The 230,686-nt window shown below is 49.4% G+C and carries 191 protein-coding genes, 1 tRNA gene, 2 pseudogenes and 1 other annotated feature (1 of these 195 running past the window's edge); of the genes and pseudogenes, 135 read left to right on the top strand and 59 right to left on the bottom strand.

All coding sequences use genetic code 11. From position 1 onward, the window contains the following. From BN6628_RS18705 to BN6628_RS18680, 6 genes are all read left to right on the top strand, one after another. Positions 1-645: the 3' portion of a carbohydrate ABC transporter permease gene (locus tag BN6628_RS18705; protein ID WP_374706259.1), read on the top strand. The gene continues 219 nt to the left of window position 1, outside the view; the window shows 645 of its 864 coding nt (coding positions 220-864); its start codon lies beyond the left edge, outside the window; it ends in the stop codon at positions 643-645. Positions 646-647: 2 nt separating this feature from the next. After that, complete coding sequence (locus BN6628_RS18700) at positions 648-1,481, top strand: carbohydrate ABC transporter permease (RefSeq protein ID WP_068619881.1); 834 nt, start codon at positions 648-650, stop codon at positions 1,479-1,481. Positions 1,482-1,533: 52 nt separating this feature from the next. After that, positions 1,534-2,556, top strand: coding sequence for a glycoside hydrolase family 130 protein (locus BN6628_RS18695; RefSeq protein ID WP_068619880.1), 1,023 nt, complete (start codon positions 1,534-1,536; stop codon positions 2,554-2,556). Positions 2,557-2,572: 16 nt separating this feature from the next. After that, positions 2,573-3,499 (top strand): glycoside hydrolase family 113, encoded by a 927-nt coding sequence (locus BN6628_RS18690; RefSeq protein WP_068619879.1) that lies wholly within the window; start codon positions 2,573-2,575, stop codon positions 3,497-3,499. 68 nt (positions 3,500-3,567) lie between these two features. Beyond that, positions 3,568-4,530 (top strand): acetylxylan esterase, encoded by a 963-nt coding sequence (locus BN6628_RS18685; RefSeq protein ID WP_068619878.1) that lies wholly within the window; start codon positions 3,568-3,570, stop codon positions 4,528-4,530. Between the two features lie 21 nt (positions 4,531-4,551). Further along, positions 4,552-5,646, top strand: a complete 1,095-nt coding sequence (locus tag BN6628_RS18680) for an SGNH/GDSL hydrolase family protein (RefSeq protein ID WP_068619877.1) — start codon at positions 4,552-4,554, stop codon at positions 5,644-5,646. A gap of 246 nt (positions 5,647-5,892) precedes the next feature. Here the strand turns inward: BN6628_RS18680 and BN6628_RS18675 are convergent, their stop codons facing one another. Further along, positions 5,893-7,530, bottom strand: coding sequence for a sensor domain-containing diguanylate cyclase (locus BN6628_RS18675; RefSeq protein WP_068619876.1), 1,638 nt, complete (start codon positions 7,528-7,530; stop codon positions 5,893-5,895). A 190-nt stretch (positions 7,531-7,720) separates the two neighbouring features. On the opposite strand from BN6628_RS18675, the gene BN6628_RS26865 reads away from it, so the two are divergent. Next, positions 7,721-7,849 (top strand): hypothetical protein, encoded by a 129-nt coding sequence (locus BN6628_RS26865; protein ID WP_262363158.1) that lies wholly within the window; start codon positions 7,721-7,723, stop codon positions 7,847-7,849. Between the two features lie 181 nt (positions 7,850-8,030). Here BN6628_RS26865 and BN6628_RS18670 read toward each other — a convergent pair whose 3' ends face one another. Then, on the bottom strand, positions 8,031-9,608 hold the full coding sequence (locus BN6628_RS18670; RefSeq protein WP_068619875.1) for a sensor histidine kinase: 1,578 nt from the start codon (positions 9,606-9,608) through the stop codon (positions 8,031-8,033). Next, complete coding sequence (locus tag BN6628_RS18665) at positions 9,605-10,294, bottom strand: response regulator transcription factor (RefSeq protein WP_068619874.1); 690 nt, start codon at positions 10,292-10,294, stop codon at positions 9,605-9,607. Before BN6628_RS18665 ends, BN6628_RS18670 begins: the two co-directional genes overlap by 4 nt. Before the next feature lie 215 nt (positions 10,295-10,509). Between BN6628_RS18665 and BN6628_RS18660 the strand changes: the two genes are divergently transcribed. Genes BN6628_RS18660 through galU form a run of 4 tightly spaced genes read left to right on the top strand, consistent with a single transcriptional unit; the run spans position 10,510 to position 15,020 of the window. After that, on the top strand, positions 10,510-12,735 hold the full coding sequence (locus BN6628_RS18660; RefSeq protein WP_068619873.1) for an ArnT family glycosyltransferase: 2,226 nt from the start codon (positions 10,510-10,512) through the stop codon (positions 12,733-12,735). Between the two features lie 34 nt (positions 12,736-12,769). After that, complete coding sequence (locus tag BN6628_RS18655; protein ID WP_068619872.1) at positions 12,770-13,750, top strand: glycosyltransferase family 2 protein; 981 nt, start codon at positions 12,770-12,772, stop codon at positions 13,748-13,750. Beyond that, complete coding sequence (locus BN6628_RS18650) at positions 13,747-14,148, top strand: GtrA family protein (protein ID WP_068619871.1); 402 nt, start codon at positions 13,747-13,749, stop codon at positions 14,146-14,148. The genes BN6628_RS18655 and BN6628_RS18650 overlap by 4 nt, the downstream gene beginning before the upstream one ends. Positions 14,149-14,153: 5 nt before the next feature. Further along, entirely contained in the window at positions 14,154-15,020 is an 867-nt protein-coding gene (galU, locus tag BN6628_RS18645) for a UTP--glucose-1-phosphate uridylyltransferase GalU (protein WP_068619870.1), read from the top strand. Between the two features lies 1 nt (position 15,021). Here galU and BN6628_RS18640 read toward each other — a convergent pair whose 3' ends face one another. The 5 genes from BN6628_RS18640 to BN6628_RS18620 all read right to left on the bottom strand — a co-directional run bounded on the left by BN6628_RS18640 (position 15,022) and on the right by BN6628_RS18620 (position 21,268). After that, positions 15,022-16,149 carry a Ger(x)C family spore germination protein gene (locus BN6628_RS18640; RefSeq protein WP_068619869.1) on the bottom strand — a complete coding sequence of 376 codons (1,128 nt, stop codon included), beginning with the start codon at positions 16,147-16,149 and terminating at the stop codon, positions 15,022-15,024. Continuing rightward, positions 16,146-17,240, bottom strand: a complete 1,095-nt coding sequence (locus BN6628_RS18635) for a GerAB/ArcD/ProY family transporter (protein ID WP_082926976.1) — start codon at positions 17,238-17,240, stop codon at positions 16,146-16,148. The genes BN6628_RS18640 and BN6628_RS18635 overlap by 4 nt, the downstream gene beginning before the upstream one ends. 318 nt (positions 17,241-17,558) lie before the next feature. Further along, positions 17,559-18,686, bottom strand: coding sequence for a Ger(x)C family spore germination protein (locus tag BN6628_RS18630; protein ID WP_068619868.1), 1,128 nt, complete (start codon positions 18,684-18,686; stop codon positions 17,559-17,561). Beyond that, the gene (locus BN6628_RS18625) at positions 18,683-19,777 is read right to left on the bottom strand and encodes a GerAB/ArcD/ProY family transporter (RefSeq protein ID WP_068619867.1); all 1,095 of its coding nucleotides are present in this window, start codon (positions 19,775-19,777) and stop codon (positions 18,683-18,685) included. The genes BN6628_RS18630 and BN6628_RS18625 overlap by 4 nt, the downstream gene beginning before the upstream one ends. Before the next feature lie 39 nt (positions 19,778-19,816). Beyond that, complete coding sequence (locus tag BN6628_RS18620; protein WP_068619866.1) at positions 19,817-21,268, bottom strand: spore germination protein; 1,452 nt, start codon at positions 21,266-21,268, stop codon at positions 19,817-19,819. A gap of 135 nt (positions 21,269-21,403) precedes the next feature. Between BN6628_RS18620 and BN6628_RS26710 the strand changes: the two genes are divergently transcribed. Together BN6628_RS26710 and hemY (BN6628_RS18610) are read left to right on the top strand one after the other, a co-directional pair. Continuing rightward, on the top strand, positions 21,404-22,645 hold the full coding sequence (locus BN6628_RS26710) for a radical SAM protein (protein ID WP_082926975.1): 1,242 nt from the start codon (positions 21,404-21,406) through the stop codon (positions 22,643-22,645). Between the two features lie 123 nt (positions 22,646-22,768). Then, the gene (hemY, locus tag BN6628_RS18610) at positions 22,769-24,193 is read left to right on the top strand and encodes a protoporphyrinogen oxidase (protein WP_068619865.1); all 1,425 of its coding nucleotides are present in this window, start codon (positions 22,769-22,771) and stop codon (positions 24,191-24,193) included. Between the two features lie 122 nt (positions 24,194-24,315). Here hemY (BN6628_RS18610) and BN6628_RS18605 read toward each other — a convergent pair whose 3' ends face one another. From BN6628_RS18605 to BN6628_RS18595, 3 genes are all read right to left on the bottom strand, one after another. Continuing rightward, positions 24,316-24,747 carry a universal stress protein gene (locus tag BN6628_RS18605; RefSeq protein WP_068619864.1) on the bottom strand — a complete coding sequence of 144 codons (432 nt, stop codon included), beginning with the start codon at positions 24,745-24,747 and terminating at the stop codon, positions 24,316-24,318. 2 nt (positions 24,748-24,749) lie between these two features. Next, positions 24,750-25,985: a CynX/NimT family MFS transporter gene (locus BN6628_RS18600; RefSeq protein ID WP_068619863.1), complete on the bottom strand. Its 1,236-nt coding sequence runs from the start codon at positions 25,983-25,985 to the stop codon at positions 24,750-24,752. Between the two features lie 223 nt (positions 25,986-26,208). After that, on the bottom strand, positions 26,209-26,775 hold the full coding sequence (locus BN6628_RS18595; RefSeq protein WP_068619862.1) for a helix-turn-helix domain-containing protein: 567 nt from the start codon (positions 26,773-26,775) through the stop codon (positions 26,209-26,211). Between the two features lie 223 nt (positions 26,776-26,998). Between BN6628_RS18595 and BN6628_RS18590 the strand changes: the two genes are divergently transcribed. Next, positions 26,999-27,334: a YolD-like family protein gene (locus BN6628_RS18590; RefSeq protein WP_068619861.1), complete on the top strand. Its 336-nt coding sequence runs from the start codon at positions 26,999-27,001 to the stop codon at positions 27,332-27,334. Between the two features lie 73 nt (positions 27,335-27,407). On the opposite strand, the gene kduD is transcribed toward BN6628_RS18590, so the two are convergent. The 3 genes from kduD to kduI are packed head-to-tail and all read right to left on the bottom strand — an operon-like array spanning position 27,408 to position 29,837. Beyond that, entirely contained in the window at positions 27,408-28,160 is a 753-nt protein-coding gene (gene kduD, locus BN6628_RS18585; RefSeq protein WP_068619860.1) for a 2-dehydro-3-deoxy-D-gluconate 5-dehydrogenase KduD, read from the bottom strand. A gap of 55 nt (positions 28,161-28,215) precedes the next feature. Further along, complete coding sequence (locus tag BN6628_RS18580; protein ID WP_068619859.1) at positions 28,216-28,968, bottom strand: DeoR/GlpR family DNA-binding transcription regulator; 753 nt, start codon at positions 28,966-28,968, stop codon at positions 28,216-28,218. A gap of 35 nt (positions 28,969-29,003) precedes the next feature. After that, a complete protein-coding gene (gene kduI, locus BN6628_RS18575; RefSeq protein ID WP_068619858.1) occupies positions 29,004-29,837 on the bottom strand; it encodes a 5-dehydro-4-deoxy-D-glucuronate isomerase in 834 nt (277 codons plus the stop codon). Positions 29,838-30,025: 188 nt separating this feature from the next. Between kduI and BN6628_RS18570 the strand changes: the two genes are divergently transcribed. The 11 genes from BN6628_RS18570 to BN6628_RS18520 all read left to right on the top strand — a co-directional run bounded on the left by BN6628_RS18570 (position 30,026) and on the right by BN6628_RS18520 (position 44,792). Beyond that, the gene (locus tag BN6628_RS18570) at positions 30,026-31,000 is read left to right on the top strand and encodes a sugar kinase (RefSeq protein ID WP_068619857.1); all 975 of its coding nucleotides are present in this window, start codon (positions 30,026-30,028) and stop codon (positions 30,998-31,000) included. Between the two features lie 116 nt (positions 31,001-31,116). Next, positions 31,117-31,785 carry a bifunctional 2-keto-4-hydroxyglutarate aldolase/2-keto-3-deoxy-6-phosphogluconate aldolase gene (locus BN6628_RS18565; protein ID WP_068619856.1) on the top strand — a complete coding sequence of 223 codons (669 nt, stop codon included), beginning with the start codon at positions 31,117-31,119 and terminating at the stop codon, positions 31,783-31,785. Positions 31,786-32,051: 266 nt separating this feature from the next. Continuing rightward, on the top strand, positions 32,052-33,185 hold the full coding sequence (locus BN6628_RS18560) for a glycoside hydrolase family 88 protein (protein WP_068619855.1): 1,134 nt from the start codon (positions 32,052-32,054) through the stop codon (positions 33,183-33,185). After that, a complete protein-coding gene (locus tag BN6628_RS18555; RefSeq protein ID WP_235847668.1) occupies positions 33,175-35,367 on the top strand; it encodes an alginate lyase family protein in 2,193 nt (730 codons plus the stop codon). Before BN6628_RS18560 ends, BN6628_RS18555 begins: the two co-directional genes overlap by 11 nt. A 90-nt stretch (positions 35,368-35,457) precedes the next feature. Next, on the top strand, positions 35,458-37,182 hold the full coding sequence (locus tag BN6628_RS18550; RefSeq protein ID WP_068619854.1) for a sensor histidine kinase: 1,725 nt from the start codon (positions 35,458-35,460) through the stop codon (positions 37,180-37,182). Then, a complete protein-coding gene (locus tag BN6628_RS18545; RefSeq protein WP_068619853.1) occupies positions 37,182-38,777 on the top strand; it encodes a response regulator in 1,596 nt (531 codons plus the stop codon). Before BN6628_RS18550 ends, BN6628_RS18545 begins: the two co-directional genes overlap by 1 nt. A gap of 291 nt (positions 38,778-39,068) precedes the next feature. Then, entirely contained in the window at positions 39,069-39,989 is a 921-nt protein-coding gene (locus BN6628_RS18540; protein ID WP_068619852.1) for a carbohydrate ABC transporter permease, read from the top strand. A 66-nt stretch (positions 39,990-40,055) separates the two neighbouring features. Beyond that, complete coding sequence (locus tag BN6628_RS18535) at positions 40,056-40,844, top strand: carbohydrate ABC transporter permease (RefSeq protein ID WP_068622439.1); 789 nt, start codon at positions 40,056-40,058, stop codon at positions 40,842-40,844. Positions 40,845-40,974: 130 nt separating this feature from the next. Further along, complete coding sequence (locus tag BN6628_RS18530) at positions 40,975-42,357, top strand: ABC transporter substrate-binding protein (protein WP_068619851.1); 1,383 nt, start codon at positions 40,975-40,977, stop codon at positions 42,355-42,357. Between the two features lie 119 nt (positions 42,358-42,476). After that, the gene (locus BN6628_RS18525) at positions 42,477-44,333 is read left to right on the top strand and encodes a glycoside hydrolase family 35 protein (RefSeq protein ID WP_068619850.1); all 1,857 of its coding nucleotides are present in this window, start codon (positions 42,477-42,479) and stop codon (positions 44,331-44,333) included. Positions 44,334-44,450: 117 nt separating this feature from the next. Beyond that, positions 44,451-44,792: a DUF3889 domain-containing protein gene (locus tag BN6628_RS18520; protein ID WP_068619849.1), complete on the top strand. Its 342-nt coding sequence runs from the start codon at positions 44,451-44,453 to the stop codon at positions 44,790-44,792. Between the two features lie 117 nt (positions 44,793-44,909). Here the strand turns inward: BN6628_RS18520 and BN6628_RS18515 are convergent, their stop codons facing one another. After that, complete coding sequence (locus tag BN6628_RS18515; RefSeq protein ID WP_068619848.1) at positions 44,910-45,317, bottom strand: hypothetical protein; 408 nt, start codon at positions 45,315-45,317, stop codon at positions 44,910-44,912. Between the two features lie 215 nt (positions 45,318-45,532). Between BN6628_RS18515 and BN6628_RS18510 the strand changes: the two genes are divergently transcribed. From BN6628_RS18510 to BN6628_RS18495, 4 genes are all read left to right on the top strand, one after another. Beyond that, positions 45,533-45,901 (top strand): hypothetical protein, encoded by a 369-nt coding sequence (locus BN6628_RS18510; RefSeq protein WP_068619847.1) that lies wholly within the window; start codon positions 45,533-45,535, stop codon positions 45,899-45,901. Between the two features lie 25 nt (positions 45,902-45,926). Continuing rightward, the gene (locus BN6628_RS18505; protein ID WP_082926974.1) at positions 45,927-47,156 is read left to right on the top strand and encodes a sialidase family protein; all 1,230 of its coding nucleotides are present in this window, start codon (positions 45,927-45,929) and stop codon (positions 47,154-47,156) included. Between the two features lie 139 nt (positions 47,157-47,295). Next, positions 47,296-47,691: a hypothetical protein gene (locus tag BN6628_RS18500; protein WP_068619846.1), complete on the top strand. Its 396-nt coding sequence runs from the start codon at positions 47,296-47,298 to the stop codon at positions 47,689-47,691. A 237-nt stretch (positions 47,692-47,928) separates the two neighbouring features. After that, the gene (locus tag BN6628_RS18495) at positions 47,929-48,663 is read left to right on the top strand and encodes a class I SAM-dependent methyltransferase (RefSeq protein WP_068619845.1); all 735 of its coding nucleotides are present in this window, start codon (positions 47,929-47,931) and stop codon (positions 48,661-48,663) included. Between the two features lie 204 nt (positions 48,664-48,867). Here the strand turns inward: BN6628_RS18495 and BN6628_RS18490 are convergent, their stop codons facing one another. Then, the gene (locus BN6628_RS18490) at positions 48,868-49,773 is read right to left on the bottom strand and encodes a serine hydrolase domain-containing protein (RefSeq protein ID WP_068619844.1); all 906 of its coding nucleotides are present in this window, start codon (positions 49,771-49,773) and stop codon (positions 48,868-48,870) included. A gap of 539 nt (positions 49,774-50,312) precedes the next feature. On the opposite strand from BN6628_RS18490, the gene BN6628_RS18485 reads away from it, so the two are divergent. From BN6628_RS18485 to BN6628_RS18470, 4 genes are read left to right on the top strand one after another with little or no spacing between them, the layout of a single operon-like run. Beyond that, positions 50,313-51,077 (top strand): alpha/beta hydrolase, encoded by a 765-nt coding sequence (locus tag BN6628_RS18485; protein WP_068619843.1) that lies wholly within the window; start codon positions 50,313-50,315, stop codon positions 51,075-51,077. 14 nt (positions 51,078-51,091) lie between these two features. Continuing rightward, complete coding sequence (locus BN6628_RS18480; protein WP_068619842.1) at positions 51,092-52,051, top strand: ABC transporter permease; 960 nt, start codon at positions 51,092-51,094, stop codon at positions 52,049-52,051. Between the two features lie 18 nt (positions 52,052-52,069). Continuing rightward, positions 52,070-52,972 (top strand): carbohydrate ABC transporter permease, encoded by a 903-nt coding sequence (locus tag BN6628_RS18475; protein ID WP_068619841.1) that lies wholly within the window; start codon positions 52,070-52,072, stop codon positions 52,970-52,972. A 55-nt stretch (positions 52,973-53,027) separates the two neighbouring features. Next, positions 53,028-54,626: a type 2 periplasmic-binding domain-containing protein gene (locus tag BN6628_RS18470; protein ID WP_068619840.1), complete on the top strand. Its 1,599-nt coding sequence runs from the start codon at positions 53,028-53,030 to the stop codon at positions 54,624-54,626. 552 nt (positions 54,627-55,178) lie between these two features. Here the strand turns inward: BN6628_RS18470 and BN6628_RS26175 are convergent. Further along, positions 55,179-55,430, bottom strand: a complete 252-nt coding sequence (locus tag BN6628_RS26175) for a hypothetical protein (RefSeq protein WP_148449295.1) — start codon at positions 55,428-55,430, stop codon at positions 55,179-55,181. On the opposite strand from BN6628_RS26175, the gene BN6628_RS18465 reads away from it, so the two are divergent. Both BN6628_RS18465 and BN6628_RS18460 read left to right on the top strand, forming a co-directional pair. After that, the gene (locus BN6628_RS18465; protein ID WP_068619839.1) at positions 55,424-58,789 is read left to right on the top strand and encodes a GH36-type glycosyl hydrolase domain-containing protein; all 3,366 of its coding nucleotides are present in this window, start codon (positions 55,424-55,426) and stop codon (positions 58,787-58,789) included. The genes BN6628_RS26175 and BN6628_RS18465 overlap by 7 nt on opposite strands. Before the next feature lie 293 nt (positions 58,790-59,082). Next, positions 59,083-60,069: a LacI family DNA-binding transcriptional regulator gene (locus BN6628_RS18460; RefSeq protein WP_068619838.1), complete on the top strand. Its 987-nt coding sequence runs from the start codon at positions 59,083-59,085 to the stop codon at positions 60,067-60,069. Between the two features lie 271 nt (positions 60,070-60,340). Here the strand turns inward: BN6628_RS18460 and BN6628_RS25955 are convergent, their stop codons facing one another. After that, positions 60,341-63,514, bottom strand: a complete 3,174-nt coding sequence (locus BN6628_RS25955; protein WP_068619837.1) for a glycosyl hydrolase family 18 protein — start codon at positions 63,512-63,514, stop codon at positions 60,341-60,343. A gap of 90 nt (positions 63,515-63,604) precedes the next feature. Continuing rightward, the gene (locus BN6628_RS18450) at positions 63,605-65,785 is read right to left on the bottom strand and encodes a glycosyl hydrolase family 18 protein (RefSeq protein ID WP_082926972.1); all 2,181 of its coding nucleotides are present in this window, start codon (positions 65,783-65,785) and stop codon (positions 63,605-63,607) included. A 632-nt stretch (positions 65,786-66,417) separates the two neighbouring features. On the opposite strand from BN6628_RS18450, the gene BN6628_RS25735 reads away from it, so the two are divergent. From BN6628_RS25735 to BN6628_RS18395, 12 genes are all read left to right on the top strand, one after another. Beyond that, positions 66,418-66,522: a potassium-transporting ATPase subunit F gene (locus tag BN6628_RS25735; RefSeq protein ID WP_082926971.1), complete on the top strand. Its 105-nt coding sequence runs from the start codon at positions 66,418-66,420 to the stop codon at positions 66,520-66,522. Between the two features lie 47 nt (positions 66,523-66,569). Then, a complete protein-coding gene (kdpA, locus tag BN6628_RS18445; protein ID WP_068622436.1) occupies positions 66,570-68,240 on the top strand; it encodes a potassium-transporting ATPase subunit KdpA in 1,671 nt (556 codons plus the stop codon). A gap of 35 nt (positions 68,241-68,275) precedes the next feature. Continuing rightward, on the top strand, positions 68,276-70,312 hold the full coding sequence (gene kdpB / locus BN6628_RS18440; protein WP_068619835.1) for a potassium-transporting ATPase subunit KdpB: 2,037 nt from the start codon (positions 68,276-68,278) through the stop codon (positions 70,310-70,312). 34 nt (positions 70,313-70,346) lie between these two features. Further along, positions 70,347-70,910 carry a potassium-transporting ATPase subunit KdpC gene (gene kdpC, locus BN6628_RS18435; RefSeq protein ID WP_068619834.1) on the top strand — a complete coding sequence of 188 codons (564 nt, stop codon included), beginning with the start codon at positions 70,347-70,349 and terminating at the stop codon, positions 70,908-70,910. Between the two features lie 111 nt (positions 70,911-71,021). Beyond that, a complete protein-coding gene (locus BN6628_RS18430; protein ID WP_068619833.1) occupies positions 71,022-73,328 on the top strand; it encodes a histidine kinase in 2,307 nt (768 codons plus the stop codon). A 4-nt stretch (positions 73,329-73,332) separates the two neighbouring features. Further along, positions 73,333-74,865, top strand: a complete 1,533-nt coding sequence (locus BN6628_RS18425; protein ID WP_068619832.1) for an ATP-binding protein — start codon at positions 73,333-73,335, stop codon at positions 74,863-74,865. After that, entirely contained in the window at positions 74,862-75,560 is a 699-nt protein-coding gene (locus BN6628_RS18420) for a response regulator (RefSeq protein ID WP_068619831.1), read from the top strand. Before BN6628_RS18425 ends, BN6628_RS18420 begins: the two co-directional genes overlap by 4 nt. A 243-nt stretch (positions 75,561-75,803) precedes the next feature. Then, positions 75,804-76,853, top strand: coding sequence for an ABC transporter substrate-binding protein (locus BN6628_RS18415; protein WP_068619830.1), 1,050 nt, complete (start codon positions 75,804-75,806; stop codon positions 76,851-76,853). A gap of 62 nt (positions 76,854-76,915) precedes the next feature. Beyond that, entirely contained in the window at positions 76,916-77,806 is an 891-nt protein-coding gene (locus BN6628_RS18410) for an ABC transporter ATP-binding protein (RefSeq protein ID WP_068619829.1), read from the top strand. Beyond that, positions 77,799-78,656, top strand: a complete 858-nt coding sequence (locus BN6628_RS18405; RefSeq protein WP_082926970.1) for an ABC transporter permease — start codon at positions 77,799-77,801, stop codon at positions 78,654-78,656. Before BN6628_RS18410 ends, BN6628_RS18405 begins: the two co-directional genes overlap by 8 nt. A gap of 104 nt (positions 78,657-78,760) precedes the next feature. Continuing rightward, positions 78,761-80,122, top strand: coding sequence for an LLM class flavin-dependent oxidoreductase (locus BN6628_RS18400; protein ID WP_068619828.1), 1,362 nt, complete (start codon positions 78,761-78,763; stop codon positions 80,120-80,122). 48 nt (positions 80,123-80,170) lie between these two features. After that, positions 80,171-81,103, top strand: coding sequence for a TauD/TfdA dioxygenase family protein (locus BN6628_RS18395; protein WP_068619827.1), 933 nt, complete (start codon positions 80,171-80,173; stop codon positions 81,101-81,103). A 211-nt stretch (positions 81,104-81,314) separates the two neighbouring features. On the opposite strand, the gene BN6628_RS18390 is transcribed toward BN6628_RS18395, so the two are convergent. Then, on the bottom strand, positions 81,315-81,758 hold the full coding sequence (locus BN6628_RS18390) for a cell wall hydrolase (RefSeq protein WP_068619826.1): 444 nt from the start codon (positions 81,756-81,758) through the stop codon (positions 81,315-81,317). A 568-nt stretch (positions 81,759-82,326) separates the two neighbouring features. On the opposite strand from BN6628_RS18390, the gene BN6628_RS18385 reads away from it, so the two are divergent. The 3 genes from BN6628_RS18385 to BN6628_RS18375 all read left to right on the top strand — a co-directional run bounded on the left by BN6628_RS18385 (position 82,327) and on the right by BN6628_RS18375 (position 84,158). Beyond that, a complete protein-coding gene (locus tag BN6628_RS18385) occupies positions 82,327-83,037 on the top strand; it encodes a C40 family peptidase (protein WP_068619825.1) in 711 nt (236 codons plus the stop codon). A gap of 303 nt (positions 83,038-83,340) precedes the next feature. Then, the gene (locus tag BN6628_RS18380) at positions 83,341-83,868 is read left to right on the top strand and encodes a C40 family peptidase (RefSeq protein ID WP_068619824.1); all 528 of its coding nucleotides are present in this window, start codon (positions 83,341-83,343) and stop codon (positions 83,866-83,868) included. Between the two features lie 217 nt (positions 83,869-84,085). Then, a tRNA-Ala gene (locus tag BN6628_RS18375) sits at positions 84,086-84,158 on the top strand. Between the two features lie 255 nt (positions 84,159-84,413). Here BN6628_RS18375 and BN6628_RS18370 read toward each other — a convergent pair. Both BN6628_RS18370 and BN6628_RS18365 read right to left on the bottom strand, forming a co-directional pair. Continuing rightward, complete coding sequence (locus tag BN6628_RS18370; RefSeq protein ID WP_068619823.1) at positions 84,414-85,394, bottom strand: BtrH N-terminal domain-containing protein; 981 nt, start codon at positions 85,392-85,394, stop codon at positions 84,414-84,416. Beyond that, positions 85,378-85,950, bottom strand: a complete 573-nt coding sequence (locus tag BN6628_RS18365) for a PadR family transcriptional regulator (RefSeq protein WP_068619822.1) — start codon at positions 85,948-85,950, stop codon at positions 85,378-85,380. The genes BN6628_RS18370 and BN6628_RS18365 overlap by 17 nt, the downstream gene beginning before the upstream one ends. A gap of 251 nt (positions 85,951-86,201) precedes the next feature. Here BN6628_RS18365 and BN6628_RS18360 point away from each other — a divergent pair, with 251 nt between their 5' ends. From BN6628_RS18360 to BN6628_RS18325, 8 genes are all read left to right on the top strand, one after another. Beyond that, complete coding sequence (locus BN6628_RS18360; protein WP_068619821.1) at positions 86,202-87,344, top strand: GntR family transcriptional regulator; 1,143 nt, start codon at positions 86,202-86,204, stop codon at positions 87,342-87,344. Positions 87,345-87,505: 161 nt separating this feature from the next. After that, a complete protein-coding gene (locus BN6628_RS18355) occupies positions 87,506-89,725 on the top strand; it encodes a hypothetical protein (protein WP_068619820.1) in 2,220 nt (739 codons plus the stop codon). 24 nt (positions 89,726-89,749) lie between these two features. After that, entirely contained in the window at positions 89,750-92,827 is a 3,078-nt protein-coding gene (locus BN6628_RS18350; RefSeq protein WP_068619819.1) for an alpha-mannosidase, read from the top strand. A 44-nt stretch (positions 92,828-92,871) separates the two neighbouring features. Beyond that, positions 92,872-93,786: an ABC transporter permease gene (locus BN6628_RS18345; RefSeq protein WP_068619818.1), complete on the top strand. Its 915-nt coding sequence runs from the start codon at positions 92,872-92,874 to the stop codon at positions 93,784-93,786. A 12-nt stretch (positions 93,787-93,798) separates the two neighbouring features. After that, a complete protein-coding gene (locus BN6628_RS18340; protein WP_068619817.1) occupies positions 93,799-94,695 on the top strand; it encodes a carbohydrate ABC transporter permease in 897 nt (298 codons plus the stop codon). A gap of 80 nt (positions 94,696-94,775) precedes the next feature. Next, positions 94,776-96,434: an extracellular solute-binding protein gene (locus tag BN6628_RS18335; protein WP_068619816.1), complete on the top strand. Its 1,659-nt coding sequence runs from the start codon at positions 94,776-94,778 to the stop codon at positions 96,432-96,434. A gap of 172 nt (positions 96,435-96,606) precedes the next feature. After that, positions 96,607-98,607 carry a glutaminase family protein gene (locus tag BN6628_RS18330; RefSeq protein ID WP_068619815.1) on the top strand — a complete coding sequence of 667 codons (2,001 nt, stop codon included), beginning with the start codon at positions 96,607-96,609 and terminating at the stop codon, positions 98,605-98,607. 182 nt (positions 98,608-98,789) lie between these two features. Then, on the top strand, positions 98,790-100,832 hold the full coding sequence (locus BN6628_RS18325; protein WP_068619814.1) for a GxGYxYP domain-containing protein: 2,043 nt from the start codon (positions 98,790-98,792) through the stop codon (positions 100,830-100,832). 205 nt (positions 100,833-101,037) lie between these two features. On the opposite strand, the pseudogene BN6628_RS25950 reads toward BN6628_RS18325, so the two are convergent. The 3 genes and pseudogenes from BN6628_RS25950 to BN6628_RS18315 all read right to left on the bottom strand — a co-directional run. Continuing rightward, positions 101,038-101,556: pseudogene (locus BN6628_RS25950) on the bottom strand (IS3 family transposase); the annotation flags it as partial. A 185-nt stretch (positions 101,557-101,741) separates the two neighbouring features. After that, a complete protein-coding gene (locus tag BN6628_RS18320) occupies positions 101,742-102,428 on the bottom strand; it encodes a transcriptional regulator (RefSeq protein ID WP_235847667.1) in 687 nt (228 codons plus the stop codon). Between the two features lie 460 nt (positions 102,429-102,888). Continuing rightward, positions 102,889-103,167, bottom strand: a pseudogene (locus BN6628_RS18315) (short-chain dehydrogenase); the annotation flags it as partial. A gap of 11 nt (positions 103,168-103,178) precedes the next feature. Between BN6628_RS18315 and BN6628_RS26860 the strand changes: the two are divergent. The 3 genes from BN6628_RS26860 to BN6628_RS18305 all read left to right on the top strand — a co-directional run bounded on the left by BN6628_RS26860 (position 103,179) and on the right by BN6628_RS18305 (position 104,555). Then, a complete protein-coding gene (locus tag BN6628_RS26860; protein WP_316245824.1) occupies positions 103,179-103,334 on the top strand; it encodes a cation:proton antiporter domain-containing protein in 156 nt (51 codons plus the stop codon). Between the two features lie 125 nt (positions 103,335-103,459). After that, positions 103,460-104,002, top strand: coding sequence for a cation:proton antiporter domain-containing protein (locus BN6628_RS18310; RefSeq protein WP_068619813.1), 543 nt, complete (start codon positions 103,460-103,462; stop codon positions 104,000-104,002). A gap of 256 nt (positions 104,003-104,258) precedes the next feature. After that, a complete protein-coding gene (locus BN6628_RS18305; RefSeq protein ID WP_162272662.1) occupies positions 104,259-104,555 on the top strand; it encodes a hypothetical protein in 297 nt (98 codons plus the stop codon). A 97-nt stretch (positions 104,556-104,652) separates the two neighbouring features. Here BN6628_RS18305 and BN6628_RS18300 read toward each other — a convergent pair whose 3' ends face one another. Both BN6628_RS18300 and BN6628_RS18295 read right to left on the bottom strand, forming a co-directional pair. Next, positions 104,653-105,732, bottom strand: coding sequence for a GntR family transcriptional regulator (locus tag BN6628_RS18300; protein ID WP_068619811.1), 1,080 nt, complete (start codon positions 105,730-105,732; stop codon positions 104,653-104,655). Between the two features lie 347 nt (positions 105,733-106,079). Beyond that, positions 106,080-107,021 (bottom strand): MTP-1 family protein, encoded by a 942-nt coding sequence (locus tag BN6628_RS18295; protein ID WP_068619810.1) that lies wholly within the window; start codon positions 107,019-107,021, stop codon positions 106,080-106,082. A 152-nt stretch (positions 107,022-107,173) separates the two neighbouring features. Between BN6628_RS18295 and BN6628_RS18290 the strand changes: the two genes are divergently transcribed. The 6 genes from BN6628_RS18290 to BN6628_RS18265 all read left to right on the top strand — a co-directional run bounded on the left by BN6628_RS18290 (position 107,174) and on the right by BN6628_RS18265 (position 116,932). Continuing rightward, on the top strand, positions 107,174-108,022 hold the full coding sequence (locus BN6628_RS18290; RefSeq protein ID WP_068619809.1) for a helix-turn-helix domain-containing protein: 849 nt from the start codon (positions 107,174-107,176) through the stop codon (positions 108,020-108,022). Between the two features lie 299 nt (positions 108,023-108,321). Further along, the gene (locus tag BN6628_RS18285) at positions 108,322-109,236 is read left to right on the top strand and encodes an ABC transporter permease (protein WP_068619808.1); all 915 of its coding nucleotides are present in this window, start codon (positions 108,322-108,324) and stop codon (positions 109,234-109,236) included. Positions 109,237-109,247: 11 nt separating this feature from the next. Then, positions 109,248-110,144, top strand: coding sequence for a carbohydrate ABC transporter permease (locus BN6628_RS18280; protein ID WP_068622432.1), 897 nt, complete (start codon positions 109,248-109,250; stop codon positions 110,142-110,144). 97 nt (positions 110,145-110,241) lie between these two features. After that, positions 110,242-111,864, top strand: a complete 1,623-nt coding sequence (locus BN6628_RS18275) for an ABC transporter substrate-binding protein (RefSeq protein ID WP_068619807.1) — start codon at positions 110,242-110,244, stop codon at positions 111,862-111,864. A gap of 97 nt (positions 111,865-111,961) precedes the next feature. Continuing rightward, positions 111,962-115,009, top strand: a complete 3,048-nt coding sequence (locus tag BN6628_RS18270; RefSeq protein ID WP_068619806.1) for an alpha-mannosidase — start codon at positions 111,962-111,964, stop codon at positions 115,007-115,009. Positions 115,010-115,306: 297 nt separating this feature from the next. Beyond that, positions 115,307-116,932, top strand: coding sequence for a hypothetical protein (locus BN6628_RS18265; protein WP_068619805.1), 1,626 nt, complete (start codon positions 115,307-115,309; stop codon positions 116,930-116,932). Positions 116,933-117,093: 161 nt separating this feature from the next. Here the strand turns inward: BN6628_RS18265 and BN6628_RS18260 are convergent, their stop codons facing one another. Beyond that, a complete protein-coding gene (locus tag BN6628_RS18260; RefSeq protein ID WP_235847666.1) occupies positions 117,094-119,349 on the bottom strand; it encodes an AraC family transcriptional regulator in 2,256 nt (751 codons plus the stop codon). A gap of 298 nt (positions 119,350-119,647) precedes the next feature. On the opposite strand from BN6628_RS18260, the gene BN6628_RS18255 reads away from it, so the two are divergent. The 3 genes from BN6628_RS18255 to BN6628_RS18245 all read left to right on the top strand — a co-directional run bounded on the left by BN6628_RS18255 (position 119,648) and on the right by BN6628_RS18245 (position 123,128). Further along, entirely contained in the window at positions 119,648-120,559 is a 912-nt protein-coding gene (locus BN6628_RS18255) for an ABC transporter permease (RefSeq protein WP_082926968.1), read from the top strand. A gap of 45 nt (positions 120,560-120,604) precedes the next feature. Continuing rightward, on the top strand, positions 120,605-121,516 hold the full coding sequence (locus tag BN6628_RS18250) for a carbohydrate ABC transporter permease (RefSeq protein WP_068619803.1): 912 nt from the start codon (positions 120,605-120,607) through the stop codon (positions 121,514-121,516). Positions 121,517-121,589: 73 nt separating this feature from the next. Then, a complete protein-coding gene (locus BN6628_RS18245) occupies positions 121,590-123,128 on the top strand; it encodes an extracellular solute-binding protein (protein WP_068619802.1) in 1,539 nt (512 codons plus the stop codon). Between the two features lie 195 nt (positions 123,129-123,323). Here the strand turns inward: BN6628_RS18245 and BN6628_RS18240 are convergent, their stop codons facing one another. Further along, positions 123,324-123,956 carry an FMN-dependent NADH-azoreductase gene (locus tag BN6628_RS18240; RefSeq protein WP_068619801.1) on the bottom strand — a complete coding sequence of 211 codons (633 nt, stop codon included), beginning with the start codon at positions 123,954-123,956 and terminating at the stop codon, positions 123,324-123,326. A gap of 133 nt (positions 123,957-124,089) precedes the next feature. Between BN6628_RS18240 and BN6628_RS18235 the strand changes: the two genes are divergently transcribed. Beyond that, positions 124,090-124,449, top strand: coding sequence for a winged helix-turn-helix transcriptional regulator (locus tag BN6628_RS18235; RefSeq protein ID WP_068619800.1), 360 nt, complete (start codon positions 124,090-124,092; stop codon positions 124,447-124,449). Between the two features lie 149 nt (positions 124,450-124,598). Here BN6628_RS18235 and BN6628_RS18230 read toward each other — a convergent pair whose 3' ends face one another. After that, the gene (locus BN6628_RS18230) at positions 124,599-125,606 is read right to left on the bottom strand and encodes an SGNH/GDSL hydrolase family protein (protein ID WP_068619799.1); all 1,008 of its coding nucleotides are present in this window, start codon (positions 125,604-125,606) and stop codon (positions 124,599-124,601) included. 40 nt (positions 125,607-125,646) lie between these two features. After that, positions 125,647-126,708, bottom strand: coding sequence for a GntR family transcriptional regulator (locus BN6628_RS18225; protein ID WP_068619798.1), 1,062 nt, complete (start codon positions 126,706-126,708; stop codon positions 125,647-125,649). 260 nt (positions 126,709-126,968) lie between these two features. Here BN6628_RS18225 and BN6628_RS18220 point away from each other — a divergent pair, with 260 nt between their 5' ends. Further along, on the top strand, positions 126,969-127,991 hold the full coding sequence (locus BN6628_RS18220) for an SGNH/GDSL hydrolase family protein (RefSeq protein ID WP_235847665.1): 1,023 nt from the start codon (positions 126,969-126,971) through the stop codon (positions 127,989-127,991). Between the two features lie 61 nt (positions 127,992-128,052). On the opposite strand, the gene BN6628_RS18215 is transcribed toward BN6628_RS18220, so the two are convergent. The 3 genes from BN6628_RS18215 to BN6628_RS18205 all read right to left on the bottom strand — a co-directional run bounded on the left by BN6628_RS18215 (position 128,053) and on the right by BN6628_RS18205 (position 129,745). After that, positions 128,053-128,610, bottom strand: coding sequence for a GNAT family N-acetyltransferase (locus BN6628_RS18215; RefSeq protein ID WP_068619797.1), 558 nt, complete (start codon positions 128,608-128,610; stop codon positions 128,053-128,055). Between the two features lie 78 nt (positions 128,611-128,688). Continuing rightward, positions 128,689-128,940 carry an NAD-binding protein gene (locus BN6628_RS18210; RefSeq protein WP_068619796.1) on the bottom strand — a complete coding sequence of 84 codons (252 nt, stop codon included), beginning with the start codon at positions 128,938-128,940 and terminating at the stop codon, positions 128,689-128,691. A gap of 94 nt (positions 128,941-129,034) precedes the next feature. Continuing rightward, positions 129,035-129,745 carry a helix-turn-helix domain-containing protein gene (locus tag BN6628_RS18205; protein ID WP_068619795.1) on the bottom strand — a complete coding sequence of 237 codons (711 nt, stop codon included), beginning with the start codon at positions 129,743-129,745 and terminating at the stop codon, positions 129,035-129,037. Between the two features lie 235 nt (positions 129,746-129,980). Here BN6628_RS18205 and BN6628_RS18200 point away from each other — a divergent pair, with 235 nt between their 5' ends. Further along, positions 129,981-131,195 carry a MalY/PatB family protein gene (locus BN6628_RS18200; RefSeq protein WP_068619794.1) on the top strand — a complete coding sequence of 405 codons (1,215 nt, stop codon included), beginning with the start codon at positions 129,981-129,983 and terminating at the stop codon, positions 131,193-131,195. A gap of 396 nt (positions 131,196-131,591) precedes the next feature. On the opposite strand, the gene BN6628_RS18195 is transcribed toward BN6628_RS18200, so the two are convergent. Together BN6628_RS18195 and BN6628_RS18190 are read right to left on the bottom strand one after the other, a co-directional pair. Further along, a complete protein-coding gene (locus BN6628_RS18195) occupies positions 131,592-132,086 on the bottom strand; it encodes a DinB family protein (RefSeq protein WP_068619793.1) in 495 nt (164 codons plus the stop codon). Positions 132,087-132,160: 74 nt separating this feature from the next. Beyond that, complete coding sequence (locus BN6628_RS18190) at positions 132,161-132,559, bottom strand: VOC family protein (protein ID WP_068619792.1); 399 nt, start codon at positions 132,557-132,559, stop codon at positions 132,161-132,163. A gap of 199 nt (positions 132,560-132,758) precedes the next feature. On the opposite strand from BN6628_RS18190, the gene BN6628_RS18185 reads away from it, so the two are divergent. After that, on the top strand, positions 132,759-134,420 hold the full coding sequence (locus BN6628_RS18185; protein WP_068619791.1) for a helix-turn-helix domain-containing protein: 1,662 nt from the start codon (positions 132,759-132,761) through the stop codon (positions 134,418-134,420). A gap of 132 nt (positions 134,421-134,552) precedes the next feature. After that, a complete protein-coding gene (locus BN6628_RS18180) occupies positions 134,553-135,536 on the top strand; it encodes an iron-hydroxamate ABC transporter substrate-binding protein (RefSeq protein ID WP_068619790.1) in 984 nt (327 codons plus the stop codon). Between the two features lie 116 nt (positions 135,537-135,652). Here the strand turns inward: BN6628_RS18180 and BN6628_RS18175 are convergent, their stop codons facing one another. Together BN6628_RS18175 and BN6628_RS18170 are read right to left on the bottom strand one after the other, a co-directional pair. Then, positions 135,653-136,273, bottom strand: coding sequence for a polysaccharide deacetylase family protein (locus BN6628_RS18175; protein ID WP_082926967.1), 621 nt, complete (start codon positions 136,271-136,273; stop codon positions 135,653-135,655). Positions 136,274-136,494: 221 nt separating this feature from the next. After that, positions 136,495-137,715 (bottom strand): MFS transporter, encoded by a 1,221-nt coding sequence (locus BN6628_RS18170; RefSeq protein ID WP_068619789.1) that lies wholly within the window; start codon positions 137,713-137,715, stop codon positions 136,495-136,497. 169 nt (positions 137,716-137,884) lie between these two features. Between BN6628_RS18170 and BN6628_RS18165 the strand changes: the two genes are divergently transcribed. From BN6628_RS18165 to BN6628_RS18150, 4 genes are all read left to right on the top strand, one after another. Continuing rightward, on the top strand, positions 137,885-138,463 hold the full coding sequence (locus tag BN6628_RS18165; protein ID WP_068619788.1) for a TetR/AcrR family transcriptional regulator: 579 nt from the start codon (positions 137,885-137,887) through the stop codon (positions 138,461-138,463). Between the two features lie 169 nt (positions 138,464-138,632). Next, positions 138,633-138,849: a binding site (T-box leader), on the top strand. 48 nt (positions 138,850-138,897) lie between these two features. Then, positions 138,898-140,760, top strand: a complete 1,863-nt coding sequence (locus BN6628_RS18160) for an arginine--tRNA ligase (protein ID WP_068619787.1) — start codon at positions 138,898-138,900, stop codon at positions 140,758-140,760. Positions 140,761-140,803: 43 nt separating this feature from the next. Next, on the top strand, positions 140,804-141,385 hold the full coding sequence (locus BN6628_RS18155; RefSeq protein WP_068619786.1) for a Crp/Fnr family transcriptional regulator: 582 nt from the start codon (positions 140,804-140,806) through the stop codon (positions 141,383-141,385). 75 nt (positions 141,386-141,460) lie between these two features. Then, positions 141,461-141,817: a darcynin family protein gene (locus tag BN6628_RS18150; RefSeq protein WP_068619785.1), complete on the top strand. Its 357-nt coding sequence runs from the start codon at positions 141,461-141,463 to the stop codon at positions 141,815-141,817. A 77-nt stretch (positions 141,818-141,894) separates the two neighbouring features. Here the strand turns inward: BN6628_RS18150 and BN6628_RS18145 are convergent, their stop codons facing one another. Further along, positions 141,895-143,283, bottom strand: coding sequence for an MFS transporter (locus BN6628_RS18145; RefSeq protein WP_082926966.1), 1,389 nt, complete (start codon positions 143,281-143,283; stop codon positions 141,895-141,897). A 437-nt stretch (positions 143,284-143,720) separates the two neighbouring features. Here BN6628_RS18145 and BN6628_RS18140 point away from each other — a divergent pair, with 437 nt between their 5' ends. Further along, a complete protein-coding gene (locus BN6628_RS18140) occupies positions 143,721-144,545 on the top strand; it encodes a MerR family transcriptional regulator (RefSeq protein WP_068619783.1) in 825 nt (274 codons plus the stop codon). Positions 144,546-144,756: 211 nt separating this feature from the next. Next, complete coding sequence (locus BN6628_RS18135; RefSeq protein WP_068619782.1) at positions 144,757-145,767, top strand: serine hydrolase domain-containing protein; 1,011 nt, start codon at positions 144,757-144,759, stop codon at positions 145,765-145,767. 206 nt (positions 145,768-145,973) lie between these two features. On the opposite strand, the gene BN6628_RS18130 is transcribed toward BN6628_RS18135, so the two are convergent. Next, positions 145,974-146,726 (bottom strand): LytR/AlgR family response regulator transcription factor, encoded by a 753-nt coding sequence (locus tag BN6628_RS18130; RefSeq protein WP_068619781.1) that lies wholly within the window; start codon positions 146,724-146,726, stop codon positions 145,974-145,976. 267 nt (positions 146,727-146,993) lie between these two features. Between BN6628_RS18130 and BN6628_RS18125 the strand changes: the two genes are divergently transcribed. From BN6628_RS18125 to BN6628_RS18095, 8 genes are all read left to right on the top strand, one after another. Then, on the top strand, positions 146,994-148,598 hold the full coding sequence (locus tag BN6628_RS18125) for a radical SAM protein (RefSeq protein ID WP_082926965.1): 1,605 nt from the start codon (positions 146,994-146,996) through the stop codon (positions 148,596-148,598). Between the two features lie 76 nt (positions 148,599-148,674). Next, on the top strand, positions 148,675-148,881 hold the full coding sequence (locus tag BN6628_RS26165) for a hypothetical protein (RefSeq protein ID WP_148449293.1): 207 nt from the start codon (positions 148,675-148,677) through the stop codon (positions 148,879-148,881). A gap of 100 nt (positions 148,882-148,981) precedes the next feature. Then, positions 148,982-150,217 (top strand): insulinase family protein, encoded by a 1,236-nt coding sequence (locus tag BN6628_RS18120; protein ID WP_068619780.1) that lies wholly within the window; start codon positions 148,982-148,984, stop codon positions 150,215-150,217. Positions 150,218-150,233: 16 nt separating this feature from the next. Beyond that, entirely contained in the window at positions 150,234-152,045 is a 1,812-nt protein-coding gene (locus BN6628_RS18115; RefSeq protein WP_068619779.1) for an ABC transporter ATP-binding protein, read from the top strand. Between the two features lie 95 nt (positions 152,046-152,140). Beyond that, positions 152,141-152,725, top strand: coding sequence for an RNA polymerase sigma factor (locus BN6628_RS18110; RefSeq protein ID WP_068619778.1), 585 nt, complete (start codon positions 152,141-152,143; stop codon positions 152,723-152,725). Continuing rightward, complete coding sequence (locus BN6628_RS18105) at positions 152,661-153,446, top strand: hypothetical protein (protein ID WP_162272661.1); 786 nt, start codon at positions 152,661-152,663, stop codon at positions 153,444-153,446. The genes BN6628_RS18110 and BN6628_RS18105 overlap by 65 nt, the downstream gene beginning before the upstream one ends. Before the next feature lie 31 nt (positions 153,447-153,477). Continuing rightward, on the top strand, positions 153,478-154,374 hold the full coding sequence (locus BN6628_RS18100; protein ID WP_068619776.1) for an ABC transporter ATP-binding protein: 897 nt from the start codon (positions 153,478-153,480) through the stop codon (positions 154,372-154,374). Then, positions 154,371-155,606 carry an ABC transporter permease subunit gene (locus BN6628_RS18095; protein ID WP_068619775.1) on the top strand — a complete coding sequence of 412 codons (1,236 nt, stop codon included), beginning with the start codon at positions 154,371-154,373 and terminating at the stop codon, positions 155,604-155,606. Before BN6628_RS18100 ends, BN6628_RS18095 begins: the two co-directional genes overlap by 4 nt. 410 nt (positions 155,607-156,016) lie before the next feature. Here BN6628_RS18095 and BN6628_RS18090 read toward each other — a convergent pair whose 3' ends face one another. Then, positions 156,017-156,904 (bottom strand): fructose bisphosphate aldolase, encoded by an 888-nt coding sequence (locus BN6628_RS18090; protein WP_068619774.1) that lies wholly within the window; start codon positions 156,902-156,904, stop codon positions 156,017-156,019. Positions 156,905-157,162: 258 nt separating this feature from the next. Between BN6628_RS18090 and BN6628_RS18085 the strand changes: the two genes are divergently transcribed. From BN6628_RS18085 to BN6628_RS18070, 4 genes are all read left to right on the top strand, one after another. Further along, positions 157,163-159,841, top strand: coding sequence for a winged helix-turn-helix domain-containing protein (locus BN6628_RS18085; protein WP_068619773.1), 2,679 nt, complete (start codon positions 157,163-157,165; stop codon positions 159,839-159,841). 123 nt (positions 159,842-159,964) lie between these two features. Next, entirely contained in the window at positions 159,965-160,885 is a 921-nt protein-coding gene (locus tag BN6628_RS18080) for an NAD(P)-dependent alcohol dehydrogenase (RefSeq protein ID WP_068619772.1), read from the top strand. Positions 160,886-161,136: 251 nt separating this feature from the next. Then, complete coding sequence (locus BN6628_RS18075) at positions 161,137-162,144, top strand: GPP34 family phosphoprotein (protein ID WP_068619771.1); 1,008 nt, start codon at positions 161,137-161,139, stop codon at positions 162,142-162,144. 14 nt (positions 162,145-162,158) lie between these two features. Beyond that, on the top strand, positions 162,159-162,422 hold the full coding sequence (locus tag BN6628_RS18070) for a helix-turn-helix domain-containing protein (RefSeq protein ID WP_068619770.1): 264 nt from the start codon (positions 162,159-162,161) through the stop codon (positions 162,420-162,422). Positions 162,423-162,551: 129 nt separating this feature from the next. On the opposite strand, the gene BN6628_RS18065 is transcribed toward BN6628_RS18070, so the two are convergent. Both BN6628_RS18065 and BN6628_RS18060 read right to left on the bottom strand, forming a co-directional pair. Further along, positions 162,552-164,303 (bottom strand): sigma 54-interacting transcriptional regulator, encoded by a 1,752-nt coding sequence (locus BN6628_RS18065; protein ID WP_068619769.1) that lies wholly within the window; start codon positions 164,301-164,303, stop codon positions 162,552-162,554. Positions 164,304-164,441: 138 nt separating this feature from the next. After that, entirely contained in the window at positions 164,442-165,362 is a 921-nt protein-coding gene (locus BN6628_RS18060; protein ID WP_068619768.1) for a proline dehydrogenase family protein, read from the bottom strand. Positions 165,363-165,532: 170 nt separating this feature from the next. Here BN6628_RS18060 and pruA point away from each other — a divergent pair, with 170 nt between their 5' ends. Continuing rightward, entirely contained in the window at positions 165,533-167,080 is a 1,548-nt protein-coding gene (gene pruA / locus BN6628_RS18055) for an L-glutamate gamma-semialdehyde dehydrogenase (protein WP_068622422.1), read from the top strand. Positions 167,081-167,191: 111 nt separating this feature from the next. Next, positions 167,192-168,505, top strand: coding sequence for an RNA polymerase factor sigma-54 (rpoN, locus tag BN6628_RS18050; protein ID WP_235847664.1), 1,314 nt, complete (start codon positions 167,192-167,194; stop codon positions 168,503-168,505). 75 nt (positions 168,506-168,580) lie between these two features. On the opposite strand, the gene BN6628_RS18045 is transcribed toward rpoN, so the two are convergent. From BN6628_RS18045 to BN6628_RS18035, 3 genes are all read right to left on the bottom strand, one after another. Next, entirely contained in the window at positions 168,581-169,771 is a 1,191-nt protein-coding gene (locus BN6628_RS18045) for a lyase family protein (protein ID WP_068619767.1), read from the bottom strand. A 156-nt stretch (positions 169,772-169,927) separates the two neighbouring features. Further along, positions 169,928-170,548, bottom strand: coding sequence for a TetR family transcriptional regulator (locus BN6628_RS18040; RefSeq protein ID WP_068619766.1), 621 nt, complete (start codon positions 170,546-170,548; stop codon positions 169,928-169,930). Continuing rightward, entirely contained in the window at positions 170,545-171,267 is a 723-nt protein-coding gene (locus BN6628_RS18035; protein WP_068619765.1) for a YqeB family protein, read from the bottom strand. Before BN6628_RS18035 ends, BN6628_RS18040 begins: the two co-directional genes overlap by 4 nt. A 384-nt stretch (positions 171,268-171,651) precedes the next feature. On the opposite strand from BN6628_RS18035, the gene BN6628_RS18030 reads away from it, so the two are divergent. Beyond that, entirely contained in the window at positions 171,652-172,512 is an 861-nt protein-coding gene (locus BN6628_RS18030) for a ribosomal RNA small subunit methyltransferase A (protein ID WP_068619764.1), read from the top strand. Positions 172,513-172,793: 281 nt separating this feature from the next. Further along, complete coding sequence (locus BN6628_RS18025) at positions 172,794-173,825, top strand: right-handed parallel beta-helix repeat-containing protein (protein ID WP_068619763.1); 1,032 nt, start codon at positions 172,794-172,796, stop codon at positions 173,823-173,825. A gap of 73 nt (positions 173,826-173,898) precedes the next feature. On the opposite strand, the gene BN6628_RS18020 is transcribed toward BN6628_RS18025, so the two are convergent. Beyond that, on the bottom strand, positions 173,899-175,155 hold the full coding sequence (locus BN6628_RS18020; protein WP_068619762.1) for an MFS transporter: 1,257 nt from the start codon (positions 175,153-175,155) through the stop codon (positions 173,899-173,901). A gap of 305 nt (positions 175,156-175,460) precedes the next feature. Between BN6628_RS18020 and BN6628_RS18015 the strand changes: the two genes are divergently transcribed. The 3 genes from BN6628_RS18015 to BN6628_RS18005 all read left to right on the top strand — a co-directional run bounded on the left by BN6628_RS18015 (position 175,461) and on the right by BN6628_RS18005 (position 178,459). Continuing rightward, entirely contained in the window at positions 175,461-176,030 is a 570-nt protein-coding gene (locus BN6628_RS18015) for a TetR/AcrR family transcriptional regulator (RefSeq protein WP_068619761.1), read from the top strand. A 133-nt stretch (positions 176,031-176,163) separates the two neighbouring features. Beyond that, a complete protein-coding gene (locus tag BN6628_RS18010) occupies positions 176,164-177,744 on the top strand; it encodes an oleate hydratase (RefSeq protein WP_068619760.1) in 1,581 nt (526 codons plus the stop codon). Positions 177,745-177,967: 223 nt separating this feature from the next. Further along, the gene (locus BN6628_RS18005; RefSeq protein WP_068619759.1) at positions 177,968-178,459 is read left to right on the top strand and encodes a VOC family protein; all 492 of its coding nucleotides are present in this window, start codon (positions 177,968-177,970) and stop codon (positions 178,457-178,459) included. A 180-nt stretch (positions 178,460-178,639) separates the two neighbouring features. Here the strand turns inward: BN6628_RS18005 and BN6628_RS18000 are convergent, their stop codons facing one another. Next, a complete protein-coding gene (locus BN6628_RS18000; protein ID WP_082926961.1) occupies positions 178,640-179,395 on the bottom strand; it encodes a YqjF family protein in 756 nt (251 codons plus the stop codon). A gap of 207 nt (positions 179,396-179,602) precedes the next feature. Further along, positions 179,603-180,340, bottom strand: coding sequence for a Crp/Fnr family transcriptional regulator (locus tag BN6628_RS17995; protein ID WP_068619758.1), 738 nt, complete (start codon positions 180,338-180,340; stop codon positions 179,603-179,605). Positions 180,341-180,604: 264 nt separating this feature from the next. On the opposite strand from BN6628_RS17995, the gene BN6628_RS17990 reads away from it, so the two are divergent. The 12 genes from BN6628_RS17990 (at position 180,605) to BN6628_RS17930 (ending at position 197,108) form a co-directional block, all read left to right on the top strand. Continuing rightward, complete coding sequence (locus tag BN6628_RS17990) at positions 180,605-181,684, top strand: acyltransferase family protein (RefSeq protein ID WP_068619757.1); 1,080 nt, start codon at positions 180,605-180,607, stop codon at positions 181,682-181,684. A gap of 66 nt (positions 181,685-181,750) precedes the next feature. Then, positions 181,751-182,161, top strand: coding sequence for a nucleoside-diphosphate kinase (gene ndk / locus BN6628_RS17985; RefSeq protein ID WP_068619756.1), 411 nt, complete (start codon positions 181,751-181,753; stop codon positions 182,159-182,161). A 139-nt stretch (positions 182,162-182,300) separates the two neighbouring features. Then, complete coding sequence (gene mobA / locus BN6628_RS17980) at positions 182,301-182,927, top strand: molybdenum cofactor guanylyltransferase (protein ID WP_068619755.1); 627 nt, start codon at positions 182,301-182,303, stop codon at positions 182,925-182,927. Positions 182,928-183,134: 207 nt separating this feature from the next. Continuing rightward, positions 183,135-183,665, top strand: a complete 531-nt coding sequence (locus tag BN6628_RS17975; RefSeq protein ID WP_068619754.1) for a DoxX family protein — start codon at positions 183,135-183,137, stop codon at positions 183,663-183,665. 338 nt (positions 183,666-184,003) lie between these two features. Beyond that, entirely contained in the window at positions 184,004-184,237 is a 234-nt protein-coding gene (locus BN6628_RS17965) for an excalibur calcium-binding domain-containing protein (protein WP_068619752.1), read from the top strand. A 196-nt stretch (positions 184,238-184,433) separates the two neighbouring features. Next, positions 184,434-185,441, top strand: a complete 1,008-nt coding sequence (locus BN6628_RS17960; RefSeq protein WP_235847663.1) for a LacI family DNA-binding transcriptional regulator — start codon at positions 184,434-184,436, stop codon at positions 185,439-185,441. A gap of 389 nt (positions 185,442-185,830) precedes the next feature. Continuing rightward, positions 185,831-187,231 carry an ABC transporter substrate-binding protein gene (locus BN6628_RS17955; protein ID WP_374706262.1) on the top strand — a complete coding sequence of 467 codons (1,401 nt, stop codon included), beginning with the start codon at positions 185,831-185,833 and terminating at the stop codon, positions 187,229-187,231. Between the two features lie 150 nt (positions 187,232-187,381). Continuing rightward, positions 187,382-188,464: a carbohydrate ABC transporter permease gene (locus BN6628_RS17950; RefSeq protein WP_068619750.1), complete on the top strand. Its 1,083-nt coding sequence runs from the start codon at positions 187,382-187,384 to the stop codon at positions 188,462-188,464. Further along, the gene (locus BN6628_RS17945) at positions 188,465-189,559 is read left to right on the top strand and encodes a carbohydrate ABC transporter permease (RefSeq protein ID WP_068619749.1); all 1,095 of its coding nucleotides are present in this window, start codon (positions 188,465-188,467) and stop codon (positions 189,557-189,559) included. Positions 189,560-190,015: 456 nt separating this feature from the next. Further along, the gene (locus tag BN6628_RS17940) at positions 190,016-192,355 is read left to right on the top strand and encodes a glycoside hydrolase family 65 protein (protein ID WP_082926959.1); all 2,340 of its coding nucleotides are present in this window, start codon (positions 190,016-190,018) and stop codon (positions 192,353-192,355) included. Between the two features lie 436 nt (positions 192,356-192,791). After that, entirely contained in the window at positions 192,792-195,896 is a 3,105-nt protein-coding gene (locus BN6628_RS17935) for an efflux RND transporter permease subunit (protein ID WP_089153562.1), read from the top strand. Between the two features lie 12 nt (positions 195,897-195,908). Further along, entirely contained in the window at positions 195,909-197,108 is a 1,200-nt protein-coding gene (locus BN6628_RS17930; protein ID WP_068619748.1) for an efflux RND transporter periplasmic adaptor subunit, read from the top strand. Between the two features lie 101 nt (positions 197,109-197,209). Here the strand turns inward: BN6628_RS17930 and BN6628_RS17925 are convergent, their stop codons facing one another. Continuing rightward, positions 197,210-198,082 carry an EcsC family protein gene (locus tag BN6628_RS17925; protein ID WP_068619747.1) on the bottom strand — a complete coding sequence of 291 codons (873 nt, stop codon included), beginning with the start codon at positions 198,080-198,082 and terminating at the stop codon, positions 197,210-197,212. Positions 198,083-198,280: 198 nt separating this feature from the next. Here BN6628_RS17925 and BN6628_RS17920 point away from each other — a divergent pair, with 198 nt between their 5' ends. After that, a complete protein-coding gene (locus BN6628_RS17920) occupies positions 198,281-199,189 on the top strand; it encodes a phosphotransferase family protein (RefSeq protein WP_157692486.1) in 909 nt (302 codons plus the stop codon). Between the two features lie 166 nt (positions 199,190-199,355). Here the strand turns inward: BN6628_RS17920 and BN6628_RS17915 are convergent, their stop codons facing one another. From BN6628_RS17915 to BN6628_RS17895, 5 genes are read right to left on the bottom strand one after another with little or no spacing between them, the layout of a single operon-like run. Then, entirely contained in the window at positions 199,356-199,559 is a 204-nt protein-coding gene (locus tag BN6628_RS17915; RefSeq protein WP_068619745.1) for a hypothetical protein, read from the bottom strand. A 31-nt stretch (positions 199,560-199,590) separates the two neighbouring features. Next, the gene (locus BN6628_RS17910) at positions 199,591-199,887 is read right to left on the bottom strand and encodes a DUF2642 domain-containing protein (protein WP_068619744.1); all 297 of its coding nucleotides are present in this window, start codon (positions 199,885-199,887) and stop codon (positions 199,591-199,593) included. A 25-nt stretch (positions 199,888-199,912) separates the two neighbouring features. Then, positions 199,913-200,938 carry a polysaccharide pyruvyl transferase family protein gene (locus BN6628_RS17905; RefSeq protein WP_235847662.1) on the bottom strand — a complete coding sequence of 342 codons (1,026 nt, stop codon included), beginning with the start codon at positions 200,936-200,938 and terminating at the stop codon, positions 199,913-199,915. Continuing rightward, positions 200,935-202,440 carry a glycosyltransferase family 2 protein gene (locus tag BN6628_RS17900; RefSeq protein WP_068619743.1) on the bottom strand — a complete coding sequence of 502 codons (1,506 nt, stop codon included), beginning with the start codon at positions 202,438-202,440 and terminating at the stop codon, positions 200,935-200,937. Before BN6628_RS17900 ends, BN6628_RS17905 begins: the two co-directional genes overlap by 4 nt. Then, on the bottom strand, positions 202,441-203,460 hold the full coding sequence (locus tag BN6628_RS17895; RefSeq protein ID WP_068619742.1) for a glycosyltransferase: 1,020 nt from the start codon (positions 203,458-203,460) through the stop codon (positions 202,441-202,443). It abuts the gene before it with no gap. Between the two features lie 289 nt (positions 203,461-203,749). Here BN6628_RS17895 and wecB point away from each other — a divergent pair, with 289 nt between their 5' ends. The 12 genes from wecB (at position 203,750) to BN6628_RS17835 (ending at position 213,600) form a co-directional block, all read left to right on the top strand. Then, a complete protein-coding gene (wecB, locus tag BN6628_RS17890) occupies positions 203,750-204,859 on the top strand; it encodes a non-hydrolyzing UDP-N-acetylglucosamine 2-epimerase (protein ID WP_068619741.1) in 1,110 nt (369 codons plus the stop codon). A gap of 202 nt (positions 204,860-205,061) precedes the next feature. After that, complete coding sequence (locus BN6628_RS17885) at positions 205,062-205,943, top strand: AraC family transcriptional regulator (protein WP_068619740.1); 882 nt, start codon at positions 205,062-205,064, stop codon at positions 205,941-205,943. 165 nt (positions 205,944-206,108) lie between these two features. Further along, positions 206,109-207,098 (top strand): N-acetylglucosamine kinase, encoded by a 990-nt coding sequence (locus BN6628_RS17880; RefSeq protein ID WP_068619739.1) that lies wholly within the window; start codon positions 206,109-206,111, stop codon positions 207,096-207,098. Next, positions 207,098-208,405, top strand: coding sequence for a 6-phospho-beta-glucosidase (locus tag BN6628_RS17875; protein WP_068619738.1), 1,308 nt, complete (start codon positions 207,098-207,100; stop codon positions 208,403-208,405). Before BN6628_RS17880 ends, BN6628_RS17875 begins: the two co-directional genes overlap by 1 nt. A 212-nt stretch (positions 208,406-208,617) precedes the next feature. Beyond that, positions 208,618-208,905: a Dabb family protein gene (locus BN6628_RS17870; protein WP_068619737.1), complete on the top strand. Its 288-nt coding sequence runs from the start codon at positions 208,618-208,620 to the stop codon at positions 208,903-208,905. A gap of 13 nt (positions 208,906-208,918) precedes the next feature. Continuing rightward, complete coding sequence (locus BN6628_RS17865; RefSeq protein ID WP_068619736.1) at positions 208,919-209,341, top strand: DUF86 domain-containing protein; 423 nt, start codon at positions 208,919-208,921, stop codon at positions 209,339-209,341. A 533-nt stretch (positions 209,342-209,874) separates the two neighbouring features. Beyond that, the gene (locus BN6628_RS17860) at positions 209,875-210,216 is read left to right on the top strand and encodes a YtxH domain-containing protein (protein ID WP_068619735.1); all 342 of its coding nucleotides are present in this window, start codon (positions 209,875-209,877) and stop codon (positions 210,214-210,216) included. Between the two features lie 265 nt (positions 210,217-210,481). Beyond that, on the top strand, positions 210,482-211,294 hold the full coding sequence (gene racE / locus BN6628_RS17855; RefSeq protein ID WP_187386178.1) for a glutamate racemase: 813 nt from the start codon (positions 210,482-210,484) through the stop codon (positions 211,292-211,294). A gap of 305 nt (positions 211,295-211,599) precedes the next feature. Beyond that, entirely contained in the window at positions 211,600-212,520 is a 921-nt protein-coding gene (locus BN6628_RS17850; RefSeq protein WP_235847661.1) for a M14 family metallopeptidase, read from the top strand. 169 nt (positions 212,521-212,689) lie between these two features. After that, a complete protein-coding gene (locus BN6628_RS17845; protein WP_068619734.1) occupies positions 212,690-212,929 on the top strand; it encodes a hypothetical protein in 240 nt (79 codons plus the stop codon). Between the two features lie 104 nt (positions 212,930-213,033). After that, positions 213,034-213,342, top strand: a complete 309-nt coding sequence (locus tag BN6628_RS17840; protein ID WP_068619733.1) for a HesB/IscA family protein — start codon at positions 213,034-213,036, stop codon at positions 213,340-213,342. Between the two features lie 24 nt (positions 213,343-213,366). After that, positions 213,367-213,600 (top strand): YuzB family protein, encoded by a 234-nt coding sequence (locus BN6628_RS17835; RefSeq protein WP_068619732.1) that lies wholly within the window; start codon positions 213,367-213,369, stop codon positions 213,598-213,600. Between the two features lie 353 nt (positions 213,601-213,953). Here BN6628_RS17835 and BN6628_RS17830 read toward each other — a convergent pair whose 3' ends face one another. Further along, positions 213,954-215,912, bottom strand: coding sequence for an LTA synthase family protein (locus tag BN6628_RS17830; RefSeq protein WP_235847739.1), 1,959 nt, complete (start codon positions 215,910-215,912; stop codon positions 213,954-213,956). A gap of 60 nt (positions 215,913-215,972) precedes the next feature. Then, positions 215,973-217,112 (bottom strand): THUMP domain-containing class I SAM-dependent RNA methyltransferase, encoded by a 1,140-nt coding sequence (locus BN6628_RS17825; protein ID WP_068619730.1) that lies wholly within the window; start codon positions 217,110-217,112, stop codon positions 215,973-215,975. A gap of 173 nt (positions 217,113-217,285) precedes the next feature. Here BN6628_RS17825 and BN6628_RS17820 point away from each other — a divergent pair, with 173 nt between their 5' ends. After that, positions 217,286-217,927: an O-methyltransferase gene (locus BN6628_RS17820; protein WP_068619729.1), complete on the top strand. Its 642-nt coding sequence runs from the start codon at positions 217,286-217,288 to the stop codon at positions 217,925-217,927. Positions 217,928-218,031: 104 nt separating this feature from the next. Here the strand turns inward: BN6628_RS17820 and BN6628_RS17815 are convergent, their stop codons facing one another. Continuing rightward, positions 218,032-219,249, bottom strand: coding sequence for an MFS transporter (locus BN6628_RS17815; protein ID WP_068619728.1), 1,218 nt, complete (start codon positions 219,247-219,249; stop codon positions 218,032-218,034). Positions 219,250-219,419: 170 nt separating this feature from the next. Between BN6628_RS17815 and hemE the strand changes: the two genes are divergently transcribed. The 9 genes from hemE to BN6628_RS17770 all read left to right on the top strand — a co-directional run bounded on the left by hemE (position 219,420) and on the right by BN6628_RS17770 (position 229,618). Next, entirely contained in the window at positions 219,420-220,469 is a 1,050-nt protein-coding gene (gene hemE / locus BN6628_RS17810; protein WP_068619727.1) for a uroporphyrinogen decarboxylase, read from the top strand. A gap of 55 nt (positions 220,470-220,524) precedes the next feature. Next, on the top strand, positions 220,525-221,466 hold the full coding sequence (hemH, locus tag BN6628_RS17805; RefSeq protein WP_068619726.1) for a ferrochelatase: 942 nt from the start codon (positions 220,525-220,527) through the stop codon (positions 221,464-221,466). Positions 221,467-221,473: 7 nt separating this feature from the next. After that, a complete protein-coding gene (gene hemY / locus BN6628_RS17800) occupies positions 221,474-222,880 on the top strand; it encodes a protoporphyrinogen oxidase (protein WP_068619725.1) in 1,407 nt (468 codons plus the stop codon). 559 nt (positions 222,881-223,439) lie between these two features. Further along, complete coding sequence (locus BN6628_RS17795; RefSeq protein ID WP_068619724.1) at positions 223,440-224,765, top strand: CapA family protein; 1,326 nt, start codon at positions 223,440-223,442, stop codon at positions 224,763-224,765. 19 nt (positions 224,766-224,784) lie between these two features. Continuing rightward, on the top strand, positions 224,785-225,561 hold the full coding sequence (locus tag BN6628_RS17790; protein WP_068619723.1) for a glycerophosphodiester phosphodiesterase: 777 nt from the start codon (positions 224,785-224,787) through the stop codon (positions 225,559-225,561). Positions 225,562-225,567: 6 nt separating this feature from the next. Further along, positions 225,568-226,200: a fumarylacetoacetate hydrolase family protein gene (locus tag BN6628_RS17785; protein WP_068619722.1), complete on the top strand. Its 633-nt coding sequence runs from the start codon at positions 225,568-225,570 to the stop codon at positions 226,198-226,200. Positions 226,201-226,204: 4 nt separating this feature from the next. Beyond that, positions 226,205-227,011 carry a DUF92 domain-containing protein gene (locus BN6628_RS17780; RefSeq protein WP_068619721.1) on the top strand — a complete coding sequence of 269 codons (807 nt, stop codon included), beginning with the start codon at positions 226,205-226,207 and terminating at the stop codon, positions 227,009-227,011. Between the two features lie 13 nt (positions 227,012-227,024). Then, entirely contained in the window at positions 227,025-227,609 is a 585-nt protein-coding gene (locus BN6628_RS17775; RefSeq protein ID WP_068619720.1) for a TetR/AcrR family transcriptional regulator, read from the top strand. A 56-nt stretch (positions 227,610-227,665) separates the two neighbouring features. Continuing rightward, complete coding sequence (locus tag BN6628_RS17770; RefSeq protein ID WP_068619719.1) at positions 227,666-229,618, top strand: ABC-F family ATP-binding cassette domain-containing protein; 1,953 nt, start codon at positions 227,666-227,668, stop codon at positions 229,616-229,618. Between the two features lie 212 nt (positions 229,619-229,830). Here BN6628_RS17770 and BN6628_RS17765 read toward each other — a convergent pair whose 3' ends face one another. Continuing rightward, on the bottom strand, positions 229,831-230,580 hold the full coding sequence (locus BN6628_RS17765; protein ID WP_068619718.1) for an SDR family NAD(P)-dependent oxidoreductase: 750 nt from the start codon (positions 230,578-230,580) through the stop codon (positions 229,831-229,833). Positions 230,581-230,686 lie beyond the last annotated feature (106 nt).

The following is a 230,686-nucleotide window of genomic DNA, read 5'->3' as shown; positions in this document are numbered from 1 at the left end:
TACTATTTTGTAGCCACATTTATTCAGATGGGCCTGGCTTTATATTTTGCGACAATCCTGAGCTTTAAAGTGCGGGCCAAAAATTTCTTCAAGGGTGTGCTGTTCTTCCCCTCACTGCTTAACGGGGTGGCGATCGGTTTCATCTTCCTGTTCTTCTTTAAGCCGGATGGAACTTTGGACACAATTCTGAACTTCCTTGGGCTTAGCAATCTCTCACAGGGATGGCTGCTCAATCCAAATATCATTAATGTCTCGCTTGCCGGTGCCTCTATATGGAGATACATGGGCTTCAACTTCATCATTTTCCTGGGAGCCATTTCTTCCGTAGGCAAGGATGTTTATGAGGCCTCGGATATTGACGGAGCGAATAAATGGCATCAATTCCGCCATATCATCATACCTAGCATCAAACGTATCGTTCAGCTTAATCTCATTCTTGGTATCAGCGGTGCGATCAGCGCCTTCGATATTCCATATATTATGACAGGCGGTTCGAACGGAAGTAATACCTTTGTAATTCAGACGGTTGACGTAGCTTTCAAATATAGCAAACTTGGACTTGCATCTGCGATGGCGGTTGTGCTGCTGTTTATCGTTATTATTGTAACGGTGCTTCAGAACCTGCTGTCCAAGAAGGAGGATTAAATATGTATAGACTCAAGTATGCAACAGCCGGCATATTTAAATACCTCTCTTTGATTCTTGCTGCTTTCGTTGTATTAATTCCGATTGTGGTGGTTCTGTTCGCTTCACTCAAGACAGGCCAGGAGTATTCTACAACGAGTCCGCTTCAGCCTCCGACTAACTGGCTCAACTTCGATAATTACCGGAAAGCCTTTGTGGACGGGAAAATGCTGCTTGGCTTCGCAAACACAATCTTTATCGTCATCGTCTCGATTGCCGGTGCGACATTGATTGGCTCGATGATCGCCTTTGTGCTCAGCCGGTTCAAGTTCCGGGGAAGCAAGCTGCTGATGGGAGCCTTTCTGCTGGCTACCCTGATTCCAAGCGTAACCACACAAGTGGCCACGTTCAAAATTATCGATTTTCTGCATTTGGTAGATACCCGTTTTGCTCCGATCCTGCTGTATTTGGGTACAGATATTATCGCAGTTTACATTTTCCTGCAATTCCTCGATTCGATCTCCGAGTCGCTGGATGAGTCGGCCATGCTTGACGGTGCATCTTACTTTACGATTTTCTTCAAAATCATTCTTCCACTGCTTGCGCCGGCTATCGTAACCGTCATTATTGTGAAAGGGGTCAACATTTACAACGATTTCTACACACCTTTCCTGTACATGCCGAGCCAGGATTTGCAGGTGATATCCACAGCGCTGTTCAAATTTAAAGGGCCGTACGGCTCGCAGTGGGAAGTCATTTGCGCGGCGATCATTATCTCAATCATTCCGATTACCATTGCTTTTGTATCCTTGCAAAAGTATATCTATAACGGTTTTGCCCAAGGTTCCGTAAAGTAACACGAGCTCTATCCAAAATATATAGACATATTAATCAAAGGAGAAATCTATCATGGGACAGTACAAAATTATTGGAGAGAAACTGGACAAAATGCCTTGGCAGGATAAGCCGGCAGGCGCTGTGGGGCCTGTATGGCGACATACGGAGAATCCGATCATTCACAGAAATCCCGCTAAAGGGATTGCGCGCATTTTCAACAGCGCGGTTGTCGCTTATGAAGGCAAATTTATCGGTGTGTTCAGAGCCGAGACGATTAACGGCCGCCCTCATCTTCACATGGGAACAAGTGAGGATGGGCTCAACTGGACGATTGATGAGAAGCGGATTGAGTTTGTCGACGAGCAAGGCCAGCCTTTCCAGCCGCGGTATGCTTATGATCCACGTCTTGTGAAGGTGGAGAACTCTTATTATATTATCTGGTGTACGGATTTCTATGGTGCAGCTATCGGTGTTGCGAAGACCGATGACTTCAAGACCTTTGTGCGGCTTGAGAATCCTTTCCTGCCGTTCAACCGTAACGGCGTTCTTTTCCCGCGGAAAATTAACGGTAATTATGTTATGCTGTCCCGTCCGAGCGACAGTGGACATACCCCGTTCGGTGATGTTTTCTTAAGTGAAAGCCCTGACTTCGTATACTGGGGCAAGCATCGTCATGTGATGTCCAAGGGTGGTGACGGATGGTGGCAGTCCGTGAAGATCGGCGGCGGACCAGCACCAATTGAGACTTCCGAAGGCTGGCTGATGTTCTATCACGGGGTAACCGGAACCTGCAATGGCCTCGTCTACAGCATGGGCGCTGTGATCTTTGACAAAGACGAGCCGTCAAGAGTGAAATACCGTTCTTCCAACTATGTGCTTACTCCGGAAGAATGGTATGAAGAGAGAGGTTTTGTAGACAATGTGGTGTTCCCATGTGCAACGCTGCATGATGCCGAAACAGGAAGAATCGCGATTTACTACGGCGCAGCGGATACCTATGTAGGTGTTGCTTATACCACAGTGGATGAGATTGTGAATTATGTTATCGAGACCAATGAAGTAGTTGGGGATGACCAGGAAATCGGAATTATGTAAGGAGGGAGCCAGCCACATGGAATACATCAAGGGATTTACTTACGGCTGGATGGCCCGTAAAGGGGAATTTCTGAAGCCTGAGGCGAAGGAATCGCTTCGGCTGCTGCAGGAAAGAACAGGAACTACCCACGTGATCTTTGCCTTGGCCGCTCACCAGGCTAAACCCCAATCTACGGTGATTGATTATACAGGGGATCATATGGTCAGTGATGAAGAGCTTGCTGTTATGATTCGCTACGCCCAGAGCCTCGGACTCAAGACGATTCTTAAGCCGACCGTGAATGTCACGGACGGCACCTGGCGGGCGCATATCAATTTCTTCGATCTTGATGTGCCGTGCGAGCCGAAATGGCGTGACTGGTTCGCCAGTTATACGGAGTATCAGGAGCATTATGCCCGGATCGCCGAGGCATGCGGCTGTGATATGTATATTGCGGGCTGTGAGATGGTTCAGACGGAGCGGCGCGCTGATGAATGGCGTGAAGTGATCGCCAAGGTTCGTAAGCATTATCATGGACCTGTTACTTATAACACGGACAAATACCAGGAAGGGAATGTAAGTTGGTGGGATGCCGTGGATGTGATTTCCTCCAGCGGTTACTATCCTTTAGGGGATTGGGATAGGCAGCTTGATCGGATTGGGGAGATCGTGAAGTCATTTGGCAAGCCGTTCTTCTTCGCGGAGGCGGGCTGTCCGAGCCGTACAGGCTCTTCCCGGATTCCGAATGACTGGAATCATGAGGGAAGTGTAAATGTAGAGGAGCAGGCTGATTTCTACAGGGACATGTTCGACAAATGCGCCCGGAGGGAGTGGGTGCAGGGATTCGGCCTGTGGGACTGGAATCATCTGTTATACGCGGAGGCTGAAGCATCTGGGAACGATGGATATGATGTGTTTGGCAAGCCTGCAGAGCAGGTGATCAAGGAGTTCTACGCGAAATAATTAATAAGTTCGTATAATCCGCAGCCCGTCTCAGACGGGCTGTTTGGGCATTGAGAGGAGAGAGCGGAATGGCTTTTGAAATGTCGATAGAGGAATTGAAGACATATGGGGGAAGAAGTCCGAAGCCTGATGATTTTGACCTGTACTGGGAGCGGGCGCTGCAGGAGTTAGAAGAGCAGGGCCTGGATTATGAGCTTGTCCCCGCTCAGTTCCAGACGGAGTTGGCAGAGTGTTTTCACTTATATTTCACGGGCGTAGGCGGGGCGAGGGTTCACTGCAAAATGGCCAGACCCAGAAAGCTGGCAGATCGTAAAGGGCCTGGCCTGGCGATTTTTCACGGATACTCTAGTGACAGCGGAGACTGGCTTGAGAAAGCGGCCTATGCTGCACACGGCTTTACCGTCCTGGCTTTGGATTGCAGGGGACAAGGAGGCTTGTCCGAGGATAATCTGAATGTGAAAGGGACTACGATTCGCGGACATATCATCCGGGGGCTGGATGATCCGAATCCTGACAAACTGTATTACCGGAATGTATTTCTTGATACGGTGCAGACGGTAAGAATTCTAATGGGCATGGAAGGGGTAGATCCGGAGCGCATCGGTGTATACGGACAATCCCAGGGCGGAGCCCTGGCTGTAGCGTGTGCGTCCCTGGAGCCCCGGGTGAAGATGCTCGTGCCAGTGCATCCTTTCCTGTCCGACTATAAGAGAGCCTGGGAGACGAATATTACGAGCAGCGCGTATGAAGAGCTTGTGTATTACTTCCGGATGTTCGATCCGAACCATCAGCGCGAGGATGAAGTATTCCACAGGCTCGGTTATATTGACATTCAGAATCTTGCGGACCGCATTAAAGCGAAGGTGCTGTGGATCACGGGACTAAGCGATCCGATATGTCCGCCTTCTACCCAATTTGCCGCCTACAACAAGATTAAGTCCGAGAAGGACGTACTGCTCTATCATGAATATGGACATGAGTATATGCCTTATCTATCAGATAAAGTGTTTCAGGTTATGTCTGAATTATAGTAGGGGAAAGAGGACTGACATATGACACAGATTTGGAATCATCGTGGAGGTTTGAAGCGGACCCTGGAGGGAATCCGTAAGGGTTCTCTGACCCTTGGATTCATCGGAGGGTCGATTACCGATGCAAGACCACGTCACAACTGGCCGGAGCCGGTCATTTCGTGGTTCGCGGAGACTTTCCCACAGGTGAGAATATATGTGGAGAACGCGGCTATTGGCGCTACGGGCAGTGATCTGGCCGCATTCCGCGCACAGCGGGATCTGATTAACCGCGGATGCGATCTTGTCTTCGTTGAATATGCGGTTAATGATTATGGTGAGCCGAAGGAGAAGCGGGCCCGGACACGTGAGGGGCTGATCCGTCAGCTGTTGGCTGGGACAGGCCGGGATGTGGTCCTCACTTATACTTACATGCAGGAGATGTACGAGATCATGATGACGGGCGGAGTGCCGGACTCCATTGCCGAGCTTGAACAGCTCGGGGAGCATTATGGGCTTGGCTCCGTCTGGATGGGCAGGTATGCGCTGGATGAGGTACAGAAAGGCCGTATGAGATGGCAGGAATGGCTTCCTGACGGGCTGCATCCCACTCATCGCGGCAGTTTAAGCTACGCGCAGAGTGTCATCCGTTTCCTTGAGCAGGAACTGGTTGCCCAGCCAAATGGGACCGGACCTGCCGCCTGTGAGGACAGACCTGCTCCTATAAACGCCGGGAACTGGGAACATCTGGAGCTACTGCCCTTCGAGGAGATCAAGTGTGAGGGTCCTTGGGTCATCCGTCGATGGGTCAACCTGGAGTGGATTGACCAGGTGCTTGAGACGGCGGCCGTCGGGGCGAAGCTGGAGTTCAGCTTTGAAGGCCGGGGACTTGCGCTTGGATTTGACTTCGGCAAATCCTCAGCTGAATTCCGCTACCGTCTGGACGGGGGAGACTTCAAAGTATCATCTCGTGACCGTCCTTCCTGGGTGGGAGATGAGGGCTGGTTCCGGCTGGAGCTGATTGCGGACGATCTTCCGAAGGGCAGTCACCGGTTCGAGCTTGAAGTCATCCACGGCAGTGCAGATGGCTGTACAGGGACAGACTTCCGGCTTGCCTTCGCTGGTGTGATTAAATAGTAGAAGCAGCTGCATTTTACAATTTTAATCTGATCTTCAGATTACTATAAGGTTTATTTAAGTAAACGGAGGTATAGTTAGGACATCCCTCTTCTTCGCCTTATATATATAGGACCGGCCAGTCTCCCAACCGTGCCGGTCCACGGATGGCAGCAGCATGTCACAATCAGGCGAGACATGCTTATGCCTAAAGAATCCCCCGCCGGGTAGGCGGGGGATTCTTTAGAGTTAAGGCGCTTTTCACGTTTATACGGCTTGCTTGGAGATAAAAGTCGCGCAGTTCTTGCCGGCGCCCTTGGAGAGATACAGCGCCTCGTCCGCCTGGTTAAGCACTTCAACCGGGTCCGGGCTGTCCGCCGGATAGATGGCGCCACCAATACTGCAGCCGATGGCTACCCTCTGGCCATCCAGTTCAAACGGCTGATTGATCGAGTTAATGATCCGGTCGGCCACGACCTTGGCTTCGGTTAACGGCTTGTGGACCGAAGTACATAACACGATGACAAATTCATCCCCGCCCATGCGGCAGACCAGTTCTTCTTCACGCACAACCTCCTTGAGTCGCTGGGCGACCAGCTGAAGCAGCTTGTCCCCGGACGGATGGCCCAATGAATCATTAACAGCTTTGAATCCATCCAGATCCATATACAGAATGGTGAGCGTAGAGGATCTCCCAGTAACTTCCCGCTGGGCCTGCGAGAGAAAGTCACTAAGTGCAATCCGGTTAGGCAGCCCGGTGAGCTTATCATGCATAGCGAGGACCGACATTTCCCCGAGCTTATCTTCAGTATGGGTGAGATCGGCTACCAGATTGCGCAGCGATGAGGAGAGCTCCTCAATATCCCGAATATGCTTGTAATGCGGGATTTCGGCCGGCTCGCCCCGGCGCAGTCGATCGGCGGCCTTGGCAATCTGGCTCAAGGGTCCTGCTACCCACCCGGCAACCACCCATCCCAAGGCTGCGAACAGAACAGCTGCAATAATCCCGGTCATAAGGATCATCATCCGGAGTTTATCCGCTGAGGCGAAGGCTACCTCTACCGGCTGGCGGATCAGGATGGACCAGCCAAGTCCGGGATAGGTCAAGTAACCTTTTCCATAAGCATAGCCAGTGAGATAGGACTTGCCGTCAGGATACCTTGCGGTTTCCCAATGATTCTTTCCGGACTGCGCCTCAGCAGTCATGTTCGAATTTAGAGGCTTGCCAAGCATGCTCTTGGGGCCGAGAATGACGGTATTGTCTTTCTTGCTGATGACGATAATGTCCAGCTTCTCGAGGCGGTTCTCCAGCGGAAGCAGGATGGACTTCTCGACTTCGCGCGACCATTCCCAGCTTAAGTGGGCGGCTAATACCCCGGTCAGCTTGCCATCCTTGCCGAATACAGGTGTGCTGATATCGACAAATTGCAGCGGCTCCCCGCTTGGATGGGGAAGCAGCTTGGCAAGCAGCTTGGCATCATGCACATCCCCGATAAAAGACTTGGCAAGCGCGTTTTTGAAAACCGGACGTTCGGCAATGTTCGCGCCGGTCAGAATGCCGTCCGTGGAAGCAATCACTTTCCCTGAGGTGTCCGTAAGACCGGCCCATGTGAAGACGGGAAAGTTCGTTTTGAGTTCATCCAGCAGCCTTCGCACATCAGCGGGGCTGCCTGGGCTGCGGAACGTATCCAGCTTGCTGAGTACCTGGATTTCGCCAGCCCGTGACCACATGAAATAGTCAAGCTTCTCCGCCATTTGATAGGAGACCTCGGCAAGTGAGGAGCCAATCGTATTCTCGATCTCTTTGGAGGATTCCCGGCCAATAATCAGACTTAACAGCGCGGTAAGCACTATAATTAAGCCCGCAAAGGCGAGGGTGAAAAACGTGCGCAAACGAAAAGACACAAACATTCTCCTTACCTGATGAAGTGAGGCCATCCAAAAACCTATGTGTTCCTTTATTTATTGTATATCGGCTGGTTAGAGGCAGAAATAAAGACAGAACGCTTGGGTGGCATTTGGGTTGCTGTCCATGTCATGCCCTGGATGGGAAACATAAACTGTCTCGTACGCTATAACAAAAGGAGGAGTTCAAATGTCTGGAATTGGTGGAGGCTGCGGCGGCGGCAACGTTGGTGGAGCATACGGTGGATTCACATCTACTGGGACTATTCTCGTGCTATTCATTCTGCTTGTAATTGTATCCCGTACAATATTCCTGTAAGTTAGTGAACTATAAGGGAGGCCGTTACAAAGCAGGTAAGCTTACAGCAGAGTGAACGGCCTTTCGTAAAAGAAAAAGCGCTGGTCCAAGGGGCTATCCTTGGGCTGGCGCTTTGCTATTGTGGCCTGCCACATGCTTCTTCGGAAGATATTGAATATACAAAGGAAGCTGAACCACCTAATTAATTTACGGAAGGCAGTGTAATGTGAAAGCAAGTGCCTTCTCCGGGCGTGCTTTCGGCACGGATGGTCCCATGATGGGCCTCAACGATGGACTTCGTAATGGAGAGCCCGAGTCCGGCACCGCCTGATTTGCGTGTTCTGGAGGATTCACTCCGGTAGAACCGGTCAAAGATATGGAGCAGGTGCTGGGGATCAATCCCGCTGCCGTTATCCTGAATCCGCATGTCCACCTGCTCCTTGGAAGCGTGAAGGGAGAGGGTAATGAGGCCTCCATCTTCCAAGGTATGCTGGACCGCGTTATGGAACAGATTCAGCACCACCTGCTTCATCTTATCGGGGTCCGCACATACCGTCACATCAGCCGTGACATCCAGGCGGACTGTCCGGTTCCCGGCAAGCATGAGCAGCTGGGGCTGCATCTCCCGCAGAAGCGCATCCAGCCGCAGCGGCCCTGACTGGAGCTGGGGAGCCTGATCCAGCTTCGTGAGCAGAAGCAGGTCTTCGACCAGCTTGTTGATGCGCCGGGATTCGCCGTGCATGCTGGTTAGGGCGGCATGAAGCTTCTCGGGATTGTCGGCCGCTCCGCGCAGCAGCACCTCCAGGAATCCATGGATCGAGGTGAGCGGGGTACGCAGCTCGTGGGAAGCATCGGCAATGAACTGCCGCATCAGCTCCTTGGATTCCCGCTCAGCTTCGAAGGAGTGCTCTAACCGCTCCAGCATGCCGTTGAAGGAACGCGACAGCCGGTCAATTTCCACCTGTCCCTGCGAGACCGGCAGCCGTTCGGCTAAATTTCCGGCATCGGTCTGCTGGACAACCTCCACCATTCTGGACAACGGGACAAGTGTTCTGCGCAGCACCGGGATATACAGGAGAATTCCACCGGCCAGAGCCAGGCAGGACAGGACCACAAAGATCAACAGCTGCTGGAGAAGCTGCTCCTTCAGGGGTTCTGTGCTTGTGCCCATCTGGATAAGACTGCCCGGTTGGCCCGGATGCCGGAGCGGGCTGAACACAACCAGCTGCTCGGTGCCTGTAGAGTCCTGAACAATTCTGTATTCATCAGGAGCGCGGCGCTCTTTATGCCCAGTTGTAATTCCGGCAGCAATTCCGGCATATTCCGTCTTAGCCAACTGGGGGGATTGCATTCCGAATTCGCCAGAAACATCGGTATAGTTGCCCTCACTATCGATCAGAGCAAGCGAGATATCCCTGAATACAAACGGCCTTCCTTCCTGATTCATGCCGGATTGGCTTCTTGGCTTATCCGCATCGTCATCTTGATCCGGATTCGGGTTCGCCGGAGAACTGCCTGTATCGCTTCCCACTTCTGTTCTCGCATCTAGGCCAGGGGCTTCTTCCTGCCGCTTGAGCAGTCCCATAGGAACTGACATTGCCTGGGCTCTAAGCCCCTCCGCCCGGCTTTGATACAGAAAATCCTTCATCAGCCAATATTGCAGGGCACCTATAAGAAGCAGGAGGGCGGCAAGTATAAATAACGAGCGGACGAGCAGTTGGGAGCGCAGGGAACCCGGGACCAGTCTGGCCCTGGCCCACTCGCGAGCCCGGCGGATCATGGCAGATCCACCCTATAGCCCACGCCCCGGAGCGTCCGGATCAGCTTATGCTCCTTGTCGCCGAGCTTCTCCCGCAGAGAACGCACATATACTTCCACAATGTTCTCTTCTCCACCGAAATCGTACCCCCATACCCGGTCCAGGATAAGGGTCTTGCTGAGCACGATACCGCAGTTTATAATCATAAATTTTAATAGCTCGTATTCTGTAGGTGAAAGCTCAAGCACCTTGCCCATATATATAATCTCTTTCCTCCGGTCATCAAGCCGGAACGGGCCCTGAACCACCTCGCCGAGCAGATCAGGGAACTGGTTTCTCAAGCGGGCCTGAATGCGCGCCAGCAGCTCCTCGAAGCTGAATGGCTTCACCATATAATCATCGGCCCCGAGTGTAAGACCCTTAACCCGGTCCTCCACCTCATCCTTGGCGGTCAGCATAATAATCCCGACCTGGCTGCTGCCGTCCCCCTTCAGCTCTTTGACAACCTCGAAACCGTTCATTTCCGGCATCATCACGTCCAATATCACAACATGGGGTTTGAAATCAGCCGCCTGCTCTATTGCGTCCGCTCCGTCTGAGGCGGTTTGCACCTCAAATCCTTCATTAACCAGTCCCATCTCCAGGAACTGAAGAATATGAGGCTCGTCGTCCACGAGTAATATTTTTATGCCTTTGGCTGTTTTCATTTGTGGGATCTTCCTCTCTGAGGCTTAATGGTAATTCTTAAGTTCAACTTATATATTAATCTTATTATCGGTGATTTATCTGAATTTTGTCTGAAAAAGCAGGTATGAATGACTCCCTGTCCGAATATTCAGCGAACATTCAGCGGGGATTCAATCTGGGTTCAGTTAAGGATGGCACAATGGGCTCAGGATAAACAAGGGAGTGAATTTGAGTTATGAAACTGCTTAAGAAGATTTGCACGGATAAAATAATGATTCTGATTGTCCTGCTTGCCGCTTTTCTAAATTTGTACGGCATTTGGAATGACAAGTATGCGAACACTTATTACACCACAGCGGTGGCGAGCATGCTGCAGAACTTTCACAACTTTTTTTACGGGTCGCTGGATTCGGCAGGCTCGGTGACGGTGGACAAACCGCCGGTTACATTCTGGATTCAGACCATAAGCGCTTATATCTTTGGCTTGCATGGCTGGAGTGTCATACTTCCTCAAGCTTTGGCGGGGATAGGCTCCGTTCTGCTGATCTATTTCCTGGTTAAGCCGACGTTTGGCCTTGCAGCGGCCCGGATTTCTGCGCTTGTGATGGCTCTCATGCCTGTAGCCGTCGCGGTCAGCCGGACCAATAATATTGACAGTATGCTTGTATTTACCCTGCTGCTGGGGGCTTGGTTCTTATTTAAGGGAATTCGCAACAACAGTGTGGGCTGTATGCTTGGGGCCTTTGCCATGATTGGAGTCGGCTTTAATATGAAGATGCTTCAGGCTTATATGGTGGCTCCAGCGTTTTATCTGTTCTATCTCCTGGCGGCCAAGGTGAATTGGAAAAGAAAGCTGGGCATCCTTGCCGGCTCCACGGCGGTTCTGATTGCAGTGTCCCTTTCTTGGGCCGTTACAGTGGACTCGATATCCAAGGACCAGCGTCCCTACATAGGCAGCAGCCAGACGAACTCCGTTTTGGAACTGGCCTTCGGCTATAACGGCGTCTCCCGTCTCACAGGGAACCAAGGTGGAGGGAGAGGAATGACTCCTGGAACCTCTAATTCAGGTGCTTCTGCGGGGGATGATATGAGTGCAGGCAGCACTCCGCCAAGCACCAATCCGCAGTCCGGCAGCAGTCAGACTTCTCCTGCCGGCGGAACTGGTCAGACTGGACGGACTTCCTGGAATGGCCAAGGGCAGCCTCCTTTTGGCGATAACGGCCGGGACGGCGGTGGTGGAGGCATGGGAGGCAGCTTCGGTACCGGTACACCGGGCGCGCTGCGTTTGTTCCAGACCGAGCTGTCGGGTCAGGCCAGCTGGCTTCTTCCTTTTGTACTATTCGGTCTGATTGCCTTCTTCGCGGGAATCCGCAGAAACCAGATCACACAGAAACATAAAGAAGGTCTATTCTGGCTTGCATGGCTGGGACCGGCGATGGTCTTCTTCAGCATAGCCGGGTTCTTCCATCATTATTATCTTATTATGCTCGCTCCACCGATTGCGGCGCTTGCCGGGGCTGGCTTCATGGCGATGTGGAAGGCATACCGCGAACGGGATGGCTGGCAGACTTGGCTTCTTCCAATTTCAATCGTGCTTACAGCCGCCTTCCAATATTACATCGTTCAGGCCTACGACAGCACAATCGGTACGGGCTGGTCTATCCTGATCGCTGCTGCTGGTATAGCAGCTGCCGTTCTCCTGATCCTAATCCGCAGTCAGGAAAAAGCCTGGAAACAGGCGGCTGTGATGGCGGGACTGCTGGTGCTGCTTATCGGTCCGGCTTACTGGGCACTAACCCCAATCACCTATGGCTTGAATAGTATGATTCCCCAGGCTGGGCCTGGAACAGCCGATGGCCGGGGCATGGGCTTCCCTGGAGATGGCGGGCCGGGCGGCATGACCCCTCCGGGAATGAATGCTGAAGGTAATAGCGGCATTTCTGAAGACAGCCGCAGTTCTGGAGATACGGCTCCAGCAGGGTCAGATCGTACAGCTGGATCAGCAGCTTCATTAGATAGTACTAGATCAGATTTCCGGATGGACGGAGGCCGTGGAGGTGAGAGCGGGCAGGTTAATGTCAAACTGCTTGCTTATCTAAAGAAGAACAACACCGGACAGACGTATCTGTTCGCTACAAATAATTACGGTACGGCGGCCCCTTACATGATTGATGAAGGACAATCCGTCATCATTATGGGCGGGTTCTCGGGCTCCGATCCGGTGTATACCACGGAGAAGCTCGAAGCTATGGTGAAGAGCAATAAGGTCAAGTATTTTCTGGTTGGCGGCGGTATGGGAGGCCGGGGCGGCAGCACCGAGATTACCTCATGGATCAAGGAGCACGGTACTGAGATTCCATCCAGCGAATGGAATGGGACGACAGACAATCAGGCGGATTCGGGAGCGGTTCAGAATGGTCCGGATGGCAATATGACGCTGTACGAGGTAAGTGTGAACTAAATTCTAAAGCTTGGAGGATTGGAGGATTAAGCGGATGAGTACGCAAATGATGTATTCGATCATTATCCCTATGTATAACGAAGAAGCCGTTATTCAGGAAACGTATAGACGGCTTAAGAAAGTGATGGGCAGTGTCGACGGGCCGTATGAACTGATTTTCGTTAATGATGGCAGCAAGGATCAATGTGCCGAGATTATTAAAGATTACAGCTGCTGGGATGAGACGGTGAAGCTGATTGACTTCTCACGGAACTTCGGTCATCAGATTGCCATTACCGCTGGCATGGATTATGCCTTGGGGGAAGCGGTCATCGTAATTGATGCCGATCTGCAGGACCCGCCGGAGCTGATTTTGTCCATGATCGAGAAGTGGAAGGAAGGCTACGATGTAGTCTATGCCAAGCGGGTGAAGCGAAACGGAGAGACTCTGTTCAAGAAGCTGTCGGCAAGCATGTTCTACCGGGTGCTTCGGGCTTCTACGGAAATCAATATCCCGGTGGATACGGGTGATTTCCGGCTCATGGACAAGAAGGTGATCCGGCAGATGAAGCTCCTCCCGGAGAAGAACCGGTTCGTACGCGGCCTGGTGAGCTGGGTTGGCTTCCGCCAGACCGCAATCGAATACGAACGCGATGAGCGTCTGGCCGGGGAGACGAAGTATCCGCTCAAACGGATGATCAAGCTGAGCTTAGACGGAATCATGTCCTTCTCGTACAAGCCGCTCAAGCTGGCCGGTTATACAGGGATTACCCTATCGGCCATGGGATTTATTTATCTGCTGTATGTGCTCTATCTGGCATTATTCACGGAGGCCACCAGCAAAGGCTGGCCCTCCCTGATCGGAATTATGCTGGTTTTTGACGGATTTGTCTTAATTATGCTGGGAGTGCTCGGAGAATATATTGGCCGGGTCTATGATGAGACCAAGGGACGGCCGCTGTATATCGTAAATGAACTTCACGGTATTCAAGATGACAGGAATAGCACCCGGCAGGAGCTTACAACGAAGGTATGAGCAGCAATCTTAAACAGTGGATTAAGTTTGGGATTGTCGGTCTGCTTAATACGGGGATTGATCTGGGGACATTTACGCTTCTGATCACTGGAGGCTTTCCGGCTATCCCGGCTCAGATCATCTCTTACAGCTGCGGAGTGCTTAACAGCTATGTGCTGAACAGCAGATGGACCTTCCGTGAGGAGAGCGGCCACAAACAGCAGGAAATCCCCAGGTTTATCCTGATTAATTTGGCGGCCCTGGCTGTATCTTCACTTCTGCTGAAGCTCATGTATGGAAGATCAGGAATAAGTCTTATCCTGTGCAAGCTGGCAGCGACTGCCGCCAGCCTTCTAATCAATTATGCGGGGAGCCGCTATTTCGTATTTACCCGTCAGATCAAGAGAGAGAAGGAGTGAACGGCATGAAAATCAGAAAAGCAGTAATTCCTGCGGCGGGACTAGGCACAAGGTTCCTGCCTGCCACCAAAGCGCAGCCCAAAGAAATGCTGCCGATTGTAGACAAGCCGGCTATCCAATATATTGTTGAGGAAGCCGTGCAGGCCGGGATTGAAAGCATCATCATTGTAACAGGCCGGAATAAGAAATCCATTGAGGACCACTTTGATAAATCAATTGAACTCGAGCGTATCCTCAGGGAAAAGGGGAACCAGGAGCTGCTTCATAAGGTGGAAGCGATCAGTGAGCTCGCCGGAATTCATTATATCCGGCAGAAGGAGCCGCTAGGCCTCGGCCATGCCATTCTCTGCGCCCGCCAATTCATCGGGGATGAGCCGTTTGCCGTGCTGCTTGGCGATGATATTATGGTCTCTGACCCGCCTGCGCTGAAGCAGATGGTCACGGTATTTGAAGAGACGGGCAAGAGCATCGTTGGTGTTAAACCTGTCCCATTGCCAGATGTAAGCAAGTACGGCATCATTCATCCGGGAGACGGGACAGACGGTCTGTACAGCGTGAACGGGCTCATTGAGAAGCCTTCGCCAGAGCTTGCTCCATCGCGCATGGCCGTAATGGGACGGTACATCCTCCAGCCGTCGATCTTCTCGGTTCTGGAGCAGATTGAGCGTGGAGCCGGGGGAGAGTACCAGCTCACCGACGCGCTTCATGAAATTTGCGGCAGAGAAGGGCTGCTCGCCCTGGAACTTGCCGGGAAAAGATACGATATCGGGGATAAATTCGGCTATATTCAGGCTACCCTTGAGATCGGGCTCCAGCAGAAGGAACTGGTTCCGCTTCTGCTTCCTTATTTGAAACAGCTCGTTAACGCTTGAGTTATTGAAGAATACCGGTATCCACAATGTTGACCTCGACCTGAGGGCGGAACCGCACTTTCCGGTAATCCTCAGACCAATTCATTGTCTTCCACTCTTTATTATGATAGGCAATGAGCTTTCTGCCAACGCCGAGGACGTCTGAATTGGCCTTCTGGATTTCATGGAGCACGGTTTCCGCATCTTTGGTTAACATTTCGGATAGATCCTGGTTGATCTTCTTAATTTCGGGTTCGTCCAGCTTGCGGCCACCGGTATATTCTTCAACTACGGCCTGAAGGTTCAGTTTCAGGTCAACTTCAACCTCTCCTTGGTCATTGACTTTTACGTTATACTTTCTTTTTATTCTTTTTCTTCCGACATTGATGGTGATGGTCCCTCTGTCTTTCTGACCCGTTTCAGTATCCACTCTTTTGGTAATCCGTGCGTTGGTGCCTTTTTTGCCTTTCAGGAGAACCAGCATCAAGCCCTTTTCGACGTCCAGACTGCCGGTGTATTGGTCATTATGGAACAGCGCAATGCCTTTGGTGACAATGTTGTCCCCTTCTTTAGCAAGATAGGGCACAGCGAAATCCTGACCCGGATCCATCATGGCGCGAAAGACGGTGTCCATCGTTTCAGCAGGGAAGAATACACTCATCTGCTCCAGGCTTTTGATTTTGTCGTTGATGAATTCCCCGAGTTTCAGTTCACCGACCATCTTAGGCTCAAAAAGATCCGAGGCCTTTCCATCCGCGATCAGCAGCCGCACATTGGATGTCGGGTTGCTGGGATCTCTGAAATTCACATCCATAATCGGAGAGATTCCCTTTTGAGCCAAAGATTTCCCGATGAGGAGAAAGCCGTACTTGTTAAACCGGATATTCCCGCGTACCTTGGTTCTCAGATTATCTGAGGCGCTGCGAGCCGTTATCCCAACGCTGGTGTGAACTTCGTTCTTGGTGTTTAACTGTTCGTTCTCGGGCGGAATAATCAACTCCACGGTCTCTTGGAGTATGCCTTCGTCACTAAGATCGTACCCTGCCGTGTAGGCCAGGTGCAGATCCTTCAGATATTCCCTGTCCCAGCATCCGGTCAGGCAGACCGAAAGCAGCATTACAATAAGAAATATAGAGATTCGTCTGGTCATGCGGGCTCACCTGTCTTTTTGCTCATAAAGAGTGAGAATATATATATAATCAGCGGCAGGCCGGCAAGAAACAGATAGGCAGTGTACTCTGAAATCTTATCCAGCTTGTGAACAGCAGCCGGGGTCATGGGGGCAAGGGCAATCGAAAAAGTTAAAACTTTAACCAAAGGGGTGAACGGCCTGTGTTCCTTTTTACCGAACAGAACGCTCATCCCAATCGCGGCACCATAACAATAGTAGACGATAGAGCATACGAGTGTAATAGCCCAAATGGGCAGGAACAGGACGTCTGCACGGTCCACGATGTAGAAGTTAAGGGATTTCACCAAATAGATGACTGGTTCGGGAATGAACTTCAACTGTTCGGAATTAAATACCGTCAGACAGGTTGCCACGACAAATACATAGAACAGGGTGACAAACAGGTTGGCCATACTGATTGTAAAAAGCCTCTGTTTGTCCGTTCCTTCCGAAAAGGGATAGATAAGCAGCATGATTTCGAAACCGTACATAGAAATGGCACTTTCTTTAGCCCCCTTAATGATATTAAAAAGTCCCTTTTCCATCAGAGGGAACATATACTCCATATGGGCCTGGGTAAGTCCGTAACTGATGAGCAGAATTAAGGGAATGAACAAGAGAGTGGCCAAGGCGTAGAACCTGACTATAGTCGTAAGCTTCTCTTTGGCGAGATACATGGTCATGGCGGAGAACAGAGCCAGTGTGACCCATCGGGGCGTAGATTGCAGCAGCCACCGGTGCAGCAGCTCGACGGCACTGAGCATGACATTGGCCCCGAGAAGAACGAAGTATCCGATATAGGCTATGATGAAGATCCGTCCTATAAATTTCCCGAAAAGCTTAAGGCAGATGTTATATAGACTGAGCCCAGGGAACTTCCTCATGATGGCCCACATCAGGATAATAATCATTTGGGTGGTCATCCCGGCTATAAGTACGGATAGAGTTCCGCCACCTTTGACGGTATTATTCAGTTTATAAGGAAGGGATAGAACCCCTACTCCGATTTGCGCCTGGATAATGACTAGGAAAAGCTGGTCCCTTGATATCATTTTTTCTTTTTGAGCCAACAGCAGTTCCTCCTTAGTTCAGGGTATCATCGATGGGTTAGCTTCCTTAGCCGGGAGAATCCGGCTTCTTCCACAAATTCCAGATCGGAAACTGCGCAAAGGTATCCCAGAATGAGCCCAATTCCGCTCAATAAGCATGAGATCAATAAGAGATTCCAGGTAGAGAAGAGTACCGGATGTATTTGGGCTCGTCAGTCATTTAACCGTACTGTTCCCGGAAGGTTTGTAAAATATTCCGGTACATCCGGGAACGGCAAAACCCCCTTGATCTTCTCAAGGGGCCTGTTCTCTGCTTATCTTAGAGTCCAAATGCCTGAATTATTGAAGAATACCGGTATCCACAATGTTGACCTCGACCTGAGGGCGGAACCGCACTTTCCGGTAATCCTCAGACCAATTCATTGTCTTCCACTCTTTATTGTGATAGGCAATGAGCTTTCTGCCAACGCCGAGGACGTCTGAATTGGCCTTCTGGATTTCATGGAGCACGGTTTCCGCATCTTTGGTTAACATTTCGGATAGATCCTGGTTGATCTTCTTAATTTCGGGTTCGTCCAGCTTGCGGCCACCGGTATATTCTTCAACTACGGCCTGAAGGTTCAGTTTCAGGTCAACTTCAACCTCTCCTTTGTCATTGACTTTAACGTCAAACTTTCTTTTTATTCTTTTTCTTCCGACATTGATAGTGATGGTCCCTCTGTCTTTCTGACCCGTTTCAGTATCCACTCTTTTGGTAATCCGTGCATTGTTGCCTTTCTTGCCTTTCAGGAGAACCAGCATTACGGACTTCTCATAGTCCAGCATGCCGGAGTAGTATTCATCATGGAAGAGAGCCACTCCTTTGGCAATAATGTTGTCCCCTTCTTTGCTGAGAAAGGGCACAGCGAAATCCTGACCCGGGTCCATCATGGCGCGAAAGACGGTGTCCACCGTTTCAGCAGGGAAGAATACACTCATTTGCTCCAGGCTTTTGATTTTGTCGTTAATGAATTCTCCAAGTTTCAGTTCACCGACCATCTTAGGCTCAAAAAGATCCGAGGAATTGGTGTCTGTGATAATCAGCCGCACAGTAGATGTCGGGTTGCTGGGATCTCTGAAATTCACATCCATGATAGGGGAGATCCCCTTCTGGGCCAGAGGTTTCCCGATGATGACAAAACCATTTTTGTTAAACCGGATATTCCCGCGTACCTTGGTTCTCAAATTATCTGAGGCGCTGCGCGGTGTGAATCCAACACTGGAGTGAACTTCGTTCTTGGTGGTTGACTGCTCGCTTTCGGGCGGAATAATTAACTCCGTCGTTTCTTTGATCATGCCGTCCTCCGTAAGATCGAAACCTGCCGTGTAAGCCAGGTGCAGATCCTTCAGATATTCTCTATCCCAGCATCCGGTCAGGCAGGCCGAAAGCAGCAGTACAATAAGCATCTTAGAGATCCGTCTGGTCATGCGGGATCACCTGTCTTTTTGCTCATAAAGAGTGAGAATATATATATAATCAGCGGCAGGCCGGCAAGAAACAGATAGGCGGTGTACTCTGAAATCTTATCCAGCTTGTGAACAGCAGCTGGGGTCATTGGGGCAAGGGCAATCGAAAAAGTTAAAACTTTAACCAAAGGGGAGAACGGCTTATGTTCCTTTTTGCCGAACAGGATGCTCATCCCAATTGCGGCTCCATAACAATAACTGACGATCGAGCACACGAGTGTAATGGCCCAAATGGGCAGAAACAGGATGTCTGCACGGTCCACGATGTAGAAGTTAAGCGATTTCACCAAGTAGATCACTGGCTCGGGAATGTACTTCAACTGTTCGGAATTAAATACCGTCAGACAGGTTGCCACGACAAATACGTAGAACAGGGTGACAAACAGGTTGGCCAAGCTGATGGAAAGGAGTTTCTGTTTGTCCGTTCCTTGTGAGAAAGGATAGATGATCAGCATTAATTCAAATCCATACATGGAAATGGTTGTTTCTCTAGCCCCCTTAATGATATTCACAATTCCTTTTTCCATCAGAGGGAACATATACTCCATATGGGCCTGGGTAAGCCCATAACTGATCAGCAGAATTAAAGGAATGAACAAGAAGGTGGCCAAAGTGTAAAACCTGGCCAGGACAGTCAGCTTCTCTCTGGCAAGATACAGGGTCATGATGGAGAACAGAGCCAGTGAGACCCATCGGGGCGTAGATTGCAGCAGCCACCGGTGCAGCAGCTCAACGGCGCTGAGCATGATATTGGCCCCAAGAAGAACGAAGTATCCGGTATAGGCTATGATGAAGATTCGTCCTATAAATTTCCCAAAAAGCTTAAGGCAGATGGTATATAGATTGAGCCCAGGGAACTTCTTCATGATGGCCCACATCAGGATAATAATCATTTGGGTGGTCATCCCGGCTATAAGTACAGATAGACCTCCGCCACCTTTGGCGGAATTATTCAGTTTATAAGGAAGGGATAGAACCCCTACTCCGATTTGCGCCTGGATAATGAACAGGAAAAGCTGGTCTCTTGATATCATTTTTTCTTTTTGAGTCAACAGCTGTTCCTCCTTAGTTCAGGGTGTCATCGATGAAGGTTAGTTTCCTTTGCCGGGAGAATCCGGCTTCTTCCATAAATTCCAGATCGGAAACCGCACAAAGGTATCCTTTAATTTTTTGAATTTCAAGGGGGCCAGAGGAGAGAAGTAAGGCTTCCCGAAAGATTCAAGCTTGCATAGATGGATGAACATGATGGTTAGTCCAAATGAGATTCCAATGAACCCGAACATTGACGCCATGATCATAAGTGGAAACCGGAGAATCCGCATCGACGAACTCATCTCGTTGGAAGGGATGAGGAAGGAGGAGATGGCGGTAAGGGCAACCACAATAATCATGGTATAGGAGACGAGTCCGGCTTTAACAATCGCATCCCCAATTACGAGACCGCCGACAATGCCGATAGTCTGTCCAACCCGGCTGGGCAGACGGAGCCCGGCCTCACGGAGCAGCTCGAATATCAACTCAAGCAGCATAGCCTCAACCAAAGGCGGAAAGGGCACTCGTGTCAGCGATCCCTGAACCGTGAAGAATAACTGAAGAGGCAGCACGTTCGAGTGAAAAGAGACGGTTGCGATATAAATGGCAGGAAGCTGGAAGGCGGTGATAAAGCTGATCAGACGGATAATCCGGACGAAGGAGGCAATCATCCAGCGGTTATTGTAATCATCAGGTGTCTGGTAAAAAGCAAAAAAACTTGCAGGCACAATCAATGCCGTCGGATCGCCCTCCAGCAGAATAGCGATTTTCCCTGTGAGCAGGTATGAACTAACATGATCAGGCCGTTCGCTGTTCAGATGCTGCGGGAAAATTGAATAGGGATTATCCTCCATATTTTCCTGAAGGAAACCGGTGGAGATCACAGAATCAATGGAGATGCTCTCAAGTCTTGATTCTACTTTCTGTACGGTTTCCGGTTGGGCAAGGCTGTGCAGATAGATTAGGGCTACTCTTCTGGGAGCGGTGCTGCCCAGAGTATAGTATTTAACTATGAGATCTGATGCATTGATCGCCTTGCGGATCAAATGCAAATTTACTGTCAGACTTTCGATAAATCCGTTGTGGGGTCCCCGAATGATTCCTTCGTTCTCAGGCTCAGTAATGCTCCGGTCATATTTGGCAGGCGCAGCAAGGATATAAAATTCCGGTTTGCCCTCCTGAAAATACACACAGCTTCCCTGAATGAGCCCGTCGACTCCTTTGGATAGATCTGTTTGCTGCTCATATTCAAGCGTGGTAAACAGCTCGTCCAGTTCCTTATGCTCCTGATGTTTGAACGGTATAATGATATTCCGTTCAATAAGCATAGGATCAACAAGGGACTCCAGATAGAGAAGAGTGCCGGATGTATTTGGGCCCCTCAGCGTTCTTTGCTTGAGATCGTTGGTGTTAAACAACGCTTCTTCTATATATTTAACATTGCTGGATAAGGATGAGGTTGAAGTTTGCGCAGTGGCAGGCATATAGGTCACCCGGCTTTCCGAAGTCATTTATCCGTACTGTTCCCGGAAGGTTTGTAAAATATTCCGTTATATTCGGGAACCCAGAGTGAGAGCAGTCACAAGATGAACAAGAGGGTTGTGATAGCTTGGAATTAAGAAGTCCAAGTTAGGAGGAGCTGTAGCTTGAGGGAACTAATTGGGAAGAGGAACTATGCCGATTCACCTTTTATTGTAATTTGGGAGGTTACAAGAGCTTGTGCCCTGAAATGCTTGCACTGCCGGGCAGAAGCCCAGTATGCGGCCGATCCCAGGCAGTTGACGACAGAGGAAGGAAGGGCGCTTATCGATCAGATCGCTGAGCTGGATAACCCCTTGCTGGTGTTCACCGGTGGAGATCCATTGATGCGTCCTGATCTGTATGACTTGATTAAGTATGCTGTAGAGGAGAAGCATTTGTCTGTATCCATGACACCGAGTGCAACGCCGAGAGTAACAAGGCAGGCGATCGGGCGGGTCAAGGAAGCCGGCCTATCCCGATGGGCCTTCAGCCTGGACGGTTCATCTGCAGCGATTCATGATCATTTCCGCGGGGCGAAGGGTTCCTTTGAGATGACGATGAACGGGATTAAATGGCTTAGGGAGCTTGAGCTTCCGATTCAGATTAATACGACGGTATCCAGGTATAATCTGCACGATCTTGAAGCGATCTCAGGTATCGTCCGGGAAATGGGGGCGGTGCTGTGGAGCCTGTTCTTCCTTGTTCCAACCGGCCGCGGGATGGTCAAGGACATGATTTCGGCGGAGCAGCATGAAGAGGTGATGAAATGGCTCGCGGGGCTGTCAGCGTCCATGCCCTACGGGATCAAAGCAACGGAAGCTCCCCATTACCGGCGGGTATATGTCCAGGAGATGAACCGGCAGCGGAGGGAACTTGGGGAAGGCCGGGCAGCGGCCAAGGGCCAGATTGCCGGAAAAAGGATGAATTATGGTGAAGCGGAGCCAGTAGTTAAAGCAGGGATCGGGGCAGAGATTGGAGCGGGAGCCTTACCGGGTGTTGGCACACCTGATGCCGGTGCCACCATACCGGTCGCAAAGCGTAGGGATGTGCTCGGGAGGGCGCCTCAAGGTGTGAACGACGGGGATGGATTTGTGTTCATCAGTCATATCGGAGAGGTGTACCCGAGTGGATTCCTGCCGGTGATCTGCGGGAATGTGAGGGAAATGACCCTGGGCGAAATTTATCGTCATTCCCCGGTTATGAAAGAGCTGCGTGACAAGAACCGGCTGAAGGGCAAGTGCGGCTCCTGTGAGTTCAAAGCGCTGTGCGGGGGGTCCCGGGCCAGAGCTTACGCAGTGACGGGAGATTATCTGGAGAGCGATCCCTATTGTGCTTATATTCCTGGAGAATTCCATAAAACGACTTAACTGCCAAGATGATGAGCGGATTAGATACCAGGATGATATGCGATTAGGGTTGTGATCATTATCACAATTTGCCCGGTTCCCCTATGCTAAGTTAAAAGCAAATGCTTGAATAAGGGGATAGCTATGGAGGCAAAAAGGATTGTTATCATCGGCGGGGGGATCAGCGGGCTCAGTGCAGCCTATTATTTGAAAGAGCGGTTTAAGGACAAGGGAGTCCCGCTCAAGCTGACGGTTGCCGAGCAAAGTGACAGGCTTGGCGGAAGAATCCGGACGCTCCGCCAGGACGGATATGTGATTGAGACCGGGCCGGACTCTTTTCTTGGGCGGAAAGTGGCTGCGCTCCATTTAGCCAAGTCCCTCGGGCTCGAAGAGGAGCTGACTGGAACGAACCCTTTGGCCCGGACAAATTATATCCTGCACCGAGGCAAGCTGCACACCATGCCCGCCGGCCTGGCTCTTGGCATTCCAACGCGGGTGGGACCCTTCATCAAGACGGACATGATCTCGCTGGCGGGTAAGGCAAGAGCCGCTATGGATCTTCTGCTGCCGCGAAGAAAGACCGTGGGCGATGAGGCACTTGGCGCTTTTATTGAGCGGCGGATTGGCAGAGAGGTGCTGGAGCGGCTGGTTGAACCGCTGCTGGCCGGTATTTATGCCGGAGATACGGGGAATCTCAGCCTTCAGGCGACCTTTCCACAGTTCCACGATATAGAACAGAAGTACCGCAGCCTGATTCTGGGTATGATCGCGGGAAGGACGGCTCCAGCCAAGACAGGCCCGGAGGAGCTTCCCGAAATTGCGAAACGAAGCATGTTTCTGACGTTCAAGAACGGGCTCTCAACTCTGGTCGAGAAGCTGGAGGAAGAGCTGTCTGGAGCAAGAATCCTTAAGAACTGCGGAGTTCGTTCTGTACTGCGTTATGAGAACGGATACCGGGTGACGTTGGAGAACGGGGAGGTCTGTGAGGCGGACGGAATTGTTATGGCCCTGCCCGCATATGCCTGCGGCAGGCTCTTGGAGCCGTTCCCGGCTGCGGACGTGTTCGATTCCATTCCGTATGTGTCTGTTGCAAATGTTGCGCTAGGCTACCGGGCGGAGGAGCTTCAGCATGATTTGAAGGGATCAGGCTTTGTGATTCCCCGGACTGAGGGGAGAATGATGACCGCATGCACCTGGACTTCATCCAAATGGCTTCACACAGCACCGAAGGGAAAAGTTCTGCTGCGTGCCTATATCGGCAGGGCGGGAGCCGAAGCTTCGGCCGCCATGGATGACCGGGAGACCGCGGCCCGGGTCAGGGAAGAGCTGAAAGAGATCATGGGCATCACCGCTGAGCCGGAACTTGCTGTGGTATCCCGGTTGCCGGAGTCCATGCCCCAGTATAGGGTCGGTCATAAGGAGCGGATAGGACATTTACGCGAAGCATTGGAGAGCCGGTATCCTGGTATGCTGATCTGCGGCTCCGGATACGACGGTGTAGGTATTCCAGATTGTATCCAGCACGGCAAGGCGGCTGCAGACCGTATGGCGGACAGGCTGCTTGTCTAAGCGCTTAACTCATTGAAAAACAGCGGCATTGTAGGACACAATATCCTAGAATGCCGCTGTATGTTTCAACTATAACGTTCCCCGTTAGTTACTACGCCTCATCTCTGCAGTTCCCAAAGGAGTTAATGTACAATAAGGACTGGACAGCTTGATAGCTGGGAAACCTTGTGACTGACACTTCCAAGCATCATTTCTTTGATGCCCCTTAACCCACGGCTTCCAATAATAATAAGCTGCTGCTCGGTATCCCTTGCATAATTTAATATTTCATGTGCAGGATCTCCCTTAAGATGAACGGTTTCCGCGTTAATCCCCGCAGATTCTAATTTAGATTTGGCTTGCTGCAACAGCCCCAAACTCGCTTTCTCCATTTCGTTTAATACTTCTTCCAAGAAATTCTCTGGTATATATGTCATGCCATTCGATACATATTCCGGGCTGACATTAACCAAGGTAACTCGGGTTTGTTTGTTTCGGGCTATTTCAACGGCTGCATCAAGGAGTTTGTTCGTGATCTCGGCTTTATCAATTGCCACAATAATTGTGTCAAACATATTTATTGTCCTTTCCGTGGCAGCTCATAACTATTTCGGCTGCCTACAAAACGGTTTCTTGCTGCTCCTATACCGAATAACAAGAGTAAGACCGAAGCGCCAAGCAGAATGAAAAGTGGCAGGTTCCAACTATTTGTGACATCATGTAAATATCCTATTAGGGCAGGTCCGACCGCAGCAAGAAGATATCCGATCGATTGTGCCATGCCAGACAGTTCTGCTGCTTGGTGCGCATTTTCAGTACGTAATCCGAAGAACATCATGGACAAACTAAAGGCGAAGCCTCCACCAATTCCAAGGATTATGATCCACAACAGAATCATATCGGAGCTTCCGTAAAGAAGCCCGAGTGTTCCCGTCAAAAGTAAAATGGTTGTGATGACTACTAACAAACGTTGGTTAGACATGCGTCCAGCAATAACAGGCACAATAAAGGTAAATGGGAGTAGAGCTAACTGCATGATCGAGAGGTACCACCCTGATTGGTTTGAGTCAATTCCTTGCTGCTTTAAAATTTCAGGCAACCATGCGATCAACACATAGAAAACCATAGATTGTATACCCATAAACAAGGTGACTTGCCAGGCAAGAGGGGAACGCCAAACATTCACATCGTTGCCGGCCATCTGTTGACTCGTCGTGGCTGTTTGCTTCTTTTGATTTCTTAATTGGGGCAACCAACAGAGGATCGATACAAAGCTTAGGATCCCCCATATTCCCAATGCTCCCTGCCATTTTAGCCCTGCGTTCACGGCTAGCGGCACACTCATACCCGATGCGATGGCCCCACATAAACTCATGGATATGGAGTAAACACCTGTCATGGAGCCAATTTTATTTGGGAAATCCCTCTTGATTATACTTGGCAGTAATACATTACATACGGCAATTGCGAATCCAAGAATGGCTGTCCCTATATACAGATTAGCTGCGCCAGATAAAGAACGTATTACTATGCCAATAGTAAGGAAGATTAGGGCAATCAAAATGATACGTTCAACCCCATACCTTCGTCCCAATTTCGGTACTAAAGGCGATAATAGAGCAAAAGCAAGCAAGGGTACCGTTGTGATCAGGCCTGCTAATGTATTTGAAATATGAACGTTATCCCTTATAAGACTCACTAAAGGACCGACTGAGGTTAAGGGAGTACGTAAATTGGCTGCAATAAAAATAATGCCGAGTATGATCAACCCTATAGAGGAGGGTACGGCTTTAGTTTGTTGTTTGTTCGGCATTTTTCATTGTCTCCTTCCTGAATTCTTACGTAATATTTGTTACCTGCTGATTGAAAAAAACTATGTTATAACATCCGCGCGAACAACAAAAGTATATTATAGTATACTGAATTTAACAAGAAGTATTTTATAATTCATCAAAACTCATCTGAAAACAAAAATACAACTCTGAATTCCCGTTATGGAATTCGAAGTTGTATTTAGGATGTGGAACTTTCAATTTTTAGAAGCCATACTTTAAGGATATATGCAGCACGGTTTCGCTATTCGTATGATTGGTATAAGAATGAGGACAATCTGCACGAAAACTGATCGTATCATATTGATTTAATGTGTAAAGCTCTCCATTGACTTGGATTTCAATGGAACCCGTCATGACTGTCGCGATTTCAGTTGTATTCTCGTGATGCCCTTCAGGGTGATACGAGCTATGTGGCTGTAAGTAAGCCCGACACATTTCAATGTCATTGCTTGCGTTTTTAAAGATAGGTTCAATAGTCCAATTTTTTTGATCGTTAGAAAACCGGAGTCCTTCGCCTGCCCGATATAAACTAACAGGGTCCTCTGTCTTGAACAAAGCCAATAGCGGTAAAGATATGCCTTTTGAAATTTTCCATATAATAGCCAAGGTTGGATTCGTATCGCCACGTTCGATATTTCCTAGAGTAAGCTTGCTTACGCCGGTTAATTCCGCTAAGTCGTCTAGGCTCATATTTTTTTCTTTTCTGTACTTTTTCAAGGCACCGCCGATTTGTAATACAATTTGTTTTGATTCATCGACTTCATCCATTTGATACTCACCTCAACAAATAACTTTATAGCTAGTATATTGTTTATTCAGACTCTTTTCCATACGATCGTTTAATCCACGCGGATTATCATCCTACCTTCCGGGTATTGCTTGAAGGTTTTTTGGTGTGAATTTACATTGATTTAATTCTGAAATTGCGGATATAATACAAACAAATGTTCGTATTTATAAAAGAGCTGATTCTGTTAAGGAGGAATGGAAGATGGCAGGCAAGCTGGAAGCGAATGGGCTGTGGGAATCCTCAAGAATGATGCTGCCGGAGCATAAGGAGGCGATTATCAGGGCAGGACGTGAGCTGAACCGGCGTATAAGGCCGATTATTGATGCCCAGGAGCTGGAGCTGATTGAGCGTGCCTTAAGTGAGTCTCTGCGGGGACACACCGCTGTAACCGTAAGGCTCTGGGGCGAATATGAGGATGTGGAGTTGCGGGGAGTTGTGACCTCCATCCATACACACAGCCGGGAAATTAAGCTGCAGCTGGGTCAGGACTGGCAGTGGATCAAGATCAGGGACATTGTAGGAGCCGCCACTTCCTGACAGTTTCATAAAACAAGCGGCCCCGGGTGCTGTAAGAGAGCACCTGGGGCCGCTTGTTTGTTATTCTTATGAATTAACGGGTCAGCCAGCCGCCATCCACACATAGAATATGCCCGTTCACATAATCGGAGGCGGAGGAGGAAAGGAAGATCGCAGCACCCTTAAGATCATCGGGTGTGCCCCATCTTCCTGCCGGAATCCGGTCCGAAATCGATTCATACCGGGCTGCATTCTCGCGGATGGCAGTGGTATTGTCTGTGCTCATGTATCCAGGAGCAATTCCGTTGATTTGCACGCCCCGGCTGGCCCATTCATTGGCCATCGCCTTGGTCAAGCCCGCAATCCCGTGCTTGCTTGCGGTATAACCTGGAACGTTAATGCCGCCCTGGAAGGAGAGCATGGAACAGATATTAATAATCTTCCCGCTTCCGCGACTGATCATATGGCCGCCTGCAAGCTGGGAGAGGAAGTGGGCCGTGCTCAAATTCAGATTAATGACATCGAACCAGTCTTGTCTGCTGTGCTCGGCTGCGGGGGTTCTGCGGATAATTCCGGCATTGTTAACAAGAATATCAATATGCCCGTTTAGGCCAAGAGCTTCTTGAAATACTGCTTCGAGCTGGCTGTGATCACTAAGATCGGCCTGAATATCGGCTGCTTGCACTCCGTAAGCACGGGCTTGTTCAACGGTTTCACGGCTTGAAGTTCTGGAGACGGATATGATATCCGCTCCTGCTTCAGCAAGCCCAAGTGCAATGCCCTGCCCAAGCCCGCTGGAACCGCCTGTCACAAGGGCCGTACGGCCTTTAAGATCAAATATGTTCATAAGGGTAACCTCCGTATTATGGCTGTAATTACCGAAGGCGCAATGGCTTAGCCTGCTATCCTTCGAGGTTTACCCCGGCGCTGCGGTACTGCTGGATTACTTCGGGAGAAAGTCCGTTATCCGTAATCAGAGCCGTCATCTCGGTCAGAGCGGCGAAGCTGCGCAGCGCGCTCTGGCCGAATTTGTGGCTGTCCACAACGGCATAGGAGCGGGCCGCCGTCTCGATCAGTGCTCTTTTGTAATCAATCAAATCCCCTGTGTACACCGAAAGTCCCTGCTCCAGATGAACACCGGTAGAAGAAATGAAAGCCTTGTTAATATTAAGATTGCGGATATAAGTGACGGCCTCCGGCCCAACCAGCATATTGCGTACCCGGTAACCGCCGGGCACGACGAGACGAATGTGTTCTTTAGGTGTCAGCTCATTGATAATATGAACGTCATTGGAAATAACGGTCAGCGGAAGCTCGGGGAGCTTGCGGGCAAGTTCCAGCAGCGTGCTCCCCCCGTCGAGAGCGATGATATCCTTGGGCTCAATGTGCCGGACCGCCCTTTCGGCAATCTGGCTCTTCTCGGCCAAATGCTTGACTTGGGATTCCGGGGTAGAGAGGATGCCGAACTGGTCACTCTGGGCCAGGATCGCTCCTCCATGCACTCGTCGGATCAGCCCCTGCTGTTCGAGCTTACTCAGATCATCACGAATTGTTTTGCCAGTGACAGCCAGGCGTTCACTTAGTTCGTTGACGGTAACTTCTTTCTCGTTGAGCAGTACTTCCATGATTTTTTCGAATCGTCGAATTGAATTCATTCTTGTCCATCCGTTCTATGTCAAATCTTTTGCTTTTATTTTAAGTCTTTCATAGCCACGCCGTCCATATCCTCGAAGACTTGATTCTCTCCGGCCATTCCCCAGATAAAAGTATAATTGCTTGTACCTACTCCGCTATGAATGGACCAGCTTGGTGAAATAACGGCTTGTTCGTTGCGCATAACAATATGTCTTGTCTCCTGTGGCTCACCCATCATATGGAACACAGCAGCATCCTCCGGCAGGTTGAAGTATAAATATACTTCAGAGCGGCGGTTATGCGTGTGAGCCGGCATGGTGTTCCACATATTTCCCTTCTCCAGCATGGTCATGCCCATGACCAGCTGACAGCTCTGAATGCCTTTCTCATGAATAAAACGGTACAGGGTCCGTTCATTTGAGTTCATGATATCTCCCAAGTGCATATTGAATGCGTCATCTGGTCCGGTTTTGGCAATCGGATAGCTGCGGTGTGCAGGTGTGGAGTTGAAGTAGAACTTAGCAGGCTGTGCGGCATCCGTACTTTTCATCACAACTTCATTAACACCAAGGCCAATGTACAGGCATTCCAGCGGCTCTAATACATAATCGGTACCATCTGCGGTGATGATGCCTTGTCCCCCTATGTTGATAATTCCAATTTCCCGGCGCTCCAGGAACGAATCCGCCCCGATATCTTTGGCATCGGCTTCAAGCACAACCTGCTGGTGTATCGGATAGGCACCTCCGACGATAAAGCGGTCAACATGCGAATAGACTAGGTTTAACTGCTCAGGAGCAAACAAACTCTCGATCAGGAATTCCTGGCGCAGACGCTCTGTGTTGAATTGCTTGACTTCATTGGGATGGGAAGCATAACGATTTTCCATGTTTTTAAAATCTCCTCTGTGTGTTTTGTTTTTCTTTTTTGTTCATTTTCGTTCATATTATATTATTTTTGTTTGTAATTCAAGCGAAGTGGAAGTAATATAAACCAAAAAGAGAGTGATGAGGGTTTAGGGGGAAGTCCCGGTCTTCGGTGCTCTAATTTTTGTAATGTACAAAGGAGAAATCGCAGATGGAATCATTTCATTCGAAATTATCAGAAAGCCCGGAGGTAGTAACTTTTGGCGAATCCATGGCACTGCTGATGCCTCAGGGCCCTAAAGGGCTGGAATATTCAGCTGCCTTGGACTCCTCGTTCGGCGGGGCGGAGAGCAATGTAGCCATCGGCTTATCGAGGCTCGGCCATAGGGCAGGCTGGTGCGGTAGGCTCGGGGATGATCCATTCGGACGAAAAATTCTCAGAGCGATCCAAGGGGAGGGTGTAGATGTGTCCCGTGCTTCTTTGGCCGCGGATGCGCCTACAGGATTTATGATGCGCGAGCAAATCCGGGGACGGACCTCGGTGCATTATTACCGTAAGTATTCGGCGGCAAGCCGGATGATTCCCGAACATCTGGATGAGGAGTATATCAAGCAAGCCTCGGTCCTTCACCTGACTGGAATTTCCATGGCACTCAGCCCTTCTTGTCTGGACACGGTTCTGGCGGCCGTTGACATAGCCAAGAAGAATGGCGTTAAAGTCAGCTTCGATCCGAATATCCGGCTTAAGCTGTGGAGCGCCGAAGAGGCGCGGCGCATTATTCTGCCGCTGCTTAGGAAAGTCGATTATTTCCTTCCCGGTTTTGATGAGCTGAAGCTGCTCTATCAGACGGAGTCCATGGGGATGATTCTCCGTTATCTGAACGAGCTGTCAGCGATCACCGTCATTAAGGGAGGGCAGGATGAGACCCTGCTCGTTGAGGAAGGGCTGATTACTCCGATCCCTTATTACAAGGTAGATCATGTGACAGATACGGTCGGAGCGGGAGATGGCTTCTGTGCAGGCTTTCTGTCAGGTCTGTTGGAAGGAAAGACGGCGACCGATGCGGTTAAGCTCGGCAATTTGGTTGGAGCTATGGTGATTCAAGTGACTGGAGATTGGGAGGGACTGCCGCTGAGAGAAGAGGTCAGGGCGTATATGGATGGCTTGGAGCATGTGGAGCGCTAAGCATATTTGTGATTCCGGGACGAGAGACGGATTGAATTAGGATAAGACTCCGAGTCCCGGGCGAATGGAAGACATAATCATTGTGTTTGTAAACATGTCGAGAAGGGGAAGAGGATATGAAAAAAATACAGGTGCTTCAAGCGATTACGGGATATGGGGTCGTAGCAGTTCTGCGGGGGGATTCTCCCGAGCAGGTCGTAGAAATGGCCGGGCAGGCCATCGCCGGGGGAATCAAAGTTATCGAGGTCACGCTTACGGTGCCGTTCGCGCTGCAGGCCATCGAGGAGCTGGCACGCAGGTACAGCTGGAACGCGAAGGATGAGGGGAATCGGGCGATTATTGGGGCGGGAACGGTGCTTGATCCGGAGACGGCCCGGGCTGCTACCTTAAGTGGAGCAGAGTTTGTCGTAGGCCCGTCTCTGAACCCGGACACCGTAAGATTATGCAACCGGTACGGGGTTCCGGTGATGCCTGGTGCCATGACCGTGAAAGAGATCCAGGAAGCGCTTGAGCTGGGCGTTGACATTGTAAAGCTCTTCCCCGGCAATCTGTATTCACCTTCCGTGATTAAAGCGATTCAGGGTCCACTGCCCCAGGCGAATCTAATGCCGACCGGTGGGGTATCGCTGAACAATCTGAAGGAGTGGGTGAATGCCGGTGCGGCAGCTGTGGGGATCGGATCAGATCTGACCACGGAAGCCGTCTCGACGGGGGATTACACCCTTGTAGCCAAGAAAGCATCGGAGTATGCGCGAGCTTTCCGGGAAGCAAAAAACGGAGCATAATGACGCTTCCGTACGCAGCTTTCTTTACTCGGTCTGCCGCTCATGAAGGTGGCAGACCTTACTCTGTTGGAGGGCCGCAGGCTAGCGGATGGGCCTTGGCGATTAGGGAATGGAACTGCACAATTCTGCATAGGTCAAAATTGTGCACACTCCCGGCAAAATTCGTACCCGCCTAAACGGGCCACCGATAGTATACTTCTGCCTGCAAGGTTCAGTCAGGTTTGTAGGTAACGACAAGGTTCAGCTCAGGAAGGGAGACAAGGGTGATGTGGCATGCCGCGATTGAAGACGCTGTTGCAAAGACACGGAGAAATTTGGACAAATTCGGAGAGAAATTCCCTCATGTAAGCAGTAATGGCGTGTATCAGCTTATCGATAATGAGGATTGGACCAATGGATTTTGGAGTGGAATTCTGTGGCTCTGTTATGAATATACCGAGGATGATCGGTTCAAGAAGGCTGCGGAGCGTTCCGTCGCCAGCTTCCGGCGGCGCATGGAGCAGCATGTGGTTCTGGATCATCACGACATCGGATTTTTGTATTCGCTTTCTTCCAAGGCCCAGTGGATTTTGGAGCGCGATGAGGCTGCGCGGCAGCTGACTCTACAGGCGGCGGGTGTGCTGCTGAGGCGCTGGCGTGAGCCGGGAGGTTATATCCAAGCCTGGGGACCGGAAGGGGACCCGGTGGAGGGCGGACGGATTATTATCGACTGTCTGCTGAATCTGCCGCTGCTGTACTGGGCGGGGGAGCAGACTGGAGATTCACGTTACCAGGAAGCGGCCGTTCTACAGACCGAGAAGACCAGACGTTATCTTGTAAGAGGGGATGACAGCTCTTATCATACCTTTTTCTTCGATCCGAAGACCGGGGAGCCGATTGGAGGGTCCACGCACCAGGGATATACGAATGGTTCGACCTGGACCCGCGGGCAGGCTTGGGGTGTATATGGGTTCGCTCTGTCTTACCGTTATACCGGGGAGTCCGCATTTCTGGAGACCTCCAAGCGCATGGCCCACTATTTCCTGAAGCACCTGCCGGACGACCAAGTAGTGTATTGGGATTTTAATGTTCCGGTGGAAGAGTCGGGGATCGGGTCTTACAGGGACAGCTCCGCTTCAGCTATTGTATGCGCCGGCCTTCAGGAGTTACTGGCTTGTTTACCGGAAGACGATCTAGACCGGGCTTATTTCGAGAGAGCATTAATGAACAAGATGACCTCACTCATAAATAATTATTCAACTGCGGATGAACCGGAAGCAGAAGGTCTGCTTAGGCGCGGTTCCTACCATGTGCGCGGAGGGATTTCGCCGGATGATTATGTCATCTGGGGGGACTATTTCTACCTGGAAGCTTTGATGAGACTGGAAAGGGGAGCCGGGGGATATTGGTATGAGCGCTAATACACCGGCACCTATGGAGATGGAGTCCCGCCTAATGGATATGCTGGACCTGAGGCATCCAAGTCTCGACCGGGTGAGGAAAGCCGCAGGCCAGGGGGAACAGCCAGATAAAATATACGCGGCTCTAAGGCAGCACTGGATCACAAAGCAGGCACCGGTCATGTTTGTTCGACAGGAAGAGACGGAAGAGATTTGCCGGTATGTCAGACAATACGGCGGCGAAGCGCTTCAGCAGGTGATGCGGACGGCGGATGAAGTCGTATCGGGCACCTTTCTGTTCCGCTTCCCCTGGGATATGGAACGGACGCGTGTGCCAGTCACCTTCAGCGGTCTGGTAGACTGGAATCATGTGCCCGACCGGGACGTGGAATGGTCCTACATGCTGAACCGGCATCGCTATTGGATAGCTCTAGGCCAGGCATATCTGTTAACGAGAGAAGGGAAATATGCGGCGGTGTGCTGCCAGCTGATGGAGGATTGGATCGACAGAAATCCTGTACCCGAGCACTCTAGCCCTAATGCAATACCGGAGACCGGGACACTTGCCTGGCGCTCCATTGAGGCGGGACTGCGGTGTGTAAACTGGATTAAATCGCTGCCGTATTTACTCGGCGGTCCGCATATGACACCCCGGCTTACTGCCAAAGTGCTGGTATCGCTTCATGAGCATGCTGAGTATTTAGCTTCATCATTTAGCGGGTGGAAGAGGATCAGCAACTGGGGGGTTCTGGAAAGCTGCGGCCTATTCATGGTCTCTGTATTCGCCCCGGAATTTCGGCGTGCCCCACTCTGGAGGCAGCTCAGCCTTCAGAGGCTGGAAGAGACCGCACGGCTGCAAGTACTGCAAGACGGAATTCATTGGGAGCAGTCTCCGACCTATCATCATGAAGTGCTGAACTGCTACTTGGACGTAATCCGGGTGGCCTGCCAAGAGGCCATCCCGCTGCCCGAGGTGGTAATCCAAGTGGCGAGGAAGATGGCTTATGCCTCTTTGCTGGAAGCCAAGCCTAACCATAGGCAGCCTCTGCGGGGAGACAGCGACGATAATGATGTCAGATCAGTTCTTACTGCAGCGGCACTTTTGTTCGGAGATGCGGAGCTTAGGTTCGGAGGATATGACCAGGTGGATTATGACAATGCCTGGAGCTTTGGGATAGAGGAAGTAAGGAGGTATGCCAAAATGCCGTTATCTGCCCCGACCCAGATTTCCCATGGCTTCGAGCATGCTGGTCACTACATTATGCGATCCGGTTGGGATGAGCATGCGATGTATCTGAACTTCCGCTGCGGGCCGCTTGGTGGAGGACACGGCCATGCGGACATGCTGCATATCGATGTTCATGCTTATGGCCGGGACTTTCTAACGGATTTAGGCCGCTATAACTACAGCGAGCATACGCCGCTTCGGCGGGAGCTCAAATGCTGCCGTGCCCATAATACAACGCTCGTGGATGGGGTGGACTTCACAGAGGTCACCGGCACGTGGGCATATGGACGAATCGCACATCCTTCAGGCACAAGATGGATTCCGGGGCGGGATATCGACTATGCCGAAGGAAGCCATGATGGATATTTTGGCCTGAAAGATCCTGTCCGTCCCATCCGGAAAATTCTATTTATCAAGCCGGGTTTCTGGATTCTGATAGATACATTTATAAGCGGGGAACTGCACAGCTACAGTCAATTGTTTCATTTTGCACCGGGAAAAGTCTGTTTGGACGGGGATAGCGGCATATGCCGGACAGAGAACGGTAAAGGAGAGCCGAACTTTGCCATCATTCCGGCAGAGCCTGATCATCTGCGGGCCGGGCTCCATACAGGCACGTTATCCCGCGAGTACAATTGGGCAGAGCCTCATTCTTATGTGGAATATGAACGGAAAGGGACTAAGGTAACATCCTTGATGCAGGTCTTGTATCCGCTGGCTCCAGGGGATGAGCAGATTCCAGTTGTGGAGAAAGTTCCGGTCTGCCGCTATACCGGGGAGCCAGCTTCGGATGAAGACGTTCTGGCTTGGCGGATTCAGCTGCCAGCCTCGCTTCGCACTGTACTGGTTGCGGTCTGTCACCACGCGCCTGCGGGGCCTTTAGACTCTTACGTGGTGGAGGGCAACCAGATTTTCGGAGAAGTAGTGGTTATCAACCAAGGACTGGAAGAAAGTGAAATAATCGTGGTAAAATAACCGTTCTTTTGCTTGAAATTTGGTAGAGACCACCCGTTATTACTGCACTATAATAGTACATTATGCAGCATGAAAGAGGCGCGATAATTAATGCTAAAGCTGACTTACTACCGCAGAATTCAATTGTCGTTTCTTCTGTTCATTATTCTGCCAGTATTAACGGTGTCGGTCATTTCTTTTGTCCTAATTAAGGAGACGATGGTAGAGAAGCTGCAGCTCAGTAATGAGAATCTGCTGAATGTGATTGTGAAGGAAATTGGCAAGACGGTGGATGACGTAACATTCGCCTCCCACTTCATTGTCAACGATACGAGCTTCCGAACATATTTGAAAAAATTTGCGGATACGGACCGAATCCGAACTTATAACGATTATGTTAATTATACCCAGATCAAGGACGGCTTCTCCTTGATCACCTCCAAACCGCTGAACAATAATATCCGAATGTACCTGATCAATCGGCGGCAGTTCGTCATTTCCTCCACAGCGGATGATCTGATCTTAGTGAACGGCAGCATTGATGGGCTGTTCAAGCGGGTAGACCTGAACAAACCGGAGGCCCTTCAATGGCTGGGAATGGTCCGTGACCCCTCGGGCAGCGGGGGAGCTTATTACATCGCCAGGGTGATTCGGGACAATGCCGAGAGTAACTATGTATCCGTACTTCTCATCAGCATATCCGCTTCTTACTTCGAAGGGGTGCTGAAGCCTGTGGAGTTCGGCAAGCTGGCCCTGTTCGACGCGTCTGGAAGCCGGATTACCGGGAGTGCGGAGCTGCCTCTTCGCGTTTCGAAGGATACTGCGGACTCAGGGCTGCGCTCGGTCGTGGCTCTGGATAAAACAGATTGGACGCTTGTATACGGGGCTTCCAAGGAAGTGTTCACCGGCCAAATCTCCCGCACGTTCTATGCCGGGATCGGCGGGGTCATTTTGTTCTTTATTATTTTCCTGTTTACGTCGATGGTCTTCGCCAAGAGGCTGCACAGCCCGATTCTTAAGCTGCAGCGGGTGGTCCGCCAGTTCGTGAAAGGCAACCGGGAAGTGAGACTGGATGTCAAGGGAAAAGATGATATTGCCGAGCTTGGAAGCAGTCTGAACGGAATGCTGGATCAGATTCAGCAGCTGATCTTGGATATTGAGCAGGAGCAGGAGCAGAAGAGGGTTATGGAGCTTGAAGCTCTGTTCATGCAGATCAGGCCCCACTTCCTGATGAACACGCTGAATTCCATCAAGTGCAGTCTGCTGCTCCAGGAGGATCGGATGCACAGTGGAATTATCGACTCCCTGATGAGTCTGCTCCGTGCCTATTTGAAGATTAATGAACCAACCACACTTCAGGAAGAGTGCAGCCTGCTCGGTCATTACGTCGATATTATGAAGATCCGCAATGAAATTCCGCTGGAGCTTCAGGTGGAGCTTCCGCCTGATTTGGCCCGGTTCGTTATCCCGAAGCTGCTGCTTCAGCCGCTGGTTGAAAATGCTATTGTGCATGGACTGGTAGATCACCTTAATGCGAGAATCCGGGTGAGCGCAAAGAGAGAGGCGGACCAGATTATGATCGAGATCGGAGACAATGGGGAGGGCATGGAAGAGCAGCAATTGGCTGTGCTGAACCAGCGGCTGCAGTCCGGTGATCCGGAGCAGCTCGGCTCTTATCCAAGAGTCGGCTTGATCAATGTGGTGCAGAGGTTGAAGTTAACCTATGGAACAGAGGCCTTCATTCATCTAGGAGGTAACAGCCAAGGCGGCGTCACAGCCTATCTGAATATACCGGTGACGGACAGAGTCGCTTTCTTACAGGGAGGTCAGGGATAATGCACAAAGTAATGTTGATTGATGATGATGTCCCGATGCTGAAAGTACTGCAAAGAATGATTGAATGGGAGGAACTCGATCTAAAGATCGTGGGAACTGCTTATTCCAGTGTAAAAGCATTACATTTGTTCAAGGAGAGCTTGCCGGATATCGTAATTACGGATATCGGCCTGCCCCAGCAGAACGGAATTGAGCTGGCGTCGGTGTTCACCCAATTGAAGCCGGAGACCCGCGTTATTTTTCTAACGTGCCACGAGGATTTTCATTATGCGCAGCAGGCGATTAAGCTGAATGCCGATGATTATCTGTTAAAGGATCAGCTGACCCCTGATCAGCTGACGTCAAGCCTGAAAAAGTCGCTTGGAATGATCAAGCTGCGGACTACCGGAATGGATAATGAGGTGCTGAATCACAACAAGGAGCTGCTTAAACAAGTTTTGTGGCAAAGAGTGCTTGATGGGGTTGGCCTGGATGCAGCGGCCTCCTACGCTTCAAGGATCGGTATCTCATGGAGCTACCCTTGCTTTATGTTCGGGATCGTTAGCATTCATTTCTCCAGTTACGTGAAGTATTATCAATACAGCAATCTGTCTGTAATCCGGTATGCTATCGGCAACATTGCGAGTGAACTGTCCGCGTCTTACGAGGGAATCACGACGTTTATGGGACAAGATAACAACCTGATTGTTTTATATAATTACCGGTTCAATTTAGTCGAGAACACTCATCAGAACTTTGAGAATTATTTGCAGGAGCTGAGATGGCAGTGTGAAAGGCTAATTAAGGTTCAATTGAACACGGTCACCGTGAAGGACAAGCTTGAGCTGCCGGCGGTTGGAACCTGGTATGAACGGTTAAGCCAAACCAAGTACGGTTTCTATGAGGCCGACTCCGGGAAGACGGATCTTAACCTGGATCGTTTCGGACCAGAGACATATCATCCTTCACCCCAGGGATTTCTTGAACCCTACCAGTCTGAGCTGGAACGCGTGGTATTAAAGAATGATCAGGGGGAGATCCATCGGATCATGCGGGAGCTGGAAGACACAGCGAAGAGAAGCCGGATTGAGCCCGGCGAGTTCATTCAGGAGATTTCTCTACTACTTCGCAGTGTAGAGCTGCTATTCGCTAAATGGCGGTCGGACGAGGAGTATTATTACTATTTAAGCTCAGCTAGAACGCTGCGGGATGTGGCCGAATTGGTCAGCCATAAGCTGACCCGCATTGCCCATGAACGGCCCAAGGACACTCATACTGGTGTGCAGGAGCCGAAGCTGCAGGTCATCCAGCAGTTTATCGACCAGCATTTATCCGAGAATGTGACTTCGATTGATATCGCTCGTTATCTGTATTTGAATCCAAGTTACTTCTCCCGGTACTTCAAGCGGCTGACCGGGGTTAATTTTACGGACTATACTCATCAATACAAGATGAAGCTTGCCGCCAAGATGCTGAAATCGTCAAGCCAGACCTTGGAGAATCTTGCCGCAGAGCTTGGTTATTCAGACAGAACCTATTTCTCGAAAGTATTCAAGAAATATATGGGGCTGACGCCAAGCGAATATAAGGCCAAGTACACCCCGGTTAAGCACTAATTGAGCAATAACCTGTTCCGATATAACGGACAGGTTATTTTTTTGTGTCTATATAAAATGACTTTATGAAGGTTACCCTTGGGGGCGCTGCGAGCCGAGTGCTCTTACGACTAATTTTTAAAGTTCGTTTTATAGAGCTTTGGCTTAAAACAAGGTCTTTTGGCAAGAGGTCAAAATTTTACTCCTTCCTGGTCATAATCCATCCCTTGGAGAGAAGGGCAATATTTTATCATAATTACATACCAACATATTAAATTGCTGAGGTGATACAAAGTGGAAGCTGCAAAACCAATGATAGCTCCAGAACAACTTCACAAGGCCCGAAAATTTTGGAGCCCCAAGCGGAAGGAAGCTCTGATTGGCTGGTTGTTTCTGGCACCGGAAATCATAGGAATGATCATGCTGAACGTGTTCGCATTAGGCTTCTCCTTGTACTTGAGTTTTTCCAAGTGGGACCTGCTGTCAGGCGTCTCCGGCATTAAGTTCGCTGGATTGGATAACTATATTCAAATGTTCAAGGACCCTACTGTATTGAAAGCGCTCGAGAATAACTTACTGTACACCGTGCTGACGGTTCCAATTCCCATCGCCATTGCCCTGGTGCTGGCTGTCCTGATTCACAGCAAGGTATACGTGAAGGACTATTTCAAAGTTGTATTCTTCATTCCGTATATCTCTTCCATTATTGCCATTGCTGCGGTATGGAGTGCGCTCTTCCACCCGTCATTGGGTCCAATCAACCAGTTTCTGATGGATCTCGGAATCCAGAACCCTCCAAAGTGGCTGGTTGATCCGAAGACTTCTCTGATATCGATTGCGATCATCAGTATCTGGGCAGGGCTTGGATACACAATCATCATCTACCTTGCCGGATTATCCAATATTTCTAACGAGCTGTACGAGGCAGCAGAGATTGACGGAGCCACATCTTTGAAGAAATTTTTCAGGATTACGGTTCCGCTGCTCCGCTCAACGACGTTCTTCCTGTTCATTACGATGCTGATCGGCTCGTTCAAAGTGTTCGATATTATTTCTTTCCTTACCGAAGGTGGTCCGGACAATGCTTCAACGGTACTTGTATTCCGGATTTATGAGGAAGGCTTCAAAAATTACAACATGGGGTACGCCTCGGCTATCTCCTGGCTGCTGTTCGCCATTATCGGGCTGATCACCGCGGCTACATGGAAGCTGAGACAAGACGATGCGATCTAGATCAAGGAGGGAATATAGGTGCAATACATCAAGAAAAATGGTTCCAAACTGATAATTACCGTGCTTATGGCCGGGTTGTCCATCTTCTTTCTAACCCCGTTCATCTGGATGCTCTCATCCGCCTTCAAGTTTGAAAAGGATGTCATGAGGTTCCCGATTGAATGGATACCCAAATCCATAAATGTGGTTTACAATTTTAAAACAGTCTGGATGGGGCGCGTCCCCTTCTATCAGTTCTACTTTAATTCAATCGAAATTGCGGTTATCGTTACCCTGATCACCCTGGTCATCTCGTCCATGGCGGCCTATTCTCTAACGAAGCTTCGCTTCAAAGGCAGAAATCTGGTGTTCCTTGCGCTGATCTCCTTCATGATTATTCCGGATCAGGCGACGCTGATCCCACGGTTTCTGCTCATCCGCTGGATCGGTCTCTATGACACCCATGGCTCGTTGATTCTGATGAGCATGTTCTCGATTTATTTCACTTTCCTGCTGCGCCAATTTATGGCCGGGGTAAGCGATGAGTTCATTGAAGCCGCAAGAATCGACGGGGCAGGTCATATGCGGACGTTCGTATCGATCATGATTCCGCTGTGCAGACCGGTTTTGGCGACCGTGGCGATTATCAAATTTATCTGGACCTGGAATGACTACCAGAATCCGCTGATCTTCCTGCTGAGCAAGGACTTGTATACTATTCCGCTAGGAATGACATTGTTCAGGGATGATTATACCAACAACGATGCCATAATGATGATGGCCTCACTGTCTGCGATCGTTCCGCTGCTAATCCTCTTTGTGATTCTTCAGAAGCAGGTCATTAACGGAATCGCTTTAGGCGGAGTCAAGGGTTAAGCAGTCTGTGTCAAAAAGTCAAAAATGTTATCTTCACACCTCAAAATTACACACTTGGCAAGGCAGCGCAGTCTTTATACTAAACGATGTAAGCGGTTAACAAACGCTTAAACAAAGGGGGATAACACATATGAATCAAAAGGGTAAACGCAAGCTCTCCATCGCGGCATGTCTGATGCTGACTTTCACACTCCTCTTAAGCGGATGTGGCAGCAAAACGGGTACGGACACTAGTGCTGCAGATAGCGGAAGCGGCGGAAAAAACGAACAGGTTACGATTAAATATTATAACTGGGATAATGCGGATCAGACGCCAAAGACGGATGCCCTGCTGAAGCAGTTCGAGCAGGAGAATCCAAACATCAAGGTAGAGCATGTGGTGCTGGTACCGGGAAACTCCCAGGAAATGCTGAAGAAGCTGGACTTCCTGATCTCTTCCGGTGAAGCGGTGGATGTAGTGGCCATGCCGAGCCTTGGAGCTGTTAACGAGCGGGCGGCCAGAGGCGCTCTTGCCCCGTTGAATGATTACTATAAAACAAACAATCTGGTTCCTGAGGACGAGTATTATGTTAATCCGAAGATTGGGGACAAGTACTATGGCATGCAGCTTACGAACAGCTATCAATATGTGCTCTTGAACAAGGATGCCCTGGACGAAGCAGGACTGAAGGTTCCGACTTATGGCTGGACTTGGGATGACTACCGGGATTATGCGAAAAAGCTGACCAAAGGAGAAGGCGTCGATAAGCGTTACGGCTCTTACTTCCATACTTGGGAATTGTACATGAACGCCCCTGCACAGACTGTTATGAAGAACCCATTCCGTTACGAGGATGGTACTTCGAACTTCTCTGATCCTACTTACAAGTATTTCTTCCAACTCCGCAAGGATATGGAGACCGTTGATAAATCGGCCAAGCCATACTCAGATGTGCTTGCGGCCAAGCTGAATTACCGTACGGAATTCTTTAACGGGGATGCGGCTATGATTCTGTCCGGCAGCTTCATGACACCGGATCCGGGGAATACGGAGCAGTATCCGCACACGTTCAAGACAGCTTTTGCTCCAGTGCCACTGCCTCCTAAGAATGCCGAGCCTAAGGATTATGAAGGTGGAAAATATTTTGTCGGCGGTAACCATGTTGTAATGGGCGCAAGCTCCAAGCACAAAGAGGAATCCTTCAAGCTGATGCGCTTTATGACCACTGTGGATTCCGACTCGAAGATGGAATTCTCCGGCTGGAAGAAAGCCGACAACAATGCCGTATTGAACCGTCTGATTGGCAAGAACAGCAATATGTATGATGTGAATTCCCTGAAGAGCACCCTCTTCGGAGAGCATAATCAGTTTTTGGAAGCTTCTCAGGTTGTCAGCACAACCGACTCCGAGATGATGAGCATTGAGGACGATGGGTTCAGCAAGTTCATGCTGGGGAACACCCCTATTGAAGAAGTTCAGAAGTGGATGGTAGATGAAGCGACAAAAGTGATTAAAGAGAAAGAATCCAAATAGTCCATATCTGCCGATCCGCAAATACCATCAAGAGCTTGGAGCGCTTGGAGTGAGATTTCCAAAGGCCGCTCCAAGCTCTTCTGTACTCAAGACCCTAGAAGGGACAAGGAGGAAGAAACATGAGCCGATTGGATTGGAACAATGGGGAGTACCTGCTAGATGGGCAGCCTATTCGGATTTGGTCAGGAGCGATTCATTATTTCCGCGTGGTGCCGGACTATTGGCGTGACCGGCTGGAGAAGCTTAAGGCCTGTGGGTTTAATACTGTGGAGACTTATATTGCCTGGAATGTGCATGAGCCCGAAGAGGGAGGGTTCAATTTCACTGGAATGGCCGATGTGGTCAAGTTCATTGAACTTGCCGGTTCGCTCGGACTGCGTGTTATTGTCCGGCCCAGCCCTTATATATGTGCGGAATGGGAATTTGGTGGACTCCCGGCATGGTTGTTAAAGTATGATGAAATCCAGCTAAGATGTATGAATAAAGCCTATTTGGACAAAGTGGACCGCTATTATGACGAGCTTATTCCAAGGCTCGTGCCTCTTCAGTCCACCCACGGCGGGCCGGTTATCGCGGTCCAGGTGGAGAATGAATATGGAAGCTACGGGAACGACACTGCCTATTTGGAATACTTGAGGGACGGATTGATCCGCCGGGGCATAGATGTGCTGCTCTTCACCTCAGATGGACCTGCGGATGAGATGCTGATTGGAGGAACCATTGAGGGTGTGCATGCTACCGTGAATTTCGGCTCACGGGTGAAAGAGTCCTTTGACAAGTACCGGGAGTACAGGAAGAATGAACCGCTGATGTGTATGGAGTATTGGAATGGATGGTTTGACCACTGGATGGAGCCGCACCATGTCCGGGACGGGGATGATGTGGCCTCGGTGCTGGATGAGATGTTTGAAAGCGGAGCATCGGTTAATTTGTACATGTTCCACGGGGGCACCAACTTTGGATTTTATAATGGAGCGAATCATATTCACACCTATGAGCCTACCGTAACCAGTTATGATTATGACTCTCCTCTCACTGAGTGGGGGGATATAACCCCTAAGTATAAGGCTGTCCGTGAAGTTATGCTGAAGCATGGGGCCAGTCCGGCCAGCCCGCTTCCCGAACCGGCAGCGAAGCATGCTTATGGAACGGTGCAGCTCCTGGAAAAAGGGACGTTGTTCAGTCAGCTGCAGCTTGAGAGCTGGTCCGGCAGCCGGGTGGACAGCCCTTCGATTCTGCCTATGGAGAAACTCGGCCAATCTTACGGATTCATTCTGTATTCAACCTGGGTCCGGGGACCGCGTACCGGGCAGAAGCTGTATATCAGGGAAGTCCGCGACCGGGCACAGGTGTTCTTGAACGGGCAGCTGCTGGGTTTGGTGGAACGCTGGAACCCACAGCCGCTGGATATCTGCGTGCCGGAGGAGGGAGCCCGGCTGGATATTCTGGTCGAGAACATGGGACGGGTAAATTACGGCCCTTACTTAAGAGACCCTAAAGGCATAACGGAGGGTGTGCTACTTGATAACCAGTTCCAATATAATTGGACGGTGCAGCCGCTTCCGATGAAACCCGAATGCCTGTCCAAGGTTGTTTATACAAGAACCGAAGCGGTGCAGGGGACAGGGCAAGCTCAGACAGCAGAAGAAGTACGGGAAGAGCCGGCATTCTACCGTGGACACTTTGAGGTGGACATCATCGGGGATACATTCCTGAGGGTGGACGGATGGAAGAAGGGCGTGGCTTGGATCAATGGATTCAATTTAGGTCGGTATTGGGAGGCCGGTCCTCAGAAGGCTTTATATGTACCGGGGCCTTTGCTCAAGCAGGGGACCAATGAAATTGTGATCTTCGAGCTGCATGCTTGTCCGGGCGTACCTGCGGTTCAGTTTAATGACAGGCCGGATCTTGGGGACACGGCGAAGCTGGATGAACGGGTGCTTAATTTTGTGCAAGAAGAAATAAACGAAGATTAGAATACAGCGCAGCTTCTAGAGAATAGAATAAGCTCACTCGTGATATACGCAATCCGGTTAATATTTCACAAAGATCCATATAATAAGCTCAATTCCAAAAGACAGGAGCGATGGATCATGCAATCAGCGCGAAGATGGGTAGTTACACTAATCGCGGGGCTGCTATTAAGTTCAGGCGTGACAGTTTGGGGAACTCATCATGCCCAAGCAGAACCGTCCTATGCGGAGTGGGGACGGGTAGCCGTTCTTGAGGCGAAGAAGAAGTATAATGCCGAGATTACGGACTACAAGCATATCGGGCGCAAAACGCTCCGTGACCACGTCTACGAAGAGCAATTTAAGCTTATCGTTAAGAAGCCCGCTGAGGAGTTCGGGGTATATGTGAATGTGAGGTTTAATGAAGACACGGGTGAACTTCTGAATATCAGCTATAAGGAAGCTGGGAATCATCAGGAATAGGAATTACAAAGCCGGAGGCTCATGATGAGCTTCCGGCTTTGCTGTGTCACGGTGAAGGTAACCTAGGAACGTGCATCAGGGGGAATTCTAGGTATGCATTCCAGGAAGCCATTCGTGTCACACCAGGGAAGTGCCAGTGAATACAATAGGGCCAATAACATTCGCTCTGTTAACAGCATAGTTGTTCGAGACGGAGGCTTGAAGGATATAGGAGTGGTAACCGCTCACCGCGTTCGTATCCACAAATGTAAAGCTTAACGTCTCCAAAGCTGAACTGGTGAAGATAGCGGTTTGGGTTGTGGCAATTTCAGTGGCATCCCGGATAATGGACAGGAGAACAAATGGGGAGCCAGCCGTGGCCTGCAGTCCTATGCTTGCGTGAAGTTCAACCAGGCCACCTGTGTAAGCCAATATGCCGAAGTTGGCCAAGGTGTTGGCGCTTGGCGTGGCGACAAGAGGAATATTAGTAGAGAAGGTATAGCTGTTAGGAATACTTCTTCCAAAATCAACGATCGATAGAGTCATCTAATCACCTCCTGCGGGGGGAATATCCTACACCGACAGGATATGCGGAGTTTCCCTATCTTCTTGTTTATTTGGCCATGCCCGCAAATAGACAGCGAAAGTTATTGCCTGAATGCCTGTTCACTGTCCGGCCATTTGCATATTTTATAAATAAGAGGCTGAACGCCTGTCTTGATGCGGCTCTTGGTGACGAATCCGCGAAAGGAGGATGGAGAATGCCGTATACAACCGGAGCGATATATAATCCCTCAACAGTCCCTACCGCAGCAGGCCAGATCCTGGTGGTCTGCATTAATGATTCCGCCAATTTGACAGCCAACATTGAACTTGAGGTGTTCCAATGGGGAGTCGCGGATGGGCCGAGAACCCCGCTGGGCCATAACTTGATTGCGCTGCCCCCGCAGGCTGTTCAGAGCTTTACGTATCCGCTGAACGCGGCAGTGTATTATGAGGTGCAGATGGATTACTTCAGTGCAACAAGCGCGGTGGTCAATGTATTTGGTCTGGATGCGGTTGGAGGCGTTGTGCAGAGAGTGCTGCAATGGGAAATGAGCCAAATTGACCGGCTGACGAATCTTCCTTAAATCTATGTGAAAGGAGGCGATACCTGTGCCTGTCGTAAATATTACCGCGGCTCTGCCGGGCAATCATTTCGAGCCTTCCATAGCAGTAAACTCGGTACTGGCTAACTTTATGTGTGTTGTCTATGTGGATGACAGCCTGGGGACCGGACGGATCGGCGTGTCAAGGTCAACGGATGGGGGCCAGACGTGGGCCAGTGCGATTCTTCCACAGCCGTCAGGGTATGCAAGTGCCGAGGCCCCGACGATTGATTATACCTTTCCTAATACTTTCATAGTGGCCTGCCACGTGTATAATGACTTCAATGACGGAACGATTGTCAGTTATACTTCATTTGATAACGGAGCCAATTTCAACCCGCCTGTGATTGTACAGCGGGGATATGGCACGATCATCCATAATGATGAACCGTTTATTGCGGTGGACCGTTCACCGGGCAGTCCATATCGGGGAAATGCCTATGTAAGCTACACTCCGCTGTTCAACTACTCCGCAATTTTTATCCAGCGATCTCTGAATGAAGGAGCTAGTTGGGAGACTCCGCAGAGATTGAGTGATCCACGAGGATTTCATGACAGGGCGGCTGTGGCTATTGGCCTGTCTGGCGAGGTGTACTCCGGGTACATTCTGACCGGACCTGTGAATCCTGAGGCGAATTTGCGGATTTCTTATAACGGAGGAGTGAGCTATTACCCGGATATTGCGAGGGAATCACTCCTGATTTCATCTGTGGTCCCAGTGCCATCTCCGCTTCCAGTTACCGGATACGGCTTCCGCGTACAGACGAATCTGACACTGGGGGCGGATATTTCAAGCGGCCTTGGGAGTGGCAACGTCTACGCCGCCTGGAATGATTACCGGAACGGATATGCGGATATATTTCTATCGATCTCACCGGACGGACAGCTTTGGTCAATACCGAAGAGCATTACCGGTGCACCACCGGGAACCCAGAACTTTTTCCCCGCGATTACGGTATCGCCCTCCACGGGGACAGTGAGGGTAATCTATTACACGAATAGAGTCAATGGTTTCCTTCTGGATGTGTTCGTGGCGGAATCTTTTAACGGGGGAGGATCGTTTACGAACCGCCGCCTTACCGACGCGTCTTTCGATCCGAATGGCAACTTTCCAACGCCGGTGGCCTTGATCGGGGATTATATTACGGCGGCCACAAGTCTGCCGGATACGCTGGCTGCAGTATGGAATGCAACGACTCCACCCACAGGGAAGCAGGATATCTACTTTTCCACATAAATGGAAATGGGTATACTTTTTATCCCAGCTAAGGTATACTTAGGTCAACTTACTATTTGCGTTAGAAGTTTCAAGGGCTCCCGGTCGCTGTGGCATTAGGGGGCCCTTGCCGCATTTAGAAGTGAGATTGGGGCGATTTATGAACAATGTGCAATCTTTGTTGGAACGCTACCAGACTGTGGAAGATGAGCTTCGGATTTTCCTTCTTGAGTACTCTGAACTGAGTTATATGGAGGGATCGGTGGAAGTGGTAGACACGGGGGCCTATACCTGGTCGAAGCTTAAACAGCGGGGAAGGAAAGCTCAATGCAAGCTGTATTCCGTGTACATCATGCTTGTGGAAGAGGCCGCTGAAATGCTGGCCAGTTCAGGTCACTCTGCTACGGAGAGGTTTAACCAAAGCTGTGAGGAAGTGCTGTCCCACATTAAGCAGGATTCAATGAGTTGGGATTCTTCGCCGCAGCTGTCGTTTGACCGTGTGCGTGGGGAGCTAGAATTCCAGAAACATCTCTTGACTAAGCCTGTTCATGTATAGTGGTAGTCCGCGGGAAAGGCTCCGCGGATTTTTTGTGTGGTTTGATAGAAAGTCGTGATAGAAGTGTAGGGAGTCTTAGTAGGGTAAGGACTCTGATTAGGCTAAGGGTATAATTTGATTTAAGTTAAAGTATACAATTGTACGGTGCTGCTCCCTTAATTTAGAATAGATTATAGAAACACAAGGGCTGATAATTGCTGGTAGTCGGGCTGGCCGCTGCCAGGAAAGGATATAATCATGAAGCAAAACAAATATGATGAGACGGGTTTCTTTACAAGCTACAGTCAAATGGCCCGTTCCACCGGGGGATTAGACGCTGCCGGGGAATGGGGGGCTTTCCGGTCCATGCTGCCTGATCTGCGGGATAAAAAGGTGCTCGATTTGGGGTGCGGCTTCGGCTGGCACTGCCGATTTGCCCGTGAACAGGGAGCCTCTTCCGTAGTGGGAATCGATCTGTCTGGGAACATGCTGGAACGCGCCAGAATAATGACTGACGATCCAAACATTGAATACCGCCGCCTTGCGATTGAGGATATTGACTTCAACGAAGGGGAGTTTGATGTAGTTATAAGCTCTCTTGCCCTTCACTATGTTGAAGATTTCGATCTTATTTGCCGCAAAATCCATCATTGTCTTGTGCCGGGAGGCAGCTTTGTGATGTCCGTTGAACATCCAATCTATACGGCTCTTGCGCAGCAATCCTGGTTCTATGGGCCACAAGGGGAGAAATTGCACTGGCCAGTTGACCACTATCACCAGGTAGGACTACGGCGAACCATTTTTTTAGATCACGAAGTGGTCAAGTATCATCGAACTGTGGCTTCTATAATCAATTCCTTAATCCAAGCCGGCTTTGTTATTAAAGAAATTTCCGAGCTTAAGCCGACGGAAGAAATGCTGAAGAGAAATCCGGATTGGCAGGAAGAGACCCGCCGTCCTATGTTTTTCTTAGCTTCTGTAGAGCGTTATTAAAAGTAACAACCCCGCCCTGTGTTTTACGCAGAGTCGGGGTTCACCGAATTGGAACGTTTCGAATCAAAAGGGTCATTTTGTTAATGGAATGACAGACATGTAAGATCCAGATTCCAATCCCAAGCAAGAGAAACGGTGCTGTCCTTATAAATAGGACGCACCGTTTTGTTGTATTTTCTGACATATCATGAAAATGTAATCCGCTTAGAGCTGGGGAAAAATATCCGCCCAGACGGCATCAAGAATGCCCTGCATATCATCCTCGTCACTGTTGATGGCGATCACAGCCTCTTTGTCCGGGATGACGACGCAGAACTGTCCGTGCATGCCGTCAGCGCGGTAGGCTTCGTGCGTGCACATCCAGAATTGGCCGCCGTAACCCGCGCCCCAGTCTGCCGTTCCCGGCGTATCGATTTGCTTCCGCGTAACCTCGCCGATCCATTCCTCCGGGATTAGCTGGGTGCCCTGCCACTGTCCCTTCTGCAGCAGCATCTGGCCGAACCGGCTCAGCTCTTCGCAGCTGAGCCACAGCCCGGTGCAGCCGAGTGTGATGCCGAGCGGTGACGTGTCCCACCGGACATCCCCGATGCCGAGCGGCTCGAACAGCCGCGGCACCAAATAGTCGCGTACCGTCTCCCCGACCGCGGCCTGAACCATGGCCGAGACCATAAACGTATCGCCGCTGCTGTATGTGAAGGTCTCTCCGGGCAGCCGGTCCAAGGGCAGAGACATGTAATATTTGATCCAATCCTTCTCCTGCAGCGTTTCCCGCTCTTCCACAGAGAGTGGCGGTGCATCGTGGCCGGAGGTCATCCGGAGCAGATTCCTAAGGGTCAGCTCTCCCGGAGGATAGGGCGAATCCTTTACCGACTTCCCGTAATCCGGGAAAAAATCGTTTAACCGTGCATCCAGCGTCAGCTTTCCTTCGGCAACGGCAAGTCCGACCGCCATGCTTGTAAAGGACTTGCTAACCGAATGCTGAAGCCGGCGGGCGTCACTATCCCTGTCCCACTGCCCCAGCAGCTGCTCCTTTTGCAGCACCCGGACAGATAAGACGTTCAGTTTTCTCCTGCTGAGGTAATCGACAAAACCGCCGATTTGAAATGTCATCGTTAAGCCTTCCTTCCGCTTGATTCCCATGACTAAAACAGGTCATATGCCGTTCCGGCCGTGAGGAACAGGATGAAATTTATAGAAACGTTTTCATATTTACTCGTTAATCTTGAGATTATTACAGATCGCTCCCTCTTGTCAACCATAATTTGTAAGCGGTTACTGTCTATCTTTCGTTGAGGATTTTGTCTTGTTAACGCAGGGGAAATCAGGGATTTGCACAAAAATACAGATCGCTGGGCCTTTTTAAAAAAGATTGTTGACAGGTTTAGGCAACGGGATTATGATGTAATCGAAACGATTCGAAAAATCGCTTTCATCGCTATTAACGACCTGCAGCATCTACCCCGATAACGCCTGATGAGGCTGAAATCGGATCTTGCTTGGCAGGAACGCGAATGGTGATCACAAGAACCAATGACGGGCCGAAACTGTCCGTTATCGGCTCAGCCGAACCGGCTTTCCGTAAGGGGGCTGCCGCTGACTAAGGCGGACAACACAATAGAGCAGTCGAACTGAAATGAAAGGGGTTACAAGTGGCGCACTTAATGATCGATACCGGCTCACCAACGCTGCGGATGACGACCAACATCCATGTGATCTCTCCGGTCGATACCGGCGTCCCCACTTCAAGCACGCTGTACCTCCTGCATGGAGCGGGGGACAACGCCAGCACCTGGCACCGCCTGACGACCGTGGAAATGTATGCGGCGAAGTACGGCTGTACGGTGATCATGCCGGAAGCAGGACGAAGCTTTTATACCAACATGTTTTACGGGCTGGACTATTTCCACTACATTACGGAGGAGCTCCCGGAGTTGTGCAGACGCCTTCTGCATTTGAATACTGATCCTGCAAGCACTTTTGTGGCGGGATTGTCGATGGGCGGCTACGGAGCGCTCAAATGCGCGCTCACTTATCCAGAGCGGTATGCCAAAGCGGTATCTTTCTCGGGCCCGACCGACATCCGCCAGCGTCTGGCCGACCCGGAGATGCCGGAAGGGATGCGCAGGGAGATGCAGGCCGTCTTCGGACCGGAGCTTGAGGTGAAGCCGGATCAGGATTTGTATGCGCTGTCCGCGAAGTTGATCGAAGAGGGCAGGAGGCTGCCTCAGGTGCTGTGCTGCTGCGGTTCGGAAGACCCGTTCGTGGCGATGAACCGGCAGTTTGCCGGCTACATGGAGCACAGCCCGTTCGATTTCCGGTACGTTGAAGGAACGGGAACGCATGACTGGCTCTTTTGGGAAGAGCATTTGAAGACAGCTTTTGATTTTCTGTTTAAAGACAAGACCCAAGAATAGTGAGGAGATGCCAATTGAAACCTGCAGCCTTAGGGCCAAACAAAAATACAAAGGGGCGTTCCAAAACCGGCAATCTGTTTACGGAAATTTGGAAGCACCGGATGACGTATACGCTGCTTATTCCCGGTCTAATCTGGTTGATCCTGTTTGCTTATCTGCCAATGGGCGGCTTGTCGCTAGCATTTAAGCATTACAAAGCCAACATGGGAATCTGGGGCAGCCCCTGGGTCGGCCTGGAGAACTTTAAGTATGTTTTTCGCGACCCCATGTTTGCCGAAGCGGTGTGGAGAACACTGTACATCAACATTATCAAGCTGATTATCACCTTCCCGTTCCCGATTCTGCTGGCGCTCCTGCTGAACGAGCTCCGTATGCGGAAGACGAAGAAGCTGTTCCAGACAATCTTTACGTTTCCGCAGTTCCTGTCATGGATCATTGTCTCAGGGGTCGTGATCAATGTCCTTTCTTATGACGGTCTGCTGAACAGCGTGCTGCAGCTTCTTGGACTTCCAACGATCAACTTCCTCGGCTCCGAGCCAATGTTCCTGCCGATGCTGATATTGACAGACATTTGGAAATCCACCGGATGGGGGGCCATCATCTTCCTGGCGGCCATCTCGGGGATCGACCAGGACCAATATGAATCGGCGCAGATCGACGGCGCTTCGCGGATGCAGCAAATTTTCAAAATTACGCTGCCAAACATTTTGCCAACCGTTACGGTCATGTTCATCCTGAACGTGGGCGGCCTGATGTCCGCCGGCTTCGACCAGATCTTCAACTTGGCGAATGCGGCGACGCAGAACGTGTCCCAGGTGCTCGACGTGTACATTTACCGGATCACGTTCCTGTCTTCGACGGACTTCTCGTTCTCGACGGCGGTTAGCTTGTTCCGTTCGCTTGTGAACATGATTCTGCTGCTTGCTGCGGACCGCGTGGCCAAACTGATGGGCGGAGACGGATTGTTCCGTTAGGAAAGGAGTGTTAAAGAGATGAGTACGCATGCTGAGAAACGGCATAAATACCGGATCGGTAAAATGACGCTTCTCGATTACATCTTGTTTACAGTGCTGATTGTTCTGGCTTTAATCATTTTGATTCCGTTCCTGAACGTGATCGCGGTCTCACTCGCCTCGCAGAAGGAATATGCAGATAATCCGATGATGCTGTGGCCGAAGCATCCAACACTGGATGCCTACCGGGAGCTGTTCCAAGACGGAAGGCTGCTGACAGGCTTCTGGAACACCATTCAAATTCTGGTGATCGGGCTGCCGCTGAGCTTGTTCCTGACAACTACGATGGCTTACGGCCTCAGCCGCAACAGATTCCCAGGGAAAAAGTTCATCTTCTTCCTTGTCCTGTTCACCATGATCTTTAACGGCGGAATCGTGCCGCTGTATCTGGTTATGAAATCGCTGAGCCTCACCGGTTCCCTGTGGTCCGTCATCCTGGTAGGAAGCTTCAGCGCTTTCAATATGATCCTGATGATGAACTACTTCCAGGGCCTGCCGGAATCCTTGATGGAATCAGCAAGGCTTGACGGGGCGGGCGAATGGCGCATCCTGTTCTCCGTCGTCCTTCCACTGGCGGCGCCGATTATGGCGACCATTACGCTGTTCTACGGCGTAGCCTTCTGGAACGGATGGTATGATGCGATGATCTTCCTGCGAAAAGCGGATATGCTTCCGCTGCAAAACGTCCTGCGGACCATTATCGTCGAATCGACGACAAACGTTTCGAATGCGGGCAGCGTGGACGCCCTGAACAAATCCGGTTTTTCCACGGGAATGAAGATGGCCTCGGTCTTCGTAACGATGGTGCCGATCATGTGCTTCTTCCCGATGCTGCAAAAGCACTTCGCCAAAGGGGTGTTAACAGGGGCTATCAAGACCTGATTACACAATAGATTTTTTACCGCAAAAAAATCTGATCAAAAAGAGGGGAAAAAACATGAACACAAAAAGAATGTTCAAGCCGCTACTGGCTGTTGTACTGTCTGCAGCTATGCTGACGGTCACAGCCTGCGGGAAAGACTCGGCATCAACCAGTGGTGACCAAAAAGACGCGGCCGGAGGTTACAAGGACAAATTGAAAATTTCCGTCGCACAGACCACGGAAGTGAAACCCGGCGTGCTCGACAACGAGTTCCACAAGTACTGGAAGGACAAATTCAACGTCGATTGGGATTACAACTATGTACAATGGGATTCCTGGCCGGAGAAGCTCCGCCTGTGGATCAACTCCGGCGACCTGCCTGACGTGGCCAGCTGGAACTATGTGCACGGCGATTTCGTGAACTATGTCGATCAGGGACTGCTCTACAAATTCCCGGATGACTGGAAAGAGCGCTGGCCGAACGTGGCGGCGGCCTACAAGCTGACCGGCCTAGGCGACAAGCTGGAACAGCTGACAGGCGGCACTTACATTCTGCCAAAACCGGTGTACTTCCAAAACAAGCCGGCTGATCCGCTTGTGAACCAAATCGGCGTCATCGCCATCCGCAAGGACTGGGCCAAAGCCGTCGGGTTTGAATTGAAGGATGCTTATACGACAAGCGAACTGATCCATTATGCGGAACTGGTCAAAGAGAAAGATCCAGGGAAGGTCGGTTCCAAGCTTGTTCCGATTTCTTATACGGCGGATGATGCCTTGACTAATATCATCATGGCCAACAGCGAGCATTCCCGTGTGGAATCAGCTTTCTACAAGGGAGCAGACGGCAAGTTCCATTGGGGACCAGCCGATCCGGAGACGCTGACCGGTCTGAAGCTGATGCAAAAAGCATACAAAGAAGGCCTGCTCAACCCAGAATTCTATACTTGGAAAAACAACGAGGGCAGCGACAACTTTAGAGTCAAAGGCGTTGCTGCGATGATGTCCCTGGGCGGCCTGGCTTCGTACAGACAAGACATGGAAAAGAATATGCAGAAGAACCTGGGCGTAAGCAGCGATGATCTCGTCCATACGGCGGTCGTTCTGGGTGACGACGGAAAATACCGCAACCTGGAGCAGCCTAACTTCTGGTCCGCGCTCATCTTCTCGCCGAAAATCAGCAAAGAGAAATTTGAACGCATCATGGATATCATCGATTACTCGACGACCAAAGAAGGACAATTGCTCCTGAACATGGGCTTTGAAGGTAAGGACTGGAAGTACGATGACAAGAAGGAGCCGGTCAGCTTGCTTCCGGAAGGAAAGACCCTGGAAGACAAATATCCGGCACGTTTTGAAGGACTGTACATTTTGGGCGACGACTTCAGTATCGTGAACCCTTCAATCAAGAAGGAATACCGCGACCGCGCCGTTGAGCTGTTCAAAGAGAAAGCGAAGCTGGGCAGCGAAGGCGGTAAGCTGGCAACCTACGACTGGGATGTGCAGCTGTACGATTCCAAGGCGAAGAGCCAGGCATCCTTTGACTACCAAAGCGAGTATGCCAACCTGATTCTGCAAAACGGCGATCTGGAAGCAAACTGGAAGAAATGGGTACAAAGCAAGCAGTCTCTCGTTCAGCCGGTGCTGGATGAACTGAACAGCAAGTTCGCCAAGTAACCAATAGATTTAAAATCAAGATAAGCACAGAGCACTTATACGCAGTCCGAGTCTAAGGAACCCGGTGTGCAGCAGATTTGATGCAGCCGGGTTCTTCTCTTCCACGGTGGTGCCGGGCGGGTTTCTTCTATTAAGATTAGGTCCGCCTGGCCACAGGGAGGGGAGACAGTAATGATTCTTCTATAGATTATAGAATGTACATCGATAGACGCTTTTCTTTAGAGATAAGCAAGTATAGACCTCAGAGGTTAAGCATCAGTATCTCGCAAGAAAAACTTCCGCTAAACGCGGTCTGTCTTCTATGAATGTACATCGATAGACGCTTTTCTTAATGAGGAATTTGCACAAAAGATAAACAACCAAGGTCGAGCTGTATCCTTGCTGCTCTTATCAGCCAGGTTTTGTGCAAGCTCCTGAGAAAGGAGAAGGGGTCTGAAAGAGCCGGACAATTCGTGTCCAGAAGGCCTGAACATCATACGATTTTTGTATGGAGGCATTGGGGATCACCGAATCGATGGTGACCGCTGGCGCTCCGTTATCATCATTCCTACCTTACCCAAGCCAGCGATCCGGGAACGTTCCAGGTGTTTGACGGTCTACCAGCCGGGACACTCTGGCGAGTCGTTCCAGATAAGATGGTTTAATGAACAGCCGACCATGCGCGCACACAAAGAACAGCCATGGTCTTGGAGAGAGCTGACCAACAAGACGATGTAGGATGAAAAATACTGTAAAAGCTGCCTCGAAGCCGTACCGGACAGGTTCGGTCGGCTTCGTGGATAGGAGGATGAATAACCATGACAACCATTACGAATTCCAAGATTCACGTCCAGGCTGGTGAGCTGATCTTTACGTTCTGGGAAAGCGGCGACCTGTTCCAGGCCGTCAGCGGCAAAACGATGATCAACCAGCTAATGAGCAGCCCGCTTGACGGAGCTTTAAATAATCTGTATCTGCGCATCCATGATGATTCCGCTATCCGCTTCTACCCGCTGCTTGGCATCCGTTCGGATAGCCGGGTCAGCACAGGCGAGGGACGGATCGTCTGGACAGGCGAAGCCGAAGGGGTGGCATACAGCGTGACGTTTGCGCTTAGCCCGCTCGGCGTATGGTTCTGGGACGTCCGGACGGCAGGCCATGGCCTCAAAATCGACGTTGTATACGGCCAGGATATCGGTAACGCGGATACGGGCACCGTTCGCAGTAACGAGGCGTACCTGTCCCAATATATCGACCATACGGTCTTCGAAGACAAAGACCACGGCTATGTGGTGATCTCGCGCCAAAACCAGCCGCAGGGCGGAGCGTTCCCTTACATACAGCAGGGTTCGCTGACGCGTGCCGCGGGGTTCTCTACGGACGGCTTCCAGTTCTTCGGTCTGTCTTATAAAGAAACGAACGTGCCGGCCTGCCTCAGCCAGCCTCAATTGGCAGGCGAGGTCTACCAATACGAATTCGCCTACACGGCACTCCAGTCCGAAGCGGTAACGCTTGACGGGGAAGCTCGCTTCGTGTTCTACGGCTTGTTCAAGCCGGATCATGCGGCTGCGGTAACCGAGCTGGAATTCAAGGATGAGGTGCTGAAGGCCTGGGATCAGGTGCAGGAGAGTCTTGCTGCTTCAGCCGGTTCCCTGCACGAACTGCCCAAGGTCCGCCTGAATCCGGAAATCGGCGAACCATTGCATACCCTGCCGCTGACCGCGGAGGAGCTCGAAGCCTTATTCCCAGCAGCTGGAAGACAGGAGGAGGAAACCGAGGACGGACAGCTTCTCGCGTTCTTTACCGACACCTATGAGCATGTCGTGCTGAAAGAGAAGGAGCTGCGTGTGGAGCGTCCGCACGGGCATATCCTGATGAGCGGCGGCAGCGTGAAGCTGGGGGCCAACGTCGTAACAACGACTTCTTATATGTACGGCATTTTCAATTCCCATCTGGTGGTGGGCAATACCAACTTCAACAAAATGATGAGCAATGCCCGCAGCGCCTTGAACGTGCCGAAAACCGCAGGACAGCGGATATATGTGGACATCGGGGGAGCGTACCGTCTTCTGACCATGCCGTCCCTGTTCGAGATCGGCTTCAACTACGTGCGCTGGTATTACAAAACAGCGGATGACATGCTGGTAATTACCAATTTCGCTGCGGCGGATGCTCCTGAAGTCCGCCTTCATGTGCGCTCGGAGAGCGGCAAAGCCTATAAATTCATGCTGACCAGCCAGGTTACCATGGATGTCAACGAGTTCGAAGCGCCGGTCCGCATGACGGAATCGGCGGGTGTGCTGACGTTCCACGGCGCCCAGGATGCGCTCCGGAAGGACGCCTATCCGCACCTGAAATACACCATGCGGATCGATGGCGCCAAGGTGGCTGTTAGCGATGAAACGGCACTAGCAAGCGGCGTTCGGGCTGGAGAAGCGTCGGTGGTAACACTCAAGCTGGAAGCTGCCGCGGAGTGGACTTTAACGATGCAGGGGCTGCTGGATGGGGAAGACCTTGCCGAGGCAAACCGCAGCGCAGAGGATGAAATCGCGAAGTACCGGGAGTTCTTCCGGGACGTGATGAACGGATTCCGCTTAACCGGCAGGGATGGCACAGAAGGCAAGGATCTTTTTAAAGTGAACGCCTTGGCTTGGTGGTACACGCATAACATGTTGGTCCATTATTCGGTGCCGCATGGCTTGGAACAATACGGAGGCGCAGCCTGGGGAACGCGGGACGTGTGCCAGGGACCGACCGAGTATTTTATGGCAACGCAAAAGTTCGAACAGGTCCGCGATATTCTGAAAATGGTGTACTCCCATCAATACGAAGACGACGGCAACTGGCCGCAGTGGTTTATGTTCGACAACTACTTTACTGTCCAGCAGGAGGAAAGCCATGGCGACATCATCGTATGGCCGCTGAAGGTGCTTAGCGATTACCTGCGGGCGACTGAAGACTTCGACATTCTCGAAGAGAAGGTGCCTTATACGGTCAAGCACAAGTTCCATTTTACCGAAGAAACAGCTACAATTCTGGATCACGTGTACAAGGAGATCGGTTACATTCGCAGCCACTTCCTGCATGATACCCATCTGTCCTCCTACGGGGATGGGGATTGGGACGATACGCTGCAGCCGGCCAACGCCCAGCTGAAGCAGTACATGGTCAGCAGCTGGACCGTCGCCCTGACGTACCAGACGATGAGCCAGCTATCAGGCGCTCTGAAATCCGCCAAGCCGGAATTGGCTCAGGAGCTTCATGATATGGCACAGGGAATCAAGCGCGATTACGAAAAATATATACTCGGAACGGAGGTCATTCCTGGGTTCCTCTATATGGAGAATCCGGCTGAGGCGAAGCTGATGCTCCATCCGACCGACAAGGAGACCGGCATTCAGTACCGCTTGCTGCCGATGACCCGCAGTATGATTGCTGAGCTGCTGGATCCGGAGCACGCGAAGGCCCATTATGAGCTGATTAAAGAGAAGCTCTTCTTCCCGGACGGCGTCCGTCTAATGGACCGTCCTGCCCAGTATGCCGGCGGTGTCAGCACGCACTTCAAGCGGGCGGAGCAGGCGTCCAACTTCGGGCGCGAAGTGGGCCTGCAGTATGTTCATGCCCATATCCGCTTCATCGAAGCGATGGCGAAGCTCGGGCATGCCGATGATGTATGGAACGGTCTGAACGTGATCAATCCGGTCGGGATCCGGGACGTGGTGCCGAACGCCGAGCTGCGTCAAAGCAACGCTTATTTCAGCAGCTCTGACGGGAAGTTCAACACGCGTTATGACGCTCAGGAGCATTTTGATGAGCTGCGCAGCGGCAGCGTGCAGGTGAAAGGCGGATGGCGCATTTACTCCAGCGGCCCGGGGATTTACATGAATCAGCTGATCTCGAACGCGCTCGGCATCCGCCAGGAGCAGCAGGATCTCATCGTGGACCCGGTGCTGCCGAAGGAGCTGGATGGCCTGCGGTTCGAATTCCGCTACGACGGACAGGACGTGGCCTTCATTTACCATTTGCAGGGCACCGGCGAGCGCCGCGTGAAGCTGAACGGCCGCGAACTGGAAGCTTCGGCGGTAAGCAACCCTTACCGCGAGGGCGGTCTGCGGATTTCGAAGGACTTGTTCGAGCAGGGAATGATGCCGGACGACCACAATGTGGTTGAAATTTTTATATAGCAGTTTAAGGCGATCTTAAGAGATCGCCCTTTTCCATGAGAACTGGAATGATAATTTTGACCTATATAAAATGAACTTTAGAGTTAACCCATCTCAGCTTCGATCCCGAGTGATTCTGAAGAAGCGGAGCGTCCGCCTTTGTCACCGAAATGCCCCTACTTGGATATCTAGTTCAAGCATTTCGGAGACCACCGTGGTCGTAAGAACACTCGGCATCGCAGCGCCCCGATTAGGGTAACTTTCATAAGTTCATTTTATATTAGGAATGGTTTGATACGGGGGAGAGAGGAACATTGGTTAGTATTAAAGATATTTCTAAAAAAGCCGGGGTTTCCATATCGACGGTATCATATGCCCTTAACGGCAGCAGCAAGGTGACGGATGAGACCCGCTCGAGAATTTTGGCGATCGCCAAGGAGCTGAACTATGTGCCGAACGCGGCTGCGAGATCGCTGAAGAAGCGGGAGTCCCGCATCATCGGGGTATTTCTGACGGATTTTAAGGGGGACGTGTATGGGGACCTGCTCGACGGAATGAAGGAAGTCTGTAACGCCCAGGGCTACGACCTGATCGTATGCAGCGGCAAGCAGTCCCATCGGATGCTTCCGGAGCGGATGATCGACGGGGCCATTATTCTGGACCATGCGTTTACAAGCGCCGAGCTGCTCAAATATGCCGAGCGTAACCACAAAATCGTCGTGCTCGACCGGGAGCTGGAGCATCCCAACATCAATCAGGTGCTGCTGGATAATAAGGCAGGGGCTACGCTGGCCACTGAATTTCTGGTTGAGCAGGGCCATAAGAAGATTTACATCGTGACGGGACCTGATGACTCATTTGACTCCATACAGCGCATGAAGGCGGTCAAAATGGTTGCGGACCGCACGCAAGATGTGGAATGGATCGAGATCCCCGGCAATTTCAAAAAAAGTGGGGGGGAACGCGCTGCCGAACAGGTCATCGTGGAGTATACCGGCCCGGCGGCCGTGTTTTGTCTCAATGATGAAATGGCCATCGGCTTTTGCAACCGGCTAGCGGAGACCGATTACCGGATCGGGGAGCATGTGCATTTGATCGGCTTTGATAATATTGAGCTGACGAGCTACATGCAGCCGCGCCTGGCGACCATTAACTACTCCAAACGGAAATGGGGGACGCTGGCGGCAGAGCAGCTGATCAAGATATTATCCGGCGAGGAAGTGGAGCATGAGCGCATCTATGTCACACTCATCAAAGGGGAATCAGTCCGAAAAAGAGCCCGGCAGGTTAACATGAGCTAAGATGGAGAGCGTATGTGCAACGTTAAACAAACAGAAGGGTATCCGACTGACTAGAGCCTGTCGGGTACCCTTTTTGCATGTCATTTTACGTTAACGAATGGCGACATTGTAGGTTTTACAACCAGTTGTTGACCTGGGCCAGGCAAGCAAACAGCAGCTGCGGTTCTGACATCTGCTGGCCAAACCATGGCAGATTGGAGGACGTCTCCGGGAAGCGGCGAGTTCGAGAATTTTGTTCTTGTCGATCAGCGGCAGCTAAGGGCTTATGGGTTTAAGGCTGAAGGCTCCATAAGGCCGGGACGTTCGGCGGTTCCCATCCTGGAAGCGAGGTGTGCGGCTGTGTGCATTTGTACACCTTGCCGGAATAAGCAACCAGGTCGTCTTTCACATAAGCCTTGTTGGCCACCCATGCCGGAGCGGCGGGATCAGTCGTTACCGTCAAAGGACTGCTTGCCGGTGAAGCGTTGCCGGCCGCATCCTTCGCCACTACTGTGAAAGTATACGCGGTGTTTGCGGTAAGCCCATTCACCACAGCGGTAAGTGTGCTGCCGTTTACCGAAGTGACGGGCGTGCTTCCCTGATACACGTCATATCCGGTGATCCCGGTATTGTCGGTGGAAGCCGACCAGGTCAGGGTCACACTCGTCTGCGTTTTGGCCGCAGCGGCCAAACCTGTTGGCGCTGTAGGCGGCGTTGTATCCGAAGACGGAGCGTCCGTCGTCACCGCGGCTTCATTGCTGGCTGCGGACACATTGCCCGCGGCATCTTTGGCTTTCACGGTGAAGGTGTACGCCGTGCTTGGTGTCAGGCCAGTTACCGTAGCCGTGACAGTGGTTCCGTTCACGGAGGCGGCCAGCGTGCTTCCTCTGTACACCTCATAGCCGGTGACTCCGATATTGTCGGTGGCTGCCGACCACTTCAAGGTGACTGAGGTGGATGTCTTGGCTGTCGCGGTCAAGCCTGCCGGCGCGGAGGGCGCAGTGGTGTCAGCCGCGGGCAGGGTTACCGTGGCCGCATTGCTCGCCGCGGAAACGTTGCCCGCGGCATCCTTAGCTTTCACGGTGAAGGTATAGGCCGTTCCGGCCGCGAGCCCGTTCACCGTGTAAGTCGTACCGGCCGAGCTGCCGATCAGGGTGCTGCCCTGGTAGACATCATAGCCGGTGACGCCAAGATTGTCGCTGGCCGCAGTCCAGGTAAGCTTCACCGATCCCGCACCCTGTGCTGCAGCAGTCAGACCGGTTGGTGCCGAAGGTGGCTGGGTGTCTACAGGAGGTGCGGCTTGAAGCTGCCACAAGGTCGGCGAGGAAGAAGGCTCCCAACCGGTCAGTGAAGTATGGGCATAGATGCATTTGTACAGGTTGCCATTATAAGTCACATAGGAACCGGAGGTATAAGCCGTATTTGGCTGCCAGACCGGATAATTCGGGTCGGCCTGGGTGGTTACACTGATGCTCGGACTGGCCGCTGAGGCGTTGCCCGACAGGTCCTTCGCTTTTACATAGAAGCTGTAGGTGGTTCCCGCCGTTAATCCTGTGATCGTCTCTTTGGTATTCTGGGTGGACTTGACCAGAGCACCGTTCTGGTAGATGTCATAACCGCCGATGTCATCATTATCCGTAGAGGCGCTCCAGGTCAAAGTGACGGAGGTCTTTGTCTTGGCCGCTGCAGTTAAATCTGCAGGTACGGTTGGCAGCTCGTTATCCACGATCGGTGGGGCAGTCACCACAGTCAAGGCATTGCTGGCGGCTGATGTATTGCCCGCAGCATCCTTGGCTTTAACGGTGAAGATGTAGGAGGTGCTGCCGGTTAGTCCTTTAACGAGCGCGGTTGTGGTTGCTCCATCCACCGTTTTGACCAGAGTATTGCCTTGGTATACCTCATAGGACATCACCCCGACATTATCTGTGGATGCGGTCCAGCTCAAGGTAACCTTCTTGTCTGTGTGGTTTGGTGAGGTCAAATTCCCTGGTGCGGTGGGTGCGGTAGTGTCTGCCGGAGGAGTTCCTGTGCCCAGATCGCTGACCACTTTATCGAGCAGCTTCGGTCCGGTGCAGCTGAATTTTGGACTGATCCGGCAGTCTGAGCTGAATTCCCAGAACATCGCCCCTCCCAGATATTTGTTCTTGATGTACGCCGTCTTGTAACCGATGGATTCCACATCGTCATATGAAATGAAGATTTTGGTGCTCGGATTGTACAGGTACGGCACCTTGGCCGTATCGTTCCAATAACGGGTGTATCCGTTCTTGTTCACATAATTGGCTGCAACATCTCCATAATCGAACACGCCAGTGTTGCCAGAGTTCTGGTCATCCCAGGTTCCTATGGGAGACCATTTGTAGGTTGAGCTTGGGTCCGCTGCGCAGGTCTGGAATTGTCCGTCATTATTCGGCCCAGGCGGGCAGTTCTTCCAGCTCCGCGCCATGAATTCCAGGCCGAGCACAATTTTGTTCAGAGGCATTCCGGCTTTCTGATATGCCTGAATCGCACCGTCTACCGTGAAGTTGGAGCTGATGTACGGGTCCCTCGGGTCTCCATAGAGGCCGGTATTGTGGCTGGTTGTGTCTTCAAAAGATCCGCCGTGGAAATCATAGCTCATGATATTAATCCAGTCGAGAATATGGGCAATCTTGGCCAGCTCGGTGTTGTCCACGAATCGCTGGCTGGCCCCTGAAGCGATGGTAAGAAGATATCGCTTTCCATCCTGTTCGCCGGCGGCATCCAGCTGATTGCGGATCTCTTGAAGGAGCAGCGTGTAATTCTCTTTATCTGCAGGGCTGTAGCTGTTGCCGGGAATGGCTTCGACATTCGGATATTCCCAGTCGAGATCGACGCCGTCGAATCCGTAGGCTCTTAGCGCATCCACGGCCGATTTGGCAAAAGTCTTCCGGGTCTGGTCAGTCGCGGCCGTGTCAGAGAATCGGTTAGACCAGGTCCAGCCGCCAACCGACAGAATCGTCTTAAGCTGCGGATTCTTGGCCTTCAAGGCGCGGAGGGCTCCGAAATTCCCACAGGCCGCGTCGGCCCAGCAGCCCGTCGTCGGTCCGCCTGGAGTAGGACGGAGCGCATCGGCGTCGGGATCACCAAGTACAATGCTGCCGTTCGGCACATTGCCTGACTGCAGAGGAATTCCGCTTTGGGTGCACGGCCAAGTCTGCTTGTTCGGATTCGACGGGTCGGTGGACGGATTTCCGTGCTTGCCATTCCAGCAAATATCCGCGAAAGCATAGTTGATATGTGTGACTTTGGATACATCAATGTCAGACACGTTATAGTTCCGGCCGTAGATTCCCCAGGAAGGGAAGTAGCCAACGATCTTGTAATTGCCGTTAGCCGGGGCGGCTGCTGCAACGCCGTCAGTCCCGTCTTGGAGAATCGGAGAGAAGGAAATTAAAAAGCTGAGCAGTGTGAATAGAGCCGTCTTCCATAACCTGCTTCCGCGCATGGATTTGCCCCCTTAATATAAATCACATTGTTTAATTCCAAATTCTTAAGTCTCTTAAATCTCTTAGATTCCCTGTATCCCTTAGATCTTTTATTTCTTGCTCCAGAGTGCAGGCACATTCGGCGGCTCCCAGCCCGTTAAGGAAGTGTGGGCCATCCGGCATTTGTAGACAACTCCGTTGTAAGTGACTTCGGCGTTTAGCGCATAGGCTGTGTTAGGTGCCCAGGCAGGTGCGGTAACTGGACCTGAGGAATCAGTTGTAACCGTAACCGCGTTGCTGGCAGCGGATACATTCCCGGCGGCATCCTTGGCCTTGACCGTAAAGGTATAAGCCGTTGCGGCAGTCAGGCCTGTAGCGGTATAGGTAAGCGTGGAGCCGGATACCGAGCCTGTCAACGCAGAGCCTTTGTAAATGTCATAACCGGTAACCCCAACATTATCCGTGGAAGCGGACCACTGGAGAATAACGGTTGTATCTGTATGGCTTGAAGATGTCAGATTCGCCGGGGCTGAAGGGGCCTGCGCATCTGCGGATGGAGCTTTGGTAGAGACGGTAAGAGGTGTGCTGGCGGCCGATATGTTGCCTGCGGCATCTGCGGCTTTAACGGTAAAAGTATAAGACGTTTGCGGAGTAAGTCCGTTTACGGTATAGGTGGTGCCTGTAGTGCGGGTAAGCCGTGTGTTTCCTTGATAAATGTCGTAGCCGGTGACACCTACGTTGTCTTGGGATGGGTCCCATTTCAGAGTGATCGAGTTCGATGATTGCGACGGTGAGATTAGATTGGATGGGATGGTTGGTGCAGTAGTATCGACAGGTGTGGAAGATGATCCGAGTTCAGTGGCGAGCTGGTCCAGCAGCTTCGGTCCCGTACATGCATATTTCGGGCTTGTCCGGCAATCCTCACTGAGCTCCCAGACCATGGCTCCCCCGAGCGCACGGGTTTTGATGTAGCTGGTTTTGGCTGTCAAGGATTGTGAATCTTCATAACTGATAAAAATTTTGCTTGCAGGGTTATAGAGGTAAGGAACTTTGGCGGCTGCATTCCAGTACCTTACAAACCCGTTCTTGCCCACATAGTTCGCGGCGAGGTCGCCATAATCGAACATGCCGGAGGCGCCGGTCTCGAAAGTATCCCAGGTTCCACTAGGGATATAGCTGCCGTTAAAGTCCGGTGTGCAGGCCTGATACTGGCCGTCACCGTTTGGTCCTGGCGCGCAGTTCTTCCAGCCGCGGCCGTAGAATGGGACACCGAGCACAACCTTGGAAGCTGGGACTCCTGCGTTCACATAGGCATTAATGGCATAATCAGCACTGAGCTTATTAGGATCTGGATCGCTTGGATCAGAATAGAGCGGGGCATCGTGGTTGGTGCTCTGCTCCCAGTCTCCGTGGAAGTCATAGGTCATAATGTTAATCCAGTCAAGAATTTGGGCGATCGTGGAGATTTCGGTGGTTTGGGTATAGGATTCATTTGCACGGCTTGCAATCGTCAGCAGGTACGCTTTGCCGTCCTGGGCACCAGCGGCGCTGAGCTTGGCGCGGGTCTCTTGAAGAAGCAGCGTGAAGTTGTGTTTATCTTCCGGGCGGCGGCTGTTATCCGGCAATCCATCGCTTACCGGGTATTCCCAGTCAATATCGATGCCATCGAAACCATAAGTGCGAATGATATTTACAGCGGAGTTTGCAAAATTCGTCCGGGTTACCGGGTCTGCGGCGACATCCGAGAACCGGTTGGACCAAGTCCAGCCGCCAACGGACAGCAGCGTCTTTAGATTCGGATTGGACTTCTTCAGCTGCTGAAGCTTGTAGAAGTTCCCGCATTTCCCTTTTTCACACTCCTCCCATTCGAGAGGCACTCCGTCACTGTTGTTCACATCTGCCCAAGGGTCGCCGAGCACGATTGCCCCGTTAGGCACTGACCCGGTCTGGGTTGGAACTCCTTTATCGGTACAGCTCCAGGTTTTCGGGTTAGGGTTGCCGGGGTCCGGGGAAGGGTTGCCGTGGCGCCCGTTCCAGCACAGGTCGGCAAAAGCATAATTGATATGTGTTAATTTCGAAGCATTGATATTCTCTACTTGGTAATTCGGATCGTAGATGCCCCAGTTGGTGTAATATCCAACAACCTTGTAGGAAGAGCTTGAGGGACTTGAGGAGCCTCCTGCTTCGGCCCGGGCGGTGCCGGTTCCCAGTGTGAGTGTCCAGGAGGAGAGAATCAGAAGAAAGCTTAGCAATACGAATAAGGCCTTTTTCTTAATTTGCTTTACGTGCATTATTCACCCTTCTTTCGGTTTGAAGTGCTTGAACGGGCATGTTCGGTATTCATTGAACATGACGTCCAAGGTGCCTTGCAGATTCCGTGTATTGCTTAGTTCACCTCCTTTCATGGAATCCAACGGGCACTCTTTCTTGCCGGAAAAAGGGACATCTATAGACGGACTTACCTAATTAAAGCCGCCTTTATTTCGGTAATTGCCTTAAAAATTTATTTTAACCATTAATTGTAATTCCTCCTGACAGGTACTTATTCTAATCCTAAAGTTTCACTTCTTCAAGCATTTGGATAGGATAAATTTGTATTATTCTCCAACTAATTTTGTGAAAATTAGAGGAATGTATAACCCTCGTCCAAATTCAAAACAAGAGACTGATCGGGCATACAGCCTGGCAGTCTCTTGTTTGTTATACTCCAGTTTCTTTGCTTGCGGGCTTGCTGAAATGTCCTGATTGCGCTCGATTTTTATGGTTTTTTTACAGGTACGCCAGGGATTCTTAACCACTTTTTTATACGTCTTGGCGCTACAATGAGTCCATGGCAGGGAGGTGCTGGCTGTGGACAATGATTTGGTGATGCTCGGACTGCTTGTACTAAGCTTCCTGGGGTTCTGGGGAATTGTGAAATTAAGTGAGAAAGCGTAAGGGGGAAGCAGACGTGATCGTAATGGGGCTGATTGCATTAGCCATTATGGTGTATCTCGGATTTGTGCTGATCAAGCCTGAGAAATTTTGATCTTGAAGTTGAACTAATGTGAGCAAGGAGAGAGACCTGATATGGGGATGGGATTGTTGCAGGTTGGAATTATCGTCATTATTTTTCTGCTTCTCGTAAAGCCGATGGGCATTTATCTGGTCAAGGTGTTCGGGAATGAGGAGAGCAGGCTGGGTAAGGTGTTCGGTCCTGTGGAGCGGGTAATCTACCGGATTATGGGTGTGCGCGAGCAGGAGACGATGGGTTGGAAAAAATATGCGGGAGCTGTGCTGCTGGTCAACTTCGTCATGCTGATTCTGATGTACATCGTGTTCCGCATTCAGAAATATTTGCCGCTCAATCCGGACGGATTGGACAATGTGCCGCCAGGCTTGGCCTTTAATACGGCGGTGTCGTTCATTACGAACACGAACTGGCAGGCCTACAGCGGGGAGAACACGCTGTCGTACTTGTCACAGATGATCGCTATTACATTCCCGATGTTCACCTCAGCGGCCACGGGATTTGCCATCGCGGTGGCTTTTATCCGCGGATTGATTGGCCGGCAGGACAACTTGGGGAATTTCTATGTTGATTTGACCCGCACGATTACGCGGGTTCTGCTGCCTTTGAGTTTTGTGGTAGCTATAGTCCTCGTTGCGCAGGGGGTTCCGCAAACATTGCTTGGAGCGGTGCATGCGACTACGCTGGATGGGGCAGGTCAGACCATTACGCGAGGCCTGGTGGCCAGCTTTGAATCCATCAAGCATTTGGGTACGAATGGGGGCGGCTGGTTCGGTACGAACGCAGCTCATCCGTTTGAGAACCCGACACCGCTGTCGAACGTGGTGCATATGGTCTGCATGATGCTTTTGCCAACAGCGCTTGTATACGCGTTCGGACTGTGGGTTAAAGACAAACGTCAGGGCTGGGCTTTATTCACCGCCATGGGACTTATTTTTCTGGTTATGCTGGCTACCGTACTCTATTCGGAATACCGGGGTGTGCCTGCTGTTCAGGCGCTTGGGGTTCAAGGAAATATGGAAGGCAAGGAAGTCAGGCTGGGTGCTTCGGAATCAGCCCTGTTCACTACGGTAACTACAGCGGCGACGACAGGTAGTGTCAATAATATGCACGAGTCTCTGACCCCGCTGGGCGGATTCGTCCCGCTTGCCCAGATGATGCTGAATAACGTCTTCGGCGGAAAAGGGGTAGGGCTGCTGAATGGACTGCTGTACTTGATCCTATCGGTATTTATCTGCGGTCTTATGGTGGGGCGGACACCGGAATTTCTGGGGAAAAAGATCGAGGGGCGCGAAGTCAAGCTGGCTGCTGTGGCCATCCTCATTCATCCGTTAATTATCCTAGCCCCTACCGCATTGGCCCTGGCTCTTCCGGGTTCTACGGCTTCCATAGCGAATCCGGGCATGCACGGCTTGTCGGAAGTGCTGTATGCCTTCGCTTCTGGAGCTGCCAACAATGGCTCGGCTTTTGCCGGACTTGGTGCCAACACGGTCTTCTATAATGTGGCGATCGGACTTGTAATGCTTGCGGGCCGCTATATTTCAATCATTATGATGCTCGCTATCGCAGGTTCGCTGGCAGTCAAACGGGTTGTTCCGGTGACCTCGGGAACGCTGCGGACGAATACGCCATTGTTCACCGGGATTCTGATCATGATTATAGTGGTCATCGGGGCGCTTACTTTCTTCCCGGCGCTTGTGCTGGGACCGATTGCTGAACATATGGCCGCATTGTAACGGAAGGTGTAATAGAGAAGGAGGACTGGCGTGTTGTGGAACGAAAACCAACGCTGAATAAAGAGCTCGTGAACCGGGCGGTTATAGATGCATTTAAGAAATTGAACCCACTTGTGATGATGAAGAATCCAGTTATGTTTGTGGTGGAGATCGGGACTGTTATCACACTGATTCTGACTCTTGTGCCGGATTTGTTCGGAGCGACCGATGTGGGGCGCGGTTATAATCTTGCCGTGTTCCTGATCCTGCTCTTCACTGTGCTGTTCGCCAACTTCGCCGAAGCGCTTGCGGAAGGACGGGGCAAGGCCCAGGCCGATTCCATGAGGAAGACCAAGTCGGATACGATGGCCAGAGTGGTTCAGAAGGATGGCTCCTATAAGGAAGTCTCCTCTACCCAGCTTCGCATTGGCGATGTGGTCCGGGTGGAGGCCGGGGAAGTAATCCCTTCTGACGGAGAGATTATTGAGGGCCTGGCCTCCATCGATGAGTCGGCTATAACCGGGGAATCCGCGCCTGTGATCAAGGAAGCCGGAGGCGACTTCTCCTCGGTTACCGGCGGGACACGGGTTGCCTCCGACTTCATTGTCGTAAAGGTGACGACTGATCCCGGCGAGTCCTTCATGGACCGGATGATTGCGCTGGTGGAGGGAGCCAAGCGGCAGAAAACGCCAAATGAGATCGCGCTGACCACGCTGCTTGCCGTGCTCACCCTGATCTTCCTGATCGTAATTGTCACGATGGTTCCCATGGCTCAATATTTGGGCGTAAAGCTTGAAATTTCGACCTTGATTGCCCTGCTTGTCTGTCTGATTCCTACGACTATTGGCGGCTTGTTGTCTGCTATCGGGATTGCGGGGATGGACCGGGTGACCCAATATAATGTGCTGGCGATGTCTGGCCGCGCGGTAGAGGCGGCGGGCGATATTGATACGATGATTCTGGATAAGACCGGAACGATTACGTTTGGGAACCGGATGGCCTCCGAATTCGTACCGGTGAGCGGGGTTAGCGGCAAAGAGGTGACCTTCGCTTCCCTTCAAGCCTCAGTGAAGGACGAAACGCCAGAGGGCAGATCGATTGTTGAATTGGCGCACCGGCTTGGCGAGAATTGGCCAGAGCCTGCCTATGAGGGAGCCGAAGTGGTGGAATTTACGGCAGAGACCCGGATGTCGGGGCTTAATCTTGCGGATGGGACGAAGATTCGCAAAGGGGCTGTTGATTCTATTGTCCATCATGTCCATTCTCTTGGCGGCAAAGCACCTGCTGATTTGGAATCCATAACAAACACCATAGCCAAAGCCGGAGGAACCCCGCTGGCTGTAGCGGTAAACGACCGGGTATATGGGGTGATCTACCTTAAGGATACGGTGAAGCCAGGACTTAAGGAGCGGTTCGCTGAGCTGCGTGCTATGGGCATCAAGACGGTTATGTGCACCGGGGATAATCCGCTGACCGCAGCCACGATTGCCCTTGAGGCCGGAGTGGATGAATTCATTGCCGAAGCGAAGCCGGAGGATAAGATCGCCGCCATCAAGAAGGAGCAGCAGGAGGGCAAGCTGGTGGCGATGACCGGAGACGGTACGAATGATGCCCCGGCTCTGGCTCAGGCCGATGTGGGTCTGGCAATGAATTCGGGGACTATGGCCGCCAAGGAGGCAGCCAACATGATCGATCTGGATTCCGATCCGACCAAGCTGCTGTCTGTCATTTCCATAGGCAAACAGCTGCTCATTACCCGGGGGGCACTGACCACGTTCTCGATTTCCAATGACATCGCCAAGTACTTTGCGATTATCCCGGCCATGTTCATTCTGGCTATGCCCCAGCTGCAGGGGCTGAATATCATGGGGCTGGCCTCGCCGGAATCGGCGATTCTCTCGGCTCTGATCTTCAATGCCATCATCATTCCGCTGCTGATTCCTATAGCGATGAAGGGTGTGAAGTACCGGGCTGTGTCGGCTGATAAGCTGCTGCTGCGTAATGTTCTGCTCTACGGCATCGGCGGGGTTGTGGTGCCGTTCCTAGGTATCAAGCTGATTGACATGCTGCTGCATGGATTGAATCTGGTGTAAAAATGGATGCGATGACAAGAAACGGGGAGATAACATGCTTAAATCTGTGACTATAGCGATTCGGCTATCCTTGGTGCTCATGCTGATCTGCGGAGTGATCTATCCACTTGTTACGACAGGTGTTGCCCAAGCGGTCTTTCATGACAAGGCGAATGGCAGTCTTGTGGAATCCGGCGGCAAGGTGATCGGCTCGGAGCTGCTTGGGCAGAAGTTCGATTCGCCACAATGGTTCCATTCCCGGCCGTCCGCCGGGGATTATGATGCGACGGCCTCAACCGGTTCAAACCGGGCGGTTGCCTCAAGCGAGTATGCCAAAGAGATGAAAGAGAAGATTGCCAGCCTCTACAAAGAGAATCCGGGGCTTCAGTCCGTGCCTGCGGACCTGGTGACCGCCTCCGGCTCGGGTCTTGATCCTGACCTGTCCCCGGAAGGGGCCAAGGCGCAAATTCCGAGAGTCAGCAAGGAGACTGGAATCAGCGAACAGCAGCTGAACCGGCTGATCGACGACCATACAACGGGCCGACAGCTTGGTGTGTTTGGCGAACCCCGGGTGAATGTGCTGGGGCTGAACCAGGCGCTTCTCAGTGAAATGAAATAAAACGACGGCCGCTCCCGGAATACCGGGGGTGGCTTCTGTGTGTAACTGGAACTGTAGAGGTCGAGGCAGGGCGGAGAATGCGGACAAAGCGGAGAAGAGGGGGAGATCGGCATGGAGGGTTTTCATAGAAAGTCGCCGGAGGAGATTCTGCAGTCTATTTCCAAGCTGCACAGGGGAAGCTTTAAGATCTATATCGGTGCGGTAAGCGGGTCTGGCAAGACGTATCATATGCTGCGGGAAGGTCAGGCGCTCAGACAGCAAGGCATTGATGTTGTGATTTGTGCGGTATCCACGCTAAAACGTCCGGAAACCGTGGAGCAGCTTGGGAACCTGGAGCGAATCCCCAGTATTCATTGGACCAAGGATGGAAGGGAGTGCAAGGACCTTAATATCGAGGCGCTGATCGAGCGGAATCCTGAGGTGGTGCTGGTTGATGATCTGGCCCACCGGAACCGGCCGGGAGCCCGGAATCCGAGCAGACTCGAGGATATCAAGTACCTTTTGTCCCATAACATCAGCGTGATCACCACGGTCAATGTCTATGAACTGGAAGAGACGATGGAGGTGGCCCAGAAGCTGACCGGCATTGAGGTGAGCCAGTATGTGCCGGCTGATACATTGGAGCTGGCCGATGAAGTCAGACTGATTGACGTCACGCCTGAAACCATTCTAGGACGGCTTGAGGACGGACACCTTGACCGCAGCCTGTCATCAAATCTTTTCAAAAGAGGCAATCTGGGCGTTCTTCGGGAGCTTGCCCTGCGTCTTGTGGCTGAAGGGGTGAACGAGTCCTTGGAGGCCCACCGGGAGAAGATGGGCTTCACGGGGCCTTCAGGAGCTTCCGAGCGTATCCTGGTCTCCACCCAATATCACTGGAACGGCTCCATCTATGTGCGGCGAGGACAGCAGATTGCTAAACGGTTGAACGGAGAGCTGCTTGTGGTAACCCTCCGCAATTTCCGCAAACCCTTGTCGAAGGAAGCCGGGGCCTTCCGCAAATCTATTATGAAGCTGGTGGATAAGGTGGGGGGGCAGTTCGAGGAGCTGCCTTTTCACTCCCGTCGCGGTATCTCAAGGACTCTGGTCGATTATGCCATGAAGAACCGGGTGACCCGGATGGTGCTGGGCCACTCCAGGCAGACTCCCTGGCAGACCTTGTGGCAGGGCTCCATCGTCGATGAGGTGCTGAGGAAGTCCTCCCATCTGGATGTGTTCGTAGTGGCTGACCGGGCATTGCAGGAGGGGGAGAGGATTCTGCCGGCAAGCCTGCGTAAAAGCAAAGAGCCTACGGCTTATCGCAGGCTGAGCCGCCAGGAGGTCGAGGAGAAGATCGGGCAGATTACCCGCGGGAAATTCAAGGTATATATCGGTGCCGCCCCAGGGGTAGGCAAGACCTATACGATGCTGCGGGAGGGGAATGACCTGCTCAAAAAAGGAGTGGACGTCCGAATCGGGCTGCTGGAGACGCATGGCCGGGAGGAGACGATCGCCCAACTCGGAAGTCTTGAGGTGATTCCCCGCAAGGAAGTCCTCTATCAGAATGTCAGATTGGAGGAAATGGATACAGAAGCGATTATCCGTCTCGCCCCTGAGGTGGTGCTGGTGGATGAGCTGGCCCATACGAATGTTCCTGGCAGCAGGAACGAAAAGCGGTACGAGGATGTTTTGGATATTCTGGATGCGGGGATTTCCGTGATTGCGACCGTCAATGTTCAGCACTTGGAGAGTCTGAACGATGCGGTGGAGCATATTACGGGCATTCGGGTTCGGGAGACGGTTCCCGACAGCATCCTGCGTGCTGCAGACGAGGTCCAGTTGATTGATGTGTCACCTGAAGCCCTCCAGACGAGGATGCGGGAAGGGAAAATATATGCAATGGCCAAGGTGGACCAGGCTCTGAATCACTTCTTCAAGACAGGCAATCTGATCGCACTCAGAGAGCTAGCTCTGCGCGAGATTGCAGATGATGTGGATGAGCGGCTTGAGTCCATGGAGCGGAATCACTCACTGCGGGGACCTTGGCGGAGAACCGAAGTCATCTATGTGTGTGTGACGACGAAGTGCCAAGCGGAGCGGTTAATCCGCCGAGGGTTCCGGATTGCTTATCGATTGAAGGCCAAGTGGCATGTAAGCTGTGTTCTTCGAAACAGACAGGCACAAGATTTGGGCAGCCGGTTAACCGAGCTGGAGAAGCTAACGGTCCGGCTGGGCGGCCAATTCTCTGTTCACGAGGTGGAGAGTGCCAAGCGGATTCCTTATTTGTTCGCTGATCAGGCCAGGGCAGCCGGGGCCACGCAGATTATTCTCGGGAAGGACCTGTCCGTGACCCGAAGGCTGCTGCCATTAACCCGTAATATCGACGTGCTGATCACAGCTGATTCGGGAACGTGGCAATCCTGCGGAAATCGGATAAAATAGGAATATGGAACAGAAAACGACGGAATCATTCATATGGAAACCGTATTTGATTACGGTGCTGTTTATTGTTTTGATGACGATTGGCCTTCGGGCCACCAGGGATTTTTTTGACCAGGTTAATGCGGTGCTTCTATATCTGGTGCCTGTGCTGTACAGTGCCGTGAGATGGGGAAGGGGACCTGCATTCTTCACTGCGGGGATAGGCATTCTCGCCTTTGACTTCTTTTTCGTGCCCCCGGTATTCAGCTTTACGGTATCGGATCTGAGATATTTGATCTCATTTATAGTATTCATGTCCGTAGCCGGACTGACAGCAGGGCTTGCCTCCAAGCTGAGAAGCCAAATAGTTCAGGCCCGGCAGAGGGAAGCGAGCACGGCCGCGCTGTATGCCTTGAGCCGCAAGATTACAGCTGTATCGGACCTGGAGGCTTTGCTGGCGGAGGTTGTGCCTCATATTTCGGAAATGCTGAAGGCGCAGGCCGCCGTGCTGCTGCCGTCTAGAGTAGAGCCGATGTCCATGGAGGTGTATCCCATGGATGCGCAAGCATGGGCGGCAGATGAGGCCCATGTGTCGGTGGCCGCCTGGGTATACCGGCATAATGCCATCGCAGGACGGGGGACCAAGTCCCTGCGGGAAGCTTCGGAGCTGTATGTCCCCCTGCATACAGACCGTCAGGTCCACGGTGTCCTGGTTATTAGTGTTGGGGACATTCCGCTGGCCGAGATGCCGGGTTTGATCCTGACGGCGGAAGCCTTGTCAGACCTGGTGGCCGTGGCCATCTCCAGAGTGAAGCTCGCCAGTGAAGCCAAGGTTGCCCAGCTCTCGGCGGAGTCGGAGAAGCTGCGGACGGCGATGCTCGATTCACTCTCTCATGAGCTGCGGACCCCGCTTGCGGCAGTTACCGGTTCGGTGACCAGTCTTCTGGAACACGAGTCCCTCTTTACCCCGGAAGACCGCAGGGAGCTGCTGGTCACGATACGTGAAGGGGCGGGCCGGATGAACAGACTGGTCGGCAACCTGCTGGGCATGGTCCGGATCGAGAGCGGCATGCTGCGCTTGAACAAGCACTGGTGCGGGGTGGAGGATATCGTAGGCGTTGCGCTTACCCAGCTGAAGGACAGCTTACAGCAGCGGGTGGTGGATGTCCGTTTTGACCCGGATCTGCCTTCAGTTCCACTAGATGAAGTGCTGATGGAGCAGGTGCTGATCAATGTGGTCAGCAATGCGGTGAAATATTCGCCGGAGAACAGCCGGATTCTAATTGAGGCAGGCAGGAGCGGGGCAATGCTGGAGCTGAAGGTGCGCGACGAGGGTAAAGGAATCCCGGCGGGCGAGCTTCAGATGGTGTTCGAGAAGTTCTACAGGGGGAAGGCAACCAGCTCAATTCCTGGAACAGGACTTGGGCTTGCCATTTGTAAAAGCATTGTGGAAGCACATGGCGGAAGAATTACAGCACGAAGTGGGACTGGACAAGGGACCGAAATTGTAATTCTGCTGCCGGTCCACATGGCAGAGGGAGAGGATGGGAAGATATGAGCCTATCAGGCGCGAAGATACTAATCATTGATGATGAACCCCAGATTCGCAAGCTGCTAAGAGTGACGCTGAACGCACACGGTTATGATATTTCGGAGGCGGCGACTGGACAGGAAGGGGTAGTTCAGGCCACGATGATCCGCCCAGACCTGATTGTGCTGGACTTGGGACTGCCTGATATCACCGGGATGGAGGTACTTAGGCAGATCCGCGAGTGGGCGCAGATGCCGATCATTATTCTAACGGCGCTGGATCAGGAGCAGGACAAGGTGGAGGCGCTCGATCTGGGGGCGGACGACTATGTCACCAAGCCCTTTGGGATGGGAGAACTGCTTGCCCGCATGCGGGTTGCTCTCAGGCATACCGCGAAGACCCAGGATGAGCCTGTGTTAAGGCTGGGCGGACTGGTCATCGACCTGTCCCAACGCTTGGTGGAGCTTCATGGGGAGAAGCTGAAGCTGACACCGACAGAATATGATCTGCTTAAAGTCCTGGCCATTAACGCGGGACGTGTTATGACCCACAAGCAGCTGCTGAAGCAGGTATGGGGTGGTCATCAGTATGAGTCCGACAGCCAGTACCTGAGGGTGTATGTTGGCCATTTGCGGAAGAAAATCGAGGAAGATCCGGCAAGGCCGAAGTATATTCTGACGGAGCCGGGCATAGGCTACAGGTTCGCTTGGCAGGAAATGTAGAAAGAGGGCGGATAATATTTTTTCCAGAAAAGGTATTGACTACATAGGTGAGAGCCTGTAATATCACATTTAAATCTTAGTAATCTTATTGGTATTTGTTAATTTAATCGACCGGACCACCGGAGACACGATCATCCCCGAGATGAATGTGTCTTTTTTTGTTCCCTGTCACATTCCGCTTTGGTTGATTGGTTGAACGAGCTGGCAGTATGGAAAATGAAAATTTGATTTGAGGTGGAGGTCATGCTCATGATTGCAGTTTCCAAAATTGCAGGTACCGCAGCCGCAGCGCTGCTGCTGGCGTCAACACTGGTTATATCCGGATGCGGCGGAAGCAAGACAACCACGGCAAGCGCCGCCGGACAGGGCGGGCTCGAGGTATCCGAGCTCCGTTATCAAGGGAGCGTGGGCGCAGTTACTTATCCCGAGTTGGCTGAAGATTTAGGCTATCTGGCTCCGCTGAAACTTAAGTACATCGGAAATACGATCAGTGGACCCCAGGATATCCAGTCTGTCGTTACCGGGGATACGGATTTCGGGGGCGCTTTTAACGGAGCGATTGTAAAGCTGCTTGCAGCCAAGGCCCCAATTACGCCCGTGATTGCTTATTACGGTGTGGATGACAACACATGGACAGGTTATTACGTGCTGGACGGGAGCCCGATTAAGACGGCCAGAGATTTGATTGGCAAGAAGATCGCCGTCAATACGCTCGGGGCCCATCATGAGTTCGTGATCAAGGAATATTTGCACCGTCAGGGATTAACGAAGGAGGAAATCGATCAAGTGACCTTGGTTGTTGTTCCACCGGTCACCTCAGAACAGACACTGCGGGCCCAGCAAATTGATGTGGCCACCCTTGGCGGAATTTTGAGAGATAAAGCGTTGGAGCACGGAGGCATTCATCCGCTGTTCACAGATAAGGATTTGTTCGGTGTCTTCAGTGCCGGAAGTTATGTGCTGACCAAGCAATTTATCCAGCAAAATCCGAAAGCAGCGCGCAAATTTGTGGAAGCTACAGCCCAAGCAATTGAGTGGGCACGGACCACACCCCGCGATGAGGTCGTGGCCAGATACGAGAAGATTATTAACAGCCGTGGCCGCAAGGAAGACACCACCGCCATTAAGTTCTGGAAGAGCACAGGAGTTGCGGGAAAGGGAGGAACGATCTCAGAGGCGGAGTTCAGCACCTGGGTCGATTGGCTGGTGAAGGAAGGCACGCTAAAGCAGGGGGAACTGAATCCGAAGGAATTGTATACCAATGAGTTCAACCCCTATGCTAACGGGAAGTGAAACAGGCAGAACTTGTGAAGAGGTTTGATCAATACCAGTGAAATGAGAGGAAGTGGTTTGATATGTCGAGCACTGCCCTATCCATAAAAATCAGCATACAGGATGTAAATAAATCTTTTCGGATCAAGCGGAATACAGATCAATCCAGGGACAGCTCCGAGCCGGTTATCGCACTCCAGAATATCAATTTGGACATCCACCCTGGGGAGTTCATGGTGATTGTAGGACCATCCGGCTGTGGCAAGTCCACCCTGCTGGATCTGGTTGCAGGCCTGACGAAGCCGAGCAGCGGGCAGGTTCTTCTGGATGGAAGACCGATTACCGGTCCTGACCTTGACCGGGGCATTGTGTTCCAGCAGTACGCCTTGTTCCCATGGAAGACGGCTCTGGCGAATGTGGAGTTTGGTCTTGAGGCCAAGGGGGTTCCACGTAAGGAAAGGAGGAAGCTTGCCTTGGAATACATCCAGCTGGTCGGGTTGGCCGGGTTCGAGCACCGGTATCCGCATGAACTCTCGGGCGGCATGAAGCAGCGGATCGCCATTGCCCGGAGCCTCGCGTATGATCCGGATGTGCTGCTAATGGATGAGCCTTTTGCCGCCTTGGATGCCCAGACCCGGGAGACCCTGCAGAGTGAACTGCTGCGAATTTGGGAAGCTACGGGCAAGACGATTCTGTTCATCACGCACGGAATTGAAGAAGCGGTATATCTGGGCCAGCGGGTTGCGGTCATGACCTCCCGTCCGGGAAGGATCAAGGAAGTGATTGCGGTTCCGTTCGAGTCGAGAACCTCGGAGGAGGATCTGCGCGCCCACCCGGACTTTGTGCGGGTAAGACACCAAATCTGGGATTTGCTAAAGGATGAGGTACAGCGGGCACAAGAGCAGGAGAAGAGCCGAAGCCTTACGGCAGCCGGCTCCAAAATACCAGTGAAGGGGGCAGGGTTCAATGGCTAATCCAAGTACAGGAGAGGCGCTGGTCCGTCTTGAGGGCGGCAGGAGGAGTTCGCCAGCTAGGGCAAGGAGTCTGTTGGGATGGGGACTTGGGAGGATTCACCGGATCTTTAAGGCGGTTATCGTACTGGCCGCATTTCTGGCACTGTGGGAAGCGGCCCCGCGGCTTGGCTGGACCAACGCTACGTTTCTTCCTCCACTTACCGAGGTTCTTAAGACATGGTGGAGGCTGCTTCTTTCAGGAGAGCTTGCGGAGCATACCCAGGTCAGTCTGGCCCGATCTCTCGGAGGGTTCCTGCTGGCTCTGCTTGTTAGCATTCCGCTCGGGCTGGCTATCGGCTGGTGGAAGACGGCGGCACAATACTTGAACCCGCTGCTCGAATTATTCCGCAATACCGCCGTACTTGCGCTTCTTCCCGTTTTTATTATGCTGCTTGGGCTTGGAGAGACCTCGAAGATCGCAATTATTTTCTATGCCTGCGTCTTCCCGCTGCTGCTGAATACAATCAGTGGGGTCCGTAATGTGGATCCGCTGCTGATCAAGTCTGCCCGTTCCATGGGCCTGACTTCGGTGGGATTGTTCCAGAAAGTTGTCTTGCCGGCATCGGTACCTACGATTTTCGTAGGCATCCGGCAGGCAGGTGCCGCCTCCATCCTGGTGCTGATTGCGGCGGAGATGGCCGGCGCGAAATCCGGTCTCGGCTATTTCGTACAGTACACTCAGTTCAGCTTCCAAATCTCAGAGATGTATGCCGGAATTCTGACCATCTCGATCTTTGGTGTCCTGCTTAATTATGCACTGGTTACCTTGGAAAGGCGTCTGACTTCCTGGAAGCAGACACAGAGTGAATGAAGGGTAAGGAAGGGATACGGTAGGGCATAGCAGAGGATTCGTAGGGTCTGTAAATAAATTGGAATACATTAATTCACACGCGAATTTTAAGGAGGAATATATCGATGAGTGAGCAGCGGCAGATCAAGCTGGGCGCCTTCCTGATGACCCCGGGTCATCATGTGGCAGCCTGGCGCTTTCCCGGGGCTGAGGCCTCGGAGGTTCTGAACCTGAAGTTCTACAAGAAGCTGGCCCAGACGGCGGAGCGGGGGAAGTTCGACATGCTCTTCCTTGCGGACGGATATTCCGTCTCGGACAAATATCCCGAAGCCATCGCCCAGACGGTCACGGTGCGGCCTGAGCCGATCACCCTGTTGTCCGCCCTCGCGGCGGTCACCGATCATGTCGGTCTGGCGGCAACCGTATCCACCACCTATAACGAGCCTTACCATGTTGCCCGGAAGTTCGCCTCCCTGGATCATTTGAGTGGCGGACGGGCTGCCTGGAATGTGGTAACGTCGGCGAACCCGGACGAAGCCCATAACTTTAACAAGGAGGCGCATCTGCTTCACTCCCTCCGGTATGAGCGGGCGGAAGAGTTCCTGAACGTGGTGACAGGCCTTTGGGACAGCTGGGAGGACGACGCGTTCTTGTACGATAAGGATAACGCGGCTTTTGCTGACCGGAGCAAGCTGCATCCCCTTCATCATAAAGGGGAGTGGTTCTCGGTGAAAGGCCCGCTCAATGTGGCCCGCCCGGTTCAAGGATATCCGGTTGTTATCCAGGCCGGCTCATCGGAGCCCGGCAAGGAGCTTGCCGCCCGCACAGCCGAGGTGATCTTCACCGCTTGGCAGACCTTGGAGGAAGCCCAGCAATTCTACAGCGATGTGAAAGGAAGGCTGGCGAAATACGGGCGCTCGCCGGACGACCTTAAGATCATGCCGGGTGTGTTCCCGATTATCGGAAGAACGGAAGCGGAGGCTGAGGAGAAGAAAGCGCTTCTGGAGCAGCTGATCCCTGTGGAGGCAGGGGTAAGCCTGCTGTCCCAGCTTATCAGTGTGGACCTCTCGCCATATCCGGTTGACGGGCCGCTGCCGGACCTGCCTGACCTGGCGGAGATTAACGGCGGCAAGACCCGCTTTACGCTGCTGAAGGATCTGGCCGAGCGGGAGCAGCTGACGATCCGCCAGCTGTACCAGCGGATAGCCGGAGCTCGGGGGCACCGCGAGATCAAAGGCACCCCGGTCCAGATTGCGGACCAATTGGAGGAATGGTTCCGCGGTGGGGCCGCAGACGGATTCAATATTATGCCTCCTTATCTGCCGGGAGGCTTGGAGGAATTCGTGGATCTGGTTGTACCTGAGCTGCAGCGGCGCGGATTGTTCCGCACCGAGTATTCGGGAACAACGCTGAGGGATCACCTGGGGCTGAGACGGCCCGAGCACCCGGCCGCTTTTACCTATACCGCTTCACAGGCGACTTCTTAATGAATGGTTTCAACCCTAATCAGGATCCAATATAAGGAGGAATGGTGAATGAGTCATTTGATTAACGAAAGCGTAAATGTCGGTATTGAGGTTCATCCGGTTGGCGGGAGAATTGGTGCAGAGATCCGCGGTATACATTTAAGTGCCGATCTGGACACGGATACGGTGCAAGCGATCCGGGAGGCGCTGCTAAAGTACAAGGTGATCTTTTTCCGTGGACAGCAGCACTTGGACGATGCCGGGCAGGAAGCGCTTGCCGGAATTTTCGGCGCTCCGGTGGCTCATCCGACGGTACCGATCAAAGACGGAACTAATTATGTGCTTGAGCTGGACTCCTCACATGGCGGGAGAGCGGATTCCTGGCATACGGACGTGAGCTTTGTGGATGCCTATCCGCAGGCATCCATCCTGAGGTCTGTTGTAGTGCCAGCCGCAGGAGGAGACACGGTGTGGGCCAACACGGTGGCGGCCTATGAGAATCTCCCGGAAGAGCTGCGGAATTTCGTGGACCATTTATGGGCGGTTCACACGAATCAATATGATTATGCGGCACACCGGGAGCACGTATCCGAAGAGGCGGTCCGCCATCATAAGGAGGTGTTCGTCTCCACCTTGTATGAGACTGAGCATCCGTTAGTCCGGGTACACCCGGAGACAGGGGAGCGGTCGCTGCTGCTGGGCCATTTTGCGAAAAAGATCAAAGGGCTCTCTGCCAATGACTCCGCCCAATTGATCTCGCTGCTCCAATCCCACATTACGAAGCTGGAGAACACGGTGCGCTGGCGCTGGTCCGCCGGGGACGTTGTGGTCTGGGATAACCGGGCGACCCAGCATTACGCGGTGAATGATTATGGAGATCAGCACCGGGTTGTCCGCAGAGTCACGATCGACGGGGATGTGCCGGTCAGCATCGACGGCCGCCGCAGCATCACCCATACCAAGGTAGCTACGCAGCCGGAGAAAGGGATTCAATCGGCTTAGGTTAAAGGCTAGGCTAAATCTTAATGTTGATTTTAATCAAAAAATAAACCGCCCCGTAAAGGGCGGTTTATTAAGCTATTTCCAACCATTCAAAGACAAAAGTAAAGTCTAAATCAGCACACACGCTAACTGCCCGTTCGGCTCTAACGTTTATTATGCTCTGGTCACCCAGCATCGCTCCGCCTGTCACGCCGGTATCGCTCCATGCAAATTAAAACGTACTATATACATTTTCACATTCTTCCGCGGTCGGTTCATAAAAACAGTGCTTCTTCCAACGTCCTGCGAGCGGCTGATTATACCAGGTTGGCGGACATGGTCCGGGGTTTTCGAACGTTCCTGGACGGAAATACCAAAGGGAGAATTTGGCTGGCCAACTCCGCTCCCCATTCACAGACCGCTGCGCCAGACGGCGTTCCCTATCTCTTGCTTTTTGATAGTACAAACCATGCTGCAATGCTTCGAACGCGTGCGCCTGGTTGATCATTTGGGGAATCGTCCGGATTCCTTTAAAATCGGAGCAGTTCGCTCTTATGCGGTTAATGCCCACATTTCCAACAAGGAGCATGCCTTGTTCGCCTTCGGTCTCAGCCTCAGCTCGAAGCAACCTTGCCAACATATCAATATCCTGTTTTCTGGCTTTTACGACTGCCATTGGCTCACCTCTTTAGGTTTCTAGACTCATCATATTATAGGCGAAGCGGATGTGTTACTCTGGCAAAATAGAGAGCGATAATGTGATGTGTCCCTGATTCTTTCTGGGCATCACGCCGCTTCAATATATGTAAAAGCAGAAGTACTTAGAACACTTCGCAATTCGACAAAAGCAGGATCTTTCTCTCACGTCTACCTCTGACACGTCTATCGGATGATGATATTTTGTTTCAAGTAAATTGCTACTGTTTGATCGGGTTCACAAGCTCAAAGCTGCTATCATTAATAACTTGTCCTTTGACATAGCCCATAAAAGCAATTTCCAATCGCTCTACGTACAGGTTAAGGTCATCGGCAGGGAGATTAGAGATAGAATATAAGTGGGGATTTAGCCAAACAACTTGTCAATGACAATTGGATTAGAGAATTTTAATAGTCTTTTCATAAATCCTAATAAACCCTTGTCTAATGGTAGTTTGCCTAGGTGGTGGAACTTCCTGGAAGTTTGGCATGTGTTACTTTAGTTTCAGGTGGTGAACACCTCAAATCCATACACAAGGGAGTAGGACATGAACAACACGAAGAATAACCTTATCGGTAAAACAATCGTAGGAATCAGTCTTAGCCTTCTGGTTTCTTTGTCGGGAAGCATGTTAGTTACACCTGGAGCCGTACATGCGGCGGCAGCGGCCAGCACTTCGACGGCTGCCAGCATTATTGCAACAGGCAAGCAATTTCTTGGAGTTCCTTACCGCTTTAGAGCTCAAGAAGGGAGAACGGATGCGTTCGACTGTTCATCTTTTACCCAGTACGTGTTCAAGCAAAATGGAATTAATCTGCCACGTTCATCGAGACAACAAGCGGTTGTTGGCAGAGCGGTGTCCAAGGATCAGCTGCAGCCGGGCGATTTGGTGTTCAGTGATACGAACCGGGATGGTGTGATCAACCACGTAAGCATCTATATGGGGAATGGAAAGCTTCTTCATACGTATAGAGTGGGTATCGGTGTGACGATTTCGGATTTTGCAGGGAGCGCTTGGGATCGGACTTACGTAACCGCACGGCGTGTTCTAGCTGATGGGCAGAGCGTATCCACGTTCTCACAGACTGCAGGAACCGATGGCCAATCACAGTCCAGTACACAATCTAGTGCACAATCTAGTGCACAAACTGGTACGCAATCCAGCACACAAACCAACTCAGGTGATCGGTTACAATCCAGACCGCAAACGGGCTTTGCGGCTCCGTGGGGAGACGACAGCAGATATTACTACTTCTAACATGGCCTTACAAGATTTAGAAACTATGACGAATCAGATACTTGGCAGAATAAAAGCAAAAACATAGGGTCGGTTCGGGCCACCTTTTTAGAGTGCTTTTTTAACTACTCAGGGGTCATATGATTATAAATATCCTGTCAAGAAAAAATTGCTCCAAAATTTTAATAAACTTTTCATAAACTGGGATAACCCTTGCTGTGATGGTAGTTTGCTGACTTTCAGGTACTTAATGGAAGTTACAAATATGTTACCTTTGGTTATGGTGGTTCACCCCACACTATACCAACACACAAGGGAGTAAGCATGAACAACACGAAGAATAGCCGTATGGGTAAAAAATTAGTGGGAATCGGTCTTAGCCTCTTGGTTGCTTTTTCTGGCAGTACGTTAATTCATTCTGGCTCAGTGCATGCAGCAAGCAAGTCGACAGTCAGTGCCGCGGCGACCAGCAGCACAAAAGCAAACCAAATTATCGCAACAGGTAAAAAGTATCTTGGAAAACCTTATAAATTCGGTGCAAAGAGCGGGGTAACCAGCAGCTTTGATTGCTCTTCCTTCGTTCAATATGTCTATAAGAAACATGGAATCAAGCTGCCAAGATCGTCCAGAGACCAGGCCAAATCCGGCAAATATGTCTCCAAGAGCCAGCTTAGAGCCGGTGACTTGGTATTCTCGGATACGAACCGCGATGGCGTGATTAATCACGTGAGCATCTACATGGGGAACGGCAAGCTGCTTCATACCTACCGGGTAGGTGTCGGTGTGACTATCTCCACGTTTAAGGGAAGCACTTGGGATAAAACTTACGTCACAGCCCGCCGAGTACTGTAGTGGACAGGCTGTAAACTCACTGTATAAGGAAACATAAGAGAGTAACTTGTGCGGAGATAGAGAGCGCACGAAATAGGGGAAAATGGGGACCCGTTTGGGTCCTTTTTTGTTACAAAATATTGAGATAGTGCTTGCACATCTTGTTTGTATATGCTATATTAATCTGGTCGGGAAAAATGGAACGCATGATTTCGAGCACATCCGATACATATAACTTGGGGCCTTAGCTCAGCTGGGAGAGCGCATCGCTGGCAGCGATGAGGTCAGGGGTTCGATCCCCCTAGGCTCCATAACACTTAACACAAACGGCAGAAATGCCGTTTTTTTATTGTATTTTTTGAGCTTGTTTTTATTTGTGAACCAAGTACGAAGAGAGGACAGAGTATATAAAATAAAGGTATAAAGAACTCAGTCCATCGTAACCGGCACCGAGGATGCAAGGCGTATACGCAGTTGCATACCTCGATGCCGTTCCCTTCAAAGTGAGACAGGGCTCACTCACCAAATTTAATCTTTCACCACAATAGGTCTTACCACAATAGGTTTCACAATAATAATTCCATGGCTGTGCGTTCTTTATCTGCTATCTCAAGTAAAAGTTTCGACGCCTGTGATAGCTCTTGGTAGTCGCCTGTTCTGCCCGCACGGTCGATTGACTCAGACACGCTGACCCACAACGGGGCTATTTCCGAAAACATATCGTGGGCTTGTTCGACTTTCCGATCTTCCAACAGATCGGCGCATTCTCTCAAAAAATCCCGGTATAAATTCCGAAATAAAGCCCCACCGGTGCCCGCACGCTCCATCAGCAACGCGGTCAGACATAAATCATGTTCGATATTGCTGCTGCGGGAAGGCCACTTCAAGATTTCATTGCTCATTTTCACAATGCCTTTAATGCCAATATTGCGAATGGGTGGGTTCAGATAATCATACGCATTCTTGGTCAAGGATTCGCGTATAGCAGGAACGAGCGGAGGTAATTCGCCGATGGGTTCAAGCGTAAAGGAACGATTTCGGGAACTCATGGGCCCTTTTGCGTTTCTGGCCTCGGCCAAACTTGCCAAGCTCGTTTTCACCTGTCCGCCCTGTTGTCTAGTATCCGCCATGTAGGCGTGTTCATCACTGAAGCCGTGTAAGACCGCATAGTGACCGGCAAAATGCACCTTGTTCGTGAAATAATCCAAGTAATAGGAGTCTAATTTCAGACCGACCGGAATTCCGCGTTCGATGAAGCTCCGTACGTTCTGCCAAGCCTTGTCGACGGACGACGTTTCTTGAATTTTGACGGTCAAATCAAGCCGTTTGGCTAGGTTGGCAGTCAATTCGTCCGGTTTTACCCTTCCTCCGATAAACGGAAAGTCCATTCCCTTCGAGTCCCAATATATGAATCCATGCCCTTGTCCGAGTCCGAACAGCATCGGTTCAGATAGTTGGACCCCAGCATGCTGCAGTAAGTTGCCGATGGTGGTCGTCTCGCAATGTTCGCCTTGATAAGGAACAAAACCCTCAATGATTTTTGTCATATAATCCTCTCTCTTCCAACAATTCATTTATTAGACGGGCAACGAATGTCTGCTCGTTCTCGATTAAGCTTATTGGATGCAAGAACAGCGCCCTTACGTTCAGGGGAAGGCTGACACCGCCTTGTGATTCATACTTTTGGTTAAGGTTCATTGAAATTTGTGCAAGGAAATCCAACCGTTTCCGTAAAGCAATGATAGCTTCGTCTTTCCCGATATGAGGCAAAGCAGCCAATGCGAGATCAAAGCGGTTGTCGCGTTCCCTCGTGGAAGACAGACTGTCAACGATTTCATTTCTCAACTGGGCCATACCAGCTTCGGTAAGGGAAAATCGGGTTGGCATGGGTCCTTTGCCGGATTTCCCGTCGCATTCTTCGGGTACGATCCATCCTTTATCGTTCAATTTCTTCAGTCCTGTATAGATCGAAGTTGTACCGATATTAGCCCATTCCTTATAACCTCGTTGATCGACCAGCTTCTTGATATCGTACCCGGAAGCTTGACGACATTCCGCGAACATTTGCAGGAGCATGAACTCGACATTCGAAATGGTGTGCATGAAGCCCTCCTTTTTTTATATTTCATGTATGTAATATATCACTGGTGTAATAAAAGGTCAATAACCGAGAATACCAGGTAAATGATACAGGCGCATGTGGCGCTATTCGATCTGCACCCTTGGGGATCAAGGATTTTCTGTACGCTTTGTTAATACTGCCCCTAATCTCTTCCCCCAGTAGTTGTTTATTGTGCTTTAAAAATATATATTATATATATAAATATAATAAATGAATTGGTGATGTGATTATTATGAGCACTAACGATCGAATACCGTTATACCAGCAAATCCAGGACTATATCCGCAAAATAATTAACTCGGAGAATCTGAAGCCGGGTGATCGAATACCGACAGAGAAGGAGCTAATGGATCAATTTAATGTTAGCAAAATTACGGTTGTAAATGCCCTAACAGGCTTGGCTAACGAGAAGCTGATCGATCGTGTCCCTGGTAAAGGAAGTTTTGTTGCAGAAGAGACAGACTCATCTTCCACAGCATTGTCTGAATCTTCAATTCCTAAGAGAAGAGGGCATAGTACAGGGATGATCGGTGTTATCATGCCTTCGATCCACGATTACTTTGCTATCCGGCTGATTGAGGGGATTGAACAAACACTGAATCAAGAAGGTTACCGCAGCATGATCATGTTGACGGATGGCAAGATTGAGAAAGAGAAGGATGCAATCAAGGAGCTAAAAGCTATTGGAGCAGAGGGATTACTTATCTTCCCTGTGGATGAGGAGAATTATAACGAAGAAATTCTTGGCATGAAGCTGTCGGGATTCCCTTTTTTGCTAATTGACCGATATTTGCCGGGAGTGGAGACCCATTTCATTGCAGCCGATGGAAACCTGGGCACGAAGCTGGCCGTTGAACATCTGTGGGAGTTAGGACACCGTGATATAGCCATCTGTTCGGATTCCCCCCTGCAAACTGTCACGGTTCAGGAGAGAATTGATGGTTATATTGAAGCCTTGAAAGATAAAGGGGCGCTTATAAATCCGGCTCATATGATCACGGACTTCAAGCCACTGTCTGTTCTGAAGGATGCGGAAGCCCATCCGTTGTACCGATATATCCGTAACAAAATGGCCACGGCTTATATATCACTTAATGGCAGGCTGGGTGTTCAGATTTATCAAATGGCCAAACAGGCAGGACTTCGTATTCCCGAAGACGTATCCATCGTAAGCTTTGATGACCCAACTTCTGTCGTGGAAGAGTTCAGTATATTCACGCATGTTAAGCAGTTTGAGAAGGATATGGGAAATCAGGCGGCCAGCCAGCTGCTCGAAGTCATTCGCGGGGGTCCTGCTGTTACAGGGTTTAGCAAGATTCTAATTCAGCCTGAGCTTGTCATTAGACAAACCTCAGGAACCTGTCCCTTATCTTAAAATTTGGAGCTTTGATTAAAGTCTTTTCCGTATACGATTCGGAAAGGACTTTTTTTATTTTATAAAATATATTGAATATATTGTTAATGTATATTATATTTTAGGAGTAGTTAAACCTTACATTGAAAAACAAATCATCCAAGGGAAGGGAGGTTACAACTATGCTTCGAGATCGCAAAGAAGAACGAATCGGGTTCCAGGAATCAGCACCCTATCATCCCGATTATGATCTTCAAACTGATTTTGTGATGGTCTACGGAATTGATGAAACCATGCCCAAGCGTATTAAGGAATGGAAGGATAAAGGATACATTGTGCATTTAATGACCGGGGTAGCGTGGGGGACCTATAACGGCTACTTGGACGGTGAAGTAGATGGAGAAACGCATTGGGATGAAGCACAAACAGACCGTTATGGGGAAATGATCCTTCATGGCAAGGAGCCTGTTATCCCTTACATGGTGCCTACAGTCTCGTTCGGCAGATTTCTCTCAGATCGAATACGTTCAGCTGTCGACTCCGGTGTGGAAGCGATCCATCTGGAGGAGCCTGAATTCTGGGTAAACGGTGGTTACTCCGAAGCCTTTAAAAGAGAATGGCAGCTGTATTATAAAGAACCCTGGAATCCGCCTCATGCTTCGCCTGATGCACAGTTTCGCTCCGCCAAATTGAAAGCGTTTTTATACACACGTGTGTTAGACAGGTTATGTACTGAAATGAAAGACTATGCTCTCAAGCGCTATAATCGCGTGCTTCGATTTTACGTTCCAACACACAGCCTGATTAATTATACACAGTGGCGGATTGTTAGTCCGCAGTCTCGCTTGATTGAGCTTCCATCTATAGATGGATATATTGCGCAAATCTGGACAGGGACTTCACGGACCCCGAACGTTTATGAGGGGGTACGCAAGGAACGAACTTTTGAAACCGCATACTTGGAATATGGGGTTATGCAGGAGCTGGTAAGAGGAACAGATAGACGAATGTGGTTTCTTCATGATCCTATCGAAGACAATCCGAATCATACATGGGCCGATTATAAGATGAACTACCTAAAAACGGTTGCGGCTTCACTTCTTCATCCCGGAGTTTCCCATTACGAGGTCGCCCCATGGCCGCAAAGAATCTTTAAAGGGACTTATCCCTCTGATGAGGGGACAGGTAAAGAGCGGATTCCTCCCGACTATGCAACAACATTGCTGCACGTGATGCACACACTTGGAAACATGGATCAAGCCCACATCGAAACAGACGATGAATCTCTCCAGATTGGTGTACTTATTGCCGACTCGGCGATGTTTCAGCGCATGAAGACAGAGCAAGAAGCACCCGATGCCGGAAAGTATGACGGAACAGATCCAGAAGGATTCCAGGAAGATGGCGATACAGAACTGCTGGATTTCTCTCCATTTTACGGACTGGCACTGCCATTGCTTAAACATGGGATACCTGTGAGACCTGTCCAACTTGATAATGTGAGGCGTTATCCGCATTATCTGGCTCCATACCGTGTTCTTCTTTTGAGTTATGAGTTTATGAAGCCGGAGTACTCTGATATCCATTATGCACTAGCCCAGTGGGTACAGGATGGCGGAGCTTTGATCTATGTCGGTGATGACAGCGACCCGTATCACAGCATTCGGGCATGGTGGAATGATAACCACTGTTATGGAAGCCAAAGCAAGGTTTATCACTCTCCCAGGGAGCACTTATTTGAGCAGCTTGGTCTTGAAGCAATGCAGGAAGGAATTCATTACTCGGGCAAAGGACTGGTTAATTGGCTCGCTGTACATCCGGCGGTATGTTCTTTAACGAAGACAGGTGCAGACCAGCTCCGGCAGTTGGTTAGAGAAACGTTGGAGAAAATGGATGGTTCAGCGTTCCGCTTTGAATCAAAAAATTATTTCAAAATCAAGCGTGGGCCTTATATCATTGCCTCCGTTCTAGAAGAATCGGTATCGGAAGCGCCCTTAGTTATCGCTGGTCCAGTTGTTGACTTGTTCGATCCAGCCCTGCGCGTTCGGCAAGAAGTAAGTTTAGCCCCAGGGGAGCAAGCCCTGTTATACGATGTTACGGCCGGACGACCGCATCAAGGAGAAGTTAAGCTAATCTCTGCCTCTTCTAGAATTGAAGACTTGACTATAACCAATACAGGTTTTCAATTTGCGGCCAGGGGTCCAGCAAGCATACAGGCAACAGCCAGACTTCACTGCCCAGTCGAACCCATATCAGTCATCTGCGTGAGCCAAGACAAGACAGCATCTGCCGTATGGGAATGGGATCCGAAATCGCAAACCGTACTACTGCAGTATGAGCATGGCAGCGGGAACAAGATAGAGGTTCGGGCAAGCTGGAATAGTGAGACTGTAGAAGCTTGATGACCGAGAGGAGAGAAAACAATCATGCCCTATGAGCCGATAAGAGCCGGACATTTGAATCAAATGCTGTCTAAACTCCGCGAAGCCATTTATGAGCCGGTGGCCCAGTTGAAAGTTACGGCATGGGTTACCCCGGAGCCTGTTCCATTTGAAGAAAGAACGTCAGGGAGAAAAATTACACTTTCGCCTGGTGAGCAATGGGGGGAGTTATGGGATTGTGCCTGGTTTTGTTTTACGGGCCACCTTCCACAACTTAGTCCTGATACAAAGGTTGTTCTTCTGCTGGATGTGAATGGCGAGCTCTGTATCGTGGATAACGAAGGGACACCTGTGCAGGGCTTAACTACCATTAATTCTGAATTTGATTTTACACTGGGTCTCCCCGGAAAAAGAGTAGTTGAAGTAGATCACTCATCGATAAGTAGTGGCGAATTTGAATTATGGGCTGATGCCGGTAATAATGACTTATTTGGCAAGTACCGCGGCGGTACTTTGAAAGAAGCAGTACTTGCGATTGGTCATGAAGATATCCGAAGTCTGTATTACGACACAGAGGTGCTTCTGGAAACGGCAGAGCATCTTCCTACCGGCACAGCGCGTAGAGAAAAGATTCTTCAATCGCTATATGACGTTTCATTAATATTGACGGAATTCACTCCAGACCTTATTCGCCGTGCGAAGGGGGTATTAGAGGAACAATTATCCCTTCGTGGTGGAGATCCTGTGCTCAGCATAAGTGCCGTTGGTCATGCACATATTGATTTGGCTTGGTTATGGCCGATCCGTGAAACGATCCGAAAGGGCGCAAGAACATTTTCGACTGTGCTTCGCATGATGGAACGGTATCCAGATTATGTGTTCGGAGCAAGTCAACCTCAGCTATATGATTGGATGAGGTCTTACTATCCCAAGCTGTATGACCAGATCAAGAAACGGGTGCGCGAAGGAAGATGGGAACCGCAAGGGGCCATGTGGGTGGAGTCGGATACCAATGTGCCAGGTGGTGAATCCCTTGTACGGCAGATCCTGTATGGCAAACGTTATTTTCAACAGGAATTCGGGATGGAGATGAAGTCTCTGTGGATGCCGGATGTATTTGGTTACTCCGCAAGCTTACCGCAATTATTGAAAAAATCCGGTGTGGATTACATGATGACCCAGAAGCTCTCCTGGAGTGAGTACAACCGCCATCCCCACCACTCCTTTCTGTGGGAGGGAATCGATGGTTCCTCGGTATTAACGCATATGCCACCTGAGGATACCTACAACAGTCCGGCGGCTCCGCGTTCTATTATCAAGGCAGAGCGGGAGTACTTGGATAAGAATGTATCCAACCATGCACTGATGTTATTCGGCATTGGGGACGGGGGCGGTGGCCCGGGTGAAGAGCATTTGGAGCGGCTGGCTCGTGAGAAAAATCTGCTTGGCTTGTCCCCTGTTATACAGGAGCCTTCCTGGAAATTCTTCGAGCGGCTGAATGAAGAACGTGACAAATTTCAGATCTGGCGCGGCGAGCTTTATCTGGAGAAGCATCAAGGCACCCTTACCAGTCAGGCACGAAGCAAGCGTTACAACCGCAAGATGGAGAAAGCCCTGCGTGAACTGGAGTTCGCCTCTGTGCTTGCTGCCCAGCTTGGCAAGCCGTATCCGTCCGGGATACTGGAGAAGATCTGGAAGGAAGTCCTTCTGTACCAGTTCCACGACATACTTCCGGGCTCTTCAATTAAAAGGGTGTACGATGAGTCGTTAATACGGTATGAACAATTGCTCCGGCAGACAGAAGCTATGATCACTGAAACTTACCGCTGTTTAGCAGACCATATCTCATCGAGTGAGGTGGATTCCACTAGCGTTGTGGTATTCAATTCACTGCCTTGGGAGCGCCAGGAGTGGCTGCATATCCATGGGCGATGGCGTAAGGTGCAGGTTCCATCTATGGGGTACACCGTAGTATCCGATTATGGCGACCAGGGCGCCCAGAAGGAAGTAGCGTCCAGCATTGAATTGGGCATGGAGACGCTTGATTCGGGTGTTCAGGTTATAGCTGATGAACGCAGCATTGAGAACGACAAACTTATTGTGAGATTTGATCGAAACGGTGCCATCCTCTCGATCCTGGATAAGACAGAAGCTCGTGAAGTCATTCCGCAAGGCCGGCTTGGTAACGATCTTCGTGTGTATCATGACAACGGGGACGCTTGGGATTTCCGCCATGACTATTCGGCGAATCCCGGCATGCGGTTAACTCTTCTTAACATCCGGGAGCTTCGGAATGGGCCAAGAACCGGTCTAATCTTCGATTACAACTACGGGGAATCCACATTAACCCAGACGGTCGTTCTAACGGAGGGCAGCCGGCGTATCGATTTCGAGACCACCGCAGATTGGAGAGAGAACGGTAAAATGTTACGTACTTCGTTCCCTGTTCATATCCGTACCGATCAGGTTCACTGTGAAATCCAATTTGGCAGCTTGAGCAGACCAACCCACCGCAATACGATGTGGGACTTTGCGAAAGATGAGATATGCGCTCACCAGTGGATTGATTTATCGGAACCGGATTACGGGGTCGCACTGCTCAATGATTGCAAATATGGTCACCGGGCTCTCCATAACGTGCTTGACCTTCATTTGCTTCGCAGCAGTTCGTATCCGGATCCTGAGGCGGATCGTGCAGAGCATAGGTTTACTTACTCGTTATATCCGCATCAAGGAAATCATGTGCAGGCTGAAATCTATCGAAGAGGAAATGAACTGAATATTCCGCTTCGTATGATTTCTTTGTCATCATTGGCTGATATGCCTGAAGAAAAGCTGCCTCATACAAAGGCTTTCCTGCAGCTGGACCATCCGCACATCATGGTGGAGTCGGTCAAAAAAGCTGAGGACAATAACGACATCATCGTGCGTCTGTATGAGACGTCTGGAACACAGGTCAAGACCAATCTTCACATCGGATTAGCTGTAACCGAAGCCTGGACGACTGATCTGATGGAACATATCATCTCACCAGTACCAATAGACAAACCATCTCAACTAGCCCTCTCCTTCACGCCATTTGAAATCATAACGTTACGATTAAAAGCACTACAGCAGGTATAAAAGCGGCTTATTGTCCCCCATAAGAAAGGAGAGTTGGGAATGTGATGAGGCCAAACCATCGATTAATGAAACGAATCTGGAAACATAAGCTCTTCTACTTGTTCATGCTTCCCGGCATTGTTTGGTTTTTTTTGTTCTCCTACGTGCCCCTGTATGGGATTCAAGTTGCCTTCAGAGATTACACCTTCGTTGGCGGTTTCAGCGGAAGCCCGTGGGCTGGCTTCAAGTACTTTGAACAATTTTTTAACTATTATCAATCCGGGGATATCATCCGCAACACTCTCATCATCAGCCTTATGAAACTGCTTATCGGCTTTCCCATGCCTATCATTCTTGCTCTTCTGTTGAACGAGGTTCGGAAGCTGAGATTCAAGAAAACAGTTCAGACCTTGTCCTATTTACCGTATTTCGTATCCTGGATCGTGGTTGTCACCTTGATGCAGAGACTGCTTACTCCTTATGGCGGTCCGGTCAATGATTTATTGGGGTTATTTGGAGCAGAGCCAATCCAGTTCCTTAACAATCCCACTTGGTTCTATCAGATGATTTTGGGATCTGACATCTGGAAGAATATCGGCTGGAATTCCATTATCTTTATGGCTGCTATTGCGGGAATCGATCAGCAGCAGTATGAAGCTGCCAAGATGGATGGAGCAGGACGTTTTCAGCAGATGTGGCACATCACACTTCCAAGTATCCGAAATGTGGCCATTATATTATTTATTCTTGCCGTGGGTAATTTGATGAGCGCGGGTTATGAGCAGCTGCTTCTCTTGAATGGACCGGCTACCGCCAGCATGGGCAGCGTACTGGACGTGCATGCCATCAATTCCGGTATCCGGGAAGGGCGCCTCAGTTACGCTGCAGCTGTTGGATTATTTCAGAGTATCATTGGTCTTATCTTGGTTCTGACGGTCAATCGGATTGCACGCAAAGTCAGTGATGTATCTCTGTTCTAAGGAGGTGACGTTTTGAAGCGGAAATGGTCCTTGTTCTCCGTGGTCAATTATACCTTTCTTGCTTTGGTTGGCTTCTCTATGATCTACCCGTTTATTTACATTTTGGCTTATTCATTAAATGACGGTAAGGATTCAATGCAGGGCGCGATCTATTTTCTTCCCCGAAAGTTCACCCTTGAGAACTATGCTCAGGTATTTGATAACGCCCGCATCTGGAAGGCTTACCAAATTACACTCATTCGCACGGTCTTGGGAACGTTTCTTCACGTGGTCCTCTGTACGCTTATGGCCTATGCGCTTTCCAAAAAGACGCTGCCCGGCCGATCGTTTTTCACTTTTTACATTTTCCTGCCTACAATTTTCAGTGCCGGTTTCATTCCGTTGTTTATTACGCTTCAGAAATTGCATTTGATCAATAGCTTCTGGGTATACATTCTGCCGATGCTGTTCAACTTCATGCATATTGTCATTATCCGGACCTTTCTACAAGGCATTCCAGAGGAACTGGAGGAGTCGGCTTACATTGACGGGTATGGCGATTTTCAAATCTTTCTCCGGATCATCCTGCCTCTTTCGGGACCCGTGCTGGCCACCATCTCGCTCTTTATTGGAGTGGCGCATTGGAATGACTGGTTCTCGGGCGCCTATTACGTATCCAATAAAGAATTGATCCCGGTGCAGACCCTGCTGCAGGAAATGTTGACGGAAGCGGAGGCATTATCCAATTCGATGCAGCGCGCCGCACAACAGGGCGGGCAAACGATTGGCGGTGCAGCCGGTGCAGGAGCAACGCCTGAATCCCTCCGTATGGCCTTGCTGGTGATCACGGTCTTCCCGATCCTATGTATTTATCCGTTCTTGCAACGATATTTCGTAAAGGGGGTTATGATCGGTTCGGTTAAAGGTTAGGTCATCCTGACCCGGAATTTGTTGAGCTTCACCAAGCTTCATCAAGATCATTAATATTCAGATTCCAGGAGGCGATTGGTTTGAACAGGATTTGGTCGAAAGGCGTATCCATATTACTCGTGTCCATCATGGTTGGGGGAATGCTGGTCAGCTGCTCGAATTCATCAGGGAATGGAGAGAACGGACAAGGTGCCGAAGGAGATTCACAGAAACTCAAAATATTACACAATTGGAACGGATCAAGCGGATCTGATAATGGAATGACCCCTGTGGAAAAAGTGATCAAGGAGAAGACCGGGGTAACTCTCCAGTGGGAGTATACGAAGGGCAGTGAGACGGAGAAAGTCAACCAAATTTTTGCAACGCAGGATTTACCGGACATTTACACTGGACCCGCATGGGGAGGCGAGCTGGACGGCATCGTCAAGGCTGCTAAAGAAGGCCAGTTGGTGGATATATCTGATAAATTGAAGGATTATCCAAACCTCTCCAAATCTATTGCAAAAGAAAATGTACCCCCTGCATTATATGAAAAAGCGATTGATGCCTACGGGGGAAAAAAATATTTGCTTCTTCAGAATCAGCCTGCCACGAACAAAGACGGCATAGACTGGCTCTACGGTTTCTATGTCCGCAAAGACATCGCTGAGAAGGTCGGTGTGGACCCTCAGTCTGTCGTGACGAAGGAGGATTTCTATAACTTTCTCAAAAAGATTAAGGAGGCCAATTTACAGGAGAACGGCCAGCCAGTCTTTCCGCTGGGTGGGTTCAGTAATGGCTGGGCCGTTGGCATCGGCAACACGATGTTCTACTCGGGGGCCAGCTATGTAGATAAAGGTGATGGAACTGTTGAGCGTGACTTCTTCACCAAGGGTTATGAAGAATACACGCTGTTCTATCGCAAGCTGGTTCAAGAAGGACTGCTCGATCCGGAAGTCTTTACCCAGACGGATCCTATCGCCAAGGAGAAAATCAATCAAGGACGCATCGCCGTCCTGGCGGCACACTATCCGGCCATTTTGGATGCTTCCAAGGATTATGCAAGCTCGCATTCGGGAAGCGACTATGTTCCTCTTGGCCCATTGGAGCGGGCGGACGTTGAGCCGAACCGGCCGGTTGATCTCGGGATTCAAGGCAACAACGTGACAGCAATTACGAAGAACTGCCAAGGTGCCTGCGTTGATGCTGCTCTGAAGTTTCTTGATTTCATGGCTTCGGACGAAGGATTCATGCTGGCGCGGTACGGAGTTCAGGGTGTTCACTGGGAGATGAAGGACGGGAAGCCGGTAGCCAAGAAGGAATGGTTCGATAAATTCAGCACGGATACCAACATGAAGCTGCGCAAGAACGAAGGCATTAGCATCGGCCTTGAATCGCTTACTGGGCTTGATCGCATCAACTCCGCAGCTGGCGGAGACATCTGGGCTGAACAGAAACGGCTTGATGCCATGGAGAAGGCTCGCAAAATCCTCCGTCCCAACGGCATTCAAGTCATTACGGCCTATAATCCGGGAGACGTCATTACAAAAGCGCCGGAATGGGAAATGCTGAAGCCTTCAATGGATCGTATGGGGGATGCGTGGAAGGAAGCTGTTTTTGCGAAATCAGATGAAGCTGCGATGAGCATTATCAATGACCTTCGGGAGCAGCTCCGAAAGACGGGATATGAGAAAGCGATGCAGTTCACGAATGAGAATTTGAAAGGTAAGGATGTCGTAACCGTTCAGATGCCGAACTAATGACTTTATAATCATTGGAGCCTGATAAAAAGAAGGCTTCGCAGCACCTTGGGAACAAGGAAGCGAAGCCTTGCGTTTGTTTGGCTTGAGCACATGGCCAACCCCTCTTAGAAAAATGTATTTGTGGTAATCGTAATTCTTGCACTTATCACTTTAAGGAGTTGTTGTACAAATGACAACAAATTTCAGACCTCCGTCCGTGCCTCTTGTAACCGTAGATCCTTATTTTAGCGTTTGGTCCGCTGCCGATCAATTGTATGATGATCACACCCGGCATTGGACGAACAAGATTCATGGCATGACTGGCCTTGTGATCATTGATGGCAAGCCCAGGCGATTTATGGGGAAGGTTGCATTGCAGGATCAAGCTGAATTTCCGGAGCCGGAGGCACTCGTTCAAACCGGTCTGACAGTTGAGCCTGTAACGACCAGATATACTTTTCAAGGGGAAGGAATTGAACTGAAGGTTCAGTTTACCACACCTTTATTGCTGGATGATCTCGATTTGTTATCCAGGCCTGTAACCTATGTGACTTTTCAAGTACGTTCTTTGGATGGGGAGTCACATCAAGTTAAGATCTACCTTGATGTGACGGGCGAGTGGTGTGTACATACACTGGATCAGCAAGTGGTCTGGGAACACCACGTGATTGGTGGACAACTGGATGTGATGTCCATGGGGACAGTCGAACAGCCAATATTACAACGAGCTGGAGATGATACAAGAATCGATTGGGGGTATATGGTTCTGGCAGTTCCCCGAACGTCCAGCATCCAGACGGTGATTCATTCTGCAGCTAGTCGTAGGTCGTACGTTGAGAAGGGACAATTACCGTCAGAAGATGATCAGAACCATCCGAGAGCGGTTTCCGATAATATGCCGGTCATGGCGGCAGAGCTGGATATGGGTTTAGTTCAGGAAGTGCCGGTAACCCACTACCTGATGCTTGCGTATGACGACATTCATGCGATCGAATATTTTCATCAAGCGCTGGATGCGTATTGGAGACGAAACGGATTGACGTTTCATGAGATGCTCATAATGGCAACGGATCAATATGAAGAGATTCTGCAAAGATGTGAGCGGTTTAATCGGGAGCTGTTGGCCGAAAGTCAAACCGCAGGCGGTGAGAAGTACCGGGACATCCTGGCGCTTACGTACAGACAGGCGATTGCCGCCCATAAATTGGTTGCCGATGAAGCGGGAAATGTTTTATTTTTCTCCAAAGAGAACTTCAGTAATGGATGTATTGCTACGGTCGATGTCAGTTATCCGTCGATTCCATTATTCCTGAGATATAACCCTGAACTGATCAAGGGCATGATGCGTCCGATTTATAAGTATGCGATGAGCCGTGAGTGGACATTTGACTTTGCACCTCATGACGTGGGAACTTACCCCAAAGCCAATGGTCAGGTGTATGGGGAGAACAAGCTGGAGTATCAGATGCCGATTGAGGAATGCGGCAATATGCTCTTGATGGCTGCTGCAATATGCAAGTATGAGGGGGACACGGATTTTGCCCGGGAACACTGGGAGCCTCTTACAAGATGGGCGGAGTACTTACTGCAAAATGGACTTGATCCTGAAAATCAGTTGTGCACCGATGACTTCGCCGGACATTTGGCGCACAATGCTAATTTGTCCATTAAGGCTATATTAGGCATTGCCGCTTATTCGTATATGTGTGACAAGCTCGGTATGCAGGCTGGGGCCTCTTATCTTGCGGCTGCTCAGAACATGGTTAATGAGTGGGTGTCCATGGCAGATGCCGGGGATCACTATAAGCTGACTTTTGATAGTCCGAACGATTCGTGGAGTATGAAATACAACCTGGTGTGGGATCGTCTCCTGGACTTGCACCTGTTCCCAAAGGACATCGCAGCCAAAGAGCTTGAATACTACAGGCTTAAACAAAATCGTTATGGCCTCCCACTGGATAGCCGGGATACGTATACCAAATCGGATTGGCTGGTATGGTGTGCCTCCATGAGTTCAACACCAGCTCAGTTTGAGTCACTGCTTGCGCCCCTATGGGACTTCATGAATGAGACCACGGCCCGTGTTCCGGTAACGGATTGGTATGACACCATCACGGCAAAGCAGATGAATTTCCAGAATCGTTCTGTTGTCGGGGGCTTCTTTATTCAATTACTTATGCAAGAAGCCTAAAGACAATTTTATAGGATAACAGGCGATGAATGTCTAACGCTATCAAAGAAGTTTGAAAGGGGTTGATACAGCTAGCTACAAGCAGCAATTCGAGAAGCAGGAGCTTGGAGGAGTGAATAAGAAAAACAGAACGCGGTTTGATCCGTTACATCCCATTATTATTAAAAGGAGAGATGTAAATTATGATCCGCAAGTTAGCTGTTTTGTGTATTGCTCTAGTCTGCACAACCGTGTTATCGGTCAGCGTATTTGCTGCTGATGATGCTTCTACGCAAGCGAATTCTTTGAAATGGCCTAAGAATCAAGCGCTTCCAAACTTCGGCAAGGCTAAGCATCTGGATGTTGCCAATGTATATGAGGCACCTGGGGATATCAAATTGCTTTTGACAACTCTTGAAGGAATAATAAACAGGCAGCAACCACGAATTTATGTGCAACAGAATAAAGTTGATCCATGGCTGGAGGATTTAAAAGTTCCTTATAAGCAGCATGACAACGCTATGGAAGTTTTCAAGAAATATGCCAAAGAAATTAAAGGCATCATTGTATATGATCCTGACATGCCGGATTCAATTAATGTGGCAACTACACTTGCTGGACTGAAGGATGCCGTTGTCGCCAGTCCTGAACTTGCACAGCAATTAACGGCTTCACCGTACAATCTTCCGGTACTTGAAGACTTGCAGGGTAAATTTAAGAGCCGCATGGATGCATACAATTGGCAATATGACAATCTCTGGAGCCAAACGACTCAAAGAATGCTGGTCGGATTGAGTCCGAACACATCCATCCCGATCCCGCCGGGAAATTTTGATTCATTCCAGACGATTGCTGCCGAGAAGGAACAGATTCGTGACGCAAGTAACCGGAAAACATTTGAATATGATTTATCTTCCTATTTAGGGCAAGAGGCGGTCTACCTCCGCTTCCAGGATGCCTTTCCTCAGGATGGCTGGGGGCCAGCCGTTCATCAAGTGACGGTGAAGGCAGATGGACAGGTCATCTCAGATTTTAAAACGGGTACCTCCGAGGAAGATCCTTTTCTCTATGACCAACATAACTCCAAATTTTTACCTGGCAGCGATCACCGCTTCGCTGATAACGGTAATTACTTTGTATATGAATTTAAACCTTCAGCCAATACAAAGCAATTAACAGTTTCAATTGAAATGTGGAACCAATACAAAGTATCAGCAAGCAATATCAAACCACTCTCATCCGAGGAGAAGGAGCCTTTTGGTTTTCTGCGTGATTATGCCGTAGCTAACAAAGCAATGGTCTTCTGGCTGTCAACCAGCATACCTGAGGAAAAGGCGCTTTTCGAGAAGATTCTATCTGATGTAAAGCCGGGGACCCCTTATATGGGATGGTTTGACAATGATTTCGAAGGAGAGGTCGCTGGTCTCGATCTCACGTCCCGTCATAGTGTGTATGTGCTGCCATCTGACTGGTTCCATAACATGACCGTATTTTCGGGAACAAAAGTAAAACAAGAACCAGAGCCAGAGCCTAAACGGGTGAATCCGAAGCTTGAGAATAAAATTTACGTGACATATACCTTTGGCGAAGGGGACAATTTGCAATACGACCAGAACCATATGCGCAACTTATGGAATGATCCTGCCCGGGGCAAAGTGCCGATGAACTGGACCTCAAGTCCGCTGTTATATGATGCAGCACCAGCCATTCTCAATTATTACCGTTCAACTGCGACGAAAAATGACCTTCTTATCGCAGGACCATCAGGAGCGGGCTACTTCTATCCGCAGGTCTGGCCGAAGGAGACATTTACGGATTACTTGAAGCAATCCTATTCCTATCTTAAGAAAACCGGCATGTCCTACCCCTATGTACTGAATCGTGAATTTGGAAAAGACGTTCCGCTTAACGACTCGACGGCAGCTGCATATGAGAAAAATTATAAACTTCCAGGTCTTTTCTTGGCAGGGGAAGATAAAGACAATATTAAAATTATAAATGGGAGTCTGCCGGTATCTATCATGCGAGGCATCTCCACTGTTCAGGACGGGAAAAATGTATTGACTGCTGCACAGAAAGACTGGGATGGCAAATCTCCTAAGTTTATTTCAATAGGAATCAACGCGTGGAGCATGTCACCATCAGATGTTCTGGCTATCACTGAATCTCTTGGGCCAGATTACCAGATCGTTAAGGCTGATGAATATTTCTCACTTGTTCGAAAAGCCTATGGACTTGAGAAATAGGTATTGTTATTAAAGAGAGCGCGCAAGGAGCGAAGCGGACGAGAATGACGTTAAAGTCCTACCCGCTAGGATAGGACTTGTTGGGTATGCCTCGTCAGCAAGTTTATGATGGATTTAACATCGTATATAGCCCCACCAAATTTATTGTGAAAGCCGATGGGACTGACCCCCATCTGTGAGACAAGGATCAAAACACCTTGCAAGTTTAAGCAGCCAGTTGCCGGAAATTTACCGGGGACTGGTTGTTTTGTTTTGTTTGAATGCGAATTGAGTTATAGTAAGTAATGTAGTCTCGAACGGCCTGCTCGACGATTGCCGTCGTCGTACAGGTTAAACCTTCGAGATAAAACGTTTCAGACTTTAGCGTGGAATGGAACGATTCGATGGGGGCATTATCAGAGGGCGTACCCTTGCGGGACATGCTCATGGTAATGCCTTTTCTCTTTATCGCTGCCTGGTAAGCCTAAAGACGTATATACGCTGCCCTGGTCGCTGTGAAGCAGCATGTTTGTTGTTTTGGAAGTTGATTCAGTGTATCCAAAACCAGGGATGTATCTTGTTTGTCTGCTATACTGTAAGCCACAATTTCTCCGTTGTATAGATCCAGAATACTGGAGAAGTACAACATTTTATCACCAAACGGTAAATAGGTGATGTCCGTGACGAGCTTTTGCAGGGGAGCCTCTGCATAAAACTGCCGCTTCAGCAGGTTTTCTGCTGGATGTGTAGGTTGTTCCGTGGTCTGGCTCCATTAAGAAAAGAACCTCCACTCCAAACGGAACAGAGCGATCTTATTTCTATGAACAAGAGACAAAATAATATGTAACGGAACCCAGCGTCGCTATTTGAGCAATTTGAGGTGAGGAACAAATAATTTGCATCAATAATGTCACTGAGTTCCGTTAGAATTTATTCTCGAGCATTTTGGTCCATATAACGCCTCCCGGTTCCGTTACCCGCATCCAAGTTTCGCAAACTCTCGCCAACATTCAACTGATAAGTCCGATATCTTATATTTCCACCCACAACAACTAAATGATTGGCATTTACCAGATTACGTAAAACACTTCGAGCATGTCGATCTGTAACCCGAAGATGCGTAGCAAGTTCATTCGGCGTAAATGGCTTAAGTAGTCGCCGCGCATATCGAACCGCTTCTGCTTCCATGCAATTCAACCGGGAATCAACCTCAAACGACAGAAACTTTCCAATGAACGATAAGATCAGTTGCTTGCAAAATTCCGGTTCCTCCCGGATCGACAAGTACGCAATCGGCAAAAAGATCCAATCATCGAGAGACAATAAACTTTGTCTGCGGCACAGATCCTTAAACCTGCGTGTGTCCAAGTCTCGGGCATGCGACCGGTAATCATGAATTTCAATATCACCTTTCATATTTCCCGGTAAAAAAGCCAAGTCGAGATACCTGTACCCGTTATTGAAATCACGGACCTCCCATTCGGGATATAAATGATCAAAGTTACCGACGACTGGATACCAAATGGAACGCAACATTTCTACCGTCCCGTGGCTCAATCCTTTTTGTAACAACTCGCGTCTTCGATGATTCTTTTCTTGCTCGATCTGCTTCTGCAACCACGACTCATACTTTATTTTAAATATGTACTGTCCCTCCTTATAATCTGAAAATAGAAAAGCCGCTTCGATACATCTAAGTATCAAAGCGGCATGTACTTCATGTCGGTTGGTTCGAGTATAGCATTGAAGTATGTTCTGATTCAAGGTGAATGGAATAAGGCGTTACGTCTAAGACCGATTAATAACTGTGCCAAAATTCTCTGCTGACCAAATACGCGATAGAGCGCATCGCTGAGCAGAGATGAGGTAAGGGAGTGATCCCCCCAGACTCCACCAAATATGAAATAATTCGCAACCTGATGAAGGTTGCGTTTTTTATTCGGTGGAGTTCCATGAGGAGGCGAACCCCAGGGTTCGTTCCGCACAGGGAGCCTAAGGCGGTGAGCGCGGCATCGAAATCTATCGCTAACGCACAAGATCGATCCGGGACGGTCGGTCATGTACGCGGGGCAAAAGACTATTCAATCAAGCTTTTCGTGGCCTCATACAAATTTTCTGTGTACTTGTCAATTTCATCCCGCGACATGCGCAAGCGGCTTACAAAAGTACCATATCCAATTTCCTTTTTACCCTCTTTTAATCCTTTGAAAATTCCATCCGCGAAAGCATCTAATGGTTCTCCCTGGATGTTCAACCCCGCTCCACCTAAATCTGTATTCACTGCCGGAGGAGCAACTTCAATTACCTCCACAGCTGTATTAGAAAGTTGGTGTCTTAGACTCATTGTTGGAGAATGTCACACTGCACATGCTGATTGAGATTCTGACTCCCTTTTTGATATTTATGGCAGCTGAAGAGTTGGGGGTCAACGGCATCCTGGCCGTTGTCGCCGCAGGAATCGCCCATTCTTTCAATTACAAGAAGATGAATCCCGAGGTAGCCAAAGCTGAGAGTTGTATCTAAGAGCACCTGGTCGGTCATTATTTTTGTATTAAACGGACTGGTTTTCCTGCTGCTTGGCACGCAGCTTCCTGATTATTATTTAGACGATTTGGATCAGCATAGAAATAGGGAATTTTGAAGTAATTATGTACACACTGTTATTGACTGTGGCTGTACTCGGGCTGCGCCTCATCTGGGTGCTTCTGATGGATATTTTCCTTGGACCCAAATCACGCGACCCTTGGCAGCTCAGGTTCAAGAATGCGCTTATCCTCAGTCTGTCGGGAGTCCGGGGAACGATCACGCTGGCGAGTACGTTGTCCTTGCCGTTGTTTCTTGATGATGGCACAGCATTTCCGGCTAGAGATCTGATTATCTTCCTTGCGGCTGGGGTTATATTGTGGACCTTGCTGGCCTCGAACTATTTGCTGCCGCTACTAATAGGAAAGGAAACGCGAACAGAGCAGGAAGAGGAGGAGACTCAGGCCAAAATAGAGATTCTGACGAACGTTATTACGGGATTAAACGAGCTGACCACAGACCAGAACCGGCTGGCAGCCGCCCAGATCATCAGTACATATACTTCCAGAATTCGAACACTCAGGAAGGATGAGAACAACGATAAGGCACAGCGGTCCCTGGGCTTGTCTGTATTGAAATGGGAGAGAGAACACGCTGCTTGCGCTTAAAAGGAAGGATGTGCATCCATACACAGCGTACCGTTACCTTGGGAGGATAAACCAGCTGTTGTATATGCAGACAAGAGATGTCCGTTATAAAAAAGAGCTCTTCCCCATTAAGCAATGGGTTTAAATGTTCGGGGTGCTGAATCCCGTCCGGTTAAGCTTCCGGGAAAGACGGGCCGAAATAACTAAGCTCAGAACTCAAAATACGGCTTATATCATTAAGCAGCTTAATGCTCGTCTTGTAGAAGGCGGGCCGGATATGGAGACCGTCAGCTCGCTGATTCTGCAATATGAACGTACACTGCTGCGCCTGACGAGAAATGATTCGGACACCTACAGCCGACAAGAGTTCGACAGCTCGTTGGAGGAGATGGCCCGGATCGGAATTCAGCTGGAGAGAGACAACATTCAAGCCATGTTCGAGACAGGGCGGATTTCAAGACAGGGCATGAAGGAAATGAAACGCGATATTCTCTTCATGGAGCATAATCTGAGAGAAAGAGGTGAGTTGAGCGCATTCCGATGTAGTGACCCCATTAATGGATTCAGGATATGAAATCTTGTTATACACTTGGACAGATCGCCTGTCCTGTTTGATACAAAAGGCAGTAGACTCCAGCGTACCCTGGATTCCACTGCCTTTTTGAATTGCTTTAATTTTGGACTGGTTTGATTGTATCCCGTATGACCAAGCTCGTAGGCAGCATGACTTTCTTGTTGCCGTAGGACGAGCCTTCGGTAATTTCGAACAGCAGTTTGGCGCTTTCGTAGCCGAGGACGTCGAAATATTGCTTCACCGTGCTCAAGGCGACCTTGGCGAATTTGGAGCTCTCGAAATCGTCAAAGCCCATGAGGGAGACTTGTTCGGGGATACGAATGTCAAGTGCAGTGAGCTGTTCGATGACCTCAAGGGCCCGCTTGTCATTCGCACAGAACAGGGCGGTTAGCTCTCCGGCATGGATGAGGCGCGCAAGCGCAGTGTAGTCCAATTCCTTGTCCAGGAATTGGAGCGACTCGGGTACCGGAAGGGACGCATTCAACATGGCGTTGCAATAGCCGTTATATCTGTCAACCTCCGGGCTCAGATGGTAGTCGTAAGCCGCGAATCCGATCCGGTGATGGCCTTGCTTAATCAAGTATTCTACTGCTTCATAAGCTCCGTCGTGGTTGTTGCAGGTGACGACGTTGACCGGATAGCCGGAAGGGGAACGATCGAGCATCACGAACGGAATCGCCTTTTTGCGAATTTCCCCGAGATAGCCCTTGGCTGCTTCAGGATTAGAGGAATAGATCAGTATTCCTCGTAGTTCCGTTTGGATTAACTCCAGAACAAGCTCCCGTTCCTGTTCGAAGTCATTTTCCACGAATTCAATGATCAGCTTGCAGCCCTGCTTGCCCAGAAAAGATTGTATGCCCCTCATGATCTGCATATACGAACTATCGTACAGGTCGATGCCGGAGATGACGAAGGCCACCAGATTGGAGGTCTTCTCCGGCGCGGATGCTTGGCTGGCGACAAAGCTTCCCTTACCTCTGACGCGATAGATCACACCCTCGTTCACTAACTCCGATAGCGCCTTACGGACCGTGATGGAGCTGACATCCAGCAGCTTGGAAAATTCCGATTCGCTGGGAATCCGGTCATCCTTCGTAAATTCCTGATTCTCGATCTGGGATAAGACATAGTCTTTCACCATTTGGTACTTTGGCAGAGCCAAGTCCTTCTTGCTCAAGTGGGTTCACCTCGTATCAACATTTCCTCAATTATAGCGCATATTGCTTTAAAAAGTATACTTACCTAGAACGATTCCCCAAAAAAGAACTTGTCGAATAGGGGGGCGATTTTCATGAATCAGGCAGAAAAAGGGGTGAAATGAGATAAATGATTTGAATTTCATGAATATATGTATTACTATGGGGTCAAATAAAGTATGTTTTTTTAACTAACCTATTATAATAACTTCGAGAAAGAAATATCTTGGGGAAATGAAGGATACCCGCTACTTGTATCACATCGGGCCGCCAACGGACAAAAAAGAGCTGCCAGGCAATCCGGCAGCTCGATATTTGAGTTGTTCCTTTAGAAGGTTACAATGGCGCCTTCCTTCTCGAACGGGTAGTCGATAACGATGCGCGCCGCTTCAGTATCCCCGATGCCACTGTACAGATTGACCTTGCCGTCGGGACGCATTTCGATGCCAGCGGTGAACGCGCAGTCGGTCAGATGAGGTTTCTTGGCAGGGCCATCCGGATAACAAGGTCGGGTGCCGATGATTTGTAAATCCGAGAATTGATTCGTCTGCGGGTCCAGTACAAAGGCCATGTTCATATAAGTCGATGTATTTCCTTGAGCGTAGCAGATATGGCCGATGACACCGATCTTTCCACTTTCGAGCAAGTAGGCCTGGTTGCAGCCGCCCCACTCATCCTTGCGGAATAATCCGCGGGTATAAGCAGCGCTCTCGATGATTTCCGCAGACAGCTCGTCAAGGCTGTCGATGATGGTGAATCCCACCAGGGATTCACTTCCAAATTCCTTGCGAACCGCTTCGCCACGCGGCCTGGAGAAGACGCCGATCCTCCCGCCGTGCAGCTCCACAAGCCGAATGTCCTTCATATAATCTGGGCCTGTCGTGAAGTAATAGAGATCGTGAAGATCGCTGCCTTTGTAGAAATAACCGTAAAAGGTGTCGAGCTGTCCCTGCTTGTAACGAACATGCGTGCCGCCCAACACTAGTTGTTTGTTGATCACGCTAATATAAGGATCTTCAAGCTGATAAATCATCGTATCCGGCACGACTGTCCACTCATCCGGGCCGCTCTCCTCGAACAGGCGAACCCAGGACCTAGCCCACTCATGGCGTTTTTCCACGCGTCCGTAAATGTATCGCTTGCCGTTCCATTGGAATGGAATCGTAGGATTGTAGACATCGAAGCCATTGACTCCATGGAAGACAAGCTTGGCGCTTTCATAGATGCGTTTGTTGGCCTCGAATTGCTGACGCAGTTCCATTAAGTTCATTTCTGGCAAATCTCCTTTCAGGCTTCAATAACAATTCTATCTTAATCGATAGCGTTGCCCTAAATCTTGCTCCATTTTTAAATGCATTATGGTGTTTTGACATCTCAAGGAACCTGTCATGGTCAATATACGAATAAGGGGGAATCACGTTTATGTTGAAGCTTCTTGCGGTAGACGGCATTGATTCTGAAATTCAGGCCCACTATCGGCTGATCGCTTCGGTGCGCGATACGATCGGTATGCATACCCACGACTTCTTTGAATTGTTTCTTATCCTGAAGGGAAGCGTTGTGCATGTCATTAACGGCAGCCGGCAGCTGCTGCAGGAGAATACACTCGTATTCATACGGGACCGGGACGTTCATTATTATGAGCAGACGGCGGATAGCGATTGCCAGTTTATCAATTTGTCGTTCAATCGGGAGGCCCTTGACGATCTCATAGCTTTCCTGGGAGAAGGTTTCCCAAGCGAAAGATTGCTTGGACCGGCCATGCCTCCGTCGACCCTGCTGTCCAAAACAGAGAAGGAATATGTGCGGTACCGGCTGGAGCAGATCAATCTAATCCCGCAGGAGAAGAAGCTGGCCGTCAAAGCGGAGGTAAGAGCTATTTTGACCGACCTGTTCTCCAGATATATCAAGGCTGACACAGACCCGATTGATCTGACCGGACAGCCAGAGTGGTTTAAGTCTCTATGCAGAGAGGCGGGAAAGAAGGAGCACTTTACGCGGGGAACGGCTGCGCTTGTCCAGCTCTCGGGGAAGTCGCATGCCTACATATGCAGAATGTTCAGGAAACATCTCGGAATGTCCCCGACCCAGTATATTAACGAACTTAGAATGTCCTATGCCGAGAATTTGCTGTTAAACACGGATATGGACATCGTGGACATCAGCCTTGAGATCGGACTTGACAATGTCAGTTACTTCTACGACTTATTCAAGCGGAGGCAAAGCCTGACGCCGCATCGATACCGCAAGTTTGGAATTATTCGAAGATAGTATACTGGAATTGGTTAATTTTTATTTGATTATTATGTATTGACGGGTTAAATAGTATGTGTTATTTTTTACCTAGCATAACAACTTGTGAAACATCACGATGCTTATAGCTGTAGGGGACGGCAGCCGGAGGCGATAAGTGTTTTCGATGAACGTTGGGATACAGCCTGGAGGTGAAATTGAATGCGCTTACACATGAAACAAACTCCATGGCGGGGCTCTTGCATCCGCTTTCCGTAGTGCCAGCTTTATACAACACATTCCCAATCACAACAGGGCAACAGCAAGGAGGTGTTTCTTTGAAAACAACCAATAGCAGGCTGGCGGCCAGGATCATCAAGCACCGCTATCTTTACCTTATGGTGCTTCCCGGCTTTCTGACGCTGTTAATCTTTCACTATTTTCCGATGTACGGAATATTAATCGCCTTCAAAGACTTCAACGCTTCTAAAGGGATATGGGGAAGCGAGTGGGTGGGGTTCAAGTACTTCACTTCTTTCTTTAACGATCCGATGGCGTTCAGGGTTTTAAAGAATACTTTGCTTCTAGGTTTGTATACTTTATTTTGGTCATTTCCAGCCCCGATTATATTGGCTCTGTTATTTAATGAACTGAAAAACAAGCGATTCAAGAAGCTTGTGCAGACAGTTTCTTATTTCCCGCATTTTATTTCGGTTGTTATTGTTGCCGGGCTGCTTAAGGAATTTACAGCGAGAGACGGTTTGTTTAACCATATTCTTGGCTTTCTCGGCGGGGACCCGATCATGTTCCTACTCGAGCCCGACTATTTCCGGACCATCTTCATCTCTTCGGGCATATGGCAGGGCGTCGGATTCGGCACGATCATCTACCTTGCTGCATTAAGCGGAATTGATCCTACACTGTATGACGTGGCCGAGGTAGACGGTGCAGGCCGATGGAAGAAGGTTCTGCACATCACATGGCCGTCGCTCAAGCCGACCACCATTATTTTGCTGATATTCGCCGTCGGTGGAATCCTCGGGAACGATTTCCAGAAGATCATTCTGCTCTATTCGCCTGAGACTTACGAGGTAGCAGATGTCATCGGTTCCTATGTTTACCGTCAAGGTATATTAGGCGCACAGTACGAGTATACGACAGCGATCGGATTATTCATGTCGGTTATTTCCTTTACGATCCTCTACTTGACCAATTGGTTAAGCCGTAAAGTATCAGAGACGAGTTTGTTCTAGGTGGTGGGATGTTGAAAAAGGCTAGCTTGGGTTCCAGAACCTTCGATGTTATAAATCTTCTTATCATGTTATTCATCCTGATTGTCGTGTTATATCCGATCCTGAACATTATCGCGACATCGCTAAGCAGCACGCGTTACATCTCCTCCGGGAGCGTAACGATTTGGCCTAAGGGACTTAATCTGGAGGCATATACTACGGTATTTAATGATCCGTACATCTTTAAAGGGTACCTGAACTCGATCATTTATGCAGCAGGCTCCACCGGTATTATGCTGCTGTTTACGGCGCTGATGGCCTATCCGCTGACGATCCCGGGATTTGCGGGCAAGAAATTTCTTACGATCTTTCTCATGATCACGATGTTTTTCGGCGGCGGCTTAATTCCGACCTATCTGCTTATGCGCAGTCTGCACCTGCTTGATACGGTCTGGGTCATGATTCTCCCTGGTGCGGTCAGCGCCTACAATGTGTTTTTGTTTCGGACCTTCTTTCTGAATATTCCTTCTGAATTGAAGGACTCTGCTTATATTGATGGGGCGAATGATTTGGTGGTTTTATTCAGGATCATCCTGCCGTTGTCCAAGGCGCTTTTTGCAACCTTTGCTCTATTCGGTCTGGTCGGAAGCTGGAACAGTTGGTTCGAAGCTTTGATTTATCTGCGGGATCAGGATAAGTATCCCTTGCAGATGGTGTTAAGAAACTACCTGTTCACCTTGGATACAACTGCGATTCAAGGACGGATTGGAGGCGGCGCGGTCGCCGTCAATGCGCCAGGAGACACGCTTGATCCGAAGGCGGTACGAATGAGCGTCATCATTATAACTATGTTTCCGATCATGTGTATTTATCCGATCTTCCAAAAGCATTTCACCAAAGGGATATTTGTCGGCTCTATCAAAGGCTGAGAGGGCGGTGGTGCAGGGAGGAGAGTGCGCAGACGGTTCATTGCAAGTGGATTGCAGATTTGAAAGCGGTTTATCGTGCGAATTAGGGGGAAGTTGAATGAACAAACTGGCAAAAATACTGTTCCTTGGGTTGGCCGTACTAATGGTTTTTTCCGGATGTTCGAATGATTCCAAAAACCCTGCCGCCAATGGGGACGATTCGGAAGTGGTACGCTTCTCGGTGACGCTGCCTTCGAACGGCGTGGACAATCCGAACAGTCTGGTAGGCAAGGAATGGCACAAACGCATGGAAGCCTATATGGGCAAGAAGGTAGAGATTAAATACAACTACATTCCGTCTTCTGAGTATGACGAGAAGGTCAAGCTTATGATTGCAAGCGATGATCTGACGGACTTCTTCGTGACGCCTTTATTCTATGATACGAGCGAAATGGCCGAACAGGGCCAGCTTCTTGAGTTAAGCCAATATAAAGATTTAATGCCGAACTATATGAATTACATTAGCAAGGTAAAGAACGGGATGAAAAGGGTAACGAATGCCGACGGTAAAATGTACACCTTTAAAGAAACCTCCACACCGAGATTCCCCAAGGATCGCGGAATGCTCATCCAGAATACGTCCGCTTACCGTTATGACGTGTTCAAGACTAATAACATCAAAATTCCGGAAACCCTTGACGAATTTTATGAGGCTGCCAAAAAACTTAAAAAGCTCTATCCTGACAAATATCCCGTTGCGACAAAATGGAACAGCTTGAGATCGCTGTTCTCCGCGAACCACATCCGCGACGAAATTTTCTGGGATGGCGAGAAATACGTATACGGGGTTCTGGATGAAGGATATAAAGATGCGCTTCAATTCGCGAATAAGCTGTATGCGGAGAAGCTGTTAGATCCAGAGTACACCATTGATACAGATGATACGCTGAAAAGAAAAGCGCTGAACGGCGACAACTTCATGTGGCTGACGCAGTGGTTTACAACGCCAGCCGAGTATACGAGAACAGCCAACGACGGAAAGATATTTGCGGTTTCCCTGTATCCCGATAATCCGAAGTACGGAAAGGCCTGGCAGGAGGTTGTCAACGGCAATACCCCTGACTTGGGCTGGGGAGCCTACGGCATAAGCTCAAAGGTTAAAAACCCTAAAGAATTGATCAAATTCATCGATTATCAATATTCGGATGAAATGATCAGGCTCATTACCTGGGGGATTAAGGACACTACCTATACGATCGGGAAGGATGGAGTTCCGACCTTTGTCGACTCGCTGAAAAAGGCCAAGGATCCATGGCTGGAGGGTGATAAGTACGGCATGCGGGCAAGCCGGAACTACAACCCTGGCTTGCAGATGGTGAGTGATGCAAGAGCGTTTGTGGATTTTGCCGCGACAGACTATACGGTATTTAACGGCAAATATGAAGAGGTGCCGATTGAGAAGGCGCAATTTCTGACGAGTCTGCCGATGCCGGAGAACGACTATGTTCCTTCCTGGTTGAATGAGCCGTCGATTCAACTCACCGGCAGTGAAAGCCAGCGGGTCTCGGAGATTATGAACCCGATCAAGACGTTTGTTACGGAAGAACAGGCCAAATTCGTTGCAGGCAAGATCAGCTTTGATAATTGGCAGGCCTTTATGGATAAGATCCAAAAGATGGGCAACATTGATGAAGCGCTGAAAATCTATAATGACGCTGCACAAAGAGCTTTAGGAAACTAATAGAAAAATCGTCCCTCTGCTGCCTGCCATTGCGGAGGGACGGTATGTCACAAGGCGATAGGATTAAAGATAACGAAACCATAGGATGTGAGAAACCTTGAGTGAAAAAAAAGAGATTTTATTCCATGTTGAAAAGCTGCTAAATAAAAGAAATCAATTCATGATTACAAAGGTCTCTTCAATAGATTTTTCCGGTTTTACGACCATGAAGCAATTGTTCATCCATGAAATGAATGGGCAGCCGTTCGAGAGCATTGCTCCGGGCCAGCGGTGGGGGGAGAACTGGGGATACGGCTGGTTCCGCTCGGTCATCGTTGTACCCGAAGAAGCTGAAGGCAAACGGCTTGTGGCCATGCTTGATTTTGGATCCGAAGCGACCGTATACATAAACGGTATCGTAAGCGGTGCAAAGGACCTTAACCATCATTACGTAACCTTAACCCGTTCGGCGAAAGCCGGCGAGTTATTTGAAATTGTCGCGGAAGCGTACGCCGGTCATAATAATTCTCAGCCGACATTCGGAGAGTCGCAGCTCTGCATTTTTGAAGAGGAAGTCTATCAATTTTTTATCGATTTGGAATGTTTGTACGATCTTCGCAATCATCTTGATGCCAAGTCCCTCCGGGTTGCGGAGATTGATCGTTGTCTGACTCAGGTGTTCGCGACGATCGACCTGACCTTGCGTCAGGAATTGCTGGGAGAGAACGCAAAGATGTGTCGTAAGATCATGGAGCCGCTCCTCTCCTGCGTGAACGGTTCAACGGTGCCTACCCTGTACCTTATGGGACAATCCCACCTGGATGTCGCCTGGCTGTGGCCGATCGCGGAGACGAAGCGGAAGATTGCCCGGACGATGTCCAATCAGCTGGCGCTCATGGACGAATATCCGGAATACACGTACACCCAGAGCCAGCCGTATTTGTTCCAGCTGGTCAAGACATTATATCCGGAGCTGTATGAGCGAATCAAACAGGCGGTGAAGGAAGGCAGAATCGTTCCCGAAGGCTCCATGTGGGTAGAGCCTGATACAAATCTGCCCAGTGGTGAGAGTCTGATCCGCCAGGCGCTGCATGGCAAGCGGTTCTTCAAGGATGAATTCGGCGTGGACAATGAGATGCTGTGGCTGCCTGACGTTTTCGGCTATTCCGGGAACCTGCCGCAAATCATGAAGGGATGCGGGATCAAGTATTTCGCGTCTACAAAATTATTTGGTACTTACGACAATATAGCAGATCCGTTCCCGCATAATACGTTCCTATGGGAAGGGATCGACGGTTCGCAAATCTTGACACATCTGCTCAACTACGGCGACTACTATCCGATTCGGATTAATCCGTCGTTCTTAATCCATCAGTGGAATGACCGCGTCCAGCTTGAAGGAATTTCTACACGGCTTACGCAGTTCGGACACGGTGACGGAGGCGGTGGCTCCAACCGGGATGATCTCGAATTTATGCGCAGGCTTGGCAATTTGGAAGGTGTCCCCAAGACGAAGCATGGCTCGCCGATCGAATTTTTCGAGAATCAGATCGAACAAGGCATTCCAGATGCCAAATATGTGGGAGAGCTCTATTATCCCGCTCACCGCGGGACTTATACAACGCAAGCGATCATCAAAAAGCTGAACCGGAAGGCGGAAATCGGCTTCCGCGAGGCAGAGCTATGGGGAGCAGCGGCACAGCTTCTGAATCATCGGGCATATCCTTATGAGGATCTGGACCGGTTATGGAAGACTCTGCTGCTGCACCAATTCCATGATATTCTGCCGGGCTCCTCCATCCACCGCGTGCATGAAGAGGCGCAGCTTGAGCTGAAGGCATTGAATGAGAACGTATACGACCTGGCTTCAGATACAAGGGACGCGCTCACGGACGACGATGCTTCCCGGGTTACCGTCTTTAACTCGCTGTCCTGGCCGAGAAAGGAACTGGTCGCGCTGCCTGCTGATGTCCATGGCCTATCGGACGGGAGCGGAGCAGGTATGCCGGTGCAATTGCACGAAGGCGTTGTGTTTGCCGAGGTGGAGGTTCCTTCTATGGGCTGGTCGACGTACAAGGCTGAAGGGGAAGGTGCAGAGGCTTCTGCTGTGTCTGCAGTCTGGGCAACGGAATCGCATCTGGAGAACGAATGGATTTCGCTTGGAATTAACGAACAGGGAGAGTTAACGAGTATTTTTGACAAGGAGACCGGAACGGAATGGGCAGCGGATCACTGCAACGTCATGCGGATGTACCGGGATCAGAATTCGGACTTTGATGCTTGGGAGATTGATCGGCGCTACCGTATGGCACCTGTCGAGCTGAATGCAAGGGCCACGGTATCCGTTACTGCGAACGGCCCGCTCTTCGCGAGCATTCGGATTGAGCGCAAACTGAACCAATCGACCATGGTGCAGGATATCCGGCTGCGTGCTGGCAGCCGCCGGGTGGAATTTCTTACGACGATTCATTGGCGCGAGAAGAACAAGCTGCTCAAGGTCGATTTCCCTGTTCGCGTTCATACGAACGAGTCGCTGCAGGAAATTCAGTTTGGTTACGTCAAGAGACCGAACCATGCTTCGCGTCCGCATGATGCGGATCGTTACGAGGTGGTTCAGCATAAATGGTCGGCGCTTGCGGAGACGAACCGCGGCTTCGCACTGCTTAACGACTGCAAGTACGGGATTTCCGTGGGCGACAACACGATGAGTCTGACGCTGCTGCGGGCTCCGACATGGCCGGATGAGACGTCTGATCAAGGGGTGCACCATTTTACTTACGGATTTACGTTCTGGAACGGCGCGTTCCTTGACAGTCCTGTCGTGCGGGAAGCTTACGAGCTGAATTATCCTGTCAGCCTTGTGTCCGGAGGAAACCGCGAGGCGTACTCGCTGCTGCGCATTGATCAAGCCAATGTGATTGCGGAGACGATTAAGCTTGCCGAAGACGGATCGGGCGACCTTATTGTGCGGCTGTACGAGAGCAAGGGAGCCTCCGTAGCGTCCGTGCTTCACTTCGGGCTGTCCGTTAAGGCCGTTTATGAAGCCAATATGCTGGAGGAGAACGTTGCCGAATTGCCACACGTGGGCGAAGATGTACGGCTTCAGTTCCGCCCGTTCGAGGTGAAGACGATCAGGCTCCAATTGAATGGGAGGAATAGGGGATGAAGCTGGAAGAAGGGCAGCGCCTGGTGGCTTCTGACCGGGTGCATCCGAACTTGACGGGGCATTGTTGATTGCTCGCGCCCTGCTGGGGACGATCGGCTCTGACTGGTCACGCATGGAGGTCGGCTCCTGACGTCAACCGCTTATTCATGGAGCGGTATGAGGCGGTTTTCTTAGGCAGATTCATAGACAAGGAGGTGGTTTGTAGGGGAGAGTGCATCATCGGTGGTTTGAATAGAGAACGTTCGACGGCGCAACGATTTCATTTTATCAAAACGACAAGGGTCGGGAGGTAAGTAAATGAAAATGAAACGGTGGAAAGGTGCAGGAATATGGGCTTGCATCATGGTGATGGCCATAACGGCACCCGGTGCCGCGATGGCGGCGCAGGAGGCGGAGAGCAGCGCTGGACAAGATGTGAGCATCGCGAAGAAGGTGGTTCATAAGCCGTTCACGATCAAGGTCGTGGATGCCGAGACGGGCCGGGGAATTCCTCTTGTTGAACTAAAAACGACGAACAACGTTCTGTATTACACGGATAGTGCCGGTGTCGTGGCCTTCGATGAGCCTGGTTTGATGGATCAGTCGGTCTTCTTCCATCTGTCGAGCCACGGTTACGACTTCCCTGCCGACATGTTCGGCAATCGCGGGCAGGCCGTACAGACCACACCTGGGGGCACGATTACAATCAAGATGAACCGGGTCAACATCGCTGAAAGGCTGTACCGGATTACAGGACAGGGCATATATCGCGACAGCATGCTGCTTGGCCTAGGTGCACCGATTCAGGAGCCGCTGATCAACGGTCTGGTTATGGGACAGGATTCCGTGCAGACGATAGAGTACAACAATAAACTGTACTGGTTTTGGGGCGATACCGACAGACCTGCTTATCCGCTGGGGAATTTCCGCGTAACAGGAGCAACTTCTAAGAGGCCGCAAAATGGCGGATTGGACCCGGATGTCGGCGTCAATCTGAACTATTTCAAGAACGCGGACGGCTTCGTCAAAAGCTTGGTGCCCCAGCTGCCCGACGGTGCGGGAATAGCCTGGGTGTTCGGTTTGATGACTGCCAAGGACAGCACCGGAAAGGAGCGTCTGCTCGCTGGCTACAGTACACATAATCCCGATCTCAGCGCTTTTGGCATTCTCGCCTTTAATGACAATACGAAGGAGTTCGAACAGGTCGTACAGTTTCCATCGAAAGACGATTGGCGCCACCCAGGCGGCCAGGCCACGTATTATGAGGAGAACGGGGCAGGCTACTGGCTTTTTACCGAGCACCGGGTGCCGAATTTGCGCGTTTCCGCCAGCTATAACGCCATCATCGACTATACGCAATACGAATCATTTACTTGCTTGACTCCGGGAACAGCATACAACGGGGCTCAAACGTCTCTGGAACGTGGCGCAGATGGCAAGCTCGTATGGGGCTGGAAAAAGAACACTCCGCCGCTTACCCAGAATCAAGAAAAGGAACTGATCCAGTTAGGTCTGATCCAGGCGAATGACCCGCATTATTATCAGTTGAAAGATGCTGATACCGGCGAAGCGGTGGAAATCGCCTCAAGCTCCATTGAATGGAATGAATACCGGCAGCGTTACGTGATGATCGGGCAGCAGATGCAGGGCAAGACATCGGTGCTCGGGGAAATTTGGTATGCGGAAGCTCCGGCGCCTCAAGGTCCTTGGACGAATGCCAAAAAGATCGTGACGCATAATAATTATACTTTTTATAACGTGGCCCAGCACAAAAACTTCAGCAAAGATGGCGGCCGGATTATCTATTTCGAGGGGACTTATACGAATACATTCACGAATCAGGTCCCGACACCGCGGTATAATTACAATCAAGTCATGTACAAACTCGACTTGGCGAATCCGAAGCTGGGGCTTAAGCCGGTTCAGGGAACAGCTGGTCAATAGAACGCCCAACCCAACATTGAAATAACCGAAAAAGGACCTTTCCAGAAGCTCTCGGGGCTTCATCGGAAAGGTCCTTTTTGGCTGCGGTTTGCCCTGGGAAATAACATCATTGCTTGCCGGTTCTCTATGATAGCCGGAAAGCAGGGAGGAGCAATATCTATTTATGTTGGGGAGTCTCCGTGAATTTCCCGATACTGCTTCGGAGTAAGTTTCGTGAACTTTTTAAAAGCAGAGAAGAAATGCCCTTTGGATGTGAAGCCGCATTGATCCGCGATCTCCAGCACGGAGAGCTGGCTGGATACCAGCTTTTCTTTCACTCTCTCGATTCGTTCCTGGAGGATGTACTCGGACAATGACACGTTCATGATCTCCTTAAATAACTGCCGGATATAGCTCACGGAGAAGGAGAAATTGTCGGCTACCTGCTCGATCGATAATTGCGTATCCTGCAAGTGGCTGTCCACATATTCTTTGATTTCCAGGACGATCTCTTCCTTGCGGTTCAAAGATTTCGGAACCTCGGTCTCGGACGCGAGCGTTGTGACGATGCCCTCCAGCCAATCTTGGAACTCGGACAGCGTGCTGTATCGCTCCAGCAGTTGATGAATGCTGCTGATCTCATGCAGGGCGCTGGATTTGTTAAGGTTTTTGAGCAGATCGTAGGTGAAATAGGTCAAGTTAAGCCTGCAATCGCGATAAGGAAGCTCCTGAATGTGTTTCATCTGCTGGCGCAGGAGAACGACGGCGGTCTCCGGGCGGCCGCGGCGGATCGCCTTGATAATCTCGGCCGTCTCAAGTGCCTCGGATGCGGAAGGATACCCTGCCATAAACTCTTCGTAATCGCTCTCCAGATAAATTTGCTTTTCCCCGTCAAGGAATCGCAGCATCGTCAACTCGTAAATATGATCATATACACTTCGGAAATTAGCGCCGAAGTCATAGGCATTGCTGATTGCGACGGTTGTATCGACGCGTAGAATGCGCGCCACCTGATTGTGCGCTTCCTCAAGAAGATGCTGTAGTTGAAGTTGGCCCGATTCATGGCCGCCAATGACCAGGATGAGATGGTCACCGCCCATATCGAGGCCTTCCGCCGCATAAGAACCGGCACCAATCACTTCTTCGCTAATATTTCGTATGGCGTACTTAATCAATTTCCGGGAAGGGAAATCATAACGTTCGCAAAAGACCTTATAAGCTTCGATCCGCAGAACCGCCAAAAACAGGACTTTGCAGGAAGTTAGCTTGGTCCGGGTCTGAATATATTCGTAGCTTTGGGTACCCGGCGTTCCGTGGAGCATCCACTGGGCCAGAAATTCCGTTCGAACGAGCTCCGACTGGTTTCTCATGGAGGCATGAAGCTGCTCCACATTGTTCAGCAGCATATCGATGCCGTCATTGATCCATTGGATATCCGGCTTGCCATCGGACGTGGAGTTTACGACAGCCACCTTCTTCAGTTTCTCTGACAAGAAGGTGATGGAACGTAAAGTGCGGCGGGAACTCCAGAAGAATAACACGGAAACGATTCCTAATAGCATTAATGTATACGCTATCAATTTTTGCTGGTATAAGGAGATATGGCGGGTCAAAATATGATACTCGGTTGAGTAATATACCGACCAGTTTTCGGTGGTCAGCTTGGCTGTACTAACGAACCATGTCTGATGCGGGAGCCGAACCTGGAAGTCGCTCGTTTGCTGCTCGCGTCCTGCTTGATAAAGCTGTTCGTTCAACTCAGGATTGAACGCGCCTAATTGGACTGTCCCTTGACTGTCGAGTATCCGGATGTCCTGCTCCGAGGAGACCGATTGGCCGAATAGAAGCTTGGACAGTTGAGGTTTATCGATCAGGAGCACGAGATAGAAGTCGGACGGCTTCTCCGGAGCTGCAGGCAGAATAAGGGCAAGGCAGTCCGAGCCATCCGGCGAATGATTAAAGAAGCGCAAATAATGGCGGTGGATTGATTTCACCTGCTCCAGCATGCTCTGATCAGCAAAGGCTTTAAAACTAACGATGCCGACCTTGGAATCGACGACAAGATTGTGTTTTAAATTAATGAGATAGGATCGCTGGATGAGCGACTCGGTTGACATGAAGTTGGATTGGGCAACGAGCGCAGCATGGTCAATGAGCGGATCTTTGCTTGTACTGAAGAACCAGTTCTGGATATTCTGATCGGTGTACATGCTGAGCCCGTATGCTTTCAATTTACCGAGAATCATTTCGGCCTTCGAAGCCAGGTTGTTGACTTCGTTCTGCGAATTGCTGCGCACCTCCAACATGGTGTATTTCGCGAATTCGGCAGACAGAAAGTAGACGAAGGGAATCATGGAACAGATCAGAACGGTGGTTAGTAATAGAAAGGTACGAAAATAGGTCTTCTGCAGAAAAGGTTTGATCTTCATATTCTTCATATAATACCTGCACCCCGTGCCTCATTGATGGACTGACTGTTTATGAGTGTACCTTAAGCTTGTCTCGATAGAAAAAACGGACTGGGACACTCTTCTACATAATCATATCCTGACTTTCGTGTGAAGTCCTCATTTTGACAAAGTACAAATTAAGATGGTTCCGGAAGCCGGATTACGCGCTTTAGTACTCCTTGTGACACAATGAGGACTATTCCAAAGCTAATCTATCCGTACATAATGAACACTGTCAGGTATGGCCACATCGGACAGACCAGATAGAATGGAGGGATACTATAAATTGAGAATGCTTAGGGATCTTGCAAAGAACCGGGGCTTGTATTCGATGGCGATACCGGGAATCATCTTTCTCGTTGTCTTCTCCTATATTCCTCTGTCCGGACATTTGCTGGCGTTTAAGGACTTTCAGATCAGCAAAGGCATATGGGGCAGTGATTGGGTGGGGCTGGACAACTTTCGCTTCTTTTTCTCCAATCAGGATTGGATACAAGTGACAGTCAATACGGTTTATTTAAATGCGCTGTTCATTATTTTCGAGATGGTCTTTGCGCTTCTTATTGCGCTCTTCTTGAATGAGATTCGCTTGAAATGGTTTAAACGTACAATCCAATCCGTCGTTTTCCTTCCTTATTTCATTTCCTGGGTTGTTGTAGGGTATATGACATTCGTTCTGTTCAACAATACAGACGGCATGATTAACCGCGTGCTCAGCATGAGCGGACTTCAAGCCGTTGATTGGTACCAGACCCCATGGGTATGGCCGATTATTCTAACCTTAACGCGAATCTGGAAGAGCGCCGGTTATTACTCGATTATTCTGCTCGCTGCCATTGCCGGTTTCTCTTCCGAATATTACGAGAGCGCCCGCCTGGACGGGGCCACACGGCTGCAGCAGATGAAATACATAACGCTGCCCTTGCTGAAGCCGCAGATTATCATTCTTGTCCTCTTGGGAGTCGGACGGATCTTCTATGGAGACTTCGGCATGATCTATGGAATTATCGGGGACAACGGAGTTCTATTCCCGACGACCGATGTCATCGATACGTATTCATATCGGGCTTTAAGGCAGCTTGGCAATTTCAGCATGTCCTCGGCTATCGTGTTCTACCAGTCTATCATGGGGCTTATCGCGGTCGTTTCGTTTAATGCGTTAGTTCGAAAAATTGATAAGGACTCCAGATTATTTTAAGAGGCTGTTCGAATTTCACAATATACAAAGGGAGGTGAATTCCTTATGAATCGTCCGGTTGCTCTGATTCCGCCCGCAGGGGTCCGGCGAACAAGCGGTTTCTCCGATAAAATGGTGGTGTGGTTGTTCGGACTGTTTTTGATTCTATTTGCGCTGGTTTGTTTGTTTCCTTTCTGGCTGATGGTCATCAATTCGTTCTCAAGCAGCCGAAGCTTGGCGGTGAACGGATATTCCATATGGCCGGATGATTTTACGCTGGAGTCATATCGGTTCCTCCTTCAAGGCAAGCAAATGTTTGCCAGCTATGGCATCACCATTGTGGTAACGGCCATCGGAACCGTTATCGGCCTTGTTGTTACCGCGTTGTTTGCTTACGTGCTGGCTCATCCGAAGAACCGATACGGCGGTTTCCTCTCGTTTATGACCTATGTGCCGATGGTCTTCGGCTCGGGACTCGTCGGCTTCTATCTTCTGGTCGTTCAGTGGCTGCATTTGAAGGATACGCTGTGGGCGCTTGTGCTGCCTTACGTCATGAATCCGTTCTTTGCGTTTATCTTAGTTTCGTTCTATCGCTCGCTGCCTTATGAGTTGAACGAATCGGCATACATTGACGGCGCCGGGGAGTGGACGATCTTCTTCAAAATTATCCGTCCGATCTCGACGCCGGTTATTGCAACGATCAGCTTGTTCTACGCACTGCAATATTGGAACGATTGGTGGCTGTCGCTTCTGTTCATCGATAACAGCGATATGTACCCGCTCCAGCTGCTTCTTCGGCAGCTCATGTCACAGATGCAGCTTACGTCGCTCAATCACGGCAATGTGTTGACGCTGCCGCCAGCAGAAGGGGTCAAGCTGGCAACGGTATGCCTGACGATCGGTCCAATTATACTGGTCTATCCGATGGTTCAGAAATATTTTGTCAAAGGTTTGACTCTCGGCTCAGTGAAAGGCTGAGTATAAGGAATTCCTGAAAGCCTGATTTTTTGAGCTCGCAATAAAAGATGATGATTGGAAGGGAGTAATCGATATGGCCAAATCAAAACGCAAGTTCTTGATGCTGGTACTGCTCGGATTAGCCGTAGCTTTATCCGGATGCGCTGGCGCCGGCGGGGATAAATCCGCGCCGGGCGATTCCGGAGGAACCGGGGCTTCATCCCTTGAGCCGGTCACCTTGGAGGTTGTCATTCCGGGGGCGAAGGGGGCTAACTATGATGAGGTGCTGGCAGAGGTCAACAAGAGATTAAAAGCCGAGATTAATACGCAGGTTAAATTTACATTTGTTGACTTTGCTGATCTAAATCAAAAGACCAATGTCATGCTGGCGTCGGGAGAGAGTGTGGATTTGATGTTCGACGCCCCGTGGCTGCATTTGGACACGATGGCTTCCCAGGGCTATTACGAAGAACTAAGCGGACTTCTGGACCAATACGGCCCCAATGTGAAAAAGACGAGGCCGCAGCAAATGTGGGACGCGAACAAAATTAACGGCAGCATCTACGGCGTTCCCTTGGGAAGCGCCTATACCCAGCAGAGATCGGTGTTCATCCGAAAGGACCTGAGGGAGCAGTTGAACCTGCCGCCCGTCAAAACGTATGAAGATTTGAAAGCTTATCTCTACGCCGTTCGTGATAGTAAGTCCGGTATTACGCCTCTCCTTGCAGGCGCAGATGACGTTACCTACAGCTGGGTCAACTGGCTGATCCGGGACGATACTAGCGTCAACATTCGTCCGACGAACTTTGCTGGAGCCAGCTTGATGCTGTATTACAAGGGCAACGATGGAAAGGTCTACAACTTCTTTGAAACCAAGGAACCTAAGATCTGGTCAGGCATACAGGATGTCCGCAAGCTGTTTGTGGACAAAGTCATGTCGCAGGACGTCTTAACGAATAAGAGCAGTCCGGCGGAAATGCAGCTTCAGAATAAAGTAGCGGCTACGCCCCAAATGGCTTTTGGCATTCCCCAATCGTTCAACGACCAACTGAAGCAGGTTGTGCCTGACGGCAAGCTGGAAGCCGTTCGTCTGTTTGATCTGACTCCTGGAAAGAACCTGTCCAATTTCAAAATGGATAACTTCATCTGTATTGTCAAGACGAGCAAGCATAAAGACCGTGCGATGATGTTCCTCGATTGGGCGAACCGGCAGGAGAATTATGATTTGTTGGAGCACGGCATCGAAGGTGTTAACTGGAAACCGACTGGCGAGCATCAGTATGAAACGCTGAATAACGATGGTGGTATCGTCTCGTTCCAGCTCATGTTGAATCCTACATTAGAGCGGGAATGGGCCGGTACGGACGAAGAGACTCAGAAGTACAGTCAATTCATTACGAAGGCCGATAACTTTACCAAGGACATCCTCACCGGCTTCACTTTCGATCCAACGCCAGTGAAGAATGAAGTGGCCCAGTTCGCGACCATTCAGGCCAAATATTATAGCGGATTATTCAACGGTGCGCTTGACCCGGACCAATACTTCGCCCAGTTCAAAACAGAAGGCGAAGCGGTGCTGGGGAAAATCCATACTGAGCTGCAGAAACAGGTTGATGCCTTCCTGGCAAAATAGAAATTACTGCTCATCTGAATAACAACCCGCACAAAGGGGGCCGTCCTAGAAGACGGCCCCTGATTTTGTTTAGGAGCTGGGTTTGTGTTCGGAAGGCTCCGAGAACAAACGCCCACCCCCATTGCTGTTGGTTTTGGATTTCTTGAATTATTATTTTCTAGTGGATAATGGGGTGTTGGGGATCCCTTTCCTTTATTAGAATCGCTGGGCAACTTCCTTCGCATGGGCGATTGCTTTTTCTTTAATAGCCGGAGCTTGCTCCGAGGAGGCCGTTCCTTCAACAAAAATCCCCTCAATCGATTGAATCCCGTAGAAACTCAGGATCTTATTCAGATAGCTGTAGCCCATTTCAATCGAAGCAAGAGGACCTTCCGAATAAACGGAACCGCTAGCTTGAATGTGTAAGGCTTTCTTGCCGGGCAACAGCCCTACTGGACCATTTTCGGTATATTTGAAAGTTTTGCCCGGAACTGAAGTCGCATCCGTATATGCTTTCATAACCGGTGGAATCGAGAAATTCCACATAGGAGAAACATACACGTACTTGTCAGCAGCCACAAATTGCTCAAGAATTTCTTCATGACGGGCTATTTTTGATTTTTCGGCATCAGACAGCTGATCGAAAGAAGAACCAGACCGAATCTTCCCCCAACCACGTAGAACATCGGCATCAATCTGCGGAATATCCTCTTGATACAGATCCAAATGAACCACTTCATCGGTTGGATTGGCTTGGCGATAAGCTTCAATAAATTCTTCCCCTACCGCGAGACTGTAAGAGGATTGGGAATCCAGGGGATGTGCGGTGATATACAATACGGTTGCCATGAATGGAAACTTCCCTTCTGTAGTTATATTAAATTTACTTTATGGGTTAATCATATAATATATATTTCGTTTGAGAAGTACGCACATAAATGTGGTATAGTATTAAAAAAGGTACTGTAATGGAGGAAAGCGTATGGAAAAGAACCCTGCCCAATGTCAATTTGTTGTGGCACTGGATTCAATCGTCGGTAAATGGAAGCCGATTATCCTTTATCATTTGCTTCAAGGTGAACCTTTGCGGTTCAATGAGCTAAGAAGATTGCTGCCCGATATCACTCAAAGGATGCTTACGCTTCATCTGCGCGAATTGGAAGAGGAAGGGATTGTTAGCCGAGTCATCTATCCGCAAATCCCGCCGAAAGTAGAATACTCTATCACGGAATACGGCAAGAGCCTGTCTCCGATTCTGGAATCCTTACATCAATGGGGAGTGGCCCATGTTAAGCGAAAGCAGCTCCAAATGGCCAGTAGTGAACAGAAAGAAACGGACTAGCGTTTGACATTACGCTAGTCCGTTTTTTTCTGCATCGAGAACCGCCGATGCGATTCACCACGCACCACCTCGTTCACCATGCCGACGAGGTGGGCTCTGCGGAATTCTCTTCTAAAACCGTGGATACCTTTTTGCGGGTTGGTTATGCTCTAATGGCTGCCAGTAGATGAGGTTGGATTGAAACAAATCTGACGGATCGTCCCGGCCAATTGTTCGGCCATTTGCCGATGCTTCTTGATGGAGGGATGTCCGCAGCCACCCATACCGTCTTCCGGCCGCCTGATGAGCGGGAATTCCACGAAATGAATGTTGTCGTCGCCTTCTTCGTTGAGTCGCTGGACGAGAGCCTTCAAATGGGGAGCGGGATCAAGCGTCATCGGACCGATTGCGCAGAACAGTGGGGCGGACGGATATCGGTGGCGAATGAAGCCAGCCAATTTGCGGTATTGTTCAAGGTAATCTGAAGGCTGGATGGGCGCGGACCAGTCATTGGTCCCCAGATTAATGACAATTATTTCAGGATGAAACGGGTCCATGGCTTCTTGATCGAGATAAGGACAGAGGGTTTCCATAAAATAATCTGACATACGGCCTTCCTTGGAACCGCCGAAATTCTGATAACAGCCAGTGCCGGACGCGCCTACAATTAAAGTTTCGGCGTTCAGCAGCTCACCGGTCAGCGAGCTGTAAGCAAGCGCGATATTTTCCCGTGAGGCATCACAGTCGCATGGAATCTGTGCCTCGTTGCCGAAGCCGCACGTAATCGAATCGCCAATGATGAGCAGCCGGTGAGGCAGAGGAGATGGCGGATTTAGAAAAGTTCCGCCTTCCGCTGTTAAGTCGGTAAATTTGATGCTGCCGAATGCCGCCTCCGTACGCTTCTGCAGCGTTAAAGTATGAGGCGCATCCTCCAGGTCGTCCGCAAGCTGGTACAGCCGGTTATCCGGATCGATTCTCATCACCCGTACCGGGAGATCGTCGATATAGACGTTAACCCAGCTTTTCCCCTCGCCATTGACGTCCTCAATTTCGGCGGTAATTTCCCGGCCTTGAAAGCGCACGGTTATCGCACTGCCGGGAAGAAAGCAGGAGATTCCATCCTGCTCTTGACGGAAGAGCCCGTGTCTCAGACTTGAGTTTAAAAAGTCGAATTTCATAAAACACCTTCCTCTCGTGGATCGATTTGAGTTCAAGAAGTTATGCGTAAGGGTTCTCACATGTAGAGTCCCGGAGCACCAATGAAACCCCAGACAATATTTTTGTGCTGCCACGATGGGTACTGCCCTGAATAACCTGGTTCAGTAAATTCGCGGCGTTTCTGCCGATTTCTTCGAAATCTTGCCGAACGGTGGATAATCCGATCGATAGATTGCCGGCATGATCCCAATCGTCAAATCCGATGACGGAAACATCCTGTGGGACTTGAATGTCCCGGCTGGTCAGCTGCTCGATCATTTCAATGGCGAGCTTGTCGTTGGAGCAGAACAAAGCGGTGACATCCCGCTTTATTACGCTGTCAGCCAATGCATCATAATCCATGTGGGTCAACAAATGATCGTCGGTTACCGGGAGTCCTGCCTGACGCATAGCGCTGCAATAGCCTGCGAACCGCTCCTGCTCAGAATGAAGGAAGAAATGGTAGCTTGCGAATTTTATTTTGGTGTGCTTCAGGCGGATCAGCTCCCGGGTGGCCAGGATTGCCCCATCATAGTTGTTGCAGCCGGAAAAATAGCTCGGATGATCCACATTGTAGCGGTCTACCAATAGGTAGGGGATGTTGTTTTGTTCGATGAGCAGGAAGTTATCCCTGCTTTGGATCGGATCGAATGGATAAATCAGGAAGCCGTCGACCTTCCGGTCCAGCATTTTCTGAATAGAGGCACGTTCAACGGCCAAATTTTCGCTGCTCCATTCCACAATCAAGGAGTAACCAAATTCGGCTGCGGCTTGTTGCGCGCCCTTGATGATCTTCAGATAAGAGACATCGTAATTGTCCTCTGCCGATAAAATGAATGCGATCAAACGGCTTGAATGGTCTAGGGCTATAGCTCCGTTGACAAAAGAGCCCTTTCTTTTGATTCTCGTGATCACACCCTCGTTGGCCAGTTCTGTCATCGCTTTTCGAATCGTTATCCCGCTTACTTGGAATTGTTTCATCAGATCCTCTTCGCTCGGCAATTTATCGGCGGGTCGAAGACCGCCGGCGTGGATCTGCTGCAGCAGTGCTTGCTTTACCGTCTCGTACTTCGGCTCGTTCACAAAAACTCTCCTCTTTCTCCTGAATCAGTATCTGGCATTATAAATAGTTAATTAAAGTATACTTTAATTTTGTGGATGATTCAAGAATGTTACCCGATAACTATTCTACTATGTAATAGAATAACAGAAAACTCAGGGTTTTGTTGACCAAATATATATGTAGTGATAGTATTAATATATATTATTTATATATTAAAGTATACTTTATTTTTAGTGTAATGCAAGAATTCTATTTACAGAAGTTGAGAGGAGGAACTGCTTTGGAGTTTAGCTTTCCCACATGTACCAGGCTGATGGGGAGATTTGATCTCGCCGAGAAGGAGAATCCGAAATGTGGTTGGGTAAACAGCGCTGTTTTTGTTGCCTTCCGGGGTACGGCCATCTCGATGACGGCCGAGGATTCCAGTGGCCAGGATTACGTTGAAATTGTAGTGGACGGCGTCGCCTGTAATTGGATCAATCTGAAGAAGGGAGTTCATGAATACATCATTGAGCAGGGGCTGCCGGATGGTGAACATACTTTGGAGATTCACAAGCGTACAGGGATTCTGACCGGCAGTATTGTGTTTCATCAATTTTCTCTGCCTGACGGCGGAAGCTTCCTTGCCCCTCCAACCGCAAAGCCCGTCAGGCTTGAATACTTTGGCGATTCTATCACGGATGGAGCCGGGATCGGCCATCCGCATGAGCTCGCTGAAGCTCCGCATCTGGATGATGGGTACATGTCTTATGTTGGAATCAGCGCCAGAATGTTGAACGCGGAATATCATACGATGGCCATTTGCGGGATTGGCGTCTGGCAGGATGCGATAGGGAACAGACAGGGATTGTCCGAACACTTTTCCGGGACGCTTGGCAAGGGTACGGCGCCGTGGGACTTTTCCCGGTATATCCCGGATGGGATCGTCATTAATCTGGGTCAGAACGATTATTCCACGCCAATCGATGATGAGGAGTATATTGCCGCTTATATAAAATTCATTCAGGATATCCTGGGGAAGTATAACGATCCTTATGTCTTTTGTTGTGTCGGAACGATGAATAACAACTATCTCGCCAGTGTGAATAAGGTGGTGTCCTATTTCAATCAAGGTGGAAACGGGAAGGTATTTGTGGTTGATTTAGGATTGATTCATCCAGAGGTGGAAGGATGGGGCGGACGATACCACCCCGGATATCAGACGCATTACCGAATGGGCTGGGAGCTTGCTTCTTTTATATCCGCCAAGACCGGCTGGGAATTGCTTAAGCGTCCGTCGATCGCTACGGAATGCGTGTTCTGACTTCTTGCCAGTTATAAATTCGGCCTTACTTTTGAACAATTTTTTCAAGCTCGTAATTTTGTCACTTGGTGAACCACTCTGATTGGAGAATGGCATATTGATACTCATCAACCCAAATACCTTTGGACATATAATTTTGGAGCAAATGGCCTTCACGCCTCATTCCTAAACGCTCCAGAACTTGAATGGATTTTTTATTTCGCACATCGGTAAAAGCGATCATTTTATGTTTGTCCAGCGTTCCAAAAACATAGTCAAGCAGGGAGCAAAGGGCTTCGTGCATATATCCTGTTCCTTGATATTCCGGTGCAAGAGTAAATCCGAGCTCCACTATTCGAGGTTCGGCTCCAAGTGTATGAATGGCGCAATCTCCGATTAACTGATTGGAATCAACCAAAGCAATGGCGTATTGAAACCACGTTCCGGGTTGGTCAGGGCTATGCGCCATCTGCTTTCTAACAAACGCTTCAGCATCTTCATACGTATAATTCTCCCAAGATTGAAATCGGGAGACAGCCGGATTAGCCCGGTATTGATAAAATGACTGCACATCATGCAAAGCAAATTGCCGAATAACAAGGCGATCGCTAACCGCATATACACCGCTTGAATTTTCCATAAGGTAACCTCTCTTTTCTCGGTTAAATGATTCCCAAACCGTTTTGGTGGTTCTTAAACCGTTCTGCTCTGAAAAAAATCAATAAGCCATTCCGACAACTGCTAGCGCATATTCAGCTTGCGCAACACAGCTCTCATTCTGGTGCAAATAGTGGAGGTCAATGCCGTTTGTATGCTGGTCTGCCCCTGTGACGTTTGCTCCTGTAATGATTGTTATTCCATCCTCTTTCAGTTGGCGAACTACAGGTGCAGCAAGCTCCCCTTCGAACCCGGGCAATACTTGTTCGCAGCCCTCAAGTATCGTAACTTTCGTTCCAAATCTGGCAAACATCTGCCACCCTATAGATGAGTCTAATTTCGACCCATATGATGGCCACTTTGAAAAAAATGACCCGCAGGAGGGTCATTTTTTTATTTTGAATTACTCAAGTTATGGCTAACATGTTATACATTTTCATTCTACGTATGTCGTCTCGGGATATTTTGAGTTCATTGATGAGTTCCTGATTTTCGGTTAACGGGTATCTAGAAAACAGCATTTTAAGGGCGATCGGCATAAAGGGGCGAAAAGAGACTCCAGACATCAATCCCCATTTTTGTTCCGATTCAAGAAAAGAGGCCAGAATGTTGATCGTCAATTTCTCCAAAGGTGTAGCTTGGTTCGTTAAAATCAGAGTTGTTAGCGTGTCATAATGCTCGGTATGGCCTGAATACGAATTTTCGCATTGCCAATATTGGTCGAAATCGCGAACGTTCATATATAACATGGTTTTATAACCGGCTCCGCTGGTTTGAGGAAAGATATCAACCACGCATCTGATGAGTTTGTTTATTCGGCCGTCGTAGAAGTAGGAGTAAAAGCGGTTAGAATTTTTGAAAAAGGTGTTAGGCATGTTCTCGATTAATGGAGACGGTTTTTTGGGTTCAGCGCACAATAGCTGCTCCACCTGTACATTTAAAGCAGCCGCTATGGCATAGAGCGTATCGATATCCATGGCGATATCTCCGGTTTCATATTTGGAAACTGTGGCTTTGCTTTTGTAAATGATCCTCCCCAGCTCCTCTATGGATATCCCCTTATATTTGCGGATGCTTCTGATTTTCTTACCCACTTCCCGGCTGAATGTAGGTGTCACGTGATCTCTCCTTCGGTTGTTTCTTATGAATAGACAAAGTTGTGATAACAGGTGAATTGAATTCTGTTTTTGATAAGTATATCACAGATCATATTAAAAATTTATTATTGCGAAACAAAAACAACTGAATGTTTCGTCTGGCGAAATTATTGCTGTTTTGAGTGGGTTACTTTAGATATGAAATAATACAAAAACAGAACGCTTAAATCGCACGTGGAAAGAGGGAGTCATCGTTATGAAGTATAATTTTGACGAAATTATTGATCGTAGAAATACGAACTCTATGAATACAGACGGATTTCGGGAATACTTGTTTAAAGGGAGAGAGAACTTGAATTTTCCTTACAAGGATGACGAATTTGTACGCATGTGGATTGCGGATATGGATTTTGCGACTCCCCCCGAAATTATTGAGGCGATACACAAGCGGCTTAATCATCGCATCTTCGGCTATAGTCAAGTATTTGATCCTAATTATTATGCGGCCCTATCGAATTGGACAACACGTATGTACGATTGGACGTTCCCCAAGGAGCAGCTGGTAACCTCCCCAGGCATTATCCCTGCACTCTATGAGTTATGTGAATATATCTGCAAGCCGGATGAAAAAGTGTTGATTCTAACGCCTTCGTATGCCTTTTTCCAATCCGCTGTGGAATTCAATAATCTGGAGCTGGTTTGTTCGGAACTAAATAATGAACAGGGGCATTATACGATAAACTATGCCGATCTTGAAGCCAAAGCAAATGATCCGAAGGTCACCTTATGCATCTTCTGTAACCCGCACAATCCAACTGGCCGACTTTGGAAAGAAGAGGAACTGCGGGAAGTTGGCGAAATTTGTCTAAGGAATAATGTATGGATCATTTCGGACGAAATACATTGTGATTTGCTTCGAAGTGGTCTTTCTCATACGCCATTTGCCAAATTGTTTCCGCAATCGGATCGAATTGTTACCTGTATGGCTCCTAGCAAAACGTTTAACATGGCGGGTCTGATGTTTTCCAATGTCATCATTCCTAATAAGATGCTCCGGGAATTATGGCTTTGCCGGCACTATTCCTTCAAAAATCCATTGAGTATTGCGGCCACTCAAGCAGCCTATGAACATGGGCAGCAGTGGCATAAAGAGTTATTACAGTATCTTGATGATAACTTCAAGTTTACGGATGAGTTTTTAAGTAAATACCTTCCTGAAGCTGAATTTAAAATCCCCGAAGCCACTTACCTGGCGTGGGTCAATATTAGTAAATATATTTCGGGAGAAGAAGACCTAACAGGCCTTTTCGCTGCCCAAGCAGGTGTGCTTCTGGAGGGGGGGAGCATGTTTGTTGATCATGGCCATGGATACATCCGTCTAAATCTGGCATGCCCGAGAGCTATTCTGAAAAAGGGGCTGCAGCGTATTGCTGCATTCTTGAACAGTTACCGGGCCAGTCATTCGATATAGAAAATAGCCTGGGGACAAGGTGCAAAACGAACCTCAATGAATACAGTCAGCAGCCGTTCATAGATGAACTGTACCAGACAGCTCAAACCTGAGCGGCTGCTTTTTATTATTCCAAGGCAGTCTTCTGGATACCTAAAGTGGCTGAATTCGAGCGTTTAGACCGAAGGTTACTGTTAACAATCCCTGAACCCACATGCGGCATTCCAATTGATAACAGTAGGGGAAAGGACTTGAACGTAAAGAAACCACACAAATGACCAGCAAGGCCTTTGTGTGGCGAAAATAGAGTTGATCTCTAGAAAAGTCCAATTAATCTCCAAATAGGTTTTAGATATGATGTCCAGTATGGGGAACAGCAGAAAAGCAGATTTTGAGAATTGTCAAGAAACTCCGTTATTAGGCCTGCTCGTCGGCCGATGGACCGTACATACCGGGCACCGGAATATCGAGAAGCCGCAAGTATACCCCTAGCTGTGCCCGGTGGTGGACCATGTGGCTTAATCCGAAAGTGCGGAGCGCGAGTGCCCGCGGTGCGCGGAGGATGATATGGCTGCCGTGGCGCAGAGTCCATTCCTCACCGAGTGCTGTTTCATCGCATTCAGCGAGCAGCTTTTCAAACTTGCCAACGTTCGCGTCGAATTCTTCCAGAATGTCAGCCCGTCTTTCCAAAGCCTCCCGCCGCTGCGGAATGGTTGATAAATCAAGCTCCGGGTACTCAAAAATTGCGATTTGCCAATTGAGCAGGTTGACCAGATGTGTAGCCAGCCCACCGAGCGTCATGGATTTCTCATGCGGCTTCCACGACATATGCTCCTCGGGCAAGCGTTCCAGAATGCGGCGCGTAGTGCTCAGTTCATTCGCTGCGTCGCCGATGATCAGTTGTTTAACCATAAAATCCTCTCCCTTCTTAAGGTCAAGCATACTACAAGTTCCGGCACGGTGGAAAGTTTGGTCCTGTCTGCAAATTATGTAGGATTTACTGCAAAAATAGAATGAACATTTCCCTCGGGATCACCGAAGAAGCCAGTCGTATGCCCCCAAGACTTGATCTGTGGAGCTGTGACATCAACGGCTCCCTTCGAAACGAATTTATCGTATAAGGCGTATACTTGATCTGGCGAGTCACATTCGAAATTCAGCTCGACGGCCTGACCTTTCCGGCTTTCCTTAAAAGAAGCATAGCCGTTGGTGTTGTCCGCCATTAATGATTTAGAGCAAATGGCCAATCTCACTCCTGAATTGTCGAATTCTACGTAATGCTCCTCCTCTATAACAATAGTAAATCCCAAGACTTCCTGGTAAAATCGGGCCAACCGCGCAACATCGTCAGCTAGCAGTGTAAGTCCTTCCAGTTTTACTTTCATTATGTTATCACCTCCAATTTGAGTTTAGCATATTATCCATTGATGTAATATACTGCCACTCCAGAGAACGAATCTGTGAGATGACACAGTACATTAAGAAACTTCCCTAAAATGGATACACCGTGGACAGGGGGCATAGGAGATGCGAGAATATAAACGTCTCGCGAGGCGCGACCTTGATGAATACGGAGGAGTTATAATGAATACCAACCCTGTATCGGAATGGACAGTGTCCCATTTTCCATTATATACGCTGGAGAGCATCGAATCGCTCTACAGCACCACGAATCAACCAGCTTACCGGATTAAGGAGAATGCGGCGGTGTTGATTGCGGTTGCTGGTGGCAGCGCAGTTCTTACCTGCCGGGATGAGAGGTACGAGCTTATGAAAGGGAGTGCTGTTCTTCTTCCTGCACATGAGGAAGCAGAGCTGGCTGCTGCCAATCATCTGAATCCCCTTCATGCCTATAAGCTGACCATCCATACCCTAGAACAGATCAGATCCTTTCCTGAAGAGGTATTGACCCAAAAAAGCGGAATCAGTTCGAATGCTCAAATCCATTTTTTCTCTTATGAATCTGAGATTACGGCCCTTGCAGAGAAGCTTTACAGGTATCGTATGCCTGAAGGGGAAGTTCGTCATGTACAGAATCAGATTTTGTTTCATCAGCTTCTCCTTATCCTGCTGGAGAGGATGGATGTCAAGCCTGTTGCAGATGAGCAGTCCTCCATGGAGCGCAGTATTACATATTTGGAACATAACTTTCATGAAAAGATCACGCGGGAGCAGCTAGCCCATATCGCCGGGGTGAGCAGTTCGCACTACTCCATTCTGTTCAAGCAGCTAACTGGCTACTCACCCACAGAGTACTTGTCTCGTCTGCGTGTTCACCGGGCTAAGGAACTGCTGCTTGACGGGCACAGCACGCTTAGGGAGATCGCACAAACGGTAGGGTACAAGGATGAATTTTATCTCAGCCGCCGTTTCAAAAAGCAGACGGGAGAGACGCCTTCCGGTTATAACGGGAAGTTCCTCCAGCGGGTGGCTGTGTTGCTTGCTCCTTATGCTGCTCACTTGATGCTGCTTGGCTTGGAGCCAGCCGTCATCATTTCTGAAACCAGCGAATATGTCCAATCAGCGGGTCTCAAGTCGTTGCAGACAGCTGTTTATGTTAATACGGGCTGTACGGTTGAACAGATAAATTCGGTACTGGATGTCAACGGGATCGAAGTGGTTTTTGCCGCAGACCTGCATATGAGACATCTGGGGCTAAGCCCTGAGCGCCTGCGGTTATCAGCACCCATAGTCCATATTCCGTGGATGGAAATCGGATGGAAGGAGCAATTTCGTCTCCTTGCTCATTACATTCAGAGAAGTGATCAAGCTGAGCAATGGCTGGCTGACTTTGAACAAGAGGAAGAAAGCGCCCGTATACTGGTTCAGCAAAGCAAAGTTGCTGATGAAGTTATTATGCTTCTGATTATCAAGCCAGAAGAGATAAGGGTATATGGAGCACGGAATGCAGGTTATGTCATGTACCGGTCTCTGGGACTACGGCCGCCGGTCAGAATTGCCCAGGAAATAGACAAGCACGGGGAGCAATTCCATTCGATAGGCATCCAGATGTCCGAGTTGGAAGACTATGAGGCAGACCGGATACTGGTCATCGTATTTCCGGATGAATTAGGTTCCACGGCACATTCCGAGAGAGTGTTTGCTTCACCTGGGTGGAAGAACCATCGTGCCGTTCAGGGAGGCGGTGTCCATCATCTGGTTATGGATGAATGGATCCCTTATAACCCGGTTTCGATTCGGCTGCAGCTTGAGCGGGCGGTTGTTTTATGGACAGGCAATCAATAGTCCAAGCTCTTTTCCAAACAAAAAGGCATGGTTCGGTGCGGAAGGTATTCATATAATTAGGGGAGTAATTGAGAATGATTTTCATGATCAATTGAATGAAAACCTCGCAATGAAAAGGGAGAGACTCTTGGAATGAAAAAGTTGTGGATTCTGTTTGTTCTAATGTTAGTATTGCTGTTAAGTGCTTGTGGGGGGAGCAAATCTAACAAATCCGATACAGTCAGCGGTTCATCAGCGGGAACTTCCGGAACTGAAGCCGGAAATTCGGCATCTAAGCCGGCCGCAGGTGCTTCGGAGACGGGGACATTTACCTATCAATCGGAAAGCGGGCCTGTAGAGGTTCCAACCCATCCGCAGCGTGTCGTTGTCCTAACCCGGTTCTTGACAGGAAACTTGATGGCGCTTGGCATCCCTCTGGTTGGGGTGGACGAAATGTCTAAGGAGAATCCGAACTTTGCCGACAAGCTGGCTGATGTAGAGGCGGTTTCGGATGAAAGCCTGGAGAAGATTATTGAGCTGCGGCCTGATCTTATTGTGGGGCTTTCCGATATTAAGAATGTTGACAAGTTCAAGCAAATTGCTCCAACAGTGCTGTATACATACGGCAAGGTGGATTTCTTGACCCAGCAGCTGGAAATTGGGAAATTGGTGAACAAAGAGAAAGAAGCGAAGGCTTGGGTGGATGATTTTGATGCCCGTACGAAGAAGATTGGGAAGGAAATCAAAGCCAAGATCGGCGAAAATGCAACGGTTTCGGTGATCGAGACGTTCAACAAACAACTTTATGTTTATGGTGAGAACTTCGGACGGGGAACCGAAATTTTGTATCAGCAGTTTGGACTGAAGATGCCTGAAAAAGTGAAACAAACCACGAAAAAGGATGGCTACTTTGCCTTATCCACAGAGGTGCTGAAGGATTACATGGGGGACTATGTTATTTTTAGCAAAAATACCGAGGAAGATAACTCGTTCCAGAATACTCAAATCTATAAGAATCTTCCTGCCGTCAAAAACCAGCATGTATTCGAGGCGAATGCAAAGGCGTTTTACTTCAATGATCCGCTCAGTATGGAATATCAGCTGGATTTCTTCGTGAAGAGCTTTCTTGGCCGTTAATTTAACCAGGGTACAGCCTGCTGTGTTAAGACAATAATATCGTAAAAAAACAGGTGCAGTTTTCTTATGTAAGAGGAGAAGGCTGCACCTTTTACCTGTGCACTTAGATATAAGCTTTAATGCAATGGGATTAACGTAAAATTCTCTTTTTGCAGAAATTCGATGATAGGTGCCAGAGCTAATATGGTTTGCGTTCGATCTCCCCCGCCATCATGCATTAAAACTATTCCTCCGCTACAAATATTGTTCTTAATATGCTGCAGAATTTCTTCGGCAATCGGACCAGCCCAGTCTTTAGTATCAAGACTTCTATTTGTATCCTGTGACCAATAGACAGTTTTATAATTCATCTCCCCAGCAGCCCGTAATACCAATTCGTTAAATTCTCCATAAGGGGGGCGGAACAATTTAGGACGAATACCTGTCGCCAGTATAATTTCTTGTTCAGTTCTTGTTAGTTCATCATGTATTTCCTCATAGGTTAACGTTGTCAGGTTGGGATGAGAATAGGTGTGGTTACCAACGGTATGGCCTTCAGCAGCAATTCGTTTGGCTATGTCCGGATAATCCCTTACATGCTCACCTAGCAAAAAAAACGTTGCTTTTATATTATATTCGCCAAGTATATCCAGGATTTTCTCAGTATATAAAGCATGGGGGCCATCATCAAAAGTCAAGGCTACTTCCCGTTTATCATAGTCTGTATGCATAAGAACTTGTTTGAGGAGTTTAAGCACAGTGGTAATCACTCCTTATATGTTTATTAAAAATTCTAATTACCAAATACAACCGCATCATTACATTTCGATGGAGCAGGAAAGAACTCCTCTAGTAATCATGAAAAAAGAGAAACCCACTGTCTCATGACGTGGGTTTCCCGACAATCTGCACGTCCTTAGGACGTAATTTCTTTCCTGGCGAAACGTACCGGCTATTATTCATTTGGAGCCTTGTTCTCTTAACCTGCCAAAATGGTACGGTCTTTTTTTGTTGATCTTCGCTCGGTAAGGAAATATAGCAAAGCTAGAAGTGGCAGGATGGTTCCAATAAGGGATGTGAGATTCCAGCCTCCCTGGGTATAAGACCAGGCCCCCAAAGATGAGCCGATAGCACCGCCTAAGAAGAAGATGGCCATGAAAAGTCCATTCAGCCGTCCCCTTGCTTCACTTCCCAGCGAATAAATCACACGCTGGCTGGTCACCAGATTCCCCGACACCGCCATATCGAGCGTAATTGCCGATACAAAGAGAAGAATCAGAGCAGGGGTTGAGGAGCTTTGGAACAAATGGATAAGCAGAAAGGACAATACAGCAACAATCATGGCGGCCCCCGTTAGCATTTTACTCCAGCCTTTATCCGCTAATCTTCCGGCAATTGGCGCAGCTACTGCCCCACCCACGCCAACCAGCGCAAACCAAGCAATACCGATTTGAGACATTCCGAAATTATCAGCTAAGTGTAGAGGCACGACAGTCCAAAATAAACTGAAGGCTCCAAATAAGAAAGCTTGATACAGTGCGCGGCGCCGTAATGCCGGCGTTTGTCGTAATATAGTGCCTAAAGAGAGAATTAGTTTGCCGTAGCGTACTGTGGGGAGTGGCTTACGTTCGGGAAGTGCAAAGGATAGCAGTATAGTTAGTAAAGTGATCACAATGGCAGACAGAATAAATATAGCTCTCCAGCCCCAAAGACTGGTGATAAAACTTGCCAACGGCCGGGCGAACATAATTCCGAGCAGGAGTCCACTCATCACATTACCGACCACACGGCCGCGTTGATTCTCGGATGATAGATAGGCGGCGAACGGCACTAGAATCTGGGCCACAACAGAACCAATTCCAATAAAAAGAGATGCGGTCAAAAAGAGCGATGCGTTAGGTGAGAACGCGGCAGTTAACAATGCGCCAATGGCTATGATTAACATGACGATCGTAAGGCGCCGGTTCTCAACGATGTCGCTCAGCGGTACGATGAACAGCAGGCCGGCTACATAACCGATTTGGGTCACTGTGACGATTAATCCTGCGGTTGAGGAAGTAAGACCCGTTGCATCACGGATAGGCCCCACCAGGGTTTGGGCGTAATACAGATTGGCAACAATAAGACCGCATGCAGCTGCAAGCAGAAACATCATCCAACTGGAGATAGAGCTGTCTTGTTTACCTTGTTCTTTTAACATAAATATCCTCCTCAATAAATACTGAACGTTTAGTTTTGTATTTCTTGATTTAAATAATATACTGAACGTATCGTTTTGTAAATAGGCTTTTTTTCGAATTTCATTTTTTGTATACTAAACGTATAGTTTATATAGTGATGAAACGGAGAAAAGCAAAGGAGGAATTCATATGCAGGGGAAAAGAGGCCGTCCACGTAATATGGAAACGCAAAGCTCCATCCTGTCCGCTTCTTATGAATTATTGCTGGAAAGCGGCTTTGGAGCGGTAACGGTAGAAAAAATCGCTGAACGTGCTCAGGTAAGCAAAGCCACTATTTATAAATGGTGGCCCAACAAGGCCGCCGTGGTCATGGACGGGTTCCTATCCGCTGCGGCAGCAAGATTGCCTGTACCGGATACAGGTTCGGTATTTCAGGATATTCTGGAACATGCCACGAATATGGCCAGGTTTATGGTAAGCCGTGAAGGTTCTATTTTTCTGGAGATTATAGGTGAGGGGCAGGTTGATTCTGCACTCGCTGAGGCATTTCGAACACGTTATATTCAGCCCCGGCGGCTTGAGGTCCGGGATATTATGACTAGAGCCCTTCAGCGTGGAGAGTTGGAAAAGAATGTTGATATCGCATTATGCACGGATCTCATTTACGGGCCGATATTCTACCGCTTGTTAGTTACGGGGGACCCGATTAACGACAGCTATGTAGAGCAGATTGTTACCCATGTTTTTAAAGGTATCCAATCGACTTGATGTCGCATGGTTATCTGTGGTGAGTGTACGCCCATTTTCACCTGTAGAAATGCCTGCTGTTTCACTATGGATTAGATTTTTATGTCGAGTCTGGTGGATAGAGCGAAATAACAGCGTAGAGCTGGGGAATTGACTTTAATCATGTATTGGATATAATATACAAAATACATCAAATTCGAGGATTGGGAGAGTACCTGTTAATTCAAGTCAAAGCGAGCCGGAAATGGTGAGATCCGGTACTGGGCTGACAGGGAAACGGACCCATGAGAATGACTTCTGAATCCTGCAGTAGGAAGTCACGGCTAAGACCGTTATCTTTTGAGGTGGTTAAACTTAGGTTTAACAACAAGAGTGGTACCGCGAATGCAGAAGCCTTCGTCTCTTTTATTAGAGATGAGGGCTTTTTATTTTTAATAAAAGGAGGTCTATTCGGGATGATCAGTCAATTGTTAGTTAGCAGCATCGAACATGCAGTGGAACATGTGTGTGACGAACTAGGGGTCAACGGTAAGAATGGAGTGAATTTAGGGGTTGAGCAGCCTGATCTCCTAGAACATGGTGATTATTCAACGAATGTTGCGATGCAGCTGGCTAGAGTGTTAAGGAAACCACCCATTCAAATAGCAGCCATGTTGAAGACTAAAATGGAACAAGACAATCGGATGGGAGATTTGATAAGCAAGATTGAAATCGCCCAACCGGGCTTCATTAATATGCATATCGATTGGAAGGAATGGTCCCAGCGGAAGTTTGAGATGCCCCTAAATAAAGGCGATAAGGTTGTCATTGAGCATACGTCTATTAATCCGAATAAATCAGCGCACATTGGTCACTTAAGAAATTCCTGTATCGGTGATGCTCTCGTGAGACTTTTAACTAGAGCCGGGTACAATGTCGAGGTGCACAATTATATAGATGACCTGGGGAATCAGCTTGCCGACACGGTAGTGGGGCTTTTGAACATCCCCCATAAGGAGGAGCATACACGTTTTGGGGATTTCTGTTGGGATATATACTCAAGAGTTAATAAAGAGTATGAGTGTAATCCTTCATTACTTGAACAAAGAATCAAAGTTCTTCATTCGATGGAAGAGGGAGGCGACAATTTAGCTTGGGTTGGCGCACTTGCGGCCGAGCGGATTGTACGTGAGCATCTTGACGAAATGAACGGGTTCGGCATTAATTATGATCTTTTGGTATGGGAGAGCAGCATTGTAAGGGAAGGATTCTGGGCATCCGCATTTAATTTGCTGAAAGAAACAGAGCAATTTCACCAGGAAACTTCAGGTAAGCTGGAAGGCTGCTGGGTACTAAAACAGTCCACAGCTAATTCGGAAGGCCAGGAATCGGAACATAGTCCAGATAAGGTTCTGGTGCGTTCTAACGGAATTTTAACCTATACAGCCAAGGACATCGCTTATCATCTATGGAAATTTGGCCTGCTTGAACAGGACTTTCTGTATAAGCGCTTTTCGGAGGGGCTCTGGACTACAAATGTGAGTGGAAGCCCATCATCCTTCGGCAGGGCAGATCTTGTTATCAATGTCATCGACCACAGGCAGGAGTATCCACAAGCCATGGTCAAACAAGCTCTTGAAATTCTAGGATATACCGATCAAGCTAACAAGCTTCGTCATGTCAGTTATGGGGTGGTTTCATTAAGTCCTGGAGCAGCGCGGGAGCTAGGCATAGACACATCGGACGGCAAGACGTCATATGCCATGTCTGGTAGACAAGGAATCGGGATCAAAATTTCCGAGCTGCTTGATCTTATGGAGGGAATTATCGAAGATAGACGCCCGGATAAAGCCGGCCTATCCAGCAGAATGATTGCCGCTGCTGCCATTCGGTATTACCTTCTGAGGTTCGGGTTATTAACAGAAGTCGTCTTTGACATCAAACAAGCAACTGAAGTGACAGGCAATACTGGAGTATATTTGATGTATTCTTTTGCCCGTGCAGTGAGTATCTTGGACAAAGCCGAGGCTGAGGCGGATATAAGGCCAGAAGCAGCGGAATTGAAGTTTGAGCTGGAAATAGCCGAACATGCGTTGCTCAGACATATCGCAGCTTGGCAGGACACCCTGTTCACAGCCTGCAATGAACTGACTCCCAATACAATATGTAATTATGCATATGAGCTGGCCACTTTGTTCAATAACTTCTATGCCGCATGTCCGATTCTGAAAGCTGATGATGACACAAAAGCGCTTCGACTTTGGCTTACGCTAAAATTCAAGGAAACTCTCGGAGATGCACTTACCGTACTTGGACTTCCAACGCCAAGCCGTATGTAAGGGAGTGTTATTATAGAGTTAACTTTCGCATTGAGGTACGGTTATGGACACAAATTATGAATCGTTAAGGGATCTGGCTTGCAAGGCTATGGTCTCGGATGAAGAGTGGAAATTGTTTGCCGAGCGTTCGCGTGTAAGGGAGGTCCGGAAGGGGACTTGTCTGGTGGAAACCGGTGAGATGGTGATGTATGCCTATTACTGTGCTTCCGGTTTATTCCGTTTGTTCTACCCCCTGCCGGATGGCAAGGAGTATAATGTAGCTTTTACTTTGGAAAATGATTTTGCCACCTCTTATGGGGCTATGGTGAAGCGAATGCCATCCTCCTACACCATTGAAGCTCTGGAGGATTCTGTAGTTATTGAGATTTCATATGAGTCCTTACAGGAAATTATGGACAGCTGCCATAGCTGGGAGAGATTTGTCCGCAAGAGTGTGGAGCGCTTGTATATCCGAAAAGAAGAACGTGAACGTGAACTATTGTTCCTGTCCGCACTTCAAAGATATGAGGCGTTCCTGGTTAAGTACCCCGGACTGGAGAACAGAATTCCTCAATATCATGTTGCCTCTTATTTGGGCATATCTCCAGTCTCGCTAAGCCGGATGCTGCGTGCAAAACGGGCTTAACCTATGTTAATGCGGATTCGGATGCCCTGCATTACAATATCCTCATAGCTGCTTAGTTGATGGAGGTTGAGGAATATGCGTTATATGATGGTTGTTTTGTTGGAATTTTACCCTTCCTGGCTGGCCCTGCCCCGGGAAGAACGGAGGGAACATGCTGCTTCACTGCAGGAAATAATAAGCAGGTACACCGAACATGTGCAGGTGCGTTTTTTCGATGCGGAAGCCTTGCCGGGCAAGGATTATACGGATTTTGTAGTATGTGAGACCGAAGACTTGCGCCAGTACCACTATATGTGGGAGGAAATTAGGGATTCAGAGCCGTATACCCGAGGTTATATGAAGATCAAGGATGTTCTGATGGGGATGGAGAACGCCTTCAAGTCCTATGAATCCGAGGTTCTTAAAATGGATGATAAGAGAGCAGGGAATTAGGCCGGTAATGGATCAGATCGTGGAAGACAACAGCAGCCCCGTGCATGGGAAGAGCACGGGGCTGCTGTTGTTTTCATTTATTCAGATTTGGAAGCTGAACCGGGTGCATGCTGAACCCGTTTGTACACGAGCAGAAAGACAGTTCCCGCTATAAGGGCGGCAGCAATCAGAATGAGTGTCAAATTGCTGTACAGGCCTGCCGTGCTGCTGCCAATCCCCGGAAGATGCGGAGATACGAGCCAAGATCTGGACATTATGCCTCCTACTACAGCCACACCAAAGCCTTCTCCCAGGAAGCAGGCAAAGTTCAGCAGGCCCATGCCCGATCCGGATTCCTCAGGACGCAATGCACCTGCTACACTGGTGGAGATGACAGTCTTTATAAAGGACAGACCGCCGAAGGTCAGGATCAGGGTGCCTGTGATAAGCCAAGGCGTCAGCTCGACAAATAATGCCGTACCTAACAAACTTAGGATGAGCAATATTATGCCGATACGCATGGTAAACAAATTTCCGCGTTTATCAACCAACATTCCACCTAGAATCCCAAAGAGAACCACACTGACCGTGCCCGGAAACAGAACGCCGATCCCGATGAGGTCTGTAGGCAGGTTGTGCACGGTTCTCATCATATAAGGCACCATGGATACATAGCCGGCAGTCAGGCCTAACAGAATACTGCCTGTTAATACGCCGAGGATAAATGCTTTTCTGCTAAATAAAGAAGGTTCGATAAAAGGCTGGCGAGCCTTACGAATACGCCAGGCGAACCCGAGGAACAGCAGCAGGCTGGTTAGCAGGTACATCCAGTCGTACAGTGAAATGAACAAAGTAAATGTTACAATCCCCGCAGACATTAGTACAGCGCCCGGAAGGTCGAGCTTTCCCTTCTTCGCGGGTTCTCCCGGCAGATCCCGTATAAAAAAAGGCAAGGCCAGCAGGGTAAGCATCGGCAGAGCGAACAAGTAAAACCAGTGCAAATAATGGGTTACCACTCCCCCGATGACCGGGCCGATGCTTTCCCCGCAGGCTACCACAGAGCCGATAAGGCCGAAGGCTCTGCCCTGCTGCTTTGGCGGGATTGATCCGGCTACGATAACCATAATCAGAGCTGGAACCGATGAGATTCCTGCTCCTTGGATGAAGCGGGCAATCAGCACCGCAGCATAACTGGAGTGAAATAATACTCCGACCAAAGATCCTACACCATACATCAGTACGCCGGTTAGAAGAAGCCTTCTTACACCGTACAAATCCGACAATTTGCCATACACCGCAGTTCCGATGGCAAACGAAAGGATAAAGCTTGTGTTGATCCAATTCGCCGCCGAAGGCGAAATCCCGAACTGGACTGCCATATCCGGCAGCGCCACGTTAAATACCGTTTCGTTCAGAACACTGAAGAACGCCAGAAAACTAAGCCAGGCAACCGATTTTGGGATGCCGGCTGTAACCTTTTTACTCAATGGAATAGCCCCTTATTGAACAGGGAACTACGCAGTTTATAGGGCCAGTGATACGTCTTTCCCCGGATTTAGTACCCTCTTAAATACATTGCACTTCATATTAACGCCTCCTGATTAAAATGTTCATCAAAATAGTGATTCAACCCATCATATTTCCAGAAAGTTTGGAATTTCAATGGAAAATTTAATTATAAAAAATCCTACGTTGTCTGCTGGAGATATAAGCTCGCAGATATAAGTCTATATTTTTCAAAAAATAATGATTATGCTTTATTCAAACTATGGAGATGCCTCATTAGAATCATATTCAGCCACGCTGGGTGAGCTTTTCACGTCGAGATAGAGCTCGTAATTTGCCGTTGACTTTGCCCTTAGGGGAAGGTGTTAAGTAGAGGAGAACACAGCACCTGATTATCTAAATAGGAGGAGGTGACCCCTTGTTATCAATTGGGGAGTTCTCTAAGATGTGCGGCGTATCTACAAAAACGCTTCGATATTATGATGAAATTGAACTTATCAAACCGGATGAGATTAATCCTGAGAACGGGTACCGGTACTACTCCATCAAGCAGCTTAAGAAGATGCTCTTGATCAACCGCTTGAAATCGTACCATTTCTCCCTGGAAGAGATGAGAGACATGCTGGAGTGGGAAGAAGATCTGTCCGAGGAAAAGCTGTGTTCCGCGCTTCTGCGGAAGAGGCTGGAGATTCAGGAGAAGATGAACGCTTTAGAATGCACGCTTAAGCAGATAAACAGCGATATCTTGAACTTGGAGCAGGGCATACCGATGATGTCCTACATGGAGAGCATTGAGGTACAGCTAGTTGAAACTCAGCCGATGAACATTCTTTACTTGCGTCAAATGCTCAGCATGGAAGACTATGCCGCGGGGTATGAGACTTATTTTGGCAAATTGTATGAGAAGATAGCCGTCGGGAATCTCACCATGCTGGGTACACCGATGACGATTTACCACAGCCCTGAATATAACCCGGCGGGCAATGATACGGAGTTTGCCATACCGGTCAAAGAGATTGTTAAGGGAACGAGAGATTTGCCGGGGGGGCTCTGTGCCAAGTCCGTCTTGAAAGGCTCGTATTCGGAGCTGACCTCGGTATTTGCCAAGCTGAGAGAGTGGATCGAGCAGGAAGGCTATGAGCTTATCCGATCCCCCTTTGAAATTTATATCAACGATCCCCATGAGAACACCGTGCCTGAGGACAGCATTACTGAGGTGTATTTTCCAATCAGGAAAAAATAGAAAGCCAGATAAGTTGAACTATTGATTTACACATGGAAGCAGCCGTGTGAAAAGTTCCTCCGATCGCTGTTGCGCCCAGATTTCTTGATTAAATTTATAAGGTGGAAGCCAGGTCACAAAGGCGAACGCTTCGCTTCTTCAGAATCATTTCACACTCTTGCTTAATGGTAAATCTTAAGTTCAACTTATACAGATTTAGGAGGAATTTATTATGCAAAAAACCGCAGAATGGCAGGCTGAAGATCCGGCTGCTTTAGGAATGGATGCCGGGAAGCTGTCAGAGCTTGGCTCTGAAATTATATCCGGATACAGCAATATTAATGGGATTGTTGTAGCGAGAAATGGAAGTATTGCGTACGAACAATATTTTAACGGTTATGGTCCGGATGATGTGCACCACGTGGCGTCCGTGACCAAAAGCGCAATCTCGGCTCTCATAGGGATTGCGATCAATGAAGGGCACATTCAATCCGTGGACCAGAAAGTGCTGGATTTCTTCCCTGACTATGTTCTGGACGCTGCGGACACCCAGAAGGGGGATATTACTATCCGGCATCTTCTCACCATGACGGCTCCGTATCCATTCCCAGATTGGCAGGAACCGCTGGACAAGATGTGCATGCAGCCAGACTGGGAGAAATATATCCTGGATATGCTTGGCCAAAACGGAAGCATCGGGGCGTTCAAATATTCCACTGCAGGGGCTCATCTGCTGTCCATCATTCTTACCCGCAGCACCGGCCAAAACGCCCGTGCGTTTGCGGGGGAACGATTGTTCAAGCCAACTGGCATGAGAGTCATTCCGGATTATGGCATGGACTCTTTCGGGTTCGAGGAACTATTCGGAAGCAAGGTTCGAGGATGGGTGCAGGACCCCGCCGGAAATTCGACGGGTGGATGGGGTCTTACGATGAGTCCACGGGACATGGCACGATTTGGCCAACTGTATCTGAACCGTGGCAAATGGGGCGATCGTCAGGTGATTCCGGAGACATGGACCGTTGAATCCACCGTCTTGAACCCTTACGGCTATGGATACCTGTGGTGGGTGCGGGAAGAGGATGGTGTTTTTGCCTACTCGGCCATGGGGGACGGCGGTAATGCGATTTGCTGTATCCCGGAGAAAGACATGGTTGTAGCGATAGCTTCAGCTTTCATGCCAAATGCCCGTGATAGGTGGACTCTGATTAAGGAGCATATCCTTCCAGCTGTACTAGACTAGTCCGGCATGTGGGATTCTGAGGTATGGGAGAAGTCCAGTGAGTATTTGGAGTTAAAGCAATTGGTATATAAAATAACGCCCCAAGTCCAGAAATGGACAAGGGGCGTTGTTCTTCTCTCAATAAGCAAGTACGATACAGGTGGCGGCTTATCATTTAATAAGGCATCCACCCACTAACTTCCTATGTTGAATGAAGCTAGCTTACCTTACTTGCTATATTCTCTAAAGTGATTCAGCATATAAAGAGCATAAATGTTTTTTAGCTGCTTTACATAGGCCCGAGTAATAGGCATTTGATCGTTATTGGACATGACAACATAAGAAGCATTGAACCTGTGAACATGCTCAAGATTAATAATAACTGAACGATGAATAAGCAGAAAAGGATAACTAAGCTTCTTTAGATATTCATGGAGTGTGCCTGAAATAATATATTGTTGATCTGATGTAATCACTTTAATTTTATTTTGTGTTAACGTTTGCTTAATTTTTATTAGAGCAATAATATCCGAAGTTTTTATCACGGTTTGCCCTTCCTCGGTTTTAACAGTTAGAAAGCGGTTGACTGACGAAATGATATAATTGCAAATGGATAACATATTGCTTTTAAAAGTATCATAAGAGATTGGCTTTAGCAAAAATTGAAATGGCTGAACTTCAAAACTTTCAAGCATGTATTCTGGATGACTAGTAAAAAAAATGATCTGAACGTCTCTGTCCGGAATAAGCCTTATGTAGCGTGCTGTCTCTATTCCGCTCATTCCTTCCAGAACAATCCCAAGGATAAGGATATGAAAGGCATATGACCCATGATCCCTATAATATTTAATCAAGGACTCACCTGAAGAAAAGAGTTTTATTTCAAAAGAATAGGAAGTGGTCTTGGAAAGCTTTATAAGGAATTGTTCAAGCTGCTTTCGTGAGTTAGTCTCATCAATGCAAACCCCTACTCGAAACACTATATTTCCCTCCCTTAGAATAACCTTTGCATCTAATTTAATAACCCATAATAATACAAAAGAGTTAAATTAATGTTTGGAAAAAAATGGAATAATCTAACTTAATACTCACAAGACTTGTATGTTGAGGTAGATTTTTTTACATTTTAAATACAGGTTATTCCATTTTTGGGTTGGATGATATATATTTTGGATGAACATAAACCTATAGCATATTGATTTATAAAAAAGTGAAGAAAATCACAATAGGGTTTTAAAGAAGGTACTATGAACAGTTATATTCCAAAGAACGAGGTGAAGGTGATGAGTTCTCTATTCAAAACGCATGATGAAATGACACGCTTATTCACACTCAAGCTTCATAACAAGCTGGATAGAATGGGAAAGCTATTCACAACAGATTTGAATAATTACTTCTATGATACTGGAACAGGGAAAGTGCTCGTCCTTGATGACGACTCCTTCAAAATTATGAATGCTTTATTTAACTTGAAGGATATGCTCAGTGTTGAACAGATGGTTATGGAAGAGATAGTCAGCAGAGACAAAATTATTGACTTCGAGAACACGGTGAGGGCAGAGCATCTCTTTCTTGCTCCTGAACTTGATAGGCTGTATTCCTATGATCATTATGAAGGATTGAAAGACCGAATAAATGAGGGATTGGAACAGATCATTCTTGAGTTGACCGGCCGTTGTAATCTTCGTTGCGGCTACTGCATTTATAACGATGATTGCGATTTAAATAGAAACTTTCATCAAGACGACATGAGCCTGGAAATAGCTAAAGCGGCGGTTGAATATACTGCAAAACACTCGAGAGAAGAAGTTGCCGTTACATTCTATGGCGGCGAGCCCTTGTTGAAATTTGATTTATTAAAATGGGCTATCGAATATTCCAGGCAAATTATGCAGGATAAAAAGTTGACCTTCTCATTAACAACTAATATGACGCTGGTTACAAAAGAGATAGCAGAATATTTCGCATCAGTTCCGAACTTAAGCCTTGTATGTAGTATGGATGGTCCAGAATATGTACAGGACTCCTATAGAAAGTATGCCAATGGCAAAGGAAGCTTCTCAAGAGCATTTCAAGGATTAAAGCTGCTAGCCGAAGCCTTTTCAGCGAGTCAAAATGTTCTGTCGATTAATGCCGTGTTTGCTCCTCCCTATACTTACGATAAATTAAACGATATTAATTCATTTTTTGCTGACCTCGATTTTTTACCAAAGCACACGGAAATAACAATTGGTTATGCTTCTAAAGGAAGCGTAGAAGAGGATGAATATATTACGGAGCTGCACCAAAACCCTAAGTATTCACACAATAACGAAAATATCGTTAGTCCACTATGGATCTGGATGAAGAAACAGGTAGAAAGTCATTCAGCTATAAGAAGTGATAAAAATAATGTGTACTCCTCATCTATAGAAAGAACTCTTAATAGAGTTGAAAACAGATTCTTAACTGATGAGCCTAGAAATATTTTTCCCTTCAATGGCTGTTGTGTTCCAGGTGCCCGAAGATTGTATGTGAGTACGACTGGGGAGCTGTTTGTTTGCGAGCGTGTAGGAAACTCACCCTCTATCGGTCATGTTTTCACTGGGATCAATTTTGATAACATACAGAAATATTATGTTCAGGATTATTCAGATGGCTCTATTGAGCAATGCAAGAACTGCTGGGCTGTTAGATTGTGTAACACTTGTTATGCCGCTAATTTCACCCAAGAAGGCTTTGACTCCAAAAATAAAAATATGAAATGTGAGGCTCTCAGACATTCACTTCTGAGTGAACTGGCACTTTATCATTCTATCCGAGAGATAACGCCAGAAAAGCTCAACTTCTTAGAGGATATAGAAGTTTATTAAAGGTGTTACCCTTTCTCAGGCGTTATTTGCCTGGTAAGGATAATATACAATTTTCCAGAAAGGAGGTGACACTATTATGAAAGTTGTTAACCCATTGTTTCGTAAACAGAACAATGCAGATACATCTGCACATGCTTGCAACTGTGTTTGTAGTGTAACTCAAGGAAATCATGACTCCACTCATAATGATTCATGGTGGTTCTGGAACAGCAGCTGTGGTTGTGGTTGTGATGGAACAAGTGCAAATAAGAATGCCAATCATGATAAAGCGGTGAATATGTAAATAGTCCGTAAAAGGTGATTTGGCGTATGTCGAATCGCCTTTTCTTATAACTACAGCTCTCTTTTGTGGGGAAAGAACATTCATAATTAGGGTGGTTAGCATGCCAAATATAACACACTTCGAGCAGAATCAAGGCTTGTATGTTGTAGAAGGCCCTTTTGATGGGACTCTTCTCTCTATTTGTATCAAGGCTGGCTGTGAGGCAGAGCCTGAAGGAAAGAATGGACTGGCTCACTTGGTTGAACATATTTGTTTAGCATACCGCAATCATGATCCTATTTTAGAAAAATACAACTCTGAATATAAGCAACTGGGGTTTCATTTCTCGGGTTATACCAATTATGGCCTAACCGTTCTAAATATATCTTTTCCGAGTTCCGCAGAATGCTTGAATTGCTGTGTGCACCTAATAAAAGAGATTCTTCAAGCATCTATTGTGAATGAAGACACATTCCAAATATCTAAAAAAGAGATCCTTGCCGAGTGTAACATTCTGAGTGAAAGATGGAGAGTTCAGAAAGAAATTATTAATTACATTACGAATGGACAAATAAATATACTCCCAGTAGGCGATAAAGATCAAATTGAGCAGCTAACTGAAGAGGATGTGCGAAGTTTCATAAACAAGTTTTATATTTTAACCAATATGGCCTTCATTATCCAAACCAGCCTGTCACTTCAGACAGTGAAAAATGCCGTTCTAGGCATCCTTTTCAACAATAATGAGCCGCTTCCCAAGATATCAGCAAAAGAGATTGCTTATTTGGTTAACCAACCTGCAGAATTTTATTACCTCAAGTCTATGAACAACATCAAAAAAATAGAGTTATTCTTCCATAAACCTTATACCCATATAGACCTAAAAGTAAAAATAGTCAGAATGCTCTTTGAAATAATGCTAACAGATTGTATTGCAAAATATCTTTCTTATTTCAAATCGATCACTGATATCCAACATATAACCATTTCTGACAGACATATCACTAATTACTATTATTATCATGTTATCAGTCTATACTTGCAAAAGGGCGATTGTGACATGGGCACGCTCATGAATGAGCTTATAGACCACTTAAGGTCATACTTCTTCACAGTCAATGACTTCGAAGAAGCAAAAAGATCCATCTCAACATTATCCATGCAATCATCAGATCTGAGCATGGAGCATATTTTCGATAATTTATCAGCTAATTTCTTTTATGATGAGCCCATGCACATTACAGCAGATCATTTTGAAGAAATCCTTAATATTCTAGGTGATTTAAAATCAGATGATGTAAATATATATAAAAATTTAGTCTTAAGTGCTCCTTGCAAAGTAGTAATAGAAAATTAGGGAGAAGGTGAAGTGAATGATTTTAAAATTTAAAAAGACAAAAGACCTTCTCCTGATTTTAATAAAAACTATCCATCTTCTTTGGAGAACTAGTCCTTCTAAACTTATTTTAATCATAATAATTGATACTCTATCCGGAGCTATAATTCCAATAGGCTTATGGGTTTGGAAGGAGTTTATTGATGCTGTTACTAATATATTAATCAAAGGGGTCAGCATTAAAGACTCATTAATGTATGTCTGGCTGGCCTTGCACTTTGTTCTAATCCTACTTAACTCAATAACCCTCACCCTCTCCAACTACATTCAAAATATATATTCATCCATGCTAAATAAAGTTATCAGTAAAAACATCCTTGAAAAGGTATCCCTGTTGGACCTGAAAGACTTTGATAATGCCAATATCTATAACCAGATTCAAAAGTCGAATGATGAATCTCTTACTAGAAGTATAAGTCTGCTGCGCACATTGGTGGGCTTTATAAAAAACTTAACAAGTTTTGTGGGGATAGTCGGAATTTTATTATACTTTAATACCGGGATTGTGCTGCTCTGTGTGTTATCAGCGTTGCCTATGTTCTATATCAGCTTAAAAATTTTAAATAAATGGTTTGAAGTATTTAATACACGGTTCGAAAATAATCGGTTTGTAAGACACCTTAAAACTCTTGCAATTACCAATCAAAATATTAAAGAACTTAAAATCTATAACGCAAACTTGTTTTTACTGCAAACCATTATGAACATTCTTGATGACTACTTAAAAGAGGATAAGAAGATAAGAAGACGTTTCTTGATTGAAACTTCGATTATGGAAATTATTGATAAGGGGGTTGTTTATTTTATAAAAATTTTAGTAGTACTTATTAGTGTTAAATCAAAATTGTCCATAGGCTCCCTAACTATGTATCTTACCTCAGTAGACAATTTGAAGGATTCAATATCCAACCTGCTATCATTAGTGTCAACCGCTTATGAAGATTGTTTGTATGTGCAAAATATCTTTGTACTTTTAGACCTTCCAGTACAAGATCAAAATGAGAAGCCTGATTTTCCATCTGACTTTCATTGTATTCAGTTCAGAAATGTTTCTTTTATTTATCCAGGTACAGATCAGTACGTCCTAAAGAACTTGGACCTCTCCTTGTACTCCTCTCAATCCTACGTGCTTGTAGGACAGAATGGTTCTGGGAAAACAACATTAATCAAGCTCCTATTAAACCTATATCAACCAACAGAAGGTGAGATATTGGTTGACGGAGTAAATATTAATGCGTTTAACCAGGGTACCTTGTTCGCTAATATTTCAGCAGTGTTTCAAGATTTTATTAAATATCCGTTTGATGTTAAAACAAATATTGGATTGGGCGACCTGGAACGCTTGAGTGACCTGGATCAAATTAAAACGGCAGCAGAACAATCCGGTGCCAGTCAATTTATTACTAAGCTGCCATTCGGTTATGATACCAAATTGCAAAAGGAATGGTCAGGCAGTGTTGACTTGTCATTAGGCCAATGGCAGAAACTCGCTATTACAAGAGCACTTATGAAACCTGCTCCAATATTGGTTTTAGATGAACCAACAGCTTCTTTAGATGCAATCGCAGAATATGAAATTTACCAAAATTTTCGGGAAATGAGGGAAGATAGGTTATGCATAATGGTTAGTCATCGTTTTGTGAATACCCTCTTTGCAGATTCTATAATTGTACTGCAAGCTGGCGAGCTGGTAGAAATGGGGTCACATCGAGATCTAATGATCCAAAACGGGATATATGCCAACTTATATAAATTACAGGCCGAGTCGTACGAAAAAGTACCCTCATAATTCGGGGTTGCTTTTTAAGTTCACAAAAAAATCATACCAGGTTTCCATTTTTTCGACGTTTTAACAGTTATACATAATAGAAAGGGGGGATCAACATGGAGGATGCTGAACTCATACTGCGGATTCAGAGCGGAGAGACCGAATATATGGATTGTCTGATTAGCCGCCATTACGACAGTATAGGCAAATATTGCTTTTGGAAGACCCGAAGCGTTGAAGCGGCCGAAGACATTACCCAGGAAACCTTCTATCGCTTTTTTCGTTATTTCGACCAGTACACCCATGTGGGAAAGTGTCGTGCTTACTTGTACACCATTGCACGCCGTTTGTGCAGTGAATATTTCAGCATTCAACAGTCCGTCTCGCTGGAGGAGCTAACGGAGACCAGCGGGTTTACTCTGTCCATGGAGGAAGAGGTGGAAAGTGAGCACAGCGTAAACCAATTGATAAGCAAATTGCCGCCAGACCAGCAGGAGGTCATGCTGCTTCGTTTCATTCATGACTTCAAATATCGTGATATCGCTTCAATTACCGGATTAAGTATATATATGGTCCAGTACAAGGTCAAAAAAAGCCTTAGCTTCATTAAGAAAGATATAGAAAGGGGAAGTTTGCTTGAACAAACGCCAGATAAACACCATACGAGGCCTTCTGCAGCAACCTCCTTTACCCCCTACTGATCCCGAAAAGCTGAAGGAGACCATTTTGCAGTCCAAACAAATTATGCATACACACCAGCCCGGACTTCATATCCGAACAAAGTACATTGACTTTGTTATTATGCAGCTTCGTTTTATTCGTGCAAAGGTATGGGCTGCTCACCTTATGGTTGTCTTGGTTACCGTATTGGCCACGCAAAATTTTTTATTATTCTCAACACTCAACCATCTGCAAGTGCTCGGTATGGTATCCGCCTTGACCCCACTTCTTGCTCTCGCCAGCGCCAAGGTCCTTGCCGGTTCCTTCCAACATGGTGTGGTTGAGCTTGAAGTAAGTACCAAATATTCACTTGACAAGCTCCTGTTAGCTCGTATGGGCATTTTGGGCATTGTGGATGCGGTTTTTCTTACAATAATGCTTTCCTTTCTTTCTCACCGCTTTGATCCGGAGTTCTATGTCATTCTGTTATACCTGCTTGTACCATTTGTCATGGGTTTACTCGGATGCCTTTGGATTATAAATCATACCCGAAGCAGAGAGTCCGGCATTTTGTTATATATAGGCCTGTTAATGCTGACACAAATAACCCTGTCATTTCAGTATGATGCTTTGTATGCTGCCTCTGCAACGGGTGTCTGGATCTTTGTGCTCGTTGTTTCTTTCATAGGCTTAATCTGGGAAGCTCATACGATGCTGGCTTCTTGCAGAAATCGAAATGTTTTTAATCTGATTTATTCATAGTTTGAATACAGCTGCACGGGAGGACTCAATTATGAAACTTGAGCTGAACAAACTGACCAAGCGTTTCTCAGCCAAAACAGCTGTGGAGGACATGAACATCACAATAAATAGTGGAGTTTATGGTCTGCTCGGTGCAAATGGAGCCGGAAAAACAACACTCATGCGTATGATCTGCGGAGTGCTGGCTCCTTCATCAGGTTCAATAACGTTGAATGGCGCTGATATTGCCGAGATGGGAGAGCAATATCGTGATTTGCTTGGTTATTTGCCTCAAAATTTTGGATATTATCCTGACTTTACTGCAGAGGAGTTCTTGCTGTATGTTGCTGCACTAAAAGGCATACCGCCGCGCAATGCCAAGCTAAAAGCAAATGACCTTCTGCAAACAGTCGCTTTATCTGACGTAGCCCGCAAAAAAATACGAACTTTCTCCGGTGGAATGAAGCAGCGTTTGGGCATTGCCCAGTCTATGCTGAATGATCCACGCATTGTAGTACTGGATGAGCCTACAGCGGGCCTCGATCCCAAGGAAAGAGTAAGATTTCGCAATTTGATTTCGGACCTGGCTAAGGACAAAATTATTATATTATCCACTCATATTGTATCGGATGTGGAGTATATAGCAGATCAAATTTTGGTGATGAAGAAAGGGCGCCTCTTAATGACGGGAACCGTCGAAGAGTTAACGTCTTCTATGGAGAACTGTGTGTGGAACTGTCTGGTACCGGCCAGAGAGGCGGATAGCTGGAATGATAAGTACTGTATCAGCAATCTCAAGCATGAGGGCAATCATTTGGAGCTGCGCATTGTGTCCAAAGAAAGACCGCTTCCAGATGCCGTGCCTGTCGCTCCCACCTTGGAGGACCTATATCTGTATTACTTCCAAGATGAATCACCTGCTAAGCCCCTCAAGGGGGTGAGCTTATGATCCCGCTTATCCAATTTGAACTCCGCAAGATGGTAAGAAGAAAAGCAACTTTTGCCGGCATGGCCATAATCGTCATTATTTCAATATTGCTTACTCTCTCTACAGTCTCCGGAGAAAGCCGTACAGATCAAAATGGTCAGGAGATTACCGGTCTTTCTGCAGTCTCGCTGGCTAGAGAGCAGACACATGAGCAGGCCGGAAGGCTGACTACCAAGAAAATAGGGGCCGCGATAGAACGTTATCATGCTGCAAGGAACAACCCCCAAAATTTGAACGGTGAAGAGCTTTCTGATAAAGCCTATGGTCAAACGGAGCAAAAGGACGCTGAAATTCTCAGTCTGATCCGGCAAATTTACTCCCCCAAGGCGGGATATGACTATTACGTTATTAATAAATTAACTTCGGCAGACGCGAGCCATTTCTATCAGAAGAGAATGGACAAGGTCCAGGAGTACCTGGACACAGACTATACTTACGGCAATTATTCGGTTGAAGACAAAGCGATCTTTGTGAAGATGAATCAAAAAATTGCTGTGCCTTTCGCCTTTGATTATACGGATGGCTGGAAGAACGTCCTGCTTAATTTATGGATCATTATTTTTGCAGCTGCTTTTATAATATGTGTATGTGTGTCACCTGTCTTCTCGGGAGAGTATCAGTCCGGTGCCGACTCTATTATTCTTTCCTCCCGTTATGGACGAAGCAAGGTCATCAGGGCCAAGTTTTGGGCGAGTATAATCCTTACAACCGGATTATTTTTAGCCTCTATTCTAATTTTCACCCTGCTGATTCTCGCCATTTACGGATATTTCGGTTGGAACAGCAATCTGCAGATTATCCAGTTTCGGGCGCCCTTTCCACTAACCCTAATGGAGACCTATATCTGGTCTGTCTTGCTTGGTTTTCTGGCCTGTCTCCTGATGATGACATTCACTCTTGTGTTGTCTGCCAAAATGAAGGCCCCCTTTTATGTCATAATATGCTCTGCCATTGTCCTTCTTGGACCGATGTTTATTCCTTATAGCAAAAGCAGCCGATTCTTCAATCATATCATCAATTTATTCCCTGTAAAAATGATGAATGGGTACTCTTCGTTCTCCCATTATGAGCTGTATCATGTGTTAGGATACAGTATACCTGAACCTTACGCTATGGCTGGCACTGCAGTCATCTTATCCATTGTACTTCTCCCCTTAGCCTATAAGGGTTTTAGGAACCACCAAGTTGCGTAAGTGTCTGGAAACTTACTATGGGTACAGTTAACAAGCAGGTTAATCCTGCAAAGCTGGAATGAAAGGCTATGAAGACGGTGTGAAAGTACATCTGGAAAGGGTAGAAGAAGCCTAAAACAAAGTTGCAAAACTTCGGATGCTTGGAATACCGGAGTGGTAGGCCTACCATGGGTGAGTACACGGACGGGATACTGGCGGGTTGCCAATAGGCCAGATGCTGCCTTGACTCCTTAACAAAAGAAAGGCTCGTACAGGCAGGGGAGTATCCTTCCCTTGCACAGTACGAGCCTCTACGACAATTGTCCTGAAACGGTTGAACCACTGTATACTGAACAGAATGTACGGTGGTGTGAGTGATCGGCTGCTCAATTAATTTAAGTAGCTGTCTGTTCACTCAAGAACAGCCGCTTTTATTTGATCGAAGCCTCATAGATTGCTTTAATGGAGCTTGAAAGCGTCTGGTTGAATTCCTCATCCGTCTGGCCGGCTGTCAGCCCCTCGGCGAGGGCACGCGAGAAGCTTGCGATCAGCCCGTGATTGCGGGCGAGCTTCTCATTCGCTTCGGATTGGGAATACCCTCCTGAAAGAGCCACAATTCTTATCACATGCGGGTCCTTCATTAAATCGCTGTAGAAATTGTCTTCCGTTGGAATGGACAGCTTAAGCATGATCTTGGTCTTGTCGTCAAGCTTGGAGAGATGGGTTTTGATCTCTTCCTTGAGAAGCTGCTCCGACTTCAGTTTATCCGCGCTGTGAATATCCACTTCCGGTTCAATAATAGGAACCAGTCCTGCCTCCACAATCTGTTTACCCACGGCAAACTGCTGCTCCACAACCTTGCGGATTCCGGCAGGATTCGCTTCCTTAATAACCGAGCGCATCTTGGTGCCGAAGATGTTGCGCTCTACAGCCCGCTTCAGCAGATCGTCAAGGCCTGGATTAGGCTTCATGAGCTGTACACCTTCTTCGGGATCAGCGAGTCCTTTATCGATTTTTAGAAACGGCACAATGCCTTTCTTTTCCCAGAGATAATCTGCGGTATACTTGCCGTCGATGAGGCGGTCCATCGTGTTCTCGAACAGGATCGCTCCCAGAATGTACTGGGAATCAAATGAGGGGCTCTTGATGATCCGGGTCCGCATTTCATGAACCAGTCCAAACATGACTTCCTCGCTATCATAGCTTTCAGGTTTGATGCCATAATGCTCCAGCGCCTTTGGGGTGCTGCCTCCGCTTTGATCCAAGGCCGCAATAAATCCTTGGCCTGTATGGATTTGTTCCAGCTGCTTCAAATTCATAGATAGTTCTCCTTTCTTGGTCGAAACGCATTTCCGACCCTATTATAATTCCCTAACTTCCAAGGGTTAGATTCAGGCTTCATATAACCAATCGCAGGCGTATCGAAACTGCTGCATACCGATTTCCCGGTAGTCTGAGTGATTATCTTCGTATAGGATTGTTGATCCGTAAAGGGAATCGTGCTGAGATTGTAGAACTAGTTATCAAATTTATATGGCCTAAATGATTGAAAATCAACTTTTATACTGGGGGGTATTATGACAGCAGCTATTATTTCCACTAAATTAAATATTCCAGCAGCGCGATCAATAGTAGTCCAGCGCCCCCGCTTAACCCAGCAGCTGAATGATGGAATGCAGGGGAAGCTCACCTTGATTTCGGCAGGGCCAGGAAGCGGAAAGACCACATTGCTCGGTCAGTGGATGGCAAGCTGCGCTTCTCCTGCCGCCTGGCTGTCTCTTGATGAAGGTGATAACGATCCGAGCCGCTTTTTGATGTATCTTATTGCTGCCCTTAGAACTGTTTCGGCTGGTTTGGGCGAACAGGTATCTCTGATGCTGCAGTCACCTCAAGCCGTGTATATGGAATCGATGGTAGAGGCTCTAATCGGCGACCTGATCGAGATTCCCCATTCTTTTGTGCTTGTTATGGACGATTATCATGTCATTGAAGCCGAGCCGGTTCAAAAGGCTGTTGCCCTGCTGCTTGAGCACATGCCTTCGGGCATGCATTTGGTCATTGCCAGCCGCAAGGATCCGGCTTTGCCACTTGCCCGGCTGCGGGTCAGGAACCAGCTGAACGAAGTAAGGGGGACGGACCTGCGTTTTAATACTAGGGAAGCAGAAGAGTTCCTCGCTCAGGTCATGGGGCTTCGCCTGCCGCCTGAAAGCGTGGCACAGCTTAAGGATCGTACCGAAGGGTGGATCGCCGGGCTGCAACTGGCCGCGTTATCCCTTAAGGGTCATAAAGATCCGGATGCATTCATTTCTTCCTTCTCGGGGAACCACCGTTATGTGCTGGATTATCTGCTTGAAGAGGTGCTTCAATATCAGGCTCCGGATATCCGGCATTTTCTGCTTTATACTTCGATTCTGGACCGGTTCTGCGGTTCACTGTGCAGCGCAATTCTAACGGGAACTGACCAGATGTCCAGCGATCTTGTAAGGGGAAGCCAAGACATCTTGACCTATCTTGAACAAGCCAATTTGTTTCTTGTTCCTCTGGATGATGAGCGTCAGTGGTATCGCTACCATCATATGTTTGCCGATTTGCTCAGAAGTCAGCTGTCCCGGCACATTGCCGAACACGGGAGGGACCCTGCAACAGAATTGGCTGAGCTCCATCAGAAAGCCAGTGCTTGGTATGAAGAGCAGGGGTTCGAGCTGGAAGCATTTCAACATGCCGCTTCCGCGGCAGATATACCTCGTGCAGCCCGGCTGGCGGAGGGTAAGGGAATGCCAATCATCTTCCGGGGAGCTGCGTCAGCTGTGAGAAATTGGCTGGAATCGCTGCCGGAGAGTGAGCTGGATAAGCAGCCCTCTCTTTGGGTTATGTATGCCTCTGTTCTGCTAATGGCCGGAGATGTGCAAGGTGCCCAGAGCAAGCTGGTGGCTGCCGAGAAAGTCTTGAAGGAAGTCCGGCAGGAATCGGTACGGCGCGATCTGACCGGTCATATCGCTTCGATCCGGGCGACGCTGGCAGTCAGCCGGCACGAGGCCGGCACGATACTTGCCGAGTCGCGCAGGGCTCTGAAATATCTTCATCCGGACAATCTGCCAGTCCGGACTGCGGCCATCTGGGCGCTTGGATATGCGCATCAGCTGCTGGGGGACCGTGCGGCTGCACGTCAAGCCTATGCCGATGCGTTAATGCATAGCACCCGGCTCGGACATAGGGTGATTATGCTTCTGGCATCATCGGGACTTGGAAACATTGAGGAGCTTGAGAATCGGCTTGATGCAGCCTTATCTCATTATGAGCACGTGCTGGAAATGGCGGGGGATTCACCGCTTCCGGCCGCATGTGAAGCATACCTGGGACTGGCACGGATCAGTTACAAACGGAATGACCTTGAGGCAGCTGAGCGGCATGCTAATCTATCCGTTCAATTGGCGGGACGCTTGGCATATTCAGACAGGGTGGTCGCTTGTCAGGTTATGCTTGCGAGAGTTCTGCTTGCAAAGGAAGATATGGATCAAGCAGTCGCTATACTTTCGAATGCTGCTATTGCCGCTGATCGGCATCAGTTCGAGGTACAGATTCCAGCGATTGCAGCTGTCCAGGCGCAGATTTATCTGAATCAGGGCCGTTACGATGAGGCCGCAGAGCTTGCCCTCAGTTATAGGCTTCCTCTGCTCCTGGCAAGAGTGGATCTCGCCAGGGGCAGAACCGCTGATCTGACTGAGGAACTAGGGCTGCTTCGGGAGCAGTCGACCGCAAAAGGTCATGCGGATGAACTGCTTGAGATTACAATGCTGCAGGCTGCTGCTTATTTTGAGCAGGGTGAGAAGGTGAAGGCTTATTCATTACTGGAGGAAGCACTGGAAACAGCGGCGCGAGAGAGACTAATCCGAACTTTTGTAGAATTAGGAAGTCCTATGTCCAGGCTTCTGGATGAAGCAGCTTCCCATGGAATCCGGCGGGATTATACCGGGCTGCTCTTAGGTCATTTTGACGTGGCCAAACAACGCTCCGGCACCTCAAACACAGAGCTGCCTCCGATTCCGGCTAAATCCTCTCTCGTTGAGCCGCTGAGCGAGAGAGAGCTTGAGGTGCTCCGGCTTATCGCTGAAGGCCTCTCAAACCAAGAAATCAGCGAGAGGCTGTTCATTGCCTTAACCACTGTGAAAGGGCATAACCGTATCATCTTCGATAAACTTCAGGTGAAACGGCGGACAGAGGCAGTGGCGCGGGCACGGAGTTTGGGGATTCTGTAGATTCTGTAGATTACCTCTTCCATCAAGGCCCTTCAGACAGGTTTCCTAAAACCATACTTTAGTATCTGTAATCCACGTCTATACACTTATATACTGAGTATAAATTGAGCCTGGAGGAAAAGCATGAGAGCAATGATCTGCACAGCGTATGGTTCATCTGATGTACTGCAGCTTAGAGAAGTGGAGAAGCCTGTACCACGGGACAAGGAAGTACGGATTCGGGTTCACAAGTCCACGGTAACTGCGGGTGATATCAGAATCCGGGCTTTTCAAAGTCCGCTGCTGTTTTGGGTGCCTATGCGGCTGGCATTGGGAATCCGGAAGCCGAGACAACCTATTCTCGGAGCCGAGCTGGCGGGTGAAGTGGAGTCTGTCGGCAAGGACGTCAAGCGGTTTAAGAAGGGTGACCGGGTATTTGCATTAACCGGAATGCGGCTGGGAGGCTACGCGGAGTATACCTGTCTCCATGAAGATGCACGGATGGCTGTTATTCCGGCTAATGTCTCCTATGAACAGGCCGCCTCCTTGCTTTTCGGGGGGACAACGGCCCTGTACTTCCTAAAAAAGGCTGGTATTCAGCAGGGGCAGAAGGTTCTGATCTACGGAGGTTCGGGAGCTGTGGGAACTTTTGCGGTACAGCTTGCGGCATACTTTGGAGCCGAGGTAACCGGTGTATGCAGCAGCGGTAATTTGGACTTGGTCAAATCTTTGGGCGCTGCCCATGTGATTGATTATACGAAAGAGGACTTTGCCGCGAGGGGGGAACAATACGATGTTATCTTTGACGCTGTCGGAAAAAGCTCGAAATCGCACTGCCGCAATGCTCTCGTTCCCGGCGGTTCGTTCGTGACCGTCGACGGTCAGGGGATGGCCAAGGTGCGGAATGAGGATGTTCACTTCCTGGCTGAGCTTATGGAAAAGGGACAGCTGCATTCGGTCATCGACAGATGTTATACCCTTGAACAGATCCCGGAAGCGCATCGTTATGTGGAGAAGGGCCATAAAAAAGGCAGCGTAATTATTGCGGTATCGAATGACAAATGAATTTATAGTGTATACAACCCTCACTTGGAGGGTTTTTTATTTTGCTTGAATTTACAAATATTAGGGGTTATTATATAAAGTAAGTAGTAAGTAGTAAGTAGTAAGTAGTAAGTAGTAAGTAGTAAGTAGTAAGTAGTAAGTAGTAAGTAGTAAGTAAAAAGCGCAAACCAAGAGTAAAAAGTTTAACCTTTCAGCTTTCTGATGCAAAGTCCAGTTGAACTAAACCATGACAAAAGAGAGGAGTGGCCATAGTGACAGATCTGAGCTTGGTCCAAAGCTTCTCATTAATTGCCTTAAACGCACAGCGGAGTCTTCACCTCACGACTGAGAAGAAAGTGGCTCTTCGCTGTATGGCAGCCGCGGTTATTTTAGAATTATATTTGGATGGTGGGTTCGAAGCATCCGAAGGAAAGCTTAAGCTGAGTGAGCGGGCTTCAAACAATCTTATCCCGAGCGGTCCGACTCGGTGGGCCGTGTTAGTTCGACTGATTTCTGACAAGTTAGACGATGCCGGAGCTAAACTGGACGAATGGCTGAAGCAAGCAGCAAGATTATCGAATCGGAAATTAGCTCAATTGGAGCATGCAATTGCTGAATCTCTTAAGGAAGCAGGATGTCTTGAGGAGATTCATCATCTGCTGAGTTGTGATCTATATTTTGAATCAGCTGGAGTCGAGATTAAGGAATACCGGAGTGATATGAATCAGTACACTCGGATCACAGAGGAATTACGGGCGGAAATACTGGAGGATGGAACGGTTACAGAAGAAGCAGTTTGCATGTTATGGCTGCTCCGGGAGAGTGGATGCATGCATGATTTATTTTCACGTAATGAGCTGGAGAGAGTGGGCGCTCGAATGGATGAGCTGTATTCTGAATCTGCGCTGGCCCGATCTTTATTCCCTATCCCCATACACAAGCGGAGTGAGCTTATCTTTAAGCAGCTGTTACATATGAAAAAGATGGCTGTGAAAACCCAGGTGGGACGCGGACTGAATTTTGTATTTCCTATCATTGAACGGTCCCAGTCGGTCTTTATTGAGACAGAGGAAATGTTTGCAGGTCCTGATCAAAGAATCAGTGATGTGATTACAAGACTTGAATCTTATGGACATGTGGTTAAGGTGATTCGTGGGGGGCAAGTTCCAATTATTAAAATCGACAACATGTGTTATGAAGCTCATCCCCATGCTGCCTACACAAGAGTTCCTATTCACGGTGTGCGATTGCAGCCTAAACGTCCGGCAGCCGTCGTATAAAGGAGCGTAGAACAATGTCCAGACAACGCTCCATGGATGCCATATTGGCATCAGAGTATGTATCGATTGGGGAACTGGTACGGCTGACAGGCTCCCGTTACAGCACACTTAAGTTTTATACTGAGGAAGGCATGCTTCCTTTTGAACAGGCAGAAGAGAATCTGACACGGAGGTACAAGCGGGAGGAGACGATCAAGCGCATTCATAAGATCAAAGAGCTGAAGACAGCGGGGTTATCCATCCCGCAAATCAAGGATGCGATTGGCGTGAAACAATAACATCCTATAAGTGACAGCCCCAGACAATTGTTGTCCGGGGCTTTAAATATATCCCGATGAGGCAGTGTCTAAAAACTTAGACACCGAAAACTCTTCTGTCTAATTAATGAGAATTGTCAATGATAATAATCACAATTTGAGTCTTTTCAGCTTGTTGTATAGTGTTGCTCTTGAGATGCCAAGCTGCTTGGCGATCGCAAGCTTGTTGCCTTGAGTTGATTCCAGCGCCTGGATCAAAAGATTACGCTCGCATTCATCCAGCTTGGCACGGAATACCTCTCCGCTGAACTCCAACCTGCCGGAATGGTCTCCCGTATTGCCAGAGGAAGTCGCTTCTTGATCCCCGGTGTAGATATTCGGGGGCAGATACTCCCGTCTGATCTCCCCATCGGTCGAGAAGATCACAAGACGCTCAATCGTGTTGCGGAGCTCACGGATATTCCCGGGCCAGTCGTATTTGAGAAGATCCTCAAATACATCCGGTGTGAAAGTCTCGATATGACGGCCATATACAAGGGCGAATTCGTGCAGGAAGGATTGCGTCAGTTCATAGATATCCTCTTTGCGCTCACGCAGGGAAGGGATATCCAAGGATACGACATTCAGCCGATAGTAGAGATCCTCACGGAACGCGCCTTCCATGATCATTTTCTTCAAATCCCGGTTGGTTGCAGCGATAATCCGGCAGTCCGCTTTCTTAAGCTGTGTGCCCCCGACCGGGAAGTAAGTTTTCTCCTGGAGAACCCGGAGCATCTTAACCTGCATTTCCAGCGGCATTTCCCCGATCTCGTCAAGGAAAAGGGTACCCCCATTGGCGAGTTCGATCTTCCCTTTCTTGCCTTTCGGATCAGCACCTGAGAAGGCGCCCTTCTCGTAGCCGAACAGCTCACTCTCGAACAGTGCACCCGGGATGGCCCCGCAGTTAATCGCAATAAAAGGGGCGCCATCCTTCTCGCGTGCGCTGTGTATCGCCTGGGCGAACAATTCCTTGCCAGTGCCGCTCTCGCCCTGGATAAGCACAGTCGCTTTGGTGGTGCTGATTTTTTTGATCGTCTCGATACTGCTCTTGATCGCTGGACTTGTGCCTTTGATCTGCTGATAAGGGTTCTGCGACGGGCTCAGCATCGCCACCTCCTTCTGCAGATGGTGAACCTTGTTGGTCATCTGCAGAAGCTCGTTATGGAGCCTCATCTGGGTAGTCAAGTCGGATTCCGCCGCCACGGCTCCAATAATCTGGCCATCCAGCAGCACCGGATTGGAATTGATGAGAACAAACATATTTTGTCTTGGGCGATGCTGCATTTTATGCACGGACTCTCCTGTCTGAAGCGTCTTCAGGGACTGAAGGCGGTCGATCGGGAAAAAGTCGGAGGCGGGTTTGCCGATGATTTCTTCTTTTTGGATAGAGAAGATATGCTCTGCTCCAGACGTCCACACCGCCACGCGGCCTTCCTCGTTAATCAGGGTGATCGCGATGTCAGGGTTAAGTGTTTCTAAAGTGGTCTGGAAGTAAGCCTCCAGGCATTGATGGGCATGAACGGCTGCCTGAATAATATCTCCCGAGGTGATATAGCCCACAGGTTGATCATCACGGAGCACGATGGCCAGAGGGCAAGAAGAGAAGACCAAAGAGACATCGGTCAACGAGGCTTCAGCGTTAACGGTTCCCACGTCTATAAGGTCTTGATTATAAGGATCAATAGTTGAGTTAGAAGCGGGAGAGGGCTGCAGCAGTCCGTATCTCCCATCTTGATAATCTATAAATACCGGTGATGGAACGATTGAATCATGACGGTCTTGATATGCTGACAGTTCGGTGCGTGTAATCAGGGTGCAATCGGTTCGAATAAGGCTTTCCAGACTCGGTAACAGATGCTTCAATGAGCTGACCCCCTAATATATAGGAACACAAGCTAACAGACTGTGACTAGGGTCATTATACCGGGCCGGATTTTAAGTGTAAATATTTTTAGACAGGATTAGCGAGTTATTTTGAAAACGCTTACGGATGTAGAGATGTTATTTGAACATATTCTTGACCACCATCCACAGATTGGCCGGCTTCTCAGCCAGACGGCGGGTGTAATAAGGATACCACATCGTGCCGTAAGGCATATAACACCGGATGCGGTAGCCATCCTTGGCTAATTGGGCCTGATCATTCATCCGCAGGCCATACAGCATTTGAAATTCAAATGCGTCCTTGGGGATTCCATGCTTACGGGCATATTCTTTGACCCAATTGATAATACGGTCATCGTGGGAGGCGATGGCTGTGTATACGCCCTGGTCCAGATGCATCCGGATAATCTTTTTGTAGTTGTCAATCACTTCACTCATCTGCTGATAGGCAACAGTACCCGGCTCTTTGTAAGCGCCTTTGACGAGACGCAGATTCACTCCGGCTTTGATGAGCTGTATAACGTCATCCTCCGTACGGAACAAGTAAGCCTGGATCACAGTGCCTACATTCGTCAGCCCTTCGGCGTGCAGACGGAGTACAATATCGATCGTAGCTTGGGTGAAGGGGCTGTCCTCCATGTCAATGCGCACGAAATTGCCGTGTGCCCGGGCCTGCATCACAATGGTGCGGATGTTCTCATAGCAGGCTTCGGGGTCCAAGGCCAGGCCCATTTGGGTAGGCTTTAAGGATACATTTGAATCTACCCCGCGCTTTGCGATGCCATCAACCAGCTTAATATATTCTTCTTTATAGGCGTTAGCCTCCGATAACCGCTTGATGCCCTCTCCCAGATGATCAAGAGTAACCATGATGCCTTTGCGGTTCAGGGCTTCAATTTCATCTAAAGCTTCGTCCAAAGTATCACCGGCAATGAACTTGCCTGCTAATTTCTTACCATATTTAAGAGACAGCTTCTCGACCAGCTTGTTGCCGGATACCGACAGAAGTACTTTCCGGTAAAGTTCTGTGCCATCCATTTCGTGTTTCCCCTTTCAGACACCTGTAATGTTGTCAGCTGAGCTATTTTGACAATGAAGTATAAGCAAAATGTGTGCCAACAGGCGAGAATGACTTTATTGGCATGATAATTGCTTATTGTTCTATGGGAAGGTGACATAAGGAAAATCAGGAGAGGATGGTTCCGAAGATGAGATCAGAATTCAAAAATGAGGTATTCGTTAATTTTAAGGAAGAACACAATAACGTAGAATATGATGCCGTGCTGAAGAAGATTGAGGCTGAGCTTGGCAGGGAGTATCCGCTCATTATCGGCGGTGAGAGAATCGTAACCGGAAAAAAGATCGTCTCGGTTAATCCGGCCAACAAAAGCCAAGTGATCGGCACTGTATCCCAAGCTGACACGGAGCTTGCCGAGAAAGCGATCCAATCTGCGGCCGCCACGTTTGAGACGTGGAAGCGTACCGATCCAAATGAGCGGGCGAGATACCTGTACCGGGCCGCTGCCATTCTCCGCCGACGCAAGCTCGAGTTCTCCGCACTGATGACCTATGAGGCCGGGAAGACCCGGGTGGAGGCCGATGTGGAAACGGCGGAGGCGATTGACTTCCTTGAATTCTACGCCCGCGAGATGCAGCGACTCAGCCAGCCTCAGCCTCTGACGGTGAGTGAAGAGGAAGAGAATGAGCTGTACTACATGCCGCTCGGCGTTGGAGTTGTTATTCCTCCTTGGAACTTCCCGCTGGCGATTATGGCAGGTATGACCGCTGCCGCTTTTGTAACCGGGAATACGGTGGTTCTTAAGCCTGCGAGCACAACGCCAGTCATTGCCGCAAAATTTGTGGCTTTGCTGGAGGAGGTTGGACTTCCGGCCGGCGTAGTAAATTTCCTGCCTGGACCGGGGGGACAGGTTGGCGATTATCTGGTGGATCATCCTCTTACCCGGTTTATCAGCTTCACTGGCTCCCGCGATGTTGGCCTTCGGATCAATGAGCGGGCGGCGAAGACGAATCCAGGGCAGAAATGGATCAAGCGCGTAGTCGCCGAGATGGGCGGCAAAGACGCCATCGTCGTGGATAAGGATGCGGACTTGAACCTTGCCGCAGATATGATTACGCTGTCTGCCTTCGGCTTCTCGGGCCAGAAGTGTTCGGCCTGCTCCCGCGCTATTGTGCACGAGGAAGTATATGATACGGTGCTGGAGAAAGTAGTGGAGCGCACAAGCAAGCTGATTATGGGCAATCCGGTAGATGCGGCGGCTAACCTTGGACCGATCATTGATGAGAAGGCATACACAAAAATTCAAGAGTATATTGAAATCGGCAAGCAGGAAGGACGTCTGGTGTTTGGTGGAGGCACGGGAGATCCGAACGGATTCTTCATCGAACCGACAATCTTTGCGGATGTGGACTCCAAAGCAAGGATTTCTCAAGAGGAGATATTCGGCCCAGTTGTTGCCTTCACCAAAGCCAAATCTTTCGATGAAGCGATTGAATTCGCCAACAATACCGATTACGGCTTGACCGGGGCGGTGATCTCCAATAATGGGGCCAATCTGGAGAAGGCAAGACGGGAATTTTTCGTAGGCAACCTTTATTTCAATCGGAAATGTACGGGCGCTTTGGTAGGAACCCATCCGTTTGGCGGATTCAACATGTCCGGAACGGATTCCAAAGCCGGGGGCCGGGACTACCTGCTGCTCTTCACCCAAGCGAAGCTGGTGTGTGAGCGTTTCTAATATTATTACAGGCATACCGGTGTTCAAAGATCACCCTTTTCAGTATAGTAAAGAGAGGATGAATCGCATTTCTTTTCTTAAGTGATGATCTGTGCGGAAGGGGAGATACTGTTGTTAGGCTTCCAACTGGTGCAAGACCAACGTGTAAAGCTGGCGATTACTCCTGAACTGAAGCAATCCATTTATATTTTATCGTTGTCCGGGTATGAGCTGATCCAGTATTTGCAGGAGCAAGCGATGGAGAACCCTGTGCTTGAGCTCGAGGACAATAGAGATTATTACTTATATAGATCGAAGCTTCGGGCCAAAGGGGAAGCCCGGCCGGTGCAGGATATGCTGGGAAATGTGAAAGGTGCGCAGGAGACGTTGGAAGCGAAGCTGAAGAGTCAGCTTCGCCTTCTCTCGCTTCCGGCAGAAGTCTACAGGGCTGCCGCTTTCCTGGCCGGCAATCTGAACGAGGATGGGTACCTGGATATGGACATGGAAGATATTCAGAGTCCTTCCGGTGTATCCGCGGAGCTTCTAGAGACTGCGCTTGAGAAGCTGCAATCGCTTGAGCCTGCGGGGATTGGCTGCAGAAATTTGAAGGAATGTCTGCTGCTGCAGATTGTCCGCGACCCATCGGCTGCGCCCTACGCCTATGAAGTTGTAAGCGGATTCTTGACGGAGCTGGCGAAGGGTAATTTGGGCCGGATTGCCTCGGATCTGAAGATCACGAAAGAGCAGGTCCAGGCAGCAGTCCGCTATATCCGTGGACTTAACCCTCGTCCTGGGCAGACGCTTACCGCATTTGAACAGCATTATATTGTACCGGATGCAGTGGTTGAACGTGCAGGCGACAGCTTTACGGTGGCTCTGCACGCTTCTAACTTACCGCGGCTGTCCATGAACCGCGAATGCAGAGATTGGGTGAGTCTGAAGCAATCTATGGAGGCATCAGCTTACTTGAAGGACTGTATGAAATCAGCGCGGTGGGTGATCCGGAGTGTAGAAATGCGGAAGGCGACCCTCCTGAAGGTGATTTATGCCATTATGGAGGAGCAGAGGGCATTTCTTACCTCTGGGGTGAGAAGTCTTCGTCCCATGAACTTGAATACGATAGCGAGCAGGTTGGAAATGCATGAGTCTACTGTCAGCCGGGCGGTGCAGGGCAAATTTGTGCTTACCCCGCACGGTGTGTTTCCGCTTAAGTATTTCTTCGCGGCTGGATTAACCACCTCTGACGGCAGTGAAGCCTCTTCCCGGAAGGTCAAAGCGAGAATCAAGGAGATCATTGATTCGGAAGACCGGCGCAGCCCGTATTCAGATCAGAAAATTGTGGATATTCTCTTCTCGGAGGGAGTTCAGTTATCCAGAAGAACCGTAACCAAATACCGGGAGGAGATGAGGATTCTCTCCTCGTCCACTCGGAAGCAGCGCGCATAACAAAAGGGCTGTCACACACATTAGTGTGGAGACAGCCTTTTCGTATGATTAGGTCAGCTGGAGAGCAGCTATCTTTTAGAGTCCGCACTTTTCTGTCCAGCCTCTCAAATGGGCTGGTATGTCTGATTTCTCCTCGAAGGTTAGGGGCTGGACAAATGATTCCATCCCCCTGGAGAGGATTATGAGCGATTCGATCAGGTTGTAAGCAACAATGGGCTGTACGGCTCCACGGTCTATGATCCCTGCTTCCGAGGCGAGCTTGATGCTGTGATCGAAACCGATCACCTGGAAGGCAATCTGGCTAAGCGCTTCGGCTTTCTCCGTCTGGACGCCTGGAGGCTGGCCCCAATCTCCCCTGTCAGCCTGGCTTGAGGCTGCTACCATGCGGACACTGCGGCACAGCTTGGTCAGGGTGAGTGCACATAGCTTCAAGGCTGATGAGAACTGCACGAAAACATCGGTATTCTGAGATGATTCCTTGTCGGCCTGGGACACCGTGAGAGGAATCTGGGTTAATTTGCTTAAATAAGCCACAGCTTTATTTGAAAATCCATGACTGAGTTCAGTCCCGCCGCTGGCGGTTGTATCGGACAGGCGAACGGTTTGAAGATGCGAAGCAGCTTTGGCGAGCTCATCCATGTCCTGCTGAAGGCTCAGGGCAGCTTCCTTGAATTGCCCTATTAGCCATTCCTTTGTTCCCGGCCTAGCTTGGGGTTCTTTCGATTGGTGATGCGGCTCGCTTGGCTGTTTCGCTGCAGCGAGCAGGCCAGCTATAAGCTGCTCTGCAGTGCCTGTCAGCTTCTGTGACAGCTGATAAGAAGCAATCCGCAGGGCCGTTGAAATGACTTCATTTGTCGTCTGCCCCAGATTGATGTGGAAGCTTGGATTTACAAGCGCATAATCTCCTTTGTCCGCAAGCATAAGCTCAAGCACCCGATTGGCAAGCACTTCATTCATGTTCATATTCAAGGAATCATTGATGCTGCCTTGAATAAAATCAACCTTGAAATGCTCCAGATGTCTTCCTTGGATTACCTCTTCAGCAGCTTTAACCAGCAGGCTTCCGATCCGTATGGGCAGCGTGCCCATATCCAAGTGGGCCTGGGCAGCCGCTTTTTTCACACAAGCCAGGGCAACTATAAATTCTTTATGAACTGGGGTGCTGGCTATCGGGAATATTTCACCGGCACGCAAGGTTTGGATACCATAATAAGCATAAGAAGGCACTTCGCGTACCCCTATACCGTCCTGTTCTAATCTGATCATTGGCTTACCTCCGCTAGTCGATCCGTTTTTTGGCAGGCGGCACATCGGAATGAAGAACACTGGGAATGAGGCACCGTCTGCTGCATAATTAACTAGCAATATTCATGCCAATTGCTTTTAAAAGCCAAAAGCCGCTATAACCAGAAGGTTAAGATGTTAAATTTCCGTCAGAACCGCTTTGTCAAATAGAGTTACGAGTTCATCGCAGTATGACTTCGAGTCAATTTGATCGCTGAGGCCCTTATTGAACAAGTATTCATCTATGGCGCCCCGGATTGCGCTGGCCACAATAATCACATTGAGCTGGCGGAACTCTCCTCTGGCCTGGCCCTCCTGCAGAATCTGGTGAAGCAGGCTGGTGAGGGAATCGTCTTCATCATCACTCAGTCTGTAATAAGGCACATTGTCAGGTGTCCGGGCATGAAAAATGATTTCAATCAGCGCCGTATTATACTGGGGGCGCGCGCCTTGATAGTTCATGCAAGCTTGAATATAAGCGTGCAACTTGTCCCTTGCCGTTGATGCCGCCTTAGTCTGCTCTATCACGTGGGCAGCGGCGTCGGTTAACAGCATCATAAGCGTGTAGTCCATTAACTCCTGTTTGTCCTTGAAATGATAAGAAATCAGTGCTGTGCTGATACCTGCACGCTTGGCAATTTGCGCTAGGCTCGTGTGGATATACCCGATTTCATCCAGGGTGGAGATGGCCGCATCCACAATCTGTCTACGTCTGGCCTCTGTAATGAACGATGGCTTGTCATCACGCTTTTTAGTCATGATGATCCTCCCTGTTCTTGATCTTTAGTTAATCTCCAATATTGATGTTTCCCTTTATCCCGAATCACAAGGCCCAGCCTGCCCGCTTCGCGCTGCAGCTCCTTGGCGGAGTCGCTGTCCTTTTCGCTCAAGGCGTGTTCACGGGCCTTTAACAGGGCGTTGAAACCGGATGACAATTCCGGGCTCTCCGGAACCCAGAGCCGATAATCATGCTCATAGGGATCGCCGCCTGCAGACCATGGATAGCCATGACGGGCAAAAGCCTCCGCCGCTTTGGCGGGCTTGAATTCACAGGCTTCCCGGGCAAGCTCCGCGCCGTTAGCCCCAAGAAGAACCAGCTGCTTGCCATCTGCGAATACAGATATAATGTCCTGTTTTGATAGGGTTTGAGCCTGATCTTTGATTTTCAACTGTACATTAGTATCACTTATAGTGACAAACAATGTCTCGCGAAAAACCGCATACGTAAGCCAAATTCCCGCGATCAATCCCAATAAAGTTGTCACTCCAGCCGCCCAATTGTATTGAAGAGATGCAATTAGCTCAAAGGGACCCTTGAAGGGAAACCAAGGGAGTTTTGTCACCCACGCGGCTATGGTGGGAATGAAGAAACCTAGGATGAGGCCCAGGACAGGAGGGAGGATGAGGATAAGAACCCTTTCGGTCCGGGTAAGCCCCAACTCTGTAGGTGTCTGTTCCTCATGTAAAGAATTGGACATTAGTTTGGTCTCCTTTGCAACAAAATAAAATTTGAAATTATGATTAATTTTTTGATCAAACAATCAAATTATATAAATGAATATGGAACCGTGTCAATTATTGGATATTTGGTTCCTGAATATGAAACCAAGCGGCTTTTTTAGTTATAGCCATTTTGGAGTCTGCCACCCTGAAGAGATACCTGCTATAGTTGATGTGTATATATATCAGGCAAGGTATAAGGAGGCTCTAACCCTTTATGTGCAACATCGCATTTATTCGTATTCGGTAATGTAAGGTACAGAACACTTATGGCTCTTCCATTTTGAAGAAGATGGAACGGGTTCTATTTGATCTGTGCCTTTTTTCATTCCCGAAATATGAATGAATGAGGTGTTTTTGTCATGACCAGAAACAGGACTAAGAACCGTAAAGGCTCTAACCACTTTGCCAATTTTCCTGCACAGCATTTGTTAATTCATCCGGGCTTGATTCATGAAATGATTGCCTTGGCCCGGATTGGCCCTAGAGATACCGCCGTGGATATCGGCGCCGGGACAGGGGCTATAACACTCCCCCTAACCCGGGTGGCTGCCAGGGTCATCGCGGTCGAGAATGATCCCGAATATATCAGGAAGCTCACAACCAAGATGAGAGATGTCCATAATGTATCCATCAGGCAAGCGGACGTCCTGATGATGGGCATGCCCAAACAGCCCTTTATTGTAGTGGCGAACATCCCTTACTCTATTACCACGCCGATCTTCGGCAAGCTGTTTGATCATCCGCAGCTGCCGGTGCAGCGGGCGGTTCTTATCATTGAGAAAGGGGCTGCCCGGCGGTTTACTGCAAATCCCATAACCGATCCCCGGATATTAAAGTGGAGGATGTATTATGATTTCCGGCTTGTTCGCACGGTTTCTCCGAGTTACTTCTCGCCACCACCGCGTGTGGAGTCGGCAGTGATCATAGTGGAGAGAAAGCGGAACCCGTTGATTCCTTATAAGGACCATGGCAGATTCATGGCTCTTGCTTCGCAAGCTCTCAAGGCTCCCATGGCCTCTTTTTATACGGCTGTTGCTGGGATATTTACTCCTGGGCAAATCAAACATCTCGTAAGGACTTTGAAGATCCATAAAGATCTGCCTGTCAGTAGTTTGAACGAGCGTCAATGGGGAGAACTGTTTATGGCTATGCTCCAATATGTAGAGCCACACCGCTGGCCGAAAAAACCGAAGCCTAATCACCAAAACAGGTGGAGGTAACTGACAGCCGGATATGTGGCCATAACCCACCCGGAAACAAAAACACGCCCTCATCAGGGCGTGTTTTTGTGGCTATATTCTGACCAGTTGATAAGGAGTGAGGCGTTCCGGCAGGGGCCGTACTTGTCTTTACATGACGATTCTTATGTTGGAACTAGGATTTATAATGGTTAGCTCCTTAGTTGTCATAGGCCGCCGTCCAGCGGCGTAATCATCAAGAGTCACCGTGGCAGGGGGTGGCTGAATTTGGTGAGATCAATTAAAGGAGGCGAAAGATTACAATGAGAGCAGTTAAGCTTTGGTCTGCGGGAGGTAAAAGAAGGGTTGGCGGGTTCCTATCGCTGATGGCCTTGAGCACGATGTTTATTACCGGGGCTCATGCTGAGCCGGACAGGTCCGTAAACGGAGAAGCTGCGAAATCGGCGGAATCCGCGATTCTATGCTCAACTACTTCCTGTCTTCAGAAGGCGCTGAAGAATGCGGCTCCCGGCCAAAGCATCACTCTGTCGCCAGGTACTTATACGGGAAGCTTTTCTTCTGATCTGAAAGGAACTGCAGGGGCGCCAATTACGATCACCAGCCAGGACCCGTCCCAGCCCGCTGTTCTGTCTGGTTATGCAGTAGGTTCAGGGTATAGTCTGAGAATCCGTGGTGACTATTGGGTGATCCGGGATTTGAAGTTTACTAACGCACAGAAAGGAATTCTGCTTGATAACTCAAGCCATTCCCTGATTAAAGGGGTAGAGGTATACAATACCGGGTTTGAGGCCGTTCATTTCCGTGACGGGAGCTCTTACAGCACCATTGAGGATTCTTACATCCATGATACCGGCAAAACAGGAGCAGGATATGGTGAAGGGGTGTATGTCGGGTCGGCTGAAGGAGGCGGTTATAATCAGAACACTCATTATAATACCATCCGGAATGTGAAGTTTGGTCCGAATATTACAGCAGAGCATATCGACATCAAGGAGAGAACGATTGGAACGCTGGTGGAGAATTGTACGTTTAACGGAGTTGGAATCAGCGGAGCCAATTATGCCGACAGTTTCATCGATGTGAAGGGCAACCAGGCGGTCATAAGAAATAACAAGGGTTATCAAAATAATAACAATGTTATTGTAGATGCTTTCCAGCTTCATGAGATTGTTAGCGGTTGGGGGATCAATAATCAATTTCTCAACAATACCTTGTATCTTACGAACCCGGATACTTATGTCATTGGGGCCTACAGCAACTCGTCTGCCTCCGCAGCGGGCAATACAAGGAATCCGGCAGGCAATATGTATAGAGGCAACGTAAGCGCCCAATAAGAACATGACGGATGGGGGGACCCTTGATTCAGGAATCCCTCATCCGTTCTCATTACACCAAATACATATTCTTTTATTCAGCAGGTTTCAGACCAAGAGATCCTTCCTGCACTTGTTGGTTTCCCAGCTTGAACAGCGGCGCAATGATTAGAATGCCCGCAAGCATAATGGCACCCCCAACGAGATAAAGAGGCATAAGCGAGATCGTTTCTTTAATCACACCCGACAGCGTCATGGTCACTACCATGGAGCCCATGAACATCGGTGTGAGAATGCCGTTAACCCGGCCGATGAATGACTCCTCGGTATTTTTCATGATCAGAGTATTTACCCCGGTGTTAATAGATGGGAATACAAGCCCGGCTATGAACTGGAGACCTAGTGAGAGCCAGTAGTTTGTGGATAGCCCCATACCGATCATGGCAAGGCTGCTTCCGAGCAATCCTATCGCCAGGAGCTTCTGTGCGGACAGCTTACCGGATAAGGTGAGGGCGAACACGCCCCCGATAATCATTGCGACCCCATTAACCAGAAGGAACCACTGCAGATATTCCGCTGGCTTCCCTAGCTGCTCTGTAATCAGGAAAATCCCCATAGGCTGAATCAGACCGAGACCCAGACCCGCTGCCATCATCACGCCGCCAAGCTTCCGCAGAATAGTGCTTGCTCCCACATATCCGAACCCTTTCTTGAGATCCTCCAATACCCGGGACTCATTCTTCGTACTGTCTTCCTGTTGGTCCTTAGGCAGGAATGTAAGCGTACAGGCTGACAGGATGAATGCTACGCCCATCACGCCGATGGCTGTCTCAATGCCATAGCTCTGGAACACGAACGTACCAACGATAGGGCCAAATATCATAAACACGGCAAACATCGTCTGATAAATAGACATCCCCTGCTGCACCAGTTGTTCGGGCACATGCTGCTTGAACAATTTAAGACCAGAGGGCTGGGAGAACTGGGATAGTATGGCTGACACCAAGGTGACGAAGAAGACCACCTTCCAGGAACCATTCTCCATCACGAACAGCACGGCAAGTATGGACAATGCACTTAGCAGGTCACACCAGACCATCGTTCGTTTGGGCCTCCAGCGGTCTGCGAACGTTCCTCCGATGAAGGAGAAGATGAAGATCGGTGCATATTCGGCGACAGAAATGAGTGAAACCGCGAAGGCATTATCATGGGTCATTTCTTTGACATACAGCAAAATTGCGATGTTTCGGACCCAGATGCCGATCTGCAGGAACAGCGTGGATACCATAATTACTTGCACGAACCGGTTGCTGAACAAGGACAGGCCTGAAGCAGGTGTATTCGCTTTCATACCTAGATCACCCTTTCGTTAACATGGCTATACTTCTGAGTACAAGAATACAGGGACTACCGTTATTCCATAAGGCACGTTAGAATGAACCTTTCTCCTCCCAGGGACCGATTTCCTGCTTTTTGGATTTATTAAACCCAGCGATTATGGAGGAATTTTCACTGTATATTTATATTTCATGAGCCGGCAGCAGATTCTTGAAGGTTAAGTTTAGACTCATTTGTTCCGTAACGGGTTCAATTGCAGGAACCGGCAGGCCCGCCTATAATAAATAGATTCCGAATAACTGTATGGAAGGTGATCTTTTGTCCAGTTCATTACTGACCAAAAAGGCGCTGGCCGCCTCGCTAAAACGGTTGATGCAGGAAGTCCCGCTGAATAAAATCAGCGTGAAGGACCTTACGGAAGAATGCTATTTGAACAGGCAGACATTCTACTATCACTTTCAAGATATATATGAGCTTCTTGGCTGGATCTATCAGACTGAGGCGGTAGACGCTATCGCCCAGGAACGCAGCTATCATACCTGGACACATGGACTGCATACGATATTTACCTACATTGAAGAGAACAAAGCCGTGTGTCTGAATACACTGAACTCTCTGGGGAGGAACCATCTCGACAGCTATCTGTACACCATGACGAATCCGCTGATTCTTGGAGTGGTCAATGAGGTCTCCTCTGGCAGGCAGGTTCCTGAACAGGATAAACTCTTTATCGCCAATTTCTACACGCTCGCATTCACCGGGCTTGTGATTCAATGGATGCAAGGCGGCATGCGGGAGAATCCCTCAGACATCATAGGACGGCTTAGCAGGCTGGTTGAAGGGAATTTCGAACGGGCGCTGGACCGTTATGAGCATAAGCGCAGCTGATCCCTTGTTTTATACAATTTGATGAAAATGTCCAAAATCTATACACCTGCTCTGCATTGCAGATGTTAACCTCCGCCAAAAAGTTCTACATTAGAGGTGTTCAGATCAACATTTCTTTTTGGAGGCGACGGATATGACAGCAGATTACAGGGGCAGACAGGTGTACTTTGTAGGCGGCGGGATAGCTTCTCTGGCGGGGGCGGCTTTTCTGGTCAGAGATTGCGGTTTCCCGGGAGAGCAGATTCATATCATAGAAGAAATGAAAATTCTCGGCGGCAGCAATGATGGGGCCGGTAACGGAAATGAAGGATATGTGATCCGGGGAGGCCGGATGCTGAACGATGAGACGTATGAGAACACTTGGAATCTGCTGAGTTCCATACCATCGCTGGAGCATCCGGGTCTGTCGGTACGCGAGGAGATCATTGCCTTTGATACAGCGCATCCGACACATTCCAATGCCCGGCTTGTCAATAAGGATGGACAGGTTGAGGACGTGACGTCCATGGGATTTGATATGGCGGACCGGATGGCCATGCTGAAGCTGATCATGACTCCGGAAGCCAAAATGGGCAAGGCCCGCATCAACGATTGGTTTGACCCGCACTTTTTCGAGACGAATTTCTGGTATATGTGGGCAACCACTTTTGCCTTCCAGCCTTGGCATAGTGCCGTGGAATTAAAAAGATACATGATCCGCTTCATGCACGAGTTCCCGCGGATTCACACGCTTGAAGGGGTTACGCGCACACCTTACAACCAATATGATTCGATTATTCTCCCATTGCATAAATATCTGGAAGGATTCGGCGTTGATTTTGATATGAAGTGTACAGTAACCGATTTGGATTTCAAGGAAGGTGAAGGCATCACCGTAACCCGGATGCATATCGTAAAAGCCGGAGCGGAAATGGTCGTGGACATTGCGGATGGCGACCTGGTTATCGTGACGAACGGTTCCATGACTGAGAGCTCCAGTCTCGGTTCCATGACTTCGGCGCCTGAGCTTAATGGCAAGGGAAGCTCCTGGAAGCTCTGGGAGAGAATCGCTGCCAAGAAGCCCGGACTCGGTAATCCGTCGTCCTTCGATGATCATATTGAAGGGTCGAAATGGGAGTCCTTCACTGTCACTTGTCAGGATTCCCGGTTCTTTGATCTGATGGAGGCCTTCTCCCGTAATAAAGCAGGCAGCGGGGCACTGGTTACCTTCAAAGATTCAAGCTGGCTGATGTCCATTGTGCTTGCACATCAACCACACTTCAGAAATCAGCCTGAGCATGTGAAGGTGTTCTGGGGCTACGGGTTGTTCCCTGACCGGGTGGGCGACTATGTGAAGAAGCCGATGGCCGAGTGTACGGGGGAAGAGATTCTGACCGAGCTGCTCCATCATCTGAAATTCGAAAAGGATATGGATGCCATTATCGCTACGGCCAACTGTATTCCGTGCATGATGCCGTTTATTACGGCCCAATTCATGCCAAGAGAGATTACAGACCGTCCAGAGGTTGTTCCGGCAGGCTCCACGAATCTGGCTTTCATCAGCCAGTTCTGCGAAATCCCGGACGATGTCGTATTTACAGAAGAATACTCGGTAAGGGCAGCTAGAATGGCTGTCTATAAGCTGCTCGGCATCAATAAACCGGTTGAGCCTATTCATCATTATCACTACGATGTGCGTACATTGCTTCAAGGATTTGTGACTTCATTCCGCTAGAATCATCATCTCGGGTAGAGTTGAAGTTTCTTAAAAGCGTTAAAGAAGATGTACGGTATAGATTAAGAACCTTGATCGCAAATTATGGGTCGAGGTTCTTTTTTTATGCACCAGAAACAAAGGCTTTTCCAAGGTCAGGTCCGGAAACTTAGCAATTCTGAAGAAATCGGGAGACAGGGCTATGTTATGATTTTACATATACCAGTAAAGGGGATGAATGGTCATGCAAAAAATCAATACTTTTTTGTGGTTTAACGACAATGCGGAGGAAGCCATCCAGTTTTATACTTCGATTTTTAAAAATTCCAAGATCGTCAACGTACAGAGGTATGGAGAGAAAGGTCCAGGCCCTAAGGGTGCCTTGGCATCGGCGACCTTTCAACTGGAAGGGCAGACATTTATGGCGCTAAACGGAGGGCCTCATTTCTCGTTTACCCCAGCTATTTCCCTATTTGTGAACTGTATCGATCAGCAAGAGGTTGACCAGCTGTGGGAACGGTTATCCGAAGGGGGAAGCACGGAGCGATGCGGCTGGCTTAAGGACAAGTTCGGTCTATCCTGGCAGATTATCCCTACTGCACTGGGAGAATTGCTGCAGGCCGAGGATGCAGAGAGAGCCGGAAGGGTGAGGAAGGCGATGCTGCAAATGGGCAAAATTGATATTGAACGGTTGAAGCAAGCTTATGAGGGCAATGACGGGATGCAGGAAGCCTGAATTCTGGGGGACGTAAACTGACCGATTGCCATTGGCTCCTGCGTGACCATGATCCGGTTAGGAAACAACGCTGCTTAAATGATATACAGGAGCAAACCCAAATCCCCTCTGCATGCCAAGGGGATTTTTGATTTGCATTATGAACTTGTTCCTGGTGGACCTAGTGCCGCTGAAGAGGGCTCATACCTTTTTTAACGGCCATAACAGAACATCCAGGCGGGGGGTATAGGTTTGAAGAGCGGGCTTGGGATCATGATGAAGTCCGAAGGACTGGATTATTGTGTTAGCCTGCAGATCTAATACCGCCGGATAAAGCGGCCAAGGCAGATGATGGATGTCGCCCCTGAACAATTCATGTTTGGGACTGCTGGTATAAAGACAGTAGCGTTCGGTCAGCCAATGTGTCAGAGTTCCCGGACTTGCATGGAAGCTGGAAGTTTCGGCAGCCTTATACATGCCTTGGAACAAGGCTTCCTCGTTGCTTTTAAGTGTTCTCCTGCTTGAATATTCAATCATATTATCCTCTTGACCCCGGGAATGCATATCCGCATGGTGATAGGGAAGGCGCGCACCTATCCGGGCGCCGGCCACGGCAAGCCTGCTAGAAGCCTCCAAGGTGAGGAACAGGACTCCTGGTTTGTTATCGTGAACAACATAAGTTCGCACGTTAACCTCTAGGAATTCATGAACGAACGGAATGGGAGGGAGTCCTCTGAGGCGAAGAGGATCAACGCGAAAAGGGGACACACTGACCCAAGGCCTGCCTTCCCATTTATCCAATATGAGACCCTGAGGGATATAGGGGGCAATCTCCTGCTCATCCACCGGCCAGTGGGTGAAGAGCAGGTCCCTCCATGTCTGCCGCATAAGCCAGGGACCACGGGGCATTGGGACGGGGCGGTGGCGGGTATGCTGCAATATTTGATGGGGATTCATGCGAGATCTCCTTTCTTCGGGTTGAGTAACTATTATTACCCTGTTTGCAGCATGAGTATAAAGAATCAAAAAACGCTTGTATTTACAAAGGCTCTTGGCAAAAATGAACCCAGCAGAACATAACAAAAAGTAGCACTCAACAGATAAGCACACAACAAAAACAGCACCTCAGCCGTTTCGGGCCGGGGTGCTGTTGTATTCTTCATTCTATACTCGGCAGATATGAGCCGGACAATTGTCGCAATGACACACATTTCTGAGGTACTCCAGATCATGAATGACGATGTGGCCATCGACAAGATCGATGATTCCCTCTTTCTTCATATCACTGAGCATGCGGTTGACACTTTCCCGGGTAGCTCCGATCATGTCGGACATTTCGGTGTTGTTGATTTTAATCGTAATCCGGCGGTGTTCTCCCCATGGCTCGCCGTAGGAATTGTTCAGACGGATCAGCAAAGAGCACAAGGCTCCAGTTTTACCGAACATAAGCAGATCGCGCATCTTGGTCTGGGTCAGCATGTGTGTAGCACCCTGCCAGCGCATGAATTCCACTGCAAGATCACCATGCTGCCAGAGCAGCACTTCAAGGTCCTTCCGCTGGATAACCCCCAGATCACAATCCTCAATTGCGACAGCACTAAGGAGGTGTACGGACTCAGAGAGCACATCCCCATAGCCAATCAGGTCGTCTTTATGATGCATGTACAAGGTGAATTCCTTGCCGTCATCCGCCGACTTGGTGACCTTGATGCGTCCTTTGTGAACATAGTACAGATAATCCGCAGCGTCGCCTTCCCAGAACAGGTTGGAGCCTTTTTCCACGTGCTTGGGATACATAATGCCTCTCAGCAGGTCCTGGTTCTCTTGTGAGAAAAATTGCTGGATGCCTCCGTCCTGTTTACTGCCGCTTTGCGCTTTGAGTTTATCTTTTTGTTCGATCATCCTCCGTACGCCTCCTTGTTTTCCGTTACATTTATTCTACTCTTATTCTATGTATAAACGTAATCCGGGAGTTCTCTGATCTTTGAAGCGGAAATCCCCTGAGATTTCTATGAGATACATCACAGTCTAGGGAATATTTTACATGCTGTGACGTGAGTCATATATATGCAAAGTGTCATTTGTTACACTCCGGGTAGTGGGAGACTTGGAAGAAGAGACAAATACAGCATTCTTCCGGGAAGAGAGAAACGGAGACCTGATACTATGCACAGTCAACAAGAGCAGGGCGGCCATGAGCCGGAAGTGAATTATGATACTTGGATGCTGAATCTAAGGTTTGTGTTGATCACACTTGTATTTATTGCTACAGGAATTGAACCCGTGATGGAACGGTTTGGTCTGCTTGGGGGCCTGCATGCCTGGATTTTTATTTTCCACATGCCGCTGTTCGCTTATGTTACAGGGTACTTTTCGAGGAATACGCTGCTTGGCCGGAGTGGCCTTAAGGTTATTGTATCTATTGCCGTTCAATATATTATTTTTCAGACCTTGTATTCATCTCTTGATGTGCTTTTCTTTCACGTTCCTGGGCAGAAGCACTCTTTCTTCATTCCTTATCTGATGCTGTGGTTCCTGGTGGCTCACATTGGGTGGCGCTGCCTCGTGCGGCTGATGTGTGCCCTTGGCATCAAACATCCAGTGGCCGTTTCGTTATGTCTAGGTGTGGCCGCAGGGTACTTAGGTACTGACGGGTCCTGGCTCAGCTTCTCCCGGATGTTTGTGTTCCTGCCGTTCTTTGCAGCCGGATATGCTGTTCATCCCGCCAAGCTGCTAGCCTTCATTAGCGGTAAGGGGCGAATTATTCAAGCGGGGATTTCCCTGATTGTGCTTGCTGCTGTTCCTGCTCTAATGTGGCATGGCACACCGGACTGGCTTTACGGTAAATTCACCTATGCCGAAATGGGCAGCTTTGGTCCGGCCGCTGCAATGATTCGTCTTGGCTGTTATGTGCTGCAGATCTGGGCAAGCCTTGCTGTATTGGCGCTGATTCCGCGAAGACAGTCTATTCTGACAAGCTTGGGATCAAGAACATTATACGTCTTCCTTCTTCACGGGCTGTTCGTCCGCAGTGCAATTAGCTTGGGGTTATATGATTTTGTGCAGCATACCGGAGACGTTGTGATTCTGGCAGCTGTAATTTTGATCATGACGGTTGCCCTGTCGTTGCCTCAGACCAGACAGATGACCAAGTGGTTCATTGAGCCGGAGCTGGATAGTTTGTACCGATTGGGCTACCGGCTTACGATTCGCCGGCATCGTCCGCGGATGCTGAAGAAGTTGTGACCAACCGCACTGAACAAGTGAAAGGGTCAAACTACAATTAGGAATGTTACCGAAGGAGATGAATTTATGGCAGTATCAAGAACATTTGTAATGGTGAAACCGGACGGTACCCGCCGGGGATTAATTGGAGACATTATGAGACGCTTCGAACACAGAGGATTCCGGCTGGTGGATGCCAAGCAAATGAATGTGGATAGTGCCTTGGCTGAGCAGCATTATGTTCATCTCAAAGCCAAACCATTCTTCCAAGAGCTTGTGGACTATATTACTTCTGGGCCGGTGTTTGCTATGGTGTGGGAAGCGGAGAATGCCGTACAGCTCTCCAGAAATATGATTGGTCCAACCAATCCAGCAGAGGCTGGACCAGGCACAATCCGGGGGGACTACGGAACATCAGTGGAAGCGAATGTCATTCACGGGTCGGATAGTGATGAGAGTGCTGAGCGGGAGATAGCTTTATTCTTTGGTACCAGATAGACTGATTAACTTATAAGGAAACCGAATAAGGCAGTAACCAGCGGCATAATTCCATGCGTGCTTCACCGGATTTATGCCTTTTTTTCACCATGAGGAACAACACAATTTTTACCAAATATTGAAGGAGGAGGCATACCGTATGCTTACAGGCATTATACTAGCAGGAAATTCTGAGCCGGTTTCAGGCGGGCGAATGGCGGCTCTTCTCCCTTATCAAGGGGAATTGTTAATACAAGCCCAGGTAAGGGAAATGAAAAAGGTATGTGATGAGGTCATGGTGGTAACCCCTGATCCAAGGCCTTTCTTAAGGGTTCTTGAGCCGTCAACGCGGATTATTGCAGATTACCATCAGGGCAAAGGCTCCCTGGGTGGATTTCATGCGGGGTTTAGTTTATCCTCCCATCCTAATATTTGGGCTGTGGGCAGTGATATGCCGTTTCTGTCTGCAGCGGCAGCCATGCTGCTGTTAGAGTGCAAACAGATGGGCTATGAGGCAGCGGTTCCGACTATAGCCGGAAGCAGTTATCCTCTGCATGGTGTGTACGACAAAGCTTGTGTAAGGAAGATCGGCAAGCTGATTGAACTTGGGGAGACGCGGGTTCAAGCGCTTCTGCCAAGAATTCAGAGGATGGATGTTCTGGAAGCCCGGTTCGAAGAGAAGGGGATAGAACTTGATTTTGTTAAAGACGTCCACACTTGGACGGCGGCTCCGGAATTGTCCTCCCCAGTGGTCACGGCAGCAGATGGCGGAGGGGCTAATATCTAGGAACATAGTGGGAGGCTGTTCCTGCCGACATAGTTGTGCAGCCCCCCACTAATTATTCATTAGAAGCAGGGTTATACATATAAACAGGGAGCAAAAATTATGTGCGAAAATAAATGTGAAAAAAATCACAAAACTGTGATTTATGTCACAGTTGCTGCCCCCTGCCGGCCTTACAATTAAGACATAAAGATCAGGGAGATGGTAGACATGGTAAAATGGATAAGAGAAAACAAGATTGCTGCGGTTCTGTTGTTACTTGTTAGAGTCTATCTCGGCTGGGAATGGATGACAGCCGGATGGCATAAATTAACCGGAGGATTTGACGCTACAGGCTTCTTGAAGGGTGCAGTTGCGAAACCGGTGATGGAGAAAACAGGAGATTTAGTATATCCGAACTTCGTAGCCTTCTTAAATCACTTTGCACTGCCGAATGCGAAACTGTTCAACGTTCTCATTCCACTCGGTGAGTTCCTCGTAGGACTCGGGTTGATTCTTGGATGCTTGACCGCCACCGCCGCATTCTTCGGAATGCTGATGAACTTCATGTTCTTATATGCCGGCACCGTAAGCACGAACCCTTGGCTGGTTATGCTGGGGATCTTCATTGTAGTAGCAGGAGCTAACGGAGGCAAATTCGGGGCAGACTACTTCGTTCTTCCATACCTAAGAAAAGTATTTGGCAAAATGTTTCACCGGGAGGCAGGTCAGCTGCCGAAGGGTAATGTTATTCAGAGATAAGCAGGCAGGTCAGCTGCTTGGCTTAGATAATAATTGAATCGGTACCGTCGAAGAGAGCCGCAGCCCATGAATCCGGGCTGCGGCACTTTTTATAATATAGAAAAGAAACGGGGGTCTCCTGTAAGCTGCTTCAGCTTCCAGAGAGCAGGAACATTGGAAGGCTCCTGGCTGGCGATCAACGTGTGCGGCTGAAGGAAGAGCTTCATCGATTTGACGTTATACGTGACCAAGCCACCTGTTTTGGATAAGGTATAGACGCCCGTTTTCCTGAATTTACCTTTAGGTAGACGTAGAGAAATGATAAATTTAATAAAAAAGACATAAGGAGGAATAAATATATGAAATTTCAATCAAAGCTCGCTTTAAGTGGAGCTGCCCTATCACTGGCTGCCACAGTGCTGCTTGGAGTACATGCCCCGGAGGCTGTGGCGGCCAAATCCAAAGCTAAAACTGTGTATTTCAAAAATTGTACAGCTGCCAAGAAGGCGGGCTACTATAATATCAAACGGGGGGACCCTGGTTATCGTAAAGCCCTTGACCGCGACAATGACGGCATCGCTTGCGAGAAGTAAACCACTCGCTTTATAACGATTCGGCAGGCACTCAGGCATCCAGATATTTTATCAGCGGAAGGGTTGATTTGGTTAGAAACAGCCCTTGGGAGTGCTCCTGCAACTAATTTTTGTAAGCGCTTAAAAAACTTCTTGCCAAGAGGAAATAAAGCTTGCTATAATCACTTTGAAAAGGTTCTCAAAAAGAAGGTTATAAATGATGAAACCAACAATTCGAGATGTTGCCAAGATGGCGGACGTATCGATCAGCACGGTCTCCCGCGTGATGAATGCGCCGGAATCGGTTGCTGAAAGTAAGCGTATTCGGGTGTTGGAGGCGATTGAGAAGCTTCAATACCAGCCGAATTCGTTTGCGAGAGGTCTGATTTACAAGAAATCTTTTACATTAGGTCTGCTGATTCCAGACATTGAGAACCTGTACTTTGCCGGTGTGATCCGAGGGATGCAGGATGCCTGCATCAAGCTTGGATATAGTCTAATGATTTGTAACACAGACCGCGACAAGGAAAGATTGATATCTTATATCGATACTTTCCATGAGAAGCAGGTCGATGGAATTGTTTTTGCGAGTGACGCGCTCTATCCAGAATATTACGAGAAGCTTGTTGCCTGCAGGATTCCCTTTGTACTGGTGTCTTCCCACTCTGACGAGTTCGACATTCCATGTGTTGAAGTTGATGATGAGCTGGCGGCCTATGATGCGGTGAAGTTTCTGATTGAGCTCGGCCATAAGGAAATTGGCATGATAGGATTCAATTTGACAGACTCTATATCGGGACCACCCAGGTACCACGGGTTTGTAAGAGCAATGAAGGAATTTGGGCTTGAGAATAACACGCCGAAGATCAAATTTGCCTCTCACCGCTTTGAGCACGCGTATCAGGCTACACATGAGTTGTTCACTGATTATCCCGAATTGACGGCGGTATTCTGTGTAGCTGATGAATTCGCAATGGGAACGATTTCTTATCTGAAGGACCGCAATATTCTTGTACCCGGGCAGGTATCTGTTGTCGGATTTGATAATCTTCGGATGGCGAGCATGTTCGTCCCTAAGCTTACAACGATTGCACAGCCGATCTATGATCTGGGATACAGAGCCGCAGAGAAGCTGCATGAGCTGGTCACTACAGGTACGGTTCAGGTGCTGAGAGAGAGAATGGACCACAAGCTGATAGTAAGGGAATCATCACGGGAGAGATAGCTTTCCGGCAGTTCGAAAAGCTTTTCAAATTCGTGTTGAAGCAAGCTGCTTATGAAATAGTCATAAAGACGGTTACTCACAAGTACAATTTATAGGTTCAGAAAAAAAAGTAAAATACCTGGATAACCAAAATGAAAGCGCTATATTTATGAGAACAATATTCAGCTCTTGTTTAAGATTAGGTAGTCAGTGACTTTTGAAAAGCTTTGCAAGGAGGTGATCCCGCTAGAAGCCTGTTCGGACCCGACTGATTGAACTGAAGACGGCTTGATTCACGGCCGAAACAGCAGGTTTAAGCAGCATGGATCTATCTTTAGTTCAACCATCAACCAAATGGACGCAGTACCTGCTAGTCTCTACTAAATAACTAAAAGGGGATGTATGCAAAAATGAAGAAGACAGCAAAAACAAAAATGTCGCTGCTTATGGTAGCGTGCCTATCCTTAACCATGATGCTAAGCGCCTGCGGCAGCGGCGGCGGCCCGACAGATTCTGCGGCACCCAGCGGCAATACGAACAATAACAACACGAACCAGACTACGACCGCAGCGGCAGGTTCTGAGCTGGATAAGGCGCTTAAAGGCGAGTATAAAGGAACAAAAGTAACCATGTTCGGACCATTCGTGGACGCGGACCAGAAGAAATTTGAAAGCAGCATTAAGGATTTCGAGGACAAAACAGGGATCGATATCCAGTATGAAGGCTCCAAGGAGTTCGAAGCTACTATTAATATCCGTGTAGACGGCGGCAGTGCGCCGGACATTGCGGACTTCCCGCAGCCGGGCCTGCTGGCATCCATTGCCAAGACCGGCAAAGTGGTTGACCTGACCAAGGTGCTTGATCAGGATAAGATGAAGCAAAACTACAATAAGAGCTGGCTGGATATGTCCATGATGGACGGCAAAGACGGCAAAATTATGGCAGGAATCTGGAACCGCAGCAACGTGAAGAGCTTGGTGTGGTACCCGAAGAAACAATTTGAAGAAGCCGGATACAAGGTACCTCAGACTTGGGACGAAATGATGGCTCTGACCGAGCAAATTGCCAAAGACGGTGACCCTGCCTGGACGATTGGCATCGAGAGCGGTGCTGCTACAGGCTGGCCGGCAACAGACTGGATCGAAAACATCATGCTCCGCACTACTACACCTGAGAATTATGACAAATGGGTAAAAGGCGAGCTGCCATTCACTTCTCCTGAAGTGAAGCATGCCGTTGAGGTGATGTCCAAAATTTGGATGAACAAAGATTATGTATATGGTGGAACGAAGTCTATTGTCACTACTGCATTCGGGGATGCTCCAAAGCCAATGTTCGACAACCCGCCGAAGGCTTGGTTTAACCTGATGGGTAACTTTATTACCAGCTTCTTCCCTGAAACAGCGAAAGTTGATCAAGACTACGACTGGTTCTATCTGCCACCGATTGATGAGAAATATGGCAAACCGGTACTGGTTGCCGGCGACATTTACGCGATGTTCAATGACCGTCCTGAAGTACGTGCGGTTATGCAGTTCTTTACAACAGGCGAATCTATCAAAACCTGGGTACAATCTGGTGGTGTAATTGCGCCGATGAATGACGCTTCCCTTGACTGGTACCAGTCTGAATCTGATCGTCGTATGGCGAAACTTGTTCAGGATGCAACTACCCTGCGTTTCGATGGATCTGACTTGATGCCGGGTAAAGTCGGTGCGGGTACATTCTGGAAAGGGATGACCGACTATGTGAGCGGAACCGCCACTCTGGATAATGCCCTTAAGCAGATTCAGTCAGGCTGGAACAACTAATTAACTTTGAAGTCCAAGCTAGAGGGCGGATAAGGGATGAACACAAAGACAAAGAGGGGCGCTTGGCGGAGACAGGGTTCAGCCCCTCTTTGTCTTTTCTTTAGCTTACGAAGTGAGTTTTGCTCCGCAAAACTAATAGGAGGATCAATTATGGAAGCACAAGCTAAGCAAAGAGTCAGCATGAGGGCGATATTGTTATTCCTTGGCGTACTGCTGGCCAATATCGTAATCAATGGCCTGATTTTTATGTTTTTCCGCGATTCAACACTGAATCCGCTGCTTACGGCGGTGCTTGCGGTGCTGTGGGGTGTTCTGGGTGTCTATCTTATTTACTATACCCTGAGCTGGGCGGTTGAGCAGTTCCCGGAACATATCCGCAAAAGGTTTCTGCCGTATATTTTTATTGGGCCTGCGGTCATCATCTTGGGCTGGCTGCTTGTTCTTCCCGCACTGCGGACCCTTTATTTAAGCTTTTTTAACGCTTCTTCTGACAAGTTCGTCGGACTTGGCAACTATATTGCAATCTTCAGTGACCATCTCATGGCAACGGCCCTCCGCAACAACCTTTTGTGGGTATTCGTGGGTACTCTAGCCTGTGTGGCTTTCGGGCTCTTGATTGCGATTCTTGCCGATCGGAGCAGTTATGAAAAGATAGCCAAATCGATCATTTTCATGCCGATGGCCATTTCCTTTGTGGCTGCAGGAGTTATCTGGAAATTCGTGTACTATTATCAGCCTGGTGACCAGCAGATCGGACTGCTCAATGCGATTGTTGTGGCTCTTGGGGGAGAACCTCAAGCATGGGCCAGTATGCTTCAGCCTTGGAACAACTTTTTCCTGATTATTATTCTGATTTGGATGCAAACAGGATTTGCCATGGTTATTTTCTCGGCAGCCATCAAAGGGGTACCTGAAGATATCCTGGAAGCGGCACGAGTGGACGGTGCGGGGGAGATCAAAATTTTCTTCAGCATCATGATCCCATACATTTCAACAACGATTCTGACGGTGACAACAACGATTATCGTCTTCACATTGAAAATTTTTGACGTCGTCATGGTGATGACGGGAGGTCAATACGATACAGAGGTAGTCGCTACCCAGTTCTACCGGCAGTTCTTCATGTACCGTAACTTCGGTTATGGCTCCACACTTGCGATCGTTCTCCTGATTGCTGTCCTGCCGGTCATCATTATTAATCTGCGCCAGTTCCGCAAGCAGGGGGGATTCTAAATGGCCTTGAAGAAAAAAAGAAAAGGCGGTAAAACCGTCGTTAATATTATACTTGGGGTCATTTGCCTGATCTGGCTGCTCCCTACGCTAGGGCTGCTTATCTCGTCCTTCCGGCCTGCAGCGGACATTCTTCAGACCGGATGGTGGAATGTATTTCCCCACCAGGAATGGAAAGCGGCTGGAGAGACCATCAAGCTGCCGAAGGACGTGGATCTTCGTGGTCCGATTGAGGTTAACGGTAAGACGTACACTGATGAGCAGCTCAAAGCTGGAGTTGAGGTGGATGGAAGCCGCCTGAAATGGGAGAACCGCCGGGCCCGCACCATCAGTGTAGAGAAGCAGGGATGGGTTACCAGCACCGATCTGACCCTGGATAACTACAAAAATGTAATCTCGGGTAAAGAATACACGCTCAAAAATGCGGATGGCAGTGCGACGACAGAGAAAGGGACCGGCTTATCCCAAGCTTTCTGGAATACGCTGACGATTGCTGTTCCGGCTACGGTAATTCCGGTGCTGATCGCTTCTTTTGCGGCATACGCCTTCGCTTGGCTGCGTTTCCCAGGACGTAAGACAATGTTTGTAATCATCATTGCGATGCTGGTTATTCCGATCCAGGTAGCGCTGATTCCGGTGCTCAAGGATTATACTTCGCTCGGACTGAACGGCAGCTATCTAGGCATCTGGCTAGCTCATACGGCATTTGGTCTGCCGCTGGTTACTTACTTTATGTACAATTTCATCAGCCAGCTGCCTAAAGATTTGTTTGAGTCGGCGTTTATGGATGGAGCAAGCCACTTTACGATTTTCAGCAGACTGATTCTGCCGCTGTCGGTGCCCGCACTGGCCTCGATCGGCATCTTCCAGTTCCTATGGGTATGGAACGATTATCTGGTGTCCCTGATCTTCATCGGCAACCAGCCGAACGTTCAGGTCATGTCCATGAAGATTGCAGATCTCGTAGGCTCCAGAGGAAACGACTGGCACCTGCTCACCTCAGCCGCATTTATCTCCATGCTGATGCCGCTGGCGATCTTCTTCCTGCTGCAGAAGTATTTCGTCAGAGGATTGATGGGTGGTTCGGTCAAAGGCTAACAGGTTCCATTAGTTAATATAGTTCTTTAGAAAGTTGATGTATAACAAGATCAGGGGGCAGGCACAGGGTGAAATGATTCTAGAGAAGCGGAGCGTTCGCCTTGGCGAACGGATTTCTACCGTATGAAATTCATTATATAGAATGAACTTTAGAATAAACCGCTCTCAGCTTCGATCCCGAGTGAGTCTGAAGAAGCGGAGCGTCCGCCTTTGTCTCCGAAATGCCTCTACTTGGATATCTAGTTCAAGCATTTCGGAGACAACAGCGGTCGTAAGAACACTCGGCATCGCAGCGCCCCGAATAGGGTAATTTTCATATGTCCATTTTATATAGATCAAGAAATCCGCGAACAACAGCGGTCTTAAAGAACATTTCACCCGGATGCTTTCTCCGCATAATTAATTGTTCAATTTATATGGATTATAGAGACAGAGATAACGAGGAGGGACTACGAGATGAAGATGAAACCATACGAACACCCGGAACCGCTCTATCCTTACGAGGATTGGTCCTTGGGAGAGAAGGCTTACGACGATCAGAACAATCAGCGCAGCGAAAGTGTATTTGCCATAGGCAATGGCTACATCGGGATGCGTGGTAATTTTGAAGAAGGATTTCACGGGATAGTTGGAAGATCGGTTACAGGCAATTATTTGAACGGGTTCTACGACTCCGAACCGATCGTGTACCCGGAAGGGGCTTACGGGTATCCTTCCCGGAATCAGGCCATGCTCAATGTATCAAATGCCCAGATTATTCAGCTGCGGGTGGAAGGGGAGTTATTCCATCTGAACAGCGGAACTATCCATGGATACAGCCGCGAGCTCAATATGAAGATGGGGGTTCTTCTTAGAGAAGTGGACTGGGAATCCCCGGCGGGCCACCGGGTAAGAATCAAGATTCGGAGGCTTGCTTCATTGAAGCATAAACATTTGGCCGCCATTCACTATGAGGTTACGGCGGTCAATTTCGGAGGTACCGTTGCCTTCGTCTCGGCTATTGACGGGAAGATCGCCAAGCAGGAGACCACGGACGATCCAAGGCTCGGAGCGGGAGCGGCGGAGCCCAGTCTGATTCTCGAAGAGATGAACCATTCGGAACAATTCGCCTACATGAAGCAGCGGACCCGGCATACCCGGTTCGCCCTTGTCACTGCAATGAGCCACCAGTTCGCTGCGGAAGCGGGATATGAGCTTGCAGAGAAAATGGAAGACGAGCGAATTACGGTAGAATATGCGGTTCCCCTGCTTAAGGGCGATCATGCATCACTGACCAAATATATTTCTTATCATACTTCCAAAGACTATGTGGAGGAGGAGCTGCAAGGCAGAACCGGGCAGGTTCTCGGACAAGCTGCCGAGACCGGGTTCGAAGGTTTGCTGCAGGAACAGCAGAAGTTCCTGGACAGATTCTGGAGCAGGGCGGATGTGGAAATTAAGGGGGACCCAGCGCTCCAGCAGGGCATCCGGTTCAATGCGTTTCAGCTGCTTCAGTCGGTTGGACGTGACGGGGTTACCAACATAGGAGCCAAGGGACTTACTGGGGAAGGGTACGAGGGGCATTATTTCTGGGATACCGAAATGTACATGCTTCCCTTCTTCACCTATACCCAGCCGGAGATCAGCCGGGCTCTGCTGGAGTTCCGCTATGCCACGCTAGATAAAGCGCGGGAACGTGCAGCCATCATGTCCCAGAAGGGGGCGCTCTATCCTTGGCGGACGATTGACGGGGAAGAGAATTCTGCCTACTTCCCGGCGGGAACCGCACAGGCCCATATCAATGCGGACATTGCATATGGCATTAAGCAGTATGTGATGGCCACAGGGGATACGGAGTTCCTGGTTAGCAAGGGGGCCGAGATCCTGTTTGAGACCTCCCGCTTCTGGGTGGATCTAGGTCATTACAATCCGGCCAAGGAAGGCGCCTTCTGCATCGATGCGGTGACCGGGCCGGATGAGTATACGGCTATTGTTAATAACAACGCCTACACGAACTTAATGGTTAAAGACCAGCTGATCTATGCTCATCAGACGGCGGAGCAGCTAAGAAACGAATACCCGGAAGCATACTCCCAGCTCTGCAGCCGCATCAACCTTACTGAAGATGAAGTTAAGGGGTGGCGGGAAGCTGCGGATAAGATGTTTGTTCCTTATGATGAGGAGCTCGGCATTTATGCCCAAGACGATACGTTTCTAAGTAAGGAAAAGTGGGATTTTGAGAATACACCGTCGGAAAAATACCCGCTACTGCTCAATTTCCACCCGCTTGTGATCTATCGTCATCAGGTACTGAAGCAGGCCGATCTGGTCCTGGCTTTGTTCCTGCTTGGAGACAAGTTCACCCTGGAAGAGAAGGTCCGCAACTACAATTATTATGAGCCGCTGACCACGCATGATTCTTCCTTGTCCCCATGTATTCACAGCATTGTGGCCGCGGAGATCGGAGATCTTCAGAGTGCTTATTCCTACTTCGACCGTACCGTCCGCATGGATCTGGATGATATTAATAAGAATGTGAAGGACGGACTCCATACGGCCGCCATGGCCGGATCGTGGATGTCTATTGTGAACGGGTTCGGAGGAATGCGACTGTATGAGGGATGCCTGAATTTCAATCCGGTTTTGCCTGAGCAGTGGGAGGGCTACCGCTTTAAAATCATGAGTCATGGACAGCTTATCGATATTGATGTGAACCGGTCAGGAGTTCAGTATACTCTGCTCGAGGGGGATTCGATCACGATCCGGCATAAGGGGCAGGATATTATTTTGCGCCTGAATCAACCCGTTAGAGCATAGAAATAGGTTAATGACCCGAAATTATAAAATTTCCATTTTGAACTGAAGATGTAAATATGAACGGCAGGTCCCGGGAAAAGGGCCTGCCGTTTTTTTGATTTTATAAAATGAACTTTAGACTTAACCGATCTCAGCTTCGATCCCGAGTGATTCTGAAGAAGCGGAGCGTCCGCCTTTGTCTCCGAAATGCCCCACTGATATCTAGTTCAAGCATTTCGGAGACAATAGTGGTCGTAAGAACACCCGGCATCGCAGCGCCCGAAAAGGTAGGGTAGCTTTCATAAGTTCATTTTTATATAGAAAGGAAACTTAGACAGTTTAGCCGCGGTTAAGCTAAAGGTAAGGATATCGTAAGGTTCAGGAGATATTCAGTTTACAAATCCAGGTTAACATTGGCCTATTAAGGGATAAACACCGAGCCAAAGGAGGTAACTGCTTGAAAGGCATTATACGATTCTCCATGAATAAAACTGCGGCTATGATGATTATGATCGCCATCTTGTTCGGCGCTGGCTTTTATTCAGCGGGGTCTCTTAAGCTTGAGAATATGCCGGATGTATCTTTTCCACTTGTAGCTGTGTCTACGGCATATTCCGCGTCACCGGAAGATGTGATGAGCCAGGTGTCCAAACCGATTGAGGACAAGATTGCCAATATTGAAGGCATAGAACTGCTTAGCTCCACTTCAAGTGATTCCGGCTCGCAGGTTATGATCCGTTTCACACAAGGGGTTGACATCGACAAGAAGAAACAGGACATTGAGAGTCTCATCCAGTCAGTTCCTCTGCCCATGGAGGCTTCAAGACCCATCGTCTCCACCTTGGGATTCGCGTCTATTCCGGCGTATTATCTTGCTGTATATGCGGATAAGGGAATGACCCAGACAGACCTGGATAATTTGTACAAAACCGAGCTGAGGCCCGGGTTCGCTTCCATCAAGGGAGTTGATCATATCGATACGATCGGGGCCAGAAAGACCTCGCTCGATATTGAGCTTAAAGCGGATGCTCTGAACGCCTATGGGCTTGTGCCTGCGGACGTGACGGCTATCGTTCAAGCTTCACTTGCATCCGGCACAGTTGGGGCTGTCAAGCTGGACGGGAATACCCAGATGGTCCGGGTTACCGGGGAGCTGAACAGCATCTACAATATGAACCATCTAGAGCTAATGTCAGCCCAAGGCCAATCTCTGATGCTCAAGGATATTGCCGAGATTAAGGCTGTGACCGAATCTGAGTTCATCTCACGGATCAACGGCAAGCCGGCAATAGGAATCAATCTGTATAAAGCAAGAACCGCCAATGCGGTGGAGTTCTCGGATGAGACCAATGCGCTTCTTGACAAGTGGGAGCAGGCTCACCCGGATATTTTGTTCAAGAAGGTGTACGACAGTGCTGATGAGGTGCGGGATTCCATTAGCGGACTATTGCGGGAGGGGATCATTGGGGTCATCCTGGCTTCCGTCATTATTCTGCTGTTCCTTAGAAATCTAAGGATGACGGCAATTGTATTGGTGTCTATCCCGTTATCTATTCTCATTACGTTCATGATGATGCATTACCTTGGTTTAACGCTGAATATTATGTCGCTTGGGGGCATCTTCATCTCTGTTGGACGGATTGTGGACGATAGTATTGTAGTCATCGAGAACATTTATACCAATTTACAAAAAGCAAAAGAAAGGAATGAATCCGTCCTCTTGCAGGCGGTAAGCCAGGTTTCTATGGCCATTACTTCATCAACCCTGGTTACGGTAGGGGTGTTCCTGCCGATTGCCTTTGTCAGTGGTCTGATCGGAGAGTTCTTCAGGCCGTTTGCGTTGACCGTGGCCTGTGCCTTGATGGCCTCGCTGCTTGTGGCACTGACCGTTATTCCGCTAATGGCCAAGCTGATGGTGCTGCGGGGGGTTAACTTGGGCTCTCATCATGAAGAGAAGACCGGCAAGACAGCCGCTTTTTACGAAAGAGTTCTGTCCTGGTGTCTGAATCACCGGGTTAAGACATTGCTGTTGTCGGCCATTGCTTTTATCGTAACTCTGTTTGTGACCATCCCTAATCTGGCTGTAAATAATATTTCCGATGGCGAAGCCGGACGTCAGATCAGTTTCACGATCAAGCTGCCATATAACACCTCATTGGAGAGTGCGGATGCCCAAACGAAGCAGATAGAGAATCTGCTCAAGCAGGCGAAGGATGAACAGGGGAGCCCGGTTTTCAACTTTACTGAATCGCTTGTAGGTTACGGGGGAACAGACAAACAGCTGCCGTATATGGTTCAGATTAATACCGAGGTGAACGATAACGCTAAACCGGAGACGATTAAAGAGCAGTATAAAACGCTGATCCTCAATGAGCTGCCAAAGGGTACGGAGGTGACTCCGGATACGCTGTCCGGCGGAGGTGGCGGCTTTGGGACAGACTTCTCTTATGTTCTGACAGGAGATAACCAGCGGCTGCTGGAGCAAGCCGCGGCCTTGGTTAAAGCCAAGGTAAAGGAATTCCCCGAGCTTAAGAACGTTAAAGATACACTGGGGGATGCCAAAACCCAGGTTGTAGCCACGGTATCGCAGACCAAAGCCAAGAAATTCGGCCTCAGCACATCGGCCATACAAAATACAGTCAGGAGCTGGATTGAGCAGACGGAGCTCGGGTCCATCCGTTTTGATAATGTTCTGTATACAGCCCAGATTCAGCTTGCTTCCAGGGATAAGGATTCGCTGGAACAGCTGGGCAAAATCCCGCTGCGCACCTCTTCAGGAGGGATCGTATATCTAAGTGAGGTGGCCAAGATTGAAAAGGTGGCCTCGCCGATCTCTCTTCAACGTGAAAAACAAAAACAGGTGGTCAGCATTACGGCAACGATTGATTCCGCAGATAAAGCCTCCATTAGTTCCAAGGTTACTGAGGCTTTGGCAGGTATCGAGCTGCCCGAAGGAGTGTCTGCCAGCGCAGAAGGGGTAACCGAGGAGATTGCAAAGAACTTTAGCCAGCTGTTTGCGTCCATGGGGGCGGCTATTGCTATCGTGTATCTCATTATGGTGCTGTGTTTTGGTAATGCGAGTACTCCGTTCGCTATCCTGTTCTCCCTACCTCTGGCGGTTATTGGTGGACTACTGGGGCTGCTCATTTCTAATGAAGCGATCAATATCACTTCACTGATCGGATTTATGATGCTGATCGGAATCGTGGTTACCAATGCGATCGTTCTTTTGGACAGGGCCCAGCAGTTAATGCAGGAAGGTTATGCCGTGAGGAAAGCCCTGCTTGAAGCCGGAAGAGTCCGTCTTCGTCCAATTATTATGACTGCTGCAGCTACTATCGTAGCTATGATTCCGCTGGCGCTCGGATTGTCTCATGGAACATTGATATCCAAAGGGCTGGCGGTTGTGGTTATTGGCGGACTTACCACCTCAACGATCCTGACACTAGTAGTTGTGCCGGTTATTTATGAGCTGCTTGATTCAGCTAGGAAGAGGTTGTCCCGAGGGTTTGGCAAGAAAGGCGGCCGTGATACACAAGAAGAGAAAAGCCTGGAAATGTAGGGGGAGAGCGGAATGAATGAAACCATGAACAGAAAAATAAAACTCAAGCGGGTTATCGCGGCCGCATGTTTGGTGCTTGCAGTAACTGCCGTGGCCGCTGGCTGCTCTTCTCCGGAACCCGCCTCGACTCCGGCGGCGACAGCGGAGCGAATGGTGAAGGTAGAGCCCATTGGGAAGCATTCCATGGGACCGCCTAGGGAGCAGGTAGCGGATGTGAATGCGGCTGTACAGGTGGGGCTTGTAGCCCAAGCAGCCGGCGCTGTGACCGAAATTCTGAAGAGCAATGGAAGCACGGTATCCAAGGGAGAGGTCATTGCCCGTATCTATCCCGGTGCGGCGGCCGTGTCGGTTAGTTCAGCGGAGGCGGCGGTGAAGAGTGCTGAGAGAGCGCTCCAGACGGCTAGGTCGGAGCTGGCCTCCAGCAAGGCCCAGCTCGAGAGGACGATTGCCACTTACGAAAGACAGCTTAAAGAAGCTGCAAGGGCCAACAATGAGGACTTGTACAATACAGCGAAGGATAGTTTGGAGTCATCCAAGCAGCAGCTTACGTATTTGGCTTCCAAAAGCTCGGTGCCTGCGGCGGAATCTCAGCTTCAGAACGCCCGGGTTTCTTTGGAACAGGCAAAGGAAACCCTAGCCACTTATAGCATCAAGGCTCCCTCCAGCGGCACGCTGGCCGAGCTTGAGCTCGTTCCAGGGACAGCAGTCTCTCCCGGAACGAAGATCGGTACGATTCTGGACACGAAGCGGATGTCCATCAAGGCGGAGCTCAGCGAGGAAGCAGCGGGACTGGTCAGAGGCAAAAAGGTGCTGTCCCTTTATTATGCCGACAAGCCGTCCGAGGCTCGCCGGATTAAGGTCGATTATATTGCTAAGGTACCAAGCTCAACTACCCGCCTGTACACCTTGCAGTTAACAGCCGATAATCAGGATGGCTTCTTCACCCCGGGTTCACGGGTACAGGTGCAGCTGACCACTGAAGAAGAGGAACAATCGGTCTCTGTCCCGTCATCAAGCATTGTCAGAGAAGGAACAGATGCGTATATCTTAATATTAGAGGGGGAGATCGTTCATAAACGCAAAATCACTCTAGGTCGAATTCAGGATATCTATCAGGAGGTGCTGAAAGGAGCCGCGGTTGGAGAGAAGCTTGTCATCTCCGGACAGCACATGCTTAAAGACGGGGATAAGGTTACTTTGCAGAAAAAATAAATGATACAGCAAAGTGAAGAAGCGGAGCGCCCCAAAAGGGTAACCTTCATAAGTTTATTTTATATAACACGTAAGGAAAGCCCGGGAAATCCCGGGCTTTGTTAAGAGAGGTCAAGCTGCCGCATTCGTTCAAGAATGCGGCGTTTCCGGTACAGCATGGTGGCTGCTTCCGCCACATCCTGCAGTGTGCCCCGGTTAATGATAGCGCCGAATACCGCGCCTGCAACCGGAACAAGCTGGAACAGCTTCTTCCATCCGAAGTTGTCGCGGTATGAAGCGACAACTTCCCGCCAGCCCTGAAGCTGAGAGAGAGATTCACGCTGGCGGTCCGGATTATCGAAGCTTGTGAGATCCTCAAGCACAGCCTTTTTCCCAACAATATCGGCTGAGGAGAACTGCAGGCATTTGATGACAAAAGCCCGCTCCAGCTTTTCCTTGGGATCATAGCCATATGTAATGGCAATTTCCTGGATCATCTTAAGCGATAAACCGAGAATAGCGGGAATGTCGATGGCAAGTGTGAACAATCCGCCAAAACCGGTAGTCGCTCCCTGTGCGGTGGCAAAGGTGGCCCGGCTCTCAGTCAGCTCCTCCGCGGTCTTGTCCATGACAGCGATGGGCAGGGAGCGGGCGGATTCCAAGGTTAGGGGCTGGTTTGATCTTAAAGCTGAATCTGCCGGGAGCTTTCCGGCTGTCTCTGCGGTACTGTAGAGCTTGGCAAGCACGGCATTCTCTGATACCAGATATTGCCCTCCGGTCTGAACGAAGCTGCCAATCTCATCAATGGCTTGGCCAAGATTTTTCTGTATAAATTTGGGGGTTAAACGGTCGAGAAGCATGAAGGGAAGGCGGCCGAGCTTCTCCCAGAACCACAGGTCTTTCTGGCTCTTCTCCCACGACTCTATATCCTTCAGCATCAGCTGTAATTCCTCATGAGATTCAGGGACTTGTTCAAATGCAGGTGTGTCCGGCATGAAATTAACCACTCCTTTTATAGGCGTATACGAATGAACCTGGGGCCAGGTTCCAGGAGAATACGTGTTAATTTTCTACTTGAAAACACTTTCAGTGTGTGCTGTGATATAGAAGAAACTTGTAATGAAGTAAAAATCTATTTGAATCGAGTGATTAATTTGGATAGCTTGAATAAAAGCAAATTAACGAGCACAGAATTGAAATCGATTGTGGGCCAACCGATCAAGTCAGTGACCGAACTTGCTGATGGCTGGGCAAATACGGCTTACTCCATAGTCCTATCTGATGGAACCCCGCTTGTGCTGAAGGTTGCTCCGGCGAAAGACAAGCCGCTGATGCGCTGTGAACAGAATAACATGAGAACAGAAGTCGAAGCCTTAAGACTTGTAGCGAAGTCTGCCAATGTTCCGGTCCCCCGGGTTCTCAGCTATGACCCCTCGTGCAGTCTGGTTCCTTGTGAATATTTTATAATGGAATATATCCAGGGCACACCCTTGAATAAAATAAAAGCTTCTCTGTCTGAAGAGGAGTTGGCTGCTGTTCAAGAAGAGATTGGTGTCTATAATAAGCGGATTAATACGATTCAAGGGGAAACCTTCGGCCTGTTAGGAAGACCGGAGAGGGGCAGGATGACCTGGAAAGAAGTTTTTCACTCCATGATTGAAGGTGTATTGGCAGATGGGGAAGAGATCGGAGTGGTATTTCCCGAATCCTATGGGGAGATCAGACGTCAGATGCTCCGTCACTTTGATGCGTTGGACGAAGTAAAGGTGCCGTATCTGGTGCATTGGGATTTATGGGAAGGAAATGTTTTTATTCAAGATGGTAAAGTATCGGGAATCATTGATTTTGAGAGAGCCTTCTGGGGAGATCCGTTTATTGAATTCTTTTTTGGCCGTTTTGGTGCATCTCCAGCGTTTGAGCGGGGATATGGACGTTCGATCACAACGGAGGGAGAGCAGCGCAGAAGATTATTGTATAACTTGTACCTGGACTTGATTCTGGTTATTGAATGTGAATTCAGAAAGTATACGGATCAGAAACATATTGCCTGGACGTATGAAAATTTCAAAACAGGATTCGAGCAGCTGGTTACACGCTTCTAAATAATAAGCGGATCTTCTGAAGAAGCCTGTCTGTAGTAGATCAAAATAGCAAAGCGCCAATCCAAGGATAACCCCTTGAATTGGCGCTTTGTTTACTTTTTTGCAAAAATCCGTCCACTCTGTGGTAAGCCCGCTTGCTTATTGGGACGGCCTTCTTGCTGATTTTTTATGAAGCCACAACCCGAATAAATTCAACAGCTTGCAGCGGGATCAATGCAGTGTCGGTCTGGGGTCCATATATAATTGGGGGTACCTTAAGCACAAGCGTGGTATCTCCAACCGAGAGCAGGGTACCAGCGACCAAATCATTGGGGGTTAGTACCTCTACCTCTTTACCCACAAAGCCTTTAGCCAGACTCAAGAAATTCATAAGGATAGCTCCTTTCTTAAAACAAGTCGCATTAGTGCAGTACCGTGATCCGGGAATAAGGGATAAGCACCAGATCCCCGGTCGACTCACGGATTTCAAGAGAATCCGACGTTACCGTAAGAAGAGTTCCTTCTACCGTAGCGCTTGCGGTATTGACCGTAACAGTCTGCCCTACTTTGTCCTGCAAAGCAGCCTGCAGGGCAGGGTTGGGGAATATTCCGGATTCGAGATCATTCTCCAGCTCATTGAGCCGTTCGGTCAGAATCAGCACGGATTCTTTCAGGTGCCTTACTTCCCGTCTAAGACGGCCTAATCCTAGAAAACACATAAGAGTTCCTCCTTCAAAATAGCGTTTACTTGTTATGCCAGTGAACGTACTTTTCTATTTCTTTGCGCAGCCTCAGCAGGCTTCGCAGACTCTCGCGTTCGGCCAACCGGAACCGGTGCTCCCGAAAGCGGACCAGGTCGGGACCATTTGTGAGGAAATCATCGATTACCGCTGAGTACCCCTCCAAGGGTTCGCGGTAGTCACAGTAATATTTCTCCATACCGAACAGCTGAAGCAGGCTCCTTACCTTGCTCATGCCGCTGAAAGCCAGGGCCGGGATACCGGCCCGTAGGGCAACAAGGGTCGGATGAAGCTTAAAGCTGATCAGGTAATCCACAGATTGAATGGCGCTGTAAGTGAGTTCTAGATCCAGAAGCAGCGGCAGGATATCCACCGAGGCATGTGGAGCAATCTCCCGAAGCCGGGTTTTGATCCGTACACACATCGGATAATCTGAATATCCGCCCCCGTTCGGATGATTGACGGCAGGGATTAGTCTGAGGTGGTAGCCACGGTCAGACAGAGACTTCATCAGCGAGACGAATGAATCAAATGGAAAAGAATCATACGAGAATACACAGATGCCAATGGTTTTGCGGGCAGACGGTTTCTTATAAGGAAATTTCGGCTGCCTGTATCCGAAGGCGAGATCCGGGGCGGTCTCCACATCACTGTGGAACCGGGCCCGCTTCGCAATTTCGGCAGATCTTGAATCACGGAACACCGCCCGCTTCGCCCTGCTGATCACCTCACGGTACTTCTCTACCTGATCGGCAGGCCAGGTCTCCTCCGGGTAGGCGTCAACAATACCGACACCGTACAGCCAGGTGGGTTTGTCTTTGAGTGCAGGTGGAAAGTAGTTGGTGTTGAAGGCATAAGGGGTAATCAGGTCACCGCCTCCAATAATCACCGCATCTGTTTTGGCGGCATCAAGCTGGTTATTCCAGGGATAGACCTGGTGCGGATGAAAGACTTGCTGAAACGTGCGCAGAAACAAATCATCCCCGAAATTGCCCATGCCATAATAACCGCAGACTGCGATATTCATCATAGGTGTCCTCCTTTCTTGTTGTCCACCAGGTTTTGAATCCAGGCGGGATACTTCTTGCTGCCGCGCTGGCTGACGCTGGAGGCGCGAAGCACACGGTTGTAGAGCGGCCAGTCAACCACGGCCGGCTCAGGATGCTCCGCGAGCAGCGCGCCGCAGACGGCGATGTCCTCGAACAGCCGGCCGTCATCGCCGGCTGGAATCGGCCATCCGCCGATCCCGCGCAGCATCGCTGCGCGGTAGAACCGCGGCACCAAAGGCGCGGCCCCCGCAGGGTCCGCCCGGTGCCCGCGGTAAGGCTGGACACCCCGCCACAAGGGACCCAGGTGGCGGGTGCCCTGCCACAGAGCACTGCTGCCGGTTGCGATAGCCGCTTCCGGCGAGCGGTCCATGATGGCTGTGAGCTGCGCCACAGCCTCGGGCTGGAGCCAGTCGTCCCCGTCCAGCTCCAGCACATATCTGCCCCGCGCCAAGGGGAGCAGCTCGTTCAGCACGAACGCCTTGCCGCGGTTCGGACTGAAGCGGTGCACCCGGATGCGCGGGTCACTGTACAGATAGGGGAGATCTGCGGTCCCGTCCTCGGACCCGTCATCCCCGATGAGCAGCTCCCAATCTGGGGAGGTCTGGGCCAGAACCGATCTTACAGCCCAGCCCACCTCCCGGCGCATGTTATATACGGGAAGCAGAATAGAAACTTCAGGCACCGGAGAGTTCGGCTTGAAGGCCGCAGAGAAGGCGTTGTCCCGAGCGGGATGAACACATTCCCCGGGCGATTTATTTCCTGTGCAGTAATTTTGAGGCATAGCTGAAGCAGAATTGATACCAGCCTCATGGGATGGAGAATCGAGCTTGCACTCATGAGTTAGGAGTCGTGAAGCGGGATCAAGCTGGGGACTATATGCGTTCATCATACCTGAAGCCGCTACATTCCGGCGGGTGCCCGTTATGATGGGCACAATTCCTGCAAGCTGTTGTTGAAGCTCGGGAATGCGGAATTTCAAGCCGGTCCCTCGCTTCTTACTGCCGCCCCCCGCAGAGCTTTCAAATATAGACTGTGGTAAGGACTGTAGACCGTAGGAATTAGGCATCCATTCGTAAGGCAAGTACAGCGAGGATGGAAGGGGATAAAGGGGACTGGAGAGCATCTCCCTCAGATAATCCTTTTTCCAGAGAAAAGGAAGTAGAGAGGGGCAAGCTTTCGACGCTTGACCGCCCGCAGTTTCCCAGGACGGGAGTAGGCCCCTTACAGCGGGAGCACTTAGGAAACCGGATAAGGGCAGCCCGATAGCCAGGACAGCAGCATCCGTATTCCGGACTATGCTCTGCAAGAGAGGGTTCGGCAGACTTCTGTGAACCGCAGTAAGGATGGGATTCCAGATCACCCATTCACAGGAAGATTCACGCAGAGCGTGCTCAAGCTCCTGCTTATAGGCTTCAGGCCTGGACAGGCGTGAGTCCGGGATATTTGTCCCCCCATGGAGGATGAGCGGCGGATGAGGTTTCATTCAGAGAAGGCCCTTCTTCTTAAGCACTTCCTGAATAACCTCATTTCCCACGATTCCGCGTTCCTGCCAGCGGTTATGCCTTGCATAACCGATCCGCGCCTGCCGGTTCTCCCGGGTGTCCGGGTGTGCCAGCATAGCCGCAAGCTTAGCCGCAAAATCATCATGGGTCGTCGCTGTTGTGACATAAGGCTCCATATGAATGCATTCCGGCAGTGCTGTAGATAGAACTCTAACACCTGCTGCCAAATACTCATAGGCCTTAATCGGATTGGTCGCAAGCGTGATCGGATGATATTGGAATGGAATCATGGCCACATCGATATGGGGCAGATATTGTTTTAGAACACTGTGCGGCTTTTCGCCCAGCACGTGGACATTTGGAAGCTCGGTATAGGACGGAATGTCGCCGTATGGCGCTCCGATTGAGACGAAGTTCACCTCAGGAAATGCACGGGCCAGCTTCTCAAATAAAACATGATCAATCCAGTATGCCCATGCTCCGATATATGCCACAACCGGGCCTTCAGGAAGGTCGGAAGGACGGGGCCCTTTGGTTAGATCTAACAGGGACTGATCCGCAGCATTGGGAATCAGGGTGACCGGCTTCTCAGGATAGGCCAGTTCCAGCCTTGTCTTGATGGACAATGCGGTTGCCACAAGGTGGTCGGATGCATCTACCATTTTGTTCTCGTATTTGGCCCAATGGGGAAATTCATCACAGCAGTCGTAGATGACGGCGTCCGGCTTGAACAGCGGCAGTCTCGACCGCTGCTTGGACCAGGTCGTCCATATGACAACCGGATGTTCCTTGCGAAGCTTAGGAAGTGTCCTGGAAATAAAGCCTTGATGATCGGTAAATAGATGCACATTGGGCTCTACTTCTTCATAATGCTTCGAGAGCGGCGCAAGGTTCTCAAAAAAGACTTGATGCCCCAAGGCACCGAACTGGGTCATCAGCTGCTGGGGCCGCTGTTTCATGAACGTCCAATTCATCGTCTTGGGATATATAATAACAGCCAAGTTGCTTTTCCCTCCTTTATAAAAGCTTGCTCCATTCTATGCCATGCTAGCTTCATAGAGTCACACCAATTGCCTTAGTTTCAAGAAAATAGTGTGATATATGAAAAAAATCAAACCTCAGAGGGAGCTAATCTATTTTCACCGCAGTTATGATTCAGCTCTATCTAATGAAGGAAAAATTATACGGCAGGATGCCGATACGGAGGCCCTCGCTAATTCATAAGATAAGACTGAAATGGTAGATGATATAGAAGCTTCTACAGACTAAAGCAAGGGAGTGGAGCAAAGTATGAAAGAGATTCGTGTGCTTGTTGTTTTTGGTACAAGACCTGAAGCGATCAAGATGGCGCCGTTGGTTAAGGTGCTGGAGCGGACACCGGGCTTGAAGCCGGTAGTTTGTGTGACCGCGCAGCATCGGGAGATGCTGGATCAGGTGCTGCAGGTATTTGAGATCAAGCCGGATTATGATCTGGATCTTATGAAGCCGGGTCAGAGTCTTGCACAGCTGAGTGCTTCAGCTCTGATAGGCCTGGAGGGAGTTATTCGTTCCTCGGCCTGCCAGCTCGTGCTTGTTCACGGGGATACAACGACAGCTTTTATGGGCGCGCTGGCCGCCTATTACTCCCGGATTCCTGTGGGACATGTGGAAGCAGGCTTAAGAACATATGACAAATACGCCCCTTATCCCGAAGAGATGAACAGGGAGTTCATAGGAAGGGTTGCCGATTTGCATTTCGCCCCGACCGTGCAGTCCGCACTTCAGCTGGCTGCTGAGAACCGGATTGCGGGTGTGCATGTTACCGGGAATACGGTTATTGATTCGCTTAAATGGACGATTAACGAGAAGTTTTCCCATCCGCTGCTTGGAAAGCTTGATCACCGCCGTAAATGGATCCTCATGACGATGCACCGCCGGGAGAACTGGGGGAAGCCGATGGAAGAGGTATTTAAAGCGGTGGCTAAGGTTGCGGGCGAGCGCAAGGATATCGAGATTATTTATCCGGTTCACCCTAACCCTGAGATTGTTAAGCTTGCTCACAAGTATCTTGGAGGGAAGGAGCGGATTCATCTGACGGAACCGCTTGATGTGGTGGCAGCACATAATTTTATGGCACGCTGTCATTTTGTGCTGACAGATTCGGGGGGGATTCAGGAGGAGGCTCCATCACTGGGCAAGCCGGTTCTGGTTCTGCGGGACAAGACCGAGCGTCCCGAAGGGGTGGAAGCCGGCACCCTGCTCTGTATTGGCACGAAGATGGAACGGGTTCATTATGAAATGATAACGCTGCTGGATGATGAAGTGGCTTACCGGTACATGGCTGAAGCGAGTAATCCTTTTGGGGATGGCCATGCCTCGGAGCAGATTACCCAGGCCATTCTTGATTTTTTTGATAGATAAAGGTTCTAGTGGGGGGGGATCGTTCAAGAGTCTGGTTTGTTCGTGATAGAAGACGAGGGGTCTGAATAAATCATACTGAACTCTGGTCCATGGATGCTGATATGGTATGATAATGAGTACATGATAAGCTGAACGAACGCGTTATATTAAATGAACAAATCTAGTTATTTAAGTGATCTAACTATTAGAAAGGAGTTCCCTTGTGAAACCGTTACTTCCTACTCCCATTGCCCGGGATGACATCTATCTCCCCGCTGATTTTCCTCTGACGGCTTCAAGCTCTGTCGGGGTATCCCCCTCCTTTCAACGGCTTCATTGGCACAGGGCGCTTGAGATTAACCTGATTGCCCAGGGGAGCGGCACTTATGTAATCAATGGACGGGAGTATCCTTTTGGGCAAGGAGATCTGTTCTTGATCGATTCGGATGATCTTCACCGGGCCTATGAGGGACAGGATCTGCAAATGATCATTGTCATGTTCGATCCGGCGCTGCTTGCAGCCGGACAGCGGTTCGATCCCGAGCTGCTGCTCCCATTTCGAAACAGTGATTCCGGCTCCTCACACCACATTGTCAGCAGCGGCGGACAGAGCCAGGTTATGATTCAATATATCGAAAATATTCTGAAGGAATACAGGGCGAAGATGCGCTCCAGCCGTTCGGTCATTATTGCACAGTTAATGCTTTTCCTCGCCGAGGTCAATCGTCACTTCGGAACCGGATTTGAATCCGCGGATTTCATGCCTCCTCGGCAGTTGGAGCAGATGCGGGAGGTTATCCGAAATATGGAGCAGGACCTCTCCCGGCCCTGGACACTCAAGGAGCTTGCGGATCTTGTTCATCTTAGCCCTTCCCGCTTCAGCACCCTGTTCAGCCAGGCTGCTGGCAGCTCGCCCCTGAACTATCTGGTGCAGCTGAGGCTCTCTCATGCTGTCCAGCTGCTTGAGGAAGGAAGCGATCCTATTGTGGACATTGCCATCTCCTGCGGATTCCGAAATTTGTCTAATTTTAACCGGCTGTTCCGCAGGCATTTGGGTGTATCACCGAGGGAAATGCGTAGACGGTTGCACGGCAATCCGGCATAAATAGTAAGATAGTATCAGTTTGGAGGACTATTGCAGAAGAATGCATTAGTCCTTTTTTGTATGCTTAATACATGGAATGAGCTGAGGAATGCACCCATCGGACAGCCCAGACGTTTCAGCAGATCGTAAGCTGAAGTTCAATCCATATAGGAGGAGAGATGAGACATGGACTGCTACCTTGGTGTAGATGCGGGCGGAAGTAAGACGCACAGCCTGCTTGTGAATAGTAACGGGGATGTAATCGGGCGGGGCGCAGCAGGTAACGGCAACCATCAGACGGGTCTCAGGCAAGCGGAAGAGAATATCGCGCTGGCCTGCAGACTGGCCTTAGAAGAAGCAGGTGTTTCACAGTCTGAAGTGACATACGCCTTTTTCGGTCTTGCCGGTGCCGACCGGGAGCCGGATTTCGAAATTCTAAGGCCCATGATCGGTGCACTTGGATTCCCGAGACACCGCATTGCCTGCGATACGATGATCGCAATGCGTGCCGGAACATCGAGGTCCTACGGGGCGGTGATTATCAGCGGCACGGGATTTAACGCGGCTGCCCGCAGCCGCAGCGGCGAAGAGCTTCAATATGGAGGGTTCGGATATTTGTTCGGGGATGGGCTGGGAGCGGGAAGAAGCCTGGCGGATTTCGCCTTCCGTTCAGCGGTCCGGGCCTGGGATCTTCGGGGCAAGCCTACGCTGCTGCATGATCTGGTGCTGCGGGAGACCGGCTTCCCGGATGTGCCGCGCATGCTCGATGCGGCACTGGATGAACGCTTCCGTCCGCCGCTCAGGCTGGCTGAGCTGGTGTTTGAGGCCGCTCAGCTGGGGGACGAAGTCGCCAGAGAGTTTCTGTGGGAGCAGGGTACTGAACATGGCAATGCCGCAGCAGCCCTGATCAAACGTCTTGGCATGCAGAATGACGAGTTCGATGTGGTGCTTGGCGGGAGTGTGCTGGCCAAGAGCCAATACAGTGGTATGGTCGATGCCATCAAGGAAGAGCTTCGCAAGACTGCTCCAAGAGCATCGGTAACACGGATTACGATGGAGCCTGTTGCTGGCGCGGTGCTAAGCGCTATGGATTCCGCAGGGCATTCGGCAAGTGAAGAGGTTATTCGAAAACTTGAGCAATTTTCTTTTTCTAAAATGGAAGGAGAGCGAGTGTAATGAACAAACAAGGACTTAAGATTGCGGTAATTGGCGGAGGATCATCCTATACCCCTGAGCTGGTGGAGGGTCTGATTAAAGGCTACAACGATATGCCGATTTCGGAGCTATGGCTGGTGGATATCGAGGAAGGCAAGCATAAGCTGGATATCGTAGGCAATCTGGCCAAGCGGATGGTCCGCAAGGCGGGGATTCCAATGGAGGTTCATCTGACCCTGAACCGCCGGGAAGCCATCAAGGGCGCGGACTTTGTCAGCACACAAATGCGTGTAGGGCTTCTTGATGCCCGTAAGCTGGATGAACATATTCCGATTCGTCACGGTGTTGTTGGCCAGGAGACCACAGGCCCTGGGGGCATGTTCAAAGCACTGCGCACCATTCCGGTAATCCTGGACATCTGCCGGGACATCGAGGAGCTTGCTCCGAATGCCTGGATGCTCAACTTCACGAACCCAGCGGGTATGGTTACTGAAGCGGTAACGAAATATTCCAAGGTGAAGACTGTAGGCTTGTGCAATTCCCCAATCAACTTTAAGAAGTTCTTGGCAGAGGTGTATGAGGTGGATGAGAGCCGGGTGCTGCCTGAGTTCGTTGGCATCAACCATCTTCACTGGGTAACGTCCGCACTGGTTGACGGCGAGGAGAAGCTGCCTGAGATCCTTGCGGGAGAGCGTGAGTACTCAGCGAAGAACGTGCCTACCGTGGGCTGGGACAATGAGTTCCTTCGCTCCCTTGGCGCAGTTCCTACCTATTACCTGAAATACTACTATATGATGAACGAAATGTATGCTGAGATGAAAGAATCGCTGGAGAAGAACGGTACCCGTGCGGATGTGGTAAGCCGTGTGGAGAAGGAACTGTTCGAGCTCTATAAGGATGAGGCGCTGGAAGAGAAGCCGAAGCAGCTGGAACAGCGCGGCGGGGCTTATTACTCCGAGGCTGCTGTGAAGCTCATGCGTTCTCTATACAAAGGCAGCAATGATATCCAGACGCTGAACGTGCCAAACGGCGGGGTATTTGACTTCCTGCCTGAGGATGCCAGCATTGAGATCAACTGCATCGTGACTGGTGAAGGACCCGTACCGATCATGCCGACCCATGTGCCTGAGCATGTGAAAGGCCTGCTTCATGCGGTGAAGTCCTATGAGAGCACAGCAATTGACGCTGCGGTAACTGGGGACAGAGGTCTTGCTCTGCAGGCGATGGCCCACCATCCGCTCGTGCCTTCCGTAACTGTCGGCAAAGCGATTCTGGATGAAATGCTGGAAGCCCACAAGAAGCACCTGCCACAGTTCTTTAACAATTAATTTCCTTCTTTAAAGAGAAAAGCCTTGGCCGATTGTACCTGGTCAAGGCTTTTTGAGCTGGCTGGTCTCAGGAATTTTGGGCTCGAACGCCGGTTATTTTTTTCATAGCCTCTTCATAATCGGCTGCTGCTTTTGCTTTTCACCCAACCGTGATATATTTGCCTAAGGGTTAATCTTGGGTTTACCATTCCGATCTACAAGGAGAGAGCGAAATGATCAAACATGTCGTCCTGTTTAAATTGAAGGATTCTTCACCGGAAAGTGTGGAAAGAACGGTATCGGTGCTTCGCGGCCTGGAGGGCAAGGTGGAGCAGCTGATCGATATCCAGGTCGGTGCGGATGTGATTCATTCGGAGCGTTCTTATGATATTGCTTTAATTGCGACCTTCGCTTCGCTGGAAGATTTGCAGGGCTATCAGGTTCATCCTGAGCATAAGAAAGTGATTGAGCATATGGTGGAAGTTCGGGAATCACAGGTTGCCGTTGATTATGAATTTTAAGGGGCTTTGATGCATGTATTATGTGAACCGGGAACAAATTGAGCGGCGGCTGGACATGCTTCCGCAGATTATAGAGGTGTTGAACCAGGCAGATTCGGATCAGGAGCCTGATCTGATCTTGGCTTTTGCAGAGGAAAGAGCGCTTCATCTTAGCATTGAAGTCGTTACGGACGTTGGCAGTTATCTGATCGACGGCTTTATTATGCGTGATGCCAGCAGCTATGAGGACATTGTCGACATTATGCTGGATGAGAAGGTCGTTGATGCAGAACTGGCAGCGGTGCTTACCGGTCTGGTCAGACTGCGCAGGCCGCTGGTTCAGGAGTACTTCGACTGGAGGAAAGACGGACAAGGCAAGCCGGGAGCCGACCTGCCGGAGGCGCTGGCGACTTTCGCCCAGAACGTGCGGGATTACCTGGACCGGGAACTTCAATAAGTGCCAAGATGAGGTTAATCTGGCTGAAGGTAAGACTTCTCCGCAGCTAGCGGGGAAAAGCAGGATAAGCCTGAACCAGTGGATGGATTGATCCGGGTTCGGGCTTTTTTTTGCGCTGTGTTAAACTATACCGTTCACGAATACAGATTAGGACAAGGATCTTCGCCACCTATCATTTCACATTTAACGCCTTTAGAATCTTTTCTTTAGTCTGGCTTAATCGTTGTTCGGCCCCATGTGAATGAAGTGGTTCACTCCAGGAAAATCCATCACCTTCGTATCTTGGAATAAGGTGAATAGGGTAGAACACTCCATTTACTGCATCACTCCATCCTATTAACATAACTTTAGTATTCGTCTCCGTGTACTCGTATTCCTAGCTGTACTGCCAGACTCGTACAATGAAAAATAATTCTCCCAAAGCTGTGTCAAGACGAGCCCAGGCTGCTTATAATGAATCAACATTATAGGCATTCGCCCTGATATTCAGGTGGAAGGCCGGAGTATCCGGATGCCAGAGGGAGAGATGTAAAGTGAGTCAAAAGAATTTCTGGTTGGGTGCACTCGTAGGCAGTCTGGTCGGTTCAGCGGCAGCCTTATTGCTGGCTCCGAAGAAGGGCAGCGAGCTGCGTAAAGATATTGCTGACGGAGCGCGTCAGGTTAGCGACAAATCCCGCGAGGTGGCCGGGAAAGTAGGCGAGCAGACCTCGGAGGTCATTAACAAGGTCAAGGGCAAAGCCCAGGACGTCGTCAGCAGCATCCAGGCTCTTCGTGACAAGAAGGCAAAATCGGGTGCCGAAGAGGAGCTGGTGGTTGAAATCTCCTCGGAGGAGAACCAAACTGAGACTTCAGATACCACTCAGGCTGCCAAATAACCACGCAAGCTTGGAAAAAAAAAGACCCTTATAGGATGAACTAAGAACAGGAGAGCGGCAAGCTAGTATCTAAGCCCATTTTACATGGTCTCTCCTGTATGTCAGCTTAATCTATATAAGGATCTTTTGTTGCCTCATCCAACATCTTCCACTTTCCTTGTCCCTCCGTATAAATTGGGTTAATATTTAGGTACGCTTTATGACCGGATATCATAAAGTAACGGTGAGAATATTTGGAGTGAATGATTATGACAAAGGAAGCGGGATGTTCGTGCAGCAAGCTATCGCAATATTAGATTCGGGTGTGGGGGGACTAACTGTTGTCAGAGAAGTTATGCGCCAGCTCCCCCGGGAGAAGGTGATCTACTTCGGTGACACTGCCCGTACTCCCTATGGCCCGCGTACACCGGAGGAAGTCCGCTTGTTCACGGAGCAGATCGTGGACTACTTGATTCAGTTTAAACCGAAAATGATCGTAATTGCCTGTAATACCGCAACCGCGGCCGCTCTGGACTACATTAAGGCCAAAATGAATATTCCTGTCATTGGGGTCATCCGTCCGGGCGCACGCGCAGCCATCAGCGCCACCAAGACGGGGCATATCGGGGTCATCGGGACAGCGGGAACGATACACAGCGGCGCTTATCCGGCTGCCTTACGTGAGCTGTCTCCTTTCGTCCATGTGGTCAGTGAGGCCTGTCCCACACTGGTGCCGCTTGTAGAACGTGGAGTGTTCGATACGATGGAGACACAGGAAGTCGTCCGGGATGCCTTGAAAGGGATCAAACAGAATCCGATGGACTGCCTCATTCTGGGATGCACTCATTATCCTTTTCTTAAAAAAGCGATCCAGCTAGAGATGGGACCAAAAGTGAAGCTGATCAGTTCCGCTGATGAGACAGCCCGTGAGATCAGCACGGTACTGTACCAGAAAGGACAGCTCGCTCAGGGGGATGAGACTCCTGTGCATCAGTTTTTCTGCAGCGGGGATGCCGAGATGTTCCAGACGATTGCCTGCGAGTGGCTGGGTGAGCAAATTAATCTTACACCTGTCGTATGGCAGAATCCGGTTTTATAAACAATCAGCTGCAACTTAGAGTAGGCTCCGGTGAACTTCAATGTTCTCCGGGGCCTATTGGCATTTATGGCACATTGGACAGAATCCCGGGCATACAATTGTAGAAATACCATATAGACATAGGCAGCACTCTGGCTCAGATCGAATAGACGCTATATAAGCTCCACGGGATATTTGGTTCAAGCATTTCGGTGACAAGAGAGGTCGTAAGAACACTCGGCATCGCAGCGTCCCAAAAGAGTAATCTTCATAAGTCATTTTATATAACCTTAACAAGGAAATATGAAGAAGAAGAGGAGGGGCTCATGGAATTCTGTTATCAGATGAACAAGAGGCGGATCGTGCAGACGGGCAATACTTATTTATACAAGGATATGGTGGCACAGCTTAAGCAGCTGCAGTGTGCCTATCCCCATTTTGAAGTGCTGGAAATCGGCCGAAGTGTAATGGGGAAGCCGCTTTATTGTATCCGGCTGGGCAGTGGGCCTAAGGCGTTCCATATGAATGGGGCGGTTCATGCTAACGAGTGGATTACAGCTCCGCTGCTGCTGCGTTTTATTGAGGAGACGCTCGCTTCGACGGTGGAAAGCTCAGAGCGCTGGAGCAGGGAAGCCTGCTCATGGCTTAAGGAGATTACCTTATGGGCTGTGCCGATGGTGAATCCGGACGGGGTGAATTTATCCCAGGAAGGGATTACACCGGCTCATGCGAATGCAGGCCAGCTGCTGGCCTGGAATCAGGGAAGTACGGATTTCAGCCGCTGGAAAGCAAATATTCAGGGAGTAGATTTGAATGATCAGTTCCCGGCTTATTGGGAGGAAGAGCAGCGCCGAAGGGCGATTCTTATGCCGTCTGCCCAGGATTACGGGGGAACTGCTCCGCTGACAGAACCGGAATCGAAAGCGCTTGCAGTTCTAACCCGGTGTGAAGACTTTGATCTTGCCGTCTCTTTGCACACACAGGGGAAGGAAATTTACTGGAATTATCGTGACATGGAGCCCAGCTATGCGGAGCACCTTGCCAGAAGGCTGGCTTATGTATCCGGGTATCGTGCGGTCAAGCTTACGGGCAGTGATGCAGGTTACAAGGACTGGTTCATTCAGGAGTTTAGAAGGCCGGGATTCACGATTGAAGCAGGTGAGGGAGTAAACCCTCTGCCAGCATCGGATTTTGAATCGATCTATGCGGAGGTGTCGGAGCTGCTCGCAGAGGTCATGAGATTCTGAGATTATTCAGAAGCCGGGAAAAGGGGTATCCTAAGGGTGTAGCTTATGAAGAAAGTTTTGCTTCGCAAAACTAAGCTTATGCTTTCGAAGTAAGTTTTGCTTCGCAAAACTTTTAGCGTATGCTTCTGATGCCAGTTTTGCTTTGCAAAACTTTTAGGAGGAGATTAACATGAAACTGCAAAAGCTATGGTCGCTCAAGCGCTGGGGCCATATTTTCCGGCGGCTGCCAAGACTGCTCACGTCCTCCAAAGTCCCTCTTCCCGAGAAGCTTCTGTTCCTGGTTCCAGCCGGATTGTATTGGGTTCTGCCGGATGTGATGCCCTTTATTCCGATCGATGACATCGCAGTAACGATGCTGCTCATGAATTGGTTCGTGACCCGTGCCGAACGCAAATATCCGGTTCAGTAGATCCGAAGTAATATATCCACCTCTTGATCTGCTCCTTGCGCGAAAGGGGCAGATTATTTACAATATTCATATTGGGTTTGTTACTATGAATAGGAGAGAGAGCCATGAGCGTTAAGATCACACGCAATGCTGCGAAAATTATAAAAAAAGAGCTGGAAAAGGAAGAAAACCAGGGTAAAGGTCTTGTTCTGAAGGTGTTTGTCACTCACTCCCATGGCGATCATGCCCACTATGGCATGGATTTGGCCAAGCCTACAGATAAGGATACCGTGGTGTCCACCGACAAGGAAATCGATGTGATTGTCGATCCGAATGAACCGTTCCTGGAAGGCGTAAAGATTGACTATCTGTATTTCCCTGAAGAGGGCTTTGTGATCACGAACCCTTCCAAAGGGAACCACGGTGACCACTAGTTTTGACAAAAGAAGGGATTTAGCATGGCTAACGATATTCGCGTATGCGATAAATGCAATTATGTGCGCCTCAAAACGTTTGTGCCCAAGCTCCAGAAGCTTGCTCCGGATGCGGAGATCAAGGTGGGCTGCAAGTCTTACTGCGGACCCTGCGGTAAACGGGCATTCGTCTATATTAACGGCCGTTATGTAAGTGCCCCGACTGAGGACGAGGTGCTTGCGAAAGCCCAGGCATTCGTGAAGAAGCCGCGCAAGTAATACGGCTGTCGACAGGCCGTAGACAGGTTGGATACTTCCCCGTTTATGTTACTGCCATTTGGATGTAAGAGTCCGGACAAGCCGTCAGGCTATCCGGACTTTTTTTGCATGCTCAAGGCCGCGGCAGGGCTTTAACGAAGACTGCTCCTTCGCATTTAACCCTGCTGTAACACACCGGCCAAAGAGCCATAACACTTGCCGGATACACTTAGGGCAGTTGACCGTGAAGCAGGTATCAACCTGCCTTACAGGGGACACTCCCTACCTCCATGAATAGATTCATGCCCCATCAACAGATCTCGTCAAGCCGTTAGAGGTGAAGCGGTCTGATATAAAAAAACTGCTCCGAAGGCCTAATGGCTCTTCGAAGCAGCTCCCTCAAACTTGTGAATGAGATCATATACAATCGTCTTATCCGAGTAATCCAATTGTTTCTTGGCTTCCTCATAGCCTTGCCGGGCACGCTCCACATTCGTCTTCTGACGGGTGGACAGATCGTAGCAGACTCCGTTCTCGAATACGCCGTCTGCAGACGGAATGTAATAAATGGTGCCATTCGTGAAGGCCCCAGAACGGAGAACGACCATTTTCTTACGCTGGTCGAAGATATCATTCCCCATCATATAGTAAGGCTTGGACGAGATCCCCAGCAGATGAAGCAGGGAAGGCGTCATATCCAGCTGACCGGCCGGCGCCTCATATACCCCGGCATGCTTGCTGTCCGGCAGATGCACAAGCAGAGGCACCTGATTCATAATCTGCTCCATATCCAGATCGTTTAGACTTCGTCCGAGAAATTGCTCATAATACTCCTTATCCTTAACGGAATTATCATGATCTCCATAGAAATAAAGAATCGTCTTGTCCCACAAGCCTTCCGCCTTCAACTGATCGACCAGCTGGCCTAGTGCCGCATCGGTATAATGAATAGCCTGAAGGTAATCGCCGAAGATGGTTCCGGCGAATGTGCCGGTATCCAGTTCCTGCAGCGGCTTCGGAAGCGCGTAAGGATGATGGCTGGATAAGGTAACCATATAAGAGTAGAAAGGCTTTTTCTCCTTACCCATGAAATCCAGAGACTGCTTGAAGAACGATTTATCCCCGAGCGACCAGCCCAGCGGCTCGTCGATGGTGTAGTCTTTTTTGCTGTAGAAGCGGTCGTAGCCCATATTCTTATACATCGTGTACCGGTTCCAGAAGCTGCTGTCATAGGCATGGAACGCTGCCGTATAATATCCATGCTCCTTTAAAATCTGGGGCAGGACATCATATTGGTGGTCAGGAAAGCGCGTAAACACGGAACCGGTTGGCAGCGGATGCAAGGAACTGTGGGAAGAGAAGTCCGCATCCGAGGTGCGTCCCTGGCCTGTCTGATGATAGTAATTGGAATAATACAAACTTTCCTTCATTAGTTTATTAAAGTTCGGGGTTATTTCTTGTCCATTGACCTGTTTCCCGATCATGAAGTTCATAAATGCCTCGGCCTGCACCACAATGATGCTGCTGCCCTTGTAGGCGCCGTAGGTCTCGTTCATCTCCGGGCGGTTCGCACGGGCATCATCGTACCATTTCTTGATATCCGAAATCTCTTGATCGGACAGCTGCTGCTTCGGTCCCCAATGCTCCTGGCCATACTTGTAGGCATCATAATAATGGAAGCCTAATAGTCCTGTCACATTGTACAAGGCGAGATTCCACCAGTTCCCCACGAACAAGCCGACTGCCCAGGTGGATGTGTAATAATTAATTGGCCCTAGGGCAAGCGCCAATCCCAGAGCCAGCGTAACCACACCGGTAATGAAGCGGGTCAGCACCCTTTTCAAGCGGGAGCCGCGGGCTTGGAACTGGTGTACAGTCAATATATCACGGCGCTTTCTCCGAGCCAGGACAAAGATCATTGGGATGTACAGCAGCCAGTCGATGAAGAACCAGATGTCTGTCCAATGAATCAGCTCGCGGATGCTCTCGCCAAGCTCTCCCACCTGGCCGGCCTGAAGCAGAACCGGAATAGTGATGAAATCCTGGAAATAACGATAGTACACCAAATCCGAGAAAATAAGTGCGGTAAGGAGAAGATTGAGAATGCTTAGTGCGATCCCCCGGCCTCTTCTGGGAAGCCATAAGGTCCAGAAGGATGCGGCCATGACCGAGCCGATGGCGATGACATAATCGAGCTTGCTCATATCAATATTGTTGGCGTGCAGGTGGGAGTGCATGTAAGCCAGCTTCCAGATCATAATCGCAATGAACAGGATGTACTCTATGTTTTTGTATTGGAAAATACGCTTGAGTGGCGCAGCCGCACCACTCATATTGAACTTATTCATCGTGAATCTCTAACTCCTTCCACGGCAAGAACCGTTTCCCCCGTCTTAGCGACGGGGAGGAAGCGGTCCGAGAAACTGAAGATACTGGCATTCGATCCGGCCGTTGAACAGCTTGCGGCGCTTGTCTGCTTTCTTATGGAAGTCCTGCTCGAACTGTTTGGTTGGCGTGATGGCGAAGAAGGACCAGGTCGGAAGACCAGCTGCGACTCTTCCCAGCTGGCTGATCAGCTTCCGGACCTCCTTCTCATCGCTAAGGCGCTCGCCATACGGCGGATTGGTTATCAGACATCCAAAGTCCCCTTGCGGAGTAATGCTGGCAGCCGGAAGCTTTTTGAAAGTGATTTCTTTGCCAAGACCTGCGCTTTTGGCCGCAGCCATGGCGATTTCGATCGCTTCCCCGTCGATATCGCTGCCCGTAATGTTCAGGGGAATATCGTCACGCACCGCATCGAACGCTTCTTCGCGGGCTTCCTGCCACAGCTCCTTCGGGATCACCGGCCAATTCTCGGAATTGAAGGAGCGCCGCAGCCCTGGAGCGATGTTCCAGCCGATCATTGCGGCTTCAATCGGTATCGTGCCTGATCCGCAGCACGGATCATAGAGCGGCCGGTGCGGACCCCAGCGGCTCAGCAGAATAAGCGCGGCGGCCAGAGTCTCCTTCAGCGGAGCTTCTGTTGCGTGCTTGCGGTATCCGCGCTTGTGAAGCCCGGGACCGGTTGTATCCAGTGTGAGCAGCGCTTTGTCATTCAGCAGGTTGACCTCGATGACATACCGGGGGCCATTTTCCTGGAACCACTCGGTACCGTAAGTCATCTTCAGCTTCTCAACAACCGCCTTCTTCACAATGCCCTGACACGCTGGCACACTGCTGAGCTGGGATTTGTGGGAGCGTCCCTCAACCGGGAATTCCCCATGAGCGGGAATCCAGTCCTGCCATGGGAGCGCCTTCGTTCCTTCGAACAGCTCGTCAAAGGTGACGGCGTTAAATTCGCCTAGCTTAACGAGAACACGGTCTGAGGTACGCAGCCACAGATTGCAGCGGCAGATATCGATCAGATCTCCTGTAAAATTAACGCGCCCGTTCTCCACGCGCACATCATCATATCCTAAGTCTTTAAGCTCACGCGCCACGACCGATTCGAGCCCCATCGGTGACGTGGCAATCAGTTCTAATTGCCTTGACATCTTCTCAACTCCATTTTGACTTGTGGGAAAGCTTCAAAAATCATACAATTTAGGTTGATATTCATTCAATATAGTATAGGACAATGTACATAAACATACAATTGGGGTTTGGTGTCGCACCACTCAACTACGTTCTTAATTTAATTAACGGAGTAAGAAAGGAAAATGTTTACATGAAAACGCCAGAACAATCGCCAGAACAATATAGTGAGGATCTATATCCAGCTGACGATACTTTAACCAGGGTCAAAGAATCCATTGCCGCCGCAGGGATTCGGGATGTCTCCATCGCGCCCGGCTACGGCCGGCTGTTGACGATGCTTGTTCAAATGTCCGGCGCCTCAAAGGTGCTTGAGATCGGGGCGCTTGGAGGTTACAGCGGAATCTGCCTAGCCCGGGGATTAACACAAAATGGTGAGATCGTCTCTCTGGAGCTTAAGCAGGAGAACGCAGACCTGGCCGGGCGCAATATGAGTGAGGCCGGTTACGGGGGGCAGGTCCGGTATATGGTCGGCCCGGCTTTGGACAGCCTGGAAGCCCTCCATGCCGAGGGGGAGAAGTTTGATTTCTTTTTTATTGATGCCGACAAGGAGAATTACCCGAATTATCTGGAATACGCGATCCGGTTGGCCCGGCCTGGCGCTGTGATCGCTGGGGACAACACACTTCTAAGGGGAAGAACGCTCGACTCCGACAAGAACGGCCCTTCTGTTCAAGCGATGCGTAAGTTCAATGAAACAATTGCCCAAGACGAGCGCTTGATCAGCACGTTTATTCCGGCTTATGACGGACTTGCGCTGGCTTTGGTAAAATAATTTTCTCCACGAAAGCGAAAATATAAAACCACCGGTCAGAGTTACTCCTGACCGGTGGTTTTTTGCTTGCTCTAGCCTGCCCTTGCAAGCTGGCATCCCCACCGTTACTGGAAGGAAGGCGTGTTCCGCCGGTGATGCTTGTACAGCTTGGCTCTGACCCAGACGGTGTTGGCCAGCAGGAGTACTCCGGAAATAATAAAGATCCCCTCCACACCGATGTATCCGGACAAGAGGCCGCCGATGGAGGCGCCCAGCATGTTGCCGAGGGCAAGGGTGCTGCTGTTGAAGCCGAAGGCCCGGCTCTCCATGCCGTCCGGGGTATAGGAACGGATTAGCGCGTTCACACTTGGCAGAAGCCCGCCCATGCAGATCCCCATCAGAAACCGGATGACCACAAGCTGCCATACGTTCTGGGCAAAGGCCTGGGGAATGAGCGTAAGGGCAGTCCCGATCAGGGCAAAGGTCAGAATCCGGTGGGCTCCAACCTTGTCACTTAACTTCCCGAGAATCGGGGAGGTGATCATGTTGGACAGTCCGGTCACCGCACTCACAAACCCTGCCCAGAACGACAGGTTAACCGCGCTGCCGTGCAGCTTCTCAACATAAAGCGGCAGCACCGACATCGGACTGATCATAGCGAACTGCAGCAGGAACGTGACGGCGAACAGCGCAGTAAGCTGCGGAGTCTTGTTTAATTCGCGGAATCCGGCAAGCACTGAAATCTGCGGGGTATGCGAGGCTTCCTCGCGGTCAAAATTCTCCTTGACCAGAAACAATGCCAGCAGCGAGGCCACGAGAAGAAGCCCGCCTGTAATATAAAATATAGGCCGGAAGCCGACCCAATCGGCAAGCAGCCCGCCGATGAGCGGTCCAAGAATTGTACCGGCTACAATTCCCGACTGCATAATGCCCATGGCGAAGCCCATGCGCTTCTTCGGAGTCGTGCCGGAGATCAGTGAGACCGCAGCCGGATTGAAGCCGGAGATGGTCCCGTTAAGCAGGCGAAGGGCAAGCAGCTGCCACGGAGCTGCAGCGAAGCCCATTAAGGTGATGACAACCGCCATGCCGAAGCCGGAGCGCAGGAGCATGACCTTTCTTCCGTAACGGTCTGCGAGTTTTCCCCAGATCGGCTGAAATATAAATGAGGTCGCAAAGTTGGCTGCGAATATGGTTCCGGCCCACAATCCGAGCGACCTTTCACCTTGCACGCCGAGATCCTGGGACAGATACAAAGCAAGAAAAGGAGTGATCATAGTCATCCCGGCATTCACCAGAAATTGACCAAACCACAACACGATGAGGTTAAGCTTCCAGGTTGGCAAGATGCAGCCACTTCCTTTCTAAAGTTCTATTATATCATAACGCTAAATTGTTTAATTTTAACGGATTTCATAGGATTGTCATGCCTTCTTCATCGATGACGGGTTGTTACTTACTTTTAAAAAGGGCATAATGGAATTTAGGGAAATTTTATAGATGGAGGCGTCTTCTCATGACCTATAATGATCGGTTCATCCGTGCTTGTCTTAAGCAGGAGGTGGATCAGCTGCCTGTGTGGTACATGCGTCAGGCCGGCCGCTATGATCCGGAATATCGTAAGATTAAAGAGAATTACAGCCTGCTGGAAATTTGCAAGCAGCCCGAGCTGGCAGCGGAAGTCACCATGATGCCGGTCAGGAAGCTTGGCGTCGATGCGGCTATTTTATATTCGGATATTATGAACCCGGTTGCTTCAATCGGGATTGATTTTGATATTGTTAAGAATATTGGACCTGTCATTGATAACCCGATCCGCACGGCTGCCGATATTGACCGTCTCCGTCCGATTGATGTGGAGAAGGATCTGCCGCATATTATGGAGACCATCCGTATTCTAGACCGTGAACTCAGCGTTCCGCTGATTACGTTTGCAGGAGCTCCATTCACGATTGCAAGCTATCTGATTGAAGGCCGTCCATCCAAGAGCTATATCCGCACCAAGAGCTTGATGTACGGCGAGCCTGAGCTGTGGCACCGTCTGATGGACAAGCTGGGAGACATGGTGATTGAATATCTGAAGCATCATGTGAAGAACGGCAGCAAGGCTTTCCAAGTCTTTGACAGCTGGGTAGGCGCCCTGTCGCCCAAAGATTTTGAGATTTATGTGCTGCCGACCATTACACGTATCTTTGCCGAACTTGAGTCACTCAATGTACCGAAAATATATTTTCCTGGAGTCAGTTCGGGAGAACTGCTGCCCACACTGAGAGGAATCAAGGCTGATGTGATTGGTCTTGACTGGCGTGTCTCGATTGAGGAAGGCCGCCGCCGGACCGGGGGAGGCTTCGCGGTACAGGGGAATCTGGACCCTTATGTCCTTACTGCCCCGATGGATGTTATTAAGCAGTACGCCAAAGAGATTATTGATGAAGGCATCAAGTCACCGGGATATGTGTTCAACCTGGGTCATGGCTTGTTCCCTGAGGCCTCGCTGGACAAGCTTCGCGAGCTGACGGAGTATGTGCACGAATACTCGGCGCAGGCGCTGCTCCACAGCAAGTAAGGATTACACGCATCACAACGACGCAATAAATTACTTACCGAGGTGAATTGAATCCGTGAAAAATAAAATCGGTGTACTTGTCATGTCCTACGGCACTCCCGAAAGCCTGGATCAGGTCGAGGCTTATTATACCCATATCCGCCGGGGGAACCCGCCATCGGAAGAGCAGCTGAAGGAACTGAAAGACCGCTATGAAGCCATCGTTGGCGGGGTGTTCCCGCTTAGAGCGAATACTGACAGCCAGGTTGAAGCGCTTCAGATGACTCTGAACCGCGATTCCGTGGACAAGGATGTAGAGTTTGTATGTTATCAAGGTCTCAAGCATGCCTATCCGTTCATCGAGGATGGGGTTGAGCAGATGGCCAAGGACGGAATTACACGAGCTGTTGGAATTGTGCTTGCGCCACACTATTCCATTATGAGTGTTGGGGGATATATCAAGCGTGCGGAGGAGAAAGCCGCTGAACATGGAATCCGTTTTTCTTTTGTGAAGAGCTATCACCTGCATCCGAAGCTGATTGAGGCGTTGACCCAGCGCGTGAGCAAGAAGCTGGACCAATTCGAAGAGGTTGGAGCGAAGCGGGACAGTGTGAGAGTGCTGTTCAGCGCGCACAGCCTGCCGGAGAAAATTCTTGAAATGGGAGACCCGTACCAGGATCAATTGCTTGAGACTTCTAAAGCGGTGGCTGATCGGGCCGGCGTAAAGAACTGGCAGTTCACCTGGCAGAGTGCAGGTCGTACGGCGACGCCATGGCTCGGGCCGGACATTCTGGATACCCTGCGTGAACTAAGTGTGGAGCAGGTTGAGGATGTGCTGGTCGCACCGATTGGATTCGTATCCGATCATCTGGAGGTGCTCTACGATCTGGATATCGAGGCGCAGGCTGTGGCCGGTGAGCTCGATATGAGACTAATGCGCACGGATGCGCTAAACACCGATCCTTTGTATATGGAGACGCTTAGCGACGTCATAATCAAAGCATGGGAAGAGGAATGAACAAGCTATGAGTGATTCTGCTAGGAAGATTGTAATCGTTGGGGGAGGACTTACCGGGCTGAGTGCGGCATTCTATATCCGGAAGTTCTATAAGGAGAAGGGAGTTCCTGTCCAAATCTCGGTGCTGGAGAAGGGAAGATCGATGGGCGGCAAAATCGAGACGCTTCACCGGGACGGCTTCGTCATTGAGAAAGGACCGGATTCCTTCCTCGCCCGCAAGACGGCGATGATTGATCTGGCGAAGGAGCTCGAGCTTGATCATGAGCTCGTATCCATGAATCCGGCAGCGAAGAAGACATATATCGTCAAGCGCGGCGAACTTCATCCGATGCCGCCCGGTCTGGTGCTGGGGATTCCTACAGAGCTGGGGCCGTTTCTTAAGAGCGGACTGATATCCTGGAGTGGCAAAATCCGTGCGCTGATGGACTTCCTCATTCCGGCCCGCAAGAGTACGGAGGATGAGTCTCTGGGGCATTTTATCGAGCGGAGATTGGGCGCGGAAGTGCTGAGCAATGTGACCGAGCCTCTTCTAGCCGGCATTTATGCGGGGGATACTTACAATCTGAGTCTGAAGTCCACTTTCCCGCAGTTCGGTGAAGTGGAGCGGGCACATGGCAGCTTGATGCGCGGCATGATGACCGGCAAGAAGCCGGTAGAGACGCATACAGGGACCAAGCGCAGCGCATTTCTCACATTCAGACAGGGGCTTCAGACGTTGATTCATGGTCTTGTCCACGAGCTTACGGATGTCGAACAGCGCCTGGAGACCGAAGTGGCTTCCATCCGCCGCGGCGGCAAGGGCGGTTATGAGGTCCTCCTAACGGACGGCGAAGTGCTTGAGGCAGATCAAGTTGTGGTTACAACTCCGGCTTTCAGTGCTGCCAAGCTTCTGGAGCCGTTTGTGGATGTCAGCCCGCTTAAGGCCATTAACTACGTTTCGGTTGCGAACGTCGTGCTTGCTTTTGAGAAGAAGGAGCTTGAAGGCGTCTTGGACGCTTCCGGGTTCCTGGTTCCGCGCAAGGAAGGACGCAATATTACGGCATGTACCTGGACCTCCATGAAGTGGCTGCATACCAGTCCGGACGACCGGGTGCTGCTGAGATGTTATGTGGGCCGCTCCGGGGATGAGCAGAATGTGCAGCTTCCGGATGATGCATTAACCGATCTGGTCCTGAAGGACCTTAGGGAGCTTATGGGAATCCAGGCGAAGCCGCTGTTCTCGGAGATTACCCGGCTGCCTAAATCCATGCCCCAGTATCCGGTCGGCCACCTGGAGCAAATTGCAAGCCTTCGTAAGGAGCTTGGCTCCAAGGCGCCCGGACTTTATGTTACCGGGGCGGCCTTTGAAGGGGTTGGACTGCCGGATTGTATTAAGCAGGCGAAGGAACTCGCCCAGAGAATGGTGGGGGAGTAACTTTGGGGTTAAGAGCGCAGATTGCCTTACTCACCTGAATAGATAACTCCATATCATTAATAGTGACCGTGCAGAGTCAATACCTGCACGGTCACTTTTGGTTCTATTAAGGCTGCTTTCTCAGCCAAGCAGTGGTAGAGAGGAACTGCTCCATTTTATCGGACTACTTAACGGATCATTGGGTAAGACGCATGGAGAACAGTTTAACGGAGCAAATCTTCTTGTACGGATGAAGACATCCGGATGAATTGTTCTTTAAGATCGCTGTTGTGCACGGATTTCTTGATCTAAACCATTTCAATATGGAAGCAATCCGTTCACAAAGACGAACGCTCTGTTTCGTCAGAATTATTTCACTTTTTTATCCTCAGGTATGTACACCCGCACACTATTCCGGTTATCTTCCCCACTTATTGCGCATATCTTCGCTTATGAGGCTTGGGAATTGGCTTTTTTGCACAACAGGATACAGTAATGTTGCTTTAGTTCAACAAATTTACCTGATATAATAGATTTCGGGTTGCCTGCCTCAAATTTAATAGAATTGAAGGAGTGAATTATGCTTCAGCCGAGATCGCAAAAGTATAGCGCCGAGAAGAAGCGTAAACAGCAGCGTCAGGGCCGGTTCTGGGCGCTTGTGAATTTGACGTTAATTGTAATTATTGGACTTGTTGTCACATTTACTTATTTGAACAACAAATACATGCAGGAAGCCGCTAGTCCAAGTGATACTGTAGATAACCTGACCACTCCTAAGAATAACAGCCAGAATACTTCAGGCAGCAACAGCTCCAGCGCCGTGAATACACCGGACACGGACACTTCGGATAACGGTTCGTCAATCCAAACCTCTAAGAACGCTAAGGAGACTTTGCTGATTAATTTTGCAGGAGATACGATCTTCTCGGGTAAAGTAGCGGACAAGATGAATCAGAACGGAATTGATTATCCGTTCAAGTACGTCAAGGATTTGTTTCAGAAGGATGACTTGACCATCCTTAACTTGGAGACCCCGGTGACCACAAGAGGCATTGGTGCAAAGAACAAACAGTTTGTTTTCAAAGCCCATCCGGATGCGATTAAGGCCATGAAGGACGCAGGGGTCGATGCGGTGAACGTAGCCAATAACCATACGCTTGATCAAGGGGAACAGGGGCTTCTGGATACTTTGGACCATCTGAAGGCTAACAATATCCCGTTCGCAGGCGCTGGAAGAGACAGTGATGAAGCTTATGCTCCGGTATACATAGAACGGAAGGGCATGAAGATTGCCCTGTTTGGCTTCACCCGGGTGCTTCCTGAGCTTGGATGGAACGCAAGAGCAGGGAGACCGGGGCTTGCGGGTGTCTACAATGAGGATGCGAACTTGGCTGTCAAGTCGATTCAAGATGCCCGGAAAAAGGCGAATCTTATTATTGTAGTGGCCCACTGGGGCAAGGAAAGGGTCACCGTGCCCGACAACAACCAGACCACACTCGCCCATTCGTTTATTGAAGCGGGGGCCGATTTGGTGATAGGCGGGCACCCGCATGTTCTTCAGGGTGTAGAGCAATATAAAGGCAAGTGGATCGCTTACAGTACAGGGAACTTTATCTTCACCAAAGCTACGAATCGTCCAAAAACCTGGGACACGGCAGTATTTCAGGCCCGCTGCACCACCAAGGGCAATTGTGATCTACGGATGATTCCTTATTTCACGGAAATCGGTCAGCCTGTTCCTAAGAATGCCGCTGACGGAGCCAAGCTGATTAAGGAAATTGACAGCTTGTCCCCTGGCGTCAATATTGACGCCAACGGAAATTTCAAAGCAACGAAGAATAATACCAGTCTTGGCATGACCAAACCGGATGCCGGAGATTTGATTGCAGGCAGCAACTCCGGCTGAAGACAGGAGGAACCCTAGAATGACAGATTACTGCGCGGCACACCGGGGATTCTCGGGCATAGCGCCGGAGAATACGATGGCAGCAGTAAAGCTGGCCATGGAGAACACTTATGTCAAGTGGATTGAGGTGGATGTCCAGCTGTCCAAGGACGGAGTACCCTTTCTCATTCATGACTATACCTTGAACCGGACCACAAGCGGCAGGGGCCCTGTGAAGGATGCGCTCTGGGATGAGCTCAGCCGCCTGGATGCCGGGAGTTGGAAATCCCCTGACTATGCAGGTGAAAGACTGGTGACGCTGGACCGCTTCCTTGAAGCGGTCCAGGGTCGTCTAAAGGTTAATCTTGAGATCAAAACCGAGAATGATAAATACCCGGGTCTGGAAGAAAGAATGGTTGCGGCAGTTAAGAAACGGGGGATGGAGCAGGATGTGGTCTTTACCTCCTTCGACACAGGAGCGCTTTGCAAAGTGAAGAAGATTGACCCGGGAATGCGGACAGGACTTATTATCGACGGAAGACCGGCCGATTTGCTGGAACGACTCAAGGACCTTGGCAGTGACTTCCTGTCTATTTCTTACAGGTATTTGACAGCGGAATTTGCTTCCCGTGCGGTACAGTCTGGAGTAGAGATTATGGCCTGGACGATTGATGACGCAAAGACAATGAAGCGGATTTCGGAGATGCATCCTGAAATCATGATCTGTACGAACCGCCCGGATGTCTGGCAGGATACCTTTATAAACGGGAAGGTGCCCAGAACAAGATTCGGATTTTTAAAATGGGGAAGGAAGTAGATATTGATGAGATCCATAGTACGCAATGTATACTGTGTGGGCCGGAATTACCGGCTTCACGCCGAGGAGCTTGGCAATGCCGTTCCGACAGAGCCTATGATATTTCTAAAGCCTTCACATGCGGTAGTTCCTATGGACGGGGGGGTTGTAGAGCTGCCAGGTGACCGCGGGGAAATTCACTATGAGGCCGAGCTTGTGCTGCGGATTGCCCGTACCTATGTGCCCGGAATTTCCGTGAATGAGCTTGTGGACGTTATGGCTCTTGGTATTGATTTCACGCTTAGGGATGTGCAGAACGACCTGAAGAAGAAGGGACATCCTTGGACTGCGTCCAAGGGCTTCCGCAACGCTGCGCCACTAACCCCATATGTTGCATTCCCGGGGACGGAGGAGATTGGTCTGCGTTATTTCTCGCTTCAGAGAAATGGCGAGACGGTTCAGAAAGGAAATGCCGGGGATATGATTTTCTCCCTTCAGGAGATCGCAGATTACATTGCGGATCATTATGGACTTGATGAAGGCGACCTTATTTATACCGGTACTCCAGCAGGAGTGGGCCCGGTGTCGGATGGGGACAAGCTTGAACTTAGCCTTGATCAGGATGTGCTCGGAAGCTGCACGATCCGGCTGAGAGGATAAGCGGGTGGCCTGGCTGATTGGTTTCATCTGTGCGCTGGCGGTTGCCGGCGCTGCTTTTTATAAGAACTCACTTACATTATCAGGCATGTGTGCGGCTGTAATTATGGGCACGGTTTATTATGGTGCCGGGAATGTGTTCTGGTTCGGCACGCTGCTGCTGTTCTTCATTACCTCTACGCTGCTCTCCAAGTGGAAGGGGCGCCGCAAGGAAGAGCTTGAGAAGTCCTATGCCAAAACCGGGCGCCGTGATGCGGGGCAGGTCATGGCTAACGGAGGGCTTGGCATGCTTGTATGCCTGCTTAACTGGATATGGCCTGAACCGTTATGGGCCTATGCATTTATAGGCATCATGGCTTCCGTAACCGCAGATACGTGGGCTACAGAGGTCGGCGGATTAAGCCGAAGACCCCCGCGCTCCGTATTAACGTGGAAGGTGCTAGCTCCCGGAACCTCGGGAGGCGTATCCTGGCTGGGGAGCGCAGCAGCGGCGGCGGGTGCTTGTGTAATCGGCGCAGGGGCATGGCTGCTGCTTAGAGCGGGCGGACTCCAGAGCGGGAGCTTCTGGATTTGGCTGGCCGCCGGAGGAATCGGCGGTCTTGCCGGGGCGTTCACCGACTCTGTACTTGGCGCAAGCCTGCAGCGCATGTACCGCTGCCCAGTATGCGGGCGTGAGGTGGAAGTGCCCGTACACTGCGGTGTAGACACGGTGCCTTCCAGAGGTCTTACGTTTATGAACAACGATGTGGTCAATTTGCTCAGCTCCTTGATGGGCGGGCTGATCGCATTCATAATTGGTTTTATTGCATCATAGGAGGGTGACGAATATGAGTGAGGTCCAGGGAGATAAATACAAGGCTATACTGGACGCGGCATTCGCCTTGTTCGGTTCGCAAGGCTTCTATGATACCAAGATTTCAGAAATTGCCGAGCTTGCGGGAATCGCCAAAGGCACGGTATATATTTATTTTAAAAGTAAGGAAAAGCTGTTCGCCGCCGTCTCAGAGCGGGACTTCAATGAGTTTCTCACCCGTCTTGAGGACGGCCTTGCGGCCTGCAGCAATATAAAAGAGCAGCTGCAGTTTATTGCCAAACACCATCTGGAGTATTATTATGAGCGCAAGGGTCATACGAAGCTGTTCTTTATGGCGCCCAATAATGACCCGGAGCTGATGAGGCTCATGGAGAATTTCTTGCGGAGTTATATGGCCGCAGTATTTCGTATTCTCGAACAGGGTGGTGTGCCAGAGCCTCATCTGCACGCTAAGTCTTATATCGGCATGCTGGACCGCCTGAAGATGGACATCCTGTTCGACCAGGCTTTTACGAAGGAAGACTTAACCAAGAATATCCACTTCGCCTCCCGTTTATTTTTGTACGGCTGCAGGCTTCCTGAGACTCAGGGAGATTAAGTGGCTGATAACGGCAGGCGTTTCAAAATACATGGGCTGAAGTAGGGAAACCAATTATGAATATTATGACTGTTGAACAAATTTCCAAGAGTTATGGTGAGAAGGTGCTGTTCCAAGGGGCTTCCTTTGGGATGGAGGATCAGGACAAGATCGGCGTGGTGGGGGTCAACGGTACAGGGAAATCCACTTTCCTAAAAGTGATTGCCGGCCTGGAGCCTGCCGACGAAGGCAGGATTGCGGTGGGGAACGATGTGCGCATCCGTTATTTAGCGCAGAACCCAGACTATGATTCAGAGATGACGGTGCTGCAGCAGGTATTTCAAGGGGGCGGCACTGAGCTTGCGGCTGTCTATCAATATATGGAGGCGCTGAAGATGCTGGAGGAGTCACCCGCGGACACTGCTCTTCAGGATAAAGTCTCCAGACTAAGCCAAGAGATAGACCGTCTTCAACTCTGGCAGCTGGAGAGCGAGGCCAAGAGTGTGCTTTCCAAGCTGGGCATTACCGATTTCGGAAGACGTATGGGGACCTTGTCAGGAGGACAGCGGAAGCGGGTTGCGCTTGCCTCCGCCTTGATTCAGCCTTCGGAACTGCTGATTCTGGATGAGCCGACGAACCATATTGATAACGATTCTGTTGCTTGGCTGGAGCAATATTTGCAGAAACGGCGCGGGGCGCTGCTGATGATTACCCATGACAGGTATTTCCTGGACCGGGTGGCCACCGTCATGCTCGAATTGGATCATGGACGCCTCTTCCGTTATGAGGCCAATTACAGCCGGTTTCTGGAGCTGAAGAGCGAACGTGAGGAGCGTGAAGCTTCAGCGGAGCAGAAACGGCAGAATCTGCTGAGAACGGAGCTGGCTTGGATCCGCAGAGGCGCCAAGGCCCGCAGCACCAAGCAAAAGGCCCGGATTGAGCGATTCGAGAACCTGCAGAACCAGAAGACCGAGCACAAGAGCGGCTCGGTGGACATTTCGGTGGCCTCGACAAGGCTCGGCCGCAAGATTCTGGAGATTTCCCATTTAGGATATGCGGCAGGAGAGCGGACTCTGATTCATGATTTAACTTATACGGCTGTGCCTGGTGACCGGGTTGGCATTGTGGGGCCTAATGGCAGCGGGAAGTCGACCCTGCTCAATCTGATAGCCGGTAAACTTATGCCATCCCAAGGCAATGTCGAGCTTGGACAGACCGTAAAGCTGGGGTACTTCACGCAGGAGCATCAGGAAATGAACGGGGAGCAGCGTGTAATTGAGTATATCAAGGAAGAAGCAGAGGTCGTTACGACTGCGGACGGCTCCCGGATTACTGCTTCCCAGATGCTGGAGCGTTTCTTGTTTGATCCGGCTATGCAGTGGACGCCAATCGCCAAATTATCTGGCGGTGAGCGGCGCCGGTTGTATTTGCTGCGGGTGCTTATGGGAGCGCCCAATGTGCTGCTTCTCGATGAGCCGACCAATGATCTGGACATTCAGACACTAACGGTACTGGAGGCTTATCTCGATGAGTTTCCTGGTGCAGTTTTTGTTGTTTCCCATGACAGGTACTTCCTGGACCGGACCGTGGACAAGATTATGGCCTTTGAAGGACAAGGCCAAGTGGCTGTTCATGTGGGGGATTACAGCGATTACGAGGAGCGTCTTCGCCGGACCAGCCAAGAGAATGTGAAGCAGGAACAGGCCGGACGCGAGACCCAGGCGAAGAGCAAAGGAGAGGCGTCTGGTGGAGGTACGGCCTCTGCACAGCCCGCTGGCTCCAAGGAAAAAGTCAAATTCAGCTATAATGAGCAGCGGGAATACGAGGCCATCGACGGCCTGGTTGAAGCGGCGGAAGAGCGGTTGAGCCAACTCGCAGCTGACATGGAGCAGGCCGCAAGCGACGCTGCCCGTCTTCAGGAGCTGATGCGGGAGCAGCAGGAGGCCGAAGCCGAATTGGAGCGGCTGATGGAGCGGTGGACTTACTTGAATGAACTGGCTGAGCGGATTGAAGCTCAGCGTAATGGTTAACCGCCAGTCGTTCCATATACGGCGGCAGCCCCGTTCTTACGGGAGCGTTCACACACCTATGAGAGATTGAAAGCGTGCTTTAAGTCTGAAGCATAGTAAAACCTGTACAGTCCATAGGAAGAACAGTTAATATGACAAAGACCGCAGAGGCGTAAGCCAAAGCGGTCTTTCGTTTCTTTTGAATAAAAGAAGGTGCTCGTCCCTTGCTTCCTTTATTTAAAGGAGGCGTAGCCTTCATCAGCCATAACGACACTGCCGTTGATTGCGCTGGCTTCTTCCAGAGACAGCAGATATACGGTATCGGCAACCTGTTCCGGCTGGGTCAATTTGTTGCCCATGACTTTGGATTTCATGCTCTCGATCATACCCGAGTCTTTGTAACCCTGAATAATAGGAGTATCTACCGCACCAGGTGCTACAGCGAGAACCCGGATTCCAAATTGGGCCAGCTCAAGTGCTGCCGATTTGCTCATCATAATAACGGCGCCCTTGGTGGCATGATAAGCGAAGGTGCCAGGAGAAGCAAGGAAGCCGAAGACGGACGCTGTGTTGATAATAACCCCTTTGATGCCGAGCTCTCTCATTTTGCGGCCTGCGGCAATAATTCCATAGGCAACCCCATGCTGGTTAACCGCAATGGTCTGGTAGTAGCGGTCCATATTTTGATCCAGTACAGGACCTGCTCCACCAATTCCCGCATTGTTAAACATCACATCGAGTCTTCCATAAGTCTTGGCGGCTTGGTTCACCAGAGCTTCCACGTCTTCGAACTTGGTTACATCCGTTTTCACGAAGATCGCTTCCCCGCCTTGGGATTTGATCGTTTCCACTACTTTTTGACCGGCCTCTTCATTGAAGTCTGCCACAACCACACGGTCGCCCTTGCTCGCAAATTTCAAAGCAGTTTGTTTACCGATTCCGCTGGCTCCGCCTGTAATGACTGCAACTCGTTGTGTACTCATCTTGATCATCCTCCTAAGGTATAAATGTGTGTTACCATCTCTTGTCTATATAATTTAATACATTTGTCTCTTAAATAAAATTTAGTTATTCTTATTAATAGTTAAG

The sequence above is a fragment of the Paenibacillus tuaregi genome (assembly GCF_900086655.1).
Taxonomy (GTDB): domain Bacteria; phylum Bacillota; class Bacilli; order Paenibacillales; family Paenibacillaceae; genus Fontibacillus; species Fontibacillus tuaregi.
Note: the sequence above shows the minus strand (reverse complement) of the source record. Positions and strands in the feature narration are given on the sequence as shown.

Coding starts and splice junctions, on each gene's coding strand:
- BN6628_RS18700 (WP_068619881.1), top strand. CDS start 648: ATGTATAGACTCAAGTATGCAACAGCCGGCATATTTAAATACCTCTCT.
- BN6628_RS18695 (WP_068619880.1), top strand. CDS start 1,534: ATGGGACAGTACAAAATTATTGGAGAGAAACTGGACAAAATGCCTTGG.
- BN6628_RS18690 (WP_068619879.1), top strand. CDS start 2,573: ATGGAATACATCAAGGGATTTACTTACGGCTGGATGGCCCGTAAAGGG.
- BN6628_RS18685 (WP_068619878.1), top strand. CDS start 3,568: ATGGCTTTTGAAATGTCGATAGAGGAATTGAAGACATATGGGGGAAGA.
- BN6628_RS18680 (WP_068619877.1), top strand. CDS start 4,552: ATGACACAGATTTGGAATCATCGTGGAGGTTTGAAGCGGACCCTGGAG.
- BN6628_RS26865 (WP_262363158.1), top strand. CDS start 7,721: ATGTCTGGAATTGGTGGAGGCTGCGGCGGCGGCAACGTTGGTGGAGCA.
- BN6628_RS18670 (WP_068619875.1), bottom strand. CDS start 9,608: ATGATCCGCCGGGCTCGCGAGTGGGCCAGGGCCAGACTGGTCCCGGGT.
- BN6628_RS18665 (WP_068619874.1), bottom strand. CDS start 10,294: ATGAAAACAGCCAAAGGCATAAAAATATTACTCGTGGACGACGAGCCT.
- BN6628_RS18660 (WP_068619873.1), top strand. CDS start 10,510: ATGAAACTGCTTAAGAAGATTTGCACGGATAAAATAATGATTCTGATT.
- BN6628_RS18655 (WP_068619872.1), top strand. CDS start 12,770: ATGAGTACGCAAATGATGTATTCGATCATTATCCCTATGTATAACGAA.
- BN6628_RS18650 (WP_068619871.1), top strand. CDS start 13,747: ATGAGCAGCAATCTTAAACAGTGGATTAAGTTTGGGATTGTCGGTCTG.
- galU (WP_068619870.1), top strand. CDS start 14,154: ATGAAAATCAGAAAAGCAGTAATTCCTGCGGCGGGACTAGGCACAAGG.
- BN6628_RS18640 (WP_068619869.1), bottom strand. CDS start 16,149: ATGACCAGACGAATCTCTATATTTCTTATTGTAATGCTGCTTTCGGTC.
- BN6628_RS18630 (WP_068619868.1), bottom strand. CDS start 18,686: ATGACCAGACGGATCTCTAAGATGCTTATTGTACTGCTGCTTTCGGCC.
- BN6628_RS18620 (WP_068619866.1), bottom strand. CDS start 21,268: ATGACTTCGGAAAGCCGGGTGACCTATATGCCTGCCACTGCGCAAACT.
- hemY (WP_068619865.1), top strand. CDS start 22,769: ATGGAGGCAAAAAGGATTGTTATCATCGGCGGGGGGATCAGCGGGCTC.
- BN6628_RS18605 (WP_068619864.1), bottom strand. CDS start 24,747: ATGTTTGACACAATTATTGTGGCAATTGATAAAGCCGAGATCACGAAC.
- BN6628_RS18600 (WP_068619863.1), bottom strand. CDS start 25,985: ATGCCGAACAAACAACAAACTAAAGCCGTACCCTCCTCTATAGGGTTG.
- BN6628_RS18595 (WP_068619862.1), bottom strand. CDS start 26,775: ATGGATGAAGTCGATGAATCAAAACAAATTGTATTACAAATCGGCGGT.
- BN6628_RS18590 (WP_068619861.1), top strand. CDS start 26,999: ATGGCAGGCAAGCTGGAAGCGAATGGGCTGTGGGAATCCTCAAGAATG.
- kduD (WP_068619860.1), bottom strand. CDS start 28,160: ATGAACATATTTGATCTTAAAGGCCGTACGGCCCTTGTGACAGGCGGT.
- BN6628_RS18580 (WP_068619859.1), bottom strand. CDS start 28,968: ATGAATTCAATTCGACGATTCGAAAAAATCATGGAAGTACTGCTCAAC.
- kduI (WP_068619858.1), bottom strand. CDS start 29,837: ATGGAAAATCGTTATGCTTCCCATCCCAATGAAGTCAAGCAATTCAAC.
- BN6628_RS18570 (WP_068619857.1), top strand. CDS start 30,026: ATGGAATCATTTCATTCGAAATTATCAGAAAGCCCGGAGGTAGTAACT.
- BN6628_RS18565 (WP_068619856.1), top strand. CDS start 31,117: ATGAAAAAAATACAGGTGCTTCAAGCGATTACGGGATATGGGGTCGTA.
- BN6628_RS18560 (WP_068619855.1), top strand. CDS start 32,052: ATGTGGCATGCCGCGATTGAAGACGCTGTTGCAAAGACACGGAGAAAT.
- BN6628_RS18555 (WP_235847668.1), top strand. CDS start 33,175: ATGAGCGCTAATACACCGGCACCTATGGAGATGGAGTCCCGCCTAATG.
- BN6628_RS18550 (WP_068619854.1), top strand. CDS start 35,458: ATGCTAAAGCTGACTTACTACCGCAGAATTCAATTGTCGTTTCTTCTG.
- BN6628_RS18545 (WP_068619853.1), top strand. CDS start 37,182: ATGCACAAAGTAATGTTGATTGATGATGATGTCCCGATGCTGAAAGTA.
- BN6628_RS18540 (WP_068619852.1), top strand. CDS start 39,069: ATGATAGCTCCAGAACAACTTCACAAGGCCCGAAAATTTTGGAGCCCC.
- BN6628_RS18535 (WP_068622439.1), top strand. CDS start 40,056: ATGGCCGGGTTGTCCATCTTCTTTCTAACCCCGTTCATCTGGATGCTC.
- BN6628_RS18530 (WP_068619851.1), top strand. CDS start 40,975: ATGAATCAAAAGGGTAAACGCAAGCTCTCCATCGCGGCATGTCTGATG.
- BN6628_RS18525 (WP_068619850.1), top strand. CDS start 42,477: ATGAGCCGATTGGATTGGAACAATGGGGAGTACCTGCTAGATGGGCAG.
- BN6628_RS18520 (WP_068619849.1), top strand. CDS start 44,451: ATGCAATCAGCGCGAAGATGGGTAGTTACACTAATCGCGGGGCTGCTA.
- BN6628_RS18515 (WP_068619848.1), bottom strand. CDS start 45,317: ATGACTCTATCGATCGTTGATTTTGGAAGAAGTATTCCTAACAGCTAT.
- BN6628_RS18510 (WP_068619847.1), top strand. CDS start 45,533: ATGCCGTATACAACCGGAGCGATATATAATCCCTCAACAGTCCCTACC.
- BN6628_RS18500 (WP_068619846.1), top strand. CDS start 47,296: ATGAACAATGTGCAATCTTTGTTGGAACGCTACCAGACTGTGGAAGAT.
- BN6628_RS18495 (WP_068619845.1), top strand. CDS start 47,929: ATGAAGCAAAACAAATATGATGAGACGGGTTTCTTTACAAGCTACAGT.
- BN6628_RS18490 (WP_068619844.1), bottom strand. CDS start 49,773: ATGACATTTCAAATCGGCGGTTTTGTCGATTACCTCAGCAGGAGAAAA.
- BN6628_RS18475 (WP_068619841.1), top strand. CDS start 52,070: ATGAGTACGCATGCTGAGAAACGGCATAAATACCGGATCGGTAAAATG.
- BN6628_RS18470 (WP_068619840.1), top strand. CDS start 53,028: ATGAACACAAAAAGAATGTTCAAGCCGCTACTGGCTGTTGTACTGTCT.
- BN6628_RS18465 (WP_068619839.1), top strand. CDS start 55,424: ATGACAACCATTACGAATTCCAAGATTCACGTCCAGGCTGGTGAGCTG.
- BN6628_RS25955 (WP_068619837.1), bottom strand. CDS start 63,514: ATGCGCGGAAGCAGGTTATGGAAGACGGCTCTATTCACACTGCTCAGC.
- BN6628_RS18450 (WP_082926972.1), bottom strand. CDS start 65,785: ATGCACGTAAAGCAAATTAAGAAAAAGGCCTTATTCGTATTGCTAAGC.
- kdpA (WP_068622436.1), top strand. CDS start 66,570: ATGGGATTGTTGCAGGTTGGAATTATCGTCATTATTTTTCTGCTTCTC.
- kdpC (WP_068619834.1), top strand. CDS start 70,347: ATGCTTAAATCTGTGACTATAGCGATTCGGCTATCCTTGGTGCTCATG.
- BN6628_RS18430 (WP_068619833.1), top strand. CDS start 71,022: ATGGAGGGTTTTCATAGAAAGTCGCCGGAGGAGATTCTGCAGTCTATT.
- BN6628_RS18425 (WP_068619832.1), top strand. CDS start 73,333: ATGGAACAGAAAACGACGGAATCATTCATATGGAAACCGTATTTGATT.
- BN6628_RS18420 (WP_068619831.1), top strand. CDS start 74,862: ATGAGCCTATCAGGCGCGAAGATACTAATCATTGATGATGAACCCCAG.
- BN6628_RS18415 (WP_068619830.1), top strand. CDS start 75,804: ATGCTCATGATTGCAGTTTCCAAAATTGCAGGTACCGCAGCCGCAGCG.
- BN6628_RS18410 (WP_068619829.1), top strand. CDS start 76,916: ATGTCGAGCACTGCCCTATCCATAAAAATCAGCATACAGGATGTAAAT.
- BN6628_RS18405 (WP_082926970.1), top strand. CDS start 77,799: ATGGCTAATCCAAGTACAGGAGAGGCGCTGGTCCGTCTTGAGGGCGGC.
- BN6628_RS18400 (WP_068619828.1), top strand. CDS start 78,761: ATGAGTGAGCAGCGGCAGATCAAGCTGGGCGCCTTCCTGATGACCCCG.
- BN6628_RS18395 (WP_068619827.1), top strand. CDS start 80,171: ATGAGTCATTTGATTAACGAAAGCGTAAATGTCGGTATTGAGGTTCAT.
- BN6628_RS18390 (WP_068619826.1), bottom strand. CDS start 81,758: ATGGCAGTCGTAAAAGCCAGAAAACAGGATATTGATATGTTGGCAAGG.
- BN6628_RS18385 (WP_068619825.1), top strand. CDS start 82,327: ATGAACAACACGAAGAATAACCTTATCGGTAAAACAATCGTAGGAATC.
- BN6628_RS18380 (WP_068619824.1), top strand. CDS start 83,341: ATGAACAACACGAAGAATAGCCGTATGGGTAAAAAATTAGTGGGAATC.
- BN6628_RS18370 (WP_068619823.1), bottom strand. CDS start 85,394: ATGACAAAAATCATTGAGGGTTTTGTTCCTTATCAAGGCGAACATTGC.
- BN6628_RS18365 (WP_068619822.1), bottom strand. CDS start 85,950: ATGCACACCATTTCGAATGTCGAGTTCATGCTCCTGCAAATGTTCGCG.
- BN6628_RS18360 (WP_068619821.1), top strand. CDS start 86,202: ATGAGCACTAACGATCGAATACCGTTATACCAGCAAATCCAGGACTAT.
- BN6628_RS18355 (WP_068619820.1), top strand. CDS start 87,506: ATGCTTCGAGATCGCAAAGAAGAACGAATCGGGTTCCAGGAATCAGCA.
- BN6628_RS18350 (WP_068619819.1), top strand. CDS start 89,750: ATGCCCTATGAGCCGATAAGAGCCGGACATTTGAATCAAATGCTGTCT.
- BN6628_RS18345 (WP_068619818.1), top strand. CDS start 92,872: ATGAGGCCAAACCATCGATTAATGAAACGAATCTGGAAACATAAGCTC.
- BN6628_RS18330 (WP_068619815.1), top strand. CDS start 96,607: ATGACAACAAATTTCAGACCTCCGTCCGTGCCTCTTGTAACCGTAGAT.
- BN6628_RS18325 (WP_068619814.1), top strand. CDS start 98,790: ATGATCCGCAAGTTAGCTGTTTTGTGTATTGCTCTAGTCTGCACAACC.
- BN6628_RS26860 (WP_316245824.1), top strand. CDS start 103,179: ATGCTGATTGAGATTCTGACTCCCTTTTTGATATTTATGGCAGCTGAA.
- BN6628_RS18310 (WP_068619813.1), top strand. CDS start 103,460: ATGTACACACTGTTATTGACTGTGGCTGTACTCGGGCTGCGCCTCATC.
- BN6628_RS18305 (WP_162272662.1), top strand. CDS start 104,259: ATGGAGACCGTCAGCTCGCTGATTCTGCAATATGAACGTACACTGCTG.
- BN6628_RS18295 (WP_068619810.1), bottom strand. CDS start 107,021: ATGAACTTAATGGAACTGCGTCAGCAATTCGAGGCCAACAAACGCATC.
- BN6628_RS18290 (WP_068619809.1), top strand. CDS start 107,174: ATGTTGAAGCTTCTTGCGGTAGACGGCATTGATTCTGAAATTCAGGCC.
- BN6628_RS18275 (WP_068619807.1), top strand. CDS start 110,242: ATGAACAAACTGGCAAAAATACTGTTCCTTGGGTTGGCCGTACTAATG.
- BN6628_RS18265 (WP_068619805.1), top strand. CDS start 115,307: ATGAAAATGAAACGGTGGAAAGGTGCAGGAATATGGGCTTGCATCATG.
- BN6628_RS18260 (WP_235847666.1), bottom strand. CDS start 119,349: ATGAAGAATATGAAGATCAAACCTTTTCTGCAGAAGACCTATTTTCGT.
- BN6628_RS18250 (WP_068619803.1), top strand. CDS start 120,605: ATGAATCGTCCGGTTGCTCTGATTCCGCCCGCAGGGGTCCGGCGAACA.
- BN6628_RS18245 (WP_068619802.1), top strand. CDS start 121,590: ATGGCCAAATCAAAACGCAAGTTCTTGATGCTGGTACTGCTCGGATTA.
- BN6628_RS18240 (WP_068619801.1), bottom strand. CDS start 123,956: ATGGCAACCGTATTGTATATCACCGCACATCCCCTGGATTCCCAATCC.
- BN6628_RS18235 (WP_068619800.1), top strand. CDS start 124,090: ATGGAAAAGAACCCTGCCCAATGTCAATTTGTTGTGGCACTGGATTCA.
- BN6628_RS18230 (WP_068619799.1), bottom strand. CDS start 125,606: ATGAAATTCGACTTTTTAAACTCAAGTCTGAGACACGGGCTCTTCCGT.
- BN6628_RS18215 (WP_068619797.1), bottom strand. CDS start 128,610: ATGGAAAATTCAAGCGGTGTATATGCGGTTAGCGATCGCCTTGTTATT.
- BN6628_RS18210 (WP_068619796.1), bottom strand. CDS start 128,940: ATGTTTGCCAGATTTGGAACGAAAGTTACGATACTTGAGGGCTGCGAA.
- BN6628_RS18200 (WP_068619794.1), top strand. CDS start 129,981: ATGAAGTATAATTTTGACGAAATTATTGATCGTAGAAATACGAACTCT.
- BN6628_RS18195 (WP_068619793.1), bottom strand. CDS start 132,086: ATGGTTAAACAACTGATCATCGGCGACGCAGCGAATGAACTGAGCACT.
- BN6628_RS18190 (WP_068619792.1), bottom strand. CDS start 132,559: ATGAAAGTAAAACTGGAAGGACTTACACTGCTAGCTGACGATGTTGCG.
- BN6628_RS18185 (WP_068619791.1), top strand. CDS start 132,759: ATGAATACCAACCCTGTATCGGAATGGACAGTGTCCCATTTTCCATTA.
- BN6628_RS18180 (WP_068619790.1), top strand. CDS start 134,553: ATGAAAAAGTTGTGGATTCTGTTTGTTCTAATGTTAGTATTGCTGTTA.
- BN6628_RS18170 (WP_068619789.1), bottom strand. CDS start 137,715: ATGTTAAAAGAACAAGGTAAACAAGACAGCTCTATCTCCAGTTGGATG.
- BN6628_RS18165 (WP_068619788.1), top strand. CDS start 137,885: ATGCAGGGGAAAAGAGGCCGTCCACGTAATATGGAAACGCAAAGCTCC.
- BN6628_RS18160 (WP_068619787.1), top strand. CDS start 138,898: ATGATCAGTCAATTGTTAGTTAGCAGCATCGAACATGCAGTGGAACAT.
- BN6628_RS18155 (WP_068619786.1), top strand. CDS start 140,804: ATGGACACAAATTATGAATCGTTAAGGGATCTGGCTTGCAAGGCTATG.
- BN6628_RS18150 (WP_068619785.1), top strand. CDS start 141,461: ATGCGTTATATGATGGTTGTTTTGTTGGAATTTTACCCTTCCTGGCTG.
- BN6628_RS18135 (WP_068619782.1), top strand. CDS start 144,757: ATGCAAAAAACCGCAGAATGGCAGGCTGAAGATCCGGCTGCTTTAGGA.
- BN6628_RS18125 (WP_082926965.1), top strand. CDS start 146,994: ATGAACAGTTATATTCCAAAGAACGAGGTGAAGGTGATGAGTTCTCTA.
- BN6628_RS26165 (WP_148449293.1), top strand. CDS start 148,675: ATGAAAGTTGTTAACCCATTGTTTCGTAAACAGAACAATGCAGATACA.
- BN6628_RS18120 (WP_068619780.1), top strand. CDS start 148,982: ATGCCAAATATAACACACTTCGAGCAGAATCAAGGCTTGTATGTTGTA.
- BN6628_RS18115 (WP_068619779.1), top strand. CDS start 150,234: ATGATTTTAAAATTTAAAAAGACAAAAGACCTTCTCCTGATTTTAATA.
- BN6628_RS18110 (WP_068619778.1), top strand. CDS start 152,141: ATGGAGGATGCTGAACTCATACTGCGGATTCAGAGCGGAGAGACCGAA.
- BN6628_RS18100 (WP_068619776.1), top strand. CDS start 153,478: ATGAAACTTGAGCTGAACAAACTGACCAAGCGTTTCTCAGCCAAAACA.
- BN6628_RS18095 (WP_068619775.1), top strand. CDS start 154,371: ATGATCCCGCTTATCCAATTTGAACTCCGCAAGATGGTAAGAAGAAAA.
- BN6628_RS18090 (WP_068619774.1), bottom strand. CDS start 156,904: ATGAATTTGAAGCAGCTGGAACAAATCCATACAGGCCAAGGATTTATT.
- BN6628_RS18085 (WP_068619773.1), top strand. CDS start 157,163: ATGACAGCAGCTATTATTTCCACTAAATTAAATATTCCAGCAGCGCGA.
- BN6628_RS18080 (WP_068619772.1), top strand. CDS start 159,965: ATGAGAGCAATGATCTGCACAGCGTATGGTTCATCTGATGTACTGCAG.
- BN6628_RS18070 (WP_068619770.1), top strand. CDS start 162,159: ATGTCCAGACAACGCTCCATGGATGCCATATTGGCATCAGAGTATGTA.
- BN6628_RS18060 (WP_068619768.1), bottom strand. CDS start 165,362: ATGGATGGCACAGAACTTTACCGGAAAGTACTTCTGTCGGTATCCGGC.
- pruA (WP_068622422.1), top strand. CDS start 165,533: ATGAGATCAGAATTCAAAAATGAGGTATTCGTTAATTTTAAGGAAGAA.
- BN6628_RS18045 (WP_068619767.1), bottom strand. CDS start 169,771: ATGATCAGATTAGAACAGGACGGTATAGGGGTACGCGAAGTGCCTTCT.
- BN6628_RS18040 (WP_068619766.1), bottom strand. CDS start 170,548: ATGACTAAAAAGCGTGATGACAAGCCATCGTTCATTACAGAGGCCAGA.
- BN6628_RS18035 (WP_068619765.1), bottom strand. CDS start 171,267: ATGTCCAATTCTTTACATGAGGAACAGACACCTACAGAGTTGGGGCTT.
- BN6628_RS18030 (WP_068619764.1), top strand. CDS start 171,652: ATGACCAGAAACAGGACTAAGAACCGTAAAGGCTCTAACCACTTTGCC.
- BN6628_RS18025 (WP_068619763.1), top strand. CDS start 172,794: ATGAGAGCAGTTAAGCTTTGGTCTGCGGGAGGTAAAAGAAGGGTTGGC.
- BN6628_RS18020 (WP_068619762.1), bottom strand. CDS start 175,155: ATGAAAGCGAATACACCTGCTTCAGGCCTGTCCTTGTTCAGCAACCGG.
- BN6628_RS18010 (WP_068619760.1), top strand. CDS start 176,164: ATGACAGCAGATTACAGGGGCAGACAGGTGTACTTTGTAGGCGGCGGG.
- BN6628_RS18005 (WP_068619759.1), top strand. CDS start 177,968: ATGCAAAAAATCAATACTTTTTTGTGGTTTAACGACAATGCGGAGGAA.
- BN6628_RS18000 (WP_082926961.1), bottom strand. CDS start 179,395: ATGAATCCCCATCAAATATTGCAGCATACCCGCCACCGCCCCGTCCCA.
- BN6628_RS17995 (WP_068619758.1), bottom strand. CDS start 180,340: ATGATCGAACAAAAAGATAAACTCAAAGCGCAAAGCGGCAGTAAACAG.
- BN6628_RS17990 (WP_068619757.1), top strand. CDS start 180,605: ATGCACAGTCAACAAGAGCAGGGCGGCCATGAGCCGGAAGTGAATTAT.
- ndk (WP_068619756.1), top strand. CDS start 181,751: ATGGCAGTATCAAGAACATTTGTAATGGTGAAACCGGACGGTACCCGC.
- mobA (WP_068619755.1), top strand. CDS start 182,301: ATGCTTACAGGCATTATACTAGCAGGAAATTCTGAGCCGGTTTCAGGC.
- BN6628_RS17975 (WP_068619754.1), top strand. CDS start 183,135: ATGGTAAAATGGATAAGAGAAAACAAGATTGCTGCGGTTCTGTTGTTA.
- BN6628_RS17965 (WP_068619752.1), top strand. CDS start 184,004: ATGAAATTTCAATCAAAGCTCGCTTTAAGTGGAGCTGCCCTATCACTG.
- BN6628_RS17960 (WP_235847663.1), top strand. CDS start 184,434: ATGATGAAACCAACAATTCGAGATGTTGCCAAGATGGCGGACGTATCG.
- BN6628_RS17955 (WP_374706262.1), top strand. CDS start 185,831: ATGAAGAAGACAGCAAAAACAAAAATGTCGCTGCTTATGGTAGCGTGC.
- BN6628_RS17950 (WP_068619750.1), top strand. CDS start 187,382: ATGGAAGCACAAGCTAAGCAAAGAGTCAGCATGAGGGCGATATTGTTA.
- BN6628_RS17945 (WP_068619749.1), top strand. CDS start 188,465: ATGGCCTTGAAGAAAAAAAGAAAAGGCGGTAAAACCGTCGTTAATATT.
- BN6628_RS17940 (WP_082926959.1), top strand. CDS start 190,016: ATGAAGATGAAACCATACGAACACCCGGAACCGCTCTATCCTTACGAG.
- BN6628_RS17930 (WP_068619748.1), top strand. CDS start 195,909: ATGAATGAAACCATGAACAGAAAAATAAAACTCAAGCGGGTTATCGCG.
- BN6628_RS17925 (WP_068619747.1), bottom strand. CDS start 198,082: ATGCCGGACACACCTGCATTTGAACAAGTCCCTGAATCTCATGAGGAA.
- BN6628_RS17915 (WP_068619745.1), bottom strand. CDS start 199,559: ATGAATTTCTTGAGTCTGGCTAAAGGCTTTGTGGGTAAAGAGGTAGAG.
- BN6628_RS17910 (WP_068619744.1), bottom strand. CDS start 199,887: ATGTGTTTTCTAGGATTAGGCCGTCTTAGACGGGAAGTAAGGCACCTG.
- BN6628_RS17905 (WP_235847662.1), bottom strand. CDS start 200,938: ATGATGAATATCGCAGTCTGCGGTTATTATGGCATGGGCAATTTCGGG.
- BN6628_RS17900 (WP_068619743.1), bottom strand. CDS start 202,440: ATGAAACCTCATCCGCCGCTCATCCTCCATGGGGGGACAAATATCCCG.
- wecB (WP_068619741.1), top strand. CDS start 203,750: ATGAAAGAGATTCGTGTGCTTGTTGTTTTTGGTACAAGACCTGAAGCG.
- BN6628_RS17880 (WP_068619739.1), top strand. CDS start 206,109: ATGGACTGCTACCTTGGTGTAGATGCGGGCGGAAGTAAGACGCACAGC.
- BN6628_RS17875 (WP_068619738.1), top strand. CDS start 207,098: ATGAACAAACAAGGACTTAAGATTGCGGTAATTGGCGGAGGATCATCC.
- BN6628_RS17870 (WP_068619737.1), top strand. CDS start 208,618: ATGATCAAACATGTCGTCCTGTTTAAATTGAAGGATTCTTCACCGGAA.
- BN6628_RS17865 (WP_068619736.1), top strand. CDS start 208,919: ATGTATTATGTGAACCGGGAACAAATTGAGCGGCGGCTGGACATGCTT.
- racE (WP_187386178.1), top strand. CDS start 210,482: ATGTTCGTGCAGCAAGCTATCGCAATATTAGATTCGGGTGTGGGGGGA.
- BN6628_RS17850 (WP_235847661.1), top strand. CDS start 211,600: ATGGAATTCTGTTATCAGATGAACAAGAGGCGGATCGTGCAGACGGGC.
- BN6628_RS17845 (WP_068619734.1), top strand. CDS start 212,690: ATGAAACTGCAAAAGCTATGGTCGCTCAAGCGCTGGGGCCATATTTTC.
- BN6628_RS17840 (WP_068619733.1), top strand. CDS start 213,034: ATGAGCGTTAAGATCACACGCAATGCTGCGAAAATTATAAAAAAAGAG.
- BN6628_RS17835 (WP_068619732.1), top strand. CDS start 213,367: ATGGCTAACGATATTCGCGTATGCGATAAATGCAATTATGTGCGCCTC.
- BN6628_RS17830 (WP_235847739.1), bottom strand. CDS start 215,912: ATGAGTGGTGCGGCTGCGCCACTCAAGCGTATTTTCCAATACAAAAAC.
- BN6628_RS17825 (WP_068619730.1), bottom strand. CDS start 217,112: ATGTCAAGGCAATTAGAACTGATTGCCACGTCACCGATGGGGCTCGAA.
- BN6628_RS17820 (WP_068619729.1), top strand. CDS start 217,286: ATGAAAACGCCAGAACAATCGCCAGAACAATATAGTGAGGATCTATAT.
- hemE (WP_068619727.1), top strand. CDS start 219,420: ATGACCTATAATGATCGGTTCATCCGTGCTTGTCTTAAGCAGGAGGTG.
- hemY (WP_068619725.1), top strand. CDS start 221,474: ATGAGTGATTCTGCTAGGAAGATTGTAATCGTTGGGGGAGGACTTACC.
- BN6628_RS17795 (WP_068619724.1), top strand. CDS start 223,440: ATGCTTCAGCCGAGATCGCAAAAGTATAGCGCCGAGAAGAAGCGTAAA.
- BN6628_RS17790 (WP_068619723.1), top strand. CDS start 224,785: ATGACAGATTACTGCGCGGCACACCGGGGATTCTCGGGCATAGCGCCG.
- BN6628_RS17785 (WP_068619722.1), top strand. CDS start 225,568: ATGAGATCCATAGTACGCAATGTATACTGTGTGGGCCGGAATTACCGG.
- BN6628_RS17775 (WP_068619720.1), top strand. CDS start 227,025: ATGAGTGAGGTCCAGGGAGATAAATACAAGGCTATACTGGACGCGGCA.
- BN6628_RS17770 (WP_068619719.1), top strand. CDS start 227,666: ATGAATATTATGACTGTTGAACAAATTTCCAAGAGTTATGGTGAGAAG.
- BN6628_RS17765 (WP_068619718.1), bottom strand. CDS start 230,580: ATGAGTACACAACGAGTTGCAGTCATTACAGGCGGAGCCAGCGGAATC.